Here is a 230686-nt window from a genome sequence, read left to right as displayed (position 1 = left end):
ACTTGGTTTACAAACAGATCATCGTCACCAGAACGCACTTTAATGTGGGTGATAAATCCATTGGCTTTAAAAAACTCTTTTTTAGAATAGGCTAAATTTCGCCCAACACCCATATAAGGTAATCCGGCAAGCGAAAATGAAAAATAGTTCACGGCCGTAGTTAAAGTTTCGAACCTTATAACCTTGTTTAAAAAGGAATTCTTAATTTTCGAGTAGGCACCATAGCCAAGAATAATTGATTTTTTGTCGCTGAAGTGCGATGCCATTTCTTTAACCCAAAATTTTGATAGGGGGCGGCAATCGGCATCTGTAAACAAAAGGTATTCGTTTTTTGCTGCTTTAATACCTAGAGTGAGCGCATATTTTTTATTGCCCCAAAAGGCCTCTATGCTTTTTACATTAACCAATTTTATGTTTTCGTGACGTTCGGCGTAAGCTTCCATAACCTCTAAAGTATCGTCATTAGAGGCATCGTTGATTAAAACAATTTCAAGGCTTGGGTATTCTTGTGATACTACAGAAGGTAGAAATCGCTTAAGGTTTTGTGCTTCGTTTTTAGCACAAATAATTATCGAAATAGGTAAACTTTTAGAAGGTGCTTCTTGAGGTTTTAAAAACGCAAATTTTCCGAAAATGAATGCGTAAAATATAATTTGAATTACAACTACAACAATAAATGCGCAGTAAATAAAACCAAGAAGCTCCATGAACTAGCTACGAATGTTGGGGTTCTTTACAGTCGCTAAATTGATCGGGCGTTTTTCCACAAAAACCACACGCTTCCCCTTCTTTGTTTAGCATGGGGTTTTGGCTGGCGCATGTACCCGCAAATTTACCGTCTTTTTTTGCCCAAATTTTAATGGCTATTCCCGCTATACCTAATCCTAATAAAGCTACGGTTATTAAAAGAAGTTTCATCTGTGTTCTATTGATTTTTTTGCAAAGATACAGCTTTTGAATATAAATTTTTAACAGAACGTGTTGAAATAGAAATTGTGACGAATTTTTTGTTTATGTGTCTAAAAATTAACAACTTATATTTAATTGATGCTAAACTAATCAATTATGAAAAAATTATTTGCAGAGTTTTTCGGGGCGTTTTGGCTTGTTTTTGGCGGTTGTGGTAGTGCCATTTTGCCGCAGGTTATCCCGATTTGGGCATTGGATTTGTTGGGGGTGCCTTAGCTTTTGGTCTTACGGTATTAACCATGTTTATGCCGTTGGGCATATTTCTGGCGCACACTTCAATCCTGCAGTGTCAATTGGTCTTTGGGCTGGCGGTAAATTTCCGGACAAGGATGTAATTGGCTATATTGTAGCAACAGCTTGTCAGGGCTTTTGTATCTGCTTCAGTCCTGTATCTTATTGTTTTGGGTAAATCTGATTTTGTTGATATTGGTGGCTTTGCGGCCAATGGCTATGGCGAACTGTCGCCGGGAGGGTATGGCATGGTATCTGTTTTAATTACAAAATTTGTACTTACGATGCTATTTCTGCTTATTATTTTAGGGAGTACTTATCCCAAAGCCCCTGAGGGTTTTGCTGGTATTGCCATTGGTTTAGCGCTTACATTAATCCATTTAATAAGTATTACTATTTCAAATACTTCTGTTAACCCGGCGCGTTCTACAAGTCAGGCTTTATTTGCCGGAGGGGAGTTTATGGGGTAACTTTGGTTGTTTTGGGTAGCACCCATTGCTGGCGCCTTAGTAGCTGGTTTTATCCATAAATCTTTATTTTCAAAAGAATAAAGTTACCTTTTTTTTAAATTGCAAAAGCCTCATAGCAATTTGCTATGAGGCTTTTATGTCACTATGTTTTAAGTAATTTATCTTCTATTGCAAATCAATTTCTGCTACCGAATTTTCGGTGGAAGCAACGTTGTTGCCGCCTTTGGGTTCAATGGTAATATTTAAACCAAGCGCATCTTCCATATACGGGATGTTTCTCAATTTTCGGTCTGCTTTGTTTAAAATACCTAAACTTACCATTTTGCCTTGGAGTTCTGCCCAAATTTGGTAACACTGCTCTTCGGGTAACTCTGGTAAGGATACTACATCAATCATCGAGGTTTTTTCTTTGGCGTTAATGTAGGCTACGGTTTGAAGGTCTTTTGCCCTTTCGTTCCCTTTAATGATATATTTTTCGGTTTCAGGATTGTTGAGCTTTAAAAGTTGACGCATAACATTATCGAGCATTTCGTTGTTTTTGGCAATGTCTCCGCGTAAATCAAAAATTTCATCAACAACCACTTGGTTTTCTCTTTTCAATTTTTGGGTTTGATTGAAAAACATATACGACGTTCCAGCAAAAACTAAGGCCGCTATACTTGCAGCTATACTTAGTTTGTACCATTTTTTGTACTTGCGTTTTGTTTCTAATTTAACAACGGGTTGGTCGTCAAGTTCATCCAAAATGTTATTTAAGATGTCTTTGGGGGCTTCAACAGCGTTGGCTTTTGCAACTACTTCAAGATTATATTGAAGGGTATTGTAAGCATGCTGTACTTCTGGGTATTTTGAAATATAAGACTCCACTTGTTCTGTTTCGGCAGAAGAAGTTTCACCTAATAGATATTTTTCTAATAGGCCAGAATTTAAAAAAGTAGTTATTTTCGCATTCATGACGTTTTTTATTGAGGATTGTAGATTTTTTTTAATTCCCGCAATCCAATTTTTAATCTCGATTTTATGGTTCCCAACGGAATATCCAGTTCGTCGCTAGCTTCTTGCTGGGTCATGCCTTCAAAAAAGAGGGCGTTTAATACTATTTGGTATTTCTCATCTAAACTTTTTAGGTGTTTTTTTATGTCTAAAACATCCTGATTTAACTCACTGGAGTTTAATTTATATACGTTAGAAGTTTCTATTTGGACTTCTTTGCCACTTTTGTTTTTTTGTGATCTAACTTTATCAATGGCAGAGTTATAGGCAATACGATAAAGCCAAGTGAAAAGTTTAGCTTTGTTAGGGTCGTATTTTTTTGAATACCGCCAAATTTTTACAAAACTTTCCTGAAGGACGTCTTGAGCAGTGTCTTCGTCTGAAATAACTTTTTGGATAACACCGAAAAGAGCATCAGCATAATATTCGTACAATAGCTTGATGGCTCTTTTATCGCCATTTTGAAGCAGGGAAACTATTTCTTTTTCAATTGCTGATATCAATGTCAGTCAGTTTAGTGTTTGATTAGAATGGTTCGTAAAAATCAAAGTTAGACATTTCTTTTGAAATTATAGGATGTTAACTTCAGCCTCAATTGAAATGTCGAAGATACGTTTTACAGTGCCTTGTATAAGTTTTGAAAGTTTTAATATGTTGTTGCCGTTTGCACCACCGTAATTAACCAGTACTAAAGCTTGTTTTTTATGGACACCATAATTGCCAAAACGCTTTCCTTTGAAGCCTGCTTTTTCAATAAGCCAACCTGCGGGTACTTTTACTTCATTTTCAGATACGCGGTAAGAGGGGGCATCATTGAAATTTTTCAGCAATTTTTCAAAATGTTGATTTGAAATCACAGGATTTTTAAAAAAACTACCGCTGTTTCCAATTTCTTTGGGGTTGGGTAATTTGCTTTCACGAATGGCGATAACGGCACTTGAAATATCTTTTATAGTGGGGGTGTTAACACCGTTTTTTTCCAGTTCAGTAGTTATGGTGCCATAGTTCACATTTAAGTTGTGATTGCGTTTTGTAAGTTTAAAATTTACGCTTGTAATAATGTACTTTCCTTTGGCTTCCTGCTTAAAAATGGAGTCTCTATACCCAAATCTACACTCGGTTTTGGTAAAAGTTTTTAACTTTTTGGTGTCTAAAGCAATGGCTTCACAGCTATCAAAAACATCTTTAAGTTCAACACCATAAGCGCCAATATTTTGTATTGGAGCGGTGCCAACATTACCGGGAATTAAAGACAAATTTTCAACTCCTCCAAGATTGTTATTGATGCACCAAAGAACAAATTCGTGCCAGTTTTCTCCGGCTGCTGCTTTTACGGTAACAAAATCATCGTTTTCTGCAATAATCTCAATGCTTTTAAAGTTTATGTGGATTACTAGACCATCAAAGTTTTTAGTGAGCAATATGTTACTGCCTCCGCCTAAAACAAGTCTTTTAGCATAGTTTTTTGAACTTAGTACCTCATGGAGTTCGGCAATATTTTTAACCGAAACAAAGTACTTGGCCATAACATCTATGCCAAATGTATTGTAGGGTTTTAATGATGTGTTATGTTCAATTTGCACTAGTTTGGGTAAACTTTTAAAGCTTCTTTTAAAATATGAACAGCCCTTACCAAGCTTTCTTTATTAAGTACGTATGCGATTCGAATTTGGTTTAAACCCTCGCCAGGTGTTGAATAAAAACCATTAGCAGGTGCCACCATAATGGTTTCCCCATCAACATCAAAATGCTCTAATAGCCATTGCGCAAAATCGTCTGCGTTTTCAATGGGCAATTCAGCAATGCAATAAAAGGCACCTTGCGGTTTGGCTACTTTAACACCTTCAATTTTTTTAAGTTCGGCAATTAAGGTATCACGTCGTTCAGCGTACTCCTCGATAACGTCATCAAAATAACTTTGAGGGGTGTCTAAGGCCGCTTCGCTAGCTATTTGGGCATAGGTGGGCGGACTCAATCGCGCTTGTGCAAACTTTAATGCTGTTTGCAATAGTGTTTTGTTTTTTGATACTAGGCAGCCAACACGGGCACCGCACATGCTGTATCGTTTTGAAACCGAATCTATAATTACGGCATGTTCGTCTATGCCTTCAACTTGCATAATGGAGTAATGTGTTTTTCCGTCGTAAACAAACTCTCTGTACACTTCATCAGCAACTAAAAACAAATCGTGTTTTATAGCTAAAGCGGCAAGTTGTTCAATTTCTTCCTTGGAATAAAGGTAACCCGTTGGGTTTCCTGGGTTACAAATTAAAATGGCCTTTGTTTTTGGCGTAATTAATTTCTCGAACGTTTCAATAGACGGTAACGCGAAATTGTCGTCTATATTACAAATTGCAGGAACCACTTTTACACCAGAAGCCGTTGAAAACGCAATATAGTTGGCGTAAAAAGGTTCAGAAATAATCACTTCGTCATCAGGGTCCATAATGCTGCTAAACAAAAAAAGCAAGGCTTCACTGGCCCCGGTAGTTACAATAATGTCATTGCGAGATACTTCAATTTGATGTCTTTTAAAGTATTTTGCCAATTTCTCTCGATATTCATCAGAGCCTTCTGATCTAGAATACGATAAAATCTCTATATCGTTCTGTTTTACTGCATTTAAGGCTACTTCGGGAGTTTTTATGTCGGGTTGTCCAATGTTTAGGTAATAGATGTGCTTTCCATTTTCGATGGCTTGTTCGGCATACGGAACAAGCTTACGAATTGGTGAAGCAGGCATATCATGGCCTTTTTGTGAAATACTTGGCATTAAAAACTGTTTTTAGGCTGCAAAGTTGAGAAAATTATCTTAAAGTTTTTTTAAAAATGAGCTCTAAATTGTTGAGCTGCACTAAAGATTTGTAAATTGAAGTAACCTTTATAATGTATTGATGACCTTTCGATTAACTGGTATACTTTTGTTTTTGTGTTTAGGCCTATTCGGCTTTTCGCAAAGCAAGTTTATTATAGAGAATAAAAAAGGGGCAGATAAAATTAGGTTTAAGTTAATTAACAATTTGGTCGTAGTGCCCGTTGAAGTTAATGGTGTCGAACTTTCGTTTTTGTTGGATACCGGAGTTAGTAAACCCATTATATTTAATTTTTTAAACGTTTCAGATACTTTAAATATCAAGGAAACCGAAACTATTTTTTTAAGAGGGTTGGGCGAAGGTAAAATGGTTGAAGCACTAAAATCAAAAAACAATGTTTTTAAGATAGGCGAAGCCATTAAATTAAACCAGGATTTGTATGCCATTTTTAATGCTGATTTAGACTTGTCGCCTAGGCTGGGCATTCCCATTCACGGAATAGTAGGCTTTGATTTGTTTCGCGACTTAGTGGTTGAAATTAATTATTCTACACAACGTATTCGGTTAACCGAGCCAAAAAAGTATAAGAATAAAAAATGTCGAAAATGTGAAACCTTTAATTTGGAGTTTTATAACGGAAAGCCTTATGTAAATGCCGAAGTTCAAATTAAAGGAAAAAACATTCCGGTTAAATTATTGATAGATTCTGGAGGGAGTGATGCGCTTTGGCTATTTGAAAATGATAAATTAGGCATTGAGTCGGGTGATAAGTATTTCTATGATTTTTTGGGTTATGGACTCAATGGTAGTGTTTATGGCAAGCGTTCTAAAGTTGAAAAGTTATCTTTAAAAAACTTTGAATTGAAACGTGCCAACGTAGCTTACCCAGATTCGTCATCGGTAATCTTTGCGCAACAAATAAGTAATAGGAACGGTAGTTTGTCCGGAAATATTTTAAAACGCTTCAATGTAGTTTTTAATTACCAAAAGGCTATGTTGAGGTTAAAGAAAAACAAATTCTTTAGGCAGGGTTTTACTTATAACAAGTCGGGAATTGAGTTGGCACACGATGGGATAAGGTTTGTAAAAGAGCCAGAGGCCAAGGGGCTCAAGCCACGTGAAAATATGGAAAACAGAACAAAAATTATACTAGATACTCAGTATAAATTATCCTTAAAACCAGCATATGGCATTGTAGAGATTAGAAAAGGCTCGCCTGCGGAACAGGCTGGCTTGCGAATAGGCGATATAATAATAAGTATTAATGGTAAGCAAACGTTTCAATATTCATTGCAGGAAATTATGCAAATGTTTCATGACGATACCGGAAAAAGAATAAAATTAAGGGTGGAAAGAAAAGGAAACCCGCTAAATTTTACTTTTGTTTTAAAGGATTTGTTCGATTAGTTCACGATAAAAAAAATGGACTTGAATTTATACTCAAGCCCATTTGAAATTATAATTATTTCGTGTTTATTGCTGTACAACACTTTTACCTTTTTTCTCTAAGATGCTTTCTTTACTGGGGTCAATAACTTCACCTTTAATTTTTAAAGCGACCGTAGGAGTTTCTGCGTTAGAAATTACAGTAATTGTTTTTCTAATAGGATTCACCCTGTTGGTGTCGTATTTCACTTCAATTTCACCTGTTTTGCCCGGTAGAATAGGGTCTTTAGGTTTTTTAGGAATAGTACATCCACAACTTGAAGTTACTTTTGAAATAATTAACGGTTCATCACCTGTATTGGTAAATTCAAACGTTCTTACACCATTCGAGCCCTTTTCGATGGTACCGTAATCGATGGTTTCAGATTTAAATTCAATTTTAGCTTGAGCATTAACAGCAAAACTGATTAATCCGATAAATAAAATTGTAATTAATTGTTTCATGGTTTCGTTTTTTATAGTTCAATTTTAGATTTTTGCACGCTATTTTAGTGCTAAAATCCACTTTATTTTCAACTTGATTCTAATTCAAACATACTTACTTTTTCCACAATCAGCAAAAATATTGGACAAAATGCATGTTATTTAACAGGTTCAAGCTATTTACGCTTTCATTTTTCACCTCTAGAAAGCCTAATAATTGCTACATTATTAAGTTTATATAGTTTTTGTAAAAAAAGAAATATAAGTACTTTTGCAGACTAAATGTTCAAAAACTATTCCAAAGCATGCAAATCCCATCAAAATATGATGCAAGTCAGGTAGAAAACAAGTGGTATAACTATTGGATGGCCCATAATTATTTCCATTCTGAACCCGACGAAAGAGAGCCTTATACCATAGTAATTCCACCACCTAACGTAACGGGAGTGTTACATATGGGGCACATGCTTAACAATACTATACAAGATGTTTTGGTGCGTCGTGCGCGTTTACTGGGTAAAAATGCCTGTTGGGTGCCGGGTACCGATCATGCTTCTATTGCTACAGAGGCAAAAGTGGTTGCCAAATTAAAAGAGCAGGGTATCGATAAAAACGATTTAACCCGTGATGAGTTTTTAAAGCACGCTTGGGATTGGACACACGAATACGGCGGTGTTATTCTAGAACAACTTAAAAAATTAGGCTGCTCTTGCGATTGGGACCGTACAAAGTTCACCATGGATGATGCCATGAGCGAATCGGTTATAAAAGTTTTCATTGATTTATATAACAAAGGTCTAATTTATCGCGGCTACCGCATGGTAAATTGGGATCCAGAGGCCAAAACAACCCTGTCTGACGAAGAGGTTATTTATGAAGAGCGCCAGGGTAGCTTATATTATCTAAATTATAAAATTGAAGGTAGTGACGACACGCTAACTATAGCTACCACAAGACCAGAAACCATTTTTGGTGATACCGCTATTTGTATTAACCCTAACGACGAGCGCTTTACGCATTTAAAGGGTAAAAAGGCTATTGTGCCGATTTGCGGACGTGTAATTCCTATCATTGAAGACGAATATGTAGATGTTGAGTTTGGTACAGGGTGTTTAAAGGTAACACCGGCGCACGATGAAAATGACAAAAATCTTGGTGATAAACACCATTTGGAAGTGGTTGATATTTTTAACGATGATGCTTCGTTAAACAGCTATGGACTGCATTACGAAGGAAAAGACCGTTTTGTAGTGCGCAAGGAAATTGTTGCCGAACTTGAAGCTAACGGACAATTGGTTAAAACCGAAACGCACGTTAACAAAGTTGGAACTTCCGAAAGGACTAAAGCCGTTATCGAACCACGATTGAGCGATCAATGGTTCCTTAAAATGGAAGATTTGGTAAAGCCCGCAATTGATGCGGTTTTAAAAACCGACGATATTAAGTTGTTTCCTAAGAAGTTTGAAAGCACCTATAAACACTGGATGGAAAACATTCGTGATTGGAATATTTCACGTCAGTTGATGTGGGGGCAACAAATCCCAGCATATTATTATGGTGATGGAAAAGAAGATTTTGTTGTGGCAGAAACCGCCGAAAAGGCACTAGAACTTGCCAAACAAAAAACTAACAACGACCAACTAACCGCTAGCGATTTGCGTCAAGATAGAGATGCGCTCGATACGTGGTTTTCGTCGTGGTTGTGGCCTATGAGCGTTTTTGATGGTATTAACCATCCCGAAAACGACGATATTAAATACTATTACCCAACTAACGATTTGGTTACTGGGCCCGATATTTTATTCTTTTGGGTAGCCCGTATGATTGTTGCCGGCTACGAATACAGAGGTGAAAAACCATTTGAAAATGTGTATTTAACCGGGTTGGTGCGCGATAAACAACGTCGGAAAATGAGTAAATCCTTAGGAAACTCGCCCGATGCCTTAAAACTGATTGAAGAATACGGTGCCGATGGCGTTCGTGTGGGCTTGTTGTTGAGTTCGGCAGCTGGTAACGATTTGTTGTTCGATGAAGCCCTTTGCCAGCAAGGTAAAGGTTTTGCTAATAAAATTTGGAACGCTTTTAGATTGATAAAAGGTTGGGAAATTGACGAAACCATTCCGCAACCCGAAACGGCAAAAGTAGGGCTAGAATGGTATCAAGCCAAGTTCCAAAAGGCATTGGCCGACATTGAAGACCACTTTAACAAATACCGATTGAGCGATGCCTTGATGGCCACCTATAAACTAATCATGGACGATTTTTCGTCATGGTTGTTGGAAATTATCAAACCAGCCTACCAAAAGCCTATCGATGCCAAAACCTATAAGGAGGTTATCGATGCTTTTGAAAACAACCTGAAAATATTGCATCCGTTTATGCCATTTTTGACTGAAGAAATATGGCAATATATTATAGAAAGAACACCAGAGGAAGCCTTAATTGTTGCGCAATGGCCAGAGAAAAAGGAAATCAACCAAACGTTGATTACTGAGTTTGAATTTGCTTCGGAAGTGATTTCAGGTATTAGAAACATTAGAAAACAAAAGAACATAGCCTTTAAAGAAGCTGTAGGGTTTTCGGTAATCAATAATGAAAATACCAATATTACTTTTGATGATATTATTGCTAAACTTGGTAATTTAGAAGCTATAGATTATGTGACGGAAGCTATTGAAGGCGCATTGACGTTTAGGATAAAATCCAATGAATATTTTATACCTATGGCTGGTGCTATTGATGTGGAAGCTGAAATTAAAAAATTAACAGACGAGCTGAACTACACCGAGGGCTTCTTAAAATCAGTACAAAAGAAATTGGCTAACGAACGTTTTGTAGCTGGAGCACCCGAGCAAGTAGTAAATGCCGAAAAGAAAAAAGAAGCTGATGCCTTAGCTAAAATTGAAACGTTAAAGGCGAGTTTGGCGAGTTTGGGGTAATGTTTGAGCGAGTGTTCGTTTAACGCTCAACTAAAATGAGTATACGTCCCAGTTGCTAGATGCACCGAAGTTTTCTTTTTGCATTACACTTTCAAATAGCTCTGTTCGCATATTCATTTTAGTGTTGGTTATCCTCTTTGTTTTTAAACCATGACTCTTCGCTTAATGGACCCAATTTTCCTTCACATGATTTTAATAATTCTTTCGTGTCGTAGACTTTTCCATGTTTTATTACTGTATGGACATTACGTGTATTGTAAATATCATCTAGGGGATTGCCCTTAATAATCATAAGATCACCAAATTTACCCACCGCTATGCTTCCTTGTTTATCACTTATTCTCATAGCTTTTGCGCTATTTAAACTTGCGATTTTAACTACTTCGTGATTAGGAATGCCTATTTCTGACATCATGGCCATTTCACGATGAGTATTAAAACCAGGCGTCTTGAATACCCAGAGGAAATCCAAACCGAGGGGTCCATCGGTTCCCATAGAGATGAGACCTCCACGGTCATAATAGCGTTTTAACAACACTTTACTCTTATCATAAAACTGCTGTCTCTTTGGACTCCACCTCTCGGGATTACCTTCAACTATTGATTGAGCATATGGTGACCAGTATTTCTTTTCGTCTGTCCAGTATTGTAACCATTGGTCTTCACTTTTTGTAAAGCCTCCAATAACTGATAGGGTAGAGTTGAAATAAATGTTGTGATCGATAAATAGATCTATTGTTTTGTCAATTTTTGAATCTGATAATACCAGATCTGCAACTTCCCTATAGGCACTTGCTTCTTTTTTCAGTGCGGAACCTCCAATAAAATGCTCAAGACGATCGATACCCATGGGAATCGCAATATCAGAACTTACTTCAGGGAATTTTATATGACTAATATGTCCGGTGACTGTTAAGTCATGCATATGAGCCCTTTCTATTAATGCTTTTAAATGCATTTCGCTGATGTCTCGTGCCTTGAACCCATCGACTCCCTTCGAAGCCCATTCATCAACAATAGCATAAATATCTGATTCGGTGTAATCTTCTCTCCAATTTGGTGCTTGATCACCAAAATAGGGACCTGAATTTAGTACTCTTGGCCCAACCGAAGTTCCTCTTGCCACATTTCGCTTGTATGCTAGCACCGCATCTGGATCTACCTCGCCGCAGGTATAAATGGTCGTAATCCCATTTGCGAGATAGAGTAAAGGGGTAATGGTAGTATCTTCCTTTGCTAAGTCTCCATAAACGACTTTCAAATGCGCGTGTAGATCAAATAAGCCAGGGAGTACATAATCGTCATCTCCTAAATTAACTCGAGGGATAGTCTTGTCATTACTTGCGGTGCCTATCGAATGAATCTTACCTGCTATTATCTGGAGCCCTGTATTTTTTACTGCATGGGTAGAATCGGGTAGGATAAGCCAACCACCTTCAATAATCAAGTTTTGAGCACCGAGATTAGAGGTGATTATTAGCCAAAAAAATATTAATAAAGATTTAAGTCTCATAGCTGTTGAGGATAACTTTAAGGATATGTGTCGTTTTAATGACTTATATACGTCGTTAAACGAAGGTAGATGAAATTTTTTACAAAGTCAAGTTTAAGTAAGCCTTACTCTCTGTATAAAAAGTAGTTATTCACCAATTCAATATACTTTTTTTTGGCTTCTTTTTCGGTAAGGCCTTTGGCTTGGAAGAGGGCGTTTGTTTTAAATGCGTTGATTATTGGCTTTTTACTCCGTGGCCTGCCATAATCGTTGGTTGCTTTTTTATAGTAGGCGTAGAGTTTTAAGAGCGTGTCAGCAGGAAATGGGTCGGTGTATGCGTTTACCCGATTTACGGCTTCTTCAAATTCTATGTCTAATTTCTTTTTAACCATTACATTTCAGCAATAATGGTTTCGCCACCACGAACCTTTTGGTTCAGTTTTACTTTTACGTTGGTATCAAGTGGTAAGAATACGTCTACGCGAGAGCCAAATTTTATAAATCCAGAATCGTTACCTTGCACGACTTTGTCGTTTAATTTAGCATAATTAACGATGCGTTTTGCCATGGCTCCTGCAATTTGCCTGTAAAGTATTTTTCCAAATGTTTCGTTTTCAACCACTACGGTAGTACGTTCGTTTTCTTCACTGGCTTTAGGGTGCCAAGCGACCAAATATTTTCCGGGGTGGTATTTGCTGAAAATAACATTGCCGCTTATAGGGTAACGCGTAACATGAACGTTGATAGGTGACATAAACACACTAACTTGTATGCGCTTTTCTTTAAAGTATTCTTTTTCAAAAACTTCTTCAATAACCACTACTTTGCCATCAACAGCCGATACGACTTTCTTGTGGTTTTGTAATGTAGAACGTTTGGGGTTTCTAAAAAATTGAAGAATGGCTATTAACAGTAAAATAAAAGCCACCATAACTACGGTGCGCACCCAACTTATGCTTATAAAACTGTCGGCCAATAGAACACCAGCAACAACAATAACAAGAGTGATAAATATAATCTTATGGCCTTCTTTATGAAACATAATGTAATAGTTTTAAAAATAAATAAATAAAAGGTGCTGCAAAAATGATGCTATCGAGCCTATCTAGCAGCCCGCCATGTCCAGGCATAATAATTCCGCTATCTTTTACTTTGGCTTGTCGTTTAAATTTGGACTCAATCAAATCGCCTAAAGTGCCAAAAACGCTAACAGTAATGCTTAATGCCAACCAACTGGTAAAACCCAAAGTGCCTGTAAAGGTAGCAATAAAATAGCTTGCCACGCAAGAGAAAAATAAGCCCCCTAAAAAGCCTTCAACTGTTTTTTTGGGTGAAATTTTTTGAAAAAGTTTTTGCTTGCCGAAGTTTTTGCCCACCAAAAATGCAAAGGAATCATTTACCCAAACGAGAATAAATGCCCCCAATAATATATTAGGGTTATAACTTTCATTAAAATTGGCTATTAAAACCAAAAATACAAAGGCACTTGAGAGGTAAAATGTGGTTAATAAATACCGTTTGGAACTGAAAAGCGGAATAGTTTTTTCTGAAAATAAATCCTTAATTAAAAATAGATTAACAAAAATTGAAAGCACCATAAGTATTTGGGTGGCTTCTGTCAAGCCAACCTCAGAATTCAGTACGGCTTGCCAATAACCAAAGATACCGTAGAGTATAACGAAGATTATGTAAGATATATAGCTTTTTAATTGGATAAGTTTATTAAACTCACTTAAACAGATTAACCCGAAGATGAAAAATAATGCTATGATGGCGTTTTCGAAAAACAGACAAATTAAAAGCAGTAAAACATACAGCACACCCGAAAGCGACCTTACAAGAATTTCTTTCATACTATAAATCTTCTAAAAGGAGTAGGTATAGGTCTTTGGCGCTACTGCCATAACTTAGAAAATCCTTCTCGTCATTTGATTTAAAGTGTTTAATGGTGGTAATGTTGGTAGGAATCTTTTGCCTGTTTTTTGATTTTATGCCACGAAGCCCTTCTCCTATATTTTCAACAATTTGACTAGTTGTAGCAAACACCACAAAGTTTGCCGGCAATTCGATGAGTTTTTTTTCAAATATCTGTTTTGATGAAATTAGAAGCGAACCATCGTTAGCTATTAAATTTTCGCAAGTAGTAAGAAAGAAGGTAGATTCACTTAACTTGTTGGTTGGAGCTATACTTGTATTTTTAAACTTGCTTTCTAGATTTTCATCTACCACTAAAGCTTTTTTATCCTCCCAATTATTTTCTGCAATGATGTTTTCTAAATTACTGTAAACTTCGTTTAGGTCTTCACAATAAAGGAATTTACCACCATTGGCTTTAAAGTTGATGGTAAACCTTTCGTCTATTGGAAGCTTTACTTCGGGCATGTATTTGCCCCTGTCTTCAGATTTAATTTCATCCTCAGACCGCTCTGATTTAGAACCAAAAAGTTTTCTAAAAAGGCTCATTTAATGATTTGCTATTAATCGTGATTAGAACGAGGTTTATCAAATATAAAAAATCTTAAACTAACCATGCGGCTAATTTAAGATTTTTACTCGACAATCGAGATTTATTGGCTGTGGCTTTAATGTTGTAAATAATTTGGGTTTTTTAAAATTTTATTTAAGGGTGCTACTAGCGTTTGCTAGTTAAAAACCTTAAAAAGTTTAGTTTTTTAATCCCTATTCTTCTTCGTCGCTTTTTTCTTTTTCTTTAATTTCTCGTTCTGTTTTGGCTACTATAGTTTCTTCTTTTTCAAAAGCACGTTTCCCAAAAATTTTCTCTAAATTATCTTTAAAAATAACCTCTTTTTCAAGCAGTACTTCAGCTAATTCAGTTAGTTTATCTTTGTTTTCTTCAAGCAATTTAACAGCACGGTCATATTGTTCTTCAATAATCCTAGAGATTTCTTTGTCTATGAGTTCGGCTGTTTCTTCACTGTATGGTTTTGTAAAACCGTATTCATTTTGCCCTGAAGAATCATAATAGGTTAAGTTACCTATTTTGTCGCTTAATCCATACATGGTCACCATGGCTCTGGCCTGTTTGGTCACTTTTTCTAGGTCGCTAAGTGCACCTGTAGAAATCTTATTGAAAATCACTTTTTCAGCGGCACGTCCACCAAGTGCCGCACACATTTCATCCAACATTTGTTCTGGATGAACAATTAAGCGTTCTTCTGGCAAATACCAAGCAGCTCCTAACGAACGACCACGCGGTACAATGGTTACTTTTACTAGTGGTGCAGCATGTTCGAGCATCCAGCTTACTGTAGCATGACCAGCTTCATGGTATGCTACCGCTTTTTTCTCACTTGGTGTTATAATTTTGTTTTTCTTTTCCAATCCGCCAATTATTCTATCAACGGCATCGAGGAAATCTTGTTTGTCGACTTGTTTTTTTCCATTTCGAGCTGCAATTAAAGCGGCTTCGTTACATACATTCGCAATATCGGCACCGGAAAAACCTGGGGTTTGTTTAGAAAGGAAATCTAAATCTAAATCTTTTGCTTTTTTTAGCGGTCTTAAATGCACTTCAAAAATTTCTTTTCGCTCGCGAACATCGGGTAAATCAACAAAAATTTGACGGTCGAAACGTCCTGCACGCATCAGTGCTTTATCTAAAATATCAGCCCTGTTGGTTGCCGCCAAAACAATGACATTGGTGTTGGTACCAAAACCGTCCATTTCGGTTAACAACTGGTTTAATGTATTTTCACGTTCGTCGTTACTACCGGACATCGCGTTTTTACCTCTGGCACGACCAATGGCATCAATTTCATCAATAAAGATGATGGATGGTGATTTTTCTTTAGCTTGTTTGAACAAATCGCGAACACGGGAAGCCCCCACACCAACAAACATTTCAACAAAATCGGAACCTGATAATGAAAAGAAAGGTACTTTAGCCTCACCAGCAACGGCTTTGGCTAATAAAGTTTTACCTGTTCCAGGAGGTCCTACAAGTAGTGCGCCTTTCGGTATTTTACCACCCAAAGTGGTATACTTTTCTGGGAATTTAAGAAAATCTACAATTTCCTGTACTTCTTCTTTGGCACCTTCAAGTCCAGCAACATCTTTAAAACTGGTTTTTACTTCGGTGTTTTGGTCGAACAGTTTCGCCTTAGATTTTCCGATGTTGAAAATCTGTCCGCCAGCACCACCACCTGCCGCACCAGACATACGACGCATAATAAATATCCAAACGGCTATTAGTAAAATGAATGGTAAAATGCCCATAAGCAAATTACCCCAGTCGTTGGTTTCTGTGTCAAACTTTATAACAGGTTTACTGTCCAGATTTTTTACAGTGTCGTTTAAGCGGTTTTCAAAGTTTTGAAGATCACCAAATTCAAATTTATAGTTTGGTAGTTCAGATGTAGACGGTAAAAACGTTTGTGGTTTAGATCCTCTATGTTCTTCTTTGGCCTCTGCTTCTTTAGTTAAATAAACCTTGGCTACTCGGGTGTTTTTAACAATGTCAACTTTAGCAACATCGCCCGCTTCTAGGTACTTAAAAAAATCAGAAGGGGTGGTCGAGTTACCATCTTGGTAGTCGCTACCACTAAATAGTTGAAACCCGAGAAAAATAGCTATAAGGATGCCATAAATCCAGTACGGACTGAATTTAGGCTTTTTGTCGTTTGTGTTTTTTTTATCGTTTGCCATTGCAATTTTTTAGTAGCTTGTTTCTATAGTTGTTGTTTTTGCGTCGCCCCAAAGGCTTTCAATATCGTAATATTCTCTTATGTGCTTTTGGAACACGTGCACCACAACGTTTACATAATCTATTAATACCCATTCGGCATTATCAGCACCTTCGGTATGCCAAGGGGTGTCTTTTAATTCTTTACTAACTTTTCTTTGGATGGAGTTAACAATGGCGTTTACCTGGGTGTTTGAAGTGCCTTCGCATATTATAAAGTAATCACAAACCGTGTTTTCAATTTCCCTTAAATCAAGAATACTAATTTCTTTTCCTTTAACGTCTTCAATTCCGCTTATTATTACCGATATGAGTTGGTCTGTGCTTATTTTTTCTTTCGCCATTAATTTTAATTAATTTGTGCAAAGTTATTATTTTTTTGGTTCTTTATACTTTAAAATAACCATAAGATTTATTAGCTGACAAATAACCTGCAAATGCGTATAATCAAACTTAATGCCACCGATTCCACAAACAGTTATTTACGAAATTTGTATAGTACCCAAAAACTGGAGGATTTTACTACGGTTATTACACGAAACCAAACCAATGGCCGTGGGCAAATGGGGACTGTTTGGGAATCACAAGCATCTAAAAACCTAACGTTTAGTGTGTTTAAGGACGTTTCCAAAAATGAATTAAAATCGCCTTTTTTTATAAGTATGGTTGCCGCTTTGGCCGTTGTAAATGCGTTAAAAGATTGTTCTCTGCCACGTTTAAGCATTAAATGGCCAAACGACATTTTGTCAGAACGCAAGAAGATATGTGGCATTTTAATTGAAAATGTCATAAAGCAAAGTAAATTAAATGCTTCTATTTTAGGTGTAGGCCTAAATGTAAATCAAACTGAATTTAAAGATTTACCTCAGGCGTCGTCATTAAAATGTATTTCAGGGCAACATTATAATACCGATGAAATAGCCTTGTATATTTTGAAACAATTACAGCATTATTTTTCGCTGTTGGAGAAAGGTAAATACGAATTAATTAAAAAAGAATACGAAAGTCTTCTGTTTAGAAAAAATAAACCTTCGACATTTAAAGATGCTGAAGGCGCGTTGTTTTCGGGTTTTATAGAAGGCATTGCCGATAATGGAAGCCTTATGGTTTTGCTCGAGGATAATGTAATTAAGGCATTTAGCTTAAAAGAAATTACATTAATGTATTAAATTGCTTTTGGTATACCAGTAGCCAAAGTTTCAATAAATTTTGTGATGGGCTTTTTGATCATCATGGCCATCATGGGGTTAAAATCTCCAGAAAATTCTAACTGAACATTACTGGAATTCTCTTCTTTTTCAGTAATATGGCTTATAAGCGAAAAATCTATTTTTCCGCCAGCTGCACCAAAAACAATTTTATTGGGGGCAATAACCTCTTTCTTTTTCAGCGTGATTTCGGGCATGCCAGATAATGCGAAAATAAAAGTATCATCACTTAACACTTCAAATTTGCTGATGTTTTCGGGCATTAAAGATTCAAAGTTTTTAATATCGCTTAAAAAATTAAATACTTCTGCTTGGGTTTTACCAACACTAACTTTAGGTGATTCTAAATTCATTTTGTTGTTTCTGTTTTTTTTAAAATCTGTTAAGTTCAAAAAAGTTGCTTTAACCAGTTGAGGTGTTAACAACTCAAATAACTTTAAGTTTTATATCAATTAGCGTTCCATTCATTGGGGTTGGCATTCCATTCAGATAAAGTTTTAAGTTCTTTTTCTGAAATGTAATTGGTTTCTAAAGCCTGTTCAAGTAAATTTTCATAATTGCTTAGAGTGTGCAACAAAACGTGTTCTTTTTCAAAGTTTTCGGCAGCAACATTAAATCCGTAAGTAAAAATGGCCACCATGCCTTTAACGTTTATACCTGCTTCCTTTAACGCTTTCACTGCATTCAAACTACTTTTACCGGTGCTAATAAGGTCTTCAACAACCACTACATTTTGACCGCTTTCAGCAAAACCTTCAATTTGGTTTTTACGTCCATGCCCTTTAGCTTCAGGACGAACATATATAAAAGGTAAACCTAAATATTCGGCAACCAACATGCCTATGCCAATAGCGCCTGTAGCAACACCGGCAATGGCATCAGGCTTACCGTACTGTCGCTCTATGTGTTTGCCCATGGTTTCGCGAATATAATTGCGAATAGGCGGGAAAGATAAAACTATCCGGTTATCGCAATAAATAGGAGATTTCCAGCCCGATGCCCAAGTGAACGGGGTTTTCGGATTGAGTTTTATGGCGTTAATCTGCAATAAAACCTCGGCTGTTTTTTTTGCGGTTTCTTTGTTAAAAATCATAGCAACAAAATTAAACATAAATTTAATTTTACCGTAGCGACAAGGTTGAATAAAAAATATTTTTTTTCAACAATTTCAAGATTGCCTTTAAAAATTGATATTTTTACCATGTTGAATTAGATAACAATCATGCTCTATGCTTAAAGTTTTTGTTGGAGACAAACCTATTGTTTTAACAACTGTGGTTGAAAAGGAAACAAACTTTAAAAACTATTTACTTAAAACGGTAAATCTTAAAAAAGTTATAAGGAAACTGAATAAAGGACAGTTTGAAGAAGTTCGGCTCATACATAAAAACGGGGATAAACTACTAAAGAAGTTTTTAAAAAAGTTGCCTAATGTGGTCGCTGGTGGTGGTAAGGTTTACAATAACCAAGGTGATGTTTTGTTTATTTACAGAAATGATAAATGGGATTTGCCTAAAGGAAAAGCCGAAAAGAAAGAATCGATAGAAGAAACCGCCATTCGTGAAGTTACCGAGGAGACAGGGGTTAATGGGTTGAAAATTACAAAACCTTTGGATACAACTTACCATATTTTTAAGCGTAACGGACGCTACAAAATAAAAATAACCCATTGGTTTGAAATGAAAACCACGTTTGCTGGCAAACTTAATGGTCAAGAAGACGAAGGTATTACAAAAGTGGAATGGCTCAATAATTCACAGATAGAAAAGGCTCTTGAAAATTCTTATGCCAACATAAGGGCCTTGGTTTAGCTGTTTTTTCATAATCCTCTGATAATCAATTTATAACTCGTTCTGTGATATTTTCTAAAACGTTATAGTAAACTTTAGGTTAAATCTAAAGGGTTTCCATTGTATGTGTACAATTTAAACGTAAATTTGCACCTTCAAAAAAAAGAACCATGACTGATTTTGTAAGAAAGATTACTCCCAACGCCAAAGACGACGTTTTAGCAGGCATTACAACGTCTTTAGCAATGATTCCAGAAGTTGTAGCCTTTGCTTTCGTAGCTCAAATAGATCCTTTGGTAGCGCTCTCAGGTGCTTTTATTATCGGTTTGATTACTGCTATTTTTGGTGGTCGTCCTGGACTGATATCGGGAGCCGCTGGAGCAGTGGCAGTTATATTTGTGCATTTAATTTCTGAAGGTCATACCAGAGGTATGTTGTTTGACCAGCCTATTGAGAACATGGGTTACTTTTACCTTCTTGCAGCGGTTATTTTAATGGGCATTTTTCAAATTCTTGCTGGTGTGTTTAAGCTCGGTCGGTTTGTACGGTTAATTCCGCATCCGGTAATGCTGGGCTTTGTAAACGGGCTGGCGATAGTTATTTTCATGGCCCAAGTACGTATGTTTTCGCACAAAGAGTTAAATGTTACTGCCGAAGGCGTAAAAGAATATATCAACATACCCATGCAAGGCACAGAACTTTATGTTATGTTAGGGCTTGTGCTTTTAACCATGGGCATTATTTGGTTGTTGCCAAAAATTACAACTAAACTCCCTGCGGCTTTAACGGCTATTCTTATTACTACTGCCGTTGTGGTGTTTGGCGGATTGGACGTTAGTACCGTAGGCTCCTACATTGTCGAAGGCGGTGGTACGGGGCTTAAAGGCGAATTCCCCACGCCAAATTTAGAACTGTGGCAAAACTTACCCATAAACCTAGATACCCTTAAGTTTATTCTGCCTTATGCGTTTTTAGCGGCGTCGGTAGGATTAATTGAATCGTTAATGACCATGAATTTGGTTGACGAACTCACCGAAACCCGAGGTAACGGAAACCGCGAATGTATTGCGCAAGGTGCGGGAAATATGGTTAGCGGACTTTTTGGAGGTACCGGAGGTTGTGGTATGATTGGACAAACCGTTATTAACATCAATGCTGGTGGACGCGGACGTCTATCTGGAATTATGATGGCGGTAACCTTGTTGACCTTTATTCTTTTTACCGATAAATATATTGAGCAAGTACCTATTGCGGCACTTGTTGGGGTTATGTTTATGATGGTTATCGAAACCTTTGCATGGTCTAGTTTTAGGATTATAAGAAAGATACCTCTAGCTGATGCAGTGGTATTGGTAATCGTATCGGCCGTTACAGTAATTTACGATTTGGCCATTGCCGTTTTTGTTGGTGTTATTATTTCTGCTTTAGTGTTCGCATGGGAAAATGCTAAGAAAATTAGAGCTAGAAAACGTTTTTCTGATGATGGTAAAACCAAAACATACGAAATTTGGGGCCCCTTGTTTTTCGGTTCTATACAAGCGTTTAATGAAAAGTTTGATGTGAAAAACGACCCCGATAACGTGGTGATAGATTTTGTGGAGTCGCGAATAAGCGACCATTCTGCTTTGGAGGCAATTTTCAATTTGGTAAACAAATATGAAGAGGAAGGCAAAAAAATAAGGTTAAAGCACCTTAGTAAAGATTGTAAAGTTTTGCTCTATAAAGCGAGTCCGAAATTTAGAGAAGTTATTATTGAAGATGTAGATGACCCACGTTACCATTTAGCGGAAAATCCTGAGGAATTCCCAAAACCGCTTTCTGAATATAAATTCTTTTAAAAGCAACAGGTTTCATATTACACATGTCTGACACTTGTTAAATGAGTACGTGGTTTTTAGGGTTTATATTTGAAGAGATTTCATAATTAACAACTTGATTTCTAAAAATGCCTTCGCTTTTTTTCAGAATGAAAATTTTTGGGAAGGGCACTTTTTGCCTAAAGATGTTAATTTTTAACGCGAACACTTTCTGGTACCAGTTTGGTGTAATCACCATTATTTCTAATAACATCGCGCACAATAGAAGAGGCAATGTACGAGGTTTTCGAAGAGGTTAAGAGAAAAACCGTTTCAATTTCCGATAGGCTTCTGTTGGTGTGGGCAATGGCTTTTTCAAACTCGAAATCTGCAGGGTTTCGCAATCCACGTAAAATAAAGTCTACACCAATTTTTTTGCAAAAATCCACCGTTAGGCCTTCATAAGTTACCACTGTAACCTTAGGCTCGTCTTTAAACGCTTCCTTAATAAAATTTTGGCGTTCTTCAAGAGAAAACATATATTTTTTCTCGGCATTCACACCAATGGCCACAATAATTTCATCAAAAACGGTAATACCGCGTTTTATAATATCGTAGTGCCCTAATGTAATGGGGTCAAAAGATCCCGGAAATAATGCTCGTTTCATGACTCTGTCATTCCTGCGAAGGCAGGAATCTGTTAAAATTTAGCAACTCATTCTAAGTGGATTCCTGCCTTCGCAGGAATGACAACTTATCTCAAAGATACTGTTTTATTAGTTTATTAATATTTTCACATATATTTTTTTGAGTTTCTTAGGAGGGGGTTAAGGGTTGCTATTTAAAGCTTCTTCAATGGCGTTTTCAAACAAATCACTAAGGCTTATGCCAGCAGCCGCAGCTTGTTGGGGCAGTATGCTTTCTTTGGTTAATCCCGGTACTGTATTCACCTCCAATAAATGAGGTTCGCCGTTTTTAAAGATGAATTCACTTCGGCTAAATCCCTTCATTTTTAATATTTCATATATTTTTTTTGCTTCTGCGGTCACTTTTTCCTCTTGTTCTTTTGGTAGTCGTGCCGGTGTTATTTCCTGTGATTTTCCTTGGTACTTGGCTTCATAATCAAAAAAGTCATTTTCAGAAACAATTTCGGTGATGGGCAAAACTTTGATTTCTCCTTTATAAGTGATAACACCTACCGAAACTTCGGTGCCTTCCAAAAATGATTCTATAATAATTTCATCATCCTCTCTAAACGCCACATTAATAGCATCTAGTAAATCTTCCTTTTTGTGTACTTTACTAACCCCAAAACTACTGCCCGCCTTATTGGCCTTTACAAAGCAAGGCAGGCCAACTTTTTCTATAATTTGACCTTTATCAACGGTGTCGCCTAGGTTCAAATAAAATGATTGTGCCGTTTTTATGCCATAAGGTTTTAGGGTGCTCAGCAGGTCACGTTTGTTAAAAGTTAAAGCCGCTTGGTACATACTACAACTGGTTTGCGGCAGTTTTAAAAGTTTAAAGTACGCTTGCATAAAACCATCTTCGCCCGGTGAACCGTGTATGGCATTAAATACGCAGTCGAATTTAATTTTATAGTTGTCTACATTTATTGAAAAATCATTCTTATCAATAGGGTATTCAGTGTCGTCATCGTCTACATAAACCCATTTGTCTTTAAAGATATGAATACGGTAACCCTTGTATTTTGTAGTGTCTAGGGTGTCGTAAACTACGTTTCCACTTTTAAGCGATATTTGGTATTCGCTGGAATAGCCACCCATAATTATGGCAATGTTTTTCATCTTCAGTATGTTGTTAATTTCGCAAAAACGAAAACCTATAGTTAAAACTCAAAAATCCGTAACAAACAATAAAACGTATTTGTTTATAGTTAGTAATAGGTCGAGCTAAAATATCATATAAATTGCAAAAGAAAAAACAGTTCGGTTTTTATATATTTGCCTAATCGAAAATTCATTAAATGAGTGCACTTAAATTCCTTACCAGTAAAACCTTTTTGAAACAAATTTTATTGGCGGTAGTGGCCATAGCTGTTATCTGTTTTTTTATGTTGAAATGGTTAAATATCACTACAAACCATGGTACTTTTGAAACCGTACCGGATTTAACCGGAAAGTCTATTGGGGTGGCCGAAATTGAGCTGGAACAGAATAATTTAGTAATGAAAATACAGGATTCTGCGAATTATAACCCCGATTACCCAAGGTTTGCCGTTATTGAGCAAGATCCAAAAGCAGGGTCTCAGGTGAAAGAAAATCGAAAAATATATATTACCCTGAACCCATCCGGGTACCGAAAAATTAGAGTGCCAGATGGACTTATAGATAAAACTTTTAGGCAAGTAAAACCAACTTTGGAGGCGTTGGGTTTTAAGGTTGGAAAAATTACGCACGAAGATAATATCGCAAAAGATATGGTGCTTAAATTGTTTCATGATGGCACAATGGTTAACACCGGAGACAAACTACCCAAGACCTCGGTGATTGATTTGGTGTTAGGTAACGGAAACAGACCACAATAATGGACGATCACACACCACAATTGCCCAACGATGATAACGATGACCTTTATGAGCACTATGCGTTTACCGTAGAAAAAGGGCAAAAACCTCTTCGTATTGATAAATACCTTATGAATTTTGTTGAAAATGCTACTCGAAACAAAATTCAAGAAGCCGCTAAAGACGGAAGTATTTTTGTAAACGGTACGCCCGTAAAATCTAATTATAAGGTAAAGCCAAATGATCAAATACGAGTACTATTTGCGCATCCGCCTCACGAAAATTTATTGGTTGGAGAAGATATAGACATTGATGTAGTTTATGAAGACGACCAGCTTTTGGTTGTTAATAAACCTGCTGGCATGGTTGTTCATCCTGGACATGGTAATTATTCGGGTACTTTGATAAATGCATTAATTTACCGTTTTGATAACCTGCCCAACAATTTCAGTGAACGTCCTGGTTTGGTGCATCGTATAGATAAAGATACTAGCGGACTTTTAGTTGTGGCAAAAACCGAGCATGCAATGAACCATTTATCGTTGCAGTTTGCTGAAAAAACTAGTGAACGTGAATATGTAGCTTTGGTTTGGGGTAATGTTACGGAAGATGAAGGCACAGTTGAGGGCAATATAGGCCGTCACCCTAAAAACCGACTACAAAACACCGTGTTTTTAGGCGATGAAGCTGATAAAGGTAAACCTGCCGTCACGCACTATAAAGTTTTAGAGCGCTTAGGGTATGTTACATTGGTGTCATGTAAATTGGAAACTGGACGCACCCACCAAATTCGGGTGCATATGAAACACATAGGCCATACGCTCTTTAACGATGAACGCTACGGTGGAGATAAAATATTAAAAGGAACCACTTTTACCAAGTACAAGCAGTTTGTTGAAAATTGTTTTAAAGTATTGCCACGCCAAGCGCTGCACGCTAAAACATTGGGATTTACGCACCCTAAGACCAACGAGTTTATGAGTTTTGATACTCCGATTCCAGATGATATGCAGGAGTGTATTGAAAAATGGCGAAATTATGCCAAGCATCAGGGTGTGGAGTGATTGTAAGCGTTAATGTTAGTTATTTTTCAAACGTTTTAATAGCCGTCAACTCCGAAATTTTACAAATTACCTCTGTGGCCTTTATCATGCTTTCAACGGGAACATATTCATAACGCCCATGGAAGTTGTGTCCGCCAGCAAAAATATTGGGACATGGCAAGCCCATATAACTTAATTGCGAACCGTCGGTACCGCCACGAATAGCTTTGATAATAGGCTCCACATCAACGGCTTTCATGGCTTCTTCGGCGATATCCACAATATGCATCACAGGTTCAATTTTTTCACGCATGTTAAAATATTGCTCCTTGATTTCGGTAGTGATCACTTTGCGGCCGTATTGGGAGTTTAGTTCATTGGTGAGCTTTGTCATAACCTCTTTTCTGGCTTCAAAATGTTTTTTGTCGTGGTCGCGGATAATATATTGCAAGGTCGTTTCCTCAACATGCCCTTCCATATTGTGCAAATGGAAAAACCCTTGATACCCTTCGGTATGTTCCGGTGTTTCCATTCTTGGTAACGAATTGATAAATTCGGTAGCTATGTACATCGAGTTCACCATTTTACCCTTGGCATATCCCGGGTGTACAATTTTACCTTTTATTTTTACCACGGCACTGGCGGCGTTAAAATTTTCGTATTCCAATTCACCAATTTGGCTGCCGTCCATAGTGTAAGCCCACTCGGCTCCAAATTGTTCAACATCAAATTTATGGGCGCCACGGCCAATTTCTTCATCGGGAGTAAAACCTACTCTAATTTTTCCATGTTTAATTTCAGGATGGTTAATTAAATACTCCATGGCCGAAATAATCTCGCAAATGCCTGCTTTATCGTCGGCACCTAAAAGCGTGTTGCCATCAGTCGTAATTAGGGTCTGGCCTTTGTATTGTAGTAAATCTTCAAAATAATCGGGCGATAATATAATTTTGCCTTCCCGGTTTAAAATAATGTCTTCACCGTCATAATTTTCAATGATTTTTGGTTTAACATTCGCTCCGGTAAAATCGGGAGAGGTGTCAAAATGTGATATAAAACCAATGGTGGGTACATCGTGGTCTACATTGCTTGGCAGCGTGGCCATAATGTAGGCGTTTTTGTCTATCGAAACATCTTTCATGCCAATAGCTTTAAGCTCTTCGGTGAGTTTAATAGCCAAATCCCACTGCTTTTCTGTGCTTGGAGTGGTTTCAGAATTGGGGTCCGATTCTGTGTCAACAGTAACGTAACTAATAAATCGTTTTATAATGTGTTCTTTTGAAATCATTTAAATGGAATTTAAGTGTTTAAAAGCAACCGTTTCGCTGAAATTATTAATAGCATTTAATGGCTCTAAAATACGATTATAAATTTTTTCGGCTTCGGAATTGGCTGATTTTTTAATAAGGCGTATTTTTGCACAAATCATACCGATGTACAAAAGCATTCTTCGTCCACTATTTTTTTCGTTCGATCCAGAAAAGATTCATCATTTTACATTTTCATTAATAAAATTCACCTCTAAAATCCCCGGATTTAAAAGTGTTTTTAGAAGTCTTTATCTAGTTGAAGATAAAAAACTGGAGCGTAAACTTTTTGGTTTGAATTTTAAAAACCCCGTGGGATTGGCTGCCGGATTCGATAAAAATGCGGTGCTTTACAACGAGTTGGAAAACTTTGGTTTTGGTTTTATAGAAATAGGGACTGTTACCCCAAAAGCCCAACCTGGAAACCCTAAAAAGAGGCTGTTTAGATTAAAGGACGATCAAGGCATCATCAACCGAATGGGGTTTAATAACGCCGGTGTTGATGCAGCTATTGCTCAGTTAAAAAAACGAAAAGGAAATCTAATAATAGGTGGTAATATTGGGAAAAATACCCAAACTAAACCAGAAGATTATACCAAAGATTATTTGGAGTGTTTTAATGCACTGCACCCCTATGTAGATTATTTTGTACTGAATGTAAGTTGTCCAAATGTGGGCAGCCACGCTAAGTTGAACGATAAAGATTATTTGGAAGATTTGATTGTGACTGCACAAAAGGCCAATAAAACGTTTGAAAAGCAAAAGCCTATTTTATTAAAAATTGCACCAGATTTAAACGATACCCAGCTAGATGAAATTGTGGATTTAGTGATGTCAACTAAATTGGATGGTGTAATAGCCAGTAATACATCTACAGATAGAAGTGGTTTAAAAGTTCCAAAAGAACGACTTGAAGAAATTGGTAATGGCGGGTTAAGTGGACAGCCCATTAAAGAAAAAAGTACGCGTGTTATCAAATATCTTGCAGGGAAAAGTAACAAAGCGTTTCCAATTATTGGTGTGGGCGGTATTCACTCTGCTGAAGATGCCTTAGAAAAAATTGAAGCTGGTGCCGATTTAATTCAGATTTATACTGGTTTTATTTACGAAGGCCCTAGCTTGGTGAAACAAATAAACAAAGCCTTACTTAAAAAATAACGTTATTTAACAAACCGTTTAATAGTTCTGCCATTTCCGTTAAAGATATAAAGCAAATAATTTCCTGAAGATAAATGGCTCACATCAATGGGGAGCCCATTTATTATTTCGCCAGATATAAAGTGTTGCCCCATTGGATTAGTAATTCTAAATGTTGCCGCTTCACTTGGGATAGCGTTTTTAATATACAACAGATTATTAGCAACTGGATTGGGATAAATTTTATAAATCTCATTAGTTACAGCTGTGTGTATAGTTTTGAAAAACACATCATCGATAGCGATGTCACCTTCCCAACCATTACCTTTAATAGCTCGAAATCGCACTTTAATGGTTTGGTAGGCATACGTAGATAGGTCAATGGTTTTGGTTTTAAAGGTGTCGTTTGGGTTGTTCTGTTGACTGCCAACAAGCGGAGGGATTACATCGTCTATATAACCGTCTGAAGTTTTAATATCGATATGCAGTTCACCAATATTTTTTCCGAACATATGGTAAGCAAATTCTAAACCGCTGTTTTCGTAATTAATATTGAAACAAGGTGAAATAAATTCGGCTACATCACCAGGCATACCGTTACTGGCTTCAGTATAAATAAAAGTATTATCTAGAATGTTTGGCCCAGTTTCATCCGATGGGGTTTCTTTAATCGCCGTCGACCAATTATAGCCATTACCATTAATATCTTTGGTGCTCCAACCGTGTTTGTCCAACATTGTAAACCCTTCAAAATCTTCGTCTAAAAAGTCCGTTTGTGTGCCTACTTTTATAAGATTGTGGTAGGTTTTGGTAACCGATTTTGATTTGCAGGAAACCGTTAATGTTACATCATAAACGCCTTTTTCAAACGTATGCGATATTGATTTGGTCTTATAGTCGATAATGCCATCGCTATTCATATCCCACTGCCAATTTGTAGCTTCGGGAGTGGAACTTTCCAAATTTACGGTTAACGATTCGTTACACGTTTCAGTTTCACTAGTAATAATGTTTGCGTTAAACGATGGACATGCTAAATAGCTTTTGGTCGTCATATAAAAAGCATACATGCGTGCCAATTGCTGTTGCGAAAAATGGGTTCTGCAAATTTTATTGGCGTACGACATAATGTTTTGCGTATCGGGAGTGTAAAAGTCACCATTCGCATCTTGGGCGGTGCCAATGTAATTGCAGCCATAATCCATGTTTTCGGAACTCAAACCGGGATCTGCTGGGGTGTCGCATATACCATCACCGTCAGTATCACAATTACTGCCATCAACCAATTCTTTTGTGCCGTTGGCTTCATTGCCTTGCGTGTGAAACAATGAAAAATAATGTCCCATTTCATGAGCTAAAGACGAGGTGTTTTTGGCACAATCGTTTTTTATTACAATAATGTCGGTTTTCCCAGTGTTTTCGGTGTAACCACAAATACTTTCTTCTGAATTATTCTTAATGTGATCCGTAAAATAAATATTGATTACATCAGGCACATAGTTGGTTTCTGTTAATAAAGTTTCATCTCCTTTTTTGAAATGGCAAAGCACGTCGTCATTAATATAGTTGATGCCATTACAGATAAAAAATTCCAAATGTGCTTCACTAAAAATAGTGTTGAGGTTATTAACGGACGTATTAATATCGTTTTCTGAAATGCCACCAGAACCATCAGAGTGCCTTATTACATGGGCTTTAATAGGAATCGAGTTAATGGAATGTGCAGCAGATGTATTACGACCAGAATTTTTGCTTAAAAAACTGTTCTCAAATTTTTGCAGCTGTGGTTTTATGTCGTTATAAAACGAAATGGTTTCTTCGGAAACCGAGTTTCCGCAACCTATATGAGACTGTTGTGGGAATATAAACTGAATTGACAATATAAATACCGTAATCAGGAAAAGAAGTCTTTTGTAGGTTAAAATATTCATTTGGGGGAAATATTTCTAGTCCAAATGTATATTTAAATGTGTGCGAGTTACAATATAAACGATGTAAGGTAAATTTCGTCGATTACTTAACACAAACTTAATGTTTTGGCCACAGCAATTTAGTTTATTATTAGTTTTTGGGTAAAGTTTTCTCCAAGGGTTCCTTTTACATTTAATAGGTAAACACCCCGTTTTAAGGTTGTTAAATCAATTTTTATTTGTTTCTCTTCCTGTTTTAAATTTTCGATTTGCTTGATTAATTTTCCAACAACTGTATAGATTTTAACTGAAGAAATGCTATTGCTTTCAATATTTGAAATGGTAATATTATCCTTTGCAGGATTGGGAAATATTTTTAAGTCTGTTAAAGCAAGTGCATTTTCTGTACTTAATGTTGACGAGTTGTAAGTAAATGTTACCGTACCTATTTTTTTGTCGTTGAAAGGAAAAACATTTGACAATGAAGAAATATTACCAATCGGGTTTGTTGCAGGATTGTTTAACGAGTAGGTGTTACCATCTTCTGTGCCAGCGTCGTATGGGTATAAATCTATTGTAAGTGTGCTTTTCCAGCCATTGTTAATACTTTGATTGCCAGATCTCAAGTTTTCACTGTTAACGGCGATAAACCAATCGGGGCTAGGAGCAATCATAGACGCTAAAGTAATCAAAGCAAAATCTTCGCTAATTACAACATTATTAATGGCAATAGTGCCCTTTGCAGAACTTAACCCGTTGCCAACTATTATTTTATTGGCATCATTATTGGCATTAACTTCGTCTTCAAAAGTAGAGGTGTCTCCCTCTTCGGCAATCAATTCTATGCCAGAAGAGGCTTTTGCTCCTACCGTTAAAAAGGTGTTTGCTGTTTTATGGGTTACCAAAACCATAGACGACCAATGGGCGTTACTTGGTAAACTTATAGTACTGATACCATCAGTAGGATTGTTGTCAACCGACTCCCAAACGCTCTCAAAAACAATGTCATAAACAGCCATACTTTGACCTTGAACAACATTCACGGCCAAAACAACAAGTAGATAGAATAGAAGTGTAGTTTTCTTCATTTGTGGTAGTTTAACTAATATAGTCGATGTGTTGGTTGTAGGCTTACAAGCGGATATGTAAAACTTGTTTTTTTCTTATGAAGAAGCATTGTTAAAATAATAGTATTTTTATCGCAGTATTTATAAATTTTAAATGTCTAAACCTATCAAAATAATAGAATGCCCGCGCGACGCCATGCAAGGCATAAAGGCTTTTATTCCTACGGAAAAAAAAGTGCAATACATCCAGTCTTTATTGCGTGTGGGGTTTGATACCATAGATTTTGGCAGTTTTGTGTCGCCCAAAGCCATTCCGCAAATGGTTGATACTGCTGAGGTGTTATCGCAGTTAGATTTATCGAAAACAACCAGTAAGCTATTGGCCATTATTGCTAATACGCGAGGTGCTATTGATGCATGTAAACACCCAGAAATCGATTATTTAGGGTATCCGTTTTCTATTTCAGAAAATTTTCAAATGCGTAATACGCATAAAACCATTGCACAATCTGTGGTTGTGCTCTCTGAAATTTTGGAGATTGCCAATGCATCTAATAAACAGGTTGTTGTTTATGTTTCCATGGGCTTTGGAAATCCTTATGGTGACCCGTGGAATGTGGACATAGTAGGCGAGTGGACCGAAAAACTGGCCAAAATGGGAGTTGAAATTTTATCGTTAAGTGACACTGTTGGGACGTCAAACCCAGAAAGTATTGATTATCTGTTCTCAAATTTAATTCCTCATTATCCAAAAATTGAATTCGGGGCACATTTGCACACTACACCTAGTTCTTGGTACGATAAAGTTGATGCCGCCTTTAAGGCAGGATGCACACGTTTTGATGGTGCCATTCAAGGGTTCGGTGGCTGCCCCATGGCTAAAGACGAACTTACCGGTAATATGCCCACGGAAAAGTTGTTATCGTATTTCACTTCAAAAAACTTAAACAACCTCAATGCGCTTAGTTTTGAAAGCGCCCATAATGAGGCTTCTAAAATTTTTAATCACTACCATTAATTAATCACTTCACTTTAATTGAATGTTAAATTTTTTCTGCTGTTTTTTGTAAATATCTGTAAAATAGCACTTTGTTTTCTGTATTTAATTTTTATTTAAAATAAGTCTAAATAAACTTTGTAAAAGTGCAAATAGATTTTATTTTTGTGCCGAAATAATAACCTTATTTATAAAAAGTCTAAATAAATATAAAGTAAAGAAATGAAGAAAATTGTATTAAGTCTTTTCGTGGTATCGGCACTGTTTCAATCGTGTTCAAGTGATGATGATGGTGGAAGTAACCCCAACAATATTAATACACCTGCGACTTATGAGTTTACCAGAAATGATAATTCAACGGTAAGTTTTAGTGGTCAAACCACTAGAATACAAATGGCAGAAGAATTTATTACGGCATTAAAAGATGATTCAAGCTCCAAGGCCCAATTAGATGCTATGTTTGCCCATGTTGAGGGAACAGACGATTTTAGCGATGCAGCGTTAAATGAATCCAATAAAAACATAAGAAGTAAAGTAGCGGCTTCTACCGATTATTTTTCAGCAAATACAACAACAGCAAACCTTATCAAAGCAGATTTTGATGGTTTTATAGCGTCTCAAGTAAGTGAAGTTTTTCCTAATTGGGATAATGTAGCTACTGCAGGTAATGCAGGCCAATTGCAACAAGCAGGAGGTGGTTCGATTCGTTATATTAATGCCAAAGGTTTAGAATACAACCAAGCTTTTGCGAAAGGGTTGATTGGTGCTTTGATGTTAGATCAAATACTTAATAATTATTTAAGCCCAGCAGTTTTAGATGCAGGTTCTAATAAAGAAAATAACGATAGTGGTGTTGTTGAAGATGGTAAAGATTATACCACTATGGAACACAAATGGGATGAGGCGTATGGCTATTTATATGGTAACGAGGTTAACCCTGCGGAACCTGTTTTGGGTGCCGATCAATTTTTAAGCGAGTACCTGGAACGTGTTGATGGTGATGAAGATTTTTCAGGGCTAGCAGGTAATATCTACAACGCCTTTAAATTGGGAAGAGCTGCAATTGTAGCCAAAAACTATTCTGTTCGTGATGCACAAGCCGAAATCATAAAAGAAAATTTATCGTTGGTGCCAGCAGTTAGAGGTGTGTTTTATTTACAGGCGGCTAAAGGTAATTTGGAAACCGATAAAGCAAGCGCATTCCACGCACTGTCTGAAGCCTATGGTTTTATTTACAGTTTGCAGTTTACAAGAATGCCAAATTCTGATGCTCCATATATGACAAAAACTGAAGTTGATGCGATATTGGGTCAGCTTATGGAAGGCAATGGATTTTGGGATTTATCAGAAAATACTATAGATAGCGTTTCTGATGCCATCGCTAGCAAATTTGGCTTTACCACTGTTGAAGCTGCACCGGCCATTTAGGTATTAGTTTTTATGAGAACTTTAAAGTAGTTGTTGTATGGTCATATACAACGGCTACTTTTTAGTACTTTTGCAAATATTTATTATGAACAAGATATGTTTACATTAAGAAAGATTTTTTTTGGTATTGTAGTGGTAGCGTTTATTGTTGCCTGTAGTTCTTCATCCGATGATGGGTCAGCGCAAAAGCCCGATGATTTTGATAGGGGAGCGCTTTTAACCAATTTGGCAGATAATATCATTTTACCTGCGTTTGAAGATTTAAACACAAAACTTTCAACATTAAAATCTGAAAAGGATGTTTTTGTTGCTGAACCGAACCAATCTAATTTAGATGCGCTTCGTTCGTCTTGGCTAGAGGCCTATAAAGTGTGGCAGTATGTAGAAATGTTCAATATTGGAAAGGCCGAAGAGATACTGTACAGCTTTCAAATGAATATTTATCCCGTTTCAACTACCGATGTTGAAGCCAATATTTCTAACGGAACTTACGATTTAACTCACCCTAACAATAACGATGCGGTTGGTTTTCCGGCAGTTGATTATTTATTGTATGGTATAGCCGCAGACGATACGGCGATTTTAGCAAAATATGCCGAAGCCAATTACCAAAATTACCTTTCGGATGTTATTGACCAAATGAAATCTTTAACCGAAGTAGTTGTAAAGGATTGGACAGCGGGCTACAGAAATGTATTTATTAGTGAAACTGGAAATACAACAACAAGTGCACTAAACAAACTCACAAACGATTTTGTCTATTATTATGAAAAAGGTTTACGAGCTAATAAAATTGGGATTCCAGCTGGAGTTTTTTCTGCAAATCCATTGCCCGAAAAGGTAGAAGCCTTTTATGCTAAAATGTATTCTAAGGATTTAACTTTGGAAGCTTTAAAGGCAGTACAAGAAGTGTTTAACGGAAAGTTTTATTTAAATAGTTCTACTGGAGAAAGTTATAAAACCTATTTGACTAGTTTAGAACGTAACGATTTAGTTGCTTTAATTAATAATAGGATAGAAGATGCTAGGCAAAAAATACAAGTATTAAATGCTGATTTTACTGTGCAAGTCGCTACAGATAATACAAAAATGACTGAAGCTTATGATGCACTGCAATTAGTAGTAGTGTCCTTAAAGGTAGATATGATGCAAGCATTTAATATAAGTGTTGATTATGTGGATGCCGACGGTGATTAATGCCGAAAAAATGTAAACTCAAAGGTTGCTCTTTTATGAGCAGCCTTTTTTGTTCCCATGCAAATAAATTTAAAGACATATCTTAATAAAAACGCTAGTGCAGCTCCTTTGGCTGTGTTTCGTATGGCTTTTGGTGTTATGATGTGTTTGAGCATTATTCGGTTTTGGTATCATGGTTGGATTGAAACACTGTATATTCAACCAAAATTTCATTTTTCGTATTACGGTTTTGAATGGGTAAAGCCTTTGGGAAATTATACCTATTTGCTTTTTGTGATTTGTGGAGTTTCGGCATTAATGGTGGCTTTGGGGTTAAAGTACCGTTTCGCCATTATCACCTTTTTTTTAAGTTTTACTTACATCGAGTTGATGGACAAAACTACCTATCTCAACCATTACTATTTCATCAGCTTGCTCAGTTTTTTAATGATTTTTCTACCTGCAAACGCCCATTTTTCGGTAGATAATTTAATTAGAAAAAGAAGCTATAAAAAGGTGCCAAAATGGACAATTGATAGCATTAAATTACTTCTAGGTGTGGTTTATTTTTATGCTGGTCTTGCAAAAATTAACAGCGATTGGTTACTGCGTGCACAACCATTAAAAATATGGTTGCCTTCAAAATACGATTTACCCTTAATCGGAGATACGCTTATGCACCAAAATTGGTTTCATTATGCCATGAGTTGGAGCGGAATGCTTTACGATTTAAGCATTCCTTTTTTATTGCTGTACAAGCGCACACGTATATTGGCCTTTATTTTAGTAGTATTTTTTCATGTATTTACTCGGGTGTTGTTCCCCATCGGTATGTTTCCGTTTATTATGATTGTGTCAACTTTGGTATTTTTTGACGCCGGGTTTCACCAAAATATCATTAGATTTATAAAGCGCTTATTTCACATAAATACTACCGGTCTCCAAATTAAATACATAGAAAATTTCAAATTTAAAAACCGAAAACCTATTGTAGGTTTGTTCATTATATTTTTCTCGGCCCAATTGCTGTTTCCCTTCAGATATTTGCTTTATCCAGGAGAATTATTTTGGACAGAAGAAGGATATCGTTTTTCATGGCGGGTGATGCTTATGGAAAAAATGGGCATTGCAACCTTCAAAATTGTCAATGCTGAAACAGGTGATTTTTTCTATGTAGATAATAAAGATTTTTTAACACCATTTCAAGAAAAACAAATGAGTTTTCAGCCAGATTTTATATTGGAATATGCTCATTACTTAGGCGCCCATTTTAAATCGCAAGGTCATGAAAATGTACAGGTTTTTGTTGATAGTTACGTGGCGTTGAATGGTAGGTTAAGTGCTCCCTTTATTGATAAAAATACAGATTTGTACGTACAAAAAGAATCGTTTAAACATAAAACTTGGATATTACCTTTTAAAGATGAGATTAAAGGCTTGTAAATTAATTTTAGTTCTATTCTGTGGCATATCGTTATATGGCCAAAATACTGTGAGTGGTGTAGTTTCTCTATTAAAGAACAATTCACCTCTTGCAGAAGTAGAGGTTTACGATAAAGCATCTGGGCTTGTTGCAACCACCAACAGTTTGGGTGAGTTTGAATTTCAAACTTTAAAAGAGGAAATGGTTTTAGTATTCTTTTCATTTGAATATGAAGTTAAGGAAGTTGCTATTAATACTTCCGAAGCTCAAAATTTAAAAATCACACTTAAGGATTTAACAACCACCTTGACTGAAGTTGAAATTACCGCCAGAAAACGTCGTGTCTTTGAAATGCGTAGGCTAAAAGACGTTGAAGAAACGGCCATTTATGCTGGTAAAAAAACCGAAGTGGTGTTGATAGACGAGTCTATGGCCAATTTGGCAACCAATAACGCTCGGCAAATTTATAGCCAAGTAGCAGGACTAAATATTTATCAAAACGACGATGCAGGATTACAGCTCAATATTGGCGGACGTGGTTTGGATCCTAACCGAACGGCCAATTTTAACACCCGCCAAAACGGGTATGATATAAGTGCCGATGTATTGGGCTACCCTGAAAGTTATTACACACCAGCTTCTGAGGGGATATCTGAAATACAGGTGGTTCGTGGTGCGGCGTCGTTGCAGTACGGTACGCAGTTTGGCGGTTTGATAAACTTTAAGATGAAACAGCCCAACCCGAATAAACCTTTGGAGGTTATCACAAGAAATACCTTGGGCAGCTACGGACTTTATACCAATTTCACCAGTTTAAGCGGAACGAAGGATAAGTTTAGTTACTATGGTTATTTCAACTATAAAAAAGGTGATGGCTTTCGGCCAAATTCGGAGTTTGAATCTAAAAACGTGTTTGCACATTTGGGGTACCAGTTTAATGAAAAAACATCTTTAACGGGCAATTTTACCCACCTGCATTATTTGGCACAGCAAGCTGGCGGCTTAACCGATAATATGTTTTATAGCAACCCGTATCAAAGTAACCGGGCTCGCAATTGGTTTAAGGTAAATTGGTTGCTGTACAACCTTAAATTTGCGCACGAGTTTTCAGAAAATACCAATTTTACTTTCAATTTTTTTGGTTTGAATGCGTCGAGAAAGGCTTTGGGGTTTAGAACCAACAGAGTTAATCAAGTCGATCCAGGCGAAGAGCGTGACTTGATAGTAGGCGATTTTAAGAACTTTGGATTCGAAACTCGGTTGTTGAGCAAATACCATATTTTCAATAAAAACGCTACCTTTTTAATTGGAGGTAAGTTTTATAAGGCCAATAATTTTCAGAAGCAAGGTCCAGGAAGTGATGGTAATGGGCCAGATTTTAATTTTAATAACGGTGAATTTCCAAATTACCCCAGTCAGTCACAGGCAGATTTGCCCAATTTGAATACCGCCGTTTTTGGTGAAAATATCTTTTACGTCACCGATAAATTTTCAGTAACGCCTGGTTTCCGTTTTGAGTATATAAAAACGCAAAGCGACGGCTTTTACAAAGAAATCAATACCGATGCGGCGGGGAATGTTATTAAAAATGAAACGATTGAAGATAATCGAGAATTCGATAGGGCTTTTGTGCTTTTGGGCGTTGGGCTGAGCTACAAACCCAATACAAATGTGGAGTTCTACGGAAACATTTCACAAAATTATCGGTCGGTAACCTTTTCAGATATCAGCATAAATAATCCGGCATTTTTGATTAACCCTAATATTACAGATGAAAAAGGTTTTACAGCCGATTTAGGCATGCGTGGTAATTATAAAAAACTAGTGTCGTATGATTTGGGCGTTTTCGGTCTGTTTTATAACGAACGCATTGGTTTTGTACAGAAAGTGCAAAGCGATAATAGCATTAAAAGTGAGCGGGGCAATGTGGGCGATGCGGTTATGTATGGTGTAGAATCGCTCTTTGATTTCAATTTGAAAAAAATATTCCGGTTGAATAATCATGTTCAGTTAAATTATTTTATAAATACTTCCATCATCAATTCCGAGTACACAGCTTCTAAAGAGGGCATAGCAGGAAATAGGGTGGAATTTGTGCCCGATTTAAATTTGAAAACCGGTTTTAGAGGAGGCTATAAAAACCTATTGGGAAGCATTCAATATACCTATTTGGGAAAACAATTTACTGATGCCACAAACTCTACCCAAGCTAGTTTGAGTGGTGTAGTTGGCGAAATTCCAGCATACGACATTTTGGATGTGTCGCTATCCTATAGCTATAAAAACTTCAAATTAGAAACGGGCATCAACAATCTGTTGGATAATGCGTATTTTACCCGAAGAGCCACAGGCTATCCCGGGCCAGGTATCATTCCTTCGGCTCCTCGAAACGGGTATGCTACGCTTCAAATTAAATTTTAACTATTATTAACAAATAAGAGTTAAACCCTTATAGATTGGTTAAGTCTAACAAAGCAGCTAACATGTTTGTCAACTTAACCAACACCGCATTTTGAGACCTTTAAAATTAACACTGCTTTTTCTTTTTATTTGTTTCAGTTCCTCGTTATTTGCTCAAAAATTTTCATTGGAAGGCACAGTAAAAGACCAAGATTCCTTGGTTTTAGAAGGTGCCACCGTTTACTTGCAAAGTGTTTCAGATAGTGTGCCCATGGCGTACGGTATAACCAATAAAAACGGTGAGTTTTCATTACAGGTAAATGCCAAAGACGATAAAAAAGGGGTTTTCAACATCGTCTATTTAGGTTATAAACCCTATAAAAAAGACATAAACGTTCCCAGCGGAAAAGAATTAAACCTAGGCACCATATATCTAGAAGATCAAATGGAGTCACTAAATGAAGTTTCGGTGATTGGCAAGGCGCCTCCGGTTGTTATAAAAAAAGACACTGTTGAATATAATGCAGGCAGTTTTAAAACCATGCCCAACGATATGGTTGAAGATTTACTAAGGAAAATTCCTGGTATAGAAATAGATGCCGAAGGGGCTATAACGGTAAATGGCGTTGAGGTAGAAGCCATAAATGTTGATGGTATGGAATTTTTTGGTGACCAATCGGGTGAGGTGGCTCTTAAAAATATACCGAGTAAGGCCATTAGCAAAGTACAGGTAACCGATTATAAAACCGAAAACCAAAAATTTACAGGGGAAGAATCGGATTCTGGAACCAAAGAAATTAACCTTAAGATTAAAAAAGGCAAAAATAAAGCCTATTTCGGAGATGTAAACGTGGGGTATGGTACAGATGAACGGTATCAGGCCAATGCCAATTTGTTTCAGCTGATAGAAGGTAAGCAACTTGGTGTGATTATGGGGGGCAATAATATCAACATGGGACGAGGATTTAATGCGCTGCCCGATGCCACATCGAGTAATGGGTTAAGAGAATCTGATTTTGTTGGCGCTAATTTTACCAAAGGCAAGTGGGACGAAACCCGCATTGAAGGCGATTATAGATACAGCAGCCAAGATACCGAAAGAGGACAAAAAAGCTACGCAGAAATATTTCTGCCAGATACTAATTATATCACAAACTCTAATAGCCGAAGTCATAATAATTCAGAACGACACGATGCGGGTGCTGAGTTTAAATTCCTTACCGATCCCAAAAATAAAAAGTCAAAGAATCAAGCGCGCATATCAAGTGAAATAGATTTTGATGTTAGACATAACGATGCGTTTTCAACCGTGGATCGCGTATCTGAATATCCAAACGGTGATTTAGTAAGTCAATATTTTTCAGAAAATTTTTCATCAAATTCAAATTATGAGTTTGAAAACGAGTTTGGAGTAGCAAAACGTCTTGGTGGGCGCAGAGATTATTTCTTTATGAGAGTTCAAACCACTTTTGAAAAAGAAGATGGGGAAAGCTCGAGTTATTCACTAAACGAACTTCAAAATAGTGGGGATATTGTAGTACAAGACCAAATTACGGATACAAAAAATAAATCGTCTAGAATTAATTTCTACGGAAGATTAAGTAAAGAAGTTTTTAAAGATTTTAGGGTCATGCCTAGCTATAGTGCCAGTGTAAATACCAATAACAACGAAAAAAGTATTTTCGATTATAACGAAGACACTGAAGCATACGATAACTTTAACACAAGTATAAGTACAGACAGCAGATACATTACAACTACGGTGCGCCCGTCGCTTCGATTGCGATACGAACATAACGACATTCGTTTTGAATTTGAAAGCGCTTATACCAATACCTTTAGAAAGTATGTTGACGAAATTATTGAAGACCGTAACTTTAAAAATGACTTCAAGTACTTAACATATTCTGGAAGAATACGCTATCGGGACGAAAAAGGATACAAAAATATCTCATTGAATTACAGGCAAAATGTCGATTTGCCTTCCATTAGCCAATTACAGCCGGTGCCCAACGTAAGTAACATTACGCACATTATAACCGGGAATCCTAATTTAGAGCCTGGGGTGAGTCACAATTTCCGTTTTAGGTATCAAAACAATTTGGCGGCCAATAAGCTTAGTTTAAACGGAAGTGCCAGAGCAACTGTTGTTAACGATAAAATTATAAATTCTACCATCACCGATGAAAATTTAATTCGTTACACCACTTATGAAAATATTGATGGGGATTACCGTTTATCCGGAAATTTAGGAGTGAACAAATCCTTTTTAAACCAAAAAACAAACTATAATTTAGGTGTGCGCTTTTCTGGTAGTTTTGATAATATTAGGTCCATACAAAACGGAATAGAATTTACTGCTCAAACCAATACGCTTAGACCATCGGTGTCTTTGAGCTATTCATACGATAAGAAAATAGAAATAAATACCTCATACAGTTATAGTGCTACAAACACCAGTTACGATACCAATGCGTTTAATAACAACGATTATTTTGTTCAGAACCTTAGGTTCGAGTCAACGTTGTTTTTTTTGAAAAATGCTTTTTTTAACAATAAAGTATCATATCGATACAACAGTAGGGTAGGCGACGATTTTGATGGTGATGCCGTTTTTTGGAATGCAGGCCTGGGCGTTCAGTTATTCAAACAAAAAGGAACATTGACCTTAGTGGGCTACGATATGTTGGGTATGAACAATGGCTTTAGCCGCTCGGTTACCGAAACGTCTATTCGTGATGTGGAAAATCAAATACTAGAGCAATATTTTATGCTGACATTTGTTTATAAATTCGGAAAATTTGCAGGTCAAAACGTGAATAATAGACGCGGAAACTATAGAAGAAGAGGACGTGGTGGTTCAAGATAAAACCGTAAATATATGAATATTAAATTAACATAATTAATCATTTTTATATTGTATATTTGCACGCAATTATAATCGTAATTGCATCATGACTGCACATCAAAACAAAATACTAGGAGAGGGGCTAACTTACGACGACGTTCTTTTAGTTCCAGCATTCTCTGAAGTACTTCCGAGAGAAGTTAATATCCAATCAAAATTTACACGCAACATTACCATTAATGTGCCAATTATTTCGGCGGCAATGGATACGGTTACCGAGAGTAAAATGGCTATTGCTATGGCTCAGGAGGGTGGCATTGGTGTTTTGCATAAAAACATGACTATCGAGCAACAAGCCCTTAAGGTTAGACGTGTTAAACGTGCCGAAAGTGGTATGATTATCGACCCAGTTACCTTGCCTTTAACCGCTACGGTACGCGATGCTAAAGCCTCTATGGCAGAACACAGTATTGGTGGTATTCCTATTGTTGATGAAAAAGGTATGCTAAAAGGTATCGTAACCAATCGTGATTTGCGTTTTGAACACAAAAACAAAAAACCTATTGCAGAGGTTATGACCAGTGAAAATTTGGTTACAGCACCAATAGGAACCTCGTTGAGAGATGCAGAGATTATACTTCAGGAGCATAAAATTGAAAAGCTACTTATTGTAGACGACAACTATAAGCTTTCAGGTTTAATTACCTTTAGGGACATCACTAAAGTCAGTCAAAAGCCAAATGCCAATAAAGATGAATATGGGCGTTTACGTGTTGCAGCGGCACTTGGTGTTACTGCCGATGCCGTTGAACGTGCAGAAGCCTTGGTAAATGCGGGTGTTGATGCTGTGGTTATCGATACGGCACACGGACACACCAAAGGCGTGGTAAGTGTGCTAAAAGAAGTGAAAGCTAAGTTCCCAGAATTAGAAGTTATTGTTGGAAATATAGCTACAGCCGCTGCAGCCAAATATTTGGTTGAAGCGGGTGCCGATGCCGTAAAAGTAGGAATTGGTCCGGGATCTATTTGTACTACACGTGTGGTGGCCGGAGTTGGGTTTCCTCAGTTTTCTGCCGTATTGGAAGTGTCGGCAGCCATCAAAGGTTCGGGTGTTCCGGTAATTGCAGATGGTGGTATCCGTTATACGGGCGATATTCCAAAAGCTATTGCAGCAGGAGCCGATACCGTAATGTTAGGATCGTTATTGGCTGGTACAAAAGAATCGCCGGGGGAAACCATTATTTACGAAGGACGAAAATTCAAGTCTTACCGTGGCATGGGATCGGTTGAAGCAATGAAAGAAGGCAGTAAAGACCGTTATTTCCAAGATGTTGAAGACGACATAAAAAAATTGGTACCGGAAGGCATTGTGGGCCGTGTACCTTACAAAGGCGAGTTATTTGAAAGTATCCATCAGTTCATAGGTGGCTTACGGGCAGGAATGGGATACTGTGGCGCCAAAGACATTGAAACACTTAAGGAGTCTGGACAGTTCGTTAAAATTACTTCAAGTGGTATTCATGAAAGTCATCCACACGACGTGGCGATTACCAACGAATCGCCTAATTATTCCAGATAGTCGATACATTCTAAAGAGATTAAAAAGCCTTTCATTGAAGTTTGAAAGGCTTTTTTGTTATTTGTATTTTATTTATTGGATATTTTGAAAATTTTGTTCGTTTAATGGTTTGTATATGAAAAGTTGCGTGTTTGTGTGCGAGGATTTTCCGAAGGAAAATCAGAAGCTAGCAAACGAGCAACTAACTTTAGTTTAGCTGAAACCAGCAATTTTTTATATACTGTGTTGTGCATAGTTTTTTTAATTCAGGATTAACGGTGTTAATTCAGATTTTAATTTGTCATATTCTGCTTGCGGTATAACTCCTAAATCTAATAATTCTTTCGCTTCTTTTAATTTAGCAATCGCTTGTTCTTTAGTTAGTTTTATTTTCGGATTTTTGATTTCGCCGAGTTCTAGAGCTGTGTCATAATCAATTAACACAGGAAGTAATCCATAACCTTTAAATTGTGCATAAATTTTATATCCACTTTTTTTGGTTCCGTATGTTTTCAGCTTGTCAACAACAACTTTTTTGTCCGATAATGTATTTGAAACTCTTTGTCCACCTTGAGAAATGTATGTGAATCCTAAATCGGATAAAGGAATACCAATAGTCAAAGTATCTCCAACTTTTAATGTATCTCCAGTTTTTGTTAGATAAATTTCATATTCGGATTTATGAGTCAATTTTCCATATTCCGCTGTTTGGGAATAAGTAATTGAAATGCTAAAAATTAATAGTAAAATAAGAATTTTCATATTTTGTTAAATTACAGCCAACTTTAAGAGATGGACTTTTATAATGGTCTATATCGACTGTTAAACGAATATAGTCGAAATTTTTTACAAAGTCAAACTGAAGTAACTTGGGTTGTGTAACAAATACATATTGATAAACACTTAAAAATTCTACTATTTCATTTGCCATAAACGCCACCAAGGAACACCTGGCGCATCGTGGTGCTCGTAGTGATAGCCAAAAAAATAGCAGCTCACAAAAGCCCAGAGATGGTTTTTTTTCTGGGTTGTTGATTTGTGCTTGTTGTTGTGTTTGTGCCCATCTTTATGCGGAATATATGTGCCAAAATAAAACAATTGAAACGTAGATAAAATACTAGGCACCACCCAAAAGAGAATTAAATTTTCAAGAGGGAAAGCCAATCTTAACAACTGCAAAGTAATGGTAATAAGAAGGAGTTGTTTGAAAGTTATATAACGTTTAATAAAGCTCCAATACCACAACCAAAATTTACCGGATTCGTGATAATCGGGGTCTTTATCTGTGGCAACAAACTTATGGTGCTCGTGGTGCTTAACCAATAACCGATCGTAAAAATTGAATGCAAACAAAAGTGAAGTTACCCAGCCTAATAGATTATTAACCGTTCGGTTTTTTGAAATCGAACCATGCATGGCATCATGAGCCGTTATAAATAAACCGGTGTACAAATGCGTTTGAAAAAATACCGCTAAATATAAAACGGGATTGGAATAGTTTACAGGCCATTTCAACAAAACGTAAAGACTGGTAAACCAAAATATTATAAGAAGCGAACCAATGATTGCTCCAAATGGGTCAACAGGTATATTTTGTAAATTTTTTAGCTGCATAGCTTTACTTGGTTGTTTAACAAATATAATAAAAAATTAAACAAAAATGTATCGCAGTTAAAGCAAGTCTTTTTATGTGAGCGTTTTGAATGTTAAACAAATGTAAAAAGGGACTGTTTAAAAAATGGTCATCCTCAGTTAATTGATTGTTGCATAAGAGAGGTAAGTTGAATTAATCTTTAAAAACCCATGCTATAGGTTGTTGTGAGACCTTAAGATATAAATTTCTCGTGATAGCCTTTTGATTTTAAACAGCCACTTTTAAATATTATAAGTGATAGGTAACACCAATAGTTAAGTTTCTGCCCATGTTAAAAATGCTATCGGGTTTTAATCGCGATAGGTGATTAATATAGGTTTTGTTGGTAAGGTTGTTACCCGAAAGTTTGATATTGAGTTCGTTTTTAAATAGCATGGCGCTTCCTCCAATTCCAGCACTCAACAGGCTGTAACCGTCTGTAGGTGTTTCAAAAGCACTAATGTTATTTTGTTCGAAGGCTGTTTTTAATTTCACAAAGGCATAGCCTTTTTTAAACCAATCGTTGTTGAATTCAACCCGAACAACATTGCTCAATTGGTTGGCTGGGATTAGGGGTAAGTACGTGTTGCCCGTATCTTGTTTTCCGGTTACAGTTTCAAAACTACTTTCAAAATGTAGCCAATCTAATGGGTGCGGGTGTAGGTGGAATCCGAATTCCCCACCGTACAATTTGGCATTATCCTGCAGATATAAAAATACAGGGTCTTCATCTATAAATGCTCCGTTGGGCGACAAAAAGATGTAGTTGCTAATCACGTTGTAAAACACGTTGGCAAAAATTTCGATGTGCTCATTTTTGTATTCTAAGGCCACATCGGTTTGAAAGTTTTGTTCGCTTTTTAAGTCTGAATTTCCAATTTCGTATCGGTTTGTGCCTTCGTGCGAACCATCAGAAGTCAATTCCGATAAATTAGGCGCTCTAAAACCAGTGGCTAAATTAATTCGTGCCGTGATGTTGTTGAAAATATTGGTTTTAAGTCCTAAAGCACCATTGAAGCTGTTGAAGTTTTTGTTGATCCCGTTAACTACATCTATCCTGCGGTTGTCAAACCGTGCTCCCATTTGCACATCGGCTTTTTTAAAATGGATGTGCGAGGTAGCTAATACTCCAAAATCATTAGTCGTGGCATCCGGAATTAATTGCTCTTCACCGTAGTTCGAATTGGTTTGGTGCATACCCTGAACACCAACAATAGTTTCAAACTTGCCCAACTCCGGTAAATGGTATCTAACATCGTAGTTGGCTGTTGCTAGCTTCATGTGCAGTGCGGCTTCCAATTCTTCTTCATGTCCTTCATCCTCTTCAAGGTTGTGATTTTCTTCCTCATGCTCAGCTTCGTCATGTTCTTCTTCATGATGGTGATGGTCTTCAAACTCTTTTCTATCGTTATAAATATAACCTAGATTAACATCTAATTTTGAATTGTTAAAAAAGAAGGTGGATTTTGAACTGAATACGTGGTTGTTGATATCTTGATAGGGCAGAAGCGGACTTTTAAGTAAGGACTGCTCGCCAGTCTCTTCGGGTATTCCTAATTTTGAGTGGTTGAGGTTATAGCGCAATTCGGTTTTAAAACTGCTAATCTGGTAACCCATACCAGCCTTAAAATCTTGTTCCTTAAAGCGGGTATTTGTTACTCTGTAGTCTTTTGTATTATAATCGGCATGTTCCGTAAAGCTTCCTCTAAATAAGAATTTAAATGTGCCCTCAGAAGCTTTATAGCCAGCATTCGTACTAAGGCCCTCCGTATTGCTAAAATAGTTGGTGCTCATATCTGCAGCAGTAGAATTGTTACTGGCAAAACGCTCTGGGTTTAAATACAAAACACCGCCCAGAGCATCGCTACCATAAAGCAGTGATGCCGGTCCTTTGATGACCTCAACACTTTCAATACCCGACGCGCTCACGCCCAATCCGTGCTCATCGCCGTATTGTTGGTTTTCTAATCGAACGCCTTGGGTATAGACCAAAACTCGGTTAGAACTCAACCCGCGAATAACTGGTTTACCAATACCTAAACCCGTAGTAACACTTTCAACACCTGCAATATTGGTGATGCCTTCGGCTAAAGTGGTAGCGCCGCTAGCCTGTAAATCTTCAACCGATTTTTGTTCTACTTTCATAACGTTTTCGCTCTGTAGTTTATGGAACGGGGTAGATATGATAACACTTTCCATTTCAATCGCAGACGGTGTTAAGTCAATGTTTAGCTCGTGTGTTAGTGGTAGGCTTATTTTAAGGGATTTTGTTTCATATCCCATAATTGAAACGACCAAATTATGGTTGCCAGACGGTAGGTTATCTATTGTAAAAAAACCATCGTCGTTGGTGGTGGTTCCCTTTTCAAGATCCGAAATATAAACGTTTACAAAGACCAAAGGATTATTGTTTTCGGTATCTTTTATAGTGCCTTGTATTGTGTTTTGGCCGTATAGATTGGCGATTGCTAAAAACAGCAATGCCTTTATGATTAATTTCATATAGGTATTTAAATTTAATAATAGTGATGAATCCTCTATAGAAAAGAGGTTTCAATAGTTTAAAGGACTCAATAAGCATAATTGTTATTAGAGATCATGTGTTTTTGTCGAAGTTTACTTCGGCTTCATTACTATTAAATTAAGGCAGGAGGGCCTCTAAGAGAAAAGGGTAAGCGCTGATATTCGCTTATAAAGAAATATTGAGAAACAGTTTTTAAAGGTGTTTCTTGTGGTGAGTAAATGTCAATATGTTCTTGAAATATTGTAAAGTTTTGGTTCAATTGAAATTTCTGGAATTCACAATCTAAATCCACTTGGTGAATATGCGTAGATGTATCGCCAAGACAAACTTTATGATTGTGGTGTTCGAATATATGCACGGCTTTAATCGCAGCCGGTAACATTAAAATGGTTACGAGTAAAAGCGCAAATACTCTAAAAATGATATGCTTTTTTAGTTCACTCAATTAATCGACAAAACGTTTTAAGCCAATTCTGCAAAGCATCTTTTTTTCGAAATTCCAAAAGAATTTATGTTGTCCAAAAAGCCAACCAAAGCACACCAATAAAAATTGGTACATGATGAATAATAAAACTATTCGAATAGCCCAATAGCCAAAAACACCTAAACTCTCGGTTGAGATATTCAAAAAACTTAAAATAGGTTTGCCAATAAAGGAAGCCGTAGAACCTGTTATGGCAAATACAAGTAAAATAACAGCGATTTGCCAATTATGTTCTATGTTCCAACGTGCTTTTAATTTTTCCAAAATATGCAGTTTGAATACAAAAATAATGAAAAGGATTTTAAATACGGGGAACCCAAGGGCCTAATCTTTGTTTATAGGTTAACTGGAAATAAATGAAGTAATTGTATAGCTTGTAGTTAACCTCGTAGCCGTAGTCGATGCCCTGTTGGTAATCAATTTGCATTTCATATAAATTAGGATTGTAACGTTGTGGTTGAAGCACCCGGTTGTTCCACTCAAGCACATATTGATAGTTGCGGTTTTCTAAAAAAGTTTGTGTATAAAAGCCTTCTGGCCGTGCTTGGCTAGCTAACCAAAAATTAAATCCGGGTTCGATGATGATAATTTCATATTCCGTTTCGTCACTTGAAATTACAACGGTGTCGTTCTTTTTTAAGCTCTCTAAACGTTCATCTTTGTTGGCTTGGGTAGTTTGCTTTGAGGTATTGCAATTCAATACAATTACCGAAAGGAATAATATGTAAATTAGCTTTTTCATAAGTTTTTTTAGTTATAGTGATTTCTTCAAAAGTAAAGCGGATAAATTTGCTTTTATAGCTAAAATGAGTGAACTACTGTTTTCGTTTAGTGAATATTTAGTACACCAAATAAATTTACGAAAACTATACTTTAAGGTGTTGGTTTTAAGGGTTTTTAACAAAAAAGCGCTAAGTGATTACTTAACGCCTTTTGTTTATAAAATTTAAAACAACTTATTTATTTCCTCCAAAAAGCCCGCCTAACAGGCCGCCAAGGCCACCTTTCTTTTTGTTACCGCCCAAAACCATACCGGCTACATCATCAACTACGCTGCCATCGCCGTCGGCATCAAGAATAGATTCTAAGAAACTTTGCTCTTGTTTTGGGGAGTTTCCTTGTATTAATCCACCGAGGAAACCTTCAATGCCACTTTGACTGCTCACGTTGTTTTGCCTGGTTTCCTTACCCAAAACTCCCATTAAAATAGGTGCGGCTACTTTTAGTATTTGTGCTACAGACCCAGAATCCATACCGGCTTTAGCACCTAAAGCTTGCTCTACTCTGGGTTGTTTGTTTCCTAAAACGTGTCCAAGAATTTTGCTTCCATCGTTCATTACATTATCGTCAACGCCACCACTAAATAATCCGCCTAAGTTATCTAAAATACTACCGTCATGCTTGCTGTTTAAGGCACTCATTAGGCCTTCGGCTCCTTGAGGCGTAGAAGCATTACGTTTCATGGCCTGCATTAAAACAGGCAAGGCCATCGTCAATACATCTTGTGTTTTATTTTGAGGCTGATTGGTTTGTCCTGCCACACCGTTAACGATGGTTTTTCCTAGGTCGCTGTTTAATAAATCTAAAATTCCAGACATGTTATGTGTTTTTATTATGTTAAAATATAGGATGTTTAATGTACAAAAAAAGTCCTAACATCTAAAGTTAGGACTCATTTATAACATTTTCGTCACATTTATGATAAAAAACCGTTGAAAGGCTATGTGGTTTTACCCAAGGATATCAATAATTTGAGACGCTAATTCTACTCCAATTCTATCTTGTGCTTCATTGGTTGCCGCTCCAGTGTGCGGTGTAAGAGATAAAGCTGGGTTCATTAACAATTGCATTTCTGGTTTTGGTTCTTTTTCAAAAACATCTAATGCTGCTCTAGCTACTTTTCCGCTTTCAATAGCTTTTACTAAAGCAACTTCGTTGATTACGCCGCCACGTGCTGCATTTGCCAAAATAACGCCGTCTTTCATCATATTGAATTCAGCTTCGTCAATCACATAATCTTTTTGAGCAGGTACGTGTAATGTAATGAAATCTGATTGTTTTAAAACCTCTTCTTTAGAGATGGTTTCGATGTTGAAGTTTACTTTTTGCCCGTCAAAGAACTCTAATTCTAAATTAGCTTTTTCTAAAAAAGGATCAAAGGCTACAACTTTCATTCCAGCACCTAATGCTACTTTAGCAGTAGCTTGACCAATTCGGCCAAAACCAAGAACACCTAAAGTTTTTCCTTTTAATTCAGTTCCTTTAGCGTACGCCTTTTTTAGGCCTTTAAAGTTGCTGTCGCCCTCAAGTGGCATTTCTCGGTTGGCGTTGTGTAAAAAACGCGCCAAGCCATAAAAATGACCAAATACCAATTCGGCTACAGAGTGCGAAGATGCCGCAGGTGTATTAATTACGTGTAAGCCTTTCTCGCGGGCATATTCAACATCAATATTATCCATTCCAACACCGCCACGACCAATAATTTTTAATCCTGGACAAGCGTCAATTAAGTCTTTACGTACGGTGGTTGCACTACGTACCAATAAAACGGCAATGTCGTTTTCGTTAATGTAGTTTATTAATTGTTCTTGGGCTACGGTTGTGGTGATAACCTCATAACCGCCTTTTTCTAAAGCTTCAATTCCGCTTTGAGAAATACCGTCGTTTGCTAATACTTTCATTGAAATTTTATAATTTATAGTTGGCTTTAATTGGATTTCCAATATTATGGAAATAAAAAAGCTGATTGGTTTATGCTTTACTTTCTAATTCGCTCATAACTTCTACCAACACTTTTACGCTGTCGATAGACATGGCGTTGTACATGGACGCTCTGTACCCTCCAACACTTCGGTGACCGTTTACACCACTAATTCCAGCTTCTTTTAGCATGGTTTCAAAGGTGTCTTTTAAGTTGTCGTTTGTAAGGTTGAAAGTGGCGTTCATGTTTGAGCGGTCTTCTTTAACAGCAAATCCCTTGAATAAAGGGTTTAAGTCTATTTCAGAATACATTAAACGTGCTTTCTTTTCGTTTTCTTTTTCAATAGCTTCTATGCCTCCTAGGGCTTTTAACCACTCTAGAGTTAACATAGAGGTGTATATTGGGAATACAGGAGGCGTATTAAACATACTGCCTTTGTCAATGTGAACTTTGTAATCCATCATTGAAGGGATTTTACGAGATACTTTACCTAAAATATCTTCTTTGACTACTACTAAGGTTGTCCCAGCTGGGCCCATGTTTTTTTGTGCTCCTGCGTAGATTAATCCGAATTGTGAAAAATCTAAAGAGCGAGAAAAAATATCGCTACTCATATCACAAACCATCGGGATATTGGTTTGTGGAAAACTTTTCATTTGCGTACCAAAAATGGTGTTGTTTGAGGTGCAATGGAAATAATCGTAATCCTCAGGAATTTCATAACCTTTAGGAATGTAGTTATAATTGGCATCTTTTGAAGAGCCTACTTCGTAAATATCGTCGTATATTTTAGCTTCTTTTATCGCTTTTGCTGCCCAAGAACCAGAATTTAAATAGCCTGCTCTTTTTTCTAATAAGTTTAAGGCCACCATTAAAAATTGTGTGCTGGCACCACCCTGTAAAAATAAAGCTTTGTAGCCTTTGCCTTCTAAGCCTAGCAATTCTAAAACTAAAGCTCGTGCATTTTCCATAATATCAACAAAATCTTTACTTCTGTGTGATATTTCGATTAATGACAAACCAGAATTGTTATAATCCATTACAGCTTGAGAAGCCTTTAACAATACTTCTTGTGGTAAAATACTTGGTCCTGCGCTAAAGTTATGTTTTTTCATTATGTGTAGTAAAAATTAAGATGCAAAGTTGCTAATTAATTAGGGATTATATAGTATAAATTCCATATTTTTTTCAAGAAATTGCTAACAAAAATTCAATGGAATCTACATCATCCGCATAATCCCAAAGTTGTGGTTTTTGGGTGTGTCCAAAAGGGATTTCATTTTCAATAAATCCTTTGGAAACAATACACTGAATTTGCTCTTTTTCAGCAGTAAGTTTTTCTTTTAAATTGTCTGTGCTATCATAATGCTCGTAGAATAAGGTAGCGATTGGTGAGGCATAGCTTTTATCTTCCTTTATCATAAAGAAACCGTTTTCCAGCATATCAAATTCGCTCATTAAATATACCGCCTTATTGTAATCGTAGTTATTGGCATATTTAGCTTTTTCAATTATGGGGTGCCAGTGGTAAATGGCCTCAAAAAAATTGGTGAATTGGTAGTTTTTTGGAACAAAGAGTTTTGAAACGTTCCGGCAGCCCAGACCGTAGTACCTAAAAATATCTTCCGAAAGGTTTTTTAAGTCGTCTTCGGTTTCATTTCCTGTTAAAACAGCTACCGAATTTCGGTTGTTTCTTATAATTGAAGGTTTGCCCTTAAAATAATATTCAAAATATCGGGCAGTATTATTGCTTCCCGTAGCGATTACAGCATCAAAACCTTCCACTTTTTTGTCCGTAAAGCGTATTTTTCCTTTAAAAAGTGGCTCCACAAGTTCTAAATATTTTGCTAAATAAGGCAGTAAATGTTTGTCGTTGGAAGACTGTTTTACCAATACATCATGTCCGCTAATCAAAACCGATAAAAAGTCGTGAAACCCAACCAAAGGAATATTTCCGGCCATAATTATGGCAACTTGTTTAGGCGAAATACTTTCAAAATTGTAAGGCTTCAACCATTTTTTTAAGTTGTCTTTGGTCAACGATTCTGCCCAGCCCTTAATAGCAAAATGCACATTCTCTGGCGTAAACCAGCCATTGTGTTCCTCGGCTAATTTCAATTGATGTTTAAAGCCATCAAAGAAAATATCATTATGTTCAATATTATCCGCTTTTTGAATGTCACTTTTAGAAAATTGCCTTAAAAAATCTCCTAATTTTACAAATGCGGTAATTCTTTTCTGTAATTGCATCCTTAAATTTGGTTATGAATGGTTTTGGCTTTATTTTTGCGATTGCAAAGTTAGAAAGAAAAAAACGCTATGGCAATTATAATAACAGACGAATGTATAAATTGTGGTGCTTGCGAACCAGAGTGCCCAAACACTGCAATATATGAAGGCGCAGACGATTGGCGCTATAAGGACGGAACCAGTTTAGAAGGCAAGGTTGTACTTACTAACGGAACAGAGGTTGACGCCGATGAGGCGCAAGAACCAGTAAGCGACGAGATTTACTATATCGTTCCAGATAAGTGTACAGAATGTAAAGGGTTCCACGACGAACCGCAATGTGCGGCAGTTTGCCCAGTTGATTGTTGTGTGCCTGATGAAGACCACGAAGAAACCGAAGAAGAGCTTTTGGCTAAGCAAAAATTTATGCATCCAGATGGGTAAATTGATAAACAATAACTAATTATAAATAAAATCCTGAGCTTTTTGGCTTGGGATTTTTATTTTAGTAACAATTATTCCTTAAATGAACTCAAAAAAAGTATTTCTTTTAATCGATGGCGAGCGCCCAAATCAACTTCCAGATTTATCGGGTTACGATTTGGTTTGTGCTACAGATGGAGCTTATCGGTTTTTAGCAGAAAACAAGGTGGTTCCCGATTTTATAAGTGGTGATTTCGATGCTTTGGAAACGCTCCCTTCTAATATTGAAACCATTACGACGCCCGACCAAGATTACACCGATTTTGAGAAGATGTTAAGGATTTTATTCGATAAAGGTTTTGTAAACATTGATGTGTATGGTGCTAGTGGTAATGAACAGGATCATTTTTTGGGAAATTTAAGTACGGCTATTAAATGGAAAGCCAACTTGAACTTGATGTTTTTCGATAATTATGGCTATTATTTTTTAGCCAATAACACTACTAAAATTAAAAACTGTAATGGAAAAATCGTGTCTTTAGTGCCTTTTCCAAAAGTAGAGGGCATAATAACCAAGGGCTTAAAATATGTGCTTAATAATGAACAATTAACCTTTGGAAAACGGATTGGAACAAGGAATGAAGGCATTGCTGAAGAAGTAACCATTAATTTTGAAAGTGGGCATTTGTTTGTGTTTGTCAATAGTCGAGCAAAACTCCAATAAAAATTTTAATCGAAAAGAATTCCTCGACCCTCTGCGTCGGGGTTTCCTTTGAAATTGTCATTCCCGAGAAATCGGGAATCTAAATAACAGAATTTCGGTTTTTGACCTAAATGGTCAAAATGAAACGAGCGAAATACCCCTATGGCTTTGCTTAGGGGGTAGTTCATTTCAAGAAATTCTTTTATTTTAGAGGCAAGATGGCAGTTTTAACGCCATTAAATTTTAAAGCTAAACCAATGAAAAAAAACATAAAGTTCGTTATTGTAGGTGGTGGCAATATTGCAAGCACTTATATGGCAGCGGTGAATAAAATTGTTGGTGCCGAAGTGGGTGGTGTTGTTTCCAGAAAGGATAAAAAACCAGAGGCATTAGCAGACCTTCCTTTTTTTAAATCGATTTCTGAAATTAATATTGATTTCGATGCCGTAATCATTTGCACACCCAATGGATTGCACCACTTTAGTGCTATCGAAGCAGCTAATTTAGGTAAGCATGTTTTGTGTGAAAAGCCAATAGATATTACTTTAGAATCTATAGATAAAATGATTGCAGCTTGCCGCGAAAACAACGTTAGGTTAGGGGTAGCCTATCAACGGCGTTACAGTTCGGATAACCCTGCGGTAAAAAAGTTAATTGATTCAGGGGAGTTAGGACGTATTTTTTCAGTCGATTTATCGGTTAAAAATTACCGTGATGATGCTTATTATAATTCCTCACCCTATAGAGGAACTTTCGGTATTGATGGTGGTGGTCCGTTTATTCAGCAAGCATCACATTATATAGACCTCTATTGTTGGTTTTTTGGAAAACCACAAAAATTGGTAAGTCAGTTAGGGACTTTTGTGCACGATATTGAAGTTGAAGACCATGGTGCGGCTATTTGTGTTCACGATTTGGGGATGATTGCAACTATAACAGCATCGACGGCCACAAAGCCTGGCTTTCCGGCTAAAATGGAGATTTATACCAGTAAGGGCTATCTTATTCTAGAAAATGATGTGATTACCCATTGGGATATTGAAGGTGTTGAAAACCCTACAGCCCAAACCGAAAATGAAAATACACATACGGGCGCAGCTACCGCGGCTGTTGCCGATACTGCCAATCACGAAACCATATTAAACGATTTTGTAAACGCCATTAAAACAGGAGAAGATTGTCTGGTTACGGGCGAATCTGCCAGAACTGCCACCGAAATGATTTTGGAAATTTATAATGGGCAGTTTTAATTTATAACTGGGCTTTTGTCAGACTGAGCGCAGTAGAAGTCTTATATAGTGCATAAATTAAGTTAATATGTATTGATTTTCTAGTAAGAAAAATCTAACTATTCTCATCGACTGATATGAGTCATTAAAAACAACGCATATCCTAAAAGATAAGCGCAACTCCAAAATCACTTTCCCCCCTCAAACGCTTTCATTTCTTCCTAAGGCTTTACAATGTTACTATTTCTAGAAAAGGGTTTAATTTGAAATTAACCTAACGTTAATATTTTGCGTGTAACTTATGGTGTGGATTAAAATTATGGCTGTTGATACTATTGCGCTTCACATTTGTTTAAAAAAATGCTAGACTTTAAAATAGGGCTATATCTATCAAACGATTAAAGCTTAATAATGTTTAGAAAAATAACCACAGAATTAACTACATTTGCACTCGCAAAAACCAAAAGACGATTCTTTTAACAAAATCAATTTATCCAAAAAATGAAAGCAGGTATTGTAGGATTGCCAAACGTAGGGAAGTCAACGTTGTTCAACTGTTTATCGAACGCCAAGGCGCAAAGTGCCAATTTTCCGTTCTGTACTATAGAGCCTAATATAGGTGTTGTAAATGTGCCAGATCCACGTTTAGAGAAATTAGAAGCCTTGGTTAAGCCAGAGCGTGTTTTGCCGGCTACTGTAGAGATTGTTGATATTGCCGGTTTGGTAAAAGGTGCCAGTAAAGGTGAAGGGTTGGGCAACCAGTTTTTGGCTAATATTCGCGAAACCGATGCTATTTTACATGTGCTCCGTTGTTTCGACAACGATAATGTGGTGCATGTTGATGGGAATGTAAATCCCATTCGCGATAAAGAAACTATTGACATGGAATTGCAGTTAAAAGACTTGGAAACTGCCGAGAAGAAGCTAGATAAAGTTAAACGTGCTGCGAAAACAGGAAATAAAGAGGCTCAAAAAGAAGAAGCTGTGCTTTTAAAAATAAAAGCGGGCTTGGAAGCCGGAACATCGGTAAGGGCATTAGAGTTTTCTGATGACGATTATGCCGATTTTGTTAAACCAAACCAATTTATTACGGATAAACCGGTTATGTACGTTTGTAATGTAGATGAAGGCAGTGCCGTTTCTGGGAATGCCTATGTTGAAAAAGTTAAAGAAGCTGTTAAGGATGAAAATGCAGAAGTTTTGGTTTTGGCTGTAGGTACTGAGGCTGACATTAATGAATTGGATGATTACGAAGAGCGTCAAATGTTTCTTCAGGATATTGGACTGGAAGAACCGGGATCGGCTAAATTAATTAGGGGGGCTTATAAATTGTTGAATCAGCAAACCTATTTTACCGCTGGTGTGAAAGAAGTTCGTGCTTGGACCGTAGATGTAGGCGCCACCGCTCCTCAAGCTGCCGGTGTAATTCATACCGATTTTGAAAAAGGGTTCATTAGAGCCGAAGTTATTGGTTACGACGATTATGTAAATTACGGTAGTGAAGCCAAAGTGAAAGAAGCAGGGAAAATGCGTGTTGAGGGCAAAAACTATATAGTAAAGGATGGCGATGTTATGCACTTCCTTTTCAACGTTTAAATAAAACAGTTAAATATAATTAGGCCTGTTGGGTTTTAATAACCTGACAGGTCTTTTTTTTTGTTACGGTATGTGCTTCAGCTTAATGCAATAAAATAAATACTTTAACAAGTTTTTGAACATTGTATTTAAAAGCTGTTTCTGAAAAAATAACAAAAGACGTTGGGTATTTTAGTAGAATGAAATCAACAAAATCATTCATTTACGGCATATTGCTCGGTATTTTGGGCATCGTGCTATTTTCTTCAAAAGCAGTAATGGTAAAATTGGCCTATCAATATAACGTTGATGCGCTTAGTGTTTTACTGCTTCGTATGTTGTTTTCGTTTCCTTTTTATTTAGTAGTGGCCATTAATATTAGGAAAAAGAATGTTGGTCAAAACACTTCAAGAGATTATGCTTGGGTGTTCTTTTTTGGTTTTTTAGGTTACTATTTATCCAGTTACTTCGACTTTGTGGGCTTGGAATACATAAAAGCCAGTTTAGAACGTATTATTTTGTTTTTGTATCCCACAATGGTCTTGATTTTTAACAAGCTTTTTTTAAAGAAGCCGATAACCAAAATTCAAATTATTGCTATAGGGTTGAGTTATTTAGGAATTGTTATAACGTTTTGGGGCGAGGCCGTCGCCACAGGAAGCGATGCCTTTATTGGTGGGTTTTTAATTTTACTCTGTGCAGTAACCTATGCTTCCTATTTGGTGGGCAGCGGTTGGTTAATTCCAAAACTTGGAGTGGTTAAGTTTACAACCTATGCCATGTTGGTGTCTTGTGTGTGCGTGTTTGTGCATTACGGATTGGTCTCAAAAATTAATATTTTAAATTATCCTTTTGAGGTTTATGTATTAGGGTTTTTAATCGCCATTTTTGCAACGGTTATTCCGTCATATTTGGTATCTGAAGCCATTAACCGAATCAATTCATCAAATTTTGCTGTAATTGCTGGTTTTGGCCCTATTTCAACTATAATATTGGCCGCTATTTTTCTTGACGAACGCTTTACGGTTATACAGTGGTTTGGTGCTTTAGTGGTTATTATTGGTATACTTTTGGTGTCTGTTAAAAAGAAATAGGTGGCATAAGTTGAGGTTCTCAACATAATCGGGGTATATTGTTAATTATTTTGTATTGCGCCTTTTTCTTTTTTTAAATGGTTATATTATATTAGCAACCCCTCACCAATTTTCACTTTTATAGATAAATGGCAGAACAAACCAAATATACCGAAGATAATATACGCTCGTTAGACTGGAAAGAGCACATCCGTATGCGTCCAGGAATGTATATTGGTAAATTGGGTGATGGTAGCTCGCCAGACGATGGTATTTACATCCTATTAAAAGAGGTTTTAGACAACTCTATCGACGAGTTTGTGATGGGGGCCGGAAAGACTATTGAAATTTCTATTCAAGGCAATAAAGTAATTGTTCGTGATTACGGTCGTGGTATTCCTTTAGGAAAGGTGGTTGATGTGGTTTCAAAAATGAATACTGGCGGAAAGTACGACTCCAAAGCCTTTAAAAAGTCGGTAGGATTGAATGGTGTGGGTACTAAGGCTGTTAATGCGCTTTCAACTTATTTTAGGGTAGAGTCTAATCGTGATGGGAAATCGGCTTCGGCTGAGTTTGCACTGGGCGAATTGACCGACCAGGAAAATTTAGAAGATACCACGCGCAGAAAAGGTACTAAAGTGTCTTTTGTTCCCGACGACACCATCTTCAAAAATTATAAATACAGAAGTGAGTATGTGGTTAAGATGCTCAAAAATTACGTGTATCTTAATCCAGGTTTAACTATCGTTTTTAATGGCGAAAAATATTTCAGTGAAAACGGTTTAAAAGATTTGTTGAATGAAAACATTAATGAGTCAGATTTATTGTATCCCATCATCCATCTAAGAGGAGATGACATTGAAGTTGCTATAACCCATAGTAAAACGCAATATAGCGAAGAGTATCATTCTTTTGTGAATGGACAGAATACAACACAGGGTGGTACCCACTTAAATGCGTTCAGGGAGGCTTTGGTTAAAACCGTTCGTGAATTTTATGGTAAGAATTATGATGCTTCCGACGTTCGTAAATCGGTGGTAAGTGCAATTGCCTTAAAGGTAATGGAGCCTGTTTTTGAAAGCCAGACTAAAACCAAATTAGGCTCGACCGATATGGGGGGCGATTATCCAACGGTTCGAACTTACATTAACGATTTTGTAAAAACCAATCTCGATAATTATTTACATAAAAACCCAGATACGGCCGAAAAAATTCAGCGTAAAATTTTACAGGCTGAGCGGGAGCGTAAAGAGCTTTCGGGTATTCGAAAATTAGCTAGAGATAGGGCAAAAAAGGCTAGCCTTCACAATAAAAAATTGCGCGATTGTCGGGTGCATTTTGGTGATACCAAAAACGACAGAAACCTTGAAACAACGTTGTTTATAACAGAGGGTGATTCGGCTTCAGGAAGTATTACAAAATCGCGGGATGTAAACACTCAGGCGGTGTTCAGTTTAAAGGGCAAACCACTTAACTGTTACGGATTGAGTAAAAAAATCGTTTACGAAAACGAAGAGTTCAACCTGCTCCAAGCGGCTTTAAACATCGAAGAATCTTTGGAGGATTTGCGCTATAATAACGTGGTAATTGCTACCGATGCCGATGTTGATGGTATGCACATACGTTTATTGCTAATTACGTTCTTTTTGCAGTTTTTTCCAGAAGTTATAAAAGAAGGGCACTTGTATATTTTGCAAACGCCGCTCTTCCGGGTAAGAAATAAAAAGGAAACCATTTATTGCTACACCGAAGATGAGCGTATTGCAGCCATAGAAAAACTAAAACCTAAGCCAGAAATAACACGATTTAAAGGGCTTGGTGAGATTTCACCCGATGAGTTCAAACATTTTATAGGTGATGATATCCGCTTAGACCCTGTAATGTTAGATGACGGGATGTCAATAGACGAATTGTTGTCGTTTTACATGGGTAAAAATACACCATCAAGACAGGAATTTATAATAGACAATCTTAAAGTTGAACTCGATTTAATAGAGGAATAGACTAGATTTAAAAATAAGATAATCATGTTATACAATAAAAACCGAAAAAAACGCTCTTACGACTATTTACGTAATCGAACGAGTAGTGAACAAGTACACAGATTGCAAAAAAAAGGTAAAGTAACACTAAGCGGTTCGCCCAAACAAAGACAATAGTTTTTAATGATAGAAGAAGAAAACGACGACGATTTAATTAAAAATGAAGGTGAGCCCCAAGAAACCATAACCCGAGTTACGGGCATGTACAAAGATTGGTTTTTGGATTATGCCTCATACGTTATTTTAGAACGTGCTGTGCCAGCCATCGAGGACGGTTTTAAACCCGTTCAGCGTCGTATTATGCATTCTATGAAAGACCTCGACGATGGGCGTTACAACAAAGTAGCTAACATTGTGGGGCACACCATGCAGTACCATCCACATGGCGATGCCAGTATTGCAGATGCCATGGTGCAAATAGGGCAGAAAGACTTACTTATTGATACGCAAGGTAACTGGGGTAACATTCTTACCGGAGATAGTGCGGCGGCCTCTCGTTATATTGAAGCACGACTTTCTAAATTCGCGTTGGATGTTGTTTATAATCCTAAAATAACCGAGTGGCAGGCCAGTTATGATGGTAGACGTAAAGAGCCGGTAAATTTACCGGTTATGTTTCCGTTATTATTGGCGCAAGGCGGAGAGGGTATTGCAGTAGGGCTTTCAACTAAAATATTGCCGCACAATTTTATAGAACTCATAGAGGCTTCTATCAAACATTTACAAGGAAAACGCTTTAAACTATTACCCGATTTTCCAACGGCAGGTATCGCCGATTTTTCAAACTACAATGACGGTGAGCGTGGAGGTAAAGTGCGTGTCCGTGCCAAAATTTCACAGCTCGATAAAAATACTTTGGTAATTACAGAGTTGCCTTATGGTACGACCACATCGTCGTTAATAGATTCTATTTTAAAGGCCAACGATAAAGGAAAGATAAAGGTCAAAAAAATTGAAGACAACACGGCTGCCGAGGTTGAAATATTGGTGCACCTGCCTTCAGGGTTGTCGCCCGATAAAACGATTGATGCCCTTTATGCCTTTACCAGTTGCGAGAGCTCCATTTCGCCTTTGGGTTGCGTGATTGAAGATAACAAACCGCTTTTTATTGGGGTTTCTGAAATGCTTCGTCGCAGCACCGATAATACGGTTCAATTATTAAAACAAGAACTCGAAATCAAGCTGGGCGAATTTGAAGAGCAATGGCATTTTGCTTCTTTAGAGCGTATTTTTATTGAAAACCGGATTTATCGTGATATTGAAGAGGAAGAAACATGGGAAGGTGTTATAAGTGCCATTGATAAAGGGCTCAAGCCGCACACAAAACATTTGAAACGTCCGGTTACAGAGGAAGATATTGTACGCTTAACTGAAATAAGAATTAAACGAATCTCTAAATTCGACATTGACAAGGCGCAACAAAAAATCGAAGCTTTAGAAGCTCAAATAGCCGAAATAAAGCATCACTTGGCTCATCTTATAGACTATGCTATTTCTTATTTCGAAAGGTTGAAAAAAGAGTACGGTAAAGGGCGCGAACGAAAAACTGAAATTCGCATTTTCGATGACGTTGATGCCACAAAAGTGGTGATTAGAAATACCAAGCTTTATGTAAACCGAGCTGAAGGTTTTATAGGTACTTCATTGCGTCGAGATGAGTATGTTTGCGATTGTAGCGATATTGACGATATAATTGTTTTTACCAGAGAAGGTAAAATGATGGTGACCAAGGTCGATTCTAAAACTTTTATAGGTAAAGACATCATTCATGTCGCGGTGTTTAAAAAGAAAGATAAGCGCACCATTTACAACATGATTTACCGCGATGGCAAAAAAGGGCCTTCCTACATAAAGCGTTTTGCGGTAACCAGTATGACTCGAGACAGGGAATACGATTTAACTAATGGCAACAAAGGCTCTATAGTGTTGTATTTTTCTGCTAACCCCAATGGGGAGGCTGAGGTAGTAACCATTTTGTTGCGTCAGGCAGGTAGTATCAAAAAACTGAAATGGGATATGGACTTTGCCGATATATTAATTAAAGGCCGTGCATCAAAAGGAAATTTGGTTACCAAATACTCAGTTAAACGCGTAGAGCTCAAAGAGAAGGGTATTTCAACCTTAAAACCACGTAAAATTTGGTTTGATGATACCGTACAACGTTTAAATCTTGATGGCAGAGGAGAGCTCATAGGAGAATTTAGAGGCGAAGACAAGTTGTTGATTATAAGTCAGTCTGGAATTGTAAAAACGGTTACGCCAGAGGTTACCATGCATTTTGATGATGATATGATTGTCTTGGAGAAGTGGGTACCTAAAAAGCCAATTTCAGCGATTTACTACAACGGAGAAAAAGAGTTGTACTATGTTAAGCGTTTTTTAATTGAGCAGGAGGGCAAAGAAGAGTCTTTTATTTCAGAGCATCCCAATTCCCAGTTGGAAATTGTTTCAACAGATTGGAAACCTATGGCAGAAGTTATTTTCGCAAAAGAACGTGGTAAAGACCGAAAAGATAATTTAGAAGTTAATTTAGAAGAGTTTATTGATATTAAAGGGATATCTGCTCAAGGAAACCAGCTTACTAAAGATAAGGTCAACCAAATAAACTTATTGGATCCGTTGCCTTATGAAGCTCCAGAGGAAGTGCATGCCGACGATTTGGAGGTTGTTGATGAAACCGATGTGTCGTCAAATGTTTCTAATGGTCCGAAGCAAGAAAAAACTTCTGATGATAAAGATAAAGGTTCGTCAAAAGACGATGGTGAAGGTCAAACCACTTTATTTTGATTCTTTTGATGTACCAGACTTTTTGTTAATTCTGAAGTTTAAAAATTCAACAAATAACGAAAAGGCAATAGCAAAGTACAGATAGCCTTTTGGTATGGCGCCAACTTCGTTTCCAAATAATTTGGTGTGCGATAGGTGAGCGGCCTCGGTAATGAGCATAAAACCAATTAAGATTAAAAAAGCTAGGCCCAAAATCTGCATACTTGGGTGATTCTTAATAAATTCTCGAATCGGGTTGGCAAAACCAATCATTATTATAATTGAGATTACTACCGCAATAATCATTAAAACCAGCGTGTAATTGTGATTTGGGTGTAGTCCGTTGGTCATACCTACAGCGGTTAGTATAGAATCTATGGAAAAAATAAAGTCGATAATAAGTATTTGAACGAGAGCTTGAGATAAGGTGTTCAGTTTTTTTTGTTTTATACTTTTCTCATCATGATTGGGCATTTCTACTTTTTCATGTATCTCAGAGGTGCTTTTATAAATTAAAAAAAGTCCTCCCGAAAAAAGTATAATGGCTTGCCAGCTAATGGCGATATGTAACCATGAGAGGTCAAGGGTGTAAAAGGGGGCTTTAAGCCCAACTAAAAAGCTAACAAAAAACAATAAAATAATGCGTTGTACCATAGCTAGTACCAAACCTATTTTAGTAGCTTTAGATTGTTGCTTTTCGGGAAGTTTATTGGCTGCAATAGATATAAAAACAATATTGTCTATACCCAAAATAATCTCTAAAAAAGTAAGTGTTAGCAAGGCCATAATGGCATCGCTAGTTAAAAGAAAATCAACCAATTTTCAAAAAATTTAAGTTTAAATTTAATGAAAATCGGGTAAATAATTTAAAAAAAATGACTTTGTTTTACGTTTTTTTAAGTTGTCTTTGAATCTTTTTGATAGCCGATTCTATGGATTTTTCGGGTTCAATAATATTATAGGCGCCCCAAAACCTTGGGTCTGAAAAACCCGAGGCTTTTTCGGTTAAAATGGTAGTTGGCCGTATTAATTGATGGCGCACTTTGGCCAATTTGGTGTCTTTAATTTCCCAGTCTGTTATGGCCATTTCACTGTTTAAGGAATATACATTATTGAACAACTTGCCTTTCCAATTAACTTTAAATGTTAATGATATATTGCTGTAGGCATAGTACCATTTACCATCTTTTATTCGGTAATTTACCCTATAGTTGGCCTCTTTGGGATGTACCTGAACCTTTCTGGGTTTTTTGCGAACAAACATTCTACTGGAGAGTTCTTTATTTGAAACATTTAGGCTGTAAACAGCGCTGGTTAGGGCTAAGGTGTTGGCGTCGATAAAGAGTTGACCATAGTAAAGCGGTTGTTTAATCTGCTTCTTCTGTTTAAAATTAACAACGAAAATAAGCTTGTTGTTTATTGTGGTAGAATTTCCGTAGCTAAATTCATAAAGCGGCATGTTTTCTTCTGTAAAAATGAATTCAGGATATTTAATAATATCTGTGTAAAGATTACTGAACGGTCCGCCTTGAAGTTTTAAGGCTAAGGTGTCCAGTCTACTGTAATCGGTGTTTTTTCTTGCTTTAACCAGTTCAATGTGGTCGTTCCGGTAGTTGTTGTAAGGCTGTTTATGGATTTTTATAACAGCTTCTGAAAGTGAAGCATTACGTCTGCGTTTTTTTATGGTCTCCCTGTAAAATGCCGTCATAAGTGTGTTATTATTGTTATAAATTGTGCTTTTCTTTCTTAAGGTCTCTTCAACCAGTTCGCGTGCATTTTTCGACGAAGCAATAATATTAATCTCGTTTAATGTTGTTGGTGCTGGGGTTAACGCTATTCTTTGGTCATTGGCAATTGAAGAAATCTTAATTTCTTTCGCTTTATAACCCAAATGTGTAATGGTTATATTTTCGTTTATAAAAGGTTTTGGCACTTTTAATAAAAATTCTCCGTCGCTGTTTGTAATAGTACTTATGTTAGAATTGTTTAAAACTACATCGACAAAAACTAGAGGTTTGTTGGTTTCTTCATCTATGATGCGTCCTTCTAGTTCAATAAAACTATCTTTAGTTTGTGCGCCTACGGTAGAGCAGTGCATAAAAATAATTAAGAGCAAATAAATAAAACGGTGTTTAGGTACTGTTTTCATAACAAAGGGAGTATTGGGAATAACATTATAAGTTACGAAAAATATTTGTAACAAGCTAATGTCCAGTGTGTTTGTGGCTAAATTGATTGTAAGACTTCATTGTTGTGTTGTCAACCTTGGTCAAAGTTGAAAATGAGTGAGATTGGGCGCAACAGCAAAAGAGGATTGGTATCAATTGTAGAGGTTTATTCGATTCTATTTCCATATGCATTCTTTTGTATTGATAAAAAAGGGATAATGTTAAAGTGTAAAATGTTGAATTAGTGTTATTTATTTGGTTTTGAAAGAATCATTAATTTAAGCCATTATATTATTAACTTATTTTTTAGAATGTTAAAAATGGAATAACTGTATATTTACGGGTTCAAAATAGGATATGCAAAAACAAAATTTACCTTTTTATAAAACAGGCTATTTTTCATCCTTAATATGTGATTATTTGGATGAAAGAACACACTTAAAACCGTTTTATAATCGTTTTCCGAATCTTGAAAATTTTAAAAGCCAAATAGAAGAAAAGAAGCAGTCGTTTGCTTCAGTGTCAAGAACAAACCTGGTTTCAGTTTTACAGAAGCAATATAAAAATGTTGCTGCTTCCGAAAGTACACTTCAAAATATAGAACTTTTAAAATTAGAAAATACCTTTACTATCACCACGGGGCATCAGTTGAACTTGTTTACTGGTCCGCTGTACTTTATCTATAAAATTGTTTCGGCAATCAACCTTTCAAATGAATTGAAAACTGCTTACCCTAATTTTAATTTTGTGCCGGTGTATTGGATGGCTACTGAAGACCATGATTTTGCGGAAATCAATTATTTCAACTTTAAAGGTAAAAAAATACACTGGAATAAAGCCGCAAATGGGGCGGTTGGCGAACTTTCAACGGATGGTTTAGAGGCCGTTTTTAATTTGTTTGCCCAAGATTTAGGGCATAGTAATAACGCAGAATATTTAAAAGAACTGTTTAAAAACGCCTATTTAAAACACAATAATTTAGCCGAAGCCACGCAGTATTTGGCCAATGAACTTTTTAAGGCATTCGGACTCGTAATTATTGATGCAAATAACGCAGAATTAAAAAAGCAGTTCGCCCCATTCATGGAAGAAGAATTGACGAAACAAACAGCGTTTAAGTTAGTTTCTGAAACCAGCGAGCAAATAAATAAATTGCCCGAAAATTATAAAATACAGGTAAATCCAAGAGAAATAAATCTGTTTTTTTTAAATGAAAACCTTCGTGAGCGCATTGTTTATAACGATGGTCTATATAAAGTGTTAAATACAGATGTTTCATGGGATAAAAAAGGTATTTTAAATGAATTGGAGCAGCATCCCGATCGTTTTTCGCCAAATGTCATTATGCGTCCGCTGTACCAAGAAGTGATTTTACCCAACTTGTGCTATATTGGCGGCGGTGGCGAGTTGGCTTATTGGTTTCAGTTAAAGCAATTTTTTAATGCGGTAAAGGTGCCGTTTCCAATACTTTTGTTGAGAAATTCGGTGTTGTTACAGTCTGAAAGTCAATCAAAAAAACTTAACAAGCTTAATATTTCTACCGAAGACGTTTTCTTAAAGCGCAATGCTTTCATTAATAAAAAAGTTAGGGAAATTTCGAATATCGATATCGATTTTTCATCTCAAAAAGCGCATTTAAAACAACAATTTGAAGATTTGTACAAGTTGGCTAAACAAACCGATAAATCCTTTTTAGGAGCTGTAAAGGCACAGGAGGTTAAGCAATTAAAGGGATTGGATAATTTGGAGAAACGTTTGCTTAAAGCCCAGAAAAAGAAGCTCTCGGATGAAGTTTCGAGAATGACCGACTTGCAAAACGAATTGTTCCCAAATTACAGTCTCCAAGAGCGAAGTGCCAATTTTTCAGAATTTTATTTGGAACATGGAGATGGCCTAATGGCATCACTGGTAGAAAACCTGGAGCCATTTAAAGGAGAATTTTCAATTTTGACGTTATAAATTATGCACCAAATAGATATTGATTTAGTAGAAATGACGCTCGATGTGATGAAATATGCCATCAACCGAATTTCTGCAACCGAACACCCCATAGGACAACCCAAAAAGGAAGAAGAGCTGAAAGCTATGGTGGGCGACACCGTAACGGCAAAAGGCGTTGGTGGCGAATTTGCATTCAACCTATGGAAAAAATATTTATCGAAAGCCAATGTGCCAATAGACCATCCAAGGCACTTGGCATTTGTGCCGGCTTCACCAACTAGGGCAGCTGTAATGTTCGATTTGGTGACCTCGGTTTCCAGCATCCATGGCGCATATTGGATGGAAGGTGCTGGTGGTATTTTTTGTGAAAATGAAGCGATGCGCTGGATGGTGTCGCTTACCGGTTTGCCAGAAGGTGCTTTTGGTGTATTTACTAGCGGGGGCACTGCAGCTAACCTATCAGCGATTGTTACGGCACGTGAGTATTGGCGTAGAGATGATACTTTTAAAAGAGAAAAAGGCTTGATTATTACCTCTGTTGGGGCGCATTCGTCTGTCAAGGCCATGGCCAAGGTGGCCGATGTTGATATCTTATTGGTCGATTCAGAAGAAAAATTAACCGGAGACGATTTAAGAAAAACCATAAACGGTTTAAGTTTCCACCAGCGAAAGCGCTTATTTGCAGTTGTGGCTACCGGCGGAACAACCAATGCGGGCATAATTGACGACCTAGAAGGTATAGCAGCGATTTGTGAAACCGAAAAACTTTGGTTTCATGTTGATGCAGCATATGGTGGGGGTGCTTTGGTTGCTGATTCTGTAAGGCACTTATTTAATGGTATTGAAAAAGCAGATAGTATAACCATAGACCCGCATAAGTGGATGTTTTCACCTTACGATTGCGGTGCCGTAATTTATAAAAAGCCAGAATTGGCTAAAGCTGCCCATGCACAGGAAGGGTCTTATTTAGATATTTTTAAGGATGAAGGGGCGCACGGTTTTAACCCAACCGATTATCAAATACAGTTAACCCGAAGGGTACGCGGGTTGCCATTGTGGTTTTCTTTAGCAACGCACGGAACCGATAAGTATAAAGAAGCTGTAGAACGGGGCTTAGAGTTGGCGCAGATTGCAGGACAATTAATTGAAAAAACTCCGAATGTAGAATTGGTTAGGGTTCCTAGTTTATCTTGTGTTCTGTTTAGAAGAATTGGGTGGAAACCTGAAGATTATACGCATTGGACATATAAAAATCACAAGTCGGGTTTTGCTTTGGTAACGCCTACAAAATGGAAAAATGGGGATGCTTTCGAAACCGTTTCCCGTTTTTGCTTTATAAATCCAGATACTACAGAAAACGATATTCAAATGATTTTAGATTCTATGGCGTAAAAATTGACTCGTCAAAGTTTACAGTCTGTTGAAAATTTAAGCAAAAAATTACAAGTGGTAATTCGCCAATAAAAAATCTATTACTATTTTTGCGCATGCAACACGATAAAGTACTAATTTTAGACTTCGGATCGCAATACACACAGCTTATTGCCCGTAGAGTTAGAGAACTCAATATTTATTCCGAAATACACCCGTTCAACAAGATTCCAGAAAATATAAAAGATTACAAGGCCGTAATTTTATCAGGTAGCCCAACCTCAGTTCGAGGTGAAGCCGCTTTACATCCCGATTTAAGTGGAATAAGAGGTGAAAAACCAATATTGGCCGTTTGTTACGGAGCGCAATATTTGGCCCATTTTTCAGGTGGTGAAGTAGCGCCCTCGAATACACGAGAGTATGGACGTGCAAATTTATCATTTATAAAAAGCAATGAGCCATTTTTTGCTCATATCCACACGGGAAGTCAAGTTTGGATGAGCCATAGTGATACTATTAAACAATTGCCAACCAAGGGCGTTTTAATTGCTAGCACACACGATGTAGAAAATGCAGCATATAGAATTGATGGCGAAGAAACATATGCTATTCAATTTCATCCTGAGGTTTACCATTCTACTGACGGAAAGCAATTATTGGAAAACTTCCTAGTAAATATTGCAGGGGTTCACCAAGACTGGACACCCCAATCTTTTGTTGAAGAAACCGTTGAGGCCATTCAAGAAAAAGTAGGAGACGGGAAGGTAGTTTTAGGGCTTTCCGGTGGAGTAGATTCAACTGTTGCAGCCGTGCTTTTAAATAAAGCTATAGGTAAAAACCTGTACTGTATTTTTGTTAATAATGGTTTGCTTCGTAAAAATGAATTTGAAAGCGTACTGAACCAATATAAAGGTATGGGACTTAACGTTAAAGGCGTTGATGCTTCCAGTAGATTCCTTGACGCTTTAAAAGGCATTGAAGACCCTGAACTAAAACGAAAAGCTATTGGTAATGCCTTTATAGAAGTATTTGATGATGAGGCTCACAAATTAAAAGACGTTGAATGGTTAGCACAAGGAACCATTTACCCCGATGTGATTGAAAGTGTTTCTGCTACAGGTGGGCCTTCAGCAACTATTAAAAGTCATCATAATGTTGGTGGTTTGCCAGATTTTATGAAATTAAAAATAGTGGAGCCACTTCGTGCTATATTTAAGGATGAAGTAAGACGTGTGGGAGCCACTTTGGGTATAGACCCCGAATTGCTAGGGCGTCATCCGTTTCCTGGCCCTGGTTTAGGTATTCGTATTTTGGGCGACATCACAGCCGAAAAAGTTAGAATCCTGCAAGAAGTAGATGCTATTTTTATTAACGGTTTGAAGGAGTGGGGGCTCTACGATAAGGTATGGCAAGCCGGCGCCATGCTGCTACCTGTAAATAGCGTTGGTGTAATGGGAGATGAACGTACCTATGAAAAATGTGTGGCACTCAGAGCTGTTGAAAGTACTGATGGAATGACGGCGGATTGGGTGAATTTACCTTACGAATTTCTTCAAAAAACATCTAACGATATAATAAACAGGGTAAAAGGCGTTAATAGGGTAGTTTACGATATTAGTTCAAAACCACCGGCAACTATTGAGTGGGAATAATGGCTAATTGATTTTTGGTTTGTAAGCTGTTTGGCACGTTGTGTGATAATATTAAAAAAAAGTATTTTTAACATCTTTATAAAAGCACATAACGTATATAGTTTATACAGTTGCAATTTTATTATATTTAAAGTTATCACATTCACGGTATGAGTAGATTCTTCTTAGTTTTAGTTCTAGTTTTAGTATTTGGTTTTTCACCCTTAAGTGCACAAAATTTTAGTACCCATAAAGTAAAAGCAGGAGAAACGATAGAAGAAATATCAAAAAAATATTACGTTACACCTTTTGATATTTATAAACTTAACCCAGATGCCAAAAAAGGTTTAAAGCCCAATACGATTCTTATCATTCCTTTGTCTAAGGCACAAAAGCCTAAAACTACCATTGTTAAAGAGCTTCAAGGTTTTAAAGAACATAAAACCAGACGCAAGGAAACCATGTACAGCCTTTCAAAAAAGTATGGTGTTTCGCAAGATGAAATAAAAAAGCACAATACATTTTTGTATGCCAATACTCTGCGTAAGGGCGACAGGATTCAAATTCCAATTTATAAAACTACCGAAAAGGTTGAAGTCGTTAAAACCACAAAGTCTTATACTGTAAAGCCCAAAGAGGGTAAGTGGCGTATTGCTTATAAATTTGGTATTTCAATTAGCGAGTTGGAAGCCCTTAACCCAGATATGGAAGATGTTTTAAAGGTTGGTGAGGTTATTAATGTGCCAAATTTAGAGGCAGAAGAAGAAAACATTGTAGATGAAAGGTACGGTTACTATAAAGTTTTACCAAAAGAAGGGTTTTATAGGTTAAAATTGAAATTAGGCCTAGAGCAAGAAGAAATAGAAACCTTAAATCCGGGTGTTAAAGATAGCGGGTTGAAAGAAGGAATGATTTTAAAAATACCACTAACAAGCGTAACTGATGATTTTTCGATATCAGAAAAAGTTAATTTAGTTGATAGTATTTCCGATTTTAGCATTAAACGTATTGCTGTTATGTTGCCGTTTAGATTAAATCGTGTAGGGTTTGATTCGGTCTCAGATACGAAAAACAGCATTAAAAATGATCCCTATTTAAATACGTCTTTAGATTTTTATTCGGGTGTTTTGATGGCGGTCGATTCCTTAAAATCATTAGGTATTTCCCTTAAAGTTGATGTTTATGATACAAAAAACGAAATAAGCGAAGTTTCAAAAATAATACGTGAAAACAACTTTAATGATGTTGATGCCGTTATAGGGCCGCTAACAACCAAAAATTTTGAAAGGGCCTCTTCAGAACTCAAGAGATTCAATACGCCTATAATATCTCCAATCGGAACAAAGTTAAATTTGTATGATAATGTGTTTCAAGCGAGACCATCTGATGATTTGTTAAAAAATAAAGTATTAGCTTATGTAAAAGCTGATACACTGGCAAAAAATATATTGATTATTCACGATACAGAAAACACGGCTATTTCTAATGAGCTGAGACGTGAATTTGGATATGCAAAACAAGTCTTGTCTAGAAAAAACAAAGACGGAAAAGACGAGTTTTTCGTTACTAGGGATGATATTGAAAGTGTTTTAAAACCTGGTAAAAATTTAGTGTTTCTAGAAACTCAAAATGCAGGTTTTGCGGCTAATGTAACCAGTATTTTGGCTTCGTTAATTAGAAACGGTAATACAACAATAAAAAAGGATGGTAAAAATGTTCAAGAAGAACCAAGAGAAATTATATTGCTTACCACAAACCGAAACTCGGCCTTTGAAGGCGACCAAATAAACAACACGCATTTATCTAAGCTTCAGTTTCATTTTGCAACAGGGTCAAAAGATTACAACGAAAACGAAAACAAATTGTTTTTAAAAAAGTACAGTAAATTATATAACATCACTCCCAATAATAAAGCGGTTAAAGGCTTTGATTTAACAATGGACGTGGTTTTACGATTGGTATCTTCTCCCGATTTATACATGTCCGTTAAAAACACACCGTTAACCGAGTACATCGAAAACAAATTTGGTTACAAGAAGAAGCTTTTAGGAGGGTATTATAACGATGCAACTTATCTTGTAAAGTATGATAATTTATCTATAGTTGAGGTAAATTAATGTTTCCCGATAAACAGTTTCTAATTGATTTAGCCCACGCCAAAATGCCCTATGGCAAGTATAAAGATCGATACTTAATCGATTTGCCTGAGTACTATATCGTTTGGTATCACGCAAAAGGGTTTCCTAAAGGTAAATTAGGAGATATGCTAAGGCAAGTTTATGAACTTAAACTTAATGGTTTGGAAGGTATTATCAGGAATGTTAAAAAGCAGTATCCTAAATAATCTATAGTTAAAACATAGAATTTAGGTGTTGTTGGTTGATGCATCTTCGTATAAATAAGTATATCCAGTAAATTTCAATTTAACACTTTTTAACTACTCACTTAAGTTTCATTTTCCTAACAGTACTAGTTTTCAGAATTTTTGTTCTAAAGGCTATCTTTTCAAGTTTAAATCAACAATAAAAATAGCTTTTTTATTTTAAAATTAAAACTCAATATATGATTTATGTCATTGAAATACAGGTGTTCAATACTTAAATTTAAAGGTTATTTATGTAACAGTGTTAAAAATCTTTAAATAGAAAAGTCATGGAGTTATTAGAAAACACAAAAGCTGGCGTTTACCGGTTTGGAAACAAACAAGCTGATGGGAATAGTGAAATGAAGAATCTGTTAGGAGGAAAAGGTGCTAATTTAGCCGAAATGAGTGCTATTGGAATACCGGTGCCTCCAGGGTTTACCATTACCACAGAAATTTGTACAGAATATAACTTGTTGGGAGAGTATGCAGTAATTCAGCTTATAAAAGATGAAGTTGAGGCATCTGTAGCCAACATAGAAAAATTGATGGAATCCTCTTTTGGCGACAAGGAAAACCCCTTATTGATCTCAGTTCGTTCGGGGGCAAGGGTTTCTATGCCCGGTATGATGGATACGGTTTTAAATCTTGGTATAAATGACGAAGTTGTTTTAGGTTTGGCCAGAAAGACAAACAACGAGCATTTTGCATGGGATTCTTATCGGCGTTTTATTCAAATGTATGGCGGTGTCGTTTTAGGAATGAAACCAGCTTCAAAGGAAGATATCGATCCTTTTGAAGAAATTATGGAAAAACTTAAAGTTAAACGCGGCATTCAATTAGATACCGAGTTTTCCGTTCAAGATTTAAAAGATTTAGTTTTCGATTTTAAAGAGGCTGTAAAAAAGCAAACGGGACATTCTTTTCCTTCAAATCCTTGGGATCAATTATGGGGTGCCATTATTGCCGTTTTCAATAGTTGGAATGGTGATAGGGCCATTTATTATAGAAATCTACACGGTTACCCAGAAGATTGGGGAACTGCCGTTAATGTTCAGGCTATGGTGTACGGTAATATGGGTGATAAATCGGGTACAGGTGTTTGTTTTACTCGCGATGCCGGAACCGGAGAAAATGTTTTTAATGGCGAATATTTAATTAATGCCCAAGGTGAAGATGTGGTAGCTGGTGTTAGGACGCCTCAACAAATTACTAAATTGGGGTCGCAACGTTGGGCCGAATTAGCAAAAGTAGATGAATCCGAAAGATTAGAAAAATACCCTTCCCTTGAAGAGTTGATGCCATCTATTTATAAAGAATTGAATGGCTACCAACAAAAACTAGAAGCGCATTATAGAGATATGCAGGATATGGAGTTTACTATTCAAGATGGAAAACTCTGGATTTTGCAAACAAGACATGGTAAGCGTACTGGGGCGGCTATGGTTAAAATAGCTATAGATTTTTTAAAAGAAGGCAAAATCGATGAAAAAGAAGCACTATTGCGTATAGAACCCAATAAGTTAGACGAACTTTTGCATCCTGTTTTTGATACTAAAGCGCTAAAATCAGCTCATATAATTGCTCAAGGATTACCTGCTTCTCCAGGTGCTGCAACAGGTAAGATTGTATTTTTTGCAGATGAAGCTAATAAGTATAAAAGTTCCATTTTAGTTCGTATTGAAACATCACCCGAAGATTTGGAAGGTATGCATATCGCCAAGGGTATTTTAACGGCTCGTGGCGGAATGACCTCACACGCCGCTGTTGTTGCTCGAGGTATGGGAAAATGCTGTGTGTCTGGCGCTGGAGCCTTAAAAATCAATTATAAAACACGCACTTTGGTAGTAGACGGTCATGAATACCATGAAGGCGATTGGATTTCATTAAACGGGTCAACTGGAAATATTATTGAAGGCAAAGTCGCGACCCGTGAACCTGAGTTAACCGGTGAATTTGCTGAAATCATGACATTGGCCGATAAGTATGGGAAAATGAAAGTAAGAACAAACGCAGATACACCCAGCGATGCCCGCGCAGCGCGAAATTTTGGTGCACAAGGTATAGGTTTGACAAGAACCGAACATATGTTTTTTGAAGTAGACCGGATTAAGGCTATGCGCGAAATGATTCTTGCTGACACCGTAAAAGGAAGAAAAAATGCTTTAAAAGAGTTGTTGCCCATGCAGCGCGAAGATTTTGAAGGCATTTTTGAGGCCATGGCTGGTTTACCGGTAACGATAAGATTGTTAGACCCTCCCTTACATGAGTTCGTGCCGCATCAATTAGCTACTCAAAAAGAGCTGGCCGATGAAATGCATATACCCTTGCAGGCGGTTAAAAATAAGGTAGCAGAGCTTGAGGAGTTTAATCCAATGCTTGGTCATCGGGGTTGTCGTTTGGGCAATACCTATCCCGAAATTACTGAAATGCAAACGAGAGCTATTATTGAAGCTGCTTTAAACTTAAAGGAAAGAAATATAGAGGTAATACCAGAAATAATGGTGCCTTTAGTGGGTACAGTAAAAGAATTTGAAGCCCAGGATAAAATCATCAGAGATACTGCTAAAGCTATTTTTAAGCAAAGAAAGGATCATGTAGATTTTCTGGTTGGTACTATGATCGAAATTCCTAGAGCTGCTTTATTGGCAGATAAGATTGCTGAAAAAGCCGATTTCTTTTCATTTGGAACAAATGATTTAACCCAAATGACTTTTGGCTATTCTAGAGACGATGCTGGTAAATTTTTACCAATCTATATAGAGAAGGGTATTTTAAAAGTAGATCCTTTTGAAGTTTTAGACCAAGAAGGTGTAGGGCAATTAGTTAAAATAGGAATACAACGCGGAAGGAGCACAAAACCAAATTTAAAAATAGGCATATGTGGCGAGCACGGTGGCGAGCCCAGTTCTGTAGAGTTCTGTTACAACATAGGAATGAATTATGTAAGCTGTTCGCCCTTTAGGGTGCCTATTGCCAGGCTGGTTTCTGCACAGGCTGCTTTGAGGAGCGAGGTGTAATTAACTTTCTAAAGTGATGGAATAAAAAACCCCGATTTCAGTATCGGGGTTTGTTTTATTTATTTTCAATCCACTTTCGCGCATTAACAAATGCTTCTAGCCAAGGTGAAACTTCGTCTTTTCTACCCTCTGGGTAATGTGCCCAATTCCATTGGAAAATGGAGCGTTCAATATGTGGCATAGTAACCAAATGGCGTCCTGTTTTATCGCACATCATAGCCGTGTTGAAATCAGAACCGTTAGGGTTATGCGGATAGCCCTTATAACCATATTTACCAACAATATGGTATCGTTCTTCCGAATAAGGTAAATTAAACTTGCCCTCACCATGCGAAATCCAAACGCCCAATGTGCTTCCTGAAAGTGTTGAAAGCATCACCGAATGGTTCTCTTGTATTTTTACCGATGTAAAAGAACTTTCGTGTTTTTGCGAGTCGTTGTGTAGCATTTTACCATGAATCTCGTGGTCTGGGTTAATTTCTTCCAATTCCATAAACAATTGGCAACCGTTACAAATACCAACGGAAAGTGTGTCCTCTCTTTCAAAGAAATTTTGAATGGCTTTATTGGCTTTCTCGTTGTATTTAATGGCACCGGCCCATCCTTTGGCAGAGCCTAAAACGTCTGAGTTACTAAAACCGCCAACAGCGCCCAAAAACTGAATGTCTTCTAAGGTTTCACGACCAGAGATTAAATCGGTCATGTGTACATCTTTTACATCAAACCCCGCAAGGTACATGGCGTTGGCCATTTCGCGTTCGGAGTTGCTGCCTTTTTCACGAAGTATGGCTGCTTTTGGGCGATTGCTTTCAATACTTGGTAGCTTTCCAGTAAAATGTTTTGGAAACGTGTATTGTAAAGCTTGATTTTTATAATTATCAAATCGGTTTTGAGCTAAGCCATTTGCCGTTTGCTTTTGGTCTAAAAGGAATGAGGTTTTGTACCAAACATCACGTAAGCTTGAAACTGTCAAGGTAAATACATCAGTATGGTTAATGATACTTAAGGTGTCACTTTCGGTAACTTTTCCGATGTTAAAAAATTCAATATTTGCTTCAGATAACGTTTTTTCAATAGAAGCATCTTTGGCTTGAATAACAATACCTGCATTTTCAGCAAATAATAATTTTAAGGAATCTTTTTCATTAAGTTTCGACAAATCTAACTCAGCCCCTAAATTATTGTCGGCAAAACACATTTCCAAAAGCGTTGTAATTAAGCCACCCGAAGCAACATCGTGCCCGGCAACAATATATTTGTTTCTAATTAAATTTTGAATGGTGTTGAAAACGTTTTTGACATACGTCGCATCATTAACATTTGGCGCATCATTTCCAATTTTATTTAAAATTTGTGCGAACGAACTCCCGCCTAATTTAAAGTTGTCTTTTGAGAGATTGATGTAATAAACACTACCAGCATTTTTTTGAAAAACAGGTTCAACCACCTTGGTAATATCGTTACAGTTAGCTGCGGCCGAAATGATAACGGTTCCTGGAGAAATAACCTCTTCATTTGGGTATTTCTGTTTCATGGAAAGCGAATCTTTTCCTGTTGGTACGTTTACACCCAAATCAATGGCGAATTTTGAAACCGCCTCAACAGCTTCGTATAAACGGGCATCTTCGCCTTCATTTTTACAGGGCCACATCCAGTTTGCTGATAGTGAAATGGATTTAATACCATCCTTTAAAGGTGCCCAAATAATGTTGGTAAGCGCCTCTGTTATGGAGTTTCTACTACCGGCCACTGGATTAATCAATCCAGAAATTGGGGAGTGCCCAATAGACGTAGCGATACCTTCTTTTCCTTTAAAATCCAAGGCCATCACACCTACGTTATTTAATGGCAATTGTAACGGTCCGGCGCATTGTTGCTTGGCTACTTTTCCGCCAACGCATCGGTCAACTTTATTAACCAACCAGTCTTTGCAAGCTACGGCTTCAAGTTGAAGTACTTGCTCTAAATAATTATGAAACTCATCAGTGTTATAAGCCACATCGCTGTAGTTTCTTTTTATGGTATGGTCAGTCATTATCGTTTTTGGCGAACTGCCAAACATATCTTCCATCGCTAAATCCATTGGTTTGTTGCCTTTGGTTTTCGACTGGAACGTAAAACGGTCGTCGCCTGTAACATCACCAACAGTGTACATGGGCGAACGCTCGCGGTCTGCAATTTTATGTAGTGTATCAATGTGGTTGTCACCAATAACCAAGCCCATTCGCTCTTGTGATTCGTTACCAATAATTTCTTTATCGGAAAGTGTAGGGTCGCCAACGGGTAATTTATCTAAGTCGATGTTACCGCCAGTATCTTCAACCAATTCCGAAAGGCAGTTTAAATGCCCGCCCGCACCATGGTCGTGAATGGAAACAATATAATTTTTGTCACTCTCTACCATACCGCGAACAGCATTGGCAGCACGTTTTTGCATTTCTGGATTAGAACGCTGAACGGCATTCAATTCGATGCCTGAAGCAAACTCGCCAGTATCGGCACTCGACACGGCGGCACCCCCCATTCCAATGCGGTAGTTTTCACCACCAAGAATGACTATTTTATCGCCAGCTTTTGGGGTGTCTTTTATGGCTTGCTCGGTTTTTCCGTAGCCAATGCCACCAGCCTGCATAATCACTTTGTCGAAGCCTAATTTACGAGCGTCTTCTTCATGCTCAAAAGTTAAAACGGAACCACAAATAAGTGGTTGTCCAAACTTATTTCCAAAATCTGATGCGCCATTGGAGGCTTTTATCAGAATATCCATAGGTGTTTGGTACAGCCATTTGCGTTCTGGAAAGGCTTTTTCCCACGGACGGTTTTCTTCTAAACGAGAGTACGACGTCATATAAACCGCTGTTCCAGCTAATGGGATAGACCCTTTTCCGCCAGCCAATCTATCTCTAATTTCTCCGCCAGAACCCGTTGCAGCACCATTAAAAGGTTCTACCGTTGTTGGGAAATTATGGGTTTCCGCTTTAAGCGAAATCACAGAATCGAAATCTTTAGTCGCGTAGAAGTCGGGAATATCGGCACGTTTAGGTGCAAATTGTTCCACTTTTGGGCCTTTTATAAAAGCGACGTTATCTTTATATGCCGAAACAATATCATTAGGGTTTTGTTTTGATGTTTCTTTAATTAGTTTAAAAAGCGATGTTGGTTTTTCTTCACCGTCAATTACAAACGTACCATTAAAAATTTTGTGACGGCAGTGTTCACTATTCACTTGAGAAAATCCAAAAACTTCAGAGTCGGTTAACGGACGACCAATTTTATTGGCTACACCTTCCAAATATTCAACCTCTTCATCACTCAACGATAAGCCTTCCTGCTCATTGTAAGCCGCAATATCCTCAATGTTTAAAATAGGTTCGGGCTGAATGTTGATAGTAAAACTATCCTGGTTTAAACCCTTAAATTTTTCCGAAATCATGGGGTCGTAATCCTTAAAATCTTCAGAAACGGATTTAAACTCTTCAATTCTAATAATATCAGTAATACCCATGTTTTGCGTGATTTCCACTGCATTGGTACTCCAAGGTGTAATCATGGCAGCACGTGGGCCAACAAAAAAAGCATCCAATGATGCTTGCTCAATTTTAGGCTGGTTGCCAAAAAGCCATGTTAATTTAGAAATAGTTTCGGCCGATAATTCTTTTGTTGTTTGAACAGCAAATACTTTGCTGGTTACGTTTCCAAAGAAATGAATCATTATGTAGAGGTTTGTAAATGTTTTTGAAAATGCAAAAATACACTTTTTTGCGCATACCTAACTGCTTTTTTTGCTAAAGCCCTTGTGGTTATCAACAGTATTTTCAACAAGGAATTTATGCGATTTTTGCTATATTTAAAACTAAATTTTATGATATGCTCACCAAAAAACGTTATTCAGTAAAAGATTTAATGATTTGGTCCCGTTGGGAAACCTTTGTAATTCTTTTGTACGCCACTATTATAACCGTTTTGTATAACGTATTTGATTTTACCTTTTTGGATGTGCCCTGGACACCCGTTGCCTTAATTGGTACTGCAGTGGCTTTTTTGGTGGGGTTTCAGAACAATTCGGCTTACGATAGAATTTGGGAAGCCCGAAAAATCTGGGGCGCCATTGTAAATTCCTCTCGAACTTTTGGAATGAAAGTGCAAGATATGGTGACTAATGAATAGTGTGATAATCCCGTTTCGGATGACGAATTAAAAAAGCATAAAAAAATGTTGGTATATCGACACATTGCTTGGATGACCGCATTACGCCATGCTATGCGGCAAAACAAGCCTTGGGAGTCATTCAGTAAGCATATAACGAATAGGGAATGGCAAAGGGAAATGTATATTGCCGAGTATCAATATACTTTGGAGGAAGAGCTGAAGGGGTATTTGTCAGATAAAGAAAAAGAGTATGTATTCTCTAAAGTAAACAAGCAAACAGCTTTATTGTATTTACAGTCAAAGCACATACGAACTTTAAAAGAAAGCGGCTTGGTTTGGGAGTTTTCGTTTTTGGAGTTAGAAAATATTTTAGGCGATTTGTTTGACCATCAAGGAAAATCGGAGCGTATCAAGAACTTTCCGTATCCTAGGCAATATGCTGGTTTGGCGTATTATTTAGTTGCGATTTTTCTTTTTTTGCTGCCCTTTGGAATTGTACCAGAGTTTGCTGACATAGCAAAAGGTTTTACAGAATCGACCCCGATAGTTTCAAGGGTATTTGTGTGGGTAGCCATTCCGTTTTGTGGTGCCGTATCATGGGCGTTTCACATCATGGAGCGCATGGCTAGAGTAGGAGAAAATCCATTTGAAGGTTCACCAAATGATGTGCCAATTTCTACCATTGCCCGTGGCATTGAAATAGATATGCGCCAAATGTTAGATGAAAATGCTGAACAAATTCCAGCTGGGATTCCTGAAAAGTACAGCGTGCAAATGTAACTCAGAAATGTTTAGAAAGTATGGATTTTACCGAACCATAATAAGACCTGCCGAACATATTTAAATGCACCAGCAAATAGTATAGTTGGTAAATTTCGATTCTGGAAGTAGTTTCATTTGAAAAGGGAATGATTTCGGCATAAGCCTCATAAAAGCGCTCGCCAAAACCACTAAAGAGTTTACTCATTGCAATATCCACTTCGCTATGTCCATAATACACTGCCGGGTCGATTAAAAATGGCGTGCCTTCATTTGAAATTAAAAAATTACCGCTCCACAAATCTCCATGAAGTAACGATGGTTTAATGTTTTCAAATAATGAAGAAAGTGCTTTTGACATGCTTTCTGCTGTAGGGATTTCTTCATGCCGGAGCAAGTTTTTAGATTGGGCTAATTTTAGTTGGGGCAATAGGCGCTCTTTTATATAAAAGTCGGTCCAAGATTGATGTTGTGAGTTTCTTTGAGGCAAACTGCCAATAAAATTATCGTGGTTCAATCCAAAATATTCATCATGATATTGGTGTAATTTGGCCAATTGGTATCCCAAATTTTCAAAATCGTTTGCTGATGCTTGTTTGGAATCAACAAATTCCATCAAAATAAAAGCTTGGTTTTTAAAAGAACTGCAAGCTAAAATTTGTGGGGTTTTTATAGTGTAGGTATTCTGAATAGCTTTTAAACCCTTGGCTTCAATGTTAAACATATCCAAGGCGTTCGAGTTGCTATTTGCTTTTAAAAAGAAGGACTGTTTATCCGTTTCAATTTTATATGCGGACGAAATGTCACCGCCAGAAACCGACGAAATCTTGGTGATTTTTTGGTTCAGTAAATCTGAAAGATATGTTTTTAAATCGTTTAGCATGATTTAAAAATACGGAAGAAGTTTTAAAAATAGAATTTTGGTAATCGTCTTTAACCTAAACTTGTTTCAGCTTCTCATTTAAGAACTAATAATGAAATTCTAAAACAAGTTCAGAATGACACGAATATTAGATTTTTCGCTCTAAAAGCGCCATATAAAACCCATCGAAACCAGATTTATAAGCCAACACTTTTTTGTCTTTTAGTAAGTGAAATGCTTGGCCTGCTTCCGATTTTAAAAAGGCATCAACCTGATTTTGGTTTTCAGAAGGCAACACAGAACAGGTTGCATAAACCAATTTGCCACCCGGCTTTACCATTTTAGAGTACTCTTGTAAAACGTCTTGTTGGGTTACGCGAATACGATCTAAAAACTCGGGTTCCAATTTCCATTTCGCATCGGGGTTTCTACGTAAAACGCCTAAACCAGAACATGGTGCATCAATTAAAACACGGTCAGCCTTATTGTGTAGTTTTTTTATTGGTTTTGTAGAATCGATAACTTTCATTTCGATGTTATGTACTCCATTTCTACGGGCGCGAACTTTTAGTTTTTTAAGTTTGCTTTCATAAATATCCATGGCAATAACCTGTCCCTTGTTTTCCATTAAAGAAGCGAGGTGTAATGTTTTGCCGCCAGCACCGGCACAGGTATCTACTACTTTCATGCCAGGTTTTACATCGAGGAAATCGGCTACTAATTGTGACGAGGCATCTTGAACTTCAAAAAGTCCGTTTTTAAAAGCATCGGTTACAAAAACATTGGCACGTTCTTTCAGTTTTAATGCCGATGGATACCCTTTTATAAATTCGGTTTGAATATTGTTTTCGTCAAAAAGAATGCTTTGTAATTTTTCCTTCGTTGTTTTTAGTGTATTAACACGTAAAATTACATCGGCCTGCTGGTTTTGCATGGCTATTTCCTTGGTCCATTCTTTTTCGCCCAATTCTTGTAAGCCAACGTTTTCAATCCAATCGGGGATAGACTCTCTAAATTTTCTAATTTTTGAAAGTTCATCAAAACGGCCTTTTATTTTACGAGCGGGTGTGTTTTCAAAATATTTCCAATCGGGCAACTTTATACCTTTTAGGGTGGCCCAAACGGCAAACATGCGCCATAGGTTATCGCGGTCAAACGGTTCTTTAACATCTGCAATTTCGGCGTAAAGGCGTTTCCAACGTACAATGTCGTAGGTGGTTTCGGCAACAAAAGCACGGTCGCGAGAGCCCCAACGTTTATCACGTTTTAACAATTGTTGGATGACTTTATCGGCGTACTTTCCTTCGTTAAAAATTAGGGTTAATCCATCAATAACCGCAAAGCATAAATTTCTGTGTAATCGCATGTTGTATAAATCAGGCTGCAAAGTTACGTTAAATGCTACGAATTCTCGAATGTTTTTATTTTTAGAGCGAATAGCACTATCTTTCTTTAAAATTCATGTTTTATGAAAAGAAATGTGTCCCTGGTGGTGCTTGTTTTGGTGTTATTTTCCTGTGCAAAAAGGAAAAATGTTATTCCTAAGGATTTTAATGACGTTGAAATTGAAACGATTTTACAGGATTCGCTTTTGAATGTTAGGGCCATTGAATTGGGAGATGAAACCGGGAATTTGTTTTTTGCAACTTCCAATGGAGACTTAGGTTTTACAAATGAAAAAGCTATTTATTACCCTATACCTGTCTCCGATTCTTTAGAGCTTAACTTCAGGGCGGTTGCTCACGGATTTGTCATTACGATAGGAAGTCCCACTTTTATTTTTAAAATACAGAAGGATTCAATTAAAATAGTTTACCAAGAAAACCACCCCAAAACTTTTTACGATTCCATGGATTTTTGGAATAACCACGAAGGTATTGCTATTGGCGACTCTACCGATGGCTGTTTAAGTATTATCGTTACCAGAGATGGCGGTGATACTTGGACAAAATTACCGTGTAACCAATTGCCCAAAGGCCTCGATAACGAAGGTGCTTTTGCCGCTAGCGATACGAATATTGCCATAATAGGGGAAAGTACTTGGGTGGCCACTACGGCGGGACGCGTGTATTATTCTCCTGATAAAGCTAAAACATGGCAGGTTTTCGATACGCCAATCGTTAAGGAAAAGGAAACCGAGGGCATTTATTCCATCGATTTTTATGATGAACTAAACGGTTTTGCCATTGGTGGCGATTATACTAATCCAGATGCTAATGCGGCGAACAAAATTAAAACTACCGATGGCGGCAAAACATGGCATTTGGTAGCTCAAAACCAAAACCCTGGGTACAGAAGTTGTGTGCAATATGTGCCAAACGGAAATGCTAAGGAACTTGTAGCTGTTGGTTTTAAAGGTATCGATTTTAGTAATGATTCCGGAGGGTCATGGAAACACTTGAGTGATGAAGGGTTTTACACCATTAGGTTTTTAAACGATAGTGTAGCTTATGTTGCTGGGGCTGGACGGATTTCAAAGCTTACTTTTAAGGAATAAAAAAGGATCGTTCTATTTGTCCTTTTTATTTTCCATTCGGTGTTTTATTTTTTTGTTTACATATCTGTCAAAAAGCCGCTTTTTAAAATCTTCTTCGGCCATTTTGAGAAGTATGATTTTTTTATTCGAAATAATTTTTTGCAACTGCTTATTGAGTTTCATTTCTTCGTCATGAAGTTCTTTTTCGTAATTGGTTAGTTTTTCAAGTAATTCTTTTGCCTTGGCTTCACTTATAGCATCACGGTTCTTTTTTATTTCTTTATGGATGCCGCGTATTTTTTCGTGCTTTAATTTAGACGCGATTTCTTCATAAGCATTATAAATAGGCCAGAATTTTTCGGCTTCCTCGGGTGTTAAGTTAACCCGCTCTGAGATAAAAGGTATTTTTAGTTTTTTAAATTTATCGCCATGGTGCTGCGAAAATGCATTTATGGAGATGAAAAACAGTAATGATATGAATAGTATAAGTTTTTTCATGGTGCGTTTTTATTCTAACATGATGTCTTCTATGTTTATATCGTTTAAGATATAAGTTTCAAAGGAATCATCGTCAATTGTAACATCGGTGAAATTCTCTGCGTAAAAGTCGTCTTCTGTTAGGGTGGTATTTATTTCATAGGCGCCAATGTCTTCTTCTAAAATATAGTTTTCAACAGTTTGAACATCTAGGCTGTCAAAAGTTGTTTCGGGCTTGGTGTTCAATACAGACAAACTAAAAAGTAACAATACAGCAGCTGCTACACTCGAAATATAAATCAAGTTCTTTTTGCTGACTATTGAAATAACTTTTGGCTCGTTTTCTTTTTGTATTTTGTTGATTATGTCACTATCTAAATCGCTAAAATAGGTTTTGGGTACGGTAAAACCAGAACGCTCAAGATTGGTTTTTAACTTGATTTCTGGCAACAGATCGTCTTCTAAAGTATCAAAATAATTGTTTGGTACTTTAAATCCTGTTTTTTTGATGCTATGCATTTTTTTATCTTTCATTGCTATTTGTAAGACTTACTTTTTTTATAAAGGTTTAATTTTTAGTTAAATAGTCTTCAATTTTTTTTACGGCTATGTGATATGATGCCTTTAGTGCTCCTTCACTTGTTTGTAAAATTTCAGACATATCTTTATATTTTAAGTCTTGAAAATACTTCATGTTAAACACCAATTGCTGCTTTTCAGGTAGTGTAGCTATGGCTTTTTGTAATTTTAACTGGATTTCGGTGCCTTCAAAATAAACATCCGATTTTAAATTGTTTAAGGCTTGTTGCTGTACTTCTTCGTTTGTGGTTTTTAATTGTTTAGCCCTTTTGTTTATAAAGGTTATAGATTCGTTTGTTGCAATGCGGTACATCCATGAAAACAATTTGCTTTCTCCTTTAAATTTATGAATGTTTTTGTAGATTTTAATGAATGTATTTTGAAGCACATCGTCAGTGTCGTCGTGCGACTTAACAATGTTTCGAATATGCCAATATAAGCGTTCTTTGTAGAGCGAAATCAGGGTTTTAAAAGCCTCATCCTTATGTTGTTCCGATTTTAGTTGTTCTAAAAGTTGCGCTTCGTCCGTCACAAATACACTTTATAATTTAGACTGTTAAATATAGTAAAAGTTTAAGAGCTGATTATTGGTTTTTAGGGCTAAAGTTTATGTCTCTGAAAATCAATAGTTTGAGTTTGTTTTTATCGATAAAGTGTATTTAAAACACGATTAAATGCATTTTTTCTTGCTTGAAAAGTATTAATGACTTATGTTTGTAACAGAAACCTACTAAAAGTTGTTAGATGCCCCAAGTCTAACAGAACAAAAAAAAGGATAGAAGCCCCCAAATCTCTATCCTTTTTTTATGCCAAATCCAATTTTATTCAAAACTTTGCATTTCAACGAGTTTTTGGTAAACACCTTTTTTAGCAATGAGTTCGTTATGCTTTCCTTGTTCAACAATTTGTCCTTTGTTGAGAACAACAATCTCATCGGCATTTTGAATGGTAGATAATCTGTGGGCAATAACGATTGATGTCCTGTTTTTCATCATGTTTTCTAAGGCCACTTGTACCAAACGTTCACTTTCTGTATCTAGTGCCGAAGTCGCCTCGTCTAAAACCATAATAGGTGGACTTTTAAGAACGGCGCGGGCAATGCTCAATCGCTGTTTCTGTCCACCTGAAAGTTTATTTCCAGAATCGCCTATATTTGTTTCAATACCTTCGGGCAAATCTTTTACAAATTCCCAAGCGTTAGCAATTTTTAAGGCTTCAATAACTGCCTCATCAGTTGCATTGTCGTTGCCCAATTTCAGATTGTTTTTTATGGTGTCGTTAAACAATATGGCATCTTGGGTAACAATACCCAATTGTTTGCGTAACGAACTCGTAGTGATATCATTTATATTTATATCATCGATTAAAATCTCTCCTTTATTGACGTGATAAAAGCGCGTAATTAAATTGGCAATAGTAGATTTACCACTTCCTGATTGCCCTACCAAGGCCACGGTTTTTCCTTTGGGAATGGTTAAAGAAAAATTCTTTAATACGTAATCATCTTGATATTTAAACGAAATGTCTTTGAATTTAATTTCAGAATTGAAATCTGTTTTTTCAATGGCATTATTTTTATCTTTTAACGGGTTAGGTGTGTCGATGATTTCCTGAATACGTTCGGCGGCCGCATTGCCTTGTTTGATGTTGTAAAGTCCTCTGGAAATAGCTTTTGCCGGCACCATAATATTGTAGGCTAGCCCCATAAACGCAATAAACGAACTACCATCAAGTGAGCCATCAACCAATACCAATTGACCGCCATACCATAATAAAATAGAAATGACCAAAATACCCAAAAACTCACTTGTTGGTGAGGCCAAGTTTTGGCGGTTCAATAGTTTATTTGAAAAGTTATAAAACCGATTTGAGGATGCTCTAAACTTATCGTCGAATTTTTTTTCGGCGTTAAACCCTTTTATAATGCGTAATCCTGTTAGGGTTTCCTCCAAAGTGGAAAGTATAACGCCCTGTTCGTTTTGAACGCGATCAGATTTACGTTTTAAACTTTTTCCGATACGGGAAATGATTATACCCGAAATAGGAATAAATATAAATACGAAAATTGTGAGTTTTGCACTCAAGATAACCATGCCAATTAAGGTGAAAATTATCATAAGGGGTTCTCTGGCGATGAGTTCTAAAACAGGTAGCATGGAATATTGAAGTGTGGCTACATCGTTAGTTACACGTGCCATAATATCGCCCTTTTTTTGTTCTGAGAAATAGGAAAGGGGAAGCTCGACGGTTTTTGAATATACGGCATTCCGCAGGTCTCTTACCACACCATTTCTTAAAAAAACCATGAAATAATTGGCTAAATAACCGAAAATATTTTTTAGTAAAAATAAGGATATAATAAGTCCAACAACCAAAAGTAATGCTTTTTGCGGGTTGTTTTCTGCGTATTGGTTTACATGGTAAGCCAAAAAATCTTTATAGTAATCTTTTAGATGGGATATGCCCTCGTAAATCGGTTTTGTTATTTGTACGGTCTCGTCCTTTTTTTCAAATAGGATGTCTAACATTGGTATTAATGCAATGAACGACAATGTGCCAAACAGCGCATAAAAAATATTGGATACAATATGCCCGAAAGCATATTTTTTATAAGGTTTAGCGTATCTTAAGATGTTATAAAAATGATTCATTAAATCAGAATTGTCTATTTATAAAACATGCTTTTATGGAAACCATAAAAGCATGTAGTTTTGTGCAAAGATACGTGTTATTAAATTAATTTCATGTCTTTTAAAATCGCTTCGGCTTTAGCATCCAAATCGGCCTCAGTCTGATTAAAATTTGAAACGCTGTCTAATTTCGTATTAACACTAACGTAGAACTTTATTTTGGGTTCTGTACCACTAGGCCTTAACGCCACTTGGCTACCATCTTCAGTGTAATAAATCAGTACATTTGATTTTGGAATATCTATAGCACTTTCCTCACCTGTAACCATGTTTTTACGAATAGATAGATCGTAATCTTCAAATTTTACGACTTTTGAGCCATTTATAACTTTAAGTGTATTGTTGCGGGCATCGGTCATCATTTGTTTTATTTCTTCGGCGCCTTCAATGCCTTTTTTGGTTAGCGAAACAAGTTTTTCCTTGAAGCACCCGTGTTCAACATAGAGTTTTAAAAGTTCTTCATAGAACGAACTGCCGTTAGATTTTGTAATAGCAGCGATTTCGCAAGCCAAAAGTGTTGAGGTTACAGCATCTTTATCGCGAACAAAATCACCAACCAAATAGCCAAAACTTTCTTCACCACCGCCAATAAAACTTAAGTCGTCAAAATCATGAATGAGTTTGGCAATCCATTTAAAACCAGTCAGTACAATTTTATTATCCACACCATAGGCATCGGCAAGTTTGTTAAGCATAGGCGTAGACACAATGGTTGTAGCAATAAATTCCTTTCCTTTTATTTTTCCTTCCGCTTTCCATTGTTTTAGTAGGAAATCAGTCATCATAATCATAGTCTGATTTCCGTTCAATAATTGTAGTTTTTTTTCAGAATTACGAACAGCAACACCTAGTCTGTCGCAATCGGGGTCGGTACCTATAACGATATCGGCATTTACTTTTTCAGCGAGTTCCAAAGCCATTTTTAATGCGGCAGGTTCTTCAGGGTTTGGTGATTTTACTGTTGGGAAATCGCCATCGGGAGTTTCCTGTTCTTTTACAATATGGACGTTTTTGTAACCTGCTTGCTTTAAAGTTTCGGGAACGGCCGTAATCGATGTGCCGTGAAGCGAGGTAAATACAATAGTTAAATCGTCTTTAGCGGCTTGGGTTGCGCCAACACATCCGTTTTCAACCGAAGCATCAACAAAGTCGGCATCAACATCTTTGCCTATGTAATGTATTAAATCGTCATTGGCCTTAAATTTTATGTCGGCATAATCCAAATCGTTAATCATGTCGATAACGGCACTATCGTGCGGTGGCACTAATTGTCCGCCATCTTGCCAATACACTTTATAACCATTGTACTCTGGTGGGTTGTGCGAAGCGGTTAATACAATGCCGCAATGGCAATTTAAATGTCTAACGGCAAACGATAATTCTGGCGTTGGGCGTAAATCTTCAAACAGATACACTTCAATGCCATTTGCAGAAAACACATCGGCAACGACTTTAGCCAAGGTTTTACTGTTGTGGCGGCAATCGTAAGCAATAACTGTTTTTATTTTTTCACCAGAAAATTGTTTGTGAAGGTAATTGCTCAAACCTTGAGTGCTTTTTCCTAGTGTATATTTGTTAATTCTGTTGGTGCCAACACCCATGATACCTCGCATGCCTCCAGTGCCAAACTCCAAATCTTTGTAAAAACTTTCTTGAATGTCCTTTGGGTTGTTGGCAATGCTGTCTTTAATTGTTGCCTGTGTTTTTTTATCAAATGCAGGGGTAAGCCAAGCATTAATTCGCTCTAAAATTTTTGGTTCAATGTGTATCATAATAATCGTGAAAGTTTAGTTCAAAGTTAATTAATAGCTAAAAATCAACCTTAAGTTGGTTGATGTTTTAAAGTTAATAAATAGTTTGAAAAATTTTAGTTTTAATTTAATTTCTCTTTAATTAAGTAGCGTTTTTTGTCGGATTTGTTGCGAAGAACAATTTCACCTAAAAAACCAGCCACGAAAAATTGAGTTCCGATAACCATTGTGGAAAGGGCTATATAAAATTGTGGACGCTGCGTAATAAGTCTTCCAGATGGATTCAAAAACAACTTATCGATACCCAAATACATCGAAAAAGCAAAACCTATGGCAAACATTAGAAAGCCCAATGCGCCAAACAAATGCATGGGGCGTTTGCCAAAACGCGATAAAAACCAGATGGTAATTAAATCTAAAAAGCCGTGGATAAAGCGGTTCATGCCAAATTTGGTAACACCGTATTTACGGGCCTGGTGCTGTACTACTTTCTCGCCTATTTTAGTAAAACCAGCGTTTTTTGAAAGCACCGGAATGTAACGATGCATTTCACCATTAACATCAATATTTTTTACTACATCAATTTTATAGGCTTTCAGGCCACAGTTAAAATCGTTGAGTTTTACTCCAGATGTTTTTCTGGCGGCCCAATTGAACAGTTTTGAAGGCATATTTTTTGAAATCACCGAATCGTAGCGTTTCTTTTTCCAGCCCGAAACCAAGTCGAAACCTTCTTTTGTAATCATTTGGTACAGTTCGGGGATTTCGTCTGGACTGTCCTGTAAATCGGCATCCATGGTAATCACCACGTTGCCCACGGCTTTATCGAAGCCGGCATGCAGTGCTTGCGATTTTCCAAAGTTTTTTAAAAACCGAATCCCTTTTACGTTACTGTTTTCTTCCGAAAGGTTTACAATAGTAGGCCATGAACTGTCTGTACTACCATCATCAATAAAGATAATTTCGTACGAAAAGCCGTTGGACGTTATAACCCTTACAATCCAATCGTGCAATTCTTTTAAAGACTCCTGTTCGTTAAGTAGTGGTATAACTACAGATATGTTCATTTAGATGTTTTCAAAATTCAATAGGTCAAAAGTACTGAATTTATTCGGCCTCTGGATTACTTTTTTTCAGTGCAGCGGCAACAATTAAACCAATAATGCTAAAAAGCACCAAATAACCAGCTAAACCTTTAAGAATGTTTCCTATGGAATATTGGTTTTGTGATTCAATTTGTTCAATGGCTTGGTCTATGGTTTCAACCGGAGCATTAAAGCCTTCCATCATTTCAACGGTCTGTTCTAAAGTTTTTTGTTTTAAAGTTTCTGCTGCTTCGGTGTCAATGACATTGAACAACAAAAAAGAAACAAAAGTACTTATTAGCAAACCAATAAGAACAGTTATGAAAAATGAAGTAAACGCTTCTTTAAAACTGGCAAAACCGTTTTGCGCTTGTTTTGTTTTGGCAACCGATATTATGCCTATAACTATAATGGCTATTAAAATAAATATGCCTACCCACATATTGGTTAACAATTCTATGTTAATCGCATAAGATAATACAGTGATGAGCGAAAGTAAAATACCCAAGTAAAGCCCGTAATTTGTAGCAATTGATTTTAAAGATTTTTCCATGATATTTTGATTGTTATTTTTAGTTGGTTTGTTAGTAATCAAAGATACTAAAACGTTACATTTGTAGATAGAATAAAAAATATTAAAAAGTGTTGCGCATTTGTAAAAATTGCTTAAATTTGCACTTCCAAAATTGAAAAGAATAAAAAGCATTTAGCGATGAGAAAAGGTATACATCCAGAAAATTATAGAGTAGTGGCGTTTAAAGATATGTCTAACGACGATGTGTTTTTAACAAAATCTACCGCAGAAACTAATGAAACTATCGAGGTTGAAGGTGTTGAGTATCCATTAGTGAAAATGGAGATTTCTAGAACATCGCATCCTTACTACACTGGTAAATCTAAATTGGTGGATACTGCTGGTCGTATTGATAAATTCAAAAACAAATACGCTAAATTCAAAAAATAAATTTAGCTTAGAAATATTTTAAAGCCTTTCAGCAATGAAAGGCTTTTTTGTTTTGTACAATTAAGTTACATTTGAGTAAGCAAAACATTTTTGGATAAAAGAACGTAAAATTTCTGCCTTCCTTTTTATACCAGCTGCAATTATGAACTATATTCTTTTTGATGGTCCGTCGCGCAACAGCTTGTTGCCATTTACATTCACTAGACCGGTAGCCGACATCCGTGTTGGTATTTTAACCATTAGGGAAAAATGGGAATCGTTTTTAGATACAACAACCACAACAATTACCGAAGATTATCTATCTGATAAATTTCCTATGGTAGAAATGGAAGAAAACGTGATGATAAACGCATCGTACCTTCCCAATTTGGAACTGGTTGAAATGATAAAAGACCTAAAGGAAAACCAAGCCATTTTTAAGGGTGAAGATGTTATAGCGTTTTTTACGAAGGAGGCGCAAGAGGATATTGATTTTGATGCCTTTGAAGCTATCGAATTCAGCCAGGAGATTATAAAAATAGAACATACTTGGAATATTTTCTCTAAAAACGGCGAGGCCATTCAGGAAGATTTTGCACTGATTACAAAAAACCGAAAATCGCAACCCATTCCGTCTAGTAATAATGTTATTGCGCCCGAAAATATATTTATCGAAAAAGGGGCAAAACTAGAGTTTGCAACCTTAAATGCCAGCAAGGGGCCCATATATATTGGTAGAAAGGCCGAAATTATGGAAGGTGCTATTGTTAGGGGGCCATTTGCTTTATGTAGCGGCGCAACCATAAAAATGGGTGCTAAAATTTATGGACCAACTACAATTGGGCCAAGTTGCAAAGCGGGAGGCGAAATTAATAACGCTGTAATGTTTGCGAATTCCAATAAAGGCCATGACGGATATTTGGGGAATTCGGTTTTGGGTGAGTGGTGTAATTTGGGTGCAGATACTAATAACTCCAACCTTAAAAACAATTATGCCGAGGTGCGCCTTTGGGACTATCAATCGGAACGTTTTGCCAAAACGGGATTGCAATTTTGTGGCCTCATGATGGGCGACCATAGTAAATGTGGTATTAACACGATGTTTAATACGGGTACTGTTGTTGGGGTAAGTGCCAATATTTTTGGTAGTGGATTTCCTAGAAATTTTGTGCCGAGTTTTAGCTGGGGCGGTAATAGCGGATTTACAACCTACCTGACAAAAAAATCATTTGAAGTGGCCCAAGTAGTGATGTCCAGAAGAAATGTTGAATTTTCGGAACAAGACAAGGCTATTTTAGAGCATGTTTTTGAGCAAACCAAAAAATATAGACGGGGATAAATTATGCTTGGAATTTTACTTATTTACTTCATAGGAAAACGATTTTATGATTTAGCCGAGGAATACGATCAAAGTAAGTGGTTGTTTGCTATTTTGAGCATTATTATTTATTATGCATCAGGTATTTTGGTGCTTGCGATTATAGCTGTTTTAGATATGGCCGTGTTCGGTTGGGGGTTTAATTGGGAATCAAATTTTGGTATCAGTCTGTTAGCGCTTCCTATAGGATTGTTAACGCTTTGGGGCTTTTATACCTTGCTTGAGAACCGATGGAAAAAATCGGTTGTTGTGGTAAAAGATGAAATAAATGACATTGGAAAACCAGCAGAAGGCGAGTAGCCTATGTTTAGTTGGTTTTCGTTTTTTTAACCCGTCTTAAATCCAACAAATTAATAGGGTTTATGCCCAAGTCTTTCACATTCTTTTGAGTAAATCGTACCACTTCATCATAATACAAAGGCACCATTAATGCTTTATCCATAGCTAAGGAGTCCATTTTAGTGTAAAGTAATTTTCGTTGTTCAATATCGGTAACGGTAAACGCTTTGTTGTACAAGCTGTCGAATTCTGTATTTTTGTAATGAAAATAGTTAGAGCCACCAGGGGCAAAATTTTTACTGTAAAATATAGATAGGTAGTTTTCTGCATCTAAATAGTCGGCTATCCAAGAGCTTCTAAACATATCAACTTTTCCGTTAGAGCGGCCAGCACGCAAAGTAGCCTCTGGCATAACGTCTACGTTAATGGTTAGTCCAGACTTTTCCAGTTCCCGCTGGATAAACTCACAAAAACTTAAATAATTGCTAGTCGTAACCAACGTTATTTCTGGATTTGCAATGCCGCTTTCAGCCTTAAATTTTTCTATCAGTTGTTTTGCTTTTTTGGGTTGGTAGGTAAAACCAATGTTTTTGTTGTGCCCAGGCAGACCAATAGGGATAAAACCGCCATCGGCCGGGTTACCTATACCATTTCGCAAGTAAATCATCATTTTTTTTCGGTCGAAACCATAATTTATGGCTTTCCTAATCAATTCCGATTGTATTTCAGGTGTTTCAGAATCTAGATAAAAACCTAAATATTCGGTATTTAGATATGGGCCGCGAATCATGTTAACCGTTTTTTTGTACCGTTTTCTTAGTTTGCCGTCTGCGGTTAATAATTCATCTTTATATGAAGCATCCATACTGTTTAAAAAATCGAGGTTGCCCTGAATAAACTGTAAAAACTCACTTTGTTTATCAGGTAAAAAGGTAAGTGCCACCGCTTCCAAATAAGGAAGTTGCTTGCCGTTTTGGTCGTATTCAAAATAATTTTTGTTTTTTCTGAAAACCAGTTTGATGTTTTCTTCCCAGCGCTTAAACTTAAATGGGCCAGTACCTATGGGGTGTGCCCTAAATTCAGAGCCGTAATGTTCAACAATTTCCTTGGGTACTACCGAACAGTATTTCATGGTCAGCAAACCAATAAAAGCGGGAAAAGGCTGTTTTAGTTGGATTTTAAAAACAGTATCGCTTACCGCTTTAAAATCGTCCACCTTGTTTAAAACCCAGCTGCCGGGTGCCGCAATTTTAGGGTCTCGTAAACGGTTTAGGCTATAGGTGAAGTCTGAAGCTGTAACGGTTCTCGTGGAGTCTTTTCCAAATAATTCATGCTTGTGAAAATACACATCGTCCCTTAACTGAAAAGTGTATGTTAGTCCGTCTTCAGAAACCATCCAACTTTTAGCAATACTAGGCAGGATGTTGAGTTCGTCATCCAATTGAACAAGTCCGTTGTAAAGTTGGTTGCATACCGAATTATCTTGCAAAGTACGCGAAAAAGCGGGGTCGAGTGTATTGATGTTAGCGTATTCGTTGTATCGAAAAACCAAATGGTCTTTATTGGAATTGGTGTCGCTTCCGCAGGAAGAAATCAAAAATAAAGTACAACTAATTGATAAATAGAATATTATTCGGCCTAAAACAGGTTTTATCATGTGATTTATTAGTTGTAAATTTGCAATCTTTTAGATGTAAAGATATATTTTATAAAAACCCGAAACAAGTTAAGGGCATAAAAGGTTATATGAATAAAAAAGTCGCATTTTATACACTGGGTTGTAAGCTTAATTTTTCGGAAACATCCACCATAGCCAGAAGTTTTAACGACGAAGGTTTTGATCGGGTTGATTTTTCTGAAAATGCTGATATTTACGTTATTAACACCTGCTCGGTAACCGAAAATGCCGACAAACGTTTTAAGACTATTGTAAAGCAGGCGCAAAAAGCAAATCCGGAAGCTTTTGTAGCGGCTGTGGGGTGTTATGCCCAGTTAAAACCACAAGAACTTGCCGATGTTGATGGTGTAGATTTGGTTTTGGGGGCTACCGAAAAGTTTAAGATTACCGATTATTTAAACGACCTGACCAAAAACGATTTTGGCGAGGTGCATTCGTGTGAAATCGAAGAGGCCGATTTTTATGTGGGCAGTTATTCCATTGGAGATAGAACCCGGGCGTTTTTAAAGGTTCAGGATGGGTGCGATTATAAGTGTACTTATTGTACCATACCGTTGGCTCGAGGCATATCTCGAAGCGATACCATGGAAAATGTACTCAAAAATGCCAAGGAAATCTCAGAGCAAAATATCAAGGAAATTGTGCTTACGGGTGTTAATATTGGTGATTACGGAAAAGGTGAATTTGGAAATAAAAAGCACGAACACACCTTTTTGGATTTGGTAACCGAGTTGGATAAGGTAAACGGAATTGAACGTTTGCGCATTTCTTCAATTGAGCCCAATCTGTTAAAAAACGACACGATAGATTTGGTGTCGAAATCCAGAGCTTTTGTGCCGCATTTTCATGTGCCATTGCAATCTGGGAGTAACATCATCTTAAAAAAAATGAAGCGTCGCTATATGCGCGAACTGTATGTTGATCGTGTAGCAAAAATTAAGGAAGTAATGCCACATGCCTGTATTGGCGTTGATGTTATTGTAGGTTTTCCGGGTGAAACCGATGAACACTTTTTAGAAACTTACAATTTTTTAAACGAATTGGATATTTCGTATTTGCACGTTTTTACCTATTCTGAGCGCGATAACACCGAAGCCACAGAAATGGATGGTGTGGTGCCAAAAAATGTAAGAAATAAGCGCAGTAAAATGTTACGCGGTCTGTCAGTTAAAAAACGTCGTGCTTTTTACGAAAGCCAATTAGGAACTACACGAACGGTTTTATTTGAGGGTGAGAATAAAGAAGGGTATATTCATGGTTTTACTGAAAATTATGTTAAAGTAAAAGTGCCTTGGAACCCAGAATTGGTAAATACATTACAAGAGGTTGAATTAACCGAAATTGATACCGATGGTTTGGTGCGTTTTCAGTTTGTGCACCAAGCGGTTTCATCTTCATGAAAGTAATGAAGTTGTATTGAACAATAAAAAAGTCTGGAGTTACATGTAATTCCAGACTTTTTTCAATCTTTTAAAGGAGTTGTGTTAGTCATTTAGATTCTAACTCCAACAGGAAGCATTCTTTTGTATTTTCTATTGCCTCTTACAAATTTTGCAATTTCTGGGCTGGTAGGAACAATGCTTAAATTGCGCTCTGCAATGTGTTCAAAAACAAGTGCTAAAAAGTCTTTTTTGAAATTCTCGTTTTTAATGTCTTCTGGGATTACTAGCTTGGTTAAAAAGATTTTTCGTTCTTGCAGTGAGTATTCAATTTTTGCTAAATGACCATCAATTTTAATTTCAAATTGACGCAAAAACTCATTGTCAATTAATTCTGCAGCTTCAACCATGGTAAAATGTTTTAATTTAAAAGGAGTGTAAAATAGTGAGTACTATTTGTATAACTTTGTGCAAAAGTACGTAAAAAAAAGCAAAAAATAAAGGAGTTTTAAGGTTAATGTCCTATGCATCAAGAGTTAATACATGTTTATTTTATGCCTGGAATGGCAGCGAGCCCAAAAATTTTCGAATATATAAAATTACCCGAGTATCAATTTAAAATTCATCTTTTAGAATGGCTTTTACCCTATGAAAATGAGTCGATTAGTGACTATGCCTTGCGTTTGAGTAAAAAAATAAAGCATCGCAACGTGGTTATGGTTGGGGTGTCTTTTGGTGGCGTATTGGTTCAAGAAATGGATAAGTATATCCATGCGCAAAAGCTCATTATTATTTCTAGTGTAAAAAGTGTTGACGAGCTTCCCGCAAGAATGCTTTTGGCAAAAGCTACTGGGGCGTATAAAATTGTGCCCACACAATTGGCCAGTAAAATAGACGTTCTGGAAAAGTATCCGTTTGGTAAAACTATAGAAAAGCGGATAAAACTTTATAAAAAATACCTTTCGGTTAATGACGACCAATACCTAAGTTGGGCCATTAAAAATATGGTTTGCTGGAACCAAAAGGAATACCGCAAAGATTTGGTCCATATTCATGGGGATAACGATTCGGTGTTCCCTATTAAAAATATAAAAAAGTGCATAGCTATAAAGGGTGGAACGCACATTATGATTATCAATAAGTATAAGTGGTTTAATGAAAATTTGCCTAGAATAATTTTAGATAACTAGTTTTATTTTGTTTAATTTTATAGAAAACTTTTTAAAAATGAAGATTGTACAGAAAGCACTAGCGCTGGTGGGATTATTAAGTTTATGCGTATTCTTTATTAATGCCCTCCAAGACGCACCAACAGATGAAAACTTTGAAACAAAACTTATAAACGATTATAATGTTTATGCACTTCAAGTTCCTCGAGATTTAAATTTCGCGGGAGAACCCGTTCCTATTGAAAACCCTGACATTTTAGAGCGTATAGATAGAGAATTGTTGGTAAACACCTATTGGCAGTCTAACGGGTTGCTTATGTTTAAACGCGCAAAAAAATACTTTCCAGTAATTGAGCCCATATTAGCAAAGCATGGTATTCCAGATGATTTTAAATATTTGGCCGTTATAGAAAGTGGATTAACCAATGCAGTTTCGCCCGCAGGTGCACGAGGTGTTTGGCAAATTATGCCTGCTACCGGTCGAGAAAATGGCTTGGAGGTTAATGATAATGTAGATGAACGTTACCATTTGGAAAAAGCGACCGAAGTCGCTTGTAAGTACCTTTTAGATGCTAAAGAGAACTTAGGCTCATGGACCTTAGCTGCAGCTGCGTATAATGCTGGAAATGCTGGTATTTCAAGACGTTTAGAGGAACAAAATGTTTCTGATTATTACGATTTATTGCTTGGCGAAGAAACTGGGCGCTATGTGTTTAGAATTGTGGCTTTTAAGGAAATTTTGTCCAATCCATCAAAGTATGGCTTTAACTTTAGAGAAAAGGATCTTTATAATCAAGTGCCCACATATCAGGTGGAAGTTGATACGGCAGTTACCGATTTCACAAAATTTGCTGAACAGTTTGGCATTAACTATAAATTATTGAAAATACACAACCCTTGGTTACGCGAACCGCATTTAAACAACAGGTCCCGTAAACAGTATTTTATCGATATTCCAGAAAAAGGATATTATAATTAATATTTGTGATAGATTTTATTAAAGACCATTTCTGGACTATTTTAATAGTCCTAAACTACATTATAGCCATATCTGCGGTTATAACCATTGTGCTTAAAAACATTAACCCAACCAAAACATTGTCTTATATCATTGTTTTGGTTTTTTTTCCTTTTTTGGGGGTGCTTGTTTATTATTTGTTCGGACAAGAATATCGAAAGAATAAAATTTTCAATAGAAAAGAGGTTCTTAATCAATCCATTATTAAATCAATAAACGACGAACTTGAATTAAATCAGGAAGAAATTCAAGAGGTTGATAAATCACTTGAAGGTAAAGTTAAGCTCGTTAAGCTTTTATACAGCAATAAAATATCGCCTTTAACACTATGTAACAAAGTAGATGTCTTGATTAATGGCGATGATAAATTTAAGTGTCTTATAAAAGATTTAAATGCGGCCAAACATCACATTCATTTAGAATATTACGCGATACATGAAGGTGAAATTTGGGATAAAATTTTGAGAATACTATGCGAAAAAGCTAATGATGGTGTTGAAGTGAGGCTTAGTTATGACGATGTTGGCAGTAAATTATCATCAAAAACAAAAAAGAAATTTAGTGAATTTGGTATTGAACATTACCCGTTTATGCCTGTAGTTTTTTCTAGGTTTACAGGTAAGATGAATTATCGAAACCACCGAAAAATTGCTGTTATCGATGGAGAAATTGCTTATGTAGGGGGAATTAATATTGCAGACGATTATGTTAACGAATACAATGAGACTTTTTGGCGCGACACACACACGCGTATTGTTGGCGAATCGGTAAAATCGTTGCAAATCAATTTCTTTACAACATGGCATTTTGTCTCAGGTGAAAAACTAAATATTGACCATTCTTATTTTCCCGAAGTTGATTGTAAAGATAATGTGGCAGTACAAATAGCGGCCAGTGGCCCAGATACCGATTGGGCTTATATTATGGAAGCTATATTTACGGCCATCACTACAGCCGAAGATTATGTTTATATCACAACACCTTATTTTGTGCCTAACGACCAAATGATTATGGCTTTTCAGGTAGCTGCAAAAAGTGGTGTGGATATTAAGTTAATTATTCCTAAAAAATCAGATTCTTGGGTGGTTAAGCATGCCACCAATTCGTATTTACAACATTTACTGGAAGCCGGTATAGAAGTATACCGCTATACAAAAGGCTTTGTACACGCCAAAACCATGGTTGTTGACGATATTTTTTCAACAATAGGTACTTCAAATATGGATTACCGGAGTTTTAATATTAACTTCGAGGTTAATTCATTTATTTATGACGAAGGAAAAGCCAAAATTTTAAAGCAACAGTTTATTGAAGATTTAAAAGTATGTGAACTCATTGAGCCTAAAAGCTGGCAAAACCGTCCAAAAATCCAAAAATTAAAAGAATCATATTGTAGGTTGTGGGCTCCGTTAATTTAAATGCTTTGTCAAGCTGAATTCATTTCAGCATCTTAATTTTGTACAAACCCTTTATAACAAGTTTAAGTTGACAAATTGTGTAGTTTTTATCTGCTTCTTCTTTTTTGAGACCTTAAAGAACCTCCGGTGCCATAATGCTGGTTAGGTCCCGTGGCTTGCTTCATATTCTGCTTCATCATTTTTATTTGATCAGTAAGCATGCCCTGTTTGTCCAGTTTGGTGGCTTCGTTAAGCAGTTTTTGTGCTTCTTGTTTTCTACGCTTAGAAAATGCAATGCCTGCAAGGTTCAATTTAGCCATAGCTAAATCGTGATTCATTGATAATCCTAAAGAAATTGCCTTTTTAAAGTATTTTTCGGCCTCGTTCATATTAGATTGCGATACCATAATACCGTGCAGGTAGTTGTAATACCCTTGCTGTTTTTTTACTAAGGCCGATTCAGGGTTTTTAATTTTGTCCAACCATTTCTTTGCGCCATCAAAATCTTGCTTTCGCAATCTAAAAAACGCCAAAAGAATAAGCTCATTCTTAAAATACAGAAATATAAATATTAACGATAACAGGATAAGCATAATGCCATTGCCCACGTAGCCTTCTGTAAAAAGGTAAACAGCATAGGCTATCAGCCCAACAGCAATAACGAGTTTTATATTTTTATTGAACATAATTTTTATCAATTTTTTGGTTCGGTTTCCTAAAAAAAAACTTTAATATGCGGTTTAAGACTGCAAAGAAACTAAATTTTTATGAAAAAAAGGGTGTTGTCTGGCCGTAAAAAAATGTCTAATCTCACTTAAATACTGGTGTGAGAGTCGATGAGGTGTTTAATAAAACAATTTCAATAATATTTTTAAAAAAGGTTTGCAAAGTTGTAAAGGCTTCGTATATTTGCCCTCGGTTTTTAAGAGAGCCTAAAGAGTAAAAAATACTATTCAGATTTTAAAGATACAAGATAATGAGTAAAAGAACATTTCAGCCTTCTAAAAGAAAAAGAAGAAACAAGCACGGCTTTAGAGAAAGAATGGCTTCTGCCAATGGTAGAAAAGTATTAGCACGTAGAAGAGCTAAAGGAAGAAAAAGATTATCTGTGTCATCTGAAGTTAGACATAAGAAATAATGATTAACAATTGTTCATAATTAAAAAGGTGTTACTTAAGTGTAACGCCTTTTTTTATATCTACTTATCTTTATTTTTGCAACGAATTAAAATACAACATATAACCAGAAGAAAATGCCGAAAAATTCAAAACTAAAATCTATTTTAATTATTGGTTCAGGGCCTATAGTAATCGGGCAAGCCTGTGAGTTTGATTATTCAGGGTCTCAAGCTTTGAGGTCGTTAAGAGAAGACGGAATAGAAACGATTTTGATAAATTCTAATCCAGCAACGATTATGACCGACCCTTCTATGGCCGATCATGTGTACTTGTTGCCCTTGACAACAAAATCGCTAATTAAAATTTTAAAAGAACACCCTCAAATTGATGCTGTTTTACCAACCATGGGCGGGCAAACAGCCTTAAACTTGGCTATTGAAGCTGACGAAAAAGGTATTTGGGAAGATTTTGGTGTTGAACTTATAGGTGTTGATATTGATGCCATTAACATTACCGAAGACCGAGAGCAGTTTAGAAATTTAATGGAAAAAATTGGCGTGCCTATGGCGCCACAGGCAACGGCTACGTCTTTCTTAAAGGGAAAAGAAATAGCACAAGAGTTCGGGTTTCCGTTATGTATCCGTTCGTCGTTTACCTTAGGAGGAGCAGGAGCGGCCATTGTTTATGAGGAAAAGGACTTCGATAAATTATTGCGCCATGGTTTGGAAATTTCGCCCATCCATGAGGTGATGATAGATAAAGCCTTATTGGGTTGGAAAGAATATGAGTTGGAGCTTTTAAGAGATGCCAACGACAATGTGGTTATTATCTGTTCAATCGAAAATATGGACCCCATGGGAATCCATACTGGAGATTCGATTACCGTTGCGCCTGCCATGACCTTAAGCGACAGAACGTACCAACGTATGCGTGATATGGCTATACACATGATGCGTAGCATTGGTGATTTTGCTGGTGGGTGTAACGTTCAGTTTGCGGTATCTCCAGATGAAAATGAAGACATCATTGCCATTGAAATTAACCCACGTGTATCGCGTTCTTCAGCATTGGCGAGTAAAGCAACGGGATATCCTATTGCAAAAATAGCGGCCAAGTTAGCATTAGGTTATCATTTGGATGAATTGAATAACCAAATTACAAAATCGACTTCGGCGTTATTTGAGCCTACTTTAGATTATGTTATTGTAAAAATACCACGTTGGAACTTCGATAAGTTTGAAGGCTCTGATCGTACTTTAGGCCTACAAATGAAAGCTGTAGGCGAGGTAATGGGTATTGGGCGCTCGTTCCAAGAAGCCTTGCACAAAGCTACGCAGTCGCTTGAAATTAAACGTAACGGTTTAGGTGCAGACGGAAAGGAAAATACCAATTACGACCAAATTATTGAAAAACTAACTTATGCATCTTGGGATCGTGTGTTCATTATCTACGATGCCATAAAGATGGGTATTCCGTTGAGTAGAATTCACGAAATCACTAAGATAGACATGTGGTTCTTAAAACAGTATGAAGAGCTGTATTTCCTTGAAAAAGAAATATCTACCTTCAATATCGATACTATTGAAAAAGAACTATTATTGGAAGCCAAACAAAAAGGGTATGGTGATAGACAAATTGCCCACATGCTGAGATGTTTGGAAAGCCAAGTGTACAATAAAAGAGAAGAACTAGGAATTAACCGAGTTTATAAGTTGGTTGATACTTGTGCTGCCGAGTTTGAAGCAAAAACACCATATTATTACTCTACGTTTGAAAGCGATATGGAAACTGCCGACGGTAACCGATTTGCCCATAATGAAAGTGTAGTAACCGATAAGAAGAAAATCATCGTATTAGGTTCTGGCCCTAATCGAATTGGTCAGGGTATCGAGTTCGATTATTGTTGTGTGCACGGTGTTTTGGCTGCGGCCGAATGTGGTTACGAAACCATTATGATAAACTGTAACCCAGAAACGGTGTCAACCGATTTTGATACAGCTGATAAGCTTTATTTTGAACCGGTTTTTTGGGAACATATCTATGATATCATAAAACATGAAAAACCAGAAGGTGTTATTGTGCAGTTAGGTGGACAAACAGCACTTAAACTAGCCGAAAAATTAGATAGATACGGTATAAAAATTATAGGAACAAGTTTCGAGTCGTTAGACTTAGCTGAAGATAGAGGAAGCTTCTCTACCTTGTTAAAGGAAAACAACATTCCTTATCCAAAATTCGATACCGCTGAAACTGCCGATGAAGCCTTAGCAGTTGCTGAAGAATTAGATTTCCCTATTCTTGTTAGACCATCTTATGTGTTGGGCGGACAAGGCATGAAAATTGTAATTAACAAGCAAGAGCTAGAAAAACATGTGGTTAGTCTATTGCACAGTATCCCTAATAATAAATTACTGTTAGATCACTATTTGGAAGGAGCCATTGAAGCCGAAGCCGATGCAATTTGCGACGGAGAAGATGTTTACATCATTGGTATTATGGAGCATATTGAGCCTTGTGGTGTCCACTCGGGCGATAGTAACTCTACTTTGCCTCCGTTCAATTTAGGGGAGTTTGTGATGCAACAAATAAAAGACCATACTAAAAAGATTGCCTTGGCTCTTAATACGGTTGGTTTGATTAATATTCAGTTTGCAGTAAAAGACGATGTGGTTTACATTATCGAGGCCAACCCAAGAGCGTCTAGAACTGTGCCATTTATAGCGAAAGCATACGGAGAGCCATATGTAAACTACGCAACTAAACTAATGTTAGGAGAGAAAAAAGTAAAAGACTTTACGTTCAATCCACAATTGGAAGGCTACGCTATTAAGCAGCCAGTGTTCTCTTTTAATAAATTTCCAAATGTTGATAAAACACTAGGACCAGAAATGAAAAGTACTGGAGAAAGCATCTTATTTATAGATAGCTTAAAAGATGATGAATTTTACGAATTGTACTCTAGACGAAAAATGTACTTGAGCAAGTAATAAAACACATCATATAAAAAAAAGCCGCTTTTTAAAGCGGCTTTTTTTATTTTGACTCGAGGTCAAAAACAAAGGATACATTAACACTTTCAGAAACTTTGTTTTGTACTATTTTTGGTATTTTTATGTCAAAATCAGAAACGTTTACGTTAAAATGACCTGATATTTCAATGCGCTCTCCTTTTTTTTCATAAGAAATTGGAATGCTATTGATGTATTTAGATTTACCATGGAAAGTTAACTCTCCTTCTATTTCGGATTTACCGTTTTTGTGAATTATTTTTCCTTTAAAAGTGGCTTTCGGATAGGTGTCTGATTCTGCATAGTTTTCATTAAAATGCTCTTCCATTAAGGCATTTTTAAAACGAAAACCTTTAACCAAAACCAAAGCTGCAAACTCATTGTTTTCTAAGTTGGTAATGGCGGTAACTGAATTGTTAGTTGCTTTTACTTCTTCAAATGAAGGTACTGAAGCTTCAAAGCCAACAGTACCTGTTTTTGTTAAATATTTTTCTTGGGCAAAGACATTTAAGCTAATAAAAGCGATGCAATAGAGTAGGTATTTCATTGTAATGTTTTTATTTGTATTAATTCAAAAATATTGCCAATATCAAATTTTAGTTTTCTAATAAGCCATCATCTTTCCATTGCTGAATGAGGTTTTTTTCAGTTGTAGATAATGAACCGTTAACAGGCATTTTACCTGCTCCTGTTCTATTAATTCGATCTAAAATACCATCTATATAACTAGAAACCTGCGAGTAGGTAGTTAATGACATTGGAGCATTATTAGTTAGAGTAGTACCATGGCATGATATACAATTATTAGAAATAATACTTTTAATATCGGCCTCATAAGTAACTTTTTCTGAGGGTGTTGGATCTGGGTCTGGGTCTGGTTGAGAGGTCATATCATCCTCACTGCTACTAGAACAGTTAAACGCAAAAAGCGTTAATGCTAATCCGTAAATTAAATATTTAAAATTCATAATAAAAGAGTTTAAGTTTATTAGTTTTCTAACAATCCATCAGATTCCCATTTTTCAATGAGATCGATAAGGTTCTGTGGTAATTTCGGACCTCCTAGGGGCATAAGTGCTCCAGAAGCTGTTCCATTTATTTTACCTATTAAATTATTGTTCTGTACTGCAGATTTTACGTTGGCATATGTAACCAAGGGAACATTGGCCGCACTTATAGGAGGATTGCTATGGCAACTGATACAATTGTCGTCTATTATAGATTTCACATCATCCTCATAAGTTACGATGCTCGGTAAAGGTTTAGAATCCACTAAATCGTCTTCACTATCATTAGCACAGTTCAACAAACAGAGTGCAGAAAAAGTTATTGTTATAAAAAAGTGTTTCATAGTATAAGGGTTAAAATACACGACTTAAGTTAAATCCGAAATAAATATTACCATCGCTCCAATTTCCAGAACCTTGTCCTAAAAAAGAGTTGGTATTCATACCTTGGGCGTTGGTAAAATGCATTTGAAAAACATGGCCGCCAGTTTCTAAATCGATACCAATGGATAGAGGGTTTTTAAAAGGTGAATTGTCTGCTCGATTTAAGTGCCAGCCGTAATCTGCATTTAAAGACCAGCGTTTCCCTAATTTATAACGACCACCAATACCTAAAGCGTATTGCGAATTGTCTTGCTCGTCAATGGCTACATAATTATCATGAAAGTAAGTTGGAGCCAGCTCTAATGACAGGTTGGTGTTAATTTTTCTTGATATAAGTATCTGTGCCGTATAGCCTAAACGATGTTTAAATTCTAATAACGGGAGATTGGCCTTTTCTAGAGCAGTATTGACCTGAATGGAATTATAGCCCACAATAGTAAACGGAAAGCCATTGGTTTCCTGTTTTAATAAACTATATTTTGCAGAAGCTTCGTATATTTTTTGAAACGAACTTCTTGAAATGCTAATGTTCAAACCATCTGTAATACCGAAAATAAAGTTTAATCGGGTTACGGCATCGTCTAACCCAAAAAAGGTGTCCAAACCATATTCTAAACTACCAAATCGGTGGGCTACAATAAAGGTAAAATCTCCCTTTGCTACTAGTTTAGTCGATTCAAAGTTTACAATTTTAAGTCCTTTAAACGCTGCCGCAGCATAAGGAAAATTTACAGAGTCGGTATCTATTTCATTTAGTAAATCATCCTGTGAGAAGACTAAGACTGGAAATAATAAAATTATAATATACTTCATAAAATGGTTTTAGAGTTTTAAAAATTTTTTGGTGTGGTTTGCGCTACTAGACTTTAGGTTTAAAAAATACATACCTTTACTTAAATGGGCTACATTAATTGAATTTTTGACGGTATTACTTGAATAGACTTTTTGTCCAATATAGTTAAAAATTGAAATGCTTTTTATCTCTATGTCATTTATTGATTTTAAATAGATTGCAGTTGTTACGGGGTTGGGTGATATTGAGAATTGGCTAATTGAAAATTCGTCAGTACTTAACGTGCCTTCTTCAACCACTGTTATAGTGCCATACATGGATTGAAAATGAGGGTCGCATTGATAGTCATTCGTTCCTACAACTGTAAAAGTATATGGATATACATATCCTACACCACTTTGTAGGTTGCTGTCAAAAGTTTCCGCACTTCCAGGTTTTGAAGCCACGTTATGTGTGCCAGAGTCACTCCATACCCATTCTACGGTATCTCCAACTTCAATTGTTTTGCTTGCCGCTGGTCCATTTACGCCCAACGCCCAATTTATTTGATAGGTTTCCGTAGTTTGCGAATTGATGGTTAATATTCCTAAAAATATTAAAACGATGGTTGGTAATTTTGATTTCATAGATTCTAAGTATTATAAATTATTAATAATTGTACATTGGTCTAATTTAATTTGTTCCAATAAATCGTCATAGCCAATTATGCGTCCTTTTACTTTTATTGATGTCCCAACTTTTAATTCTTGTTTTGGATTTTTTAGTATGCAAAAAATATTGTCATTTAAAGTCAAGTCGTTTAGGTTGAATTCTGAAACAATACCAGAAACTTCAATGGTTTTATTCAGGTATTTTTGTTCTGCTTGAATTGGAGAGGTTTCAAATTCACTTTTCAGGTTTTGCGAACTCACCGTGTAGTTGGCCGCTTCCGATGCTATATCTCGGTGGTCTTGGTACAGGTAGTTGTAGCCAATAATTACGGCTATTAGAAGTATAATAATAACTATCCATTTTTTCATAACATTTTATCTTTTAAACTGCTTCAACCAAAAACCGAAGCAGTTTCTGTTAAACATTAAATAGCTTTTAACTAGGTATCAACGGTGTTGAAGTTATTAATTTTTCTTTTTTATTTAATGTTTTCTTTATTGTTTTTAAATTAATCACAATTGTTTTTATAGCGCAAGCGATCGTCACCTCCAACTCTAAAGTCGACTTTAGAATCAGAGTATTCCGATATTTCATGCAGTCTCCAATCGTTATTACAATATGGTAAACTGGGGATGTTAATGGTTACTGTGATGTTGTTTCCTGAGCCATTGGCCTCCCATGTGCCGTAGTTTGTATCTCCGTAATAATCTGCCGATACGGTTCCGTTACTGGAAAAATTAAATTTGTAGCCATCGTAGTAATCATCGTAATCGTAGCCATAACGTTCTAATTGATCAACAGACCAATCTGAGCAATTAACTAAAATATCGGTAAGTTTATTGGGAGTACAATTGTTGCAATCGTCATCGTTATAATCGAAATCGTCATCTTCATCGCAATAACTTTGGTAGGTTTTAATAGTGCTTTCTAACTCGGTTAAGTTGTTAACTGTTATTTTGGTATTGTCTAATAATTTTAAACTTAAAGGGAAGTTGAGCGTTACCAAATCGAAACTGGTCAAATTATTTATAAAGTTAAAAAGAGCCTTGTCTGATTCAAGGCTAACCGTATTAATTATTTCATTTTTTGAATTAAACGATGATGCCGTAATAGGGTAGATGAAATCCAGGCATTCTATGTCGTCATCAATTTCATTTTCACCATTGCAGTTATTCGAATAGGAATTTAATTCGTTCGTGTTGTTAACAGTGATTTCACTAAAATCACTAAGAATTATTTTAACAGGGAAGTTTAACGATAGTATATCAATATCGTCATCGGAGTCATCAAAAATATGCTCAATTATTTTTAAATCATCCTCAACTTTAACCAAAACTTCTTCGTTATTGGCACTCAAGGTAACAGGACGTTTAATATTATAACAATTAGCATTGTCTATAATATTGTCAATCGAGCCATCATTCATGCTCGTTCTTTGCATCAAATTAGCAACAGCCGAGTTGTATAAAAGCTGGTCTTCTTCAGGGGTTTCAATCAGTACCATCTCTTCTTCCCTGCAAGACATCATCGCAACATTAATTGAAAGAAAACAAATAAATAAAGTTTTTAATGGGGGTTTCATTTTACAATTGGTTTGCCCGTTTAATTAAATAACAACTCAAACGGAAAAATTCCTCAAATTATTTTTGTAGAAATATTTATATACCTTTATCAAATAATTTTTTTAACCTTGCCTAAAGACCCTAATAACATCTGCGAAACTCGTGTTTTCGAGAGTATTTACAATAAATACTCAAAGGATTTACATGACTATCTTTATTATAAATATGGAACCAAAATTAACCCCAATGATAAAACTCAGGAAGCATTTATAAAACTTTGGAAGTATTGTAAAAAAGTAAAAGTGGCTAAGGCCAAATCTTTTTTGTTTACCGTGGCAAACAACATGGCGCTTAACGATATAAAACACCAAAAAGTAGTTTTAAATTACGAAAGAAAGCATAGTAGGAAGCACACTCATGAAACACCCGAATTTTTGTTGGAGCAAAGTCAGTTTTTAGAAAAATATAAAACAGTTTTGGCCAATTTGTCTGAAGAACAACGCGTGGCCTTTTTACTCAATAAAGTAGAAGGGAAGAAGCACAGCGAGATAGCAGAGCAACTTGGTGTGACCAATAAAGTTGTGGAATATAGAATTTATACTGCGTTTAAAAAACTTAAAGCGTCACTTGAAAATTTTAATATAAAATAATCAGGAGTTTTTAGTATGAAGTTGTTATTAATGTAAATTAAAGGGAGTGAAAAAGGAGGACTTGGTAAAAAAATGGCTTAAAAATGAGCTAACGGATGACGAAAAACAAGTGTTTGAAAAGCTTGATGATTTTGAGTTAAACACCCGTATTGTTGAAACGGCAAAGCAATTTAAAGCATCAAATGTTTCTAGTGTTGATGACTTTGAAACTTTTAAAAACAAATACGAAACAAGCAAAGACACTTCTACAAAAATTAAATGGCTAAAACCTTTATTTAAAGTGGCAGCCGTTTTATTAATTGCTTTTGGTGTATATTTTTATTTTTTCAGTAGTGGTAAAACAATCGTTAAAACACTTGTAGCCGAGAAAATAAACATTGAGCTTCCAGATGATTCTCAAGTAGTTTTAAATGCACTATCTCAAATAGAATTCAATAAAAAGCATTGGAAAACCAATCGAGAAATTAAACTAAATGGCGAAGCCTTTTTTAAAGTTGAAAAAGGGAGTCAATTTAAAGTTGTAACACAAGATGGTGTTGTAAGTGTTTTAGGAACGCAGTTTAATGTAAAACAACGCGATAATTATTTTGAGGTAACTTGTTATGAAGGCTCGGTTAAGGTGTCATCAAGAATTATTAGCCAGGTTTTGGCATCTGGTGAGGCTTTTCAAATGCAGGATAATAAAATACTGAACCTAGAAACAACTTTAAAAACGCCGCAATGGGTTGATAAAATAAGTAGCTTTAAAGATGTACCGTTTACTGTTGTGATTGAAGAATTAAAAAGGCAATATGATATTGAGGTAAGTCTTGAAGACATTAATGCTAAACGAAAATTTACAGGAGGGTTTAAGCATGATAATTTAAATGAAGCACTCATTTCAATTACAAAGCCGATGGGACTGAAATACAAAATAAGTTCGTCTAACGAAGTTGTAATTCATGCAAATAAAAATTAAAAACTTCACTTTATTATGGTTTCTGCTTTTGGTGTTTTCTTTAAAGGTAGCCAGCCAAGAAAATAACAAAAAACTACCGCTTGTTCTGGTTTTTAGCGCTATAGAACAGCAGTTTGGATACCAGTTTAATTATGCAAAAGATGCCGTAGAACACATACGGCTTGTTGCGCCTTCAAAAGGGTTTTCTTTTAAAGAAACTTTAAACTATCTGAGAAATAATACCGAATTTAATTATACAGTAATTGGTGATTTTTTTGTTTTAGTGAGCCAAGCAAGCAGTACGTCTTTTAAAAGCCAAAAGTTGCAGCAATTGCAAGAGGTTATAGTGCCTGGTTATATTGTAAGAGGAATAAATAAACTAAACAATGGTTCCTTTAAAATCGATTTCTCAAATTTTAGTATGCTTCCTGGACTAATTGAGGCCGACGTACTCCAATCGGTGCAGGCGTTTCCTGGTATTCAAAGTATAAACGAAAATGTGTCAAATATTAATATAAGAGGAGGTAGCCACGACCAAAACCTCATACTATGGGACGGTATTAAAATGTATCAGTCTGGGCATTTTTTCGGACTCATTTCCATGTACAACCCTCAAATTACCGAAAAAGTGGTTCTTGTTAAAAATGGCTCGGATGTTTCGTTAACCGATGGTATTTCGGGTACCATTGCCATGAAAACTAAGGATGATATTAACACTCAATTTAAAGGAAATATAGCTTTAAATTTTATAGATGCCAATGGTTTTGCCGATGTGCCGATAAGCAAAAAATCGTCAATACAATTGGCTTTGCGTAAATCTATTAGCGATTGGGTTGAAACACCAGCCTACCATAAGTTTTTCAGAAAAATATCGGAAGGTACTGAAGTGGATAATACTTCGAACTCCTTAAGGAATTCTAATGAACAATTTGATTTTTATGATGCCTCCTTTAGGTGGATTTATAAAATTACAGAGAAAGACGAATTGCGTGTTAACTTTATTAATGTTGCCAACGAATTGATTTTTTATGAAAACACTAACCAAGAATCACGCAGAAGCAGTGTGGAGCAAAATAGCATTGCGGGTGCCATTAGTTATGCTCGTAAATGGAATAATAGGCTAAGAACCAAAATAGAGATTTATGAGACGGATTACAAACTGAAAGCAATAAACGCGAACATTTTAGACAACCAGCGGTTTTTGCAGGAGAATGTGGTTTCTGAAACAAGTTTCAAATTTAAATCTTACCACCGGTTTAATGAAAACTTGAGTTTGCTTGCAGGTTACCATAGTGTTGAAACCAAAGTGAGCAATTTAGATGATGTTGATAAACCAATTTATAGATTTTTAGTATCAGAGGTCGTGCGTACCCATGGGCTTTTTTCTCAGTTAAATTATACATCGCGCAGCGGGTTAACCAATTTATCAGCAGGTTTAAGGTTTAATCATATCGATAAATTCAATAAACAACTTTTAGAGCCCCGATTTAGTTTCAACCATAAGTTTAAGGAGCATTTCAATATTGAGGTTTTGGGAGAATTGAAGCACCAAAATACTACGCAAATTATAAGTTTTCAAAACGACTTTTTGGGTGTAGAAAAACGGCGGTGGTTTTTGGCCAACAATACAGATATTCCAATACTTAAGAGCAGGCAAGTGTCGTTGGGTTTAAGCTACAGTAAAAGTGGATGGTTGTTGAGTGCCGAGATTTATCATAAAAAAGTGAATGGTATTACAGCCCAAAGTCAGGGTTTTCAAAACCAATATCAATTTGCTAAAGCAAGTGGTAGCTACCAAACCAATGGTTTAGATTTTATTTTACGAAAGCGCATTCGGCAATTTAATGTATGGCTAAGTTATGCCCATATGGATAATAATTATAGTTTTCAATCATTGCAAAATCGAACTTTTCCAAGTAATTATAACCTTAACCATGCGTTGACATTGGGAACGACTTATATGCTGCAAAACCTTAAAATTTCTGCTGGATTTAATTGGTTTTCTGGAAAACCAACAACCTTTCCTGTGATGGGAAATGAGGTGGTTAACAATAGCGTAAATTTTGAATCCAGTAACAGTAGCTATTTAAGCGATTACTTTAAGGCCGATATATCGATGTTATATCGTTTCAAGATTGGAACACATACAAAAGCCGATTTGGGAGCGTCTATCTGGAATATTTTTGATACCGATAATGAAATAAACAATATTTTCCGTGTTAATTCAGAAGGAACTATCGCTAAAACACAAGAAACGTCTCTCGGGTTTACCCCAAATTTTGTATTAAGGGTTTACTTTTAGCCCAGTTCAATTTTAGCATTCTGGGTTTTTATAAAATCCAAATGCTCTTCAATCTTAAATTCTGAAGAATTAAATTTAGTGCTTCTCGTTTTAGCTTGCTGTTGGCGTGCAATACTTCTGGCAAAACGTCTTACACTTTGTACGTCATCTAAAATTAAACCTGGAACGGGTACATTTTTACCGTTTTCGTCTTTGGCAACCATAGTGAAATATGAAGAATTACAATGTTTTACCTCTCCTGTTTGGACGTTCTCAGATTCAATGCGTAAGCCAACAACCATAGAAGTTCTGCCCGTATAATTAATAGATGCTTTTAAAGTAACTAATTCGCCAACTTCAATCGGGTTTAAAAAATCAACACGGTTAACCGATGCTGTTACACAATAATGTCTGGAATGTTTTGAAGCACAAGCAAAGGCTATTTGGTCCATCAGGTTTAGTATGTGCCCACCGTGGATTTTTCCACTAAAATTCGAATGCGAAGGCAACATTAATTGTGTTATTGTAACTTGTGATTCTTTAGCGTGTTTAAACATAAAGATGAGTTTTGTTAATTTTCTTGAGATCGTTTTATAATAGCTTCGGGTAGCGATTTTTTGGCTTTCGCACCCATTTTTTTCAACTTTTCAACGCTTTTTACTAGGTTCCCTCGACCCTCAACCAATTTGTTCATGGCCGCAGAGTAGTCGCTTTTGGCAGCGTCTATTTTTTTGCCAACACCCGTCAAATCGCTTACCAAACCTTCAAATTTATCATATAATGCACCAGCTTGTCGCGCAATTTCAATGGCATTCCGCTGTTGTTTTTCGTTGTTCCACATGGTGTCTATGGTGCGCAATGTGGCCAATAGGGTAGAGGGTGTTACAATTACAATATTCTTCTCAAAGGCTTTATTATAAATGGCATTATCTTCATTTACAACAATCGCAAAAGCAGGCTCGATGGGGATGAACATCAATACAAAATCGGGCGACTCAATATCATATAAATCCTGATAATTTTTTTCCGAAAGTTGGTCGACATGCTTTTTTACTGAATTTATATGTGCTTTTAAAAATAGGGCTTTTTGGTCGTCTTCGGCATTTACCAAGCGCTCGTAATCGGTTAGCGAGACCTTAGAGTCGATTATCATTTTTTTACCATCAGGAAGGTGCAAAACGACATCGGGCATTACACGCGAATTATCGTCTCTTGTAAAACTTTGTTGCACAAAATACTCGCGGTCTTTTTCCAGCCCTGATTTTTCCAAAACACGTTCTAAAACCAATTCGCCCCAATTACCTTGCATTTTACTGTCGCCTTTTAAAGCTCGGGTTAGGTTAGTGGCTTCTTTGGTCATCTGCTGGTTTAGGTCTTTTAACCCCAATAATTGTTCTTTTAGAGCCGAATGCATACTGATGCTTTCCTTTTGGCTTAAATCAACTTTTTCTTCAAAGGTTTTTATCTTTTCTTGAAGCGGATTAAGGATGTTTTTTATGTTTTCCTTATTTTGCTCGGTGAATTTGCTCGATTTTTCATCCAGGATTTTATTGGCAAGATTTTCAAATTCTTTGGTGAATTTCTCCTGAAGCTTGCTCACTTCATCTTTCTGTTCTTGGTTTTTTTTCTGAAGGTTTTCAAAATCGGCATTTTTTCTGGCCAGTTCGGAATTCAGAAAATCTTTTTCTCTTCGAATGGCTTCACGCTCATTTTCGATTTTTTCGATTGTTGCTTTTAAATCTGAAATTTGCTTATTGAATTGTTCGCTTTGTCGGTTCAGTTCAACTTCACCTATTTCCTTTTGCTCATGCAGTTTTTGCTCTAAACTATTATTGCGTTCTGTTAAAGTGCTCTCCTGGCTTTTGATTTTTAATTTGCTGATAAACATACCCAAATAGGTACCGATACCGGCTGCAATAATGATAGCTAAAATGAGAATAAGACTGTCGTTCATTTGGAAAAAATAATTTCAAAGATAAATTTTTAGCCCAAAATAAGCGTCCCTATTCCAAGTCAATTTGAAAAAGTTATTTACAATATTGAGGTTTGTATTTCTATATCACTGTCTTCCCAGGCCTTATTGAATTCTTTTAGTACAGCTCCTGCTTCATCTAATTTTCCTTGAAACTTCAAACTTTTATATAATCCCATTAATGACCAGCCATTTTGTCTGAGAACTTCTAAATCTTCTTTAAAAACTCTTTCGGCAGCCTTGTATTTATTTGCTTTTAAAAGTACAGCACCCAAGTTTTGTCTTGTTGGGATGTGCCATGCAGCGGGCTCGTTATAAATGAGATCATCTTCAATCTCTACGGCATTTTCAAAATGTTTAATAGCTTTTTCCATATTGTTTTTTACGGATGCAATTTCTCCAGCTACTACTTCATAAGCAAGTGCAGCTATTGTTGTTCCGCTATCAAAGCCTGTAGCAACTAATGTTTCCATTTCTGGGTCTTTTTTTAAGTTATCGATAGCTTTAAGTTCTTCTATGGCTTCTTTAATATTATTTTTTCTCACAAAGGCCACACCTCGTGCATAATGCCAAATGAGTTTTAAATGCTTAATTTCATCATTAGGCTTAGGAAAAGTTAAAATATCATTCCATTTGCCAAATCTTGTGTAAGCCAAAAGAGGTATTGATGCAAAATTTTGTAAAAAATGTAGCTCTTTCATTTCGCCTACCGGAACTTTTTCAGCCGTTTTTTTTGCTGCATTAATAGCCATTTCGCTTGCACCCAATAAACTTGATGCCGACCACAGAAAATGGATATTATGAGGATAATATCCAAGTGGGTACATGCCTTGTGCATAACATTGAGAAATATAATCTTCATCCGCCAAAATAGCTTTCTGGTTGGCGATTACGGCATCTTTGTATCTCCCAACTCTAATGTAAACATGAGAAGGCATGTGTACAATATGGCCAGCTGCAGGCATAAGCGTCCCTAATTTTTCTGCACTTGGTACGGCCAAGTCTGGTTGAGGCAGCTCTACCATATGAATATAATAGTGGTGTGCCCCTGGGTGATTTGGATTTATTTTTATAGCATTTTCCAATGCGGTTTTTGCCTCAAGGATATTGGGAGATGGATTACCATTTTTGTCCCAATAATTCCACGGTACTGTATTCATTACTGAAGCTGCGTAAAGAGTTAAAATGTCAGCATCGTTTGTATAGTTTTTTGCAACTTCGGTCATGGCTTCCATATAGGCCATATTCAAAACTTCAACATCAGTTTCTAAATTTGTGGAGTATCTAAAGGACAATGCTTCAATCAATGCTTGTTCTTTGGGTGATCCACTTTTTGCTAGTGACTTGGCTTTTTCAATAGCCTCGTTGCACTTGTTTTTACGTTCTTCATCAGGCATTGGGTCATTTATGTTTGGTCCTAGTACATAGGCTTGGCCCCAATAAGCCATTGCTAAATTGGAATCTAATCTCGCAGCTTCCATAAATGAGCGGTGTGCCTCGGCATGGTTAAATGCATAAGTTAACCTTAAGCCCTGATCGAAAAACTTTTGTGCCAAAGCGCTATTTGTACTTACCTTATAAGTATGGTTTCCTAAATTTTCGAATAAAGGGGCGATTTGTTTTGTGGTATCAATATCGCTTAGCAAAAAAATCGCTGGGGTACAGCTCATTTTAGCTGCAATTTTGTTCGGGTAATCATATACTTTTTCGGGAGAAGTTTTAAATAGAAGTGTAAATAAAACTATAAATGTTGTAAGTAGAACGGTAAGTTTGATTTTCATGATTCCTAGGTTTATTATGTTAGTAAATGCCCATAACTTTTACTATTAACAACTTTAGGGAGCGAAAATTGAAAATTAAGGTTGTACTTGGTTGTTTTTCAGTAGAAAATAGAACTTGAATATACTAATTTTTTTGGGGAATACAATTACTTTTTCACTCTAAAACTTCCTGTTTTTTCATCGAAGGCTATCAAATCTTTGGGAAATAGATTTTCAAAAACGCCTGTTTCTATAAGTTTACAGGGCTGGTTAGAAATCACTTGGTCATTTCCCATAACAATTAGAGTATCGCACAACTGAATGGCCAAATCAATTTCATGAGAGGAAAAGAGAATGGTTTTGCCCGTTTCTTTAGTAAGTTTTTGTAAGAGTTTTAAAATATAGGCCTTGTGATACATGTCTAGGTGCGTTGTGGGTTCGTCCAAAACAATCAACTCGGTGTCTTGTGCCAGGGCTCGTGCAATCATTACTTTTTGTAATTGCCCGTCGCTGAGTTCGTAGCACCTTTTGTTTTTTAAAGTTTCAATATTAGTTTGTCGTAAAGCATTTTTAACGACTACAATATCCTCTTCAGATAAATTACCAATCCAATTCGTGTAGGGTTGACGGCCTAGAGCGACCAACTCAAAAACCGATAAATTTTTCGAAGCGACCTGTTCAGTCAATACCAAACTCAATACTTTGGCGAGTTTAAGGGGCGTGTAGCTAAAGGTTTCTTTTCCGTTAATGTAAATGTGGCCTCCTAACGGATTTTGTACTTTAGTAAGGGTTCTTAAAAGGGTTGATTTTCCTATGCCATTGGCACCAATCAATCCAACAAGCTCTCCTTTTTTTAGTGTAATATTGATGTTTGATGAAACAACGGACGTCTTCTTTTTCGAGGTATAACCAACAGAAAGCTTTTCTGTTTTTAAAATGATATGGTCTTTGGTTTTAGTCATTTAAAATATCATTTTTCGCTTTCTGGTTAACAGCCAAATGACTATTGGTGCGCCTACTAACGATGTTATAGCATTGATAGGCAGCGTAAAATCACTGCTAGGTAACTGTGCGATACTATCGCAAATAAGCATAACAATACTGCCAAATAAAAGTACGGCCGGTAATAAAACTTTATGGTTTGATGTATTGAACACCTGCCTTGTAATATGTGGAATGGCCAAGCCAATAAAGGCAATTGGGCCTGCAAAGGCGGTGATGGTTCCTGCCAATAAACTGGTAGCGATAATGATGGTCAGTCTGCTTTTTTTAATATTTAGCCCCAAACTTTTTGCATAGTTTTCTCCTAATAGCAATGAATTTAAGGGTTTAATACAAATAATGCTCACTAAAAGTCCGATTGAAAAAAGTACAAATAGTATAGCTAAATCTTCCCAGGATAAATTGCCCAAACTGCCAAAGCCCCAAAAAATATATTGCTGTAATTGTTCGGCAGAACCAAAATAAGAGAGCACACTTACTATGGCGGCTGTGATGCTGGCGAACATTAACCCTATGATAAGAATAGCCATGGTATCACGTACTTTTATGGAGACTGTTAAAACGGCCAAAAGCACTAAAAAACTGCCAAAACTAGCGGCGATAACAACACCCCATTTTGAAACAAAAAGTGCTGCAAATATACCACCAAGCACACTGGAGCCCAAAATGATCAAGGCCACACCCAAACTGGCTCCAGAGCTAATGCCCAAAACAAAAGGACCGGCCAATGGATTCCTAAATAGCGTTTGCATTAACAGCCCAGAAATACTAAGGCCAGAGCCAACAATAATAGCTGTTAAGGCCTTGGGTAACCTATAATTTAAAATAATGTGATGCCAGCTTTCGGTTTCTGTAGGAAGCCCAAACAGACTATTAAAGATACTTTTTAGCGGAATGGAAACCGAACCCAAGCTAATATTAACTAAAAAGCATAGGGCTAGCACGAGAACTAAAACGATAAACGGAACTCTATATGTGGTTGGCTTAGGCAATTATTTTAAGGCTTTAAAAAAATAAAGTTCGTAGTTTTTAAGTAATGTAGGATGTCCTATTTTAATGAGGTCTTTCAATACTAAATCGGGCCGGGTTATGCCCAATTCATAATAGAGTACGCCACCAGTTTCCCCTGTGGTATTGGTAAACGAATATATTTTTTTGTTTTTAAAGGCATTAAACGAACTATGATGCTCATTACCATTTTTAAGTGTTTCTAAGCTTGTATAATTAGATGGATTTAACCAAATATCGGCATTTTTGGCTTTAACGAAAACCGATTCGAAATTAAGTTTTAAACTGCCCGTTCCCGTTGAGTTTTTCCACAAATAGTCCATGCCGGCGTCTTTAAAAAGCTGTGCTTCGGTGCTATTGCCATTGGGTAATTCCCAAATATCACCATGCATGGCACCACTTAAAACAGTTGGTTTGTTTTTTAAGTTGGCTACTAATTTTTTAGCTTCCAAATAATTCTTCTCAATTCCATTAAAAATAGAATCGGCTTCTCTTTCTTTATTGTATAACACCCCAAACAACTTAATCCATTCGGCTTTAGCCAAAGGAGAATTTTCAACCCAATCGCCATTAAAAACTACAGGAATACCTGATGTTTTAACTGTTTCAAGAGAGCGGTTGTTACCATCAATGCCAAAGCCTATCACCACATTGGGGTTCAATTCCAATAAAATTTCAGTATTGAGGCCTTCATTTTTACCAAGTTCTCTAATGTTTCCTGAATCAATAAGCGTTCTGATTTTTTCAGAGGAAATAAAATCAGTTCCTGGAAATCCAACCAACGTATTTTGAACTTGTAAAAGTTCTAACCCCGGCAGGTGGGTGGTACTGGTTACCACTATTTTATTTATTGGAAGGGTAATGATGCCGTCGAACTCATCTCGATTTAAAGTGATTTTTGGTAGTATGCTTTTTTCAACTAAAGCATATTTATAAACTTTTTCCGCGTTAGGCCAAGGATTAGAAATCGTTAATATCTTATAGTCATTGGCAGTACTAATTGAAAACCCTTTAGCATGGCTTAGAGGAATTTCAGAAGCAATTTTGTCTGAAATTTTAATGGATTGTTCCTTCTTTTTACAGGCTAAAAAGGTTAAGAGAATGAGTAATACGTAAGTCGTTTTTTTCACGATGAGCATAATTTGTGTCAAAAGTAATATTAATTAATGTTTTAGTTTATACATTGGTTAAATTGTTTACTTTTACGTCGAAATTTGGTTTTTAAGGACTTTTTAGTCTAAAAATTAAAAGGGAATCTGGTGCAATTCCAGAACTGTTCCCGCAACTGTAAGCTATAATGCTTCATGCAAAAACTTCAATGTCACTGAAGAGCATTCTTTGGGAAGACGAGCATGAAGACGCAAGTCAGGAGACCTGCCAATTTTCGTAATCTATAATGACTTTCGGGAAAAAAGTCTTCAGGATATATGAAAAAAATAAGCGTCTTTTTAATTTTAATTGGTTTAGTAGATAGCCTTAATGCCCAATCTACTTTGGATTCTATTCAACAGTTGGATGAAATTCTTGTAAGTGATACTAAGTTAAACCAGTACGCTACGGGTATTAAAATTCAGGTGTTAAATGATTCGGTTTTAAGGTTTAATTCTAAATCACTTACCGAGGTTTTGGCATTAAATAGTAATTTGTATTTCAAAGAAAATGGATATGGCATGGTGTCATCGCCATCGTTTCGCGGTACTAACGCTTCACAAACCACTGTTGTTTGGAATGGGATTAATATAAATTCACAACTTAATGGGCAAACCGATTTTAGTACTATAAACACGAATAATTTTAATTCAATCGCCATTAGAAGTGGCGGTGGCAGCGTGCAATATGGAAGCGGAGCTATTGGCGGAAGTATTCATCTAAATAATAAACTGGCATTTAATAAACATTTTGGAAATAAGGCTTTTGCGTCTTACGGGAGTTTTAATACAAAACAAGTAGGTTTTAATTCATCGTATGGATCGGATAAATTTTCGGTTAATGGCGGGCTTTTTTATATAGATTCAGATAATGATTATAAATATTTAGGAACCGACAAGGTTAATGAAAATGGTGAGTTTGGTAATGTGAGTTTGAACTTTAATTTAGGATATTTTGTCTCTGGTAAAGATGTGTTGAAATTATATCATCAAACATTTGTAGGTGATAGAAATTTTTCAGGAACCCTAAATACAGTTGGTAAAAGTAGGTATGAAGACCAAAATTTTAGAAGTATGTTAGAATGGTCGCATATTTCCAATTCATATACGTCTAGGTTGAAAGTAGCTCATTTACAAGAACAGTTTAAATATTACGAAAATAAAGACAATAATAACCATACTTTTGGAAAAATAAACACCTATCTGGTGAATTATAATTTCAATAGGAAAATCTCCGAAAATTTTCAGTTTAAAACCATATTGGATTATAATAAATTTATAGGTACAGGTAGTAATTTTGGCGATCCTGAGCGTACGGTGTTTTCGGTTACAGGATTATTAAATCATAAACTGAACGAGCGATTTGAATATAATGTTAACTTAAGAAAGGATTTTACTTCAGGATTTAAAAGTCCGTTTGTGTTTTCGGCAGACGGAAGTTATAAGGCAAGTGAACACTATCGATTAACATTGAACGGCTCTAAAAATTACAGAGTTCCAACCTTTAACGATTTATATTGGGTGCCAGGCGGAAATTTAAATTTGGTGCCAGAGTCGTCTTATCAAATAGATTTTGGGCAGGAGATAATTCATGAATTGTTTACCCTTAATCTTAACGGGTATTATATAAAAACAGAAAATTTAATTCAGTGGCGACCAACTTCGGGTGCGTGGTCTCCAGCAAATGTATCTAGAGCACAAAGCTATGGTGTTGAGTTGGAATTGCAAATGGCATGTCGTTTTAATAATCACCATTTCACCTTCAATAGTCATTATTCCTATACCGTTTCAGAAAATTTAGAAACCCAAAAGCAACTTATCTACGTGCCTTTTCATAAAGGAAATTTTTCCTTGGGATACAATTACAAAAACATATCGGCTTATTACCAATTTATGTATAATGGAGATGTTTTTACCACCGATGATAATTTGTCAGGTCCGTTTTATTCGGTTGAAGACTATAATATTTCCAATTTAGGTTTGAATTATGAGGTGTTTAATGAAGTGAAACAACAGTTAGTCGTTGGGGTTTTGGTGAAAAATATATTTAACACTAATTATCAGAGCATCGCTTTTAGGCCGATGCCAAACAGAAATTTTAACATTCAAATAAACTATAAATTTTAAAAATTCAATTATGAAAAACATTTTTTTATCAATTATTGCCATGTCATTTCTGGTATTTTCATGTTCAGAGGATAACGACGATAATTTACAGTCAAAAGGCGATTATGAAAACGGTATTTTAGTAAGCGGAGAAGGAGGACCGTCGTCTGTAAGCTTTATATCAAACGATTTTTTAACGATAGAAAATGGAATTTACTACAATATAAACAACGAAAGTTTAGGGGTGTATTTACAATCTATAGGTTTTAATGACGACATGGCGTATATCATTACAGATAATGCAAATACCATAAATGTTGTTAACCGTTATACTTTTGAAAAATTAGGAACTATAACTACCGATTTAAGTACACCAAGATATATGGCTTTTGCCAATGGAAAAGGTTATGTGACAAACTGGGGAGATGGAATGGTAGCAACAGATGATTTTATTGCTGTTGTAGATTTAGCAACTAATAGCGTTGAAAGCACTATTCCTGTTGGAGAAGGACCAGAACAGATTTTGGTTTATGGTGACAAAATTTATGTTTCTCATAAAGGGGGGTATTCTTCAAATAATATTATTTCTGTAATTGATATCGCTTCAAATAACATTGAAACGATTATCGTAAATGATAATCCCGATGAAATGATTATTGACAACCTAGGTAATTTAGTAGTGCTATGTGGAGGAGCAACTGAATACGATTCTAACTGGAATGTTGTAGGGCATACCGAAGGTTCTGTAACTAAGATTGATCTGTCTAATAATACTGTAATATCTACTTTAGCTTTAGAAAATGGCGTACACCCAAGTTTAATGGACTATGATAATGGCGTATTGTATTACGTGGCTTCAGGAAATTTATTTGGTTTAACTGATAGCGATACCGCTTTGCCAAGTGAATCTGTAATGCCTTTAACGGCAAGTTATGCTTACGGAATGGCTGTTAAAGACAATACATTATATGTTACTGATGCCAGTTTTACGGGGCAAAGTGATTTAATTGTTTACGATTTAAGTTCAAAGTCTGAAATTGGAACATACAAAGTTGGATTAGGAGCTTCAAAAATATATTTCAACTAAATATATTTTAATATTAAACGAAAAAGGCGCTCTTGTTAGAACGCCTTTTTTTTGGTTTATTCTGGAATTAAATCGCAGTACCATACACCGTATTTGTCGCTTTCACAAACTGAATTATCTGTATTGGGATTATTGTATTCTCGATATACTTTTTCGCCTATTGAAAACTCTATGGGTTTATTAAAAATAGGGCCATCGAAACAAAAGGTGTGGAATTCACCATTTTCGCCGCATGGGTCAACATCTTTGGGCAAATTTTCAATAAAGTGCTTGTCGATAACTGTACCCACAAAATTGTCATCAAAATATTTTGAATTGGCACAAACCACAATAGTTTTAAACCCTAATTCTAAAAACTCGGTTAGAAGGTCTTTGGTGTCTCTTTTCCAAATCGGGAATACAGTTTTTATACCTGCTTTAGCCAATTGGTTTTTTCGATATACTTTTAAATCTTCCAAAAAAATATCACCGAAAGCAGCATGTGTAAATCCGTTGTTTTTTAATCTCGTGACGGTTTCAGTCATTTTTTGCTCATAAACGCCCATGCTGGGCATTTCGGGTAATTCGATTATGCAGGCAGGAATACTCATGGCGTTGGTTTGGGCAACGAGCAGTTCTTTCCGAAGGCCGTGCATGGATACCCTATTGTAATGGTTGTTTACTGTTGTCACCAAAGCATCTACAGAATAGTTTTCATTTTTCAGCAAATGGTAAAGCGCAAGAGCAGAGTCTTTGCCCGAGCTCCAATTGAAGTAGGTTGTATGTTTATTCAAAAACAGATTGTTTTAGAAGTTCAGAAATATTTTTGTTTATATACATGCCAATTTCATAGGGTTCGAAATCTTCGGAGCCATGAGTAATTTCCAAATACTCTTTTTTTGTGTTCTTAGATCGGCCACTTCCTGTTATATTTGATATTGCCTCTGCCAAAAGAGGTTCGTTTTCATCGCCTAGGACTCCCATGTTGTTGATTTGTTCACCCAATGTAATATTAGGGGTAAGCCCGTTAAAGTAGTCTGTAACCCCATTGGCGTTAAGTGACTTATAAATTAGAGGTTGCATAGCATAGGTATGGCTTGGGTTAGCACCTTCTCGACTAAAATTAGGGGAATCGTACAAGGTGATTGAAGCTTGGTATTTACCTGCCGTAGTGGTTCCAATTTGAATGACTTCAATATAAGGGCTAAGCGCATTTATCACGAGTTCACTCGCAGAGGCACTCCTTCCAGATGTTAAAATATACACCTTTGAGAGGTTAAGGCTATTTAGGGGCACACCATCATTATTGTCGATAAAGCGGTTTATGAGTAATTCTGGGTCTTCGTTTTGATAGGCTTCCTGAAATTCGGCATTCCATTGTTCGGTACTAAAAACATCGCCTGTAAATTGACCGGTAATCAAGCTGGAAAGCATAATGGCCGTATAAACCGATCCTCCTGGATTGTATCGTAAATCCAAGACCAAGTCGGTAGCGCCTGCATTTTTAAAATTACCGAAAACGTCATTCAACTCTCTGTTAAATTGTTCAGTACCTGTAAAACCATTGTACATTAAATAAGCTATTTTCGATGTATTAACATTCAAAATATCACTAAATAAAATAGGGTTTTCGGTATATTGAACTTTAGTTAATAGAATGGCTTCTGAGGTTGCATCGATTGAATCATCATTCAATTCTTCGGTTCCGTTGGTGTTATATGTTCCTAAATTTATTGTATAACTGCTTTGGCTTAATAGCTGAGAAGCATTGGATGTTGTTAGTTGAGTACCGTCTATGCCATAAAAAATATCACCGCGCTCAACGCCTTGTATTTCGGCACTTGTTCCTGGCAATATGTGGGTGACTACACCATATCTCATGTTGCTTGTTGAAGAAAACCGAAACAATTGGTATTCCATACCATTGCTGGTAACTACACCATCAAAAAATTGCTCTAAAGCGATATAGTCATCAACAATCCAACTAAATCTGTCAACGGTTTTCCTATTGTAAATCAAGTTTTCAAACAAGTTTTCGGGCCATTGAAAACCACTTAAATAGTTACTATATTCTGCATTACTGGAAAATCGGTCATTGGCCAAGTCTGGTACATCGTCTTTATATAAGTAAAAGAGGTTCATGCCTCGCCAAACAAAATCGTTGATTTCTTCTGTTGAAATCGGTATATCGTCCTGGTCTTCAAAACAACTAAAAGAAACAAACGAAACGGCTAAAAGTAGAATTAGGGCTTTAAAGTTTTTCATGTAACGGTTTAAATATATAGTCTATAAAACCTTAAAATTACTTACATTATTGCGTTTTAAAAAATTTTTGTAACAAAACAGAACCTGGTTCGTCGTAATATCAAATAGCCCTAACTAAGCTATTTTAATAAAACCAAACCAAAAAATGACTCAAACTGAGTTTTTAAATATTGTATTGCCATTTAAGGATAAAGTGTTCCGTTTAGCAAAACGGCTGTTGGTATCGACCGAGGAAGCCGAAGACGCCACGCAGGAAGTGCTTTTGAAATTATGGAACAACAAGAAAAAGATTCAAGACTATAAAAACGTTGAAGCTTTTTCGATGACCATGACTAAGAATTACTGTTTCGATAAATTAAAATCGAAGCAAGCACAAAATTTAAAATTGGTGCACAGTAATTACGAAGACAAACAAACGGCATTACAAAAGCAGGTTGAGTTAAATGACAGTGTAAATTGGGTGGCAAAAATTATTGAAGCGTTGCCCGAACAACAACGTATGATTATTCAATTGCGAGATGTTGAAGAATATGATTACGACGAGATTTCAAAAATGCTCGATATGAACCAAACGGCAATTCGGGTAGCATTGTCGAGAGCACGAAAAACGATAAGAGAAAAATTAACAAAAACACATAGTTATGGTGTTAAATAATATTGAAAAACTAATTGAAAAGTACGAAAATGGCGAAACCACGCTAAAGGAAGAGCAAGTGTTGAAAAACTATTTTAAGAGCGACACGGTTGCACCCCATTTAGAAGTTTACAAGCCCTTATTTACGTATTTTTCGGTAAACCAACAAGAACAGTTTACCAAAGACATTCCATTAAAAACCAAACGTAAATTTAATTACAAATGGATTAGTGTCGCAGCTGTAGCCGTTATCATGTTGGGGGTTTTTATGAGTAAATCAACAAATAACAACGATTTAGGAACTTATGAGGATCCAGAATTAGCCTTTAACGAATTTTCAAAATCCATGGAAATGATTTCCGAAAAGTTCAACAAAGGTGCTTCAACTGTTGGATATCTAAACGAGATGGAAAAAGGTACATCTGCATTGGGATATCTCAACGAGGTTGAAAACACAACAAGTATCATTTTTAAAAATTAATCAAAAAACAGAAACGTATTACATAACTTAAAAACAAAAATCATGAAAAATAGAATATTAGTAATCGCATTGGCAGTTTTGTTACTGCCGTTAACCGCATTAGCACAAAAGGATGTTTTTGAAAAATATAGCGACAATACCGATGTAACTTATGTAAACATCAAACCAAAAATGTTTCAAATGATAGCCAAAATAGGGATCGATACTGATGATGCCGAAGCTAAAGCCTATATGGATATGGTTAAGAGTATTACCAGTTTTAAAACTATCGTAACCGATAATAAAACCATCTCTAGCGATATTGCCAAATGGGTAAAGTCGCGCTCCAGTAATCTAGAAGAATTGATGGAAGTTAAGGACGATGGCACTAATGTTAACTTTTATGTAAAGGAAGGTAAAGATGTTGATCATGTTAAGGAGCTTTTAATATTTGTTAATGGCATTGATAAGGTGATGGAAGATAAAATTGAAATTAATGGTAAAGAACGTAAAATAGAGACCGTCGTAGTGTCTTTAACTGGCGATATCGATTTGAACCAAATATCAAAGCTTACCGATAAAATGAACATTCCTGGTGGGCAACACCTCGAGAAAAATAAATAATCGTCAATCATGCAACGAACAGTTAACTATTTAATTTTTACTCTTTTTACTGCAGCTATCTTAATAAGCTGCGGTAATGAGGGTAGTTTGCAGCGCTATTATGTAGATAATCAGGAAAACAAAAATTTCATCACACAAGACTTTCCGTTATCCATGATTGAAATTGACAAGTCCGATTTTACTGAAGCGCAGAAAGAAGCTTACGAATCGGTAAATAAACTCAATTTTTTAGGGTTTAAGGCCAATCAAACTAATGTTGAGGCCTATGAAACAGAACTTACTAAAGTAAAAGCCATTTTAAGCAACGAAAAGTATAACGACTTAATAGAGTTTAACGATAAAGGCAATAAAATAGTCGTGAAATATATTGGCGATGATAATGAAGCCGATGAGGTTGTTGTTTTTGGTAATTCAAAAGATTTAGGGTTTGGAATTGTACGTGTATTAGGAGACGATATGAATCCCGATAAAATGATTACCTTAATAAAAGCCATGCAAAGTGCCGATATCGACGAAAAGAAAATTGAAAATATTATGAGTTTCTTTCAGTAATTTATAGTAAAATTTAATAATAAAAAGGCAGTCTGTTTTAGGCTGCCTTTTTCCATTTTACGTAATTCAAAAAAGTATTAATAATTGTATTTTTGCCAAAACGTCTCATTATGAATTCCAGAGCCAATCAGCTAAAAGCTTTCGATAGATTATTAACTATTATGGACGAATTGCGGGAGCAATGTCCGTGGGATAAAAAACAAACCATGGAAACGCTTCGCCATCTTACCATAGAAGAAACTTACGAATTGGGTGATGCTATATTAGATAATGATCTTGAAGAAGTAAAAAAGGAATTGGGTGATGTGTTGTTGCACATAGTATTTTATTCAAAAATTGGCAGCGAGACCAATGATTTTGATATTGCCGATGTTTGTAATAGTATTTGTGAAAAATTAATAAGCAGACACCCGCACATTTACAGTGATGTAAAGGTTGAAAATGAAGAGGACGTTAAACGAAATTGGGAAAATTTAAAACTCAAAGAAGGTAAAAAAAGTGTATTGGAAGGTGTTCCAAGAAGTTTGCCGGCTTTGGTGAAAGCCAATAGAATTCAAGAAAAAGTAGCTGGTGTGGGGTTCGATTGGGAGCATCCAAACCAAGTTTGGGAAAAAGTAGAAGAGGAGCTTAACGAGTTTAAAACCGAAGTGAGAAACTGCAATATCGATGCCATGGAAAGTGAGTTTGGCGACGTGCTATTTTCAATGGTTAACTATGCCCGTTTTTTAAATATAAACCCCGAAAATGCCTTAGAACGCACGAATAAAAAATTCTCGAAGCGCTTTCAATACCTAGAAAATAAAGCAAAAGCCCTTAACAAACCTCTAAAAGATATGACTTTGGCAGAAATGGATGTGTTTTGGGAGGAAGCTAAAAGTCTTTAGTCGTACTATTTCTAGTTTTTATCTTAAAGATGTAAAATAAGCTAGACATTTGGTAAATATTTGTTTTCTTTAAACAAATTAATAGCAATTGTTGGACAATCAAGTATATTATTCGGTTTTTAAATTTGTGTTATTGGTATTTTTAGTGCCATGTTCATGGTCTCAAAATATAGCACCTACGTTGTCTGCAACAGGAAATCAACCCTATTGCCCACAAAGCCAAATACATATTGTTACCGATTTTGATATAGAAGATCCCGATGATGAGGGAATTGAAGCCTTGTACATTCAAATTTCAACGGGCTATCAACAAGGAGAAGATATGTTGCTTCTGCTCGGTACACATCCTGATATCGCAACATCATGGAATTCTGTAGAAGGCAAATTAACCTTAACGGGTACATCTTCTAGTCAAGTTAGTTACATAAATCTAGTGGCTGCCGTAAAAGATGTTGTTTTTCAAAGTTCAAGTGCTCAGCCCAATGATAAAAGTTTTTCTATTACCATTGGTGACGCCAATTACTTACCGTTAACGGGGCATTACTATGAGTATGTTTCAGATTACGGAATCACTTGGAGTGATGCAAAAACAAAGGCCGAAGCCCGAACTTATTTTGGTTTACAGGGCTATTTAGCCACTATTCTTTATCCTGAAGAGGCACAGTTGGCTGGCGAACAAGCCTCGGGCGCAGGATGGCTAGGCGGAACCGATGAAGAAAATGAAGGTGAATGGAAATGGGTAACGGGCCCAGATGCCGGTACTGTTTTTTGGAATGGGTTGGCTAATGGTTCTACTCCTAATTATGCTAATTGGAATTATAATGAGCCTAACAACGTAAATGGAGGAGAGGATTATTTACATATCACCGATCCCAGTATTGGAATTCCCGGTGCTTGGAATGATTTGAGAGAATTTGGTGAGCCTCCCGGGCCCTATTATCCAAAGGGTTATATCGTGGAATATGGTGGTATGCCGGGCGACCCCGTTGTATCCATATCTGCTAGTACAAATCTTTATGCTTTGACGGTGGTTTCTCCTTTGTCATCGGTTTTAACGTATTCGGAGTGTGATAATTTAAATGATGGTGACGATTACAATGGCTTTACAGATTTCGATTTAACCAATAAAGAAACGGCTTTGTTAAACGGAAATAATCCTGACAATTTTTATTTCGAATATTTTTTAGACGCTAATTATAGTAATGCTATACCTAATCCCAGTAGTTTTATAAACACCGTGGCAGGTGGACAGACTATTTACGTGAAAATTATAAATACAAAGATGAGTTCCTGTTTAACAGAAACTTCATTTAACATTGTGGTTTCTAAACCACCATTGGCAAAGCCTTCAATTGACTTTAAAAACTGTGATGCCGACCTAATTTCAGATGGTTTTACGGAATTTAATCTTTCTGAAATAACACCTTATATTACTTCAGAATCAAATGTTACTATTTCCTATCATCCAACTTATAATGATGCCGAAACAAGTAATAATACCATAACATCATCAATTAATAATCAAACAAATAATCCTGTTTATGCTCGTGTTGAAAACACAAGGGGATGTTACCGAATTTCAATAATAACCCTTCAAGTTTCAACGACAGCTTTTCCGTCGGGATATTTTGAAGCGCTAAATACGTGTGATGACGATGGTGTTTTTGATGGTTTACATGAATTCGATTTATCACAAACTGAAGGTGCCTTAAAAAGTCAATTTCCTGCGGCTCAAAATTTAAGTATCAGTTATTACGAACGTGCTGAAGATGCACAATTGGAGCAAAATAGAATAGCACAGCCAACCAAATACCAAAATAGCATTGCCTATTTCCAGGATGTTTTTGTTCGGGTAGAAAGTAGTGATAACGGCATGTGCTATGGTATTGCACCTGTATTGAGGCTAACCGTTTATGGTGAGCCTGAATTTGAAATTGATGAATTTCAAACCTATTGTAGCGAAGGTGAGCCAGTTGTCGTTTCAGCTTTTAATGTCGATGCCAGTAATACATACCGTTGGTTTAACAGTAGTGGTGAGGTTATTAGTAATATGCCAAGTGCAGAGATAGTATCCGGTGGGGAATATTCGGTTGTGGCACGGTCGTCTTACGGATGTGATTCTGATCCTGTTTATTTTACGGTACAGGAATCGGCAAAGGCGGTAATTGGTTTTGATGATGTCTCGATTGTTGATGCTACTGAAAATAACAGCATTTCAATAGATAACGTTAACAATAATTTAGGCATTGGTGACTATGAATTTGCAGTAGATGATTCTAACTATCAGGATTCTCCAGTTTTTATGCGACTGAACCCGGGAGCACATACAGTTTATGTAAGAGATAAAAATGGCTGCGGTGTAACCTCTGTAGATGTTTTTATTCTAGGATTCCCTAAGTTTTTTACACCAAATAACGATGGGCAAAACGATTTTTGGCAAATAGAAGGTTTAGGAACAAATTTTACACCCCAATCTACCGTGAATATTTATGATCGTTACGGAAAGTTATTAAAACAATTTAAAGCCAACGACTTTTGGGACGGCACTTTTAAAGGTGAATTCTTGCCAAATTCAGATTATTGGTTTGTGGCCGAACTAATTAAAACCTCTGGCGGAACAAAAATCTACCGTGGACATTTTAGTTTAAAAAGGTGAAAAAATAGTTAGTAAAGCTCTTTAATTTTACTAAGCTTCTCTTTCCAGATTTTTAAGGATTCTTTATGTGTTTTAATGTTGTCTTTAACTTCTTTTACAACAGGATTATCATCTTCCACATTAGTGAAAAATTGTAAATTGTTTTCAAGTTGATTGATTTGTCCTTTTACTTCATCAATTTTCTTGCGGATAAAAATACGTTCATTATCCAGGTCCCTATTGTTATCGGCGGCATTCAGCGCATCCAATTTATTTTCGAACTTAATCATTTCAATTTCGTTCTTCGGAACTTTTAATCCCGTAAGAATGTCGTCAATAGTTTTTTGAAATTTATTCTCGATAAAGCGTTTGTCATTAGGAACCTTGCCTATATTTTGCCACACCGCAATTTGCTCATTTACAAGGTCGAGGCTTTTTTCTTTGTCACTTGGAAGACTAAGTTTTTTTAGGTTGTTTAATAGATCACTCTTTTTACTAAAGGCCTCGTGCTGTTCTTTGCTTGCAGCATTTCTTTTGGCGTGTATTCTGTCAAAATAATGATTACAGGCCGCTTTAAAGCGCTTCCATATTTTGTCGCTGTCTTTACGTGGTACGTGCCCTATTTTTTTCCAATCGCTTTGGATTTTTTTCATTAAAGGCGTAACCGTCTCGTAATCTTCGCTGTCCTTGTTGTCTTCAGCAATTTTTACTAAATCAAGTTTTAATTCTAGATTTTTGTACTGTTCTTTTTTTAATCCTTTGTAAAAGGCATTCTTTTTTCGGTTAAAGGTCCTAACGGCTTCTTTGAATTTTGCCCAAGTGTCTTCATTAACTTTAATGGGGACTTTTCCGGCATTAAAAAAATCTTCCCTTAGCCCTTCAATAGTTCGAATCTTTTTTTGCCAAGCCCCATGAGTGTTTCCTTCTTGGGTGGTTACGGCCTTGATTTGGTCAATAATTTCGAGCTTTTTCTCTAAGTTTTTTTCGTAGATTTTGTCTATTTCCTTGTAGTAAAGTTGACGTTTATCGTTAATAATTTTGGTTGCAGCCTTAAAACGCCCCCAGATTTCTTCTCTGTGTTCTCTGGCAACGGGCCCCAGCTCTTCTTTCCACATTTTGTGCAACTCTTGAAGCTCCCTAAAGGCACGCATGATATTGTCGTCTTTTGCTAATTCTTCAGCACGCTCTATAATGAGTAACTTCTTTTCTAAATTATGCTTAAAATCGAGATCACGAAGGTCGCGGTTAAGGTGTAAAAAATCATAAAACATTTCTACGTGGTGGTGGTAACTGTTCCAAGCGTTATTGTATTTGTCACGTGGAATTGGTCCCGTATTTCTCCAACGTTCTTGAAGTTCCTTGAAGTGTTTGTAAGTGGTGTTTATATTTTCTTCAACATTAATAAGCCCTTTTAATTCTTCAATAATTTCAAGCTTATCGGCTAGATTCTGTTTTAGGTTTTTTTCTAAATTTTGATAGTGCTCATTAAGTTTTTTTCTGTATTCTCTATAAGCCGTTTTGTACCGTTTTTGAACAGGTGATGAGTAAAAAAAATCAATTTCGTTACCGCCATCGTTGATAAAGTCTTCTTTTTTCTCATCAAGAAGGGCTTGAAATTTTGTTTTAAATTCTGAGTTTATTTGACTAACATGGTTGCGAATGGCCTGAACTTTTTCATTTTTTAGAAGTTTTTCCAACTCAATGGCAAGGGCTTCTAACGACATGGTGTCGTAGGCTTTAAATTCTATGGTATGTCTATCTTTGTTGCCTTCATCTTCAGCATCTTCAGCATTTGACTCGTCAATTTCATCCATAACTTTATCATCTTCATTAGAAGAATCGTCGTTCGAACTGGCAGTGTCTTCTTCAGGCGTCTCCTTTGAAACTTCGCCATCGTCTTTAGCCGATTGGGAATCTACTTTTGAAGTTTCGTTGGTTGTTTTGTTAGCGTCTAATTCGTTCGGATTTTCGTTTGAATTGGTTTTGTTAGCGCTTTCTTCTTCCTGTGGTTTATTAATATCAGACATTTTTAAAAATGTTAAGGTTCATAGTCAATATAAGAACCTTAAAGATACTAACAAGTAAAGTATTTACAAAGCAGTTAAAAAAGTTTTAACTGTTTTAAATGGGTTTTAGTAAAGGTTCCAAATAGACCATGCTTTTTCGGCCTGTAATTTTAACATTTCTAGGCCATTAATAATCGTCGCGTTTTTCTCCTTTCCTTTGCTTAAGAATAGCGTCTCGCTAGGGTTGTAAATCAAATCGTATAAAATATGGTTATCCGATATTCCGCCATAAGGAATGTTTGGGCATTTGTCTACATTTGGAAATGTGCCAACGGGCGAACAGTTGACAATAATCTGATGGTTTTTAATATCGTCTTCGGTTAAAGTATCGTAGCTAAAAGCAATGCCTTCCGACAGTTTTCTCGATACGTATTGGTAAGATATGCCCAACTCGTCCAGACTAAAAGCGACCGCTTTACTGGCACCACCTGTTCCTAAAATCAGCGCTTTTTTATGGTGCTTTTTTAGTAGTGGTTTTAGGGATTTTTTAAACCCGTAGCAATCGGTATTGTAACCTACCAATTTGCCTTTTTTAGTTATTTTAATGGTATTTACTGCTCCAATAACTTTAGCTTTTTTGTTTATCTTATCTAGATAGGGCATCACATCTTGTTTGTATGGTATGGTTACATTAAGCCCTTTTAAGCCTTTGGTGTTTTTAATTATAGATGGGAATAAATTGATGTTTTCGATATCAAAATTTTCATAGGAAGTATCATTGATGCCTTCATTTTCAAATTTATCTTTGAAGTAAGATTTAGAAAATGAATATGAAATATTTCTTCCTAAAAGTCCTAGTTTGTTCATGTTGTTTTTCTTGTTTTTTGTCCGTACCATTCCAAAGCCAAAACTATAGCGACGCCTAAAAGAATAAAACCAATGGCATAGAGTGTTTCGGTGCTGGCTTCTGGAAAATAGCGTTGGTAGTTTTTTATGACTTTTTGGCCTGCTGAATCTAATATGAAACTACCATCACTGCTAGTTTTATAAAAGGTTTTTTTCCATGGCCAAACAACACCCAACGATCCTATTATAAATCCAATAATGGAAGCTAGTGTTATGCTTTTATAGTGTTTTAATATGTAGCTGAGCAAGTGCGAAAAAGTAACGAGGCCAGTTGCCGACCCTAAAGTGAAGACCCCAAGTACGGTAAGCATTCTTATCCGTTCGCTGTTTTCGGTGAAGCTAAAATCGCCTTTAAAAATGTCGGAAAACGTATCGTATAGAGCATTTACCGAATCGACCAAAAGTAATACGTAATTTCCTAGAAGGATAAGAATGAATGATCCAGAAAATCCAGGAAGTGTCATGCCCGAAACACTTATAATTCCGCAGAAAAAAACAAACCATAAATTGTCGTTTTCTTTGGCAGGATTTAAAAAGCTAATACTAGCGCCTAAAATAATTCCAATCGCCATGGCTATATATGTTTTAAGTCGCCAGTCTTCAAAATCTTTGTTTATATAATAAATAGAGCCTATTATCATACCAAAAAATACGCTCCAAACATAAAGTTCGTAATGTTCTATAAGGTAATCGAGTATTTTGGAAACACTAAAATAACTAACTATCATGCCTAAGAAAAGCAAACCCAAAAATCTGCCATTAATGTATCTGTAAAAACTTTTAAAACGGCCATTGATGAGAAGTTTGAAGGCTTTGCCGTTTACTTTTTTCAATGAATAGATAAATTCCTCATAAAAACCAGCAACAAAGGCTACTACGCCACCAGAAACACCGGGTACTTTATTTGCCGCACCCATGCCCAATCCTTTTAGGATTAAAAAAAGTTTGTCACTAAGTGTTCTGGTGCTTTGCATGTTTATTTTTTAGAACCTATTCTTTCTAAGATAAAAATAGTTAAAAACCCAAAAACCATTAAAATTACAGCTAAAAGTAACTGGTTATTCTCTTCAAACTGTAAAGGAGAGATGCTTTCTTGTACCAAAGGTGTTTTTACTCCTTTGGAATTAGTGTGCCAAGTAAAAGTATTTTTCCATGGCCAAACTCGGTTTAAAGATCCAAAAATAAACCCGGTTAAAATGGCTAATGTAGCATTGTGAAAATGTTTAAAAAGCCATTTTAAAACATGGCTAAAACTGAGCAAACCGAGTACGGCTCCGGCTATAAAAATCATTAACTTTTTTATGTCAAAATCATGAATGGCATTACTTAAAGTTTTATAAGCACCCAAGATAATGAGTATAAACGAACCCGAAATGCCAGGTAAGATCATGGCGCAAATTGCTATAGCTCCTGCTAAAAATAAAAACCACGAATTTTCGTTTGTGGCCAGTGTTGGCAGTTTGCTAATATAAAATGCTAAGGCTGCTCCTAATATGAAGGTGATTATACTAGATAGATTCCATTTGGTAACCTGTTTGCCTACAAAATAGATGCTGGCCACAATGAGACCAAAAAAGAAAGACCAGATTAAAATGGGGTGATGTTCTAATAAGTACTTGGCCAATCGCATAAAGGATACAAAGCTAACTACGATTCCAAATAGCAATGCCACCAAAAAGTTACCGTTAAGCTGTTTCCAGAATAAGTTTATACCATCTCTAAAGAGCGTTTTAAACAACGATGCGTTAACATTGCTTATGGTGGTTATCAACTCTTCATAAATACCTGATATAAAAGCTATGGTGCCTCCAGAAACACCGGGAACGGCGTCAGCAGCACCCATGGCCAAACCTTTTAATGAAATAATAAGATAGTCGATTAATCGTCTTTGCATGTTCGGTTTTTTAGCAAAAAACCAAAGGTATGTATTTTAATGAAACGGTAAGTTAAAGTTTTGCTTTAAGTAAGTTTTTTACAGTGATTTTATTGATGACATCTGGAAAGAGTTCGTCAAGTATAAAAGTATAATCTTCATTTATTTTTAAAGCATTTTTTAAGTGGAAAATACCTTTGTTATCTTGATTAAGTGAGAAATATGCCCCGGCTAAGCGGTACTCAATTTCAGCATTTTCAGTATAAAAATCTTGAGCTTGTTCAAAATTAAAAATAGCACCTTCTAGTTCGCCTAATTTTATCAATAAATCACCGCGAGAAAGCCAGGTGTTTAATTCGTAATTTCCTAGTTCTAGTGTTTTCTTGAACCCGCGTTCTGCCTCTTCGTAATAATTTAACCTGTGATTAATCTGGGCATATAGCTTCCAATACAAAACATTTTCAGAATCAATATTTATAGCTTTGTTTATGTAATAAAGCGCTTTTTGTGGGTTGCCTTTTTTCTTATAGAATTTGGTTATTGCAATCCAGCCTTTATCCAGCAAAGGGTCTTCATGTACTGTTCTGTCGTAATATTGTATAGCTAATTCGTTGCTGCCTAGTTTTTCGTAGCAATGGCCAATTCGCAGAAGAGCAAATGACGTGGGATCATCTAATTTTAAAGTTATGGCGTAATTTTCTATAGCGTCTTCGTAACGTTTTAGTTTTTCCAGCACTTTACCACGTTCTAAATAGGCTCCTACAAAAGTATCGTCTGATATAATAGCGAAATCGAAAGCTGCCAATGCTTTTTTGTAGTCTTTTAAAGCAAGGTATTGTTTGCCCAATTGATGCCAAGCAACTTCACAATACGGGTTTTTATCTAGAAAAAGATTAAGATATGAAATGGCATCGTCATTTTGATTTAAAAAATCGAAACAATAAATCACATTATATAGCGCTGAGTAATCGTCAATATCAGACTCTAAGCATTTCATAAAATAATGTTTGGCATTTTCGTACTCGTCGAGAAATAAGTATTCCATACCTATTAAAGAATACAAATCCACAAAATCATTAGTTAGAGTCAAAGCCTTTTTTAGCACTTCTATAGCGCGTGCGTGATTGTCTTGTTTGGAAAAAATATTAGCTTTTTGAATGTAGATTTCTTCATTCGTCGGGTCGATACTGTAAAGCTCATTTAGTAGTGTGTTTGCTTGGTCGAACTTATCTTCAAAAACAAAAACTTCTACTTTAAAAAGCCTGAGGTTTACCGAGGTAGGATGTTGTTCTAAACCTAGTTTTATAGCTTTTTTTGCTAAAGCTATTTTCCCTTGGTTCAAATAGTGGTGAATAATATTTTCAAACTCTTCTGAATCAAAGAATAAAACATGGTTTGTTTTTAACATTGATTCAAACTTGGTAAGCGGTAAATTGTTGTTGTCGTTATGACTAAACTCCATACGCACATTTGTGGGATTCTACATGAATAAATTTAATGTTCTATTTTCTTTTTGCTTAGAAATTAGATAAATGTTTTTAACAAAGTAATCAACACTTGTGCCAAAAGCAAGTTTGTCTTGTGTGTTTTTATCTGAAAATCAGTTGTTTGTGTTGTTGTTTTGTTGTTTTAATTCATTTAAAATACCTAGAATAATTTCACAACCCTGTTGGATTTCATCATTAGAAATGGTTAAAGGCGGGGTGATTCTTACGGCCTTAGCTTCAAATAGCAACCAAAAAAGGACTAGTCCGGCATCCTGACTTTTCAAAATAACTTGATTGGTGATTTCGGCCGAAGGTAAAATGATAGCTAGCATGAGCCCTTTTCCTCTAATTTCTTTAATTAATGGGTGAACGAGAAGTTTTCTGAACAATTGTTCTTTCTTGAGCGCCTCCTGCATTATGTTACTATTGGTTATTTCTTGTAATGTGGCGAGAGCAGAGGCGGCAATAACCGGGTGGCCGCCAAAGGTTGTAATATGGGCGAGCTTAGGTTTGTCTTGCAACAAATCCATAAGTTGACTTGATGCTGTAAAGGCTCCTATGGGCATACCGCCACCCAAAGCCTTTCCAGTCACTAAAATATCGGGCTTGCAGTTGTAGTTCTCAAAACCGAATAGTTTGCCCGTTCTCCCAAATCCAGGTTGTATTTCATCTAAAATAAAGAGGGCACCCACTTTATTGCATTGTTCTTGCACTTTTTTTAGGTAATCATTTGCGGGTTCAATAAAACCGGCACCACCTTGTATGGTTTCTAAAATAACACAGGCTGTTTTTGGGGTAATTAAATCAATATCTTCATCGTTATTAAAACCGATAAACCTTACATCAGGGAGCAATGGTCTAAACGCCTGTTTGCGTTCCTCGTACCCCATAACGCTCATCGACCCCATGGTGTTACCATGATAGGCATTTTTAGCTGCAATTATCTCGCTTCTTCCTGTTGCTCGTTTTGCTAGTTTTAAAGCGCCTTCAATGGCCTCGGTGCCAGAGTTGGTTAAATAGGTTTTTTCTAATGGCGCAGTTAAATTTTTTGCTAAAAGTTTGGTGAGCTCAACAGCAGGTTTCTGGATGTACTCGCCGTACACCATAACATGCATGTACTTATCCAATTGCCTTTTTATGGCGTACATTACTTTGGGGTGGTTATGCCCCAATGGCGTGGCCGACACACCGGCAACAAAATCTAAATAGGCTTTATTTGCAGTGTCGTATATATAAGAACCTTTGGCATGGGAGATTTCTATTGCCAGCGGGTGGGGTGTGGTTTGGGCTTGGTATTTTAGGAAATCTGGTTTCATTTAATTAGGTAGTTTAATTAATTCTGCACCCCATATATAAAAGTTGTCATTTGTTTGGATACTGCTGATTAAGCAACGCATTAAATGTTCGTTATTTATATAGTTGCCTATTATTTGGTATTGTTTCCAATCATTTGTTAGAGTAACGTCTAAATTTTCATAAACCCTGTATGTTCCGCCATGTTCTTGAAATCTAATTCTAATTTTCCCCTTTCCTCTCAACCAAACCGAAAACCGATAACGTCCATTTGCTTTAATGGTTTGAAATATATGTCCGTCTTTATCAGCTGTTCCTGTAATGTTATCGGCCGACATTGAGTTTTTAGGTGATTTCGCGGTATTTGGTTTTATGTTTAGTTGATGCTTGTGCCATTTAGGATTATCAAATTCACTGGTGAACAAAAGTGAATTGTTAGGTTTTTCGCTTTTTTTAGGTACATTCCGCGCTGCCTTGTTCTCCAAATCCGCTTTTCCGGCTTGTTCAATACGTTCCATCATAGCTTCGTTGAAAAAGGCATCTTGGGGCACATAATCTTCCAAACCTTTTATTTCGGGTAAGTTGTAGGGGACATCTTCTAAAAACAAATCTTCAACACTTTTGGGACGTTCTTCTTCGCGCCAATCAAACCCTTTTAACAGTTTTTGGTTTTTAGGATATTTTGATTCGGGGTACAAATTACCATCTACTTGGTTAAACCTTGAATATTCGTCGATACCGCCATTGGAAAATAGGATTTCAATACTGCCAGATTTAGCTTTGTCGATACCAATAAGCTCCTGTTTGTCGTTCCTGGCATAGAAAATAGACTGCGCATTTTTGGTGATATCGACCTTCCTTAATTGGTTTTCATCATTAAACAAACCTACAAGGCGCAAACCGTTAATTTGGTTGTACCCCGTTTTACTTATAGTATCTTGGCTGATAATAAAAGCATTGTTGAAAACAAGAAGTGAATCGATTTTTTCGGTTTCGTTGTTAGAAATAAGGTGAATGGTGTCGCCTGTCATTTGGTTTTCAAGGTTCCATAAAACAGGTTTTCGTTTAACCGAGAATTTGTCACCTGTTGAAAATCGGGGGATATTAATAAATTTTGTAACGCCAGTTTTTTGGTTGGAATAGATAGAGTCTGCCTTTCCGCTCATATCTGATTTGTACATTTTGGCTTTATAATAGGCATTTATAATTCTGTTTTCCGGTTTTCCTGTTACCATAATTTTATCGGCATGGATGTAAATGGAATCGTTTTCCTGAACCGAAATAGCCAAGGCACGCTTGGTTATAAATACCGAATCTTTTTCCTTAAAGACCTCGGCATAATGCCCCTTTACAATGCTGTTGTTAATCGTATCTGTGATTTTAATATTATTGGAGGCCGAAGCAAAGCTCTTAGTATCATCAAAGTAGAGACTGTCACCTTCAATAATGCGGTTGTTGTAGTCTATTTTTGCATTTTTCATAGCATAACCTACATTGTTTTCGGTGTCATAAAACCCTTTTTCGCAGTACGTTTTGCTGGCTTCGGTGGTTATTGTTGATGGTCCAAAAAGATAGGCATGACCGGTATCGGAATAAAAATCGAAATAATCAGACTTTATAGTCGATTCCTTGCTTACAAGTACCACATCTTTAACGAACCTAAGCTTATTTAAGTTCATGTAATTGCGCCCTATTTTACTCGTTATTGTAACCGTTGTGTCTTTAACAACGGTGCCTCCGCTTTTGTAAAAGGCCTGTTCGTTTAGTTTGTCAAAATATAAGGTGTCTGTTGTTATAGTAGAGTTGGGATCGGTTAAAACAACATTGCCGCTAGCAAAGGCCAATTCGGTAATACCACTGTATTCAACGTACTTAGCAGTCATGTTGATAGTATCACCTTGTTTTATGTTGACATTTCCGTAGGCCTCAATAAAGTTTTCTTTGGTGTAATGTATGGCTTTATCGCACCACATGTTCGCACCGTTATGTTCAATATGGACTTGCTGGGCATCATCGCGGGTTAGGATTTTTGCTCCAGGATACCGCTCTTCATCCGTATTTAAAAAGCCAGAGTATTTAATCTCTATTTTTCTTTTTTCCTGAGAATGGCATACCGCTGTTAAAACAAAACTAAAAATGAATAATAAAGGTAAACGAATGGCTGTTTTCAAAAGATAAAATATTTGTCGCAAAAATAACGATTAAAATGATGTTTTATGATTGAAGCTTAAAAAACGATTTAATTTTTAGTGGGAGTAACAAAAATTACATAGCCTAATAGCTGAACCTTTTATTTTTGCGAATGTAATTCACACTGTTTTTTTTCGTCTATAGAAGCAGATGTGCTAATTTTGTGAAAAACAATTTTAATAAATACTCATGGAAGATTTAACGCAAGAAGAATGGGCCGAACAATTGGCCAATGATGATAACGCAGTAATTTTAGATGTAAGAACAGATGAAGAGGTTGCAGATGGAATTATCCCTAAAGCCATTCATATCGATATTTATAAAGGTCAAGGTTTTATTGACGAAATAGAAGATTTAGACAAGAGTAAAAATTACTACGTGTACTGTCGTTCTGGTAATCGAAGTGGGAAGGCTTGCCAAATTATGGAACAATTGGGCTTCGAAAATGCATACAACTTAGAAGGCGGTATGATGGAATGGACCGGGGATGTTGTAGATAAAGATTAAGGCTATGAAATACCCGTCTTTAATGGCTTTGTTGATAGCTTTTGTTGTAAGTTGTCAACCGGTTTCCGAGAAAGGTTTCATAGAGCCGGAACAACTTTCTGTGGTACTTCAACAGGACGAGGATATTCAATTGATTGACGTTAGAACTCCAAAAGAGTATAATGAATTACACATTAAAGGAGCTGTCAATTTTAATTTTTATGATGAAAACTTTGCCGAACATCTAATTGCTCTAAACAAAGAAAAACCCGTTTATGTTTACTGCCGCTCAGGAAAACGAAGTGCCCAAAGTGTTGCCGAGTTAAAAAAGCAGGGCTTTACCACTATATACGATTTGCAAGGTGGCATACTAAACTGGATGCAAAAAGGCTTTAATGTTACTCAGTAAGTTTCCAATAAATTAGGTAGTAAAAAATAGAATCGAAAAGTAGTTGGGCATAACGTTTAACTACTTTTTTAGTCATTCACCTTTTTTATTTTTAACGGTAATATGTTTTTCTTAATTTTATTTATCATTTACTAATTAATGGCAAAATATCTAAATGATTTTTAACATATTTTCAGTTATAAAAGTTTTTAAATTAATAATTTTAAAAAACATGGAAAACGGATACGTAATTTTAGGAATAATAGCACTTTTGTTTTTAAGCATGTATGGATATTCTTATCTGTCGGTTTACCAAGAAAAATTAAAGAACAAACGCAAGCAAAAGGAAGAACAGGAAAAAAAAGAATTAAGACGTCAAAAACGTTTGGCTCATCAAGCGATGATAGACGAAAAAGTAAAAAAGTTCAATGAAAGAAAAAAGGAGATTCAACGCGAATTAATGTTGCTTGAAAAAATGAAAGATAAGCAACGCGTTAGTTAGTCCACTTAATTCCTTAATAATGAAAAACCCGTATAGGCGTCAGTCTATACGGGTTTTTTAAGTTTTCCGTGGAGTCGGAGGGATTCGAACCCTCGTCCAAACAAGTAACCAAAGAGCTTTCTACACGTTTATTCTTTTCTTGTTTTTTCGATTGCAAGCTGGTTAAAGACAACCCACTTGCAACTTAGCTTCTTAATCTCGAAATGGCATCAAAGCACTGCCAAATCTTGGTTAATTTTTACGATGCCTCTAAAAGGAACGCCACTAACCAAGGCTTTCCGGAGACATTTAGCTTGTACACCTTGTGTACCGAGGCTAATCCTACTATAATTCAGATTACGCAGCTAAAGCGTAGTTATTCTCGCCGTTTAAAATTTGGTCTAGCCTTTTACGTGTCTCAAAACCATTACACGACGTGCTTACCGTTTAATTAATCTCGCTGTCAAAACCAGTCGACCCCAATTAAAATAGTAATAGCGTTACCCCTATTGGGGCAGGCTTTCAGCAATCGCTCTCTACGAGAAGCTCCAACATTAGCCTGCACAGAGCGCAGTCGAAGTGCCTCAATCCTTAACGCGGGCAGCAAAGGTATCAAAAAGTTTGTAAATCGTTTTAATTCCCAGTAAATTTAAAGCAATAATTATTCCAGTTTTAAAACACATGCATATTGTCAGTAATTCAAAGGTTAAAATATATTTCAACACGGCGAAAAACTGCTCTTAAATGAAAAAGAATTGTATTTTGTTGAAGTAGCCTTAACATAAAATAAAATATTTGCCCTTTTGGGCACTGAGCTAAAATATATGAAATTTGCCATAATAAAAGAACGTAAAACGCCGCCAGATCGCCGTGTGGTGTTTTCACCATCAAAACTTATTGAAGCCAAAAAACAGTTCCCAGAAGCAGAGTTTAAGGTAGAATCTTCTGATATTCGGGTGTTTTCTGATAAAGCTTACAAAGCAGCCGGTTTCGAGGTTACCAATGATGTTTCAGATTGCGATGTTATGATTGGCGTAAAAGAAGTTCCAATTGAAGCCTTAATTCCCAATAAAAAATACTTTTTCTTTTCGCACACGATAAAAAAACAACCGTATAACCGTAAACTGCTTCAAGCAGTTTTGGAAAAATATATAGAACTCTACGACCACGAAACCATTGTGAATAACGATGGCTTTCGGCTAATTGGTTTTGGGCGTTATGCGGGCATAGTGGGTACTTACAATGGTTTTAGGGCTTGGGGACTCAAATTTAATTCTTGGCAACTCCCAAAAGCCGGACCATTGCCAAACCAGGCGGCATTGATTGAAAAGTTAAATGAAATAAAGCTTCCAACTATTAAAATTTTACTTACTGGAAGTGGCAAAGTATCAAACGGAGCCCAGGAAATGCTAGATGCGATGGGAATAAAATCGGTTTCGGTCGAAGAATATTTAAATGCACATTTTAATGAGCCCGTATATTGTAAAATTGATGTTCTGGATTACAACAAGCGCAAAGACGGGCAAATAATTAATGATGTTTTCGATTTTTTTAATCACCCAGAAGCCTACGATTCCAATTTTATGCGTTTTGCTAAAGTAACCGATTTTTATATTGCTGGGCATTTTTATGGTGATGGCGCTCCGTACCTGTACACGCGTGAAGATGTTAAGTCTGCCGACTTCAAAATAAAAGTGGTGGCTGATATCAGTTGCGATGTGGATGGCCCTGTGGCTACAACACTTCGGGCGTCGACTATCGCAGAGCCTATTTATGGATACAATCCACAAACCGAAAAAGAAATAGATTACAAAGCAGAAAGTGCTATTGCCGTAATGGCTGTCGATAATTTACCGTGCGAACTTCCTCAGGACGCCAGCGAAGGCTTTGGCGAGCAGTTTTTAAAACACGTTATACCTGCGTTTTTTAATGGTGATAAAAACGGTGTTTTGCAGCGTGCAAAAATTACCGAAAATGGGAAACTAACCAAACGTTTTTCGTATTTGCAGGATTTTGTTGACGAAAAGGAATAACTTTGTAACCTAAATCCATTTGATTTTATGACGAAAAGAGCTTTGGTAACAGGATCGGCATCTGGTTTGGGGTACGAATTGGCTCTGCTGTTAGCGCAAGACAATTATAAATTGTTTTTAGTTGATATTGATATAACCCGGTTAAAAAAAGTACAAAAAAAAATTCAGAACCAATATAAAATAGAAGTTGTCACACTACAAGAAGACTTAAGTAGAAAAGGCGTGGCACAAAGTATTATGGAGGCTGTTAACGGAGAGCCTATAGATGTACTCATCAACAATGCGGGCTTTGGGCTTTTTGGATCTTTTGTTGATACCGATTGGGAGCGCGAGTCTGAAATGTTGCACCTTCATATTTTAACAACTACACATTTAACAAAATTAGTTTTAGAAGGTATGGTAAAACGAGGTTCGGGAAAAATATTAAACATGTCTTCATTGGCAGCTTTCCAACCAGGGCCGTTAATGGCCATTTACTATGCTTCAAAAGGGTATATGTTGTCTTTTTCTGAAGCTATTGCCAACGAGCTTAAGGATACAGGTGTTACGGTAACTGCCCTTTGTCCGGGGCCAACTAAAACCGATTTCCAAAAAACTGTTTCAGAAGATTCGAGCGATAATAAAATCACTTTCAATATGGCATCGGCCAAAGAAGTGGCTTTGTACGGTTACAATTCCATGCTGAAAGGTAAAACATATGCTATTCCTGGAAAATTCAATAAATTTTTGGCGGTATTACCTAGATTGGTAACACGAAAGGCGGCCACTTCAATCGTTAGAAAAATACAGGAAAAGAATAGGGGCAAGGAAAAATAATCTTTCTTTTATCCTTAAAATAAATACCTTGTTTTAGTGCTTATATCTAGCCTATTTATTTTAATTAATATCCTTTTATAATTTCTAAAAAATCACTAACTTATTTGTTGATTTATAGGTTGTTAATTAAAAGATGTTTATCATGAATCCTGCATTGATTTTTACGGTTGTAGTTGTAGTATTTCTGTTATCGGGCATACGTGTGATTTTTGAATACAAAAGAGCTTTAAAGTTTAGGTTTGGTAAACATGTTAGTACACTACAACCTGGTTTTAGATGGATTATTCCGCTAGTAGAAACCATACAGATAGTAGATATAAGGGTTATTACCATAAATGTAGTTTCACAAGAGGTGATGACCGAGGATAACGTACCGTGTAGTATTGATGGTGTGGTTTTTTTTAAAGTTGTTGATCCAGAAATGGCGGTGTTGGAAGTTGAAGAATATTCGTTTGCCATAACCCAGTTATCTCAGGCGGCTTTGCGCGATGTTTGTGGTAAGGTTGAATTGGACACCATTTTGTCAAAACGAGAGGAAATGGGTAATAACATTAAAAAAATTGTAGAGGTTGAAACTAAAGAGTGGGGTATAGATATTATAGATGTTAAGATTAAAGATATTCAGTTACCAGAAAACATGAAACGCATGATGGCAAACCAAGCCGAGGCAGAGCGTTCTAGACGTGCCCGTATTATTTTGGCTTTGGCTGAAGAACAAGCAGCTGGCAAGTTGTTGGAAGCTGGCAAGCTCATCGATCAGTCTCCTTCGGCAATTAAATTGAGGTTGTATCAAACTCTTTCTAACATTGCAGCCGAAAAGAATTCCACAATTTTATTCCCTTTCCCAGAAGAAGTATTACCTCAGAAACCTAAAAAGGATGTTGGTTAACCACTAATTTTGTTTAGTTTTCTCTTAAGGCAAGTGTTTTAAAGACCCAAAAACCAATGCCTAAAAATGTCCCGAAAAATAAAGTGAACAACCAAGCCTCATTATGTGCTATTGGTTTTATGGTTATATTAGCAATGTCAAGTAACAAATGCTTCGGATTAGTTAGAATTTCCCAAGAGTTATATCTTAAAAATCTTCCCAAATAAACACCAAAACTTGAAAGAAAGACGATAAGTACTAGGCAAAAATCTAAAACGGCCTTTTTAAAATAGATTGCAAAAACTTTTCCCATATCAAGAATTGATAGGTAAAATAACAGAACTCCACAAAGTGCAAACGACTTTACAACCAAAATATCAAGCCAAATGTATTTGGTTTCGCTAATGCTAATGTGCAATAGATCTGTAATCATGTAGGGAGCATTAGGTAAAAAAAGCAGCCATACACCAAACCAAGTCAGTGATATTAGTTTTGACGGTTTGGGGAGGCACACCAAATAGCTTGAAATGGCAAAGGGTATGGCGGCTAAAAACAAGTTCCACACTAAAAATAAATAGAAAAACGAATGCGTTATTTTCATTCTTATCATTAGCAACACTAAGCTAAATCCCATGGTTGCTGTTAATATGGTTATGGTTTTGAATTTACTCAAAACAAATAGTTTTAAAGTGTTCATGTTTTTTGAAGTTTAAATTCGATTATTAAAACACATAGGATACCTAAAGAGTAGGCGATTAAATCTGTAAATTGAAACGTACTTCCTAAAATGAGTTTTGCGGCTATATTATCCTCAAGGCCTAATATTTTCAATACGTTGATCATTTGAAGAAACTCAATACTATATGCAAATAGTAAAGTGGCTAATGCCAGTTTAATAGAATTGATCTTTAGAAAACTTTTAAAAAAGGTATAAATAAGGATGACTGCCAAAAAGTCGCCAAAGGTGTGCCTTATAAAACCTGTTTTTAAATACATGGCGATAAGGATTTCAATAGTGAAAAGTAATAATGTTATAAAAACATAATGTGCGTGGACTTTTAATTTCATGGGATTTCTATTTTATTTCCTAAAAATTTGGGACCGACATTGAATGTAACATCTATTGAAGCTTTTGTTCGAGCCAATAGTTCTCTCAATTTTGTTTTTAATCCGTATTTGCCGCTAACATCATTGGCGTTAAAGGCTATGGCTTTTATCTGGTAGTGTTTGGCAATGTACAGTGCACGCTCGTTGTGAAACTTCTGTGAAATAATGGTAAATGCAGTTAGTCCGAATATTTTTTTAGCTCTTATCATAGAGTCTTTGGTTGAAAAACCAGCATAATCGAGATAAATGTTCTCCTCAGGAATACCGTTATTAATTAAATCTCTTTTAAAATTTGAAGGTTCGTCGTAGTCTTTTCTTCCATTGTCGCCACTAACAAGAATGTATTTTATCTTTCCAGATTTATATAGCTTTATAGCGGCTTCAAGTCTATATTTATAGTATAAATTTATTCTGTTTGCCCCAGCAAATTTATTGCCCCCAAGAATTAATCCAACATTGTTTTGTGGTATATTAGCTATACTATTAAACGTTGCGTTTTTTGCTTTAAATGTAACCCAAAAGTTAATGCCAATACTGTAAATTGTAACAAGCAGTATTAGGGCAATGAGTGTTTTTAAATATTTGTTTTTAATCATTTTATAATGGTTTTATGGGATCGATTTGTTTAGACGAAAAAATAACAGACCGAAAATCGTAAATTGAAACTTGCAATAGCTTCTCGTAATCGTAATGGTGAAACGTGTTGGCTCTTTTTCCTATACGATAGGAATTTAAGTAATAACCAAGGTAATCAGGTAAAATGATAACCCCCAAAATAACAGCAACATAAAGGTATAAGCTTCTTTTTCCGTTACCGAAGCAAAGGCATTGTAAGGCAATTTCGTCTTCAACCTTAGTAGAGTATCCACAGAGTACGTGGTAGCAATCATGCCGTTCTACTTTAGGAATGAGTTCAAAATCATTCTTTTTAAGAAATTCACCTAAATGCCTTCCTAAGGTGTCCTCAGGTAGTTTCAGTAAATCTACTTTGGTAACATTCCAAGATTCATGGTTTTTGAACATGCGCGTATAAATCTGTTTTGAATATTTAAAAAGCACGATTATGAGTTGCTTTCTGAGTGACTTTATTTTTGCGCTGCCGAAATAACTCATGGTACTTTTTAGTGTTTAGTTGTGTTTGCTGGTTTCAAATTTTCTTGATTACGATGGTGGTGCTTCAGGTCAGAACGCCAAATCAATAATGCTGAAATATATAATAGCGCGAAATAGTAAATCGAGATGATATTCATACGGCATGTTACAATACCAACAAAGGAAAGTGACGATAGGCTTATTATGTAATACGGAAAATAGAGCTTAAAGGCTTGTTGTTTATTATTGGTGTTTTTTGATACCCAATAGATGCACGAAATGCTGAGTCTGAGTATTCCGTAGTGTATCAGGCATAATATGATGAGCGGAAAAATGAGTAAAACAATCACTTTAGTATGTTTTTAATAATTAAATTGTCGTATTTCAGCTCTTGCCAAGAGTGGTTATTTAACCTGTTGATATAACTTTTGTATTTTCTTTCAACCATAGCGGTCGATTTCTCGTTTAATGTTCCTGTATCGGCTAATTTTTTTAGTAGTAGTGTGTTATTATCTGAAAGATTGATCAGGTATTGAAAATCTATAGATTGAGCATAATTAAAGTTCAACTTTGTTATCTGGTAATCCCAATTGACCATACTACATACAACAAATACAACAAAGGCAGCTTTTACGTTCAACCGTAATAAAAACCAAATGTTTTTAAGTTGGTTTATTTTAAGCCATGTGGTTATGAGTCCAACAAGCGATAGGATTAAATAAATAATTACACCAATTCTCTTGTAAGTAAGCCCATAATAATATACATATTGACCGTTTTTAATGGCAATGCTAATTACCAAAAGCGTGTTAAGTATAATCCATAGAAACGCCAATCTTTTCAATGTTGTATTGCCTCTATAAAAATTCAGGTCGCCTCTAAAGACAAAAAGTAAGATTACAATGGCAATTAAAATTGAAGTGATGAGCGCATTTATACTATTGTGTACCTGTTCTGAAAAAATCGAAGCTCTCAAATCTAAGTTGGTAGATATAAAAGTGATTTCGGTAATGAGGTAAGTGATTATAAGAATGTTTAAAACACCAATTAAAACCGTACCTAATTGGTTCTCTTTTTTTAGTTCCGTTTCTGAAAATGTATTAGATTTAAATAAGGTGTTACCCGTTTCTAAATCAATTTTGGTTGTGGGTTGTACGGGCACGGGTTGGTGAATGTTAGAAAACAAGTAGTAGCCCAAACCGGTCATGAGTAGCCAATGAATATTTATAAAACCCAAATCAATTTTTTCAATTAGGGCGTTAAACATGGGGTTGCCTTTTCGGTATAGCGTTACAAAAAGTATAACAACAATTGACGGAATGCCAATAATTTTGGTAAGGTGAACGTAGTCGATATTTCGATAGCTCTTTTCAGCCACATTTTTTGTGTCTACTGAAAATTTTCGGTGAAATAAACCAGCAACAGTACTATATAAACCATTTAACCAATTGATGTAGATTGATGATTTGTTTTCGGTTACTAAGCCAATTAATGTAAAAAAGGAAGCCATGTTGGCGATTATGGTAAGCATAGAATTGTGGAAGAAAACGGCTATTCCTGTAGTAATGTAAATGATAGAATAGGCAATGGTTTTTCTATCGTATAAGCTATTTTTATTGTTTACAAATATTATGACTAAGGTGAGTAGGCTAAATAATAATAAGTTGAGCCCGATACTTTTGTCGTAAAACAATGAACTAAAGAATAATGCTCCGATTCCTAATGATATTTTTTTCATAATAGCTTTGTTAAAGTACTTTGCGTTTCAAAGTAAAAGATTAAAAAATTTTGATTTATTTTGAAACGATGTTTAAACGTTTAATATCGTCTTTATATTCCGCAGGAAGTAACACTTCCTTTATGGCCCCATCTAATTTTAAACTTCTAAAAACTTTATATACTGCAATTAATGGTTTCAATAAAGAATGTTTTCGGAATTTTAATAATGTACGTGCTTGATAGGGTAGCAGCAGAATTTGGCTTTCAATTAGCAGGTTATACCTAAAAAAACCTAAATGCTTTTTGTATTGTTTGTAAAGGTCTTTGGTGAAAGCGCCGTTGTATAGGTTGTTTTCTAAATGTTTTTTTCGAGATATCTCAAAATTAGAGTAAGTTATCGGAATCGATTGTAGCCCCATGCGTTCGCCAACTGTTTTAAACACATGTAAGACGTCTTGCTTTTCTTCAAGAGTTAATGGTCTTTCAAGAATTTCAAACGATTTTATTGAATAGCCTATGAGCATGAAAAGCACATCTTTATAGGCCCAGTCAGGAATGGCTTTACCGCGTTTATTTTCAATGGCGGCATGTATGGCCGTAATATTATCAATGGTTTTTAGTGCCGTTTTACTTTCAGAAAACACGATGCTTCTTGCATAATTTACAGTTGAAAAAAGTCGCCCGAGTGGATCTTTGGGCAATTTTCCTGTAAAGTAAAGCCAATCTACCGCTTTATTTAAAGCAAATTCGGCCGAAGCGCCCGCAAAGACTAACAAAACCGTGTCGCTTTTACCCCAAATTTTTCTAACTATAGAATCTTTATCTACAAAATATTCCATTTAATCTAAGACTTCTTGATTAATTTTTCGAGAGCTTCAATATGCTTTTTAAATTTTTTTTCACCAAGTTTTGTGGTTGAGTATCTTGTATTCGGTTTTCGGCCAATAAACTGTTTTTCAACTTTAATATATTCTGCTTTTTCTAGCGCTTTGGTATGGCTGGCCAAATTACCATCGGTAGCGCCTAAAAGTTCCTTTAGGGTGTTAAAATCTGCGTATTCGTTTACCATTAAAACAGACATAATGCCCAATCTAATGCGATGGTCAAATAACTTATTTATATTGTTTATAATGCTCATAGACGTTTAACTTCCCGCTAGAGGTGTGCCAAAAATACCGACGGCGAGTTCTAACCAAATCAGCAAAAATATAATTGTTAAAACAATCAATGCGACAACCCTTTTTCTTTTTTGTTTAAAGTGTCTTAAAGCTAATTCTAAAATTACACCAAAACCGAATAATAGTAGACCGGCAACAGTGAAGTCGAACCAAGTCCAATTAACCTCGTCCGAAATTAACATGGCTATCAAGGGTACGCATAGTAATAAAAGTGGCAAAAAGATAATGAATATTAACTTGCGGTTCAGTGTTTTCATGGTTTTAAATTATTGTTTTCTATCGTATTTAAAATGCATCCAACTACCATAAATAATATGCATGATGCCAAAGCCCAACACCCAAAACCAAAAACCATAACTGGGTAAAAAACCGCAAATAAGCCCCAAAACAACTTCGGTTAAACCTAGATATTTAATGTCTCCCAAGCTGTATTTAGAGGCGTTGATCAAGGCCAAACCATAAAAAATTAGCATTAAGGCAGCAGTGTGACCATATCGCTCCTGGTTAAGAATGATTAAAATATAAATACCTCCGGTAATTAAAGGAATCAAAAAATTGATCAGCAACCTTTTTGACGAACTGTCCCATACTTTTTCTCCATTTTTTTTCGCTTTGCGCGTGGTTAAGTAAATTCCGGTAGCAATGCTTAAAAGAGCAACCATCCCTAAAATTAATAAGCAAATGGTAAAAACATGTCCGTCTAAAATTAAATAGCCCCGAACTGAATTACTTACAATGTAATAGGCAATTGAAGCGCCGACAAGAGCATAAACACCAGCTAAAATACCAGATAGGCCACTTAATGAAATAAAGCGTGATGATTTGTTCATTAAATCCTTTATCTCGCTGATGTCTTTTAAATAATCTTTTGATTCCATATAAAAGTACTTTGAAATACAAAGTAAATAAATTATTTTTAATTTAAATGATATTTTTTTGATTAAGTTTGAAATAAAATTTTCAAGTGAAACCTGTTGACGCCTATTTTCTTAGACAAAAGGAGCCTTTTCAGTCCATTATGTTGTATGTCCGTGGTGTTATATTGAGTACTTTACCAGAAGTAGAAGAGTATTACAGTTATAAAATTCCGTTTTATAGGATTGGAAACAAACCCATGGTTTATTTAAACATTTTAAAGGGGAAAGATTATGTAGATGTGGCATTTGTTCAAGGAGTGCTTTTAGAACAAGATTTTCCTGTTTTAAGAAATGACAATAACAGAAAGCAAGTACGCTCTATTCAGCTTAAATGCTTGGAAGATTTAAACCAAAAAGATTTTGTAAAACTATTACATGCTTCGGCAAAGCTGATAAAAGAAAGTAAAAAAGCTTGGTTTGTTTAACTTAAAGAGAATTTACAGTTTTCTTGATGGCTACCAGATTGGTGAGCAGTTTTTCCAAATTGTCCAAGTGCAACATATTGGCGCCATCGCTTTTAGCGTTGGCAGGGTCGTAATGCGTTTCGATAAATAACCCATCAACGTTATTTACCACGCCAGCTCTAGCTATAGTTTCAATCATTTCTGGGCGTCCGCCCGTAACGCCGGCCGATTGGTTGGGTTGTTGAAGCGAGTGGGTAACATCCAATACTGTTGGTGCATATTCACGCATAGTAGGTATGCCTCTAAAATCTACAATCATATCTTGGTAGCCAAACATGGTACCGCGGTCTGTAATCCAAGCTTTATCGCTACCAGAATCTTTTACCTTTTGTACGGCATGTTTCATGGCTTCGGGGCTCATAAACTGTCCTTTTTTTAGATTGACCACTTTGCCCGTTTCCGCGGCAGCGACCACCAAATCGGTTTGGCGAACTAAAAATGCAGGGATTTGAAGCACATCAACATACTCTGCAGCCATTTGTGCATCGTTTACCTCATGTATGTCTGTAACGGTAGGTATATCAAAAGTTTCGGAAACTTTCCTTAAAATTTTTAGTGCTTTTTCGTTGCCAATGCCGGTAAAACTGTCTATTCTACTTCGGTTGGCTTTTTTAAAACTTCCTTTAAAAACATAAGGAATTTCCAATTTGTTGGTGATTTCAACCACTTTTTCGGCAATTCTTAAAGCCATATCTTCACCTTCAATGGCGCAAGGGCCGCACAATAAAAAGAAATTGTTGGAATTGGTGTGTTTTAATTTAGGAATTTCAGAAAGTTTCATTCAGATAAAATTTAAGTCGCAAAGTTACACATTAAATAAATCCTTTTAAACTATTTCTTATAATCCATAAGGCCATAATTAAATTGGCAAAAAGGAGCGGCACGCTATAAAATGAAATTTGGCCGAAAGGATGGGACACCGAAATAATTTTTAAAACATGGGATAAAAAAGCCAAAATAAGATATGAGGATATGCAAACAAAGGTAATGCCCAAAGTAAAGTTAAGTTTTTTATTGGGTTTTATAATTTGCCATAAAAACGGAATGGCAAACAATAAAATGGGATAAGCAGTTGCGCTGTCTGCTTTATTTACTACCGTAAACCAATACGCTGAAGCTGCAATAAAATAGAGGTAAGGTATGCTATTGGTGTATTTGTTGATTAAAGGCGACATGGTTTTGATCTTTGGTGTTTGAAAATCAGTTTGTTATAAATTTAAAGAAAACACGAATTTTAAATTATAATACTCTTTAAATATAACATATATTTAACTAATAACACGTACCTTTGCAGCCTTAAAAAAGGCACTATAAAATATGGCTAACATAAAAAACATTGCAATTATTGCACACGTTGACCACGGAAAGACAACCTTGGTTGATAAAATTATGTATCACTGTCAGTTGTTTCGTGAAAACGAAAACACAGGTGATTTAATTTTAGATAACAACGATTTGGAACGTGAACGCGGTATTACCATTACCTCAAAAAACGTTTCGGTTACCTATAAAGGAACAAAAATTAATATTATCGATACACCAGGTCACGCCGATTTTGGAGGAGAAGTAGAGCGTGTTTTAAACATGGCCGATGGGGTTTTGCTTTTAGTTGATGCCTTTGAAGGGCCTATGCCACAAACCCGTTTTGTGCTTCAAAAAGCTATTGATTTAGGTTTGAAACCTTGCGTGGTAGTCAATAAAGTGGACAAAGAAAACTGTACACCCGATGAGGTACACGAGAAAGTGTTCGATTTAATGTTTGAATTGGGGGCAGAAGAGTGGCAGCTGGATTTTCCAACGGTTTATGGTTCGGCAAAAAACAACTGGATGAGCGAAGATTGGCAAAAGCCAACCGAGAATATCGAACCGCTTTTAGACATGGTTATTGAGCACATTCCTTCGCCAAAAATAGAAGAAGGAACAACCCAAATGTTGATTACTTCTTTAGATTTCTCCTCATTTACCGGACGCATTGCTATTGGCCGATTAACCCGTGGTGAATTAAAAGTGGGACAAAATATTTCATTGGTTAAAAGAGATGGTAGTGTTGTAAAATCAAGAATAAAAGAGCTACATACTTTTGAAGGTTTAGGCCGAATAAAAGTTGATGAAGTTAAAGCCGGAGATATATGTGCCATTGTGGGCTTGGAAGGTTTTGAAATTGGTGATACCGTTGCCGATTGGGAAAACCCAGAAGGCTTGAAAACCATTGCCATTGATGAGCCTACCATGAGTATGCTGTTTACCATTAACGATTCGCCGTTCTTTGGAAAGGATGGGAAATATGTAACCTCGCGCCACATTAAAGAGCGTTTGACCAAAGAATTGGAAAAAAACTTGGCTTTACGTGTTGAAGAAACCGATAGTGCCGATAAATTTATGGTATTTGGTCGTGGGGTGTTACACTTGTCGGTACTAATTGAAACCATGCGTCGCGAGGGGTATGAGCTTCAAATTGGTCAACCGCAAGTAATCATCAAGGAGATTGACGGAGTGAAATGTGAGCCTGTAGAGGAAATGACCATTGATTTGCCAGAAGAAGTTTCGGGTAAAGCCATAGAAATGGTAACCATGAGAAAAGGCGAAATGTTAAGCATGGAAGCCAAAGGTGAGCGTATGGTTTGCGAGTTTGTTATTCCGTCAAGAGGTATTATTGGTTTAAGAAACCAATTGCTCACGGCTACTGCTGGTGAAGCTATTATGGCACACCGTTTTAAAGAGTATCAACCATTAAAAGGTGGTATTCCAGAGCGTCAAAATGGTTCATTGGTCTCTATGGAAAACGGACAAGCCATTCCATATTCTATTGATAAATTACAAGAACGCGGTAAGTTCTTTATCGATCCGGGAGAAGATATTTACGAAGGACAGGTTATTGGTGAAAACTCGCGTGGCGATGACATGACTGTTAACGTTACCAAAACTAAAAAGTTAAGTAACGTACGTTCTGCCGGAGCCGACGATAAAGCCAAAATTGTACCTGCCATAAAATTTTCGTTGGAAGAAGCTTTAGAGTACATCCAAAAGGATGAATATGTTGAGGTGACACCTAACCACTTGCGCATTCGTAAAATATATTTAAAAGAAGTGGACCGCAAGCGAAACAAATCGATATAACATGGCGTTTTTAGGAATTCCGTGGGTAGAATGGTTGGGTTATGCCGCCATGGCTACGGTTTTGGTTTCTTTCTTGATGAAATCTGTTTATAAATTACGAATAGTAAATGCCCTTGGGTGTTTACTATTTGTGTTTTACGGGCTTGCGCTTCAGCCTATTTCAAAACCCATAATTATTACCAACTTAGCAATACTTTGTATTAATTTGTACTACTTGTTCAAAAAATAATTTATTGATAAGGAAGCTTTGTTGTTCTTCGAGTATCGTAGGCCTTTGGACGAACAAAATCTAAAAGGATAAATCATTTTGTATATTTGATTTCATTAAAAGAAATTACGATAATAAAAGGCTTAATTTATCAGTTTTAAGCATTTTTTTCGTTTGAATTACATTCTATAAACTCCGGTTAAATTTTGTGATTAATTGAAAAGATTAATAGATTACATAAATAGCAAGGTTTTGGTTGAGATGGCTTCCTTGCAGATAGCATCGGTAGTTACTAAAATCATTGCGGGTATTTTAACTTCAAAAGCCATCGCGGTTTTTATTGGTCCGGTGGGATTGGCCTTAGTAGGTAATCTTAGAAATTTTGTTAGTGCTTTTCAAACTATCGCTACTGGAGGATTTTATAAAGGTACCGTAAAATACATTTCAGAATTTAAAGATGGGCTATATGAACTGAGCAGAACTATTTCTACGGTGTATTATGTGGGTTTTGTTTTAACCATTTTAGTTTCTTTTTTCTGTTATTTTAAGGCAGAATGGATTAACACCATCATATTTCCGACTTACAACGACTATGCATATGTGATTCAAATATTTGCCATAGTTATCCCTTTTTATGCTTTGAATATATTGTCATTCGCCATAATGAATGGGTTTTCAAAGTATAAAATCCTCATAATAATTAATATTATTGGGCAGGTGTTGAGTGTGTCTATTGCGCTTCTTTTAATCTATCAAAATAAAATTGATGGTGCTTTGATATCGGTTGCCATAGCCGAATCTTTAATATTTTTGATAACCCTTGTAGGCATTATTAATCGGCGAAGTTTGGTACCGCTTATAAAAGCAAATAATGTTAGTTTTAGTTTGTTTAAAAAACTAGGAGCCTATTCGTTGATGGCATTGTTTTCGGCGGTATTGTTGCCGCTTGTAGCCATCGCTATCCGAACATACATTATTGATAATATAGGCTTTAAAGATGCCGGTTTTTGGGAGGCGATGACTAGGGTATCTAAATATTATCTCATGTTTATAAGCTCGTTAATGGCCTTGTATTTATTGCCACGTTTTTCTGAAATTCAGAATACAGGAGAGTTTAAAAGAGAGGTGTTTACCTTGTATAAAACTATTGTGCCCGTGTTGTTTTTAGGGCTCTTGATAATTTACTTTTTAAAGCATTATATTGTTTTGGCGGTATTTACCAATGAATTTGAACCCGTAGAAGATTTATTTCTTTGGCAGCTTTTAGGCGATTTTGTTAAGGTGTTGTCTATTGTGATTGCGTATCAATTTCTGGCTAAAAAAATGTTTTGGCATTATGTGCTAACAGAGGCCTTTTTGGTTATCATTCTGTATGCTACAAGTGTTTATTTTATTAATTTGGTCAATGGTGTTGAGGGAGCTGTTATTGCTCATTTTGTAAGCTATTTAATGTATTTTGGAATTATACTTCTCATATTTGGAAGTTCACTTTTTGGAGTTGAGAATGATAAAAATTAGGCGTTGTTAAAAAGAATATTAAATAATGAACTTTATAAAACGATATCCTATAATGGTGTTGTTGTAGTTTTTAAGGTTATTTCTTCTTTTATAGTTTCAAAAGTAACAGCGATTTATTTAGGGCCTTCAGGTTATGCTTTGGTGGGAAATTTTAAAAATGTATTACAAGGTTTTTTAGGAATAACATCAACGGGATTTCAAAGCGGTGTGATTAAATACATAGCAGAGAGTAAGGAAGATAAAAAGAAGTTGGATGCCATTGTAACAAATGTATTTTCTTTAAACTTTATTATTTGTGCTTTGTTTGCCATTCCTTTAATTTTCTTCTCAGAAAACTTGGCAGTTTATACTCTGAAAGATTCGAATTTCGCATATCTTTTTAAGTATTTAGCAATTTTATCACCGTTAATTTCTTTTAGTTTTTTGGTAGTATATGTGGTTAATGGTATGCAGAAATATAACTTGTATGCCATTCTGGTAAGCATTTCCCATATAATAAATGCTCTCTTGACGTTTATATTCATATACATTTATGATTTAAAAGGCGCATTGTTGGCAAGTTTGTTAATTCCGGCTTTGAGTTTTATCACGGCCTTGGTATTTAGAGATGTTAGAAAATTGCTTTTTGAAGCACTAAAACACTTACATGATATTTCGTTTAAGTTTTTCAAAAGTATTTCTACATATCTTTTAATGGCTATGTATTCTTCAATTTTAATTAGTTTATGCTATTTGTTAATAAGAAATGCTATAATTGATACCATTGACGTCAAGCAAGCCGGGTTCTGGGAGGCTATGAATAAAATATCAATGTTTTATATGATGTTTTTTTCTTCGCTGTTTACTTTGTATTTATTGCCAAAGCTAGCAGAGAATAAAACTATTAGAGGTTATAAAGGTCTAATGAAAAGTTATTTTAAATCGTTAATTCCCCTGATAATAGTTTCGTTTATAGTGCTGTATTTTTTGCGATTTGTGATTATTAAAATATTTTTAACAGATGAATTTCTGGAATTAAGTCAGTATTTTTATTTGCAGTTATTGGGTGATTCTATAAAAATTATAGCTTTTTCTTTTGCCTATCAGTTTCATGCAAAAAAAATGGTTTTACCATATTTTGTTACAGATACTGTTTTGTATGGTTCTTTTTATTTTTTAAGCATCTATTTTTTAACGAACTACAACTTAAACGGAATCTTTTATGCATATTTAACCAGTGTGTTTTTGTATTTGGCAGCCGTATGTACATTTGTTTTTACTAACCAAAAAAAATATTTAAAGCATTGAAATCCCAGCTGTATAAAAGTCTTGTAATTTTACTTCTCCCGCTATTATTAAAGTATTTGTTCTTGGCACTTTTTGTTGATTGGAGTGTGGTAGAAATAGGTGATCTTTGTGAAGATTTTTTGTTTTTTATGTCATTGGTATTGTTGCTGGTCAGCAATATATTAAAAAGCCGTTTTTTTACAAATGCCTTGTGTTTTTTATATGTTTTTTATATTGCTTTAGAGACGACATCGTACATAGCAATTTCTACAAACTTCACATCATCTTACATGTTCTTGTTAATAGAGTCCAATCAACGTGAGCTTAGTGAATTTGTGTCTTCATATATTAATTTCAAAATAATTTTGTTTTTAATATTAATGGGGATTTCATTTTTAATAATCAAAAAAATAAAATTTGAAAACAAAAATTTTGTAAAACAAGGCTTGGGCATATTCATTTTTTTGGGAATTATTGCTGCATTGAAATTTACGGGGTTAATAGAAAAAAACGCATATTATAATACAGTTCGAGGAGTTTATGGATATTTTGATTTGCAAAACAGCGTCAATTTCAATTCTAAGCTATCCAAAGAAGATATAAAAGTAAGCTCAAATAACGAAGTTTTGGTTTTTGTTTTGGGCGAATCGACCACAAGACGACATATGCAGTTGTATGGTTATTCCAGAGAAACCACACCGTTATTAAATAGTATTGAAGATCGACTATTTGTTTATGATAATGTAATTTCAACAGATGTATTCACACTGAAAGTAGTACCTAAAATGATTACGTCTTTAGATGAAACTAATACAAGAACTACGGTTACAAGTTTGGTACAGGTTTTTAATAATGCTGGCTTTAAAACATTTTGGCTTGCTAACCAAAGACCAATTAGTTATCACGATAATGCAATAAATAAAATAGCATCATATTGTTATGACCATAAATTTTATAACTATAAAGATGATGTGTATACTAATATTTTAGATGAGGTCGTATTATCAGATTACAGTAAAATTTTAAAAGAACCAGGTAAGAAGGTTATTTTTATTAAATTGTTGGGCACACATTTTAATTATTCAAAAAGATATCCAAAATCATTTGCCAAGTTCTTAAGTGATGAGAAGTCCAATAAGGAAGATAAATTAACAAACCAATATGATAATGCCGTTCTATATAACGATTTTATTGTCTATACATTAATTAAAGAACTTGAAAATACAAATACAAAGAGTACCTTGTTATATTTATCCGATCATGGCGAAAATGTTTATCACGAGGGTACGGATTTTTTTGGACGTAATGAACAAAGGTTAACGAAGAGTATGTTCGAAATACCATTTTTCGTTTGGACATCTAAAACTTTTGATTTTCCTGAAGCTTTTCAGTATAAGCGCAAAAGAGCTTTTATGACAGACCATATCTATGAAAGTGTTTCTCATTTATTTGGGGTTAAGCATAAAGACATGGATTTTACTAGAAGTATTTTTAGCAAAAATTTCAAGAAAAGGAAACGAATTATTGTAAATGGAATTGACTTTGATAATAGTTTTTAAGCGTATATGAGTAAAAAAATATGCTTGCTTTTAGGGAGTTTGAGTTCTGGTGGGGCTGAGAAAGTTGCGGCCAACATGTCTATTTCTTTAAAAAAGAGAGGTTGCGAAATACATGTTGTGTCGATGAGGGATGAAATTGATTATAAATTTGAAGGCCAGCTTTATAATTTTGGAAAAGTAAAAACAAAATATGGAAAGCTGCGCGCTTTCTTTAAGTTTAAAAAGTACTTTAAAGATAATCAGTTTGACTTTATAATTGACCACCGAACACGGTCAAATTTTTTCAAAGAATTGTTGTTTTCTAAACTTGTTTTCCAGCACAGTAAGGTTATTTATTGTGTGCACAGCTATCATTTAGAATATTATTTTTCGTTTTTAAGTTTACCTTGGTTATCACGTTTACCACATGTAAAAAGCAGTTTTTTTGTTGCTGTATGCAATGCAATAAATGATAAACTGCAAGAACAGCTCAATATAAAAAGCACAACTATTTATAATTTTGTGAAGTTTGATGGACTATTGGCTGATTCTGCCACTGATAGTAATAATCTTGGAAATTATATTATTGGAGTTGGCAGATTTAACAAGATAAAACAGTTTGACAAACTTATAAAGGCTTATAGTAACTCAAAATTAATTGAAGAAAATGTTAAACTAGTTTTGCTGGGTGACGGTCCTGAAAAAGTGAATTTACAGCGGTTAATAGCTAAATTAAAATTGGAGCCATATATTAAATTATTTGCTTTTAGAAAAAACCCAATGGCCTTGATAAACAATGCCAAAGCATTGGTTTTATCAAGTAAGGAAGAAGGCTTTCCCATGGTTTTACTTGAAGCTTTGACCCTAAAAACGCCTGTGATAGCTTTTAATTGCAAAAGTGGCCCTAATGAAATTATTGAGCACGGTATTAATGGATTATTGGTTGAAGATCAAAATGAAGAAGAATTGAGTTTGGCATTAAATAAATTGCTTCTAGATGAAAAACTCTATGCAGAAATCAAAGAAAACTTAAATAAAGGAATTGAAAAATTTTCCGAAGAAAAAGTAATTCAAAAATGGATAAACTTTTTTGAAAGTGAGATGTAAGTTGATTTTAAAATATAGAACAAGTTAGTAGGTAAATAATATTTAAATTTTTGTAGAAACGATAAATTAGATGTGTCTATCTTGTTTTTATAAAAATCAACTAGTTTGTGGTTTTTCTCCATTTTGTACAGTACAACTAATTTATAGTGTACAAAGTCTATATACTTTGCTAAATCTTTGTTCTTGTTGTTCTTTAGATACAATCCATAATCGGGTATAATTCGGTTGCTACTTTTGTTAGGAGAAGTTAGTTGGCCGCTAGTGCCTTTTCTATAATAAGCTTTGGGAATGCCATAAAATACCAAGTCCTTTTTTTTAAAGCATCTAATATTAAAATCTTCTTCTTCACCAAAGTTTATATTTGTTTTAAAATAACCAATTTCATCAAATATTTGTTTCTTTATAACCACAGAGCTAAAACCAAACAGGTTTTTTTTAAATTTAAAATAATTGGATATTAAGTTTACTGCTTCTTCCTTGTAGGGGCTTGGTTTTAAGTTTAAAGATTTATCGTTAAAAAAAATTTTAGTAGGACAAGAGAAAACACCATAATTTTTGTTTTTGCAAATAAGTAGTTGCATAGTTTCAAGAAAATCATAAGCCCATAAATCATCAGCATCTAAAAAAGCGATGTAACGTGCTTTTGCTTGTTTAATACCAACGTTTCTGGCTGAGGATAAACCCGTGTTTTTCTGTTGTAGGATTGTTATTCTTTTATCATTAAATGAATTAACTAATTTCAAACTGTCATCAGTAGAACCATCATTAACAACAATAACTTCAAAATTTTGAAACGTTTGGTTAATTACACTTTTGAGTGTGGCTACAATATATTTTTCTTTATTGTAGAGTGGGATTACTACCGAAAAAAAAGGATGAGCCGACATGGTTTATTTGTAATTTAAATCTTTGTTGCAGATATAAAACAATTTATAAAATTGAAGTAAATATAGGTTAGGATTGGTCCCAAGAAGATTCTTTTTTATTGGAAATTTAAGAAATCTATACAAAAAAGCCGTAAAACGGTTTAACTTCCATTTTTTTATTTTGATGAATGTCAGTAACAATTTGTTTTCGTGCGCCGTCATTTTATCATGGTTATAGGCCCACAATAAAGTATTTATGGCTTCCTCAACTTTGTTTAAATAAGTCTTGTTACTTTCTACGCCCACGTGGTAAACTTCGTTGTTTAAATGAAAAACTTTTACGTTGTTTTCTTTTAAATATGCCGCAAAAAGATTATCCATGCCATAACTTTTTCTTATAAAATTTAAATTTATTTTATCGAAAATAGATTTTTTGATTAAAAAATTGGCCGATATAATTACCGAATATGGACTTTGGTTTCTCTTGCTGGCATCAACTTGCTCAAATTTTCTTCCATACTTCCATCTAAGGGTACTTTCTTTTTTCTGTAGGTTTAAAGCATAGGCGAAACCACCAAAAAAAACATCGTAGTTTAGAGATGTAGCGTTTTTAATATAATCCGTAATGAAAGTATCTGATTTTGGAATTACATCTGCATCTAAAAACAGCAACCATTTAAATTTTGCTTGATTAGATAAGGATTGCCTGGCTTTTACCCGCCCCACATTATCTTTTGAAATTATAATTCTGGAATGTGCTAGAGATTCAATCGTTCTTTTATTATGTTCGGTATAAATACTTGATGCATCATCAAAACAGATAATTTCAAATGCAACATGAGCTTTGCAAACTTGTTGGTGAACTTCCTGGACAAGATTTGAAATATTATAATTGTATGTAGGAATTAATATCGAGAGCATTGTTTTTGTAGCTATTAAAACAGTTCATGTTGTTTTTATTATAGAAATAAACAGCGTAAATTCTTCTAAAAAAATAGCTCACTTTTAAATTATATTTTTTGGGCACAATGGCTTTTAATTTACTTTTCAATAAACCGTAAATGAATTAAGCTTTTCTTTGCACCACCTCATAAACCTGGTTGTCGTCGCATTTAAGCGTTTTGCTGGGGTATTTTAAAAGCAGGGCATAATCGTGCGTGGCCATAAGTATGGTGTTTCCATTTTTGTTGATGTCCTGTAAAACCTCCATAACCTCAATACTGGTTTGGGGGTCAAGGTTTCCCGTTGGCTCATCGGCCAAAATAAGTTCGGGATTGTTCAATAAAGCCCGTGCAATGGCAATACGCTGTTGTTCGCCGCCAGACAATTCGTGTGGAAATTTAAACCCTTTTGTTTTCATCCCCACTTTGGTAAGCACTTCTTCAACACGCGTATTCATTTTTTCTTTGTCCTTCCAGCCGGTAGCTTTTAAAACAAATAACAAATTGTCGTTTACGGTTCTATCGGTCAGTAGTTTGAAATCTTGAAAAACAACACCCAGCTTGCGTCTTAAAAATGGAATATCCTTTTCCTTTAGATGTTTTAAATCAAAATCTACAATATGGCCTTCGCCTTCGGTTAAAGGCAAGTCGCCATACAGGGTTTTCATAAAACTACTTTTACCAGTGCCCGTTTTTCCGATTAGGTAAACAAAATCACCTTTGTTAACTTCTACGTTAACATTTGCAAGTACTAAACTGTCACCTTGATAAATAGAGGCCTCTTTTAGTTCTAAAATGGGTTTTGGCATATGGCAGTTCGTTTGTTTAAAGGGTTGTAAATGTATTACTAAATTGTTAAACCATAAAACTAACGCTAAAAACTTTGGTTTATTTCTTTAAAAAGAATTCATAATTAATCTGTCGATTTATAATTATGGCATGATTATTTCGTTATAGGGTTCATAATTCAATTATCTTTGGTCCTAATTAAAAAACGAATCATTAATGGCTAAAAAACATATTCTATCACTTTTGGTAATCATTGGTTTTAGTTATCACATACTAGCACAAAAATCGACAATTTATAACAGTAAACTCGTTGATTACCAAAAGGCACTTTCGCTTTATAATAATCAGCAATACCAAGCGGCACAGACTTTGTTCAGGAACGTTAAGGAACAGACCAACGAAAACAATTTGCAATCAGATTGTGCTTATTATATCGCCAATTGTGCGGTGCGTTTAAACCAACAAAATGCAGACCAATTGGTTGAGGAGTTTGTAGAAGAATACCCTACCAGTACTAAAACAAATACAGCTTTTGTTGATGTGGCCGATTATTATTTTGCCAATGGAAAATATGCCTATGCTAGAAAATGGTACGATAAGGTTGATGAAAATGGGCTGAGTAGAAAGGAAAAGGAAAAGTTTTATTTCAATAACGGTTATACGGCGTTTACAACAAAGCAATATAAGGATGCGCAAAAGTATTTAAGCCGCGTTGAAAGTTCTAAAGAATATGGTTCGCAGGCTAAGTATTACATTGGTTTTATGGCTTACGAAGGCGATGATTACGAACAGGCAAATACGTATTTCGATCAAGTGAGTGACCAAGAGCGTTACAAAGAAAAGCTATCCTATTACCAAGCCGATTTAAATTTCAAATTAGGAAATTTTGAAAAAGCTATAGAACTGGCAAAAGCGCAATTAGATAAAAGTGATGCCAATGAGGTTTCTGAACTTTCTAAGATTATAGGAGAGAGTTACTTCAATTTAGAACAATATGAAGCGGCCATTCCGTTTTTAAAGGCATACAAAGGAAAAAAGGCACCAAGAGACCGTACCGGAAAATGGAACAACACCGATTATTATCAGTTGGGATACGCTTATTACAAACAAAAAGACTATGAAAAAGCCATTTCAGAATTCAATAAAATTGTTGGTGGCACCAATGCCATTGCACAAAATGCTTATTACCATTTAGGTGAAAGCTACATCAATTTAGATAAAAAGCAAGAAGCATTGAATGCGTTTAGTAATGCATCGCAAATGGATTTCGATTTAAAAATTCAGGAAGATGCGTGGCTTAATTATGCAAAAATAAGTTATGAAATTGGTAACCCATACCAATCGGCACCTCAGGTTTTAGCTGGGTATTTGGAAAAATATCCAAATACGGCTTTCAAAGAAGAGGTTGAAACACTATTGATAGATTCTTATATCACCTCTAAAAACTACAAGGAAGCCTTAGAACTGCTCAAAAACAAAAAAAGTTTTGAAAACAAGGTCGCCTATCAAAAAGTAGCATTTTACAGAGGGTTGGAACTTTATAACGAAGGCGATTTTATAAAAGCAGGTACGCTTTTTAATGAATCGTTAAGTGAGCAGCAGGACGCCACCTACACGGCGCGAGCCACATTTTGGAAGGCAGAAACCGATTATAACCTAACGAATTATGATGATGCATTAATAGGGTTTAAGCAGTATCAACAACAAAGTGAAGCATCAACAACGCCAGAATTTGAAAATTTAGATTATAATTTGGCGTACTCTTATTTTAAAATAAAGAATTATGGAAACGCTATAGAGCACTTCAGTAAATTTATTTCAGAAAAACGCGGCGATAATGTAAGGAGAAACGATGCATACCTGCGTTTGGGTGATGCCTATTTTGTTTCGAGTCAGTACCAAAATGCAGTTTCGGCATATCAAAATGCTATTAGGCTTAACGAAATCGAGGCCGATTATCCAGCATTTCAAAAGGCGATAAGTATGGGGTATTCAGGAAAACCATCACAAAAAATTAATGAGTTGGAACAGTTTATTTCAGATTATCCGAAATCAAAATTACGTGATGATGCTTTATACGAATTAGGGAACTCTTACGTAAAGGCCAATGAAACCCAAAAGGCCATGCGGGCTTACGACCAATTGGCAAGCGAGTATAGAATGAGCTCATTTGTGCCAAAAGCCTTGTTGCGACAAGGGTTGGTTTACTATAACGGTAGCGAAAATGAAAAGGCTTTAACCAAGTTTAAAAAGGTGGCAAGCGATTATGCAGGTTCGCCAGAAGCCGTTCAGGCGGTTTCTACGGCACGTTTAATTTACATTGATTTGGGGCGTGTTAACGATTATGCGGCTTGGGTAAAAACTTTAGACTATGTAGAGGTGACCGATAAGGATTTAGACGATACTACTTACGAAGCTGCCGAAAAACAGTACCTAGATAACAATACTGATAAGGCTATAAAACAATTTAATGGCTATTTAAACCAATTTCCCAATGGATTACATGCACTCAATGCCCATTTTTATTTGGCGCAGTTATACTACAAAAAAGAATTGGTTGAAAATGCGTCACCTCATTACAAATACATTGTAGATGCTCCACAGAGTGAATACACAGAGGAGGCTTTAGTAAAACTGTCTCAGTTTTATCTGGAGAAAAAAAGTTGGCAAAAAGCCATGCCTTTGTTAATGAGGTTAGAGCAGGAAGCCAATTTTCCGCAGCATGTCGTTTTTGCACAGTCTAACATGATGAAAGCATACTATCAGCAAGAAAATTACGCTAAGGCTGTTCAGTATTCAGAAAAAGTGTTGGCCAATTCTAAAATAGACAATAAAATAAAAGGTGATGCCCACATTATCATTGCGCGGTCAGCCATCAAAACTGGGAATGAGCCAAAGGCAAAAACAGCATATGCCGAAGTAGAGAAAGTGGCCATTGGAGAGACTGCTGCAGAGGCGCTTTACTACAATGCCTACTTTAAAAATAAAGAGGGGCGGTACGAAGCATCTAATACAACGATTCAAAAATTAGCAAAGGATTTTTCTGGGTATAAATATTACAGCGCAAAGGGATTGGTATTAATGGCCAAGAATTTTTATGCCTTAAATGATGCGTTCCAAGCAACCTATATTCTTGAAAGCGTTATCCAAAATTTTCCCGATTACAACGATGTGCAGGATGAGGCCAAAACCGAGTTAAGTAAAATAAAGGCCGAAGAGGCCAAAACCAATTCATCGGTTCAAACAGAAGATTAGTTCTAACAAGTAAAATTAGATATTAAAGGTTAAAATTAAATATGAGCAAGCTAACACTTAGTGGCATATTACACCAAAGACAAAAGCCATTAACGTGGAGCCCAAAATCATAAATTGAAACATATGCAAAAGCAAATCAAATATACGATTGTCACCATTTTTTTATTGAATGCTGTTTTCGCTTTTTCTCAAAGAAAAGCCAATGACACTTTAGATACAGGAGTGATTGATGTGGTTAAACCTTACACGCCAACTATTTCTGATGCATTTAAAGTAAAGGAAACGCCATCGTTGGATGACGAAACCACCGAAACAAAAAAAGAAGTGAAATATAATATTTTTTCATTTCCGGTAGCCTCAACTTTTACACCGGCGAAAGGTAAGGCTGCTGTTGTTGAGAAGGCAAAACCCATCAAACTGTACGATAATTATGCTAGTTTAGGCTTGGGCAGTTACACCACCATTTTGGGCGAAGTGTATTTAAACCAAGCCATAAGCCGGAATGAAAGTGTTGGCGGTTACGTAAGTCACCATTCGTCGGGGGGTGATATTGAAGGCGTTCAATTTGATAATAATTTTTCAGATTCAAAACTCAACGTCAATTATTCTAGTAGATTACGGTATTTATCGTGGAATGCAGAAGTAGGCTTTCAACACCAAATGTACAATTGGTATGGTGTTCCGCAATCTCAAATCACTCAGGCCCAAGCTAATAATATAGATACGGGGCACTCGTTTTTTGATGCACATTTTGGAGGCGATATTTCGTTTGAAGACACCTACATTAATTCAGGAAGTTTCTTGTTTAGGCGATTTGGAGACAACCAAGGGTCGGGCGAAAACCGATTAGTCCTTAAAGGAAAAGTGGATGTACCCATTAATTATGAAGAAATTTCAACCGAAATAAAGATTGACTATTTGGGTGGTGAATTCGATAGAAGTTATACAATTGATACCCCTTTAGAATATGGTAATTTTACCGTAAACCTATCGCCAACCTACCAATTGAAGCAAGATGATTTAACACTTAACTTGGGAGTTTCTTTGGCATATTTAAACGACCGTCCTTCTGGCGAAAGTAAGTTTTATGTGTATCCCAATATAACGGCGTCGTACCGTTTGGTAAACGATGTGTTGATTGCCTATGGGGGTATTCAGGGGGATTTAATCCAGAATTCGTATCGCGATTTTGCCAACGAAAACCCATTTGTATCGCCTACATTGTTTATTATGCCCACCGACCAGTTATACAATGCTTATGTTGGGTTAAAAGGAAAACTGTCCAGCAACATGAGCTACAACGTAAGCGGAAAATATATTTCCGATAGAAACAAAGCCCTGTATAAAACTAATGTGATAAAAGATGTATTTCCTGAAAACGACTATGACTATGGAAACGCTTTCGGAATCGTGTATGATAATGTCGATACTTTTGGTGTTTCGGGTGAGATTAATGCTGATGTAAACAGAAATTTTAAATTAGGATTGAAAGCTGAATATTTTGCCTATGATACCGATGATGAAGCTGAGGCGTGGAATCTGCCCGATTTTAAAGGGTCGTTGTTTGTCGATTACCAAATTGACGAAAACTGGTTCGCCGGAGCCAATATATTTTATATTGGCGAGCGTAAGGATATTTTAGAATTAGAAGGAACCTTAACGCCAAACACTTTCGAGCCTACCGTTTTAGACAGTTATTTTGATGCCAATGCCCATGTGGGCTATCATATTAACGATCAGTTTTCTGTTTATGGTAAAGTAAATAATATTGCCGATAAGGCTTACCAAAAGTGGCAAAATTTCCCGGTACAGAGCATTCAGTTTTTAGCGGGGGCTACTTATAAGTTTGATTTCTGATGCGAGGCGCCCTAAAACATCTTACTGCGCTTAGTCGAAGTATTGTTTTGGGTCTCAGCTAATAACTCACACTCACTTGGAAAGTTTAATTTAAAGTAGGTTTTATGAAAAAGCTATTTTTAGTCAGCTTCATGATTTGTTTCAATGTTGTTTGCGCTCAAACAGCTACCAATCAATTAACGTTATCTGATGCAGCCTTGCAACTTACAAGCCAAAAGGTAACATACGATCCTAGTTATTTTAAAATTGACTATCCAAATGGAGATGTACCCAGCGATAAAGGGGTTTGTACCGATGTTATCATTAGGGCTTACCGAAAACTTGGAATTGATTTGCAGCAAGAAGTTCATGAGGATATGAAATCCAATTTTAAGGTCTATCCAAAAATATGGGGACTAAAAAAGACGGATAAGAATATTGACCACCGGCGCGTCCCCAATTTAATGACTTATTTTAAGCGTCAACAGGCTGAACTGCAAATAACGAATAAAGCTAAAGATTATAAACCAGGCGATGTAGTTGCTTGGAATCTTGGGGGAGCTATTACGCATATAGGAATCGTTGTAAACAAAAAATCAAGTGATGGAAAACGCTATTTAATTGTTCACAATATTGGTAATGGTCAAGTTTTGGAAGATTGTTTGTTTGATTTTAAAATTATTGGGCATTATCGATTTTTAAAGTAGTTTGTCATTCTCGCGCAGGCGGGAATCCATTTTTTGTAAACGTTCTAGTTAATGAGATTCCTAACTATGCTGGTTAATCGCGCCAAATAATCAAAATGTTCGCCTTCAGTAACCAATTCACATTTCAGTCCAACGGTTTCGCAAGCTGTTTTTAAGGTTTCAAAATCAAGGTACAGCCATTTCATTGGAGTTTCCTTTTCGCCCTTGTAGCTTAAAAAATAATCGAGTTCGCCATAGTAGTTGGCATTCATATCCATCCAATAGCCGCCATCGTCGTCTTCGTACATGTATTTTATGTCGGACGAATCGATTAAAATTTGTCCGCCACTTTTCAGCAAACTTTTCAAATGCATCAAGTATTTGGAAACTTGCGTGAGTTCCTGAAAAATACCTGTGCCGTTCATCAAGAGTAAAATGGTGTCAAAAGTTTCGGTTTCATCTAATACAGAAATGTTTTCAATATTTAAAACACCACGGTTTTTGGCTACTTCAATAGCGCCTTCCGAAATATCGATGGCTTTTACATTAAGTCCTTTTTTCTGTAAAAACAAACTGTGGCTTCCGGCACCACAGCCCACATCCAAAACCAAACCTTTACATAGTTTCAGAGCTTTTTGCTCAATTTTAGGCATTTCTGAAAAACTACGGAATAGATAGGTTAGTGGCAGTACATCGTCATCAGAAATGCTGGTTGAGGTGATAATGTCCTCGGTGTAATGTCCGTTGTGGTACTCGAGCAGGGCTTTTCCAAAAAGGTCTTTCATAAATTTTCATTGCCAGACTTAAAAAGTTGTGGCAATCTGTTTATTTGTAGTTTAATTTAAAAGATACTTCTGTCATATTTCCTTCGTAATAACTGAAAGTATTATTTTTACGCCATGCAAGATTTTATAAATAACCTTCCAAAGCTCGCCAAAGATAAGCATAACGAAAACAAAAAATTCTTCGCGAAGTTAAAAAAGAAGCCTCCCAAAGATTTGGACTACATTATGAAAGACTTGCACGACAATGAATTTGAACGCACCGACTGTTTAGAGTGTGCGAACTGCTGCAAAACCACGGGGCCGTTATTTACCGATAAGGATATTGCCCGCATAGCCAAATTTTTTAGAATGAAACCCCAACAATTTATCGAGCAGTATTTGCGTATTGATGAGGAAAACGATTATGTGCTGCAAAGTGTGCCTTGTACGTTTTTGGGGGCTGATAATTATTGTTCTATCTATGATGTACGCCCAAAAGCATGTCGCGAATTTCCACATACTGACCGGAAAAAATTTCAACAAATTTCTAATCTAACCTTAAAAAATGTGGCTATTTGCCCAGCGGCCTTTAACATTGTTGAGACTATGAAGGAAAGAATAAAATAATAATTTCTGGGTAAACATCTGCTTGTGTAGAACCTTCAAATTATCGCAAACCCAAATCTGTCGAGGGGGAAAAAGTCTAGCCGTTTTCAATATCGCTAATATGATGCTCTAAAGCCTTTACCGATATTTGGATTTCCCTTATGAGTAAGGCCAGTGAAAAGATAAGCAGGATTAAGGCTATACCAAACACCCAAATGGCTACCACGTGTTGCTGAATATAAATTAAAAACATAGTAAGTACGCACAACAGCAAACTGCTAATGCCTGCGATTTGCATACTGCGCGTTAAGTACAAACGTTTTTTTAAATTTCTAATTTGTTTAATGTAGCGTTCGTCTTTTTTCTTTAAATATTTGGCGTGCAAATCCCGAATTACTGCAGCATATGCAATAAATCGGTTGGTATAGGCCAGCATAATTAACGAAATAGCCGAGAATAAAAGTGCTGGTGTAGTTAAGGTAAGCTGTTCCATGCTAAAAGTTTGTTCAAATTTATTGAAGTAAAAGCGAAAACACGCAATATTTTCTATTTTAGTAATATGCAAGAAGATTTTTTACATTATATCTGGAAGCACAGAAAATTTCAAATAAGCAATATTAGCACAACCGCGGGAGAACACATTGCTTTGGTTTCCAATGGACAACATAATTTTAATTCGGGCCCCGATTTTTTCAATGCACAGTTAAAAATTAACGATCAGCTTTGGGCGGGTAATGTAGAAATTCATGTAAAATCGTCCGATTGGTTTTTGCACAACCACGAGCAAGACCCCGCTTACGACAATGTGATTTTACATGTTGTTTGGGAGCACGATACCGAGGTGTTCAGAAAAGATAATTCACCAATATCCACATTGCAGTTAAAAGATTTTGTCGACATGGAAGTGTTGAAAAACTACGAAAGGTTGTTTTCAAAGCAAGATAGGTGGATTAATTGTGAGAACGATTTTGCTTCGGTTGATGATTTTGTGTTGGATCACTGGAAAGAACGCTTGTTTTTCGAACGATTAGAACGGAAATCAAATCAAATAAATGACTTTCTAAAAACTTCAAAGAATAATTGGGAAGCTGTACTTTTTGTAATGTTGGCTAAAAATTTTGGATTGAAAGTTAATGGCGAAGCGTTTTTGAGTATGGCACAGTCCATTGATTTTTCAATTATTAGAAAAACACAATCTAACATCAAAACCTTGGAAGCGTTATTTTTTGGGCAATCTGGTTTGCTTGATACAGAGCACGAAGGTGTATATTACAATAGTTTGGTGGACGAGTACCGGTTTTTAAAGCAGAAGTTTAAACTTAAAAACAGCCAGGTGGCTCAAGTACAGTTTTTTAGGCTGCGACCACCTAACTTTCCAACCATTAGGTTATCGCAGTTGGCAAGTTTGTACCATACGCATCACAACCTTTTTTCGAAAGTTGTAGAGGCTAAAACCTTGGAAGATTTTTATACACTCTTTAAATTATCCACTTCGGTGTTTTGGAAAATACATTATACTTTTGAAAAACAATCAAAAGCTTCAGAAAAAAAAATGACAAAAGCATTTGTCGATTTGTTAATTGTCAACACCATTTTGCCACTTAAATTTTGCTACGCCAAACACATAGACAAATCTGTTGATGAGAGCATAATAAAAATTGCGATGGCTATAGAATCAGAGAAAAACAGTATTGTCAATGCTTTTAATGGCCTGAAACCGGTTAGCGACTCGGCTTTCGATTCCCAGGCACTTATTCAACTTAAAACAAACTATTGCGACAAAAATAAATGCTTACGGTGTGCTATTGGCAATCAACTTTTAAACAAATAAACTTTCAAACGAAGAAACTAAATCTTAAATTGCGATACATAAAGAGACATAATATTTTGGTTTGTTTAAATGAAGATAGTTATTGTCGAATTACGTTAACCAATGAAAACCATATATAAACCTTTATTGTTTTTTCAAAAACACGGTTACTACGTATGCCAACGTATTGCAGATAGGCTTGGTATTCGGGCTAAGGTGGTACGAACATCCTTTATGTATTTAACCTTCGTAACGTTGGGTTTTGGTTTTGCCTTGTATTTGTTTTTGGCCTTTTGGATGCGCATAAAAGATTTGGTTTACACAAAACGCTCATCTGTATTTGATCTGTAATCTGTATGAACCCACTTATTAGATTCTTTAGAACCAAAATCTACACCGCTGTATTTCTTCTGGGGATTATTTTGTTGATAGGCGTTGCCGGCTATAAAATAATTTCAGGTTATTCTTGGGTAGATGCGCTTTACATGACGGTTATTACCATGACCACAGTTGGATTTGGTGAAGTGGTTCCGCTTGACGATACCTCGAAAGTTTTCACTATTTTTTTAATTCTGGCTAGTGTGGTTATCGTGGGTTACGCACTGTCTATTATTACCGAATATATTTTAAGTAAAAACGATATTGAAGAATTAAAGCACAAAAAAATGCAAAGACGTATTGATAGTTTTACCGACCATATTGTTATTTGCGGATATGGAAGAAATGGCAAACAGGCGGCCAGCAAGCTAAGGGCTTACAATAAACAGTTTGTTGTTATCGAAAAAAATAAAGAGATGGAAGAGCGCCTACAGCTTGATGGAGTGCCATATGTTATTGGAAACGCCAATGAAGATGAGGTGTTAACCATGGCTGGTGTTAATCGTGCTTCGTGCTTTATTTCAGCACTCCCTAATGATGCCGATAATTTGTTCGTTGTGCTTTCTGCCAGGCAACTTAACAAGTCAATAAACATTATAAGTCGTGCATCAAACGAGTCGTCCTACGAAAAATTAAAATTTGCAGGAGCCAACAACGTTATTTTGCCCGATAAAATAGGAGGCGACCACATGGCCTCACTGGTTGTTGTTCCTGGTTTGATGGAGTTTGTTGATAATCTATCTATTGTAGGCAAATCGAATATAAACATTGAAGAAGTCGCCGTTGAAAAACTTTATAATACCAACGAACTAAAAACCATTAAGGATTTAGACTTGCGAAAAAAAACAGGTTGTACCGTGATAGGCTTTAAAAATGAAAATGGAGAGTATATTGTCAACCCAGAAGCAGAATTACGCTTGGTACCCAATTCTAAAATAATTGTTTTAGGTAGGCCAGAGCAAATATTGGCACTAAACTCCGAATACAACATTGATTGATAAATGCCGATTTTAACAGCAGTAGTTTTATAAAACCATTTTTTTTTAGCATATTGCTGATTTTTAACGTAAATCTTTTAAATAAAAATTAATTAAAAAACATTTTATGAAGAAATATCTTCTATCAATTTTTACTTTAATACTTCCAATTTTAACCTACGCACAACAAACAACTTCTGAAAAAATCGACGAGATTTTTAAGGATTATACAGGTTGGTTTGTCGACGCCATTTTTTACGAAATTCCTTTTTCCGAGACCTATAAAATCCCTTGGGTTTTAATAGTGTTGATTGGTGGTGCTACTTATTTTACAATATATTTCAGGTTTGTTAACTTAAGACACTTTACAACAGGTATCCGAGTAGCTCGGGGCAAATATGAGGATATTGAAGAGCATGGAGCCGATACCTTGTATGGCGATTCAACACCAAACGAAGGCGAAGACCTTATTGAAACGGTAAGGAACGAAGGTGTTCATGGCGAGGTGTCTCACTTTCAGGCATTAACTGCGGCGTTGTCTGCAACGGTTGGTCTTGGTAATATTGCAGGAGTTGCTGTGGCATTGTCTATCGGAGGACCAGGAGCAACATTTTGGATGATAGTTGCAGGTTTTCTGGGGATGGCATCAAAATTTGCCGAGTGTACTCTTGGAGTTAAATATAGAGATGTTGGCGAAGATGGAACCATTTATGGAGGCCCTATGTATTACTTAACAAAAGGGTTGAAAGAGAAAAAGATGGGAGGTCTTGGAAAAGTGCTTGCTATCTTGTTTTCAATTTTTGTTGTTGGAGGATCGTTTGGTGGCGGAAATATGTTTCAGGCCAATCAAGCGGCTGCCCAATTTGTTAAGTTATTTGAATTGGACACCAACGGAAACTCAGGGCTTTACTTTGGGATTGCTTTAGCTGCTTTGGTTGCTGTTGTAATTATTGGCGGCATTAAACGTATAGCAAAGGTTACGGAAAAAATCGTTCCGTTTATGGCTGTAATCTATGTATTAGCTGGTATTATAATATTAGGCGCTAATTTCTCGCTTATCGATGATGCTTTCGCACTTATTTATGAAGGGGCATTTTCAGGACTTGGTATTGCTGGAGGATTAGTAGGTGTTATGATACAAGGTATTAGAAGAGGTGCTTTTTCTAACGAGGCTGGAGTTGGTAGTGCTGCCATTGCCCACTCGGCTGTAAGAACAAGATATCCTGCCAGTGAGGGTATTGTGGCATTAATAGGCCCTTTTGTTGACACTATTCTTATTTGTACTATGACCGCTTTGGTAATTGTAATTACTAATTTTGATGGTCAGTTTATGGAATATGGCGTGCCAATTAAAGAAGGTGTAGAGATTACCGTTACTGCTTTTGATACTGTTATTCCACATTTCTCAATCGTATTGACTATTGCGGTTATACTGTTTGCTTTTTCAACCATGATTTCTTGGTCTTATTACGGTATTCAAGGTTGGGTATATTTATTTGGAAGAGGAAAAGTTTCAGATTTAATCTACAAAATATTGTTTTCGCTATTTATAGTAATTGGAGCTTCAATTAGTTTAGGCGCGGTAATTGATTTTTCAGATGCCATGATTTTTGCCATGGTAGTTCCCAATATTATAGGGGTGGTTATGCTTTCTCCCGTTATTACAAAAGAGTTGAAACGATATATCAATGCTATAAATGTTAAGGAAGAAGCTTTGGATGAAGGCGCCGAAGACCTTAAAAAGCACATGTAGTAACTAACTAAATACTTTCTATGAAATCCCATTTCACGTTTACAAAAAAACAGCGAAATGGGATTTTTTTATTACTAGCGCTTATCATTATTTTACAATGTGTTTATTTTTTTGTCGATTTTCCTTCAAAAGCTATTCCGGTAAACCAAAAGACGCTATCGAAATATATTAAAGAAATCGATTCGCTCAAGCAAGCCAAAATAGAAGCGAACAGACCAAAAATTTATCCGTTTAACCCTAATTTTATAACCGATTTTAAAGGGTCAGCTTTAGGGATGAGCAATGAAGAGATTGATAGGTTGTTAGCGTTCAGAAAACAAGGCCAATGGGTAAACTCTGTGAAACAATTTCAGGAGGTCACTCAAGTTTCAGATTCTTTATTGGCGGTACTATCGCCTTATTTTAAGTTTCCGGAGTGGGTAACCAACCCGAAACCAAAATCAAAAGCCTTAACTTATCCAAGCACACCAAAAACATACGTCCAAAAACAGGATTTGAATACTGCAACGGCACAACAACTTCAAAAGGTAAATGGTGTTGGCGAAGTGCTTTCAGAACGTATTGTAAGATTTAGAAATAAACACAAGGGCGGTTTTGTTGCAGATGTTCAGCTTCAAGATGTATACGGCCTGAGCCCTGAAGTTATTGATAGAATAACTGAACAATTCACGGTAAAAACACCTGCTTCGGTTGAAAAAATAGACCTTAATACAGCTTCGGTCGCTCAATTGGTTACCGTACCGCATATCGATTACGATTTAGCAGCTCAAATTGTTGAACAACGGAAACTGCGTGAGGGCTTTAAATCCTTCGATGAATTAAAAAAAGTAAAAAACTTTCCTTCCGATAAAATCAAGATAATTGAATTATATTTGCACTTCGAAAAAGAAAAATAGATGAATAGTATGTACTTCACCGAAGAGCATGGTCTTTTTAGAAAAAGCCTTCAAGATTTTTTAACCAAAGAAGTGGTGCCCAACATTGAAACGTGGGAGAAAACCGGAAATATCGACCGTTCTATTTGGAAAAAATTTGGCGATATGGGCTTTTTTGGCATCAATTACCCTGAGGCTTACGGCGGTCTTAACTTAGATCTGTTTTATACCGTTATCCTTCTCGAGGAACTTCAAAAAATCAATTCTGGTGGTTTTGCGGCTGCTATTTGGGCTCATGTGTATTTAGCGATGACGCATTTAAACGCTGAAGGCAGTGAAGCCATCAAGCAAAACTATTTGGTACCAAGTATAGCCGGCGATAAAGTTGGATGTTTGTGCATTACTGAACCTTTTGGCGGGAGTGATGTTGCTGGTATGCGCACAACTGCTATAAAAGAGGGAAATAACTATGTAATAAATGGTTCTAAAACATTTATTACAAATGGTGTGGTTAGCGATTACTTGGTCGTTGCTGCTAAAACAAACCTAGAGTTGGGCAACAAGGGCATTAGTATATTTTTGATTGATAGAGATACTAAAGGGGTTTCGGCCACGAAATTGGATAAATTGGGGTGGCGCGCTTCCGATACAGGCGAAATCGCCTTTGATGATGTAACAATACCAGCCGAAAACTTAATGGGCGAAGAGGGGAAAGGCTTTTCGTATATTATGCAGCATTTTTCTTTAGAGCGTTTAATTATGGGCATCAACGCCCATGCTCGTGCCGAGTATGCTTTAGAGTATGCTTTGCAGTACATGAACGAACGCCATGCTTTTGGTAAATCTATTGATAAGTTTCAAGCATTGCGTCATACCGTTTCAGATTTATATACTGAAATGGAAGTGTGTAAAGCTTTTAATTATTCGGTGGCGTATAGATTAGACAGAGGCGAATATGTGGTAAAAGAAGCCACGATGTCTAAACTGAAATCGACCAAAATGGCCGATGAGGTGATTTATCAATGCCTGCAATTTCTAGGAGGTTATGGCTATATGGAAGATTATCCTATGGCACGCCTGTTCCGCGATAGCCGATTGGGACCAATAGGAGGTGGAACTTCAGAAATACTACGCGAAATACTAGCCAAAATAATTATAGATAAAAAAGCGTATAAGCCAGCGACTTAAGGTTTGTGTTAAGGTTTTTTTTGATTTTGTTTAGGGGCTAGGTTAGTAAGCCTCACAAATAGAAATCCGTTACGACTTAAAAAGCAGGCAATGGCGGTATCAAGCGATTACTCATAGCTATTTGTTGCGGTTGTTTTAATTTCAATTGTATCATTTTTAACTATTTGCTCTGGGGCTATTTCAAAATAATCGAAAAAATCAGAGTATTTTTTATTTCTCCAAATATCTCCTAAATGGCGGTGGCCAATATATACTTCAAATTTGGAATTTCCATTTTTATCGGTAATGGTTTTTTTTATTGTCGAACTAGCCATTATACCATACAAAGGCTGCCTTTCTATTGAAAGTTCAATCGAATCTCCAGCAAAAGGCATTCCAGTTATTGAATCCGTTACTCTAATTATTATTTCTTTTTTTTCGTTCCAGTTATAATAGTTCTCGAATTTCCAAAAGTCATGTAAGTTGAAAGACATAACCATTAGAAATGTCATTGATAAAAAAAGTCCAATCGTTTTTATCAGATTCTGTTTAACCATATATTTTTCTACAAGTAACCAACTCAGAGTTTGAAAAATAGCATTACTAGTAAAACCTAAAACTATAATATCATTTGCAAAACTAAAATTGGAAATAGGCATCCATAGCAGATATGAAGCAACCAAACCTAGAGAAGAAATCAAAAATCCAATGAGCACGCTTCTTAAAGACTCAATTTTGAAATAGAAATGTGCAATACACATATTTATTGTTCCAAAAGTTATAACTAAAGCATAGTCAGCAACTCCCATAAACATTATTCCAAACCAAGCTATTAAAATTACTAATACCATGTAGGTGATAAGCAGAAGAGAATAAAATGTGATTTTTCGATTTGTCATTTTCAAATAGCTACCAAATTATGCGATACATAGTTTTAATGGTTTGTATCCAACATTAAACAAATTTAGCTGAAATTTTCTACAAGTCAACTTCTGTTTTTAAGTCCTCCATTTTTTTTAAAAAATAATTGCGGATAACAAATTAGTTTTTATATTTGCAGCCTGAAAATTCTAAAAGAGAGGAGGTTAAGACACTATGTTAATAGTACCAGTAAAAGAAGGAGAAAATATAGATAGAGCGTTAAAGCGTTACAAGCGAAAGTTCGATAGAACCGGAACAAAACGTGCGTTGCAGTCTCGCAAGCAGTTTAACAAGCCTTCCGTTGTACGTAGAGCTCAAATTCAAAAAGCACAGTACATCCAACAATTAAGAGATGCAGAAGAAGTATAGTGTAGCTTCTTTAAAATATCAGTTCAATCCCGCCTTGTGCGGGATTTTTTTGTGCTTATTTTTTTCATCGCACTGTTGTTTTAAATTAAAAGTTGCATGTTGGGTTATAAACTTTTAACTTTAACTTTTATCGCTTACTATGTCCTTAAAACCATTTACAGATTACCTAAAGTTAGAAAAAAACTATTCGGCTTTAACCGTTAAGGCTTACAAGGCCGATATCGAGGCGTTTTCGGAATTTATAAAAAATGAATATGCAACCAACTCCATTCAAAACGTCAGTTATCCGCAAATAAGAACATGGATTGTAAAATTGGTAGAAGGTGGTTTGAGCAACCGCAGTGTTAACCGAAAGATATCGGCGTTGAGCACCTACTATAAGTTTCTTTTGAAAGTGGGCGATATAAACCACAACCCTTTGGCGAAACACAGGGCGTTAAAAACCAGTAAAAAAGTACAGGTACCGTTTTCGGAAACTGAAGTTAAAAATGTGTTGGACGACCTAAACTTTGGTGATGATTTTGAAAGCGTGCGTAACAAGTTTATCATTGAATTGTTTTATTCAACGGGCATCCGTAGGATTGAATTGGTAGAACTCAAATTATCGAGTTTAGACCTTCAAAACAAAACGTTAAAAGTTTTAGGGAAACGAAATAAAGAACGTATTGTACCGTTATTGAATTCAGTAGTAAAAACAGCTTTTAATTATTTGGAAACCCGAAATAATTTGCCAAGTATTTCAGATGAAAATAATTTATTTTTAACGAAAAAGGGCGTTAAAATATACGAAACACTTGTGTACAGAATAATAAATGATTATTTTAGTTTGGCATCTTCAAAAGTGAAAAAGAGTCCACACATACTAAGGCACTCTTTTGCAACACACTTACTCAACCAAGGTGCCGATTTAAATGCTGTTAAAGAACTTCTTGGGCATGCAAGTTTGGCTGCCACTCAAGTTTATACACACAATAGCATAGCCGAACTAAAAAAAGTACATGTAAAAGCACACCCTAGAAGTAAAAAATAACCCTTATATATTGTCTAACCAAAAAGAGTATTAGTATGAAAGTAAACACGCAATCAGTGAATTTCAATGCAGACCAGAAATTGATAAACTTTATCCAAAAGAAAATGGATAAATTAGACATGTTTTACGATAAAGTAATAAAATCAGATGTATTTTTAAAGGTTGAAAATACCAGCCAAAAAGAAAATAAAATCTTTGAGGCCAGAGTAAGTGTTCCGGGTGATAGTTTTGTAGTAAAAAAGCAGTGTAAAAGTTTTGAAGAGGGTACCGATATGGCAGTAGCGTCTTTAGAAAGACAGCTAAAAAAGCGAAAAGAAAAATTAAGAGCACATTTATAGTAAAATTTCTCGAAAAATGTTTTGAATAAAATAAAAAAGCTATACATTTGCAGTCCGTTAGAAATAACGGGCTTTTTTTTATGCTCAAAAAGTATAAAAAATGCCGATATAGCTCAGCTGGCTAGAGCAGCTGATTTGTAATCAGCAGGTCGTGGGTTCGAGTCCCTCTATCGGCTCAAGTTCTTTAAAAATATGAATTAAGTTAATTGGGGAGATACTCAAGCGGCCAACGAGGACAGACTGTAAATCTGTTGTTTTTTAACTTCGCAGGTTCGAATCCTGCTCTCCCCACATTAAACTTTTAAAAATTAAATATTGCGGGAGTAGCTCAGTTGGTAGAGCGTCAGCCTTCCAAGCTGAATGTCGCCGGTTCGAACCCGGTCTCCCGCTCAAATTAGTTTCAAATTTTTTTGTGGTTTTTGCTATAGGTGGAAAATGCAAGGTAAATTTGAAATCTTAAACCAAAAAACGCCGGTGTAGCTCAGGGGTAGAGCGTTTCCTTGGTAAGGAAGAGGTCACGAGTTCAAATCTCGTCATTGGCTCTATAATTAAAGGACTGAAAAAATTAGGATACACTAATATTATTATATAACTAAGATTAAAATTATTTTAAAAACATGGCAAAGGCAACTTTCGATCGTTCAAAACCACACTTAAATATTGGTACAATTGGACACGTAGATCACGGTAAAACAACTTTAACTGCTGCTATTACTAAAGTATTAGCTGATGCAGGTTTCTCAGAAGCAAGATCTTTCGATCAAATTGATAACGCACCAGAAGAAAAAGAAAGAGGTATTACAATTAATACTTCACACGTAGAATACCAAACTCAAAATCGTCACTATGCGCACGTTGACTGTCCAGGTCACGCCGATTACGTGAAGAACATGGTAACTGGTGCTGCTCAAATGGACGGTGCTATTTTAGTGGTAGCGGCTACTGATGGTCCTATGCCACAAACTCGTGAGCACATCCTTTTAGGGCGTCAAGTAGGTATTCCTCGTATTGTTGTTTTCTTGAACAAAGTAGATATGGTTGATGATGAGGAGTTATTAGAATTAGTAGACATGGAAGTTAGAGATTTATTGAACTTCTATGAGTACGATGGTGATAACGGTCCTGTAGTTTCTGGTTCTGCTTTAGGTGCACTTAACGGTGAGCAAAAATGGGTAGATACAGTTTTAGAATTGATGGAAGCTTGTGATAGCTGGATTGAAGAGCCAGTACGTGATATGGATAAGCCTTTCTTGATGCCTATCGAAGATGTATTCTCTATTACTGGTCGTGGTACTGTAGCAACTGGTCGTATTGAAACAGGTGTTGCTCAAACAGGTGACCCTGTAGAGATTGTAGGTATGGGTGCAGAGAAGTTAACTTCTACTATTACTGGTATTGAAATGTTCCGTCAAATTCTTGACAGAGGAGAAGCTGGTGATAACGCTGGTATCTTATTGAGAGGTATCGAGAAAACTCAAATTTCAAGAGGTATGGTTATTACTAAACCAGGTTCTGTAACACCTCACGCTAAATTTAAAGCAGAGGTTTATATCTTGAAAAAAGAAGAAGGTGGACGTCACACGCCATTCCATAACAACTACCGTCCTCAGTTCTATGTTCGTACGACTGACGTAACAGGAAACATTTCTCTTCCTGATGGAGTTGAGATGGTTATGCCTGGAGATAACTTAACTATCACTGTTGAATTAATCAACACTATCGCAATGAACGTAGGTTTACGTTTCGCAATCCGTGAAGGTGGTAGAACTGTAGGTGCAGGTCAGGTAACTGAAATCCTAGACTAATACAGTATTGAATAAATATTAAAGTTAAGGTATTTCGTTTATCCGGAATACCTTGACTTATATTTACGGGTTTAGCTCAGTTGGTAGAGCACTGGTCTCCAAAACCAGGTGTCGGGAGTTCGAGTCTCTCAACCCGTGCAATAATAAATTGAATGTTGTTTTTCAATTTATAAAATAAAAAATAAAATGGCTGGAATTGTAAACTATATAAAAGAATCGTTCGGAGAACTAAAAAATAATGTTACTTGGCCTACTTGGGCAGAGGGGCAAAGCTTAACAGTTTTAGTTGCCTTATTTTCTATTATATTTTCTCTTGCTATTTGGGGCGTAGATACTGTTTTCAGTAAAGTTATTGCAGCTTACTTTCAATGGATTAGTTAAAAATCACTAAAAGTAAAAAGAAAAATTTATGTCTGAAGTAAGTGAAAAAAAATGGTACGTTGTTCGTGCTGTTAGTGGTCAGGAAAATAAAATCAAAACCTATATCGAGAATGAAATTGCTCGATTAGGGATGCAAGATTATGTTGACCAAGTACTAGTGCCCACCGAGCGTGTGATACAAATCCGTAACGGAAAAAAAATACACAAAGAAAAAGTGTTTTTTCCAGGTTATATCATGATTCAAGCCAATTTAACTGGAGAAGTCCCGCACATCATAAGGTCTGTTACCAATGTTATTGGTTTCCTTGGTGAAACAAAAGGAGGAGATCCAGTGCCTTTAAGACAATCTGAAGTAAATAGAATGTTAGGCAAAGTAGATGAACTTGCTGTTGAAGAAACTGCCAATGTCGCTATTCCGTTTACAAAAGGAGAAACGGTTAAAGTAATCGACGGGCCATTCAATGGATTTGATGGTACTATCGAAAAAATAAATGAAGAAAAGCGTAAACTAGAAGTAATGGTTAAGATTTTTGGAAGAAAAACACCATTAGAGTTGAGTTATATGCAGGTTGAAAAAGTATAATAATTGTTACACTATATAAATTGATGCGTTTTTTGCTTCCAATTGAAAGCGTATCAAATTAAATTATTAAAAATGGCAAAAGAATTAGGTAAAGTAGTTAAGTTACAAGTTCGGGGAGGTGCTGCGAATCCGTCGCCACCGGTTGGACCCGCTTTAGGTGCTGCTGGAGTTAACATTATGGAGTTCTGTAAGCAATTTAATGCGAGAACCCAAGATAAAGCTGGTAAAGTATTACCGGTTGTTATCTCTGTTTATAAAGACAAGTCATTCGACTTCGTTATTAAAACTCCTCCAGCTGCAGTACAATTATTAGAAGCGGCCAAGGTGAAAAAAGGTTCAGGTGAACCAAACCGAAAAAAAGTAGCTAAAGTATCTTGGGACCAAATCAAAGCCATAGCAGAAGACAAAATGCAGGATTTAAATGCATTTGAAATAGGATCTGCTATGAAAATGGTTGCTGGTACTGCAAGATCGATGGGAATAACCGTAACAGGAAAATTTCCTTCTTAATCTATTAAAGCATTAAAAAATGGCAAGATTAACAAGAAAGCAAAAAGAGGCTTTAGCGAAGATTGAAAAAGGAAAGGTGTATTCATTAGATGAAGCATCTGCCTTAGTTAAAGAAATTACCAATACAAAGTTTGATGCATCAGTTGATATCGCTGTACGTTTGGGCGTAGATCCACGTAAAGCAAATCAAATGGTTAGAGGTGTTGTTTCACTTCCTCACGGTACTGGTAAAGACATGAAAGTATTAGCATTAGTAACACCAGATAAAGAAGCCGAAGCGAAAGAAGCTGGAGCAGATTACGTTGGTTTAGATGAGTACCTTGAAAAAATTAAAGGTGGTTGGACAGACGTTGATGTTATCGTTACTATGCCAAGTGTAATGGGTAAATTAGGTCCCTTAGGACGTGTGTTAGGTCCTCGTGGCTTAATGCCTAACCCAAAGACTGGTACAGTAACTATGGATGTTGCAAAAGCAGTTAGCGAAGTAAAAGCTGGTAAAATTGACTTTAAAGTTGATAAAACCGGAATTGTACACGCTGCTATTGGAAAAGCATCTTTCAGTGCTGATAAAATTGCGGGTAACGCAAATGAATTATTACAAACATTAATTAAATTAAAACCAACAACTGCAAAAGGCGTTTATGTTAAGAGCATTTTCATGTCTTCTACCATGAGCCCCAGTATAGCTGTTGATCCTAAAATTGGTTAATTTAAGTTAAAACTTTTATTATGACAAGAGAAGAAAAATCACAAGTAATTGAGGACTTAACTGCAGAATTAGCCGAAAGCGCAAATATTTATTTAACCGATATTTCAGGATTAAATGCAGGAGTAACCTCAGACTTACGTCGTGCCGCTTTTAAGGCCAATGTAAGAATGGCAGTTGTTAAAAACACATTGCTTGCTAAAGCTATGGAAGCTTCAGACAAAGAGTTTGAAGAACTTCCAACGGTTTTGAAAGGAAATACAACGGTAATGTATTCCGAAACAGGTAATGCACCAGCTAAGTTGATAAAGAACTTCCGTAAAAAATCTGAAAAGCCTCTATTAAAAGGAGCTTTTATTGAGGAAGCTATTTACATTGGTGACGAACAATTGGATGCTTTAGTTGAAATTAAATCTAAAGACGAGTTGTTAGGAGAAATTGTAGGATTATTACAATCTCCAGCCAAAAACGTTGTTTCTGCACTTAAATCGGGTGGAGGCACATTAGCTGGACTTATAAAAACACTATCTGAAAAAGAAGGATAGTATTAAGCAGTACGCACTTTATTACAATTATATTATTACAAAAATTTATTAAAACGGTAGAAAAATGGCAGATTTAAAAGATTTCGCAGAACAATTAGTTAACCTTACTGTAAAAGAAGTAAACGAGTTAGCAACTATATTAAAAGATGAGTATGGCATCGAACCTGCTGCAGCTGCAGCAGTAGCAGTTGCTGGTCCTGCTGGCGGTGGAGACGACGCTGGTGAAGAGCAAACTGAATTTGATGTAATCCTTAAAGCACCAGGTGGTTCTAAATTAGCTGTTGTAAAATTAGTTAAAGAATTAACTGGATTAGGATTAAAAGAAGCTAAAGGTTTAGTTGATGAAGCACCATCTCCAATCAAAGAAGGTGTAGCTAAAGATGAAGCTGAAGCTCTTAAAGCTCAATTAGAAGAGGCTGGAGCTGAGGTTGAGCTTAAGTAAGCTTAACAACTCAAAAACTTAAAGGTTTAGGTCTGGAGAGGTATCTCTAAGACCTAAACCATTTTGCGTATATAACAATTATATATGCTTTCACTATTTTTTTAATCAAAATTCCGTCCATTGATGTTATCAACACAAGCTGAAAGATTAAACTTCTCCTCTATTGTAAATAGAACGGAATATCCCGACTTTTTGGATATTCAGATTAAATCCTTCCAGGATTTTTTCCAATTAGAAACTAAATCTGAAGAAAGAGGTGATGAAGGGCTTTATAACACCTTCATGGAAAACTTTCCAATTACAGATTCACGTAATCAATTCGTATTAGAATTCTTAGATTACTTTGTAGATCCACCCAGATATGCCATTGAAGAGTGTATTGAAAGAGGACTTACTTACAGCGTTCCGCTAAAAGCAAGGTTAAAGTTGTACTGTACGGATCCTGAACATGAGGATTTCGAAACCATTGTTCAAGATGTGTACTTAGGAACCATACCTTACATGACGCCAAGCGGTACTTTTGTTATTAACGGTGCCGAGCGCGTAGTGGTATCGCAATTACACCGTTCGCCAGGGGTATTCTTCGGGCAATCGTTCCATGCTAACGGAACAAAATTATATTCAGCAAGGGTTATTCCATTCAAAGGATCATGGATTGAGTTTGCTACAGATATTAACCAGGTAATGTATGCTTACATTGATAGAAAGAAAAAGTTACCGGTTACAACGCTTTTCCGCGCTATTGGTTTTGAGCGTGATAAAGATATCTTAGAAATTTTTGATTTAGCCGAAGAAGTTAAAGTATCAAAAACTGGATTAAAAAAATACTTAGGAAGAAAATTAGCGGCCCGTGTACTTAACACATGGCACGAAGATTTTGTTGATGAAGATACTGGTGAAGTAGTATCTATCGAGCGTAACGAAATTGTATTGGACCGTGATACGGTTTTAGATAAAGACAACATTCTTGAAATCGTTGATGCCGATGTAAAAACTATTCTTTTACATAAGGAATCTAACGAGCAAGGTGATTACGCGATTATTCACAACACGCTTCAAAAAGACCCAACAAACTCAGAAAAGGAGGCTGTTGAGCATATTTATAGACAATTACGTAATGCCGAGCCGCCAGATGAAGAAACGGCACGTGGTATTATAGATAAATTATTCTTTAGTGACCAACGTTATTCTTTAGGTGAAGTAGGTCGTTATAGAATGAACAAAAAATTACAGTTGGATATTGGAATGGATAAGCAAGTGCTTACCAAAGAAGATATCATTACCATCATTAAATACTTAATTGAGCTTATTAACTCTAAAGCAGAAATTGATGATATTGATCACCTTTCAAACCGTCGTGTACGTACAGTAGGTGAGCAGTTATCCTCTCAGTTTGGTGTTGGTTTAGCTCGTATGGCACGTACCATACGTGAGCGAATGAACGTTCGTGATAACGAGGTGTTTACACCAATCGATTTGATTAATGCGAAGACATTATCTTCTGTAATCAACTCGTTCTTTGGTACGAATCAATTATCTCAGTTTATGGATCAAACCAATCCGTTGGCCGAGATTACTCATAAACGTCGTTTATCAGCACTTGGACCTGGAGGTCTTTCAAGAGAAAGAGCAGGTTTCGAGGTACGTGACGTTCACTACACGCACTACGGACGTTTATGTCCTATTGAAACACCTGAGGGGCCAAACATTGGTTTGATTTCTTCACTTTCAGTATATGCGAAAGTGAATTCAATGGGATTCATTGAAACACCTTACAGGAAAGTAGAAGATGGTGTTGTAGATATTAAAAATGAACCAACATATTTAAGTGCAGAGGAAGAGGAAGAAAAACTAATTGCACAAGCAACTGTTAAAGTTGATGATGACGGTAAAATTCTTCATGATAAAGTAATTGCACGTATGGAAGGTGACTTCCCGGTAATCGATCCTAAAGAGATTCATTACACAGATGTGGCACCAAACCAGATTTCGTCAATTTCAGCGTCATTAATTCCGTTCTTGGAACATGATGATGCGAACCGTGCATTGATGGGATCAAACATGATGCGTCAAGCGGTTCCATTATTACGTCCGCAATCTCCAATTGTAGGTACCGGACTTGAGCGTCAAGTAGCGTCAGATTCCCGTGTATTGGTTAATGCAGAGGGTAGTGGTGTTGTTGAGTATGTTGATTCAAAAGAAATCAAAATTAAATATGACCGTACTGAAGATGAAGCTAAAGTAAGTTTCGATACCGATATCAAAACTTATCAATTGGTGAAATTCAGAAAAACCAACCAAGGTACCAGTATCAACTTAAAGCCTATCGTTAAAAAAGGCGATAAGGTTAAAAAAGGCCAGGTGCTTTGTGAAGGTTATGCTACGCAACAGGGCGAATTAGCGCTTGGTAGAAATATGAAAGTAGCCTTTATGCCTTGGAAAGGATATAACTTTGAGGATGCGATTGTAATTTCTGAAAAAGTAGTACGCGAAGATATTTTCACGTCAATTCACATTGATGAATATTCACTTGAGGTTAGAGATACCAAGCTTGGTAACGAAGAGTTAACTAACGATATTCCTAATGTTTCTGAAGAAGCCACAAAAGACTTAGATGAACATGGTATGATTCGCGTTGGTGCTGAAGTGAAGCCTGGTGATATCTTAATTGGTAAGATTACACCTAAAGGAGAATCTGATCCTACACCGGAAGAAAAATTATTACGTGCTATTTTTGGTGATAAAGCTGGTGATGTAAAAGATGCATCGTTAAAAGCGTCGCCTTCATTAAATGGTGTAGTAATTGAGAAGAAATTATTCGCCAGAGCGGTAAAAGATAAACGTAAAAGAGCGCAGGATAAAGACGATATTTTAGCTCTTGAAGCACAGTACGACAGAAAGTTTGATGAATTAAAAGACATTTTAGTTGAAAAACTTTTTGCTATCGTAAACGGAAAAACGGCGCAAGGTATTTTTAACGATTTAGGTGAAGAGGTGTTACCAAAAGGTAAAAAGTTCACTTTAAAAATGTTAAATGCCGTTGATGACTATGCACACTTGGTATCTGGAAAATGGACTACCGATGACCATACGAATCAATTAGTGGCCGATTTAATCCACAATTATAAAATTAAGGAAAACGACTTACAAGGGGCATTGCGCCGCGAAAAGTTTACCATTTCTGTTGGTGATGAATTGCCATCTGGAATTATAAAATTAGCGAAAGTTTACATTGCTAAAAAACGTAAACTTAAAGTAGGTGATAAAATGGCAGGACGCCACGGTAACAAAGGTATCGTTGCCCGTATTGTTCGTCAGGAAGATATGCCTTTCTTAGAAGACGGAACACCAGTTGATATTGTATTGAACCCACTTGGTGTACCATCGCGTATGAACATTGGTCAGATTTACGAAACGGTATTAGGTTGGGCCGGGCAAAAATTAGGTCGTAAGTACGCTACGCCTATTTTTGATGGTGCTAATATCGATCAAATCAATGCCCTTACTGATGAGGCTGGAATTCCAAGATATGGCCATACCTATCTTTATGATGGTGGAACTGGTGAGCGTTTCGATCAACCTGCAACAGTAGGTGTGATTTACATGCTGAAATTAGGACACATGGTTGATGATAAAATGCACGCACGTTCTATTGGACCTTACTCATTAATTACACAACAACCATTGGGAGGTAAAGCCCAGTTTGGAGGTCAGCGTTTTGGTGAGATGGAAGTTTGGGCACTTGAGGCTTATGGTGCATCAAGTACCTTACGTGAGATTTTAACTGTAAAATCCGATGACGTTATTGGTCGAGCTAAAACATATGAGAGTATTGTTAAAGGTGAACCAATGCCAGATCCAGGATTGCCAGAATCTTTCAACGTATTAATGCATGAATTGAAAGGTTTAGGTTTGGATATCAGGTTAGAGGAGTAAAATATAGTTTACAGTTACAGTGTCCAGCTAGTAGTTTAAACTAAATACTAAATACTGAATACTGAGACTGAGACTGAAAACTTAAGAAAATGGCAAGAAAACAAGATAAAAATACAGTAAAGAGGTTTAATAAAATCTCAATTGGTCTAGCATCACCAGAGTCTATTTTGGCAGAGTCTAGAGGTGAAGTTTTAAAACCAGAGACTATCAATTACCGTACACACAAACCAGAGCGTGATGGTTTGTTTTGCGAGCGTATATTTGGTCCTGTAAAGGATTACGAATGTGCCTGTGGTAAGTATAAAAGAATTCGATATAAAGGTATTGTTTGTGACCGTTGTGGCGTTGAGGTAACCGAAAAGAAAGTACGTAGAGATAGGGTAGGACACATTAATTTGGTAGTTCCTGTTGCCCATATTTGGTACTTCCGCTCTTTACCCAACAAAATAGGATATTTATTGGGCTTACCATCCAAAAAGTTGGATATGATTATTTACTACGAGCGTTACGTAGTCATCCAGCCTGGTATTGCTAAAAATGAAGAAGGCGAACCATTACAAAAAATGGATTTCCTTACCGAAGAGGAATACTTGAATGTTCTAGAGTCACTGCCACAAGACAACCAATATTTAGACGATTCAGACCCTAACAAGTTCTTAGCTAAAATGGGTGCTGAGTGTTTAATTGAATTATTGGGAAGAATAGATTTAGAATCATTGTCGTACGAGTTACGCCATAAAGCCAATACCGAAACGTCTAAACAACGTAAAACAGAAGCGTTGAAACGTTTACAAGTTGTTGAAGCTTTACGTGAATCTAACCAAAATAGAGAAAATCGTCCGGAGTGGATGATTATGAAGGTTATTCCAATCATTCCACCAGAATTACGTCCGTTAGTGCCGCTTGATGGTGGTCGTTTTGCGACTTCAGATTTAAATGATTTATACCGTCGTGTAATTATCCGTAACAATCGTCTTAAGAGATTGGTTGAAATTAAAGCACCTGAAGTAATTTTACGTAACGAAAAACGTATGCTTCAGGAGTCCGTGGATTCTTTATTTGACAACACGCGTAAATCATCTGCAGTAAAAACCGATTCTAATAGACCATTAAAATCATTATCCGATTCATTAAAAGGTAAGCAAGGGCGTTTCCGTCAAAACTTACTTGGTAAACGTGTTGATTATTCGGCTCGTTCGGTAATTGTTGTTGGTCCAGAATTAAAATTACACGAATGCGGATTGCCAAAAAACATGGCAGCCGAACTTTATAAGCCTTTTGTAATTAGAAAATTAATTGAAAGAGGTATCGTAAAAACGGTAAAATCTGCTAAGAAAATTATAGATAAAAGAGAGCCAGTGGTTTGGGATATCTTGGAGAATGTTCTTAAAGGGCATCCGGTATTGCTAAACCGTGCTCCTACGCTTCACCGTTTAGGTATTCAAGCCTTCCAACCTAAGTTAATCGAGGGGAAAGCGATTCAGTTACACCCATTGGTGTGTACTGCATTTAATGCCGATTTCGATGGTGACCAGATGGCAGTTCACTTACCACTTGGACCAGAAGCTATTTTGGAATGCCAGCTATTAATGTTGGCTTCCCATAATATCTTAAACCCAGCAAATGGTTCGCCGGTAACGGTTCCTTCCCAAGATATGGTGCTTGGCCTTTACTACATGACTAAAGAGCGTAAGTCTACACCTGAAGTACCAATTAAAGGAGAAGGTTTAACGTTCTATTCTCCTGAAGAAGTAGAAATTGCTTTTAACGAGAAGAGAGTAGACTTGAATGCGGGTATCAAAGTAAGAACGCTTGATATCAATGAGGAAGGTAAGTTAGACCGAATGATTGTTGAAACTACAGTAGGTCGCGTGTTGTTTAACCAACATGTACCTCAAGCAGCAGGTTTCATCAACAAAGTATTGACCAAAAAATCATTACGAGATATTATTGGTGATATTTTAAAGGTAACTTCGGTTCCAGAAACAGCAGATTTCTTGGATGCAATTAGAACCTTAGGTTTCAAATTCGCCTTCCAAGGTGGTCTTTCATTCAGTTTAGGTGATATTATTATTCCACCTGAAAAGCAAGATATGATTGATAAAGCCAATGGATTGGTTGACGGTATTACTGGAAACTATAACATGGGACTTATCACTAATAACGAGCGTTACAACCAAGTTATTGATATTTGGACTTCGACAAATGCTGAATTGACCGAGTTGTCAATGAAACGTATTCGTGAAGACCAACAAGGCTTTAACTCGGTGTTTATGATGCTTGATTCCGGTGCTCGTGGATCTAAAGAACAGATTCGTCAGCTTACTGGTATGCGTGGTTTGATGGCAAAACCAAAAAAATCCAATGCCGGTGGTGGAGAGATTATTGAAAACCCAATTCTTTCAAACTTTAAAGAAGGGCTTTCAATTTTAGAGTACTTTATTTCAACGCACGGTGCACGTAAAGGTCTTGCCGATACCGCACTTAAAACTGCCGATGCAGGTTACTTAACGCGTCGTCTGGTTGATGTATCCCAAGATGTAATTATCAATACAGAAGATTGTGGTACCTTAAGGGGGGTTGAAGTTGAGCCACTGAAGAAGAATGATGAAGTTGTTGAAACCTTACAAGAACGTATTGTAGGTCGTGTATCATTAAACGACGTATACAATCCTGTAACAGACGAATTATTGGTTTCTGCAGGTGAGTTAATTAACGATAAAATAGCTAAGACTATACAAGAATCGCCACTTGAAAGAGTGGAAGTGCGTTCACCTTTAACTTGTGAAGCCTTACAAGGTATTTGTGCTAAGTGTTATGGTCGAAACCTTGCTACTGGTAAAATGGTACAACGTGGAGAGGCTGTAGGTGTGGTTGCCGCTCAATCTATTGGTGAGCCTGGTACACAGCTTACACTGCGTACATTCCACGTGGGTGGTATTGCTGGAAACATTTCAGAGGACAACAAGTTGGTTGTTAAGTTTGATGGTGTAGCCGAAATAGAAGACCTAAAAACAGTTAAAGGAAAAGATTCTGAAGGAAACGAAGTAGATATTGTTATTTCTAGAACCTCAGAGCTTAAACTTGTTGATAAGAAAACAGGAATTGTTTTAAGTAATAATAACATTCCTTATGGTTCTAACTTGCACATTAAAAATGGTCAAGAATTATCTAAAGGCGATGTTGTTTGTACTTGGGACCCTTATAACGGTGTAATTATTTCAGAATTTGCTGGTAAAGTAAAATATGAAAACATCGAGCAAGGTGTAACCTACCAAGTGGAAATAGATGAGCAAACAGGTTTCCAAGAAAAAGTAATTTCGGAATCCAGAAACAAAAAACTAATCCCGACACTTCATATCGAAGATAGTAAAGGGGAAACCATCCGTTCGTATAACTTACCGGTTGGCTCTCACTTAATGATTGATGATAACGAGAAAATTAGTGTTGGTAAAGTATTGGTAAAGATACCGCGTAAGTCTGCAAAAGCAGGTGATATTACTGGTGGTCTTCCTCGTGTAACCGAGTTGTTCGAAGCACGTAATCCATCTAACCCTGCTGTTGTTAGCGAGATTGATGGTGTGGTATCGTTCGGTAAGATTAAACGTGGTAACAGAGAGATTATCGTTGAGTCTAAATTAGGTGAAATCAAAAAGTACTTGGTTAAACTTTCAAATCAAATTCTTGTTCAAGAAAATGATTACGTTAAAGCAGGTATGCCACTTTCTGATGGTTCAATTACACCTAATGATATTCTTGATATTAAAGGACCTTCTGCAGTACAACAATATTTAGTAAACGAAGTACAAGAAGTTTACCGTTTGCAAGGTGTGAAAATTAACGATAAACACTTTGAGGTTGTTGTAAGACAGATGATGCGTAAGGTTAGAATTATCGACTCGGGCGACACTATCTTCTTAGAAGATCAATTAGCGCATAAAGCTGATTTCATCAAGGAAAATGACGATATTTTTGGAATGAAAGTTGTCGAGGACGCTGGAGATTCTGACAACCTTAAAGCTGGACAGATTATATCGCCACGTGAGTTAAGAGATGAAAACTCTATTTTACGTAGGGAAGACAAACAACTTGTTGTAGCAAGAGATGCTAAACCGGCAACTGCAACACCAATATTGCAGGGTATTACAAGAGCGTCGTTACAAACTAAGTCGTTTATTTCTGCGGCATCGTTCCAGGAAACAACTAAAGTACTTAATGAAGCAGCAGTAGCTGGTAAAGTAGATACTTTAGAAGGCCTAAAAGAAAATGTAATTGTTGGACATAGAATCCCAGCAGGTACTGGTATGAGAAGTTATTCTGATATCATAGTAGGCTCAAAAGAAGAGTTTGATGAAATGATGCAGGTAAAACAAGAGTTAAATTATAACTAATGAACAAAATCAATCCCGCACTAAGCGGGATTGATTTTTTATAACCCATAAAAATCATGGCAGACGAAAAAGAAAAACAAAAACAAGGACAAATTAATATCGAGTTGGATGAAAAAGTAGCAGAGGGAACCTATTCCAATTTAGCTATTATAAACCATTCTGTATCTGAATTTGTTGTTGACTTTGTAAATATCATGCCAGGTGTACCCAAGAATAAAGTAAAGTCTAGAATAATATTGACACCACAACACGCCAAGCGTTTATTAAAAGCATTGGGTGATAATGTGGCTAGATTTGAAAATGCACATGGTGAAATTAAAGATTACGAGCAACCGCCAATACCATTGAATTTTGGACCAACCGGCCAAGCTTAAAAGTTATAAAGTCTCTGTTTTTTTACAGGGACTTTTTTCTTAGAGTTCGCTGTGTTCTAACTTTCTATTTAAATGAAATTTTAAAGCGCCAGAAGGACAACGGTTTACTTGCTTTTGTATGCTATCGGGCGATGCGTCATTGATATCTACCCAAGGGATAACCGAATTCATAAAAACCTCAGAAAGGTCTTTAATACATCTTCCGGAAAGCGAACAGAGACTGGGGTCGTACGTTACAGTAATTTCTTTATTACTGAACTCTTTAGCATTAATTTCCATAGTTAAATCAATTTGGGGTCGATCTAGTTGGTACTTCAAGTTAAAAATAGCTTCAAGTTTTAGATCAAAAAAATCGGTCAAAAATTAAAAAATGGTTAAAAGTATAGATGAGATGAATTATGGTTAGTTTTAATCAAATTCTGATACAAAATGAAATTTTAAACTAGGGTATTTTTGTTGGCTCATTTGAAGTGAAAACGGCGAATCTGCCAAAAACACCAATTGCCCACGTTTGTCTTTTGCCAAAAAACGTTGTTTAACCCTCAAAAAATCTTTAAATTCTTCACTTTTTTCATCTTCGGTTTCAATCCAACAAGCTTTATAAACGTTCAGGTTTTCATAAGTACATTTGGCACCGTATTCGTGCTCCAATCGGTATTGAATCACTTCATATTGTAGTGCGCCAACCGTACCAATTACTTTGCGACCGTTAAGATCAAGGGTGAATAATTGCGCAACACCTTCGTCCATTAACTGGTCAATACCTTTGTAGAGTTGTTTTGACTTTAATGGATCGGCATTATTGATATATCTAAAATGTTCTGGCGAAAAACTAGGAATGCCTTTATAGTTTATCTCTTCACCCTCGGTTAAAGTGTCGCCAATTTTAAAGTTACCAGTATCGTGCAAGCCTACAATGTCACCAGGGTAGGACACATCAACAATTTCCTTTTTTTCAGCAAAAAATGCATTGGGACTCGAAAATTTTAGTTTTTTGTTGTGTCTAACGTGCAAGTATGGTTTATTTCTCTCAAACTTACCGGACACTATTTTTATGAAGGCTAAGCGGTCTCTATGGTTGGGGTCCATATTGGCATGAATTTTAAAAACAAACCCGGTAAATTTGTCCTCGTTGGGTTCAACCAACCGCTCTTCACTTTGCTTGGGCCTAGGTTTTGGTGCAATTTCAATAAAACAATCCAAAAGTTCGCGAACACCAAAATTATTTAATGCCGAACCAAAAAACACAGGTTGTTGCTTACCATGTAAATATTCATCTTTATTAAAATCAGGATAAATGCCTTCAACCAATTCAATTTCTTCCCTTAAGGTATTGGCAGCTTTTTCACCAACCAAGCCATCTAATTCTGGCGAGGCCAAATCTGAAATTTCAATGGTTTCTTCAATATTCTTTCGGCTATCGCCGCTAAACAAATTAACGTTTTTCTCCCAAAGATTATAAATGCCTTTAAAATCGTATCCCATACCAATGGGATAACTCAAGGGTACTACTTTTAGTCCTAGTTTTTGCTCAATTTCATCCAGAAGGTCGAAGGCATCTTTTCCTTCTCGGTCTAATTTATTGATGAAAACAATCATGGGAATGTTGCGCATACGGCAAACTTCAACCAGTTTTTCGGTTTGTTCCTCTACACCTTTTGCAACGTCTATTACTACAATTACACTATCAACTGCGGTTAAAGTTCTAAAGGTGTCTTCAGCAAAATCTTTGTGTCCGGGGGTGTCGAGGATGTTTATTTTTATGCCGTTATATTCAAAAGCCAAAACAGAGGTAGCTACCGAAATACCACGCTGGCGCTCAATTTCCATAAAGTCACTGGTTGCCCCTTTTTTAATTTTATTGCTCTTTACGGCACCTGCTTCTTGAATGGCACCACCAAAAAGCAGTAATTTTTCAGTCAGGGTAGTTTTACCCGCATCAGGGTGCGAAATGATACCAAAAGTTCTTCTGCGTTGTATTTCTTTTAAAAAGCTCATAACTGTTTTTGCAAATGGGTTGCAAAGATACTATTTCTTGTTCATTAAGAAATATAACTTATACTATCATTTCATTTTTCTATTTAGAAATAGGTGTTTTATAAATTTACTTGGTATTTTTGTTAGACTATGATAGAAGAAAAAGTAATTTTAGTTAACGAAAAAGACGAACAACTTGGTTTAATGCCAAAGATGGAAGCGCACGAAAAAGCATTGCTTCACCGCGCGTTTTCGGTTTTTGTTTTTAATGATGAAAACGAATTGATGGTTCAGCAACGGGCATTGCATAAATACCATACACCCGGTTTGTGGACCAATACCTGCTGTAGTCACCAACGGGAAGGCGAAAGCAACATTGAAGCCGGCAAACGCCGCTTAATGGAAGAAATGGGCTTTGTAACCGAACTGCAGGAATCCATATCGTTTATCTATAAAGCACCTTTTGAAAATGGGTTGACAGAACACGAATACGACCATATTTTATTGGGTAAATACAATGGCGAACCTAATATCAATCCCGATGAAGTGGCTAGTTGGAAATGGATGTCTTTAGAGGATATTAAGGCTGATATAACCAAAAACCCCGATGCTTACACAGCGTGGTTTAAAGTGATTTTTGATAAATTCTACGAACACATAAACATTAAATCATGAAAGTTACAGTGAGTAGAAAGGCACATTTTAATGCCGCACATAGGCTTTACAGACCAGATTGGAGCCATGAAAAGAACGACGATGTTTTCGGTAAATGTAACAACCCTAATTTTCATGGGCATAACTACGAACTTATTGTGAGTGTAACTGGCCCTATAGATGAGGAAACAGGTTATGTTATCGATATGAAAATTTTAAAGGATATCATTAAAAGTGAAGTTGAAGATGCCTTCGACCACAAGAATTTAAACTTAGAAGTTCCAGAATTTAAAACCTTAAACCCAACGGCCGAAAACATAGCTGTAGTGATTTACAACAAAATAAAGCCCAAGTTAGAGCAAGAACTGGAACTTGAAATAACATTATACGAAACCCCCCGAAATTATGTTTCTTTTTCGGGAAAATCATAAAACCCTATTATGTCCAACCAATTATACCCTCTTAAATTTCACCCCATATTGAAAGATAAAATTTGGGGTGGACAAAAATTAAAAAACCTTCTTAACAAAAAATCAAATTTGCCCAACATTGGCGAAAGTTGGGAAATAAGTGATGTAGAAGGTGATACCTCTGTAGTAAGCAATGGCGAACTTAAAGGAAAATCGCTGAAGCAATTGCTGGAAACATTTCAGTCTGATTTAATAGGTAAAAAAAACTATAAAATTTTTGGTGATAAATTTCCGCTTTTAATAAAGTTTATCGATGCCAAACAAGACCTATCCATTCAATTGCACCCTAACGATGAGTTAGCGGCAAAACGCCATAATTCTTTTGGAAAAACTGAAATGTGGTATGTTTTTCAGGCTGATGACGACGCAAACTTAATAGTAGGTTTCAACCAAAAGATAACTCCAGAAAAATATTTAAAGCACCTAGAAAATAAGACTTTAACTAAAATCTTGAATTTTGACAAGGTAAAAACAGGCGATACCTATTTCATTGAAGTTGGACGTGTACATGCTATTGGTGCCGGGGTTATGGTTGCTGAAATACAACAAACAAGTGATATAACGTATCGCGTTTACGATTGGGACCGTGTGGATGATCAGGGTAACGAACGCGAGCTCCACAACGACTTGGCTATTGATGCCATTGATTTTAATATGGCTGATAATTTTAGGGTCAACTATTCTAAAACACCAAACCAATCTAATGAGATGGTGAGTTGCCCTTATTTTACAACAAGTTATTTAGAGGTTTCAGAAAAGCTCAATAAGCAAAACACACAAGACTCATTTTACATTTATATGTGTGTTGATGGAGAGGCTACACTATCAGCAAATGGTATTTCAGAGCATCTGGTAAAAGGCGAAACCTTATTACTCCCGGCAGGAATAAAAAATTACTCCATTGAAGCAAAATATGCTAAGCTGTTGGAAGTTTATGTGTGATTTTCTTGAATGTAATTATTAAGTTAAATCGCAATATTCCTGTTAATTAATTACCTATTTTTGCGTAAATTTTAAACAATATAAAAATGGCAAATGTTAGAGACCTAAAAAAAGATATCAACTATGTGTTAGGTGATATTATAGAAAGCGTGTATGTTTGGGAATACTCAAATACAGATAAAGGTGTTGAGAAAAGTGGAGCGATTATAGATGAGGCAATTGAAACTTTTGATGAATTGATGGCAAAGGTTAATGCTAAAAACATCGAAAACCCAAAGGCCCACTTTGATGGTGTGAGAAACGAACTGGAAGAAAAAGGAAACGCTTTAATTGAAAAAATAAATAAGCTATAATTTTTTTAACGGATTGCTTGCAGATTTAATTTTTGAGATTATATTTGCACCCGTTAAATAAGCCGATATAGCTCAGCTGGCTAGAGCAGCTGATTTGTAATCAGCAGGTCGTGGGTTCGAGTCCCTCTATCGGCTCTACACAAAAACGCCTTTCAATCGAAAGGCGTTTTTTGTTGCTATTATTTTGTGCTTTCTTCTTCCTCTTTTATCTGTTTGATAAACGCATCCAATTCTTTACCGTATTTTGATGCCTTAACTTTAGGTGTAAGCGAGTTGTTAATGGTGTCCAATAAACTTAATTTCGCATTGTAGATTTCACTAAGTGCCAAATAGGGGGCTACCTCGCTATCTTTGTTGTTAATGGCAAAATTAACGGTGTAAAGGTATTTGCGTTTTAAAATGCTGTTGGCTTCTTTTTTTAGCGAATCGATTTTGGCCGTGTCGCCCGCTTTTTCAGCTTCAAAACTTTCTTTTATCAAGTCAAGGTTTCTATTGTTTATTTGGGTTATGGTCTTGTTATATTCTTCAAAAACCTTTTGTTGTTTCGATCCTTTAATTTTAGCGTCAAAAACAAAGTTTTTTAATGTCGTGTTTATTTCAGTAGTACCTTTATCTGCAAAAAATACTATTCTGTCTTCAATGGCACTGTTTTTATCCAGATATAAAAAGAAAACTTGTGGACTTTCAATGGGACTGTGTAATTCAAATACAGAGTTACCGTTTATAGCTACAGAGTCTAAAGTAACCAAGCTGGTGTCTTTTACCTTTTTAAGGTAAACAACTCCTTTTTTTAGGTCTTTGATGCTACCTTTTACAATTAAGTTGTTTTTTTCGTTACTGCAAGCCATTATTAACAAGGCAAGAAGTAGAGTTGAAATTTTTCTCATGGAGTGAATAATTTTTAAAGAAGGCAAATATCTTATAATTATATATTAAAAGCTAATGGCTTCACGATATTTTAAAGTGTTAAAAAAGTGCAAAAAATGTATTCTTTTATAATTTGGCATGAGTATTGCTTAATTGTTTGCAGATACATTCTAGTATATAGTTTATTGAGTAGTTACTTTAAACTTCAGAATTGTATTTCATATTTTGGTTGGTTAGTTAGTAAAAGAGCACCTTTTTTTGGGTGCTTTTTTAATGTTTGAAGGTTTATTTTTAAACACTTCAGGTTTTTAAAATCATGTATTTCATCGATTAAAGTGATTATTTTGTCAATAAATGTTAAAATTTAATGTATTTCATCGATTTTAAATGTTTTTTATCGGTCAGATATGTTTAATAATTATATCTTTGGAGTGTACTAAATAACACACTTTTTAGTTCAATGGATTAATTAATTAATATTTGCATTATGTTGTTGATACGGAGACCCCAAATCTAACATCATAATATAAAAAGCAAATTGAAGAGGCCGGGTTTGAGGGAACCCGGCTTTTTTTATGCAATAATCCGAAATGTGAGATTAATGCGTTTGCCAATAGGTTTTTTAGTTTTTGGAATTTGATGTAGCCAATTGCGCTGTGTAGCACCTTTCATAAGTAATAAACTGCCATGCTCCAGTTTAATTTTAGTTTTCAATGTTTTATCTGTTTTATGCTTTAAGTGGAAAATGCGTTCTTCACCCAAAGAAACAGAAGCTATAATAGGATTTAAACCAAGTTCCTTTTCGTTATCGGCATGCCAGCCATTGCTGTCTTGGCCGTTTCGGTATAAATTTGCCAAACAACTCGTAAACTTTATTTTTAGCTCGTTTTCTAGAATTTGCTTTATTAGCAATAAATGCCCTCCAAACGGTTTGGGTCGCATTTTAATATTGCTATATCCGTATGGTTTATCGTTGTCTGCAAAAAATGCGGTAAGTCTTGGTTGGGCATAAGTCTTTCCAAAAACGGTAATGTTATCTTGCCGCCATTCAATTTCGGCCATTAGGTTTTTAAAACAAGTGTCTGCTTCTCTATTGCTAAAAAAATTAGGAAAGTAAAGTACTTCGGCATCTTTTAAGTTCAAATTAATTTTAGATGTCTGCCGCATTGTCTTTTATTTTCTAAATTAGCGTAATTTAATTTTAAAATGAAGCATACGTTAAGGTTTTTGTTATTGTTTTTTATTACCAATGTTGCGGCACAATTGCCCGAGGGTTTTGTTTATGTTAGGGATTATATACCAGATTTAGATGTTGAATTGCGTTATTATGGTTCTAATAATTTTGTAGGAAAACCTATTGATGGCTATCATGCCAATACATTAATTCTTACCCAAGCGGCAACTCAAGCCCTAAAGCATGTGCACGAGGCGTTGCAGGAGCAAAACTTGTGTTTAAAAATATATGACGGCTACAGGCCCCAGCGGGCTGTAAACCATTTTATTAGATGGGCCAGGGACTGGCATGATACGATTAATAAGCATCGGTTTTACCCTAATGTTAAAAAAAAGAATTTGTTTAAGGAAGAATATATTGCTTCAAGATCAGGTCATAGTAAGGGAAGCACAGTTGATTTAACAATTATTGACGGCAATACAGGAAAGCCTTTGGATATGGGAAGTCCTTATGATTTTTTTGGTAAGGAATCCTGGGTGTTGTATAATAAGATTACCGAAAAGCAAAAAGCCAACAGACAATTGTTGCAAAAAATTATGTTAAAATACGGCTTTAGGAATTACCCAAAGGAATGGTGGCATTTTACTTTACGTGGCGAACCATTCCGGAATACCTTTTTTGATTTTCCCATTGAATAAATTTTAATACCAACGTTTCTTTTTCTTTTTTGAAGCTTTGCTTTTTCTGCCTTTTTTGTGTTTGCTACCCGTTTTTTTCGACTTATGCACTATGGGTTTAGCTTTTGGGTCTAACGGATAGGGGTGGTTTTCAACCACATTGATTTGAAGTTGGATGAGCTGCTGAATACTTTGCACATAATTTTTTTCGTCTGCCGAACAAAACGAATGGGCGGTGCCCTTATTTCCAGCACGTGCCGTACGGCCAATACGGTGTACGTAGGTTTCGGGTATGTTTGGTAAATCGAAGTTTATAACGGCGTCGAGTTCATCTATATCAATACCTCGGGCGGCTACATCGGTAGCAATTAAAACATTGACTTTGCCTGCTTTAAAACGGTTTAATGCTTCTTGTCTCGCTGTTTGACTTTTGTCGCCATGAATACTGTCAACCTTATAACTGTTTTTCAGCAGTGTTTTTTCAAGTTTGTCAACGCCAAATTTGGTACGCCTAAAAATAATGATGTTTCCTCTAATTGTATTTCGCAATAAATGTAAACACAATTCAATTTTATTTCTTTTGGGGACATAGTATAGAAGTTGGTTAACATTTGTTGATGTAGAAGAATTTTGTTCAACCTCAATACGCTCAGGGTTTTTTAAAATGGTGTTGGCTAAATATTGAACTTTGTGCGGCATAGTAGCTGAGAACAAAAGCGTTTGCTTTTCTCGTGTGCACAAACGTTCAATTTTTCTAACGTCATCAATAAACCCCATATCTAGCATAAGGTCTGCCTCATCCAGAACTAAGGTTTCAACATAATCAAGGTTAATAATATTTTGCTTATGTAAGTCCAGCAGCCTGCCCGGTGTAGCAATTAAAATGTCAACGCCTTTTTTTAAAACGTCTTTTTGAGGCTCTATAGAAACACCTCCAAAAACTACAGTAGTTCTTAGGTTTGTGTAGTTGCTATAGATTTTAAAGTTGTCTTCAATTTGAATAGCAAGCTCTCTGGTAGGGCTTACAATTAATGCCTTAATCTTTTTCCCTTTTTTAGGGCTGTCTTGGTTATTTAATAATAGTTGTAGAATGGGCAAAGCAAATGCAGCTGTTTTTCCGGTACCTGTTTGTGCCGAAACGACAAGGTCTTTTTGATTTAAAACCAACGGAATAGCTTTTTCCTGAACTGTTGTTGGGGTATCATAGCCGGCCTCGGCCACGGCTCGTAAAATGGGCTTCTTTAATTGAAGGTCTTTAAAGGACATTTAAAATATTTTGCTGTAAAGATACGGCAAATTTAGGAGCGAATGGGTTTAACTTTCATGGCATCCCAATGCTCATCTACATTAATTTGTTTGGTAGGCTTTAGGCGATAGTCGCCTAAAAAATCCCAATCGTATTCTAAATGAAGTTTTGAAATTTCGCCTTTAGTGGTCTCGTTTGGGAAGAACACCCAAATAACAGAACCTTCCATTAATCTTGGAAAAAGCGTGAGCATTTGGTTTATAAATTCTTCCTTAGTTTTGGAGAAAACAACAGCACACTCTACGCAAGAAGTGGTCACCAAGGATTCTGAATGATTTATATCCGTAAAAACCGTCTCAAAATTGTCAGGTTTATTAAGGATATAAATATCATCAAATTTTTTGAGTTTTAATTTTTCAATAAGTGCTCGCATAACCTAAAGATACAAAAAAATGGATTTTAAAAACAATTTAATTTTCAAATGCATTGAAAAAAATTAGTTTTAAAAACAAGTTACTTGAGCTTTCTTAACCAGTAAAATAATGCCTAAATGGTTGCTGCATAAAAAGTTAAGATATCCTGGAATTCCTTGAAAGATTATTTAGTTTCTTTTTACGAGATAAACTTCGGTACGTCTGGCTTCATTGGCATCTTTCGTGTTGTAATCAGTACCCTTAAAATTGGTGGCAATTTGCACAGGGTCTGTGCCATAACTCATTAAAGCTTGTTTTACCGAATTGGTTCGTTTTGCAGAGAGATGCTCATTAAAAAACCTTGTTACCCACATTACTGGCATTGCCATCAATAAAAACGGTAGCTCTAGACTCCGTTTTTAAAATTTCTACGAGCGATAAAAGGTGGTTTTTAGCATTTTGGTCTAAAGCGAAACTTCCGTTATCAAAATATATATTTTTATAGAAATGTTTTGATACACTAAGTGGTTTTTGAGGAGCAGTTGTGTTGGTATTTACAATGGTTAGATCTTGAGATACCATTACGGTATCTTTATGTGTAGTATTTTTCTGTGCGCTGTCTTGTTTGGTACTCGAAGCAAGAAGGGCGTTTAGAGAATCTAGCTTTGAAAGGGCAAGCGATTTGGAACAAATTTATGCTGGTCTTGGTCTTGGGGTTAAATTTAAGCTAACCGATAGAATTTCATTGGCATTAGAAGGTAAAAATACGACATATAATTTTAATGCGGCTAAGTATTTATTGACAGATGCCGATAAGATAAGTTTAGGTATAACAGATGCTGATACCGAATCTAACCGGCTCTATAGCTGGAGTGTGCAAGCTAGTTTGCAATTTTATCTGGGAGGCAACAAAATGGAAGAGGAAACCGAGCTAGATCGTGCTTATAGACGTCAATTTCAAGGTGGCTTTAAAGGGCTGCGGTTAATCGTAGAACCTAGTGTGGGGCACATCAACTTTGATGGTGCTTCAGCTTTGAGGGATTCTTATGTAGTTGGTGGGTTTCTAGGTATGGATTTTAATCAATATGTTGAGTTTCGAGCATTTTATTTCAAATCGGCTTCAGAAAACGCACTCGATTTTAATTGGCAGCCTTTACAACTTTACGGTTTAGAGTTTAGAGCTAATTTAAACGATGGCAATAGTGTGATTCCATATTTAACTTTTGGAGGAGGGCGATTGGGTGTTCAAGATGGCTACAACGATAATATAGATTTGCCAAAAGCCGATAGTTCGATGTTTGAATCCGCCGGTGTGGGCTTAAATATTCCATTGGCTAAAAATATTGCGATAACGGGAGCAGCCAAATATTTGATAACATCGGGTGAGGATGTTCAAGATATACAAAATACCGAAGGTATACAGAGCCATTTTATGTACAATGCAGGTTTAAAATTTGCAATAGGTGCTAAATCTAAAAGTCCTGAAGCCATTTATCAGGATAATTTAGAAGAGGCTAAAACCATCCAAAAGGTTTCAGATTCAATAGCCTATCAAAAACGAGCGGCAAAAAAGGCGGCCGCCCATAAAGAACGTATTGAAACGCAGAAAAAAGAGTACAATACAAAAATAGATTCGTTAAATACAGCTTTGGAGACTTCTAGAAATACCCTTGATGCCGAAACAACAATTTCGTTGCTTGAAGAGAAGAAAAAAGTGCAGGATGATTTAAAGCAGGTTGAAGATGTTGAACAAAGCTTGGTTACGCTTTCGCAGGAAGGGGTTTAAAAAGTTAAAGGAGAAACTGAGGCGCAATCTGCTAAGGAAGAAGAAAATATAATGATGCGTTTGTCGCCAGAGCAGTTCGATTTATTTATTGATAGAATTGTTGAATCGATAAAACTAAACCAACCAGCTAAACAGCAACCTCAAATTGTACCGCAATATATTATCCCTTATCCATATCAAATGCCAATGCCATCAACGCCGACCGATAAAGCCTATGTTGACAGTTTAAAAACGGAAATAAACATGTTAAACAAGCAGGTAAAACAATTACAGGATTTGTATTTGGAAATGAATAAAGACAATTTAGAAAATGCTAAAAAGAAGGATGCAGATAATAAGCACTAACCTATTTTAGTTTTAAGATAATAATAAGCCTCGTTAATTTGACGGGGCTTTGTTATTATTGTGTCTTAAGGTTAAAGCGGTGTTTAATCAAAAGAATCTATTTTAAAAAACCTTCGAGTTGTTGTCTCTTTTTTGGGGGCAAGGCTTCATTGTTAATGGCTAACTTTAAGTGGTTTTGGTTTTTTTCTTTTGAAATAATTAATTTGAAGAGTTCAGCCGTGGTTAAACTGTTGGTATTCTTTTCAATAAGCTGAAAGACGTCTCCTTTTTCAACTGTGCCTTCTTCTATTATGCGAATATAGGTTCCGGGAAAACTGTGTTCAATAAATTGTTTTATAATGCTTTGCGAACCAAACCTAATCCCCAATTTAAAGCAGGGCTCCCTAGGTTCGGTTATCTGTACAATAGCGTTACCTATTTTGTAAATATCGCCAACATATATTTTGGTCTCATCTAAATTTTTGACGGTAAGGTTTTCTCCGAACATCCCCCAATCCCAATCGAGATTCGGATAAAGATCTTGCCAGTAGCCATATTGATTTTCTGAAAAAAGATAGCAAGCCTTAAATTCGCCACCATGATACTTTCTGTCGATAACAGCATCGTTTTGTACACCGCTTTTTCCCAAGAAAATAGGCATATTGGTGGGAGTTTTAAAAATGCCAGTTTGTTGTGTTTTTCCATTCCAAGTAATGGTAGTGGGTTTTGAAAGGTTTGTGGAGGTGATTTGCATTTTTCAATGGCTTTTGAAATTTATTTTTTTAAAGATTGACATTATTGTCAATCTAAGGTAGCTGAAAATTTTAATACATTCAATTTTAAAGAATAAAAAAGCCACTAGTCAGTCAGTGGTTTTTTATTTGTTTTGATTCGGTCATTTAGTCCGTAGCAATCAATTCAATATCAAAAACTAATACTGACCCTCCTGGAATGTCTCTGTAATCATAACTTCCATAACCCAAATGGGCGGGTACTAATAACTTACCGTTGCCGCCTTCGTTAAAATAGGTAATGCCTTCTGTCCAGCCGTCAATAACCTGTTGTAAATTAAACGTTATGCCCTCTGGATCACTTTGGTCGAACACAGAACCGTTTAAAAAATAGCCTTTGTAAGCTACGGTTACATTACTGTTTGTGTTGGGTTGCGTACCTTCACCTTTATGATCTATAATGTAATATAGGCCAGATTTGGTTTTAGTAGCGTTTAAGTTATTATCGGCGATATAGGTTTTGATATCGCCTTCGTTCTGTTCTCTATAATCTATGTGGTTAAGGTTTTCATCTTTGCTACAAGATGCCATTGTTAATAAACTTATAACTGCTATTAAAAAGTGTTTCATGAATTTTTACTTAAAATTTTGTGCTTAAAGGTTAGTCTACTTTTTTAAAACGCAATGTTTCATCGCCTGCTTCATTATATAGATAAAGGGTTGCTTGTTCGTGTTTATAACTAGCTGTTTGTGATATAACTTGGTTGAACTGTTGTGAAACCGTCATATCTGGACACATTTTTCGAGTTGAAGCCAGCGGGCCGAAAGTAAGTGTGTTGTCATTTAAGTTTTTAATACTGCCTGAAAAATTATTGCAGCCGTCTGAGCCAAAAGCTTGCATTTTTGATATGTTAATTTCAAGCGTAGGAGTGTTTTTGTTTTCAATCTTGTTACCATCAATATGGGTTGCAGCCCAAATATCGTTAAGTATTGCCTTTTTGTCTTTTTGCTTTTCTAAAACTTTCACTAACTGGTATTTTATCGATGACGCATCGGCAGGAACCGTTTCGGGTTTGAGATGTGTTTCTCTAACTTCAATTTTTTGTATGTAACCAGGCTCGAAAGTAAAGCCTTCTATGGGGGAATAAAATAAAGTCCACTCAGCGTTGTTTAAATCGTCGCCTTTAAAAACTTGAAGGCATTGGGCTTTTCCTGCCCCGGCATCGCATTCCACTTTTAAGCTGTTTACCCAATAGGTTGTTGTTTCCGCCCCTACATTGTTGCTACATGAGGTATTTAAAATAGCCATTAAAAATAAAACGGGAAGTGTTTTGATAAATGTCATAATTATAATTTTGAGTTATAGTTTGAAGATGTGTTTTTTGTGTTTTGGTTGCGTTAAAGGAATCATAAAAAAATAGCCACGAACCAAAAAAACCACTCTGTTTAAGGAGTGGTTTTTTTGGTTTAGTTTGAGATGTTGAATCAATTTCTGCATGACAACTAGCTTACTTTATCATATCGTAACTACGCTTGATAAAATTTGTGAGTTCTTCACCTTTTAATAAGCCTTGGGATAGTCGAGCTAAATCTAAACTTTGATTTATCAAACGCTCTTGCTTCTTCTTGGTTTTAGTATTTAAAATTTCACTTACCAGGTCGTGGTTTGTGTTTACCACTAAATTGTACATTTCTGGCATGTTGCCCATGCCAAACATGCCACCACCGCCAGTTTGCTGCATTTCTTTCATGCGGCGCATAAATTCTGGCTGTGTGATAATAAACGGATTGGCATTACTGTCCATTGCTACCAATTGAACCATGAATTTTTCAGAAGGAATAACTTCTTTTAAAAGTTCGTCTAAGGTTTTCTTTTGCTCGTCGTCCAATTTAGAAATAACGTTGTCGTCCTTTTTAATTAGATTGTCGATATGGTCACCATCAACACGGGCAAACGAAATGTTTTCTTTACTGGTTTCTAATTTTTGGATTAAGTGGGATACAATTGGCGAGTCTAATAACAACACCTCATAATCTTTAGCTTTTGCAGCCTCAATATAACTATGTTGCGCATCTTTATCAGACGCATAAAGGATTACCAGCTTATCATCCTTATCGGTTTGTTTTGCTTTAATTTTATTGTAAAGCTCGTCGTAAGTAAAGTATTTGCCATCAACCGTTGGGTACAATGCAAAAGCATCAGCTTTTTCAAAGAATTTTTCTTCAGAAAGCATACCGTATTCAATAACGATTTTAATATCGTCCCATTTAGCTTCAAAATCTTCACGGTTACTGTTAAATAGTGATTTTAATTTATCGGCCACCTTTCTGGTGATGTATGACGAAATTTTCTTAACAGCGCCATCGGCTTGCAAGTAAGAACGCGATACGTTCAAAGGAATATCCGGAGAATCGATAACGCCGCGAAGCATGGTTAAAAATTCAGGAACAATACCTTCAACATTATCGGTTACAAAAACTTGGTTTTGGTATAATTGAATTTTGTCTTTTTGTATCTGCATATCGTTAGACAGCTTTGGAAAATACAAGATGCCAGTTAGGTTGAACGGGTAATCAACATTTAAATGGATATGGAATAAAGGCTCCTCAAACTGCATTGGGTAAAGTTCGCGGTAGAAGTTGCTGTAATCCTCTTCCTTTAAATCTGTTGGCTGTTTCGTCCACGCTGGATCGGGGTTGTTAATAATATCATCAACTGTAATTTGCCTATGTGGTTCTTTGGTTTCTTTCCCGTCTTTATCGGTAATAGTTGCAGGTTCGTGCTCTGGGTCGTTTATTTCCTTAGTTCCAAATTTAATTGGGATGGGCATAAACTTGTTGTACTTATTTAACAACTCACGAATTTTAGATTCTTCAAGAAATTCAGTAGAATCATCTGCAATATGAAGAATGATTTCTGTACCTCTTTCAGTTTTTTCGGCAGGTTCTAAAGTAAATTCAGGTGAACCATCGCAAACCCAATGTGCTGCAGGTTCGTCTTTAAAAGATTTGGTAATAATTTCAACTTTGCTGGCAACCATAAAAGCAGAATAAAAACCTAAGCCAAAATGACCGATAATACCGGCGTCTTTACCAGCATCTTTATATTTGTCAATAAACTCTTCAGCGCCAGAAAAGGCAATTTGGTTAATGTATTTTTCAACTTCATCAGCAGTCATACCAACACCTTGGTCTATAATGTGAAGTTTTTTACCTTCTTTATCGACCTTTACTTCAATTTTTGGGTTGCCGTATTCAACTTTAGCTTCACCAATGTTGGTAAGGTGTTTTAATTTTAAAGTGGCATCTGTGGCATTGCTGATAAGCTCACGTAAAAAGATTTCGTGGTCGCTGTACAAGAATTTTTTAATGAGAGGGAAGATATTCTCTACCGATACATTAATGTTTCCTTTTGTCATGATTTATAATGTTTTTATTGTTGTTTTTTATGCGTATTTATGAAAAGCAACAAAAATGCCAATGGCAAAGAAGTGACAAACTGACATAAATATTTTGTGTTGGTCATTTTTTATGGTTTTAACTAAAGTCCCGATACTTTAATTGTTGTTAAATCCAGAGATTATTTTGTATTTTGGTTTAAATAAAAAATTAGGGGTATGTACAATTCTAAAATAATTGGTTTGGGCAAGTATGTTCCAGATAACGTGGTAACCAATCATGATTTGTCGAAAATGATGGATACCAATGATGAATGGATACAAGAACGGACTGGCATAGAAGAGCGCCGTTGGATAAAAAAAGGAAGTGGCGATACATCGGCAGTTATGGGCGCAAAAGCAGCAAGGATTGCAATTGAACGTTCTGGTTTGACTAAAGACGATATCGATTTTATTGTGTTCGCAACTTTAAGTCCTGATTATTACTTTCCGGGCTGCGGCGTGCAAATACAAGATATGTTAGATATGCCTACCGTAGGTGCTTTGGATGTGCGCAACCAATGCTCTGGATTTGTTTATGCCATTTCTGTAGCCGATCAGTTTATAAAAACAGGCATGTACAAAAATGTTTTGGTTATTGGAGCAGAATACCACAGTAACGGTCTGGATAAAACGACAAGGGGAAGAGGTGTTTCGGTTATTTTTGGTGATGGTGCTGGCGCTTGTGTGCTTACCAGAGAAAAAGATACCACAAAAGGTATTTTATCTACCCACTTACACAGTGAGGGTAAATATGCCGAAAAGCTTATGGTAAAAGGCCCCAGCATAGCACATTGGGTGCCTGAGATTTTAGAAAACCCTGATGATACTTCTTATTTTCCATATATGGACGGTACGTTTGTGTTTAAGCATGCCGTTGTACGTTTTAGCGAAGTAATCATGGAAGGCTTAAATAAAAATGCCCTGAAGAAGGAAGATATTGATATGCTAATTCCACACCAAGCTAATTTGCGGATAGCTCAATTTATTCAAAAAAAATTTGGGCTCAGGGATAATCAGGTTTTCAATAACATTATGAAATATGGAAATACTACGGCTGCCTCGGTAATTATTGCACTTACCGAAGCGTGGGAAGAAGGAAAAATACAAGCAGGAAATCATGTTGTGCTAGCCGCTTTTGGTAGTGGTTTTACTTGGGGTAGCGCCATAATAAAATGGACCTAAAAACGAAAACCCCAAAAGCAGATTTTGGGGTTTCCTAGCTATTAATCAACTTCAACTAACACTAATGTGAAGAATCTTATACTGTTAGACGTAAAAAAGCCAAAATTATTGCATAACATGCTGATATTTAACGTTTTTTAACAAAACTAAAAAGCCCAAAACAGAAGTTTTGAGCTTTTGTATACTAATCTTTACGAATTTAAAATGTGTAGATGACTAACTCTAAATAATTATTATTCGTTTTTTTGGGCAGATTGTACCCGTTTAGAACGTAAGTGTCTGGTTTTTATTGTGTAAAGTCTGGTTTTTTTTAAATAAAAACATTTTATATGAATCCGCCACTACCAGACTCCACATTGTCATCTCGCTTTTTACGCGATTTAGCTCTAAACTTACCACCGCCAAATCTATAGGAAAGTCCTATGTTCCATGTGTTGCTTTCCCAATTGAAAGCGCCAACTTGCCTAAAAGGCTTGCTGCCGTCAAAAGCAAATTCCATAGTGTCAAAAATATCGTTGTAATTAAAACTAAAGGTGCCTCTGCCTTTGTCAAACCCAATGCGAGCACCTAAGTTTACAAAGTACATAGGTTTCCTATCTATCTGGATACCTTTGTTTTTTCCTCTGTAAAACCCAAAAGCGGTTAATGCAATGCTTTTGCTCAAACTAAAGTTGTTGTACATTCTAAAATTCCAGGCCACGTTATCAACTTCGTCTACTTGTGTTTCTATATCGTCTACGGTAGCGGTTTCGATAGGAGCGGTTAGTTTTTCAGCAATACCCTTGTTTACTTGAGAGTATAAATCGAAACTGGAGTTGATATTCCACCATTTGGCCGGTCTGTAATTTGACGAAAGCTCAAAACCGTAAGCCGAAACATCATCAAAATTATCGTGGGTTAAAATAACACGTCCAGAATTTACATCGGTACGGTCGATAAATAAAGCTCTATTGATATCATCACTAATTCTTCGGTAAAAAATACCTGCAGTTACGGTGCCTTTTCTGTTATTTAGCGTACGCGTATAATTAGTTTCTATGGAATTGGTAAACTGCGGCCTCAGATTAATGTTTCCATAAGAAGACACCAAAGGCGTGCTCCATTCTTTTATGGGGTTAACTTGACCAATGCCAGGGCGGTCTACACGTCGACTGTAACTTATCTGATACGAATTTTTTTCGGAGGGTGCGTAGGTAATGAATGCAGAAGGATAAACTTCAATATAGTCGTTTTTAAAGGTTTCGGTACTTTCGGCTTCAGAAGATAGTGCAATAGCATCTTCATTTACGCTTTCGGCACGCGCTCCAATTTGGTACGACCATTTTCCTATTTCTTTGCTAAACGTAGCGTATACTGAGTAAATATTTCGGGTGTAGTCAAAATTAGTGCTTGGTGTTGGACGTAAAACGCCTTCGTTATTAAAAGATTCTCCTGTTGAGGCGTAAGTATTGTCGGAATTAAACAACCGTGCCTGTAAGCCTAATTCTAATTTTGAGGTTTCCGAAAGTGGATTTATATAATCTAAGTTAGCTGTGGTACTTTTTCGTTTTGTGTAGTTAAAATCTTTGTAGTCTTCATTAGACCCCAAAAGAAAAATAAAATCTGCCGGTCTGTTATCGTCAAAGTTGTTGTAGTCTACTTCCAGTTCAATGTTGTGGCCGTCTTTGGAGAAATCGTGTTTGTAATCAAAATTATATTGCGATGATGTATTGTCGCTTTCTGATAAAAATAGCTGACTTTGGTTAAATGAAGCATCGTTAAAAAAAGTGGCTTCATTTTCACCTTTGTTGCTGTTTGTTGAAGGGTTTTGGGTGGTAAAAACCGAGAAAGTGTTTTTTTCGTCTAAATAAAAATCAACGCCAACTTTAAAAAGGTGCGAGTTTCTTTTGTCTAAAAATCTAAACGTTTGTTGTGAGTTGTTTTCTGGTCGTTTTACTAAGCCACGGTTCCTGTTTTTTGCAATGTTATTGCTGTAACTGCCATAAAAGTTGAATTTTCCATTTCTGTAATTCATATTTAAAGCGCTATTGAATTTAGCTTCAACTTCATGGGTTAAGCCTACACTAAAATCACCATTAAAACCCTGCAAGGTGTTTTTGTGCAATATTATGTTTATGATGCCACTCATGCCTTCCGGGTTGTACTTAGCCGAAGGATTGGTAATCAATTCGATAGATTTAATGGCCGTTGACGGTATTTGTTTTAGCAATTGTGCCGTGGGAATATTGGAAAGTTTGCCATCTACCATAACCCTAACATTTTGGTTGCCGCGAAGGCTGATATTGCCTGTTTGGGCATCAACACTAACAGATGGAATGCCTATCATGAGTTCTGAGGCACTTCCTGTGGCTGCCAAATCTTTTCCTATGGTAATAACTTTTCGGTCTACCTTTTGTTGAATGGTTGAGGTTTCGGCTATAACGGTAACTTCATCTAGGGTTTCGGCTGCTTCTTCAAGAAAAATTTGTCCTAAGTCTACTTTATAGTTGGCCTTACCAATGGTTATGTTTTTGTCGATGGTTTTATAGCCTATGTATTGAATGCTGACCACAAGATTGCCTTCTTCAATTTTTTCTATTAAAAACGTACCGTCTTCCGAGGTAATTCCTCCGGTAATTGTTTTTCCAGAGGCATTTTTTATTATTATGTTTACATAAGGTAAGGGTTGCTTTAAAATGGCGTCTAATACGGTTCCTGAAACAGCGCCCGTTTTGGCTATTTCAGGGTCGGTGGTTGTGTTGTGCGCAAGTAGTGGAGTAGTTAATAAAACAAGGCACAATAGAATTGCATTTTTCATTTGATTGATAAGTTTTTTGATTGATGTTGTAGTTTCTAGACGCGAAATAGCTACACTTGTTACTAAACTTACTGGTTATTAACAGCATTTTAAAATATGAATAAGAAGACATTGGTGCTTGGCGCCTCATTAAAACCTAACAGATATTCCCATTTTGCCATACAGTGTTTGGTGGCCAACCAAGTTGATGTTGTGGCTATTGGACAGAAAAAAGGTGAGGTGTCAGGAATAGAAATTGATACAGAATTAGTAAAATATACAAACGTCCATACTGTAACGCTGTATCTAAATCCAAAACGGCAAGCAGAATATTACGATTACATTGTTTCTTTAAAACCTGAGCGGGTAATTTTCAATCCGGGAACCGAAAACCCTGAGTTTTATGAAATTTTAAAGGAAAACCACATTCCTTTTGAAGTTGCTTGTACCTTAGTGCTGCTTTCTACGAATCAATATTAATCCCAAAAAGGTTAGTAGGCCGTTGATAATCAGTATTTCGAAACCTATTTGGTAGCCGTTAAGTAAATCGACCGAATATTCATTTATTAAATACGATAGTATTGGTGCCACTATGGCAATAATCCAAACGAATTTATCTTTGAGTTGCTGTTTTGTGAAAATTCCAAAAGCAAATAATCCCAGCAATGGCCCATAGGTGTAACCGGCAGCTTTAAACAATTCCCAAATAACCGATACGTCTTTAAAAATCGCATCAAAAAGGATGATAACAATAACCAACAAAGCACTGATAAAAACGTGTGTTCGTTTTCTTATTTTTTTCCGAATCTCTTTGGGTTTCTTATCCAGTTCAATAATATCGATACAAAACGACGTAGTTAAGGACGTTAAAGCCGAATCGGCACTCGAGTAGGCAGCTGCAATAAGTCCCAGTAAGAAAAATGCAGAGGTCAAAATACCAATTTCGGGTAACATGGCTATAGTAGGAAACAAATCGTCTTTTTTGGCGGTTATGCCATTTTGATTGGCATACTGTGTTAATAACAGTCCCAAAACTAAAAACAGAATATTAACAAAAATTAATACCACACTAAACGAAACCATATTTTTTTGTGCTTCCTTTAGGTTTTTGCAAGTTAGGTTTTTTTGCATCATATCTTGATCCAAGCCTGTCATGGTAATGGTAATAAACATACCCGCAAAAAAGCTTTTTACAAAATATTGGGCATCGTTTACATCGTCAAAGAAAAAAACTTTGCTCATGCTATCTTGTTTTACATTTTGGTAGATGTCTGAAATGCTATTCAAATCCAATGCATTGGCAAGAAATACAATCGTAATTACTACCGAAATTAGCATAAAAAGTGTTTGAAGGGTATCGGTAAAAATAATGGTTTTTATACCGCCTTTAAAAGTGTACAACCAAATTAAAAGTATCGTTATAATTACGGTAACCGTAAACGGAATGCCATATTGGTCGAATATTAAAAGTTGCAAGACCTTAGCAACTAAAAATAACCGAAATGCGGCTCCAACAACACGGGATATTAAAAAAGCAACCGAACCGGTTTTATAGCTTACGTTACCAAAGCGGTCTTTTAAGTACGTGTAAATTGATGTTAAATTCAGTTTGTAATAAATGGGCAAAAGCACATAGGCAATAACCAGATACCCAAACAAATACCCAAATACCACTTGTAAATAGCCAAACTGTTTGGTTTCAACAGCGCCAGGTACAGAAATAAATGTCACGCCAGATAGCGATGCACCAATCATCCCGAACGCCACTAAATACCATGGTGCTGATTTGTTGGCCTTAAAAAAAGCGTCGTTACTATCTTCTTTACCAGTAAAATAGGAAATCAAAATAAGTACTGCAAAGTAACAGACAATGAGCAAGAGGATTTGAGTGGCCGACATAAGATTTCGTTTTAATCAGCCAAAATACAAAATAAGTTAAGCCCTCAAAGTCATTTATTTATTGAATTTGCATCAAAAAGTGTTAATTTCGCGATCATGGAATTTTCTTCAAAACTTTTAGAACGTGCCGTCAACGAAATGTCGCAATTGCCAGGTATAGGCAAGCGTACGGCTTTGCGTTTGGTATTGCATATGCTACGGCAACCCAAGGAGCAAACCACGGCTTTGGCCAAAGCTTTACAGACCATGAGGCAAGATATTAAGTTTTGTAAGTCGTGCTATAATATTAGCGATGTAGAGTTGTGTGAAATTTGCGCAAACCCCAATCGTAATGAAGAAATTATTTGTGTGGTTGAAGACATTCGAGATGTTATGGCTATTGAAAATACGAGTTCGTTTAAGGGTATTTACCATGTTTTGGGAGGAAAAATTTCGCCTATGGATGGTGTTGGTCCGCACGATTTAAATATTGTCCCTTTGGTGAATAAGGTTAAATCAGGACATGTTAAGGAACTCATCTTTGCGCTTAGTTCTACTATGGAAGGCGATACCACTAATTTTTACATATATAAACAAATTCAAGATTTTGATGTGTTTACGTCAACCATTGCCCGAGGGATTTCGGTGGGCGACGAGTTAGAATATGCCGACGAAATAACCCTAGGAAGAAGTATAGTAAACCGCGTGCCTTTTGAAGCATCATTAAAATCATAGATGTGATAAAATGCCAATTTCATAAATAAAAAAGCTAAATTTAACTAAAACCCTCTTTTTGAAACTCTCAGTTGTTATTTTAAACTACAATGTGCGTCACTTTCTCGAGCTATGCTTACGAAGTGTTACGGCTGCTATTTCAAATATTGAAGCAGAGATTATTGTTGTTGATAACAATTCCAAAGACGATAGCTGCCAAATGGTAAAGGCTTTTTTTCCAAAAGTAAAGCTCATTGAAAACAATGAAAATTTAGGTTTTTCAAAAGGGAATAATTTAGGTGTTGCCCAAGCAAAAGGCGAGTATTTGTGTATCTTAAATCCAGATACTGTGGTGGCTGAAGATACGTTTGAACGACTATTGGATTTTTCAAAACTCCAAGCCAAACTTGGTATTGTGGGCTGTAAACTTATTAACGGAATTGGCTTGTTTTTACCAGAAAGCAAGCGTAACATTCCTTATGTAAAGGTAGCCCTCAAAAAAATTTTTGGAACCCCAACAGATTATTATGCTAACCATTTAGCTCCAAACGAAATAGGAGAGGTTGATATTTTGGTAGGGGCTTTTATGTTTTTGAAACGCGATGTTTATAATGAAATAGGAGGTTTTGATGAAGATTACTTTATGTATGGCGAAGATATCGATTTGTCGTACAGGGTATTAAAATCGGGCTATAAAAATTATTACGTTGGCGATTTAGCGGCCATCCATTTTAAAGGGGAAAGCACCTTAAAGGACAAACGGTACGCTAAACGGTTTTTTGGGGCCATGCAAATTTTTTACACCAAGCATTTTAAAAGAAATATTTTCTTCGATATGTTTGTGTGGCTTGGCATTAAAATGGCTTACATTTTTAGGAAAATTAGGAAAGAGAAAGAAAAAAATGTGCAGGAGTATGTCTTTGTTTCCAATGAAATGGACAGTCGGATAAAAAAGAACTTACCCAAACCGGTTAGCTTAAAACCCTTACAAAGTGATTTAAAAAAGGGTAGCGAGGTTATTTTTGATGCTAGCTATCTAACCTATAAAGAAATTATAGGTGCTATGGAAAGTAGCTTTTTGAAAAATAAAGCACTTACCTATAAAATATTACCAAATAACTCAAACTTTATTGTAGGTAGTGATGATGGATATGTTCGAGGAGAAGTTATTATTTTGAATTAGTTTTATTGATGATAATTTAAAAGAAACATAGTTTTTTAGTAATTTTGAAAAATAAATTAAATAAAACGGCTATTACGTTGTAGATATGGCAAAATTTGAACTAAAATTACCGAAAATGGGTGAAAGTGTTGCAGAGGCAACCATCACATCATGGCTAAAAGAAGTAGGTGACACCATAGAGATGGACGATCCCATTTTGGAAATAGCAACCGATAAGGTTGATAGCGAAGTCCCTAGTGAGGTTGATGGTGTTTTAGTTGAACGATTTTTTAATGTAGATGACGTTGTGCAGGTTGGTGAGGTTTTGGCCATCATTGAAACCGAAGGCGAAGACGATTCAAATGCATCTGATGATAATGAAGAAATACAAGAAGTAGAAGAGGAAGCGGTTGCAAAACAGCTAGCCCAAACTATTACTAAAGCCAAAGAAACGGTCGCTCCCGTAATTTCTAGTGGAGATCGCTTTTATTCACCTTTAGTAAAAAATATAGCCAGGCAAGAAGGCATTTCGCAGCATGAACTGGATGGCATCAAGGGATCGGGTAAAGATGGTCGCGTTACCAAAAACGATATTTTAGCCTACATTGAAAACAAAGAAGGAAACCAAATTCGGCAAGCTCCAGCAGAAAAAGCAACTTCTGTTCAACAGCCAATCACAAAGAAAACCGTTGCCCATAAACCCAAGCAAGAGGCTAAATCAGTTGTAGCTAGTGGGGAAGATGAAATTATTGAAATGACGCGTATGGGTAAATTGGTTGCTCAGCACATGGTTGATTCGGTGCATACATCAGCGCACGTCCAGAGTTTTATTGAAGCCGATGTTACTAAAATATGGAATTGGCGCAAAAAGGTAAAAGACGCATTCTTTAAGCGTGAAGGCGAAAACCTAACTTTTACTCCCATTTTTATGGAATCCGTTGCAAAAGCCTTACGCGATTATCCGCTCATGAATATCTCTGTTCAAGGCGATACAGTAATTAAAAAGAAAAACATAAATCTCGGTATGGCGGCGGCTTTGCCAGATGGAAATTTAATTGTTCCCGTAATTAAAAAGGCCGATCAGTTAAACTTAGTCGGTATGACCAGACAAGTTAACGATTTAGCAAATCGCGCTCGACTTAACCAATTAAAACCCGATGAAATACAGGACGGTACATACACCGTTACCAATGTGGGGTCTTTTGGAAGCATCATGGGTACGCCCATTATCAATCAGCCGCAAGTGGGCATATTGGCTTTGGGTGCCATAAGAAAAGTGCCTGCTGTAATAGAGACTTCCGAAGGTGATTTTATAGGTATTCGTTACAAAATGTTTTTGTCGCATTCTTACGATCACCGCGTAGTAAACGGAGCGCTTGGCGGTCTGTTTGTTAAGGCCGTAAAAGATTATTTAGAGGCTTGGGATAGTAATAGAGAAATTTAAAACGACTTTATTGGTCAAAAAAATCCAGCCACAACGGGTTGGATTTTTTATTCTTATAAAATAGAACATCTTAAAATGAATTTAAACCTCACAAAACCCATCTGTTTTTTCGATTTGGAAACAACTGGTGTCAATATTACTAAAGATCGTATAGTAGAAATTTCAGTTCTTAAAGTTTTTCCAAACGGAACACAAGAAAGTAAAACATGGTTGGTTAACCCAGAAATGCCTATTCCCAAAGAAGTCACTGCAATCCATGGTATAGACGATGAAAAAGTAGCCAACGAACCAACGTTTAAAGAATTGGCTAAAGAGGTTTATAATATGATAAAGGATTCCGATTTGGGGGGCTTTAACTCCAATCGTTTTGATATCCCGTTGTTGGCAGAAGAAATGCTTCGTGCCGATATCGACTTTGATATGAAAAACCGATTGGCCATCGATGTGCAAACTATATTTCATAAAATGGAACAGCGTACGTTAAGTGCCGCCTACAAATTTTATTGCGATAAAAATTTAGACGATGCCCATAGTGCCGAGGCCGATACCAATGCCACGTTTGAAGTACTTAAAGCACAGGTTGAAAAATACGATGCCCTTGAAAATAACACCAAATTTTTGGCGGAGTTCAGTTCCCGAAAAAAGTTTGCCGATTTTGCAGGTTTCATTTCGTATAACAAAAAGGGAGAAGAGTGCTTTTCGTTTGGAAAACACAAAGGAAAACTAGTGACCGAAGTATTGGAAAAAGAACCTGGGTACTTTGGCTGGCTTTTGAATGCAGACTTCCCCCTATATACCAAAAAGGTTTTAACGGCCATTAAATTGAGAAGTTTCAATAATAAGTTGGGGTAATGAAATTCAATAAGGCTTTGTGCCTAAGCGATTTTTTTGAGAATATAGAATATGAAACTAATTTGTATAGGTAGAAATTATACCGAACACATAAAAGAACTAGAAAACGAAAAAACGGCTGAACCCGTAGTGTTTTTAAAGCCAGACACGGCTATTTTACTGAAGAAGCAACCGTTTTTCATTCCAGATTTCTCAAACGAAGTACATTTTGAGGTTGAGGTTTTGGTAAAAATCAATAGAGTAGGGAAGTACATCGATAAAAAATTTGCCCATAAATATTACAACGAAATAGGCTTGGGCATTGATTTTACAGCCCGTGACTTACAACGCCAGTTAAAAGAAAAGGGTTTGCCATGGGAAAAAGCAAAGTCCTTTGATGGAGCAGCTGTAGTCGGTAAATGGGTGGCAAAAAGTGAATTGGGTGATTTAAACAAGTTATCGTTTTCACTAAAAAAGAACGATAAAATTGTACAAAATGGAAATACGAGCCACATGCTTTGGAAAATTGATGAATTAATAGAATATGTCTCTAAATATTTCACTTTAAAGATAGGAGATATTATATTTACAGGCACACCGGCAGGTGTGGGCAAAGTTGAGGCTAACGATAAGTTAAATGGATTTATAGAAAACAAGGAAATGTTTTCAATAACAGTGAAGTAAATGGAATTAAACTACAAACTACATAGAGTAAGAGAATTGGCTGATAACGATGAAGAGTTCATTAAAACTTTAGCTGAAACTTTTTTGGAAGAAGTACCTGTTGATGCCGAGCGTTTGAAAAAAGCGGTTGCCGAAGAAGATTATTATAATGCCTATCAAGCGGCCCATAAAATGAAGCCAACAATCGATTTGTTTGAACTTGGTGTGCTTGATACTCTAATAGAGGTGCAAGATTGGGGTAAGTTTGAAAAGCGTGATACCGACATTTCCAACGAGTTGGAAATTGTACTAACGGCAGTTGAAAAAGCTTCCGCTGAAATTAAGTCTGACTTTAAATTGTAACTATGCTGGCCGAAATCATTACCATCGGCGACGAACTTCTTATAGGTCAGGTTATTGACACTAATTCTGCATATATTGCAAAACAGCTTAATAAAATAGGTGTTGCTGTGCACCAAATTACATCTATTCAAGACGACAAAGCGCACATCTTAAAAGCTTTAAACGAAGCTGAAAATAGAGTGGATATCATTATACTTACCGGCGGACTGGGGCCTACCAAGGATGATATTACCAAAAAAACAATAGCCGAATATTTTGATGATACCCTCGTAAAAAGTGAAGCTGTACTTCAGAATATTGAGACCATTTGGCAACAACATGTTAGAACCAAATTACTTCAAGTAAATAGAGACCAAGCCTTAATTCCTTCAAAATCGAAGCCCTTAATGAATAGGCTAGGCACCGCACCGGGTATGTGGATGGAAAAGGGCGAAAAAGTTTTTGTTTCGCTTCCGGGAGTACCTTATGAAATGGAAGCGCTAATTGAAAAAGAGGTCATTCCGCGGTTAAAAGATAAATACCATTGTCCGTATATATTGCATAAAACACTTATGGTTTATGGCTTGGGCGAAAGTGCATTGGCCGAACGTATAGAACCATGGGAAAATACTTTGCCAAAGCATATTAAATTGGCCTACTTGCCCAATTTGGGACAAATGCGCTTGCGCTTATCTACAAAAGGGTTTAATGAAGCTGAACTGAAAAAGGAAGTAAGCGAACAGATTGATAAGGTAATTCCGTACATAAAAAACGAGTTTGCTGGTTTTGAAGATGACGAAGGCTCTGTGGAGGTGGTTATAGCCAAACAGCTCACTAGAATGCAAAAAACCTTGGCTATAGCCGAAAGTTGTACGGGTGGCGCTGTTGCAGAACGGTTTACGGTAAATTCAGGGGCTTCTGCATTTTTTAAAGGCGGGGTGGTTACTTATGCGACGCAATCAAAAATTAATGTACTTCAAGTTCCCAAAGCCTTGATTGACGACTTTTCGGTGGTGAGTTCTCAGGTTGCTGAGTCTATGGCGCAAAATGCTTTGCAACTTTTTCAATCAGATTATGCTATCGCCACAACAGGTAACGCAGGGCCCACAAAAGGCGATTCTGATGCCGATGTTGGTACGGTATTTATCGCTGTTGCTACAAAAAACAGGGTTTCCTCCCAAAAATTTAACTTTGGAAATTTGCGTTTAAAAGTCATAAATAAAGCAGTAAATAAAGCTTTGGAAATGCTTTTAAAAGAAATTTTTAAAAATTGATAAAAATTAGGTTGGCATAATATAAAGAATTTGTATATTTGCACCTCGATTTTAAGCAACAACGAATTTAAAGTTATATAGAATGTCAAGAGTTTGTGAACTTACAGGAAAGAAGGCTATGGTTGGAAACAACGTATCTCATGCATTAAACAGAACTAAACGCAGATTTAACGCGAACTTAGTGAAGAAACGTTTTTACATTCCAGAGGAAGATAAATGGATAACTTTAAAAGTTTCTACTTCTGCTTTAAAAACTATTAACAAAATAGGTATTTCTGCAGCAATTAAAGAAGCAAAATCAAAAGGATTTTTAAAATAATAGCTGTATTTAAATAGTATAAAGACATGGCAAAGAAAGGCAACAGAGTACAAGTAATATTAGAGTGTACAGAGCACAAAGAGTCTGGAAAACCAGGAACTTCTAGGTACATTACTACCAAAAACAAAAAGAATACGCCAGATAGAATGGAGATTAAAAAATTTAATCCTATTCTTAACCGTATGACAGTTCATAAAGAAATTAAATAATAAGAGGTTTTATAAACCCACAAAATATTCCATAGGTCATGGCAAAGAAATCAGTAGCATCATTACAAACAGGATCTAAAAGATTAACAAAAGCAATAAAAATGGTAAAGTCACCAAAAACAGGGGCCTACATGTTTGTTGAATCTATTATGAGTCCAGAACAAGTAAACGACTTTTTAAGCAAAAAATAAATTTTGCTTCAATAATATATTATAAGCTGCTTTCATTTAGAAAGCGGCTTTTTTTATTTTATATTTGAAGGCCTAACTGACAGATTTTCAGAAAGCAAATGAATGGTAAGAAAATTGACAGTTAAAATAAAATAATCAACCAGAAGTAAAATGAGTTTTTTTAAAAAAATATTTTCCTCAGAGAAAAAAGAAACCTTAGACAAAGGGTTAGAAAAATCCAAAACCAGTTTTTTTGGTAAGTTGAGCAAGGCTGTTGCCGGAAAATCTAAAGTAGACGATGAGGTTTTAGATAATCTAGAGGAAGTTTTGGTAACCAGCGATGTTGGCGTTAATACTACATTAAAAGTTATTGAGCGTATTGAAGAACGTGTTGCTAAGGATAAATATGTGGGGACGGACGAATTGAACCAAATTCTTCGTGAAGAAATAGCGGCTTTGTTGAGTGAAACAAATTCTGGAGAAGAAACCGAATTTGCTATACCAGATTTGTCTAAACTAGAAAACGGCAAAAAAACGCCTTATGTACTTATGGTTGTAGGTGTAAACGGCGTAGGTAAAACCACAACGATTGGTAAATTAGCTTACCAGTTTAAAAAGAAAGGCTTAAATGTGGTATTAGGAGCGGCGGATACCTTTAGGGCTGCTGCAATAGACCAGCTTCAAATTTGGGCCGATAGAGTTGATGTACCTATGGTAAAACAAAAGATGGGGAGTGATCCAGCCTCGGTGGCTTTTGATGCTTTGCAATCTGGAGTTACTCAAGATGCTGATGTCGTAATAATAGATACCGCAGGCCGATTACATAATAAAGTCAATTTAATGAACGAATTGACCAAAGTGAAGCGAGTCATGCAAAAAGTGGTTGGTGATGCGCCACACGATGTGTTATTGGTTTTAGACGGATCTACAGGACAAAATGCCTTCGAACAAGCCAAGCAGTTTACGGCAGCAACGGAGGTAACCTCGTTGGCTGTGACAAAACTTGATGGTACAGCAAAAGGCGGAGTAGTAATTGGTATTTCAGACCAGTTTCAAATTCCTGTGAAGTATATAGGGGTTGGTGAAGGTATTGAAGATTTGCAGGTATTCAATAAGTACGAGTTTGTAGACTCGTTTTTTAAGTAAATTTTCTCTTTAATCTGGAACATTTTTTGAATAGATATAATCCTTTCATTTTTTCTTATTTTTATTTAACTTTTTTAAAATGAGCAAAAATGGGACACAATATCTATCACAGTTTTCAGATACAAGCCTCTCCAAAAGAAGTTTTTGATGCAGTTTCGCAACCAGAACATCTCGATAATTGGTGGAGTTTAAAATCTTCTGGAACTCCAGAATTGAACGCTGAGTATAACCTTAATTTTACCGATAAGTACAATTGGTTTTGTAAAGTTGTGAAAATAAAGGAGCCCGAATCAATTCATTTTAAAATGACCAAAGCTGATGCCGATTGGAATCCAACTACGTTTGGTTTCGATTTTGAAGCATCTAAAAATGGAACAATGGTTAACTTTAGCCATATTAACTGGCCTGAAAAGAATAACCATTTTAAGCACTCGTCTTTTTGTTGGGCGTTGCTTTTAAACGGACTTAAAGATTATCTTGAGAAAGGTATTATTGTGCCTTTTGAGTCCAGAAGTTAATAATGGTAATTTTTACTATAGGATTCCAGTACAAAAAATCCATTAGCATTCCGTATCTTTGCGCCCTCATTCAGAAAAACTTATGCGCACAAAATCCTTAAAGAAAAACAAAATTAATGTAGTAACCCTGGGGTGTAGTAAAAACGTTTACGACAGCGAGGTGCTCATGGGGCAATTAAAGGCTAGTGGTAAAGATGTAGTGCACGAACAGGAGGGTAATGTTGTTGTTATTAATACCTGTGGATTTATCAATAACGCCAAAGAAGAAAGCGTTAATACTATTTTGGAATACTTGCAAAAAAAGGAAGAGGGCGATGTAGACAAGGTTTTTGTTACGGGGTGTTTAAGTGAGCGCTACAAACCCGATTTACAAAAGGAAATACCTAATGTAGATGAATATTTTGGAACAACGGAGTTGCCTGCTTTGTTAAAAGTTTTGGGTGCTGATTACAAACACGAACTTATAGGCGAGCGTTTAACCACCACTCCAAAAAACTATGCCTATTTAAAAATAGCAGAGGGCTGCGATAGGCCATGTAGTTTCTGTGCTATTCCCATTATGAGAGGTAAACACCGCAGCACACCTATTGAAGATATTGTTATAGAAGCCGAAAAGCTAGCTGCCAATGGCGTAAAAGAACTGATTCTTATTGCACAAGATTTAACGTATTACGGATTGGATTTATACAAAAAAAGAAATCTTGCTGAACTTTTGGAGGCTTTGGTAAAAGTTGAAGGTGTAGAATGGATTCGTTTGCATTATGCATTCCCAACAGGATTCCCAATGGATGTGTTGGAGGTTATGAACCGCGAACCAAAAGTCTGCAATTATATTGATATCCCGTTACAGCATATTTCAGATGATATTTTGAAAAGTATGCGCCGTGGCACTACCAAAGAAAAAACCACAAAATTGCTTAAGGATTTCAGAGCTGCTGTTCCGGATATGGCTATCAGGACGACGCTTATTGTTGGTTATCCCGGTGAAACCGAAGAAAACTTTCAGGAATTAAAACAATGGGTGCAAGATATGCGTTTTGAACGTTTAGGCTGTTTTACTTATAGCCATGAGGAAAATACACATGCTTTTAACTTGGAAGATGATGTTCCTGAAGATGTTAAAATTGATCGTGCCAACCAAATTATGGAGGTTCAGTCACAAATTTCATGGGAACTAAACCAACAAAAAATAGGGCAAGAATTCAAAGTAGTAATCGATAGAAAGGAAGGTAACTACTTTGTTGGTCGTACCGAGTTTGATTCACCCGATGTCGATAATGAAGTCTTGATTGATGCCAGCACCGCCTATTTGAAAACAGGTGAATTCACTAAAATAAAAGTTGTTGAAGCTGAAGATTTCGACCTTTACGGTACAGTGATTCAGTAACACTTTTAGATTATTCATCTTTAGATTTTTCTTTTTGGTTTAAGCTAAAACCTATAGCAGCGCCAATAGCTATTCCTAGTGCAATCCATAACCCTAAATTATCGGTTGAAGCTCCAATAGCCGCACCTATGGCAACACCAAAAGCCATTCCTAAACCGATGTTGTTTTTACTTTTCATAAATTTATTTGTTCATAGTACTTAATTAGTATGTGAAGTTATCATTTTGTTACAGTTTTAGTTGAAAATATGTCCAATAAAAAATTTATAGGTGTTTTAAGAGATATTACTGATGGTGGTTTATGCATTTTAGATACTTCAATCCAGATAGCGGAATACATTCCTATAGATTTATCGGAAACTAATGAAGCACTAAAGAAAATTGATGTGTCTTCATCTGTAAAATTAGCCGAATATGTTAATTGTCATATTTTAAAGCATAATTCCAAAGTGGCTTATGGTGGTTATTTAGAGGAAAGAACTATTTATAAGCGCAGTACTCATTTTAATCAACAGGATGAAGGATCAAAGCGTAACATTCATTTAGGAATCGATTTGTGGTGTTTAGCAGAGACTAAAGTTTTGGCAGTATTAGAAGGAGAAGTACACAGTTTTAAAAACAATACTAACCATGGCGATTATGGGCCAACTATTATTTTAAAGCACCAGATTGATGGTGTTGAATTTTTTACGCTTTATGGCCACTTAAGTTTAGTTTCGATTGAAAATATAAAACCAGGATATATCTTTAAAAAAGGAGAAAAGATAGGTGTTTTAGGAGATTCAGAAATTAATGGCGATTACCCGCCACATTTACATTTTCAAATTATAAAAGACTTGCAAGGATATGAAGGCGATTACCCTGGGGTTTGTAGTAAAAACAATTTAGCGTTTTATAAGGCAAATTGTCCAGATCCTAATTTATTGTTGAAGATTTAAATTTTCCAAAGATTAAAGTTGCTAATAACAAATAACCAACTGATTCACAAGTAGTAATATAATATCACCCTACTTTAATCGATGTCATAGTTATAGAGCCGCCAACAGGTTTATCGTTAAATATGTTTATAGAATCGTTCTGTTCTTTTAATGCTAATGTGTAAATAAGAGGCAAATAATGTTCTGGTGTTGGTACAGCCAAATTGAACGCTTTACCCTGTGATGTAAAATTGATAAGGGCTTCGTGGTTATCATCTAGAATAAATTGTTTCATTTTTTCGTTGGCCTCAGTGGCCCAATCATAGGCAAAAGTATCGTTTAACTTGTTCCAAGACACCATGCCTAGGTTGTGTACTATATTTCCACTGCCAACAATTAAAACGCCTTTTTTCCGCAAACTGTTTAATTCTTTTGCCAATTCGTAATGGTATTTTGCTGGTTTTGTATAATCAATACTCATTTGAATTACTGGAATGTTAGCGTTGGGATAAAGGTGTTTAATAACGCTCCAGGCGCCATGGTCTAATCCCCATTTCTCATCTAGGCCAACATGGGTGGATGTTACAATATTTTGAGTTTCTTTTGCTAGCTCAGGGCTTCCGGGTGCGGGATATTCAATATTGAACAAGGCTTGTGGGAAACCTCTAAAATCGTGAATGGTTCTTGGGTAATCCATGGCCGTAACAAAGGTGCCTCTGGTTTCCCAGTGTGCAGAAATGCAGAGTATGGCCTTAGGTTGCTGCAAGGTTTGCCCTAACTGTTTAAAAGACTTAACAAATTCGTTTTCTTCAATAGCATTCATAGGAGACCCGTGCCCTAAAAATAAAACAGGCATTTTATCTGTACTTTTAAACGGCTGTGTTATTTTATTTAAATGAGTTAATGCCATACTTTTTGGGGTTTATTAGGCTTGAGGTTTGCTGTAAATTTAAAAATAAAAGGGCTGAATTCCTTTTGTTAAGAATTCAGCCTTAATTAAAAAATCAATTTTGGCTTACGCCGAGTTCGCTTTAAATCGATTTTGTTGCGTTTTTAAAAATACATAATCGCTACTGTGTTTCATTTTGGAGTAAAGGTTGTAGTTTACTTTAACGGGAACTTTTAAATTTGGAAATTTGATTAAGTAATAACCATTTTCTCTCCCAATACATTGGACTTTAATAGGTGCTCTTTCCATAATCTAAAATTATTTAAAAATTAAACTATAAATCGATATCTATATCGGAAACAAAATATGTTCCAAAGAAAATAAAAGCCGTCTAAATGAAAAATTGACAGTTTTGCGGTACTAAATCTTCTTTTGCTTGTTAATTTCGTCTTGAAGTTGTCTGCGTACTTTTTGCTCACGCTCTAGTGCAATACGGCGGTGTTCGTCAAATTCTTCTTCAATTTCAGCTAATGATTTTTTTGCTTCACGTGTAACCGCATTACTGTTCTTGAACTTATAAATAAATAAAATAAGTAGCGCCAATAACCCCGCTATAATAGACCACATGAGAGCATTATAACCACCTTTGCTCATTTGTATTCCAAACAGGGCCATACTGTTTTTTTCAGCATTGGTTTTGTCGAGGTTTTGTTGAGTATTGATGAGGTTGGTTTTAAGTTCTGTTATTTCCTTGGCTTGGTTTGTTAATGTAGCCTGCCTTTCAGCTAAAGTTTTTTTAAGAGTTTTGAGCGTATCATTGGTATGGCTTCTTAAGGTAAGAAACATGCTTAGTTTTACAGCTTCGTAGGGTTGTCCATTGGTGCCTTTAAAATTACCTGATTTTCTAAGAATATATTCAAACTGATTATCAATAGTACCATCGTTTAAAGATATTTCTTCTTCTTGAGAAAAAGAATACGATGAAATGAAGCATGTAAATACTATAAAAAATAACGATTTGATAGAATTCATTTTTTTGGTTTGAATTTTAATGATTGTAAATAGAGTTTGCGAATTTATAAAATATTGTTTATTAAACGATTATAAATTATTCAAAAAGCCTCATTAAATGAGGCTTTTTTATATACGAAACGACGTTTGTTTTAGATGTTTTGTATTAATAATATGTATAACGCCTAACTTTGGCTATATATTTTGCCAGTCTAATAACTTGGTGGCTATAGCCGTACTCGTTATCGTACCAAATGTAAAGAATTATGTTTTTGCCATCTTTACGTACAATGGTAGCTTTACTGTCGTAAATTGAAGGGGCCGAACAACCAACAATATCTGTAGATACTAGCTCGTCGCTCAGTTCATACTTTATTTGTTCAACTAAATCGCCTTCTAAAGCATATTTTTTTAATATGGTATTTATGCCTTCTAATGAGGTTTTATTTTTTAATTCTAAATTTAAAATAGCCAAAGAGCCATTGGGCACGGGAACACGAATGGCGCTTGAGGTTAGTTTACCTTCCAAACTGGGCAATGCTTTTGCAACGGCTTTGCCAGCACCGGTTTCGGTGATAACCATGTTAAGCGCTGCAGCCCTTCCACGACGGTATTTTTTATGAAAATTATCAACTAAATTTTGGTCGTTGGTATAAGCGTGGATGGTTTCAAGATGGCCACTTTTTATGCCAAAAGAGTCTTCAACGGCTTTTAAAACTGGGGTGATGGCATTGGTGGTGCACGATGCCGCTGAAAAAATATTCAATTTATCGGGGTGATAATCTTTCTGGTTTACACCGTAAACTATATTAGGAACTCCTTTGCCCGGGGCGGTCAGTATAACTTTATCGATGCCTTTGGCCTTTAGGTGTAGGCTTAAACTTGGTTTGTCTCTGTACGCACCGGTATTATCAATAACCAAAGCGTTGTTAATGTTGTATTTTGTGTAATCAATTTCATTTGGCGCATTTGCCGAAATAACATAAACCGTTGTGCCGTTTACAATGAGGGCTTTCTTTTTTAAATCAACAGAAACCATACCTGAAAATTCACCATGAACCGAATCGTTTCTAAGTAGCGCAGCGCGCTTTTCTAAGATATCTTCATTGAGCTCGCCACGTGTTACAATGGCCCGTAACCGCAATTGGCTACCTTTTCCCATTCTAACCATAAGTTCGCGAGCCACCAAAACGGCCAATACGCCCGAAACCGTAAAGAACAACATCTTTGGGTTCAATATGGCCATTTTTATTAGTATCTTTAAGTTTTGAAACAACAAAGCGTGTAGCATTAACTTGACTGTTTTCTTCTAAATGAAACTCGTAAGTAAGTTTTCCGATATCTAATTTTGCAGGTGGGATGTTTAACGATTGAATAGCTTGTGCAATTTCAACCGAATCAAAAATAGAAATGGGCTTTTGTACAAATTTGCCAGCATATTCATGAAGATTTAAAATCTGGCTTACATTTCGGTCTATCAATTGATTTCTAAAAAGCACCAACTCAATGGATTTGTCATACCATAGGTCACTTACTATTTTGATAAACTCTACGGTAGCTTTTCTACGGTCGGCCTGAAAGGCCAATTCCTTTTCATAAGTTTTGTTCAAAACCATAGTTTAATGTTTTAGTATGTTGGAGGTTCTATAAAAATAGCATATTCCAAACATTTTCGTAAGGTATTCACAAAAAAATCGTTGACCTGTTGGGATGAGGCGATAACCCAAAAATCCATCCTTATTTTACCGAGTAAATACAAAAAAAAGCCCTTCAAAATTCAATTTTTGAAGGGCTGTAAGTGTTTTGTAATGTGGGGTTTATCTAAAATTATAGCGTTCTTTTTCTCCGTTAGAATTTATAAGCTCAATTCTAACCGCTTCACCAAACGAGTTTTTTCTTAGAATTCTTTGTACATCATCAATCGAATTAACTTGTTCGTCGTTTATTGCTGTAATGATGCAGCCTTCGTTTACACCGTTTCTTCGCCAATAGTCTTCGTAGCGTTCATTCAGTTCTAAAATTTTAACACCGTGGGGCGCCTTAAACTTTTTCAAGTCTGCAGATTTGGCGTCTTTTATTAATCCTACTAATGGCATGGTATAGGTTTGACGCTTAGCTAGTGTTACGGGAACGGTTTTTATTTGACCGTCTCTCGATAATTTCAGTTTTACAACGTCGTTTGGGCGCTTAGCACTTAAGTGGCCTGTTAAATCTGAAAATTTAGACACCTTTATGTCGTCTATTTCTTTAATGATATCGCCTTTTTTCAGCCCGGCTTTATCGGCACCTGAATCTTCAACCACACTGTCAATGTAAACCCCTTCGGTATCTTCCACACCTAGTTTTTCAGCAAAAGCACTGTTAAGGGCACCACCTTGAATGCCCAAAATACCATTTTGAACATTGCCGTATTCCATAATATCTTCAACAACTTTTCTTGCAATATTACTGGGTACGGCAAACGAATAGCCAATGTACGACCCCGTTTGTGAGGTTATAGCTGTGTTAATACCCACCAATTCACCATTAGTATTTACCAGCGCGCCTCCAGAATTTCCTGGGTTTACTGCTGCATCGGTTTGTATAAATGATTGAGCGCTGGTTCCAGAGAGGTCTCTAGATTTAGCGCTAATAATACCAGCCGTTACCGTGGATGTTAAATTAAACGGATTACCAACGGCGAGCACCCATTCGCCAATCTTTGCATTGTCGGAGTCTGCAAAAATAACATAGGGCAAATCCTCGTCGGCCTCAATTTTTAAAAGGGCGATATCAGTTTTTGCATCAGCTCCAATTAATTCGGCAGTGTATGTTTTATTATTGTTGAGGGTTACCGATAGTTCGTGAGCATTTTTTATAACATGGTTATTGGTAATAATATAACCATCTGCATTAATAATTACGCCCGATCCTGTACCCATTTGTGCGCGTTGTTGGGGTTGCCTTCCTGCAAATAAATCTTGTAGGGTCAGTTGTCCAGAGCTTAGGGTAACATTTTTAACGTGTACCACGGCATTAACCGTATTTTCGGCAGCATGCGAAAAATCGGGTGCTTCTAAAATATTGTTGATATTGCCCATGTTACTTGTTGGTAACAACATCGGGTTTTCGGTTTGACTGGAAACTAAAATGGGCTGCTTTTCTTCTAAAAAGAGTTTGTAAGCGCCTAAAGTAAAAATGCCGCCAAGGGCAGAAACTAATACTAATGCTAAAATCTTCTTCATAATTTAAATTTTACCTTTTAATTTTTTTGAGACCGTATCTCTAACTAATTTTTACTTTTTGTGTTAAATGAATAAACATTTAACGATTAAAATTAAATATTTATTGAATTTACTATTTCGTTTTAACGATTTTTAACGTCGCGTTTAACGTGCATTTAACAATCAATTAAACGCTATAATATTTATATCTTTGTGCTTTATTATGCAACAGACTTTTTATAAATATCAAGGAACGGGAAACGATTTTGTGATGATTGATAATCGTCAACTAAAATTCGACAAAAATGATACCAAACGTGTTAAATTGCTTTGCGATAGACGTTTTGGCATAGGAGCAGACGGACTTATTTTATTGGAAAACCACGATGAATTGGATTTTAAAATGGTGTATTATAATGCGGATGGGAATGAAAGTACCATGTGTGGAAATGGTGGTCGGTGTTTAGTGGCGTTTGCTAAACAGCTGGGCGTTATTAAAAGCCAATGTACGTTTGAAGCTATTGACGGTTTACACCACGCCTCAATCGATGGCGATATAGTTAAACTGCAAATGCAAGATGTCGATACCGTTGAAAAATTACATAACCATGTGTTTTTAAACACTGGTTCTCCGCACCATGTTCAGTTTGAGACCGATATTGAAAATTTTGATATTAAAAGTACTGGTGCTAAAATTAGATATGGTGCACCATACAACCAAGAAGGCACTAACGTTAATTTTGTTAAGAAGATATCTGATGAAGCCTTTAGGGTAAGAACCTACGAGCGTGGTGTAGAAGATGAAACCCTTTCTTGTGGAACGGGAGTTACCGCTGTGGCGATTGCTATGCATTACACTGGTGAAACCGAAAAAAGTTTAGTTAAACTTCAGGTTGAAGGTGGTGAGCTACAGGTTCGATTTAATGTAGAAAACGGGGGTTATAAAGATGTATGGCTTATAGGGCCCGCTAATTTTGTCTTTAAAGGAACCATATGACTACCCTGAAAGGACAAAATATATTTTTGCGTGCACTGGAGCCTGAAGATCTCGAGTTTGTTCACGAGATTGAAAACGACGAAACCGTTTGGGAAATAAGTAATACGCAAACACCTTATTCTAAATTTTTAATAAAGCAGTATTTAGAGCATGCCCATAGAGATATTTATGACGTTAAGCAGTTACGCTTGGTCATTTCAAACTATAATAACGAAACTCTTGGGTTGATTGACCTGTTCGATTTCGATTTCAAAAATAAAAGAGCAGGTATAGGTATTTTGGTTAAATCCCCCAGCAATAGGTCTAAAGGAGTAGGTAAGGAGGCGCTAAAACTTGTGGTAGATTACAGCTTTGTCCATTTAGGTTTACACCAATTATATTGTAATATTTCAGAAGAAAACGAAGCTAGCAAAAGGCTTTTTACAAATCAAGGGTTTAAGGAAGTTGGTTTAAAAAAGGATTGGAATGTTGTTAACGGTGTTTTTAAAAATGAATATTTATTTCAGCTCATAAAAAAGATTTAATGTACATAAGAAAAATACTTATCGCTATTGCGGTTTTGGGGTTGGTAGCAGCTGCTTTTTTTTCCCATTTTGTTTATAAGGCTATGTTGAAGCCTAATACGGCCTTTAATAATGAGGTGGCCTATATTTTTGTCCCAACAAATGCTTCCTATAGTGAGGTTAGAAATCAGTTGGAGCCTTTATTGGATGATATGGATGCTTTTGATGCATTGGCCGAACGAAAAAAATACACATCTAACATAAAGGCTGGTCGTTTTCAAATTAAGAAAGGAATGAGCAATAACGACATTATTAATTCCATTAGGAGCAATAATTTACCCATAAAAGTGTCATTCAACAATCAAGAAACCCTTAAAAAATTAGCAGGAAGAATAGCGGCACAGATTGAAGCTGATAGTTTGTCGTTACTATCAGCCATGAAGAATTCTAACTTTTTGGAGG

Annotated in this window: 213 protein-coding genes, 6 tRNA genes, 1 other RNA gene, 3 pseudogenes and 1 riboswitch (2 of these 224 running past the window's edge); of the genes and pseudogenes, 119 read left to right on the top strand and 104 right to left on the bottom strand. The window is 36.2% G+C overall.

What is annotated here, in order from left to right; translation table 11 throughout:
* Positions 1 to 707 carry the 5' portion of a glycosyltransferase gene (locus tag GSB9_01343; GenBank protein ID UKM64786.1) on the bottom strand. It extends 406 nt beyond the left edge of the window, so only the first 707 of its 1113 coding nucleotides appear in the window; it begins with the start codon at positions 705 to 707; its stop codon lies off the left edge, out of view.
* Between the two features lie 7 nt (positions 708 to 714).
* Positions 715 to 918: a membrane or secreted protein gene (locus GSB9_01342; protein UKM64785.1), complete on the bottom strand. Its 204-nt coding sequence runs from the start codon at positions 916 to 918 to the stop codon at positions 715 to 717.
* 147 nt (positions 919 to 1065) lie between these two features.
* On the opposite strand from GSB9_01342, the pseudogene aqpZ reads away from it, so the two are divergent.
* Positions 1066 to 1751: pseudogene (gene aqpZ / locus GSB9_03280) on the top strand (aquaporin Z).
* Positions 1752 to 1835: 84 nt separating this feature from the next.
* Here aqpZ and GSB9_01340 read toward each other — a convergent pair.
* The 4 genes from GSB9_01340 to GSB9_01337 form a co-directional block, all read right to left on the bottom strand.
* Positions 1836 to 2624: an anti-sigma factor gene (locus GSB9_01340; GenBank protein ID UKM64783.1), complete on the bottom strand. Its 789-nt coding sequence runs from the start codon at positions 2622 to 2624 to the stop codon at positions 1836 to 1838.
* Between the two features lie 8 nt (positions 2625 to 2632).
* Positions 2633 to 3166: an RNA polymerase sigma factor gene (locus tag GSB9_01339; GenBank protein UKM64782.1), complete on the bottom strand. Its 534-nt coding sequence runs from the start codon at positions 3164 to 3166 to the stop codon at positions 2633 to 2635.
* 66 nt (positions 3167 to 3232) lie between these two features.
* Positions 3233 to 4246: a UDP-N-acetylmuramate dehydrogenase gene (murB, locus tag GSB9_01338; GenBank protein ID UKM64781.1), complete on the bottom strand. Its 1014-nt coding sequence runs from the start codon at positions 4244 to 4246 to the stop codon at positions 3233 to 3235.
* Positions 4246 to 5436: a pyridoxal phosphate-dependent aminotransferase gene (locus GSB9_01337; GenBank protein UKM64780.1), complete on the bottom strand. Its 1191-nt coding sequence runs from the start codon at positions 5434 to 5436 to the stop codon at positions 4246 to 4248. The genes murB and GSB9_01337 overlap by 1 nt, the downstream gene beginning before the upstream one ends.
* Before the next feature lie 121 nt (positions 5437 to 5557).
* Between GSB9_01337 and GSB9_01336 the strand changes: the two genes are divergently transcribed.
* Positions 5558 to 6883 (top strand): PDZ domain-containing protein, encoded by a 1326-nt coding sequence (locus tag GSB9_01336; GenBank protein UKM64779.1) that lies wholly within the window; start codon positions 5558 to 5560, stop codon positions 6881 to 6883.
* Between the two features lie 66 nt (positions 6884 to 6949).
* Here GSB9_01336 and GSB9_01335 read toward each other — a convergent pair whose 3' ends face one another.
* Positions 6950 to 7366: a DUF1573 domain-containing protein gene (locus tag GSB9_01335; protein UKM64778.1), complete on the bottom strand. Its 417-nt coding sequence runs from the start codon at positions 7364 to 7366 to the stop codon at positions 6950 to 6952.
* 284 nt (positions 7367 to 7650) lie between these two features.
* Between GSB9_01335 and GSB9_01334 the strand changes: the two genes are divergently transcribed.
* Positions 7651 to 10284, top strand: coding sequence for a valine--tRNA ligase (locus tag GSB9_01334; protein ID UKM64777.1), 2634 nt, complete (start codon positions 7651 to 7653; stop codon positions 10282 to 10284).
* A 118-nt stretch (positions 10285 to 10402) separates the two neighbouring features.
* Here GSB9_01334 and GSB9_01333 read toward each other — a convergent pair whose 3' ends face one another.
* From GSB9_01333 to rsfS, 7 genes are all read right to left on the bottom strand, one after another.
* Positions 10403 to 11797 carry an amidohydrolase family protein gene (locus GSB9_01333; GenBank protein ID UKM64776.1) on the bottom strand — a complete coding sequence of 465 codons (1395 nt, stop codon included), beginning with the start codon at positions 11795 to 11797 and terminating at the stop codon, positions 10403 to 10405.
* Positions 11798 to 11901: 104 nt separating this feature from the next.
* On the bottom strand, positions 11902 to 12168 hold the full coding sequence (locus tag GSB9_01332; protein UKM64775.1) for an acyl-CoA-binding protein: 267 nt from the start codon (positions 12166 to 12168) through the stop codon (positions 11902 to 11904).
* Entirely contained in the window at positions 12168 to 12818 is a 651-nt protein-coding gene (locus GSB9_01331) for a phosphatidylserine decarboxylase family protein (protein UKM64774.1), read from the bottom strand. The genes GSB9_01332 and GSB9_01331 overlap by 1 nt, the downstream gene beginning before the upstream one ends.
* Entirely contained in the window at positions 12808 to 13629 is an 822-nt protein-coding gene (locus GSB9_01330) for a phosphatidate cytidylyltransferase (GenBank protein ID UKM64773.1), read from the bottom strand. The genes GSB9_01331 and GSB9_01330 overlap by 11 nt, the downstream gene beginning before the upstream one ends.
* Position 13630: 1 nt before the next feature.
* Positions 13631 to 14239 carry a lactate utilization protein gene (locus tag GSB9_01329; GenBank protein ID UKM64772.1) on the bottom strand — a complete coding sequence of 203 codons (609 nt, stop codon included), beginning with the start codon at positions 14237 to 14239 and terminating at the stop codon, positions 13631 to 13633.
* 216 nt (positions 14240 to 14455) lie between these two features.
* Complete coding sequence (gene ftsH, locus GSB9_01328; GenBank protein UKM64771.1) at positions 14456 to 16441, bottom strand: ATP-dependent zinc metalloprotease FtsH; 1986 nt, start codon at positions 16439 to 16441, stop codon at positions 14456 to 14458.
* Positions 16442 to 16450: 9 nt separating this feature from the next.
* Entirely contained in the window at positions 16451 to 16822 is a 372-nt protein-coding gene (gene rsfS, locus GSB9_01327; GenBank protein UKM64770.1) for a ribosome silencing factor, read from the bottom strand.
* A 93-nt stretch (positions 16823 to 16915) separates the two neighbouring features.
* Here rsfS and GSB9_01326 point away from each other — a divergent pair, with 93 nt between their 5' ends.
* Complete coding sequence (locus tag GSB9_01326; protein UKM64769.1) at positions 16916 to 17647, top strand: biotin--[acetyl-CoA-carboxylase] ligase; 732 nt, start codon at positions 16916 to 16918, stop codon at positions 17645 to 17647.
* Here the strand turns inward: GSB9_01326 and GSB9_01325 are convergent.
* Both GSB9_01325 and pyrE read right to left on the bottom strand, forming a co-directional pair.
* Complete coding sequence (locus GSB9_01325) at positions 17644 to 18039, bottom strand: SRPBCC family protein (GenBank protein ID UKM64768.1); 396 nt, start codon at positions 18037 to 18039, stop codon at positions 17644 to 17646. The two genes, GSB9_01326 and GSB9_01325, sit on opposite strands and share 4 nt — an antisense overlap.
* 95 nt (positions 18040 to 18134) lie before the next feature.
* Positions 18135 to 18779, bottom strand: a complete 645-nt coding sequence (pyrE, locus tag GSB9_01324) for an orotate phosphoribosyltransferase (protein UKM64767.2) — start codon at positions 18777 to 18779, stop codon at positions 18135 to 18137.
* Between the two features lie 136 nt (positions 18780 to 18915).
* On the opposite strand from pyrE, the gene GSB9_01323 reads away from it, so the two are divergent.
* Together GSB9_01323 and GSB9_01322 are read left to right on the top strand one after the other, a co-directional pair.
* Entirely contained in the window at positions 18916 to 19497 is a 582-nt protein-coding gene (locus GSB9_01323; GenBank protein UKM64766.1) for an NUDIX domain-containing protein, read from the top strand.
* Between the two features lie 149 nt (positions 19498 to 19646).
* Positions 19647 to 21314: a SulP family inorganic anion transporter gene (locus tag GSB9_01322; protein UKM64765.1), complete on the top strand. Its 1668-nt coding sequence runs from the start codon at positions 19647 to 19649 to the stop codon at positions 21312 to 21314.
* Positions 21315 to 21481: 167 nt separating this feature from the next.
* On the opposite strand, the gene coaD is transcribed toward GSB9_01322, so the two are convergent.
* Positions 21482 to 21940 carry a pantetheine-phosphate adenylyltransferase gene (coaD, locus tag GSB9_01321; protein ID UKM64764.1) on the bottom strand — a complete coding sequence of 153 codons (459 nt, stop codon included), beginning with the start codon at positions 21938 to 21940 and terminating at the stop codon, positions 21482 to 21484.
* A 159-nt stretch (positions 21941 to 22099) separates the two neighbouring features.
* The gene (locus GSB9_01320; protein UKM64763.1) at positions 22100 to 23080 is read right to left on the bottom strand and encodes a D-alanine--D-alanine ligase; all 981 of its coding nucleotides are present in this window, start codon (positions 23078 to 23080) and stop codon (positions 22100 to 22102) included.
* A 179-nt stretch (positions 23081 to 23259) separates the two neighbouring features.
* Between GSB9_01320 and GSB9_01319 the strand changes: the two genes are divergently transcribed.
* Both GSB9_01319 and GSB9_01318 read left to right on the top strand, forming a co-directional pair.
* Positions 23260 to 23820 (top strand): PASTA domain-containing protein, encoded by a 561-nt coding sequence (locus GSB9_01319; GenBank protein UKM64762.1) that lies wholly within the window; start codon positions 23260 to 23262, stop codon positions 23818 to 23820.
* A complete protein-coding gene (locus GSB9_01318; GenBank protein UKM64761.1) occupies positions 23820 to 24863 on the top strand; it encodes an RluA family pseudouridine synthase in 1044 nt (347 codons plus the stop codon). Before GSB9_01319 ends, GSB9_01318 begins: the two co-directional genes overlap by 1 nt.
* Positions 24864 to 24882: 19 nt before the next feature.
* Here the strand turns inward: GSB9_01318 and pepT are convergent, their stop codons facing one another.
* Entirely contained in the window at positions 24883 to 26130 is a 1248-nt protein-coding gene (pepT, locus tag GSB9_01317; GenBank protein ID UKM64760.1) for a peptidase T, read from the bottom strand.
* Between the two features lie 145 nt (positions 26131 to 26275).
* On the opposite strand from pepT, the gene GSB9_01316 reads away from it, so the two are divergent.
* Positions 26276 to 27307, top strand: a complete 1032-nt coding sequence (locus GSB9_01316) for a quinone-dependent dihydroorotate dehydrogenase (GenBank protein ID UKM64759.1) — start codon at positions 26276 to 26278, stop codon at positions 27305 to 27307.
* Positions 27308 to 27309: 2 nt separating this feature from the next.
* Here GSB9_01316 and GSB9_01315 read toward each other — a convergent pair whose 3' ends face one another.
* Positions 27310 to 29217, bottom strand: a complete 1908-nt coding sequence (locus GSB9_01315; GenBank protein UKM64758.1) for a T9SS type A sorting domain-containing protein — start codon at positions 29215 to 29217, stop codon at positions 27310 to 27312.
* Positions 29218 to 29336: 119 nt separating this feature from the next.
* Positions 29337 to 30284 (bottom strand): spondin domain-containing protein, encoded by a 948-nt coding sequence (locus GSB9_01314; protein UKM64757.1) that lies wholly within the window; start codon positions 30282 to 30284, stop codon positions 29337 to 29339.
* 133 nt (positions 30285 to 30417) lie between these two features.
* Between GSB9_01314 and GSB9_01313 the strand changes: the two genes are divergently transcribed.
* The 7 genes from GSB9_01313 (at position 30418) to guaB (ending at position 42114) form a co-directional block, all read left to right on the top strand.
* The gene (locus GSB9_01313; protein UKM64756.1) at positions 30418 to 31281 is read left to right on the top strand and encodes a hydroxymethylglutaryl-CoA lyase; all 864 of its coding nucleotides are present in this window, start codon (positions 30418 to 30420) and stop codon (positions 31279 to 31281) included.
* 201 nt (positions 31282 to 31482) lie between these two features.
* Positions 31483 to 32688 carry a DUF4856 domain-containing protein gene (locus GSB9_01312; GenBank protein UKM64755.1) on the top strand — a complete coding sequence of 402 codons (1206 nt, stop codon included), beginning with the start codon at positions 31483 to 31485 and terminating at the stop codon, positions 32686 to 32688.
* Between the two features lie 96 nt (positions 32689 to 32784).
* On the top strand, positions 32785 to 33885 hold the full coding sequence (locus GSB9_01311; GenBank protein UKM64754.2) for an imelysin family protein: 1101 nt from the start codon (positions 32785 to 32787) through the stop codon (positions 33883 to 33885).
* 57 nt (positions 33886 to 33942) lie between these two features.
* Positions 33943 to 35307 carry an HTTM domain-containing protein gene (locus tag GSB9_01310; GenBank protein UKM64753.1) on the top strand — a complete coding sequence of 455 codons (1365 nt, stop codon included), beginning with the start codon at positions 33943 to 33945 and terminating at the stop codon, positions 35305 to 35307.
* Positions 35288 to 37708: a TonB-dependent receptor gene (locus tag GSB9_01309; GenBank protein ID UKM64752.1), complete on the top strand. Its 2421-nt coding sequence runs from the start codon at positions 35288 to 35290 to the stop codon at positions 37706 to 37708. The genes GSB9_01310 and GSB9_01309 overlap by 20 nt, the downstream gene beginning before the upstream one ends.
* 166 nt (positions 37709 to 37874) lie before the next feature.
* Positions 37875 to 40556, top strand: coding sequence for an outer membrane beta-barrel protein (locus tag GSB9_01308; GenBank protein ID UKM64751.1), 2682 nt, complete (start codon positions 37875 to 37877; stop codon positions 40554 to 40556).
* Positions 40557 to 40641: 85 nt separating this feature from the next.
* Positions 40642 to 42114, top strand: coding sequence for an IMP dehydrogenase (guaB, locus tag GSB9_01307; GenBank protein ID UKM64750.1), 1473 nt, complete (start codon positions 40642 to 40644; stop codon positions 42112 to 42114).
* Positions 42115 to 42354: 240 nt separating this feature from the next.
* Here guaB and GSB9_01305 read toward each other — a convergent pair whose 3' ends face one another.
* The 10 genes from GSB9_01305 to GSB9_01297 all read right to left on the bottom strand — a co-directional run bounded on the left by GSB9_01305 (position 42355) and on the right by GSB9_01297 (position 51685).
* Entirely contained in the window at positions 42355 to 42855 is a 501-nt protein-coding gene (locus GSB9_01305) for a hypothetical protein (GenBank protein UKM64748.1), read from the bottom strand.
* 153 nt (positions 42856 to 43008) lie between these two features.
* Positions 43009 to 43707, bottom strand: coding sequence for a fatty acid desaturase (locus GSB9_01304; GenBank protein ID UKM64747.1), 699 nt, complete (start codon positions 43705 to 43707; stop codon positions 43009 to 43011).
* Positions 43708 to 43975: 268 nt separating this feature from the next.
* Positions 43976 to 46228: a TonB-dependent receptor gene (locus tag GSB9_01303; protein ID UKM64746.1), complete on the bottom strand. Its 2253-nt coding sequence runs from the start codon at positions 46226 to 46228 to the stop codon at positions 43976 to 43978.
* A gap of 134 nt (positions 46229 to 46362) precedes the next feature.
* The gene (locus GSB9_01302; protein UKM64745.2) at positions 46363 to 46695 is read right to left on the bottom strand and encodes a hypothetical protein; all 333 of its coding nucleotides are present in this window, start codon (positions 46693 to 46695) and stop codon (positions 46363 to 46365) included.
* Positions 46696 to 46998 (bottom strand): diacylglyceryl transferase, encoded by a 303-nt coding sequence (locus GSB9_03275; GenBank protein UOR30060.1) that lies wholly within the window; start codon positions 46996 to 46998, stop codon positions 46696 to 46698. It lies immediately after the preceding gene.
* 37 nt (positions 46999 to 47035) lie between these two features.
* On the bottom strand, positions 47036 to 47476 hold the full coding sequence (locus tag GSB9_01301; protein ID UKM64744.1) for a DUF6146 family protein: 441 nt from the start codon (positions 47474 to 47476) through the stop codon (positions 47036 to 47038).
* Positions 47477 to 47690: 214 nt separating this feature from the next.
* Positions 47691 to 48332 carry a DUF937 domain-containing protein gene (locus tag GSB9_01300; GenBank protein UKM64743.1) on the bottom strand — a complete coding sequence of 214 codons (642 nt, stop codon included), beginning with the start codon at positions 48330 to 48332 and terminating at the stop codon, positions 47691 to 47693.
* A gap of 132 nt (positions 48333 to 48464) precedes the next feature.
* Positions 48465 to 49415: a D-2-hydroxyacid dehydrogenase gene (locus tag GSB9_01299; GenBank protein ID UKM64742.1), complete on the bottom strand. Its 951-nt coding sequence runs from the start codon at positions 49413 to 49415 to the stop codon at positions 48465 to 48467.
* Between the two features lie 70 nt (positions 49416 to 49485).
* Positions 49486 to 50550 (bottom strand): 3-phosphoserine/phosphohydroxythreonine transaminase, encoded by a 1065-nt coding sequence (gene serC, locus GSB9_01298; protein UKM64741.1) that lies wholly within the window; start codon positions 50548 to 50550, stop codon positions 49486 to 49488.
* A gap of 73 nt (positions 50551 to 50623) precedes the next feature.
* Positions 50624 to 51685: an acyl-CoA reductase gene (locus tag GSB9_01297; protein ID UKM64740.1), complete on the bottom strand. Its 1062-nt coding sequence runs from the start codon at positions 51683 to 51685 to the stop codon at positions 50624 to 50626.
* 69 nt (positions 51686 to 51754) lie between these two features.
* Here GSB9_01297 and GSB9_01296 point away from each other — a divergent pair, with 69 nt between their 5' ends.
* The 7 genes from GSB9_01296 (at position 51755) to GSB9_01288 (ending at position 61496) form a co-directional block, all read left to right on the top strand.
* On the top strand, positions 51755 to 52108 hold the full coding sequence (locus GSB9_01296) for a 4Fe-4S dicluster domain-containing protein (GenBank protein ID UKM64739.1): 354 nt from the start codon (positions 51755 to 51757) through the stop codon (positions 52106 to 52108).
* Positions 52109 to 52190: 82 nt separating this feature from the next.
* Entirely contained in the window at positions 52191 to 52811 is a 621-nt protein-coding gene (locus GSB9_01295) for a thiamine diphosphokinase (GenBank protein UKM64738.1), read from the top strand.
* Positions 52812 to 53047: 236 nt separating this feature from the next.
* On the top strand, positions 53048 to 54040 hold the full coding sequence (locus GSB9_01293) for a Gfo/Idh/MocA family oxidoreductase (GenBank protein ID UKM64736.1): 993 nt from the start codon (positions 53048 to 53050) through the stop codon (positions 54038 to 54040).
* 480 nt (positions 54041 to 54520) lie between these two features.
* Positions 54521 to 55615, top strand: coding sequence for a redox-regulated ATPase YchF (ychF, locus tag GSB9_01292; GenBank protein ID UKM64735.1), 1095 nt, complete (start codon positions 54521 to 54523; stop codon positions 55613 to 55615).
* 179 nt (positions 55616 to 55794) lie between these two features.
* Positions 55795 to 56688, top strand: a complete 894-nt coding sequence (locus GSB9_01291) for a DMT family transporter (GenBank protein UKM64734.2) — start codon at positions 55795 to 55797, stop codon at positions 56686 to 56688.
* A gap of 128 nt (positions 56689 to 56816) precedes the next feature.
* Positions 56817 to 58670, top strand: a complete 1854-nt coding sequence (locus GSB9_01290) for a type IIA DNA topoisomerase subunit B (protein UKM64733.1) — start codon at positions 56817 to 56819, stop codon at positions 58668 to 58670.
* 162 nt (positions 58671 to 58832) lie between these two features.
* Positions 58833 to 61496 (top strand): DNA gyrase/topoisomerase IV subunit A, encoded by a 2664-nt coding sequence (locus tag GSB9_01288; protein ID UKM64731.1) that lies wholly within the window; start codon positions 58833 to 58835, stop codon positions 61494 to 61496.
* On the opposite strand, the gene GSB9_01287 is transcribed toward GSB9_01288, so the two are convergent.
* Both GSB9_01287 and GSB9_01286 read right to left on the bottom strand, forming a co-directional pair.
* Complete coding sequence (locus tag GSB9_01287; GenBank protein ID UKM64730.1) at positions 61488 to 62294, bottom strand: TerC family protein; 807 nt, start codon at positions 62292 to 62294, stop codon at positions 61488 to 61490. The genes GSB9_01288 and GSB9_01287 overlap by 9 nt on opposite strands.
* A 67-nt stretch (positions 62295 to 62361) precedes the next feature.
* Positions 62362 to 63624, bottom strand: a complete 1263-nt coding sequence (locus GSB9_01286; GenBank protein UKM64729.1) for a carboxypeptidase-like regulatory domain-containing protein — start codon at positions 63622 to 63624, stop codon at positions 62362 to 62364.
* A 376-nt stretch (positions 63625 to 64000) separates the two neighbouring features.
* On the opposite strand from GSB9_01286, the gene bshC reads away from it, so the two are divergent.
* The 6 genes from bshC (at position 64001) to ppdK (ending at position 73968) form a co-directional block, all read left to right on the top strand.
* The gene (bshC, locus tag GSB9_01285) at positions 64001 to 65602 is read left to right on the top strand and encodes a bacillithiol biosynthesis cysteine-adding enzyme BshC (protein ID UKM64728.1); all 1602 of its coding nucleotides are present in this window, start codon (positions 64001 to 64003) and stop codon (positions 65600 to 65602) included.
* Between the two features lie 3 nt (positions 65603 to 65605).
* Complete coding sequence (locus GSB9_01284; protein ID UKM64727.1) at positions 65606 to 66976, top strand: aminotransferase class V-fold PLP-dependent enzyme; 1371 nt, start codon at positions 65606 to 65608, stop codon at positions 66974 to 66976.
* Positions 66977 to 67071: 95 nt separating this feature from the next.
* Positions 67072 to 68607, top strand: a complete 1536-nt coding sequence (gene guaA / locus GSB9_01283; GenBank protein UKM64726.1) for a glutamine-hydrolyzing GMP synthase — start codon at positions 67072 to 67074, stop codon at positions 68605 to 68607.
* A 149-nt stretch (positions 68608 to 68756) separates the two neighbouring features.
* Positions 68757 to 70703: a LysM peptidoglycan-binding domain-containing protein gene (locus tag GSB9_01282; protein UKM64725.1), complete on the top strand. Its 1947-nt coding sequence runs from the start codon at positions 68757 to 68759 to the stop codon at positions 70701 to 70703.
* Complete coding sequence (locus GSB9_01281; protein ID UKM64724.1) at positions 70703 to 70930, top strand: DUF3820 family protein; 228 nt, start codon at positions 70703 to 70705, stop codon at positions 70928 to 70930. The genes GSB9_01282 and GSB9_01281 overlap by 1 nt, the downstream gene beginning before the upstream one ends.
* 308 nt (positions 70931 to 71238) lie before the next feature.
* Positions 71239 to 73968 (top strand): pyruvate, phosphate dikinase, encoded by a 2730-nt coding sequence (gene ppdK, locus GSB9_01280; protein ID UKM64723.1) that lies wholly within the window; start codon positions 71239 to 71241, stop codon positions 73966 to 73968.
* Positions 73969 to 74023: 55 nt separating this feature from the next.
* On the opposite strand, the gene purL is transcribed toward ppdK, so the two are convergent.
* The gene (gene purL, locus GSB9_01279; protein UKM64722.1) at positions 74024 to 77680 is read right to left on the bottom strand and encodes a phosphoribosylformylglycinamidine synthase; all 3657 of its coding nucleotides are present in this window, start codon (positions 77678 to 77680) and stop codon (positions 74024 to 74026) included.
* A gap of 191 nt (positions 77681 to 77871) precedes the next feature.
* Here purL and GSB9_01277 point away from each other — a divergent pair.
* A pseudogene (locus GSB9_01277) lies at positions 77872 to 78897 on the top strand (hypothetical protein).
* A 1-nt stretch (position 78898) separates the two neighbouring features.
* On the opposite strand, the gene GSB9_01276 reads toward GSB9_01277, so the two are convergent.
* Both GSB9_01276 and GSB9_01275 read right to left on the bottom strand, forming a co-directional pair.
* Complete coding sequence (locus GSB9_01276; protein UKM64719.1) at positions 78899 to 79759, bottom strand: fructosamine kinase family protein; 861 nt, start codon at positions 79757 to 79759, stop codon at positions 78899 to 78901.
* 127 nt (positions 79760 to 79886) lie between these two features.
* A complete protein-coding gene (locus tag GSB9_01275; GenBank protein ID UKM64718.2) occupies positions 79887 to 81104 on the bottom strand; it encodes a methyltransferase domain-containing protein in 1218 nt (405 codons plus the stop codon).
* A 102-nt stretch (positions 81105 to 81206) separates the two neighbouring features.
* Here GSB9_01275 and GSB9_01274 point away from each other — a divergent pair, with 102 nt between their 5' ends.
* Positions 81207 to 82235 (top strand): oxidoreductase, encoded by a 1029-nt coding sequence (locus tag GSB9_01274; protein UKM64717.1) that lies wholly within the window; start codon positions 81207 to 81209, stop codon positions 82233 to 82235.
* A 12-nt stretch (positions 82236 to 82247) separates the two neighbouring features.
* On the opposite strand, the gene GSB9_01273 is transcribed toward GSB9_01274, so the two are convergent.
* The 7 genes from GSB9_01273 to GSB9_01267 form a co-directional block, all read right to left on the bottom strand.
* Positions 82248 to 82712 carry a hypothetical protein gene (locus GSB9_01273; protein UKM64716.1) on the bottom strand — a complete coding sequence of 155 codons (465 nt, stop codon included), beginning with the start codon at positions 82710 to 82712 and terminating at the stop codon, positions 82248 to 82250.
* Positions 82713 to 82721: 9 nt separating this feature from the next.
* Entirely contained in the window at positions 82722 to 83225 is a 504-nt protein-coding gene (locus GSB9_01272; GenBank protein ID UKM64715.2) for a hypothetical protein, read from the bottom strand.
* Between the two features lie 34 nt (positions 83226 to 83259).
* Positions 83260 to 83802 (bottom strand): RNA polymerase sigma factor, encoded by a 543-nt coding sequence (locus GSB9_01271; protein UKM64714.1) that lies wholly within the window; start codon positions 83800 to 83802, stop codon positions 83260 to 83262.
* 289 nt (positions 83803 to 84091) lie between these two features.
* On the bottom strand, positions 84092 to 85921 hold the full coding sequence (locus GSB9_01270) for an ABC transporter ATP-binding protein/permease (protein ID UKM64713.1): 1830 nt from the start codon (positions 85919 to 85921) through the stop codon (positions 84092 to 84094).
* A gap of 80 nt (positions 85922 to 86001) precedes the next feature.
* A complete protein-coding gene (locus GSB9_01269) occupies positions 86002 to 87732 on the bottom strand; it encodes a phospho-sugar mutase (GenBank protein ID UKM64712.1) in 1731 nt (576 codons plus the stop codon).
* 101 nt (positions 87733 to 87833) lie between these two features.
* Positions 87834 to 88778, bottom strand: a complete 945-nt coding sequence (locus GSB9_01268; GenBank protein ID UKM64711.1) for a glycosyltransferase family 2 protein — start codon at positions 88776 to 88778, stop codon at positions 87834 to 87836.
* A 40-nt stretch (positions 88779 to 88818) separates the two neighbouring features.
* Positions 88819 to 89349 (bottom strand): DUF4199 domain-containing protein, encoded by a 531-nt coding sequence (locus GSB9_01267; protein ID UKM64710.2) that lies wholly within the window; start codon positions 89347 to 89349, stop codon positions 88819 to 88821.
* A gap of 159 nt (positions 89350 to 89508) precedes the next feature.
* Between GSB9_01267 and GSB9_01266 the strand changes: the two genes are divergently transcribed.
* The 3 genes from GSB9_01266 to GSB9_01264 all read left to right on the top strand — a co-directional run bounded on the left by GSB9_01266 (position 89509) and on the right by GSB9_01264 (position 91417).
* Positions 89509 to 89760, top strand: coding sequence for a type B 50S ribosomal protein L31 (locus tag GSB9_01266; protein UKM64709.1), 252 nt, complete (start codon positions 89509 to 89511; stop codon positions 89758 to 89760).
* Positions 89761 to 89902: 142 nt separating this feature from the next.
* On the top strand, positions 89903 to 91078 hold the full coding sequence (locus tag GSB9_01265) for a GlmU family protein (GenBank protein ID UKM64708.1): 1176 nt from the start codon (positions 89903 to 89905) through the stop codon (positions 91076 to 91078).
* Positions 91079 to 91081: 3 nt separating this feature from the next.
* Complete coding sequence (locus GSB9_01264) at positions 91082 to 91417, top strand: hypothetical protein (protein ID UKM64707.1); 336 nt, start codon at positions 91082 to 91084, stop codon at positions 91415 to 91417.
* 7 nt (positions 91418 to 91424) lie between these two features.
* Here the strand turns inward: GSB9_01264 and GSB9_01263 are convergent, their stop codons facing one another.
* Positions 91425 to 93053: an ABC transporter substrate-binding protein gene (locus GSB9_01263; GenBank protein ID UKM64706.1), complete on the bottom strand. Its 1629-nt coding sequence runs from the start codon at positions 93051 to 93053 to the stop codon at positions 91425 to 91427.
* Positions 93054 to 93142: 89 nt separating this feature from the next.
* Between GSB9_01263 and mtaB the strand changes: the two genes are divergently transcribed.
* Positions 93143 to 94474 carry a tRNA (N(6)-L-threonylcarbamoyladenosine(37)-C(2))-methylthiotransferase MtaB gene (gene mtaB, locus GSB9_01262; GenBank protein ID UKM64705.1) on the top strand — a complete coding sequence of 444 codons (1332 nt, stop codon included), beginning with the start codon at positions 93143 to 93145 and terminating at the stop codon, positions 94472 to 94474.
* 92 nt (positions 94475 to 94566) lie between these two features.
* On the opposite strand, the gene GSB9_01261 is transcribed toward mtaB, so the two are convergent.
* The gene (locus GSB9_01261) at positions 94567 to 94863 is read right to left on the bottom strand and encodes an N-acetyltransferase (protein UKM64704.1); all 297 of its coding nucleotides are present in this window, start codon (positions 94861 to 94863) and stop codon (positions 94567 to 94569) included.
* Positions 94864 to 94977: 114 nt separating this feature from the next.
* Between GSB9_01261 and GSB9_01260 the strand changes: the two genes are divergently transcribed.
* Genes GSB9_01260 through cls form a run of 3 tightly spaced genes read left to right on the top strand, consistent with a single transcriptional unit; the run spans position 94978 to position 98058 of the window.
* Positions 94978 to 95643, top strand: coding sequence for an alpha/beta hydrolase (locus GSB9_01260; protein UKM64703.1), 666 nt, complete (start codon positions 94978 to 94980; stop codon positions 95641 to 95643).
* Between the two features lie 37 nt (positions 95644 to 95680).
* Entirely contained in the window at positions 95681 to 96601 is a 921-nt protein-coding gene (locus tag GSB9_01259) for a lytic transglycosylase domain-containing protein (GenBank protein UKM64702.1), read from the top strand.
* Between the two features lie 5 nt (positions 96602 to 96606).
* Positions 96607 to 98058: a cardiolipin synthase gene (gene cls, locus GSB9_01258; protein ID UKM64701.1), complete on the top strand. Its 1452-nt coding sequence runs from the start codon at positions 96607 to 96609 to the stop codon at positions 98056 to 98058.
* Between the two features lie 86 nt (positions 98059 to 98144).
* Here the strand turns inward: cls and GSB9_01257 are convergent, their stop codons facing one another.
* Positions 98145 to 98723 (bottom strand): DUF2892 domain-containing protein, encoded by a 579-nt coding sequence (locus GSB9_01257; GenBank protein UKM64700.1) that lies wholly within the window; start codon positions 98721 to 98723, stop codon positions 98145 to 98147.
* A 290-nt stretch (positions 98724 to 99013) separates the two neighbouring features.
* Between GSB9_01257 and rpmH the strand changes: the two genes are divergently transcribed.
* Both rpmH and carB read left to right on the top strand, forming a co-directional pair.
* Positions 99014 to 99175: a 50S ribosomal protein L34 gene (gene rpmH, locus GSB9_01256; protein UKM64699.1), complete on the top strand. Its 162-nt coding sequence runs from the start codon at positions 99014 to 99016 to the stop codon at positions 99173 to 99175.
* A 114-nt stretch (positions 99176 to 99289) separates the two neighbouring features.
* A complete protein-coding gene (carB, locus tag GSB9_01255) occupies positions 99290 to 102142 on the top strand; it encodes a carbamoyl-phosphate synthase large subunit (GenBank protein ID UKM64698.1) in 2853 nt (950 codons plus the stop codon).
* 46 nt (positions 102143 to 102188) lie between these two features.
* Here the strand turns inward: carB and GSB9_01254 are convergent, their stop codons facing one another.
* From GSB9_01254 to GSB9_01248, 7 genes are all read right to left on the bottom strand, one after another.
* Positions 102189 to 102710 (bottom strand): YceI family protein, encoded by a 522-nt coding sequence (locus tag GSB9_01254; GenBank protein UKM64697.1) that lies wholly within the window; start codon positions 102708 to 102710, stop codon positions 102189 to 102191.
* A 49-nt stretch (positions 102711 to 102759) separates the two neighbouring features.
* The gene (locus tag GSB9_01253) at positions 102760 to 103131 is read right to left on the bottom strand and encodes a hypothetical protein (GenBank protein ID UKM64696.1); all 372 of its coding nucleotides are present in this window, start codon (positions 103129 to 103131) and stop codon (positions 102760 to 102762) included.
* Between the two features lie 20 nt (positions 103132 to 103151).
* Positions 103152 to 103514 carry a hypothetical protein gene (locus GSB9_01252; protein UKM64695.1) on the bottom strand — a complete coding sequence of 121 codons (363 nt, stop codon included), beginning with the start codon at positions 103512 to 103514 and terminating at the stop codon, positions 103152 to 103154.
* A 10-nt stretch (positions 103515 to 103524) separates the two neighbouring features.
* Positions 103525 to 104367: a DUF5777 family beta-barrel protein gene (locus tag GSB9_01251; GenBank protein ID UKM64694.1), complete on the bottom strand. Its 843-nt coding sequence runs from the start codon at positions 104365 to 104367 to the stop codon at positions 103525 to 103527.
* Positions 104368 to 104376: 9 nt separating this feature from the next.
* Positions 104377 to 104973 carry a T9SS type A sorting domain-containing protein gene (locus GSB9_01250; protein ID UKM64693.1) on the bottom strand — a complete coding sequence of 199 codons (597 nt, stop codon included), beginning with the start codon at positions 104971 to 104973 and terminating at the stop codon, positions 104377 to 104379.
* Positions 104974 to 104985: 12 nt separating this feature from the next.
* Positions 104986 to 105366 (bottom strand): hypothetical protein, encoded by a 381-nt coding sequence (locus GSB9_01249; GenBank protein UKM64692.1) that lies wholly within the window; start codon positions 105364 to 105366, stop codon positions 104986 to 104988.
* Positions 105367 to 105506: 140 nt separating this feature from the next.
* Complete coding sequence (locus GSB9_01248) at positions 105507 to 106580, bottom strand: hypothetical protein (GenBank protein UKM64691.2); 1074 nt, start codon at positions 106578 to 106580, stop codon at positions 105507 to 105509.
* 108 nt (positions 106581 to 106688) lie between these two features.
* On the opposite strand from GSB9_01248, the gene GSB9_01247 reads away from it, so the two are divergent.
* The 3 genes from GSB9_01247 to GSB9_01245 are packed head-to-tail and all read left to right on the top strand — an operon-like array spanning position 106689 to position 110449.
* Positions 106689 to 107210, top strand: a complete 522-nt coding sequence (locus tag GSB9_01247; GenBank protein ID UKM64690.1) for an RNA polymerase sigma factor — start codon at positions 106689 to 106691, stop codon at positions 107208 to 107210.
* Positions 107211 to 107256: 46 nt separating this feature from the next.
* On the top strand, positions 107257 to 108168 hold the full coding sequence (locus tag GSB9_01246; protein UKM64689.2) for a FecR family protein: 912 nt from the start codon (positions 107257 to 107259) through the stop codon (positions 108166 to 108168).
* On the top strand, positions 108152 to 110449 hold the full coding sequence (locus GSB9_01245) for a TonB-dependent receptor plug domain-containing protein (GenBank protein ID UKM64688.1): 2298 nt from the start codon (positions 108152 to 108154) through the stop codon (positions 110447 to 110449). Before GSB9_01246 ends, GSB9_01245 begins: the two co-directional genes overlap by 17 nt.
* On the opposite strand, the gene GSB9_01244 is transcribed toward GSB9_01245, so the two are convergent.
* From GSB9_01244 to GSB9_01239, 6 genes are all read right to left on the bottom strand, one after another.
* Positions 110446 to 110985 carry an acyl-CoA thioesterase gene (locus tag GSB9_01244; GenBank protein UKM64687.1) on the bottom strand — a complete coding sequence of 180 codons (540 nt, stop codon included), beginning with the start codon at positions 110983 to 110985 and terminating at the stop codon, positions 110446 to 110448. The two genes, GSB9_01245 and GSB9_01244, sit on opposite strands and share 4 nt — an antisense overlap.
* A gap of 14 nt (positions 110986 to 110999) precedes the next feature.
* The gene (gene rmuC, locus GSB9_01243; GenBank protein UKM64686.1) at positions 111000 to 112382 is read right to left on the bottom strand and encodes a DNA recombination protein RmuC; all 1383 of its coding nucleotides are present in this window, start codon (positions 112380 to 112382) and stop codon (positions 111000 to 111002) included.
* 77 nt (positions 112383 to 112459) lie between these two features.
* On the bottom strand, positions 112460 to 114181 hold the full coding sequence (locus GSB9_01242; GenBank protein UKM64685.1) for a tetratricopeptide repeat protein: 1722 nt from the start codon (positions 114179 to 114181) through the stop codon (positions 112460 to 112462).
* Between the two features lie 146 nt (positions 114182 to 114327).
* A complete protein-coding gene (locus GSB9_01241; protein ID UKM64684.1) occupies positions 114328 to 115122 on the bottom strand; it encodes an ABC transporter ATP-binding protein in 795 nt (264 codons plus the stop codon).
* A complete protein-coding gene (locus GSB9_01240) occupies positions 115123 to 116154 on the bottom strand; it encodes an iron ABC transporter permease (protein ID UKM64683.1) in 1032 nt (343 codons plus the stop codon). It lies immediately after the preceding gene.
* On the bottom strand, positions 116155 to 117300 hold the full coding sequence (locus tag GSB9_01239) for an ABC transporter substrate-binding protein (GenBank protein UKM64682.2): 1146 nt from the start codon (positions 117298 to 117300) through the stop codon (positions 116155 to 116157).
* A 68-nt stretch (positions 117301 to 117368) separates the two neighbouring features.
* A riboswitch (cobalamin riboswitch) is annotated at positions 117369 to 117567 on the top strand.
* A 30-nt stretch (positions 117568 to 117597) separates the two neighbouring features.
* On the opposite strand from GSB9_01239, the gene GSB9_01238 reads away from it, so the two are divergent.
* Together GSB9_01238 and GSB9_01237 are read left to right on the top strand one after the other, a co-directional pair.
* Positions 117598 to 119445, top strand: coding sequence for a TonB-dependent receptor (locus GSB9_01238; GenBank protein UKM64681.1), 1848 nt, complete (start codon positions 117598 to 117600; stop codon positions 119443 to 119445).
* Between the two features lie 10 nt (positions 119446 to 119455).
* On the top strand, positions 119456 to 120511 hold the full coding sequence (locus GSB9_01237) for a cell surface protein (GenBank protein ID UKM64680.1): 1056 nt from the start codon (positions 119456 to 119458) through the stop codon (positions 120509 to 120511).
* Between the two features lie 56 nt (positions 120512 to 120567).
* Here the strand turns inward: GSB9_01237 and GSB9_01236 are convergent, their stop codons facing one another.
* The gene (locus GSB9_01236; protein ID UKM64679.1) at positions 120568 to 121284 is read right to left on the bottom strand and encodes a diphthine--ammonia ligase; all 717 of its coding nucleotides are present in this window, start codon (positions 121282 to 121284) and stop codon (positions 120568 to 120570) included.
* A complete protein-coding gene (locus GSB9_01235; GenBank protein ID UKM64678.1) occupies positions 121277 to 122755 on the bottom strand; it encodes a S41 family peptidase in 1479 nt (492 codons plus the stop codon). The genes GSB9_01236 and GSB9_01235 overlap by 8 nt, the downstream gene beginning before the upstream one ends.
* 145 nt (positions 122756 to 122900) lie before the next feature.
* On the opposite strand from GSB9_01235, the gene GSB9_01234 reads away from it, so the two are divergent.
* From GSB9_01234 to GSB9_01229, 6 genes are all read left to right on the top strand, one after another.
* On the top strand, positions 122901 to 123410 hold the full coding sequence (locus GSB9_01234) for an RNA polymerase sigma factor (protein UKM64677.1): 510 nt from the start codon (positions 122901 to 122903) through the stop codon (positions 123408 to 123410).
* Positions 123397 to 123870 carry a hypothetical protein gene (locus GSB9_01233; GenBank protein UKM64676.1) on the top strand — a complete coding sequence of 158 codons (474 nt, stop codon included), beginning with the start codon at positions 123397 to 123399 and terminating at the stop codon, positions 123868 to 123870. Before GSB9_01234 ends, GSB9_01233 begins: the two co-directional genes overlap by 14 nt.
* Positions 123871 to 123912: 42 nt before the next feature.
* Positions 123913 to 124473 carry a DUF4252 domain-containing protein gene (locus GSB9_01232; protein ID UKM64675.1) on the top strand — a complete coding sequence of 187 codons (561 nt, stop codon included), beginning with the start codon at positions 123913 to 123915 and terminating at the stop codon, positions 124471 to 124473.
* 9 nt (positions 124474 to 124482) lie between these two features.
* Positions 124483 to 125025, top strand: a complete 543-nt coding sequence (locus tag GSB9_01231) for a DUF4252 domain-containing protein (protein UKM64674.1) — start codon at positions 124483 to 124485, stop codon at positions 125023 to 125025.
* A gap of 110 nt (positions 125026 to 125135) precedes the next feature.
* On the top strand, positions 125136 to 125909 hold the full coding sequence (mazG, locus tag GSB9_01230; protein ID UKM64673.2) for a nucleoside triphosphate pyrophosphohydrolase: 774 nt from the start codon (positions 125136 to 125138) through the stop codon (positions 125907 to 125909).
* Between the two features lie 91 nt (positions 125910 to 126000).
* Positions 126001 to 128565 carry a T9SS type B sorting domain-containing protein gene (locus GSB9_01229; GenBank protein UKM64672.2) on the top strand — a complete coding sequence of 855 codons (2565 nt, stop codon included), beginning with the start codon at positions 126001 to 126003 and terminating at the stop codon, positions 128563 to 128565.
* Positions 128566 to 128573: 8 nt separating this feature from the next.
* Here GSB9_01229 and GSB9_01228 read toward each other — a convergent pair whose 3' ends face one another.
* The 7 genes from GSB9_01228 to GSB9_01222 all read right to left on the bottom strand — a co-directional run bounded on the left by GSB9_01228 (position 128574) and on the right by GSB9_01222 (position 138280).
* Positions 128574 to 130571, bottom strand: coding sequence for a DUF349 domain-containing protein (locus GSB9_01228; GenBank protein UKM64671.1), 1998 nt, complete (start codon positions 130569 to 130571; stop codon positions 128574 to 128576).
* Between the two features lie 105 nt (positions 130572 to 130676).
* A complete protein-coding gene (locus tag GSB9_01227) occupies positions 130677 to 131417 on the bottom strand; it encodes a shikimate dehydrogenase (GenBank protein ID UKM64670.1) in 741 nt (246 codons plus the stop codon).
* A complete protein-coding gene (locus GSB9_01226; GenBank protein ID UKM64669.1) occupies positions 131414 to 132430 on the bottom strand; it encodes a DUF368 domain-containing protein in 1017 nt (338 codons plus the stop codon). The genes GSB9_01227 and GSB9_01226 overlap by 4 nt, the downstream gene beginning before the upstream one ends.
* A gap of 2 nt (positions 132431 to 132432) precedes the next feature.
* Positions 132433 to 133350: a DUF368 domain-containing protein gene (locus tag GSB9_01225; GenBank protein ID UKM64668.1), complete on the bottom strand. Its 918-nt coding sequence runs from the start codon at positions 133348 to 133350 to the stop codon at positions 132433 to 132435.
* Positions 133351 to 133402: 52 nt separating this feature from the next.
* On the bottom strand, positions 133403 to 134791 hold the full coding sequence (locus GSB9_01224) for a tetratricopeptide repeat protein (GenBank protein ID UKM64667.1): 1389 nt from the start codon (positions 134789 to 134791) through the stop codon (positions 133403 to 133405).
* A 138-nt stretch (positions 134792 to 134929) separates the two neighbouring features.
* Positions 134930 to 136132 carry an aspartate aminotransferase family protein gene (locus tag GSB9_01223; GenBank protein ID UKM64666.1) on the bottom strand — a complete coding sequence of 401 codons (1203 nt, stop codon included), beginning with the start codon at positions 136130 to 136132 and terminating at the stop codon, positions 134930 to 134932.
* A complete protein-coding gene (locus GSB9_01222; protein UKM64665.2) occupies positions 136133 to 138280 on the bottom strand; it encodes a hypothetical protein in 2148 nt (715 codons plus the stop codon).
* A 208-nt stretch (positions 138281 to 138488) separates the two neighbouring features.
* Here GSB9_01222 and GSB9_01221 point away from each other — a divergent pair, with 208 nt between their 5' ends.
* The 3 genes from GSB9_01221 (at position 138489) to GSB9_01219 (ending at position 139675) form a co-directional block, all read left to right on the top strand.
* Positions 138489 to 138806 (top strand): rhodanese-like domain-containing protein, encoded by a 318-nt coding sequence (locus tag GSB9_01221; protein ID UKM64664.1) that lies wholly within the window; start codon positions 138489 to 138491, stop codon positions 138804 to 138806.
* Positions 138807 to 138810: 4 nt separating this feature from the next.
* Positions 138811 to 139194: a rhodanese-like domain-containing protein gene (locus GSB9_01220; GenBank protein UKM64663.1), complete on the top strand. Its 384-nt coding sequence runs from the start codon at positions 138811 to 138813 to the stop codon at positions 139192 to 139194.
* Positions 139195 to 139405: 211 nt separating this feature from the next.
* On the top strand, positions 139406 to 139675 hold the full coding sequence (locus tag GSB9_01219; protein UKM64662.2) for a hypothetical protein: 270 nt from the start codon (positions 139406 to 139408) through the stop codon (positions 139673 to 139675).
* A 66-nt stretch (positions 139676 to 139741) separates the two neighbouring features.
* On the opposite strand, the gene ssrA is transcribed toward GSB9_01219, so the two are convergent.
* Positions 139742 to 140135, bottom strand: a transfer-messenger RNA (tmRNA) gene (gene ssrA / locus GSB9_01218).
* 343 nt (positions 140136 to 140478) lie between these two features.
* On the opposite strand from ssrA, the gene GSB9_01217 reads away from it, so the two are divergent.
* From GSB9_01217 to GSB9_01215, 3 genes are all read left to right on the top strand, one after another.
* On the top strand, positions 140479 to 141687 hold the full coding sequence (locus GSB9_01217; GenBank protein UKM64661.2) for an NAD(P)-dependent oxidoreductase: 1209 nt from the start codon (positions 140479 to 140481) through the stop codon (positions 141685 to 141687).
* A 27-nt stretch (positions 141688 to 141714) separates the two neighbouring features.
* Positions 141715 to 142503 carry an SDR family oxidoreductase gene (locus tag GSB9_01216; GenBank protein ID UKM64660.1) on the top strand — a complete coding sequence of 263 codons (789 nt, stop codon included), beginning with the start codon at positions 141715 to 141717 and terminating at the stop codon, positions 142501 to 142503.
* A gap of 142 nt (positions 142504 to 142645) precedes the next feature.
* Positions 142646 to 143392 (top strand): slipin family protein, encoded by a 747-nt coding sequence (locus GSB9_01215; protein UKM64659.1) that lies wholly within the window; start codon positions 142646 to 142648, stop codon positions 143390 to 143392.
* Between the two features lie 13 nt (positions 143393 to 143405).
* Here the strand turns inward: GSB9_01215 and GSB9_01214 are convergent, their stop codons facing one another.
* The 9 genes from GSB9_01214 to GSB9_01206 form a co-directional block, all read right to left on the bottom strand.
* Positions 143406 to 144068 carry a DUF1361 domain-containing protein gene (locus GSB9_01214; protein ID UKM64658.1) on the bottom strand — a complete coding sequence of 221 codons (663 nt, stop codon included), beginning with the start codon at positions 144066 to 144068 and terminating at the stop codon, positions 143406 to 143408.
* Positions 144065 to 144439 (bottom strand): DUF2809 domain-containing protein, encoded by a 375-nt coding sequence (locus GSB9_01213; GenBank protein UKM64657.1) that lies wholly within the window; start codon positions 144437 to 144439, stop codon positions 144065 to 144067. Before GSB9_01213 ends, GSB9_01214 begins: the two co-directional genes overlap by 4 nt.
* Positions 144436 to 145074, bottom strand: a complete 639-nt coding sequence (locus GSB9_01212; protein UKM64656.1) for a YdcF family protein — start codon at positions 145072 to 145074, stop codon at positions 144436 to 144438. The genes GSB9_01213 and GSB9_01212 overlap by 4 nt, the downstream gene beginning before the upstream one ends.
* A 1-nt stretch (position 145075) precedes the next feature.
* Positions 145076 to 145501 carry a Coq4 family protein gene (locus GSB9_01211; protein UKM64655.2) on the bottom strand — a complete coding sequence of 142 codons (426 nt, stop codon included), beginning with the start codon at positions 145499 to 145501 and terminating at the stop codon, positions 145076 to 145078.
* Between the two features lie 415 nt (positions 145502 to 145916).
* On the bottom strand, positions 145917 to 147308 hold the full coding sequence (locus GSB9_01210; GenBank protein ID UKM64654.1) for a DUF4173 domain-containing protein: 1392 nt from the start codon (positions 147306 to 147308) through the stop codon (positions 145917 to 145919).
* A 55-nt stretch (positions 147309 to 147363) separates the two neighbouring features.
* On the bottom strand, positions 147364 to 148128 hold the full coding sequence (locus GSB9_01209) for a DUF2236 domain-containing protein (protein ID UKM64653.1): 765 nt from the start codon (positions 148126 to 148128) through the stop codon (positions 147364 to 147366).
* 5 nt (positions 148129 to 148133) lie between these two features.
* Entirely contained in the window at positions 148134 to 148427 is a 294-nt protein-coding gene (locus GSB9_01208) for a transcriptional regulator (protein ID UKM64652.1), read from the bottom strand.
* A gap of 6 nt (positions 148428 to 148433) precedes the next feature.
* Entirely contained in the window at positions 148434 to 148724 is a 291-nt protein-coding gene (locus GSB9_01207) for a bacteriorhodopsin (protein UKM64651.1), read from the bottom strand.
* Positions 148725 to 148733: 9 nt separating this feature from the next.
* Positions 148734 to 149345 (bottom strand): hypothetical protein, encoded by a 612-nt coding sequence (locus tag GSB9_01206; protein UKM64650.1) that lies wholly within the window; start codon positions 149343 to 149345, stop codon positions 148734 to 148736.
* An 86-nt stretch (positions 149346 to 149431) separates the two neighbouring features.
* Here GSB9_01206 and GSB9_01205 point away from each other — a divergent pair, with 86 nt between their 5' ends.
* Positions 149432 to 149809 carry a DUF1801 domain-containing protein gene (locus GSB9_01205; GenBank protein ID UKM64649.1) on the top strand — a complete coding sequence of 126 codons (378 nt, stop codon included), beginning with the start codon at positions 149432 to 149434 and terminating at the stop codon, positions 149807 to 149809.
* Between the two features lies 1 nt (position 149810).
* On the opposite strand, the gene kdsA is transcribed toward GSB9_01205, so the two are convergent.
* Both kdsA and GSB9_01203 read right to left on the bottom strand, forming a co-directional pair.
* Positions 149811 to 150629, bottom strand: a complete 819-nt coding sequence (kdsA, locus tag GSB9_01204) for a 3-deoxy-8-phosphooctulonate synthase (GenBank protein ID UKM64648.1) — start codon at positions 150627 to 150629, stop codon at positions 149811 to 149813.
* 31 nt (positions 150630 to 150660) lie between these two features.
* The gene (locus tag GSB9_01203) at positions 150661 to 151023 is read right to left on the bottom strand and encodes a hypothetical protein (GenBank protein UKM64647.1); all 363 of its coding nucleotides are present in this window, start codon (positions 151021 to 151023) and stop codon (positions 150661 to 150663) included.
* A 142-nt stretch (positions 151024 to 151165) separates the two neighbouring features.
* Here GSB9_01203 and typA point away from each other — a divergent pair, with 142 nt between their 5' ends.
* From typA to GSB9_01197, 6 genes are all read left to right on the top strand, one after another.
* The gene (typA, locus tag GSB9_01202) at positions 151166 to 152965 is read left to right on the top strand and encodes a translational GTPase TypA (GenBank protein ID UKM64646.1); all 1800 of its coding nucleotides are present in this window, start codon (positions 151166 to 151168) and stop codon (positions 152963 to 152965) included.
* Position 152966: 1 nt separating this feature from the next.
* A complete protein-coding gene (locus GSB9_01201) occupies positions 152967 to 153194 on the top strand; it encodes a uroporphyrinogen decarboxylase (GenBank protein UKM64645.1) in 228 nt (75 codons plus the stop codon).
* Positions 153195 to 153389: 195 nt separating this feature from the next.
* On the top strand, positions 153390 to 154691 hold the full coding sequence (locus GSB9_01200; protein UKM64644.1) for an O-antigen translocase: 1302 nt from the start codon (positions 153390 to 153392) through the stop codon (positions 154689 to 154691).
* A 3-nt stretch (positions 154692 to 154694) separates the two neighbouring features.
* On the top strand, positions 154695 to 155978 hold the full coding sequence (locus GSB9_01199; GenBank protein ID UKM64643.1) for an O-antigen translocase: 1284 nt from the start codon (positions 154695 to 154697) through the stop codon (positions 155976 to 155978).
* Between the two features lie 62 nt (positions 155979 to 156040).
* Positions 156041 to 157516 (top strand): sulfatase-like hydrolase/transferase, encoded by a 1476-nt coding sequence (locus GSB9_01198; GenBank protein ID UKM64642.2) that lies wholly within the window; start codon positions 156041 to 156043, stop codon positions 157514 to 157516.
* A gap of 6 nt (positions 157517 to 157522) precedes the next feature.
* Positions 157523 to 158602 carry a glycosyltransferase gene (locus GSB9_01197; protein ID UKM64641.1) on the top strand — a complete coding sequence of 360 codons (1080 nt, stop codon included), beginning with the start codon at positions 157523 to 157525 and terminating at the stop codon, positions 158600 to 158602.
* On the opposite strand, the gene GSB9_01196 is transcribed toward GSB9_01197, so the two are convergent.
* The 3 genes from GSB9_01196 to GSB9_01194 all read right to left on the bottom strand — a co-directional run bounded on the left by GSB9_01196 (position 158566) and on the right by GSB9_01194 (position 161218).
* On the bottom strand, positions 158566 to 159489 hold the full coding sequence (locus GSB9_01196; protein ID UKM64640.1) for a glycosyltransferase family 2 protein: 924 nt from the start codon (positions 159487 to 159489) through the stop codon (positions 158566 to 158568). The genes GSB9_01197 and GSB9_01196 overlap by 37 nt on opposite strands.
* A gap of 3 nt (positions 159490 to 159492) precedes the next feature.
* Positions 159493 to 160389 (bottom strand): glycosyltransferase family 2 protein, encoded by an 897-nt coding sequence (locus GSB9_01195; protein ID UKM64639.1) that lies wholly within the window; start codon positions 160387 to 160389, stop codon positions 159493 to 159495.
* A 145-nt stretch (positions 160390 to 160534) separates the two neighbouring features.
* Positions 160535 to 161218, bottom strand: a complete 684-nt coding sequence (locus tag GSB9_01194) for an ATP-binding cassette domain-containing protein (GenBank protein ID UKM64638.1) — start codon at positions 161216 to 161218, stop codon at positions 160535 to 160537.
* Positions 161219 to 161414: 196 nt separating this feature from the next.
* Between GSB9_01194 and GSB9_01193 the strand changes: the two genes are divergently transcribed.
* From GSB9_01193 to GSB9_01191, 3 genes are all read left to right on the top strand, one after another.
* On the top strand, positions 161415 to 164453 hold the full coding sequence (locus GSB9_01193) for a tetratricopeptide repeat protein (GenBank protein ID UKM64637.1): 3039 nt from the start codon (positions 161415 to 161417) through the stop codon (positions 164451 to 164453).
* 123 nt (positions 164454 to 164576) lie between these two features.
* Positions 164577 to 166310, top strand: coding sequence for a TonB-dependent receptor (locus tag GSB9_01192; protein ID UKM64636.1), 1734 nt, complete (start codon positions 164577 to 164579; stop codon positions 166308 to 166310).
* 104 nt (positions 166311 to 166414) lie between these two features.
* Positions 166415 to 166996, top strand: a complete 582-nt coding sequence (locus tag GSB9_01191) for a DUF1287 domain-containing protein (protein ID UKM64635.1) — start codon at positions 166415 to 166417, stop codon at positions 166994 to 166996.
* A 44-nt stretch (positions 166997 to 167040) separates the two neighbouring features.
* On the opposite strand, the gene GSB9_01190 is transcribed toward GSB9_01191, so the two are convergent.
* Positions 167041 to 167760, bottom strand: coding sequence for a class I SAM-dependent methyltransferase (locus GSB9_01190; GenBank protein ID UKM64634.1), 720 nt, complete (start codon positions 167758 to 167760; stop codon positions 167041 to 167043).
* Between the two features lie 114 nt (positions 167761 to 167874).
* On the opposite strand from GSB9_01190, the gene GSB9_01189 reads away from it, so the two are divergent.
* Positions 167875 to 168366, top strand: coding sequence for a YkgJ family cysteine cluster protein (locus tag GSB9_01189; protein ID UKM64633.1), 492 nt, complete (start codon positions 167875 to 167877; stop codon positions 168364 to 168366).
* 76 nt (positions 168367 to 168442) lie between these two features.
* Here the strand turns inward: GSB9_01189 and GSB9_01188 are convergent, their stop codons facing one another.
* A complete protein-coding gene (locus GSB9_01188) occupies positions 168443 to 168838 on the bottom strand; it encodes a DUF2721 domain-containing protein (protein ID UKM64632.1) in 396 nt (131 codons plus the stop codon).
* Positions 168839 to 168904: 66 nt separating this feature from the next.
* Between GSB9_01188 and GSB9_01187 the strand changes: the two genes are divergently transcribed.
* From GSB9_01187 to GSB9_01182, 6 genes are all read left to right on the top strand, one after another.
* The gene (locus GSB9_01187) at positions 168905 to 170176 is read left to right on the top strand and encodes a DUF2851 family protein (protein UKM64631.1); all 1272 of its coding nucleotides are present in this window, start codon (positions 168905 to 168907) and stop codon (positions 170174 to 170176) included.
* 102 nt (positions 170177 to 170278) lie between these two features.
* Positions 170279 to 170506 carry a PspC domain-containing protein gene (locus GSB9_01186; protein UKM64630.1) on the top strand — a complete coding sequence of 76 codons (228 nt, stop codon included), beginning with the start codon at positions 170279 to 170281 and terminating at the stop codon, positions 170504 to 170506.
* A gap of 5 nt (positions 170507 to 170511) precedes the next feature.
* Entirely contained in the window at positions 170512 to 171531 is a 1020-nt protein-coding gene (locus tag GSB9_01185; protein ID UKM64629.1) for a potassium channel protein, read from the top strand.
* Between the two features lie 106 nt (positions 171532 to 171637).
* On the top strand, positions 171638 to 173263 hold the full coding sequence (locus tag GSB9_01184) for an alanine:cation symporter family protein (GenBank protein ID UKM64628.1): 1626 nt from the start codon (positions 171638 to 171640) through the stop codon (positions 173261 to 173263).
* A gap of 20 nt (positions 173264 to 173283) precedes the next feature.
* On the top strand, positions 173284 to 174159 hold the full coding sequence (locus GSB9_01183; GenBank protein ID UKM64627.1) for a helix-hairpin-helix domain-containing protein: 876 nt from the start codon (positions 173284 to 173286) through the stop codon (positions 174157 to 174159).
* Complete coding sequence (locus GSB9_01182; GenBank protein UKM64626.1) at positions 174160 to 175326, top strand: acyl-CoA dehydrogenase family protein; 1167 nt, start codon at positions 174160 to 174162, stop codon at positions 175324 to 175326. It abuts the gene before it with no gap.
* A gap of 107 nt (positions 175327 to 175433) precedes the next feature.
* Here GSB9_01182 and GSB9_01181 read toward each other — a convergent pair whose 3' ends face one another.
* Complete coding sequence (locus GSB9_01181) at positions 175434 to 176156, bottom strand: hypothetical protein (GenBank protein ID UKM64625.2); 723 nt, start codon at positions 176154 to 176156, stop codon at positions 175434 to 175436.
* Between the two features lie 244 nt (positions 176157 to 176400).
* On the opposite strand from GSB9_01181, the gene rpsU reads away from it, so the two are divergent.
* The 18 genes from rpsU to GSB9_01163 all read left to right on the top strand — a co-directional run bounded on the left by rpsU (position 176401) and on the right by GSB9_01163 (position 191636).
* Positions 176401 to 176595, top strand: a complete 195-nt coding sequence (gene rpsU, locus GSB9_01180; GenBank protein UKM64624.1) for a 30S ribosomal protein S21 — start codon at positions 176401 to 176403, stop codon at positions 176593 to 176595.
* A 139-nt stretch (positions 176596 to 176734) separates the two neighbouring features.
* Positions 176735 to 177625, top strand: a complete 891-nt coding sequence (locus GSB9_01179; GenBank protein UKM64623.1) for a tyrosine-type recombinase/integrase — start codon at positions 176735 to 176737, stop codon at positions 177623 to 177625.
* Between the two features lie 35 nt (positions 177626 to 177660).
* Entirely contained in the window at positions 177661 to 177963 is a 303-nt protein-coding gene (raiA, locus tag GSB9_01178) for a ribosome-associated translation inhibitor RaiA (GenBank protein ID UKM64622.1), read from the top strand.
* Between the two features lie 102 nt (positions 177964 to 178065).
* Positions 178066 to 178139, top strand: a tRNA-Thr gene (locus GSB9_01177).
* Positions 178140 to 178171: 32 nt separating this feature from the next.
* Positions 178172 to 178254: transfer RNA gene (locus GSB9_01176), tRNA-Tyr, on the top strand.
* Positions 178255 to 178280: 26 nt separating this feature from the next.
* Positions 178281 to 178353: transfer RNA gene (locus tag GSB9_01175), tRNA-Gly, on the top strand.
* An 80-nt stretch (positions 178354 to 178433) separates the two neighbouring features.
* Positions 178434 to 178505 (top strand) — tRNA-Thr (locus GSB9_01174).
* Between the two features lie 75 nt (positions 178506 to 178580).
* The gene (gene tuf, locus GSB9_01173; GenBank protein UKM64621.1) at positions 178581 to 179768 is read left to right on the top strand and encodes an elongation factor Tu; all 1188 of its coding nucleotides are present in this window, start codon (positions 178581 to 178583) and stop codon (positions 179766 to 179768) included.
* A 65-nt stretch (positions 179769 to 179833) separates the two neighbouring features.
* Positions 179834 to 179906 (top strand) — tRNA-Trp (locus GSB9_01172).
* A 48-nt stretch (positions 179907 to 179954) separates the two neighbouring features.
* Positions 179955 to 180149: a preprotein translocase subunit SecE gene (gene secE / locus GSB9_01171; protein UKM64620.1), complete on the top strand. Its 195-nt coding sequence runs from the start codon at positions 179955 to 179957 to the stop codon at positions 180147 to 180149.
* A gap of 28 nt (positions 180150 to 180177) precedes the next feature.
* Positions 180178 to 180732, top strand: coding sequence for a transcription termination/antitermination protein NusG (gene nusG, locus GSB9_01170; GenBank protein UKM64619.1), 555 nt, complete (start codon positions 180178 to 180180; stop codon positions 180730 to 180732).
* Between the two features lie 72 nt (positions 180733 to 180804).
* Positions 180805 to 181242 carry a 50S ribosomal protein L11 gene (rplK, locus tag GSB9_01169; protein ID UKM64618.1) on the top strand — a complete coding sequence of 146 codons (438 nt, stop codon included), beginning with the start codon at positions 180805 to 180807 and terminating at the stop codon, positions 181240 to 181242.
* 19 nt (positions 181243 to 181261) lie between these two features.
* The gene (gene rplA, locus GSB9_01168) at positions 181262 to 181951 is read left to right on the top strand and encodes a 50S ribosomal protein L1 (GenBank protein ID UKM64617.1); all 690 of its coding nucleotides are present in this window, start codon (positions 181262 to 181264) and stop codon (positions 181949 to 181951) included.
* A 20-nt stretch (positions 181952 to 181971) separates the two neighbouring features.
* A complete protein-coding gene (rplJ, locus tag GSB9_01167) occupies positions 181972 to 182493 on the top strand; it encodes a 50S ribosomal protein L10 (GenBank protein ID UKM64616.1) in 522 nt (173 codons plus the stop codon).
* A 64-nt stretch (positions 182494 to 182557) separates the two neighbouring features.
* Positions 182558 to 182935, top strand: coding sequence for a 50S ribosomal protein L7/L12 (gene rplL, locus GSB9_01166; protein UKM64615.1), 378 nt, complete (start codon positions 182558 to 182560; stop codon positions 182933 to 182935).
* Between the two features lie 123 nt (positions 182936 to 183058).
* On the top strand, positions 183059 to 186871 hold the full coding sequence (gene rpoB / locus GSB9_01165) for a DNA-directed RNA polymerase subunit beta (GenBank protein ID UKM64614.1): 3813 nt from the start codon (positions 183059 to 183061) through the stop codon (positions 186869 to 186871).
* An 89-nt stretch (positions 186872 to 186960) separates the two neighbouring features.
* The gene (gene rpoC / locus GSB9_01164; protein ID UKM64613.1) at positions 186961 to 191262 is read left to right on the top strand and encodes a DNA-directed RNA polymerase subunit beta'; all 4302 of its coding nucleotides are present in this window, start codon (positions 186961 to 186963) and stop codon (positions 191260 to 191262) included.
* 56 nt (positions 191263 to 191318) lie between these two features.
* Positions 191319 to 191636: a DUF3467 domain-containing protein gene (locus tag GSB9_01163; protein UKM64612.1), complete on the top strand. Its 318-nt coding sequence runs from the start codon at positions 191319 to 191321 to the stop codon at positions 191634 to 191636.
* Positions 191637 to 191675: 39 nt separating this feature from the next.
* Here GSB9_01163 and GSB9_01162 read toward each other — a convergent pair whose 3' ends face one another.
* Both GSB9_01162 and GSB9_01161 read right to left on the bottom strand, forming a co-directional pair.
* Positions 191676 to 191996: a (4Fe-4S)-binding protein gene (locus GSB9_01162; GenBank protein UKM64611.1), complete on the bottom strand. Its 321-nt coding sequence runs from the start codon at positions 191994 to 191996 to the stop codon at positions 191676 to 191678.
* A gap of 48 nt (positions 191997 to 192044) precedes the next feature.
* Positions 192045 to 193634, bottom strand: coding sequence for a peptide chain release factor 3 (locus GSB9_01161; GenBank protein UKM64610.1), 1590 nt, complete (start codon positions 193632 to 193634; stop codon positions 192045 to 192047).
* A 129-nt stretch (positions 193635 to 193763) separates the two neighbouring features.
* Between GSB9_01161 and idi the strand changes: the two genes are divergently transcribed.
* From idi to GSB9_01156, 5 genes are all read left to right on the top strand, one after another.
* Positions 193764 to 194288, top strand: coding sequence for an isopentenyl-diphosphate Delta-isomerase (idi, locus tag GSB9_01160; GenBank protein ID UKM64609.1), 525 nt, complete (start codon positions 193764 to 193766; stop codon positions 194286 to 194288).
* Positions 194285 to 194698, top strand: coding sequence for a 6-carboxytetrahydropterin synthase (locus tag GSB9_01159; protein UKM64608.1), 414 nt, complete (start codon positions 194285 to 194287; stop codon positions 194696 to 194698). Before idi ends, GSB9_01159 begins: the two co-directional genes overlap by 4 nt.
* Before the next feature lie 9 nt (positions 194699 to 194707).
* Positions 194708 to 195679, top strand: coding sequence for a class I mannose-6-phosphate isomerase (locus GSB9_01158; GenBank protein UKM64607.1), 972 nt, complete (start codon positions 194708 to 194710; stop codon positions 195677 to 195679).
* 86 nt (positions 195680 to 195765) lie between these two features.
* Positions 195766 to 196032 (top strand): hypothetical protein, encoded by a 267-nt coding sequence (locus tag GSB9_01157; GenBank protein ID UKM64606.1) that lies wholly within the window; start codon positions 195766 to 195768, stop codon positions 196030 to 196032.
* Between the two features lie 61 nt (positions 196033 to 196093).
* Positions 196094 to 196167, top strand: a tRNA-Thr gene (locus GSB9_01156).
* A 44-nt stretch (positions 196168 to 196211) separates the two neighbouring features.
* On the opposite strand, the gene GSB9_01155 is transcribed toward GSB9_01156, so the two are convergent.
* Together GSB9_01155 and GSB9_01154 are read right to left on the bottom strand one after the other, a co-directional pair.
* A complete protein-coding gene (locus tag GSB9_01155) occupies positions 196212 to 196919 on the bottom strand; it encodes a DUF4369 domain-containing protein (GenBank protein UKM64605.1) in 708 nt (235 codons plus the stop codon).
* 553 nt (positions 196920 to 197472) lie between these two features.
* The gene (locus GSB9_01154; protein ID UKM64604.1) at positions 197473 to 198066 is read right to left on the bottom strand and encodes an alpha-ketoglutarate-dependent dioxygenase AlkB; all 594 of its coding nucleotides are present in this window, start codon (positions 198064 to 198066) and stop codon (positions 197473 to 197475) included.
* 39 nt (positions 198067 to 198105) lie between these two features.
* Between GSB9_01154 and GSB9_01153 the strand changes: the two genes are divergently transcribed.
* Positions 198106 to 198771, top strand: a complete 666-nt coding sequence (locus GSB9_01153) for a M15 family metallopeptidase (GenBank protein ID UKM64603.1) — start codon at positions 198106 to 198108, stop codon at positions 198769 to 198771.
* Positions 198772 to 198774: 3 nt separating this feature from the next.
* On the opposite strand, the gene GSB9_01152 is transcribed toward GSB9_01153, so the two are convergent.
* The 3 genes from GSB9_01152 to GSB9_01149 all read right to left on the bottom strand — a co-directional run bounded on the left by GSB9_01152 (position 198775) and on the right by GSB9_01149 (position 200991).
* Entirely contained in the window at positions 198775 to 200016 is a 1242-nt protein-coding gene (locus tag GSB9_01152) for a DEAD/DEAH box helicase (protein UKM64602.1), read from the bottom strand.
* Positions 200017 to 200048: 32 nt separating this feature from the next.
* A complete protein-coding gene (locus GSB9_01151; protein ID UKM64601.1) occupies positions 200049 to 200429 on the bottom strand; it encodes a hypothetical protein in 381 nt (126 codons plus the stop codon).
* A gap of 331 nt (positions 200430 to 200760) precedes the next feature.
* Complete coding sequence (locus GSB9_01149; protein ID UKM64599.1) at positions 200761 to 200991, bottom strand: hypothetical protein; 231 nt, start codon at positions 200989 to 200991, stop codon at positions 200761 to 200763.
* A gap of 100 nt (positions 200992 to 201091) precedes the next feature.
* On the opposite strand from GSB9_01149, the gene GSB9_01148 reads away from it, so the two are divergent.
* Both GSB9_01148 and GSB9_01147 read left to right on the top strand, forming a co-directional pair.
* Positions 201092 to 202195: an outer membrane beta-barrel protein gene (locus GSB9_01148; GenBank protein ID UKM64598.2), complete on the top strand. Its 1104-nt coding sequence runs from the start codon at positions 201092 to 201094 to the stop codon at positions 202193 to 202195.
* 51 nt (positions 202196 to 202246) lie between these two features.
* Positions 202247 to 202540, top strand: coding sequence for a hypothetical protein (locus GSB9_01147; protein UKM64597.2), 294 nt, complete (start codon positions 202247 to 202249; stop codon positions 202538 to 202540).
* 97 nt (positions 202541 to 202637) lie between these two features.
* On the opposite strand, the gene GSB9_01146 is transcribed toward GSB9_01147, so the two are convergent.
* The 4 genes from GSB9_01146 to htpG form a co-directional block, all read right to left on the bottom strand.
* Positions 202638 to 203273: an MOSC domain-containing protein gene (locus tag GSB9_01146; GenBank protein UKM64596.1), complete on the bottom strand. Its 636-nt coding sequence runs from the start codon at positions 203271 to 203273 to the stop codon at positions 202638 to 202640.
* 145 nt (positions 203274 to 203418) lie between these two features.
* A complete protein-coding gene (locus tag GSB9_01145; GenBank protein ID UKM64595.1) occupies positions 203419 to 203880 on the bottom strand; it encodes an FKBP-type peptidyl-prolyl cis-trans isomerase in 462 nt (153 codons plus the stop codon).
* Positions 203881 to 203911: 31 nt separating this feature from the next.
* A complete protein-coding gene (locus tag GSB9_01144) occupies positions 203912 to 204595 on the bottom strand; it encodes a DUF4377 domain-containing protein (GenBank protein UKM64594.1) in 684 nt (227 codons plus the stop codon).
* A gap of 163 nt (positions 204596 to 204758) precedes the next feature.
* Positions 204759 to 206669 (bottom strand): molecular chaperone HtpG, encoded by a 1911-nt coding sequence (gene htpG, locus GSB9_01143; GenBank protein UKM64593.1) that lies wholly within the window; start codon positions 206667 to 206669, stop codon positions 204759 to 204761.
* Positions 206670 to 206867: 198 nt separating this feature from the next.
* Here htpG and GSB9_01142 point away from each other — a divergent pair, with 198 nt between their 5' ends.
* Positions 206868 to 207872, top strand: a complete 1005-nt coding sequence (locus tag GSB9_01142; protein ID UKM64592.1) for a ketoacyl-ACP synthase III — start codon at positions 206868 to 206870, stop codon at positions 207870 to 207872.
* A 325-nt stretch (positions 207873 to 208197) separates the two neighbouring features.
* On the opposite strand, the gene GSB9_01141 is transcribed toward GSB9_01142, so the two are convergent.
* Positions 208198 to 210669, bottom strand: a complete 2472-nt coding sequence (locus tag GSB9_01141; protein ID UKM64591.1) for a TonB-dependent receptor — start codon at positions 210667 to 210669, stop codon at positions 208198 to 208200.
* Positions 210670 to 210765: 96 nt separating this feature from the next.
* On the opposite strand from GSB9_01141, the gene GSB9_01140 reads away from it, so the two are divergent.
* The gene (locus GSB9_01140) at positions 210766 to 211128 is read left to right on the top strand and encodes a CoA-binding protein (protein UKM64590.1); all 363 of its coding nucleotides are present in this window, start codon (positions 210766 to 210768) and stop codon (positions 211126 to 211128) included.
* Here GSB9_01140 and GSB9_01139 read toward each other — a convergent pair.
* Positions 211099 to 212547 (bottom strand): sodium:solute symporter, encoded by a 1449-nt coding sequence (locus GSB9_01139; GenBank protein UKM64589.1) that lies wholly within the window; start codon positions 212545 to 212547, stop codon positions 211099 to 211101. The genes GSB9_01140 and GSB9_01139 overlap by 30 nt on opposite strands.
* A gap of 96 nt (positions 212548 to 212643) precedes the next feature.
* Here GSB9_01139 and recR point away from each other — a divergent pair, with 96 nt between their 5' ends.
* From recR to rimO, 13 genes are all read left to right on the top strand, one after another.
* Positions 212644 to 213261 carry a recombination mediator RecR gene (recR, locus tag GSB9_01138; protein UKM64588.1) on the top strand — a complete coding sequence of 206 codons (618 nt, stop codon included), beginning with the start codon at positions 212644 to 212646 and terminating at the stop codon, positions 213259 to 213261.
* Positions 213262 to 213319: 58 nt separating this feature from the next.
* The gene (locus tag GSB9_01137) at positions 213320 to 214423 is read left to right on the top strand and encodes a glycosyltransferase (protein ID UKM64587.1); all 1104 of its coding nucleotides are present in this window, start codon (positions 213320 to 213322) and stop codon (positions 214421 to 214423) included.
* Positions 214424 to 214508: 85 nt separating this feature from the next.
* Positions 214509 to 215846: a 2-oxo acid dehydrogenase subunit E2 gene (locus GSB9_01136; GenBank protein UKM64586.2), complete on the top strand. Its 1338-nt coding sequence runs from the start codon at positions 214509 to 214511 to the stop codon at positions 215844 to 215846.
* 75 nt (positions 215847 to 215921) lie between these two features.
* Positions 215922 to 216698, top strand: a complete 777-nt coding sequence (locus tag GSB9_01135) for a 3'-5' exonuclease (GenBank protein ID UKM64585.1) — start codon at positions 215922 to 215924, stop codon at positions 216696 to 216698.
* 51 nt (positions 216699 to 216749) lie between these two features.
* Positions 216750 to 217361, top strand: coding sequence for a fumarylacetoacetate hydrolase family protein (locus GSB9_01134; GenBank protein UKM64584.1), 612 nt, complete (start codon positions 216750 to 216752; stop codon positions 217359 to 217361).
* Complete coding sequence (locus GSB9_01133; protein UKM64583.1) at positions 217362 to 217703, top strand: Hpt domain-containing protein; 342 nt, start codon at positions 217362 to 217364, stop codon at positions 217701 to 217703.
* A gap of 2 nt (positions 217704 to 217705) precedes the next feature.
* Positions 217706 to 218956: a competence/damage-inducible protein A gene (locus GSB9_01132; GenBank protein UKM64582.1), complete on the top strand. Its 1251-nt coding sequence runs from the start codon at positions 217706 to 217708 to the stop codon at positions 218954 to 218956.
* Positions 218957 to 219038: 82 nt separating this feature from the next.
* Positions 219039 to 219275: a 50S ribosomal protein L28 gene (gene rpmB / locus GSB9_01131; protein UKM64581.1), complete on the top strand. Its 237-nt coding sequence runs from the start codon at positions 219039 to 219041 to the stop codon at positions 219273 to 219275.
* A 26-nt stretch (positions 219276 to 219301) separates the two neighbouring features.
* On the top strand, positions 219302 to 219484 hold the full coding sequence (rpmG, locus tag GSB9_01130) for a 50S ribosomal protein L33 (GenBank protein UKM64580.1): 183 nt from the start codon (positions 219302 to 219304) through the stop codon (positions 219482 to 219484).
* A 38-nt stretch (positions 219485 to 219522) separates the two neighbouring features.
* Positions 219523 to 219675 carry a DUF4295 domain-containing protein gene (locus tag GSB9_01129; GenBank protein ID UKM64579.1) on the top strand — a complete coding sequence of 51 codons (153 nt, stop codon included), beginning with the start codon at positions 219523 to 219525 and terminating at the stop codon, positions 219673 to 219675.
* Positions 219676 to 219825: 150 nt separating this feature from the next.
* A complete protein-coding gene (ftsY, locus tag GSB9_01128; GenBank protein UKM64578.1) occupies positions 219826 to 220800 on the top strand; it encodes a signal recognition particle-docking protein FtsY in 975 nt (324 codons plus the stop codon).
* An 89-nt stretch (positions 220801 to 220889) separates the two neighbouring features.
* Positions 220890 to 221318: an SRPBCC domain-containing protein gene (locus GSB9_01127; GenBank protein ID UKM64577.1), complete on the top strand. Its 429-nt coding sequence runs from the start codon at positions 220890 to 220892 to the stop codon at positions 221316 to 221318.
* A gap of 82 nt (positions 221319 to 221400) precedes the next feature.
* Complete coding sequence (gene rimO, locus GSB9_01126; protein UKM64576.1) at positions 221401 to 222705, top strand: 30S ribosomal protein S12 methylthiotransferase RimO; 1305 nt, start codon at positions 221401 to 221403, stop codon at positions 222703 to 222705.
* A 10-nt stretch (positions 222706 to 222715) separates the two neighbouring features.
* Here rimO and GSB9_01125 read toward each other — a convergent pair whose 3' ends face one another.
* Positions 222716 to 222883 carry a DUF3482 domain-containing protein gene (locus GSB9_01125; protein UKM64575.1) on the bottom strand — a complete coding sequence of 56 codons (168 nt, stop codon included), beginning with the start codon at positions 222881 to 222883 and terminating at the stop codon, positions 222716 to 222718.
* Positions 222884 to 222952: 69 nt separating this feature from the next.
* Between GSB9_01125 and GSB9_01124 the strand changes: the two genes are divergently transcribed.
* On the top strand, positions 222953 to 223642 hold the full coding sequence (locus GSB9_01124) for a peptidoglycan DD-metalloendopeptidase family protein (protein UKM64574.1): 690 nt from the start codon (positions 222953 to 222955) through the stop codon (positions 223640 to 223642).
* Between the two features lie 64 nt (positions 223643 to 223706).
* Here GSB9_01124 and ygiD read toward each other — a convergent pair whose 3' ends face one another.
* The 4 genes and pseudogenes from ygiD to GSB9_01118 all read right to left on the bottom strand — a co-directional run bounded on the left by ygiD (position 223707) and on the right by GSB9_01118 (position 228745).
* A complete protein-coding gene (ygiD, locus tag GSB9_01123; GenBank protein UKM64573.1) occupies positions 223707 to 224531 on the bottom strand; it encodes a 4,5-DOPA dioxygenase extradiol in 825 nt (274 codons plus the stop codon).
* 399 nt (positions 224532 to 224930) lie between these two features.
* Positions 224931 to 225542, bottom strand: coding sequence for a tRNA (guanine-N1)-methyltransferase (locus GSB9_01121; protein ID UKM64571.1), 612 nt, complete (start codon positions 225540 to 225542; stop codon positions 224931 to 224933).
* A gap of 145 nt (positions 225543 to 225687) precedes the next feature.
* A pseudogene (locus GSB9_01120) lies at positions 225688 to 227137 on the bottom strand (glyceraldehyde-3-phosphate dehydrogenase).
* A gap of 201 nt (positions 227138 to 227338) precedes the next feature.
* A complete protein-coding gene (locus GSB9_01118) occupies positions 227339 to 228745 on the bottom strand; it encodes a trypsin-like peptidase domain-containing protein (GenBank protein UKM64568.1) in 1407 nt (468 codons plus the stop codon).
* 202 nt (positions 228746 to 228947) lie between these two features.
* On the opposite strand from GSB9_01118, the gene dapF reads away from it, so the two are divergent.
* The 3 genes in view from dapF to mltG are tightly spaced (each overlapping or abutting the next) and all read left to right on the top strand, a layout consistent with a single transcriptional unit that may run on beyond the window.
* The gene (gene dapF / locus GSB9_01117) at positions 228948 to 229721 is read left to right on the top strand and encodes a diaminopimelate epimerase (protein UKM64567.1); all 774 of its coding nucleotides are present in this window, start codon (positions 228948 to 228950) and stop codon (positions 229719 to 229721) included.
* Complete coding sequence (locus GSB9_01116; GenBank protein ID UKM64566.1) at positions 229718 to 230245, top strand: GNAT family N-acetyltransferase; 528 nt, start codon at positions 229718 to 229720, stop codon at positions 230243 to 230245. The genes dapF and GSB9_01116 overlap by 4 nt, the downstream gene beginning before the upstream one ends.
* Positions 230245 to 230686, top strand: partial view of an endolytic transglycosylase MltG gene (mltG, locus tag GSB9_01115; protein UKM64565.1) — the 5' portion only. Its footprint extends 602 nt past the window's final position; the window shows 442 of its 1044 coding nt (coding positions 1-442); it begins with the start codon at positions 230245 to 230247; its stop codon lies off the right edge, out of view. The genes GSB9_01116 and mltG overlap by 1 nt, the downstream gene beginning before the upstream one ends.

The sequence above is a fragment of the Flavobacteriaceae bacterium GSB9 genome, from assembly GCA_022749295.1.
In the GTDB taxonomy this organism is placed as follows: domain Bacteria; phylum Bacteroidota; class Bacteroidia; order Flavobacteriales; family Flavobacteriaceae; genus Flavisericum.
Note: the sequence above shows the minus strand (reverse complement) of the source record. Positions and strands in the feature narration are given on the sequence as shown.

What these genes read in the sequence shown, in the direction of transcription:
- GSB9_01342 (UKM64785.1), bottom strand. Translation starts at nt 918, where the DNA reads ATGAAACTTCTTTTAATAACCGTAGCTTTATTAGGATTAGGTATAGCG.
- GSB9_01340 (UKM64783.1), bottom strand. Translation starts at nt 2,624, where the DNA reads ATGAATGCGAAAATAACTACTTTTTTAAATTCTGGCCTATTAGAAAAA.
- GSB9_01337 (UKM64780.1), bottom strand. Translation starts at nt 5,436, where the DNA reads ATGCCAAGTATTTCACAAAAAGGCCATGATATGCCTGCTTCACCAATT.
- GSB9_01336 (UKM64779.1), top strand. Translation starts at nt 5,558, where the DNA reads ATGACCTTTCGATTAACTGGTATACTTTTGTTTTTGTGTTTAGGCCTA.
- GSB9_01335 (UKM64778.1), bottom strand. Translation starts at nt 7,366, where the DNA reads ATGAAACAATTAATTACAATTTTATTTATCGGATTAATCAGTTTTGCT.
- GSB9_01334 (UKM64777.1), top strand. Translation starts at nt 7,651, where the DNA reads ATGCAAATCCCATCAAAATATGATGCAAGTCAGGTAGAAAACAAGTGG.
- GSB9_01333 (UKM64776.1), bottom strand. Translation starts at nt 11,797, where the DNA reads ATGAGACTTAAATCTTTATTAATATTTTTTTGGCTAATAATCACCTCT.
- GSB9_01332 (UKM64775.1), bottom strand. Translation starts at nt 12,168, where the DNA reads ATGGTTAAAAAGAAATTAGACATAGAATTTGAAGAAGCCGTAAATCGG.
- GSB9_01331 (UKM64774.1), bottom strand. Translation starts at nt 12,818, where the DNA reads ATGTTTCATAAAGAAGGCCATAAGATTATATTTATCACTCTTGTTATT.
- GSB9_01330 (UKM64773.1), bottom strand. Translation starts at nt 13,629, where the DNA reads ATGAAAGAAATTCTTGTAAGGTCGCTTTCGGGTGTGCTGTATGTTTTA.
- GSB9_01329 (UKM64772.1), bottom strand. Translation starts at nt 14,239, where the DNA reads ATGAGCCTTTTTAGAAAACTTTTTGGTTCTAAATCAGAGCGGTCTGAG.
- ftsH (UKM64771.1), bottom strand. Translation starts at nt 16,441, where the DNA reads ATGGCAAACGATAAAAAAAACACAAACGACAAAAAGCCTAAATTCAGT.
- rsfS (UKM64770.1), bottom strand. Translation starts at nt 16,822, where the DNA reads ATGGCGAAAGAAAAAATAAGCACAGACCAACTCATATCGGTAATAATA.
- GSB9_01326 (UKM64769.1), top strand. Translation starts at nt 16,916, where the DNA reads ATGCGTATAATCAAACTTAATGCCACCGATTCCACAAACAGTTATTTA.
- GSB9_01325 (UKM64768.1), bottom strand. Translation starts at nt 18,039, where the DNA reads ATGAATTTAGAATCACCTAAAGTTAGTGTTGGTAAAACCCAAGCAGAA.
- pyrE (UKM64767.2), bottom strand. Translation starts at nt 18,779, where the DNA reads ATGATTTTTAACAAAGAAACCGCAAAAAAAACAGCCGAGGTTTTATTG.
- GSB9_01323 (UKM64766.1), top strand. Translation starts at nt 18,916, where the DNA reads ATGCTTAAAGTTTTTGTTGGAGACAAACCTATTGTTTTAACAACTGTG.
- GSB9_01322 (UKM64765.1), top strand. Translation starts at nt 19,647, where the DNA reads ATGACTGATTTTGTAAGAAAGATTACTCCCAACGCCAAAGACGACGTT.
- coaD (UKM64764.1), bottom strand. Translation starts at nt 21,940, where the DNA reads ATGAAACGAGCATTATTTCCGGGATCTTTTGACCCCATTACATTAGGG.
- GSB9_01320 (UKM64763.1), bottom strand. Translation starts at nt 23,080, where the DNA reads ATGAAAAACATTGCCATAATTATGGGTGGCTATTCCAGCGAATACCAA.
- GSB9_01319 (UKM64762.1), top strand. Translation starts at nt 23,260, where the DNA reads ATGAGTGCACTTAAATTCCTTACCAGTAAAACCTTTTTGAAACAAATT.
- GSB9_01318 (UKM64761.1), top strand. Translation starts at nt 23,820, where the DNA reads ATGGACGATCACACACCACAATTGCCCAACGATGATAACGATGACCTT.
- pepT (UKM64760.1), bottom strand. Translation starts at nt 26,130, where the DNA reads ATGATTTCAAAAGAACACATTATAAAACGATTTATTAGTTACGTTACT.
- GSB9_01316 (UKM64759.1), top strand. Translation starts at nt 26,276, where the DNA reads ATGTACAAAAGCATTCTTCGTCCACTATTTTTTTCGTTCGATCCAGAA.
- GSB9_01315 (UKM64758.1), bottom strand. Translation starts at nt 29,217, where the DNA reads ATGAATATTTTAACCTACAAAAGACTTCTTTTCCTGATTACGGTATTT.
- GSB9_01314 (UKM64757.1), bottom strand. Translation starts at nt 30,284, where the DNA reads ATGAAGAAAACTACACTTCTATTCTATCTACTTGTTGTTTTGGCCGTG.
- GSB9_01313 (UKM64756.1), top strand. Translation starts at nt 30,418, where the DNA reads ATGTCTAAACCTATCAAAATAATAGAATGCCCGCGCGACGCCATGCAA.
- GSB9_01312 (UKM64755.1), top strand. Translation starts at nt 31,483, where the DNA reads ATGAAGAAAATTGTATTAAGTCTTTTCGTGGTATCGGCACTGTTTCAA.
- GSB9_01311 (UKM64754.2), top strand. Translation starts at nt 32,785, where the DNA reads ATGTTTACATTAAGAAAGATTTTTTTTGGTATTGTAGTGGTAGCGTTT.
- GSB9_01310 (UKM64753.1), top strand. Translation starts at nt 33,943, where the DNA reads ATGCAAATAAATTTAAAGACATATCTTAATAAAAACGCTAGTGCAGCT.
- GSB9_01309 (UKM64752.1), top strand. Translation starts at nt 35,288, where the DNA reads ATGAGATTAAAGGCTTGTAAATTAATTTTAGTTCTATTCTGTGGCATA.
- guaB (UKM64750.1), top strand. Translation starts at nt 40,642, where the DNA reads ATGACTGCACATCAAAACAAAATACTAGGAGAGGGGCTAACTTACGAC.
- GSB9_01305 (UKM64748.1), bottom strand. Translation starts at nt 42,855, where the DNA reads ATGAAAATTCTTATTTTACTATTAATTTTTAGCATTTCAATTACTTAT.
- GSB9_01304 (UKM64747.1), bottom strand. Translation starts at nt 43,707, where the DNA reads ATGCAGCTAAAAAATTTACAAAATATACCTGTTGACCCATTTGGAGCA.
- GSB9_01303 (UKM64746.1), bottom strand. Translation starts at nt 46,228, where the DNA reads ATGAAATTAATCATAAAGGCATTGCTGTTTTTAGCAATCGCCAATCTA.
- GSB9_01301 (UKM64744.1), bottom strand. Translation starts at nt 47,476, where the DNA reads ATGAAAAAGCTAATTTACATATTATTCCTTTCGGTAATTGTATTGAAT.
- GSB9_01300 (UKM64743.1), bottom strand. Translation starts at nt 48,332, where the DNA reads ATGTCTGGAATTTTAGATTTATTAAACAGCGACCTAGGAAAAACCATC.
- GSB9_01299 (UKM64742.1), bottom strand. Translation starts at nt 49,415, where the DNA reads ATGAAAGTATTAGCAAACGACGGTATTTCTCAAAGCGGAATTGAAGCT.
- serC (UKM64741.1), bottom strand. Translation starts at nt 50,550, where the DNA reads ATGAAAAAACATAACTTTAGCGCAGGACCAAGTATTTTACCACAAGAA.
- GSB9_01297 (UKM64740.1), bottom strand. Translation starts at nt 51,685, where the DNA reads ATGCAATTACAGAAAAGAATTACCGCATTTGTAAAATTAGGAGATTTT.
- GSB9_01296 (UKM64739.1), top strand. Translation starts at nt 51,755, where the DNA reads ATGGCAATTATAATAACAGACGAATGTATAAATTGTGGTGCTTGCGAA.
- GSB9_01295 (UKM64738.1), top strand. Translation starts at nt 52,191, where the DNA reads ATGAACTCAAAAAAAGTATTTCTTTTAATCGATGGCGAGCGCCCAAAT.
- GSB9_01293 (UKM64736.1), top strand. Translation starts at nt 53,048, where the DNA reads ATGAAAAAAAACATAAAGTTCGTTATTGTAGGTGGTGGCAATATTGCA.
- ychF (UKM64735.1), top strand. Translation starts at nt 54,521, where the DNA reads ATGAAAGCAGGTATTGTAGGATTGCCAAACGTAGGGAAGTCAACGTTG.
- GSB9_01291 (UKM64734.2), top strand. Translation starts at nt 55,795, where the DNA reads ATGAAATCAACAAAATCATTCATTTACGGCATATTGCTCGGTATTTTG.
- GSB9_01290 (UKM64733.1), top strand. Translation starts at nt 56,817, where the DNA reads ATGGCAGAACAAACCAAATATACCGAAGATAATATACGCTCGTTAGAC.
- GSB9_01288 (UKM64731.1), top strand. Translation starts at nt 58,833, where the DNA reads ATGATAGAAGAAGAAAACGACGACGATTTAATTAAAAATGAAGGTGAG.
- GSB9_01286 (UKM64729.1), bottom strand. Translation starts at nt 63,624, where the DNA reads ATGAAAACAGTACCTAAACACCGTTTTATTTATTTGCTCTTAATTATT.
- bshC (UKM64728.1), top strand. Translation starts at nt 64,001, where the DNA reads ATGCAAAAACAAAATTTACCTTTTTATAAAACAGGCTATTTTTCATCC.
- GSB9_01284 (UKM64727.1), top strand. Translation starts at nt 65,606, where the DNA reads ATGCACCAAATAGATATTGATTTAGTAGAAATGACGCTCGATGTGATG.
- guaA (UKM64726.1), top strand. Translation starts at nt 67,072, where the DNA reads ATGCAACACGATAAAGTACTAATTTTAGACTTCGGATCGCAATACACA.
- GSB9_01282 (UKM64725.1), top strand. Translation starts at nt 68,757, where the DNA reads ATGAGTAGATTCTTCTTAGTTTTAGTTCTAGTTTTAGTATTTGGTTTT.
- GSB9_01281 (UKM64724.1), top strand. Translation starts at nt 70,703, where the DNA reads ATGTTTCCCGATAAACAGTTTCTAATTGATTTAGCCCACGCCAAAATG.
- ppdK (UKM64723.1), top strand. Translation starts at nt 71,239, where the DNA reads ATGGAGTTATTAGAAAACACAAAAGCTGGCGTTTACCGGTTTGGAAAC.
- purL (UKM64722.1), bottom strand. Translation starts at nt 77,680, where the DNA reads ATGATTCATTTCTTTGGAAACGTAACCAGCAAAGTATTTGCTGTTCAA.
- GSB9_01276 (UKM64719.1), bottom strand. Translation starts at nt 79,759, where the DNA reads ATGCTAAACGATTTAAAAACATATCTTTCAGATTTACTGAACCAAAAA.
- GSB9_01275 (UKM64718.2), bottom strand. Translation starts at nt 81,104, where the DNA reads ATGCGATTACACAGAAATTTATGCTTTGCGGTTATTGATGGATTAACC.
- GSB9_01274 (UKM64717.1), top strand. Translation starts at nt 81,207, where the DNA reads ATGAAAAGAAATGTGTCCCTGGTGGTGCTTGTTTTGGTGTTATTTTCC.
- GSB9_01273 (UKM64716.1), bottom strand. Translation starts at nt 82,712, where the DNA reads ATGAAAAAACTTATACTATTCATATCATTACTGTTTTTCATCTCCATA.
- GSB9_01272 (UKM64715.2), bottom strand. Translation starts at nt 83,225, where the DNA reads ATGAAAGATAAAAAAATGCATAGCATCAAAAAAACAGGATTTAAAGTA.
- GSB9_01270 (UKM64713.1), bottom strand. Translation starts at nt 85,921, where the DNA reads ATGAATCATTTTTATAACATCTTAAGATACGCTAAACCTTATAAAAAA.
- GSB9_01269 (UKM64712.1), bottom strand. Translation starts at nt 87,732, where the DNA reads ATGATACACATTGAACCAAAAATTTTAGAGCGAATTAATGCTTGGCTT.
- GSB9_01268 (UKM64711.1), bottom strand. Translation starts at nt 88,778, where the DNA reads ATGAACATATCTGTAGTTATACCACTACTTAACGAACAGGAGTCTTTA.
- GSB9_01267 (UKM64710.2), bottom strand. Translation starts at nt 89,349, where the DNA reads ATGGAAAAATCTTTAAAATCAATTGCTACAAATTACGGGCTTTACTTG.
- GSB9_01266 (UKM64709.1), top strand. Translation starts at nt 89,509, where the DNA reads ATGAGAAAAGGTATACATCCAGAAAATTATAGAGTAGTGGCGTTTAAA.
- GSB9_01265 (UKM64708.1), top strand. Translation starts at nt 89,903, where the DNA reads ATGAACTATATTCTTTTTGATGGTCCGTCGCGCAACAGCTTGTTGCCA.
- GSB9_01264 (UKM64707.1), top strand. Translation starts at nt 91,082, where the DNA reads ATGCTTGGAATTTTACTTATTTACTTCATAGGAAAACGATTTTATGAT.
- GSB9_01263 (UKM64706.1), bottom strand. Translation starts at nt 93,053, where the DNA reads ATGATAAAACCTGTTTTAGGCCGAATAATATTCTATTTATCAATTAGT.
- mtaB (UKM64705.1), top strand. Translation starts at nt 93,143, where the DNA reads ATGAATAAAAAAGTCGCATTTTATACACTGGGTTGTAAGCTTAATTTT.
- GSB9_01261 (UKM64704.1), bottom strand. Translation starts at nt 94,863, where the DNA reads ATGGTTGAAGCTGCAGAATTAATTGACAATGAGTTTTTGCGTCAATTT.
- GSB9_01260 (UKM64703.1), top strand. Translation starts at nt 94,978, where the DNA reads ATGCATCAAGAGTTAATACATGTTTATTTTATGCCTGGAATGGCAGCG.
- GSB9_01259 (UKM64702.1), top strand. Translation starts at nt 95,681, where the DNA reads ATGAAGATTGTACAGAAAGCACTAGCGCTGGTGGGATTATTAAGTTTA.
- GSB9_01257 (UKM64700.1), bottom strand. Translation starts at nt 98,723, where the DNA reads ATGTTCAATAAAAATATAAAACTCGTTATTGCTGTTGGGCTGATAGCC.
- rpmH (UKM64699.1), top strand. Translation starts at nt 99,014, where the DNA reads ATGAGTAAAAGAACATTTCAGCCTTCTAAAAGAAAAAGAAGAAACAAG.
- carB (UKM64698.1), top strand. Translation starts at nt 99,290, where the DNA reads ATGCCGAAAAATTCAAAACTAAAATCTATTTTAATTATTGGTTCAGGG.
- GSB9_01254 (UKM64697.1), bottom strand. Translation starts at nt 102,710, where the DNA reads ATGAAATACCTACTCTATTGCATCGCTTTTATTAGCTTAAATGTCTTT.
- GSB9_01253 (UKM64696.1), bottom strand. Translation starts at nt 103,131, where the DNA reads ATGAATTTTAAATATTTAATTTACGGATTAGCATTAACGCTTTTTGCG.
- GSB9_01252 (UKM64695.1), bottom strand. Translation starts at nt 103,514, where the DNA reads ATGAAACACTTTTTTATAACAATAACTTTTTCTGCACTCTGTTTGTTG.
- GSB9_01251 (UKM64694.1), bottom strand. Translation starts at nt 104,367, where the DNA reads ATGAAGTATATTATAATTTTATTATTTCCAGTCTTAGTCTTCTCACAG.
- GSB9_01250 (UKM64693.1), bottom strand. Translation starts at nt 104,973, where the DNA reads ATGAAATCAAAATTACCAACCATCGTTTTAATATTTTTAGGAATATTA.
- GSB9_01249 (UKM64692.1), bottom strand. Translation starts at nt 105,366, where the DNA reads ATGAAAAAATGGATAGTTATTATTATACTTCTAATAGCCGTAATTATT.
- GSB9_01248 (UKM64691.2), bottom strand. Translation starts at nt 106,580, where the DNA reads ATGAAACCCCCATTAAAAACTTTATTTATTTGTTTTCTTTCAATTAAT.
- GSB9_01245 (UKM64688.1), top strand. Translation starts at nt 108,152, where the DNA reads ATGCAAATAAAAATTAAAAACTTCACTTTATTATGGTTTCTGCTTTTG.
- GSB9_01244 (UKM64687.1), bottom strand. Translation starts at nt 110,985, where the DNA reads ATGTTTAAACACGCTAAAGAATCACAAGTTACAATAACACAATTAATG.
- rmuC (UKM64686.1), bottom strand. Translation starts at nt 112,382, where the DNA reads ATGAACGACAGTCTTATTCTCATTTTAGCTATCATTATTGCAGCCGGT.
- GSB9_01242 (UKM64685.1), bottom strand. Translation starts at nt 114,181, where the DNA reads ATGAAAATCAAACTTACCGTTCTACTTACAACATTTATAGTTTTATTT.
- GSB9_01241 (UKM64684.1), bottom strand. Translation starts at nt 115,122, where the DNA reads ATGACTAAAACCAAAGACCATATCATTTTAAAAACAGAAAAGCTTTCT.
- GSB9_01238 (UKM64681.1), top strand. Translation starts at nt 117,598, where the DNA reads ATGAAAAAAATAAGCGTCTTTTTAATTTTAATTGGTTTAGTAGATAGC.
- GSB9_01237 (UKM64680.1), top strand. Translation starts at nt 119,456, where the DNA reads ATGAAAAACATTTTTTTATCAATTATTGCCATGTCATTTCTGGTATTT.
- GSB9_01235 (UKM64678.1), bottom strand. Translation starts at nt 122,755, where the DNA reads ATGAAAAACTTTAAAGCCCTAATTCTACTTTTAGCCGTTTCGTTTGTT.
- GSB9_01234 (UKM64677.1), top strand. Translation starts at nt 122,901, where the DNA reads ATGACTCAAACTGAGTTTTTAAATATTGTATTGCCATTTAAGGATAAA.
- GSB9_01233 (UKM64676.1), top strand. Translation starts at nt 123,397, where the DNA reads ATGGTGTTAAATAATATTGAAAAACTAATTGAAAAGTACGAAAATGGC.
- GSB9_01232 (UKM64675.1), top strand. Translation starts at nt 123,913, where the DNA reads ATGAAAAATAGAATATTAGTAATCGCATTGGCAGTTTTGTTACTGCCG.
- GSB9_01231 (UKM64674.1), top strand. Translation starts at nt 124,483, where the DNA reads ATGCAACGAACAGTTAACTATTTAATTTTTACTCTTTTTACTGCAGCT.
- mazG (UKM64673.2), top strand. Translation starts at nt 125,136, where the DNA reads ATGAATTCCAGAGCCAATCAGCTAAAAGCTTTCGATAGATTATTAACT.
- GSB9_01228 (UKM64671.1), bottom strand. Translation starts at nt 130,571, where the DNA reads ATGTCTGATATTAATAAACCACAGGAAGAAGAAAGCGCTAACAAAACC.
- GSB9_01227 (UKM64670.1), bottom strand. Translation starts at nt 131,417, where the DNA reads ATGAACAAACTAGGACTTTTAGGAAGAAATATTTCATATTCATTTTCT.
- GSB9_01226 (UKM64669.1), bottom strand. Translation starts at nt 132,430, where the DNA reads ATGCAAAGCACCAGAACACTTAGTGACAAACTTTTTTTAATCCTAAAA.
- GSB9_01225 (UKM64668.1), bottom strand. Translation starts at nt 133,350, where the DNA reads ATGCAAAGACGATTAATCGACTATCTTATTATTTCATTAAAAGGTTTG.
- GSB9_01224 (UKM64667.1), bottom strand. Translation starts at nt 134,791, where the DNA reads ATGGAGTTTAGTCATAACGACAACAACAATTTACCGCTTACCAAGTTT.
- GSB9_01223 (UKM64666.1), bottom strand. Translation starts at nt 136,132, where the DNA reads ATGAAACCAGATTTCCTAAAATACCAAGCCCAAACCACACCCCACCCG.
- GSB9_01221 (UKM64664.1), top strand. Translation starts at nt 138,489, where the DNA reads ATGGAAGATTTAACGCAAGAAGAATGGGCCGAACAATTGGCCAATGAT.
- GSB9_01220 (UKM64663.1), top strand. Translation starts at nt 138,811, where the DNA reads ATGAAATACCCGTCTTTAATGGCTTTGTTGATAGCTTTTGTTGTAAGT.
- GSB9_01219 (UKM64662.2), top strand. Translation starts at nt 139,406, where the DNA reads ATGGAAAACGGATACGTAATTTTAGGAATAATAGCACTTTTGTTTTTA.
- GSB9_01217 (UKM64661.2), top strand. Translation starts at nt 140,479, where the DNA reads ATGAAATTTGCCATAATAAAAGAACGTAAAACGCCGCCAGATCGCCGT.
- GSB9_01216 (UKM64660.1), top strand. Translation starts at nt 141,715, where the DNA reads ATGACGAAAAGAGCTTTGGTAACAGGATCGGCATCTGGTTTGGGGTAC.
- GSB9_01215 (UKM64659.1), top strand. Translation starts at nt 142,646, where the DNA reads ATGAATCCTGCATTGATTTTTACGGTTGTAGTTGTAGTATTTCTGTTA.
- GSB9_01214 (UKM64658.1), bottom strand. Translation starts at nt 144,068, where the DNA reads ATGAACACTTTAAAACTATTTGTTTTGAGTAAATTCAAAACCATAACC.
- GSB9_01213 (UKM64657.1), bottom strand. Translation starts at nt 144,439, where the DNA reads ATGAAATTAAAAGTCCACGCACATTATGTTTTTATAACATTATTACTT.
- GSB9_01212 (UKM64656.1), bottom strand. Translation starts at nt 145,074, where the DNA reads ATGATTAAAAACAAATATTTAAAAACACTCATTGCCCTAATACTGCTT.
- GSB9_01211 (UKM64655.2), bottom strand. Translation starts at nt 145,501, where the DNA reads ATGTTCAAAAACCATGAATCTTGGAATGTTACCAAAGTAGATTTACTG.
- GSB9_01210 (UKM64654.1), bottom strand. Translation starts at nt 147,308, where the DNA reads ATGAAAAAAATATCATTAGGAATCGGAGCATTATTCTTTAGTTCATTG.
- GSB9_01209 (UKM64653.1), bottom strand. Translation starts at nt 148,128, where the DNA reads ATGGAATATTTTGTAGATAAAGATTCTATAGTTAGAAAAATTTGGGGT.
- GSB9_01208 (UKM64652.1), bottom strand. Translation starts at nt 148,427, where the DNA reads ATGAGCATTATAAACAATATAAATAAGTTATTTGACCATCGCATTAGA.
- GSB9_01207 (UKM64651.1), bottom strand. Translation starts at nt 148,724, where the DNA reads ATGAAAACACTGAACCGCAAGTTAATATTCATTATCTTTTTGCCACTT.
- GSB9_01206 (UKM64650.1), bottom strand. Translation starts at nt 149,345, where the DNA reads ATGGAATCAAAAGATTATTTAAAAGACATCAGCGAGATAAAGGATTTA.
- kdsA (UKM64648.1), bottom strand. Translation starts at nt 150,629, where the DNA reads ATGAAACTTTCTGAAATTCCTAAATTAAAACACACCAATTCCAACAAT.
- GSB9_01203 (UKM64647.1), bottom strand. Translation starts at nt 151,023, where the DNA reads ATGTCGCCTTTAATCAACAAATACACCAATAGCATACCTTACCTCTAT.
- typA (UKM64646.1), top strand. Translation starts at nt 151,166, where the DNA reads ATGGCTAACATAAAAAACATTGCAATTATTGCACACGTTGACCACGGA.
- GSB9_01201 (UKM64645.1), top strand. Translation starts at nt 152,967, where the DNA reads ATGGCGTTTTTAGGAATTCCGTGGGTAGAATGGTTGGGTTATGCCGCC.
- GSB9_01197 (UKM64641.1), top strand. Translation starts at nt 157,523, where the DNA reads ATGAGTAAAAAAATATGCTTGCTTTTAGGGAGTTTGAGTTCTGGTGGG.
- GSB9_01196 (UKM64640.1), bottom strand. Translation starts at nt 159,489, where the DNA reads ATGTCGGCTCATCCTTTTTTTTCGGTAGTAATCCCACTCTACAATAAA.
- GSB9_01195 (UKM64639.1), bottom strand. Translation starts at nt 160,389, where the DNA reads ATGCTCTCGATATTAATTCCTACATACAATTATAATATTTCAAATCTT.
- GSB9_01194 (UKM64638.1), bottom strand. Translation starts at nt 161,218, where the DNA reads ATGCCAAAACCCATTTTAGAACTAAAAGAGGCCTCTATTTATCAAGGT.
- GSB9_01193 (UKM64637.1), top strand. Translation starts at nt 161,415, where the DNA reads ATGGCTAAAAAACATATTCTATCACTTTTGGTAATCATTGGTTTTAGT.
- GSB9_01192 (UKM64636.1), top strand. Translation starts at nt 164,577, where the DNA reads ATGCAAAAGCAAATCAAATATACGATTGTCACCATTTTTTTATTGAAT.
- GSB9_01191 (UKM64635.1), top strand. Translation starts at nt 166,415, where the DNA reads ATGAAAAAGCTATTTTTAGTCAGCTTCATGATTTGTTTCAATGTTGTT.
- GSB9_01190 (UKM64634.1), bottom strand. Translation starts at nt 167,760, where the DNA reads ATGAAAGACCTTTTTGGAAAAGCCCTGCTCGAGTACCACAACGGACAT.
- GSB9_01189 (UKM64633.1), top strand. Translation starts at nt 167,875, where the DNA reads ATGCAAGATTTTATAAATAACCTTCCAAAGCTCGCCAAAGATAAGCAT.
- GSB9_01188 (UKM64632.1), bottom strand. Translation starts at nt 168,838, where the DNA reads ATGGAACAGCTTACCTTAACTACACCAGCACTTTTATTCTCGGCTATT.
- GSB9_01187 (UKM64631.1), top strand. Translation starts at nt 168,905, where the DNA reads ATGCAAGAAGATTTTTTACATTATATCTGGAAGCACAGAAAATTTCAA.
- GSB9_01186 (UKM64630.1), top strand. Translation starts at nt 170,279, where the DNA reads ATGAAAACCATATATAAACCTTTATTGTTTTTTCAAAAACACGGTTAC.
- GSB9_01185 (UKM64629.1), top strand. Translation starts at nt 170,512, where the DNA reads ATGAACCCACTTATTAGATTCTTTAGAACCAAAATCTACACCGCTGTA.
- GSB9_01184 (UKM64628.1), top strand. Translation starts at nt 171,638, where the DNA reads ATGAAGAAATATCTTCTATCAATTTTTACTTTAATACTTCCAATTTTA.
- GSB9_01183 (UKM64627.1), top strand. Translation starts at nt 173,284, where the DNA reads ATGAAATCCCATTTCACGTTTACAAAAAAACAGCGAAATGGGATTTTT.
- GSB9_01182 (UKM64626.1), top strand. Translation starts at nt 174,160, where the DNA reads ATGAATAGTATGTACTTCACCGAAGAGCATGGTCTTTTTAGAAAAAGC.
- GSB9_01181 (UKM64625.2), bottom strand. Translation starts at nt 176,156, where the DNA reads ATGGTATTAGTAATTTTAATAGCTTGGTTTGGAATAATGTTTATGGGA.
- rpsU (UKM64624.1), top strand. Translation starts at nt 176,401, where the DNA reads ATGTTAATAGTACCAGTAAAAGAAGGAGAAAATATAGATAGAGCGTTA.
- GSB9_01179 (UKM64623.1), top strand. Translation starts at nt 176,735, where the DNA reads ATGTCCTTAAAACCATTTACAGATTACCTAAAGTTAGAAAAAAACTAT.
- raiA (UKM64622.1), top strand. Translation starts at nt 177,661, where the DNA reads ATGAAAGTAAACACGCAATCAGTGAATTTCAATGCAGACCAGAAATTG.
- tuf (UKM64621.1), top strand. Translation starts at nt 178,581, where the DNA reads ATGGCAAAGGCAACTTTCGATCGTTCAAAACCACACTTAAATATTGGT.
- secE (UKM64620.1), top strand. Translation starts at nt 179,955, where the DNA reads ATGGCTGGAATTGTAAACTATATAAAAGAATCGTTCGGAGAACTAAAA.
- nusG (UKM64619.1), top strand. Translation starts at nt 180,178, where the DNA reads ATGTCTGAAGTAAGTGAAAAAAAATGGTACGTTGTTCGTGCTGTTAGT.
- rplK (UKM64618.1), top strand. Translation starts at nt 180,805, where the DNA reads ATGGCAAAAGAATTAGGTAAAGTAGTTAAGTTACAAGTTCGGGGAGGT.
- rplA (UKM64617.1), top strand. Translation starts at nt 181,262, where the DNA reads ATGGCAAGATTAACAAGAAAGCAAAAAGAGGCTTTAGCGAAGATTGAA.
- rplJ (UKM64616.1), top strand. Translation starts at nt 181,972, where the DNA reads ATGACAAGAGAAGAAAAATCACAAGTAATTGAGGACTTAACTGCAGAA.
- rplL (UKM64615.1), top strand. Translation starts at nt 182,558, where the DNA reads ATGGCAGATTTAAAAGATTTCGCAGAACAATTAGTTAACCTTACTGTA.
- rpoB (UKM64614.1), top strand. Translation starts at nt 183,059, where the DNA reads ATGTTATCAACACAAGCTGAAAGATTAAACTTCTCCTCTATTGTAAAT.
- rpoC (UKM64613.1), top strand. Translation starts at nt 186,961, where the DNA reads ATGGCAAGAAAACAAGATAAAAATACAGTAAAGAGGTTTAATAAAATC.
- GSB9_01163 (UKM64612.1), top strand. Translation starts at nt 191,319, where the DNA reads ATGGCAGACGAAAAAGAAAAACAAAAACAAGGACAAATTAATATCGAG.
- GSB9_01161 (UKM64610.1), bottom strand. Translation starts at nt 193,634, where the DNA reads ATGAGCTTTTTAAAAGAAATACAACGCAGAAGAACTTTTGGTATCATT.
- idi (UKM64609.1), top strand. Translation starts at nt 193,764, where the DNA reads ATGATAGAAGAAAAAGTAATTTTAGTTAACGAAAAAGACGAACAACTT.
- GSB9_01159 (UKM64608.1), top strand. Translation starts at nt 194,285, where the DNA reads ATGAAAGTTACAGTGAGTAGAAAGGCACATTTTAATGCCGCACATAGG.
- GSB9_01158 (UKM64607.1), top strand. Translation starts at nt 194,708, where the DNA reads ATGTCCAACCAATTATACCCTCTTAAATTTCACCCCATATTGAAAGAT.
- GSB9_01157 (UKM64606.1), top strand. Translation starts at nt 195,766, where the DNA reads ATGGCAAATGTTAGAGACCTAAAAAAAGATATCAACTATGTGTTAGGT.
- GSB9_01155 (UKM64605.1), bottom strand. Translation starts at nt 196,919, where the DNA reads ATGAGAAAAATTTCAACTCTACTTCTTGCCTTGTTAATAATGGCTTGC.
- GSB9_01154 (UKM64604.1), bottom strand. Translation starts at nt 198,066, where the DNA reads ATGCGGCAGACATCTAAAATTAATTTGAACTTAAAAGATGCCGAAGTA.
- GSB9_01153 (UKM64603.1), top strand. Translation starts at nt 198,106, where the DNA reads ATGAAGCATACGTTAAGGTTTTTGTTATTGTTTTTTATTACCAATGTT.
- GSB9_01152 (UKM64602.1), bottom strand. Translation starts at nt 200,016, where the DNA reads ATGTCCTTTAAAGACCTTCAATTAAAGAAGCCCATTTTACGAGCCGTG.
- GSB9_01151 (UKM64601.1), bottom strand. Translation starts at nt 200,429, where the DNA reads ATGCGAGCACTTATTGAAAAATTAAAACTCAAAAAATTTGATGATATT.
- GSB9_01149 (UKM64599.1), bottom strand. Translation starts at nt 200,991, where the DNA reads ATGGTATCTCAAGATCTAACCATTGTAAATACCAACACAACTGCTCCT.
- GSB9_01147 (UKM64597.2), top strand. Translation starts at nt 202,247, where the DNA reads ATGATGCGTTTGTCGCCAGAGCAGTTCGATTTATTTATTGATAGAATT.
- GSB9_01146 (UKM64596.1), bottom strand. Translation starts at nt 203,273, where the DNA reads ATGCAAATCACCTCCACAAACCTTTCAAAACCCACTACCATTACTTGG.
- GSB9_01145 (UKM64595.1), bottom strand. Translation starts at nt 203,880, where the DNA reads ATGAAACACTTTTTAATAGCAGTTATAAGTTTATTAACAATGGCATCT.
- GSB9_01144 (UKM64594.1), bottom strand. Translation starts at nt 204,595, where the DNA reads ATGACATTTATCAAAACACTTCCCGTTTTATTTTTAATGGCTATTTTA.
- htpG (UKM64593.1), bottom strand. Translation starts at nt 206,669, where the DNA reads ATGACAAAAGGAAACATTAATGTATCGGTAGAGAATATCTTCCCTCTC.
- GSB9_01142 (UKM64592.1), top strand. Translation starts at nt 206,868, where the DNA reads ATGTACAATTCTAAAATAATTGGTTTGGGCAAGTATGTTCCAGATAAC.
- GSB9_01141 (UKM64591.1), bottom strand. Translation starts at nt 210,669, where the DNA reads ATGAAAAATGCAATTCTATTGTGCCTTGTTTTATTAACTACTCCACTA.
- GSB9_01140 (UKM64590.1), top strand. Translation starts at nt 210,766, where the DNA reads ATGAATAAGAAGACATTGGTGCTTGGCGCCTCATTAAAACCTAACAGA.
- GSB9_01139 (UKM64589.1), bottom strand. Translation starts at nt 212,547, where the DNA reads ATGTCGGCCACTCAAATCCTCTTGCTCATTGTCTGTTACTTTGCAGTA.
- recR (UKM64588.1), top strand. Translation starts at nt 212,644, where the DNA reads ATGGAATTTTCTTCAAAACTTTTAGAACGTGCCGTCAACGAAATGTCG.
- GSB9_01136 (UKM64586.2), top strand. Translation starts at nt 214,509, where the DNA reads ATGGCAAAATTTGAACTAAAATTACCGAAAATGGGTGAAAGTGTTGCA.
- GSB9_01135 (UKM64585.1), top strand. Translation starts at nt 215,922, where the DNA reads ATGAATTTAAACCTCACAAAACCCATCTGTTTTTTCGATTTGGAAACA.
- GSB9_01134 (UKM64584.1), top strand. Translation starts at nt 216,750, where the DNA reads ATGAAACTAATTTGTATAGGTAGAAATTATACCGAACACATAAAAGAA.
- GSB9_01133 (UKM64583.1), top strand. Translation starts at nt 217,362, where the DNA reads ATGGAATTAAACTACAAACTACATAGAGTAAGAGAATTGGCTGATAAC.
- GSB9_01132 (UKM64582.1), top strand. Translation starts at nt 217,706, where the DNA reads ATGCTGGCCGAAATCATTACCATCGGCGACGAACTTCTTATAGGTCAG.
- rpmB (UKM64581.1), top strand. Translation starts at nt 219,039, where the DNA reads ATGTCAAGAGTTTGTGAACTTACAGGAAAGAAGGCTATGGTTGGAAAC.
- rpmG (UKM64580.1), top strand. Translation starts at nt 219,302, where the DNA reads ATGGCAAAGAAAGGCAACAGAGTACAAGTAATATTAGAGTGTACAGAG.
- GSB9_01129 (UKM64579.1), top strand. Translation starts at nt 219,523, where the DNA reads ATGGCAAAGAAATCAGTAGCATCATTACAAACAGGATCTAAAAGATTA.
- ftsY (UKM64578.1), top strand. Translation starts at nt 219,826, where the DNA reads ATGAGTTTTTTTAAAAAAATATTTTCCTCAGAGAAAAAAGAAACCTTA.
- GSB9_01127 (UKM64577.1), top strand. Translation starts at nt 220,890, where the DNA reads ATGGGACACAATATCTATCACAGTTTTCAGATACAAGCCTCTCCAAAA.
- rimO (UKM64576.1), top strand. Translation starts at nt 221,401, where the DNA reads ATGCGCACAAAATCCTTAAAGAAAAACAAAATTAATGTAGTAACCCTG.
- GSB9_01125 (UKM64575.1), bottom strand. Translation starts at nt 222,883, where the DNA reads ATGAAAAGTAAAAACAACATCGGTTTAGGAATGGCTTTTGGTGTTGCC.
- GSB9_01124 (UKM64574.1), top strand. Translation starts at nt 222,953, where the DNA reads ATGTCCAATAAAAAATTTATAGGTGTTTTAAGAGATATTACTGATGGT.
- ygiD (UKM64573.1), bottom strand. Translation starts at nt 224,531, where the DNA reads ATGGCATTAACTCATTTAAATAAAATAACACAGCCGTTTAAAAGTACA.
- GSB9_01121 (UKM64571.1), bottom strand. Translation starts at nt 225,542, where the DNA reads ATGAATTCTATCAAATCGTTATTTTTTATAGTATTTACATGCTTCATT.
- GSB9_01118 (UKM64568.1), bottom strand. Translation starts at nt 228,745, where the DNA reads ATGAAGAAGATTTTAGCATTAGTATTAGTTTCTGCCCTTGGCGGCATT.
- dapF (UKM64567.1), top strand. Translation starts at nt 228,948, where the DNA reads ATGCAACAGACTTTTTATAAATATCAAGGAACGGGAAACGATTTTGTG.
- GSB9_01116 (UKM64566.1), top strand. Translation starts at nt 229,718, where the DNA reads ATGACTACCCTGAAAGGACAAAATATATTTTTGCGTGCACTGGAGCCT.